185 protein-coding genes and 4 tRNA genes (1 of these 189 running past the window's edge) are annotated in these 178,010 nt (G+C 64.1%); 73 read left to right on the forward strand and 116 right to left on the reverse strand.

Annotation, left to right across the window (positions count from 1 at the left end):
* Positions 1-256, reverse strand: the 5' end (the start) of a protein-coding gene (locus tag L1277_RS12240; RefSeq protein WP_253376714.1) for an inositol monophosphatase family protein. 560 nt of this gene lie to the left of the window's left edge; the window shows 256 of its 816 coding nt (coding positions 1-256); its start codon is at positions 254-256; its stop codon lies off the left edge, out of view.
* 114 nt (positions 257-370) lie between these two features.
* Here L1277_RS12240 and L1277_RS12245 point away from each other — a divergent pair, with 114 nt between their 5' ends.
* Positions 371-682 (forward strand): hypothetical protein, encoded by a 312-nt coding sequence (locus L1277_RS12245; protein ID WP_253376716.1) that lies wholly within the window; start codon positions 371-373, stop codon positions 680-682.
* On the opposite strand, the gene L1277_RS12250 is transcribed toward L1277_RS12245, so the two are convergent.
* Positions 651-1,250 carry a MarR family winged helix-turn-helix transcriptional regulator gene (locus L1277_RS12250; protein WP_253376718.1) on the reverse strand — a complete coding sequence of 200 codons (600 nt, stop codon included), beginning with the start codon at positions 1,248-1,250 and terminating at the stop codon, positions 651-653. The genes L1277_RS12245 and L1277_RS12250 overlap by 32 nt on opposite strands.
* A 96-nt stretch (positions 1,251-1,346) precedes the next feature.
* On the opposite strand from L1277_RS12250, the gene L1277_RS12255 reads away from it, so the two are divergent.
* On the forward strand, positions 1,347-1,922 hold the full coding sequence (locus L1277_RS12255) for an NADPH-dependent FMN reductase (protein ID WP_253376721.1): 576 nt from the start codon (positions 1,347-1,349) through the stop codon (positions 1,920-1,922).
* 93 nt (positions 1,923-2,015) lie between these two features.
* On the opposite strand, the gene L1277_RS12260 is transcribed toward L1277_RS12255, so the two are convergent.
* The 4 genes from L1277_RS12260 to L1277_RS12275 all read right to left on the reverse strand — a co-directional run bounded on the left by L1277_RS12260 (position 2,016) and on the right by L1277_RS12275 (position 4,792).
* Entirely contained in the window at positions 2,016-2,507 is a 492-nt protein-coding gene (locus L1277_RS12260) for a hypothetical protein (protein WP_253376722.1), read from the reverse strand.
* An 82-nt stretch (positions 2,508-2,589) separates the two neighbouring features.
* Positions 2,590-3,573 carry a PfkB family carbohydrate kinase gene (locus L1277_RS12265; protein WP_253376724.1) on the reverse strand — a complete coding sequence of 328 codons (984 nt, stop codon included), beginning with the start codon at positions 3,571-3,573 and terminating at the stop codon, positions 2,590-2,592.
* Between the two features lie 117 nt (positions 3,574-3,690).
* Positions 3,691-3,772: transfer RNA gene (locus L1277_RS12270), tRNA-Tyr, on the reverse strand.
* Positions 3,773-3,871: 99 nt separating this feature from the next.
* Positions 3,872-4,792, reverse strand: a complete 921-nt coding sequence (locus L1277_RS12275) for a carbohydrate kinase family protein (RefSeq protein ID WP_253376726.1) — start codon at positions 4,790-4,792, stop codon at positions 3,872-3,874.
* A gap of 135 nt (positions 4,793-4,927) precedes the next feature.
* Between L1277_RS12275 and L1277_RS12280 the strand changes: the two genes are divergently transcribed.
* Positions 4,928-5,944, forward strand: a complete 1,017-nt coding sequence (locus L1277_RS12280; protein WP_253376727.1) for a LacI family DNA-binding transcriptional regulator — start codon at positions 4,928-4,930, stop codon at positions 5,942-5,944.
* Positions 5,945-6,040: 96 nt separating this feature from the next.
* On the opposite strand, the gene L1277_RS12285 is transcribed toward L1277_RS12280, so the two are convergent.
* Positions 6,041-6,790, reverse strand: a complete 750-nt coding sequence (locus tag L1277_RS12285; protein ID WP_253376728.1) for a lytic transglycosylase domain-containing protein — start codon at positions 6,788-6,790, stop codon at positions 6,041-6,043.
* 87 nt (positions 6,791-6,877) lie between these two features.
* Here L1277_RS12285 and L1277_RS12290 point away from each other — a divergent pair, with 87 nt between their 5' ends.
* Positions 6,878-7,366: a YajQ family cyclic di-GMP-binding protein gene (locus tag L1277_RS12290; protein WP_253376729.1), complete on the forward strand. Its 489-nt coding sequence runs from the start codon at positions 6,878-6,880 to the stop codon at positions 7,364-7,366.
* On the opposite strand, the gene L1277_RS12295 is transcribed toward L1277_RS12290, so the two are convergent.
* A complete protein-coding gene (locus L1277_RS12295; protein WP_253376730.1) occupies positions 7,353-8,072 on the reverse strand; it encodes an alpha/beta fold hydrolase in 720 nt (239 codons plus the stop codon). The two genes, L1277_RS12290 and L1277_RS12295, sit on opposite strands and share 14 nt — an antisense overlap.
* A 66-nt stretch (positions 8,073-8,138) precedes the next feature.
* On the opposite strand from L1277_RS12295, the gene L1277_RS12300 reads away from it, so the two are divergent.
* Complete coding sequence (locus L1277_RS12300; RefSeq protein ID WP_253376731.1) at positions 8,139-9,065, forward strand: NAD-dependent epimerase/dehydratase family protein; 927 nt, start codon at positions 8,139-8,141, stop codon at positions 9,063-9,065.
* Here L1277_RS12300 and L1277_RS12305 read toward each other — a convergent pair.
* From L1277_RS12305 to gabT, 7 genes are all read right to left on the reverse strand, one after another.
* Positions 9,062-10,351 (reverse strand): APC family permease, encoded by a 1,290-nt coding sequence (locus L1277_RS12305; protein ID WP_308215100.1) that lies wholly within the window; start codon positions 10,349-10,351, stop codon positions 9,062-9,064. The genes L1277_RS12300 and L1277_RS12305 overlap by 4 nt on opposite strands.
* Before the next feature lie 100 nt (positions 10,352-10,451).
* Complete coding sequence (locus tag L1277_RS12310; protein ID WP_253376733.1) at positions 10,452-11,993, reverse strand: APC family permease; 1,542 nt, start codon at positions 11,991-11,993, stop codon at positions 10,452-10,454.
* 4 nt (positions 11,994-11,997) lie between these two features.
* A complete protein-coding gene (locus L1277_RS12315) occupies positions 11,998-12,876 on the reverse strand; it encodes a universal stress protein (RefSeq protein ID WP_253376735.1) in 879 nt (292 codons plus the stop codon).
* 44 nt (positions 12,877-12,920) lie between these two features.
* Complete coding sequence (locus tag L1277_RS12320) at positions 12,921-14,270, reverse strand: NAD(P)/FAD-dependent oxidoreductase (protein ID WP_253376736.1); 1,350 nt, start codon at positions 14,268-14,270, stop codon at positions 12,921-12,923.
* Positions 14,271-14,293: 23 nt separating this feature from the next.
* Positions 14,294-15,721, reverse strand: a complete 1,428-nt coding sequence (locus L1277_RS12325; protein WP_253376737.1) for a gamma-aminobutyraldehyde dehydrogenase — start codon at positions 15,719-15,721, stop codon at positions 14,294-14,296.
* A gap of 29 nt (positions 15,722-15,750) precedes the next feature.
* Positions 15,751-17,205: an NAD-dependent succinate-semialdehyde dehydrogenase gene (locus tag L1277_RS12330; protein WP_253376738.1), complete on the reverse strand. Its 1,455-nt coding sequence runs from the start codon at positions 17,203-17,205 to the stop codon at positions 15,751-15,753.
* On the reverse strand, positions 17,202-18,548 hold the full coding sequence (gabT, locus tag L1277_RS12335; RefSeq protein ID WP_253376739.1) for a 4-aminobutyrate--2-oxoglutarate transaminase: 1,347 nt from the start codon (positions 18,546-18,548) through the stop codon (positions 17,202-17,204). Before gabT ends, L1277_RS12330 begins: the two co-directional genes overlap by 4 nt.
* A 118-nt stretch (positions 18,549-18,666) precedes the next feature.
* On the opposite strand from gabT, the gene L1277_RS12340 reads away from it, so the two are divergent.
* Complete coding sequence (locus tag L1277_RS12340; RefSeq protein ID WP_253376740.1) at positions 18,667-20,190, forward strand: PucR family transcriptional regulator; 1,524 nt, start codon at positions 18,667-18,669, stop codon at positions 20,188-20,190.
* A 22-nt stretch (positions 20,191-20,212) separates the two neighbouring features.
* On the opposite strand, the gene L1277_RS12345 is transcribed toward L1277_RS12340, so the two are convergent.
* The 6 genes from L1277_RS12345 to L1277_RS12370 are packed head-to-tail and all read right to left on the reverse strand — an operon-like array spanning position 20,213 to position 27,401.
* Positions 20,213-21,238 carry an alpha/beta fold hydrolase gene (locus L1277_RS12345; RefSeq protein WP_253376741.1) on the reverse strand — a complete coding sequence of 342 codons (1,026 nt, stop codon included), beginning with the start codon at positions 21,236-21,238 and terminating at the stop codon, positions 20,213-20,215.
* A 6-nt stretch (positions 21,239-21,244) separates the two neighbouring features.
* Entirely contained in the window at positions 21,245-22,027 is a 783-nt protein-coding gene (locus tag L1277_RS12350) for a hypothetical protein (RefSeq protein ID WP_253376742.1), read from the reverse strand.
* 55 nt (positions 22,028-22,082) lie between these two features.
* Complete coding sequence (locus L1277_RS12355; RefSeq protein ID WP_253376743.1) at positions 22,083-23,453, reverse strand: FAD-dependent oxidoreductase; 1,371 nt, start codon at positions 23,451-23,453, stop codon at positions 22,083-22,085.
* 15 nt (positions 23,454-23,468) lie between these two features.
* Positions 23,469-24,536 carry a polyprenyl synthetase family protein gene (locus L1277_RS12360; protein ID WP_253376745.1) on the reverse strand — a complete coding sequence of 356 codons (1,068 nt, stop codon included), beginning with the start codon at positions 24,534-24,536 and terminating at the stop codon, positions 23,469-23,471.
* A 32-nt stretch (positions 24,537-24,568) separates the two neighbouring features.
* Complete coding sequence (locus tag L1277_RS12365) at positions 24,569-25,789, reverse strand: saccharopine dehydrogenase family protein (protein ID WP_253376747.1); 1,221 nt, start codon at positions 25,787-25,789, stop codon at positions 24,569-24,571.
* A 52-nt stretch (positions 25,790-25,841) separates the two neighbouring features.
* Positions 25,842-27,401 (reverse strand): APC family permease, encoded by a 1,560-nt coding sequence (locus tag L1277_RS12370; protein WP_253376749.1) that lies wholly within the window; start codon positions 27,399-27,401, stop codon positions 25,842-25,844.
* Between the two features lie 130 nt (positions 27,402-27,531).
* On the opposite strand from L1277_RS12370, the gene L1277_RS12375 reads away from it, so the two are divergent.
* Positions 27,532-28,413 carry a helix-turn-helix transcriptional regulator gene (locus tag L1277_RS12375; RefSeq protein WP_253376751.1) on the forward strand — a complete coding sequence of 294 codons (882 nt, stop codon included), beginning with the start codon at positions 27,532-27,534 and terminating at the stop codon, positions 28,411-28,413.
* 13 nt (positions 28,414-28,426) lie between these two features.
* Here L1277_RS12375 and L1277_RS12380 read toward each other — a convergent pair whose 3' ends face one another.
* Genes L1277_RS12380 through L1277_RS12390 form a run of 3 tightly spaced genes read right to left on the reverse strand, consistent with a single transcriptional unit; the run spans position 28,427 to position 30,227 of the window.
* Positions 28,427-28,831 carry a cupin domain-containing protein gene (locus tag L1277_RS12380; RefSeq protein ID WP_253376753.1) on the reverse strand — a complete coding sequence of 135 codons (405 nt, stop codon included), beginning with the start codon at positions 28,829-28,831 and terminating at the stop codon, positions 28,427-28,429.
* Between the two features lie 3 nt (positions 28,832-28,834).
* Complete coding sequence (locus L1277_RS12385) at positions 28,835-29,155, reverse strand: carboxymuconolactone decarboxylase family protein (RefSeq protein WP_253376755.1); 321 nt, start codon at positions 29,153-29,155, stop codon at positions 28,835-28,837.
* A gap of 31 nt (positions 29,156-29,186) precedes the next feature.
* Positions 29,187-30,227: a zinc-binding dehydrogenase gene (locus tag L1277_RS12390; protein WP_253376757.1), complete on the reverse strand. Its 1,041-nt coding sequence runs from the start codon at positions 30,225-30,227 to the stop codon at positions 29,187-29,189.
* A 141-nt stretch (positions 30,228-30,368) separates the two neighbouring features.
* On the opposite strand from L1277_RS12390, the gene L1277_RS12395 reads away from it, so the two are divergent.
* From L1277_RS12395 to L1277_RS12415, 5 genes are all read left to right on the forward strand, one after another.
* Positions 30,369-31,253: an aldo/keto reductase gene (locus L1277_RS12395; RefSeq protein ID WP_253376759.1), complete on the forward strand. Its 885-nt coding sequence runs from the start codon at positions 30,369-30,371 to the stop codon at positions 31,251-31,253.
* A 43-nt stretch (positions 31,254-31,296) separates the two neighbouring features.
* A complete protein-coding gene (locus L1277_RS12400; RefSeq protein ID WP_253376760.1) occupies positions 31,297-32,313 on the forward strand; it encodes an aldo/keto reductase in 1,017 nt (338 codons plus the stop codon).
* A 98-nt stretch (positions 32,314-32,411) separates the two neighbouring features.
* Positions 32,412-32,840 carry a VOC family protein gene (locus L1277_RS12405; protein WP_253376762.1) on the forward strand — a complete coding sequence of 143 codons (429 nt, stop codon included), beginning with the start codon at positions 32,412-32,414 and terminating at the stop codon, positions 32,838-32,840.
* Positions 32,840-33,412: a YdeI family protein gene (locus L1277_RS12410; protein WP_253376764.1), complete on the forward strand. Its 573-nt coding sequence runs from the start codon at positions 32,840-32,842 to the stop codon at positions 33,410-33,412. Before L1277_RS12405 ends, L1277_RS12410 begins: the two co-directional genes overlap by 1 nt.
* Positions 33,409-34,218 (forward strand): putative protein N(5)-glutamine methyltransferase, encoded by an 810-nt coding sequence (locus L1277_RS12415; protein ID WP_253376766.1) that lies wholly within the window; start codon positions 33,409-33,411, stop codon positions 34,216-34,218. The genes L1277_RS12410 and L1277_RS12415 overlap by 4 nt, the downstream gene beginning before the upstream one ends.
* A gap of 68 nt (positions 34,219-34,286) precedes the next feature.
* Here L1277_RS12415 and L1277_RS12420 read toward each other — a convergent pair whose 3' ends face one another.
* Together L1277_RS12420 and L1277_RS12425 are read right to left on the reverse strand one after the other, a co-directional pair.
* Positions 34,287-34,751 carry a pyridoxamine 5'-phosphate oxidase family protein gene (locus L1277_RS12420; RefSeq protein ID WP_253376768.1) on the reverse strand — a complete coding sequence of 155 codons (465 nt, stop codon included), beginning with the start codon at positions 34,749-34,751 and terminating at the stop codon, positions 34,287-34,289.
* Between the two features lie 67 nt (positions 34,752-34,818).
* Positions 34,819-35,472, reverse strand: a complete 654-nt coding sequence (locus L1277_RS12425) for a cold shock and DUF1294 domain-containing protein (protein ID WP_253376770.1) — start codon at positions 35,470-35,472, stop codon at positions 34,819-34,821.
* 41 nt (positions 35,473-35,513) lie between these two features.
* Between L1277_RS12425 and L1277_RS12430 the strand changes: the two genes are divergently transcribed.
* Positions 35,514-35,891: a hypothetical protein gene (locus tag L1277_RS12430; protein ID WP_253376772.1), complete on the forward strand. Its 378-nt coding sequence runs from the start codon at positions 35,514-35,516 to the stop codon at positions 35,889-35,891.
* Positions 35,892-35,917: 26 nt separating this feature from the next.
* Here the strand turns inward: L1277_RS12430 and L1277_RS12435 are convergent, their stop codons facing one another.
* Entirely contained in the window at positions 35,918-36,625 is a 708-nt protein-coding gene (locus L1277_RS12435; RefSeq protein WP_253376774.1) for a demethylmenaquinone methyltransferase, read from the reverse strand.
* Between the two features lie 82 nt (positions 36,626-36,707).
* Here L1277_RS12435 and L1277_RS12440 point away from each other — a divergent pair, with 82 nt between their 5' ends.
* Together L1277_RS12440 and L1277_RS12445 are read left to right on the forward strand one after the other, a co-directional pair.
* Positions 36,708-36,953: a DUF1272 domain-containing protein gene (locus L1277_RS12440; RefSeq protein WP_253376775.1), complete on the forward strand. Its 246-nt coding sequence runs from the start codon at positions 36,708-36,710 to the stop codon at positions 36,951-36,953.
* Positions 36,954-37,004: 51 nt separating this feature from the next.
* A complete protein-coding gene (locus L1277_RS12445; RefSeq protein WP_253376778.1) occupies positions 37,005-38,273 on the forward strand; it encodes an isochorismate synthase MenF in 1,269 nt (422 codons plus the stop codon).
* Here L1277_RS12445 and L1277_RS12450 read toward each other — a convergent pair.
* From L1277_RS12450 to L1277_RS12460, 3 genes are all read right to left on the reverse strand, one after another.
* On the reverse strand, positions 38,270-39,160 hold the full coding sequence (locus L1277_RS12450) for a PPK2 family polyphosphate kinase (protein WP_253376779.1): 891 nt from the start codon (positions 39,158-39,160) through the stop codon (positions 38,270-38,272). The genes L1277_RS12445 and L1277_RS12450 overlap by 4 nt on opposite strands.
* A gap of 62 nt (positions 39,161-39,222) precedes the next feature.
* Positions 39,223-40,926 (reverse strand): 2-succinyl-5-enolpyruvyl-6-hydroxy-3-cyclohexene-1-carboxylic-acid synthase, encoded by a 1,704-nt coding sequence (gene menD, locus L1277_RS12455; RefSeq protein ID WP_253376780.1) that lies wholly within the window; start codon positions 40,924-40,926, stop codon positions 39,223-39,225.
* Positions 40,919-41,329 (reverse strand): PLDc N-terminal domain-containing protein, encoded by a 411-nt coding sequence (locus tag L1277_RS12460; protein ID WP_253376781.1) that lies wholly within the window; start codon positions 41,327-41,329, stop codon positions 40,919-40,921. The genes menD and L1277_RS12460 overlap by 8 nt, the downstream gene beginning before the upstream one ends.
* Before the next feature lie 116 nt (positions 41,330-41,445).
* Here L1277_RS12460 and L1277_RS12465 point away from each other — a divergent pair, with 116 nt between their 5' ends.
* Complete coding sequence (locus L1277_RS12465; protein ID WP_253376782.1) at positions 41,446-41,763, forward strand: DUF4229 domain-containing protein; 318 nt, start codon at positions 41,446-41,448, stop codon at positions 41,761-41,763.
* Here the strand turns inward: L1277_RS12465 and L1277_RS12470 are convergent, their stop codons facing one another.
* A complete protein-coding gene (locus tag L1277_RS12470; RefSeq protein WP_374110233.1) occupies positions 41,764-42,747 on the reverse strand; it encodes a 1,4-dihydroxy-2-naphthoate polyprenyltransferase in 984 nt (327 codons plus the stop codon).
* A gap of 183 nt (positions 42,748-42,930) precedes the next feature.
* Here L1277_RS12470 and L1277_RS12475 point away from each other — a divergent pair, with 183 nt between their 5' ends.
* Complete coding sequence (locus L1277_RS12475) at positions 42,931-43,377, forward strand: Hsp20/alpha crystallin family protein (RefSeq protein WP_253376783.1); 447 nt, start codon at positions 42,931-42,933, stop codon at positions 43,375-43,377.
* 44 nt (positions 43,378-43,421) lie between these two features.
* Here the strand turns inward: L1277_RS12475 and L1277_RS12480 are convergent, their stop codons facing one another.
* A complete protein-coding gene (locus tag L1277_RS12480) occupies positions 43,422-44,600 on the reverse strand; it encodes an AMP-binding protein (RefSeq protein ID WP_253376784.1) in 1,179 nt (392 codons plus the stop codon).
* A gap of 111 nt (positions 44,601-44,711) precedes the next feature.
* Between L1277_RS12480 and L1277_RS12485 the strand changes: the two genes are divergently transcribed.
* Entirely contained in the window at positions 44,712-45,959 is a 1,248-nt protein-coding gene (locus L1277_RS12485) for an NAD(P)/FAD-dependent oxidoreductase (protein ID WP_253376786.1), read from the forward strand.
* Between the two features lie 50 nt (positions 45,960-46,009).
* On the opposite strand, the gene L1277_RS12490 is transcribed toward L1277_RS12485, so the two are convergent.
* Positions 46,010-46,915 carry a 1,4-dihydroxy-2-naphthoyl-CoA synthase gene (locus tag L1277_RS12490; protein WP_253376788.1) on the reverse strand — a complete coding sequence of 302 codons (906 nt, stop codon included), beginning with the start codon at positions 46,913-46,915 and terminating at the stop codon, positions 46,010-46,012.
* Between the two features lie 44 nt (positions 46,916-46,959).
* On the opposite strand from L1277_RS12490, the gene L1277_RS12495 reads away from it, so the two are divergent.
* Positions 46,960-47,982, forward strand: coding sequence for an o-succinylbenzoate synthase (locus L1277_RS12495; RefSeq protein ID WP_253376790.1), 1,023 nt, complete (start codon positions 46,960-46,962; stop codon positions 47,980-47,982).
* A gap of 11 nt (positions 47,983-47,993) precedes the next feature.
* Here L1277_RS12495 and ccsB read toward each other — a convergent pair whose 3' ends face one another.
* The 6 genes from ccsB to L1277_RS12525 form a co-directional block, all read right to left on the reverse strand.
* Positions 47,994-48,959 carry a c-type cytochrome biogenesis protein CcsB gene (gene ccsB, locus L1277_RS12500; protein ID WP_253376981.1) on the reverse strand — a complete coding sequence of 322 codons (966 nt, stop codon included), beginning with the start codon at positions 48,957-48,959 and terminating at the stop codon, positions 47,994-47,996.
* 65 nt (positions 48,960-49,024) lie between these two features.
* Positions 49,025-49,414, reverse strand: coding sequence for a DUF3054 domain-containing protein (locus L1277_RS12505; protein WP_253376792.1), 390 nt, complete (start codon positions 49,412-49,414; stop codon positions 49,025-49,027).
* Positions 49,411-51,126: a cytochrome c biogenesis protein ResB gene (locus tag L1277_RS12510; protein ID WP_253376794.1), complete on the reverse strand. Its 1,716-nt coding sequence runs from the start codon at positions 51,124-51,126 to the stop codon at positions 49,411-49,413. Before L1277_RS12510 ends, L1277_RS12505 begins: the two co-directional genes overlap by 4 nt.
* Positions 51,110-51,856 carry a cytochrome c biogenesis CcdA family protein gene (locus L1277_RS12515; protein ID WP_253376796.1) on the reverse strand — a complete coding sequence of 249 codons (747 nt, stop codon included), beginning with the start codon at positions 51,854-51,856 and terminating at the stop codon, positions 51,110-51,112. Before L1277_RS12515 ends, L1277_RS12510 begins: the two co-directional genes overlap by 17 nt.
* A 4-nt stretch (positions 51,857-51,860) precedes the next feature.
* Positions 51,861-52,436, reverse strand: a complete 576-nt coding sequence (locus L1277_RS12520) for a TlpA disulfide reductase family protein (protein ID WP_253376798.1) — start codon at positions 52,434-52,436, stop codon at positions 51,861-51,863.
* 8 nt (positions 52,437-52,444) lie between these two features.
* Entirely contained in the window at positions 52,445-53,080 is a 636-nt protein-coding gene (locus tag L1277_RS12525; protein WP_253376799.1) for a histidine phosphatase family protein, read from the reverse strand.
* Between the two features lie 115 nt (positions 53,081-53,195).
* On the opposite strand from L1277_RS12525, the gene aspS reads away from it, so the two are divergent.
* Positions 53,196-54,569 (forward strand): aspartate--tRNA(Asn) ligase, encoded by a 1,374-nt coding sequence (aspS, locus tag L1277_RS12530; RefSeq protein ID WP_256481680.1) that lies wholly within the window; start codon positions 53,196-53,198, stop codon positions 54,567-54,569.
* Between the two features lie 151 nt (positions 54,570-54,720).
* Positions 54,721-55,116 carry a PLDc N-terminal domain-containing protein gene (locus L1277_RS12535; RefSeq protein ID WP_253376801.1) on the forward strand — a complete coding sequence of 132 codons (396 nt, stop codon included), beginning with the start codon at positions 54,721-54,723 and terminating at the stop codon, positions 55,114-55,116.
* A 12-nt stretch (positions 55,117-55,128) separates the two neighbouring features.
* On the opposite strand, the gene L1277_RS12540 is transcribed toward L1277_RS12535, so the two are convergent.
* The 3 genes from L1277_RS12540 to L1277_RS12550 all read right to left on the reverse strand — a co-directional run bounded on the left by L1277_RS12540 (position 55,129) and on the right by L1277_RS12550 (position 56,131).
* On the reverse strand, positions 55,129-55,428 hold the full coding sequence (locus L1277_RS12540; protein WP_253376802.1) for a Dabb family protein: 300 nt from the start codon (positions 55,426-55,428) through the stop codon (positions 55,129-55,131).
* On the reverse strand, positions 55,425-55,694 hold the full coding sequence (locus L1277_RS12545) for a glutaredoxin family protein (protein WP_374110234.1): 270 nt from the start codon (positions 55,692-55,694) through the stop codon (positions 55,425-55,427). Before L1277_RS12545 ends, L1277_RS12540 begins: the two co-directional genes overlap by 4 nt.
* A 191-nt stretch (positions 55,695-55,885) precedes the next feature.
* Positions 55,886-56,131 carry a hypothetical protein gene (locus L1277_RS12550; RefSeq protein ID WP_253376804.1) on the reverse strand — a complete coding sequence of 82 codons (246 nt, stop codon included), beginning with the start codon at positions 56,129-56,131 and terminating at the stop codon, positions 55,886-55,888.
* 147 nt (positions 56,132-56,278) lie between these two features.
* On the opposite strand from L1277_RS12550, the gene L1277_RS12555 reads away from it, so the two are divergent.
* Positions 56,279-56,572 (forward strand): DUF6412 domain-containing protein, encoded by a 294-nt coding sequence (locus L1277_RS12555; RefSeq protein WP_253376805.1) that lies wholly within the window; start codon positions 56,279-56,281, stop codon positions 56,570-56,572.
* 69 nt (positions 56,573-56,641) lie between these two features.
* Complete coding sequence (locus tag L1277_RS12560) at positions 56,642-57,394, forward strand: membrane protein insertase YidC (protein ID WP_253376806.1); 753 nt, start codon at positions 56,642-56,644, stop codon at positions 57,392-57,394.
* 72 nt (positions 57,395-57,466) lie between these two features.
* Here the strand turns inward: L1277_RS12560 and L1277_RS12565 are convergent, their stop codons facing one another.
* The 3 genes from L1277_RS12565 to L1277_RS12575 form a co-directional block, all read right to left on the reverse strand.
* Positions 57,467-57,565 (reverse strand): 30S ribosomal protein bS22, encoded by a 99-nt coding sequence (locus L1277_RS12565; protein ID WP_003792170.1) that lies wholly within the window; start codon positions 57,563-57,565, stop codon positions 57,467-57,469.
* A gap of 106 nt (positions 57,566-57,671) precedes the next feature.
* The gene (locus L1277_RS12570; RefSeq protein ID WP_253376808.1) at positions 57,672-57,866 is read right to left on the reverse strand and encodes a helix-turn-helix domain-containing protein; all 195 of its coding nucleotides are present in this window, start codon (positions 57,864-57,866) and stop codon (positions 57,672-57,674) included.
* Between the two features lie 84 nt (positions 57,867-57,950).
* Positions 57,951-58,385 (reverse strand): helix-turn-helix transcriptional regulator, encoded by a 435-nt coding sequence (locus L1277_RS12575; RefSeq protein WP_253376810.1) that lies wholly within the window; start codon positions 58,383-58,385, stop codon positions 57,951-57,953.
* 72 nt (positions 58,386-58,457) lie between these two features.
* Here L1277_RS12575 and L1277_RS12580 point away from each other — a divergent pair, with 72 nt between their 5' ends.
* Entirely contained in the window at positions 58,458-59,900 is a 1,443-nt protein-coding gene (locus tag L1277_RS12580) for a TrkH family potassium uptake protein (RefSeq protein WP_374110235.1), read from the forward strand.
* Positions 59,893-60,564 carry a TrkA family potassium uptake protein gene (locus L1277_RS12585; RefSeq protein WP_253376812.1) on the forward strand — a complete coding sequence of 224 codons (672 nt, stop codon included), beginning with the start codon at positions 59,893-59,895 and terminating at the stop codon, positions 60,562-60,564. The genes L1277_RS12580 and L1277_RS12585 overlap by 8 nt, the downstream gene beginning before the upstream one ends.
* Here L1277_RS12585 and L1277_RS12590 read toward each other — a convergent pair.
* From L1277_RS12590 to L1277_RS12655, 14 genes are all read right to left on the reverse strand, one after another.
* Complete coding sequence (locus L1277_RS12590; RefSeq protein WP_253376814.1) at positions 60,561-61,241, reverse strand: N-acetylmannosamine-6-phosphate 2-epimerase; 681 nt, start codon at positions 61,239-61,241, stop codon at positions 60,561-60,563. The two genes, L1277_RS12585 and L1277_RS12590, sit on opposite strands and share 4 nt — an antisense overlap.
* Positions 61,238-61,966: a GntR family transcriptional regulator gene (locus tag L1277_RS12595; RefSeq protein WP_253376815.1), complete on the reverse strand. Its 729-nt coding sequence runs from the start codon at positions 61,964-61,966 to the stop codon at positions 61,238-61,240. The genes L1277_RS12590 and L1277_RS12595 overlap by 4 nt, the downstream gene beginning before the upstream one ends.
* Entirely contained in the window at positions 61,963-62,751 is a 789-nt protein-coding gene (locus tag L1277_RS12600) for a carbohydrate ABC transporter permease (protein ID WP_253376817.1), read from the reverse strand. Before L1277_RS12600 ends, L1277_RS12595 begins: the two co-directional genes overlap by 4 nt.
* Before the next feature lie 95 nt (positions 62,752-62,846).
* Positions 62,847-63,731 (reverse strand): carbohydrate ABC transporter permease, encoded by an 885-nt coding sequence (locus tag L1277_RS12605; RefSeq protein ID WP_253376819.1) that lies wholly within the window; start codon positions 63,729-63,731, stop codon positions 62,847-62,849.
* A gap of 82 nt (positions 63,732-63,813) precedes the next feature.
* Positions 63,814-65,139 carry an extracellular solute-binding protein gene (locus L1277_RS12610; RefSeq protein WP_253376821.1) on the reverse strand — a complete coding sequence of 442 codons (1,326 nt, stop codon included), beginning with the start codon at positions 65,137-65,139 and terminating at the stop codon, positions 63,814-63,816.
* Positions 65,140-65,599: 460 nt separating this feature from the next.
* Complete coding sequence (gene proC / locus L1277_RS12615; RefSeq protein WP_308215101.1) at positions 65,600-66,457, reverse strand: pyrroline-5-carboxylate reductase; 858 nt, start codon at positions 66,455-66,457, stop codon at positions 65,600-65,602.
* Positions 66,454-67,356: a LacI family DNA-binding transcriptional regulator gene (locus L1277_RS12620; RefSeq protein WP_253376823.1), complete on the reverse strand. Its 903-nt coding sequence runs from the start codon at positions 67,354-67,356 to the stop codon at positions 66,454-66,456. Before L1277_RS12620 ends, proC begins: the two co-directional genes overlap by 4 nt.
* Positions 67,337-69,787, reverse strand: a complete 2,451-nt coding sequence (locus tag L1277_RS12625; RefSeq protein WP_253376825.1) for a glycoside hydrolase family 2 protein — start codon at positions 69,785-69,787, stop codon at positions 67,337-67,339. Before L1277_RS12625 ends, L1277_RS12620 begins: the two co-directional genes overlap by 20 nt.
* A gap of 55 nt (positions 69,788-69,842) precedes the next feature.
* Positions 69,843-70,736 carry an ABC transporter ATP-binding protein gene (locus L1277_RS12630; RefSeq protein ID WP_253376827.1) on the reverse strand — a complete coding sequence of 298 codons (894 nt, stop codon included), beginning with the start codon at positions 70,734-70,736 and terminating at the stop codon, positions 69,843-69,845.
* The gene (locus L1277_RS12635; protein ID WP_253376829.1) at positions 70,733-71,638 is read right to left on the reverse strand and encodes an ABC transporter ATP-binding protein; all 906 of its coding nucleotides are present in this window, start codon (positions 71,636-71,638) and stop codon (positions 70,733-70,735) included. Before L1277_RS12635 ends, L1277_RS12630 begins: the two co-directional genes overlap by 4 nt.
* Positions 71,635-72,633: an ABC transporter permease gene (locus tag L1277_RS12640; RefSeq protein WP_308215102.1), complete on the reverse strand. Its 999-nt coding sequence runs from the start codon at positions 72,631-72,633 to the stop codon at positions 71,635-71,637. Before L1277_RS12640 ends, L1277_RS12635 begins: the two co-directional genes overlap by 4 nt.
* 5 nt (positions 72,634-72,638) lie before the next feature.
* Positions 72,639-73,628: an ABC transporter permease gene (locus tag L1277_RS12645; protein WP_253376831.1), complete on the reverse strand. Its 990-nt coding sequence runs from the start codon at positions 73,626-73,628 to the stop codon at positions 72,639-72,641.
* A gap of 43 nt (positions 73,629-73,671) precedes the next feature.
* Positions 73,672-75,360 carry an ABC transporter substrate-binding protein gene (locus tag L1277_RS12650; RefSeq protein WP_253376833.1) on the reverse strand — a complete coding sequence of 563 codons (1,689 nt, stop codon included), beginning with the start codon at positions 75,358-75,360 and terminating at the stop codon, positions 73,672-73,674.
* A 331-nt stretch (positions 75,361-75,691) separates the two neighbouring features.
* Positions 75,692-77,830, reverse strand: a complete 2,139-nt coding sequence (locus tag L1277_RS12655) for an alpha-galactosidase (protein WP_253376835.1) — start codon at positions 77,828-77,830, stop codon at positions 75,692-75,694.
* A 117-nt stretch (positions 77,831-77,947) separates the two neighbouring features.
* On the opposite strand from L1277_RS12655, the gene L1277_RS12660 reads away from it, so the two are divergent.
* Positions 77,948-78,700, forward strand: a complete 753-nt coding sequence (locus tag L1277_RS12660) for a sugar phosphate isomerase/epimerase (protein ID WP_253376837.1) — start codon at positions 77,948-77,950, stop codon at positions 78,698-78,700.
* Positions 78,697-79,803, forward strand: a complete 1,107-nt coding sequence (locus L1277_RS12665; RefSeq protein WP_253376839.1) for a Gfo/Idh/MocA family protein — start codon at positions 78,697-78,699, stop codon at positions 79,801-79,803. Before L1277_RS12660 ends, L1277_RS12665 begins: the two co-directional genes overlap by 4 nt.
* A 39-nt stretch (positions 79,804-79,842) precedes the next feature.
* On the opposite strand, the gene L1277_RS12670 is transcribed toward L1277_RS12665, so the two are convergent.
* Entirely contained in the window at positions 79,843-80,634 is a 792-nt protein-coding gene (locus L1277_RS12670; protein WP_253376841.1) for an alpha/beta fold hydrolase, read from the reverse strand.
* A gap of 146 nt (positions 80,635-80,780) precedes the next feature.
* Here L1277_RS12670 and L1277_RS12675 point away from each other — a divergent pair, with 146 nt between their 5' ends.
* The 3 genes from L1277_RS12675 (at position 80,781) to L1277_RS12685 (ending at position 83,916) form a co-directional block, all read left to right on the forward strand.
* Positions 80,781-81,995, forward strand: a complete 1,215-nt coding sequence (locus tag L1277_RS12675; protein ID WP_253376842.1) for an ROK family transcriptional regulator — start codon at positions 80,781-80,783, stop codon at positions 81,993-81,995.
* Positions 81,996-82,019: 24 nt separating this feature from the next.
* Positions 82,020-82,967 (forward strand): N-acetylglucosamine kinase, encoded by a 948-nt coding sequence (locus L1277_RS12680; RefSeq protein WP_253376844.1) that lies wholly within the window; start codon positions 82,020-82,022, stop codon positions 82,965-82,967.
* A 106-nt stretch (positions 82,968-83,073) separates the two neighbouring features.
* Positions 83,074-83,916, forward strand: coding sequence for a universal stress protein (locus tag L1277_RS12685; protein ID WP_253376846.1), 843 nt, complete (start codon positions 83,074-83,076; stop codon positions 83,914-83,916).
* Here the strand turns inward: L1277_RS12685 and tadA are convergent.
* Entirely contained in the window at positions 83,913-84,380 is a 468-nt protein-coding gene (gene tadA / locus L1277_RS12690) for a tRNA adenosine(34) deaminase TadA (protein WP_374110238.1), read from the reverse strand. The two genes, L1277_RS12685 and tadA, sit on opposite strands and share 4 nt — an antisense overlap.
* 76 nt (positions 84,381-84,456) lie before the next feature.
* Here tadA and upp point away from each other — a divergent pair, with 76 nt between their 5' ends.
* Both upp and L1277_RS12700 read left to right on the forward strand, forming a co-directional pair.
* Positions 84,457-85,089 carry a uracil phosphoribosyltransferase gene (gene upp, locus L1277_RS12695; protein WP_253376848.1) on the forward strand — a complete coding sequence of 211 codons (633 nt, stop codon included), beginning with the start codon at positions 84,457-84,459 and terminating at the stop codon, positions 85,087-85,089.
* 440 nt (positions 85,090-85,529) lie between these two features.
* Positions 85,530-86,228, forward strand: a complete 699-nt coding sequence (locus L1277_RS12700) for a winged helix-turn-helix domain-containing protein (RefSeq protein WP_253376850.1) — start codon at positions 85,530-85,532, stop codon at positions 86,226-86,228.
* Between the two features lie 22 nt (positions 86,229-86,250).
* Here L1277_RS12700 and L1277_RS12705 read toward each other — a convergent pair whose 3' ends face one another.
* Positions 86,251-88,794, reverse strand: coding sequence for an excinuclease ABC subunit UvrA (locus tag L1277_RS12705; RefSeq protein WP_253376852.1), 2,544 nt, complete (start codon positions 88,792-88,794; stop codon positions 86,251-86,253).
* Positions 88,795-88,920: 126 nt separating this feature from the next.
* Between L1277_RS12705 and L1277_RS12710 the strand changes: the two genes are divergently transcribed.
* Positions 88,921-89,391 carry a DUF6194 family protein gene (locus L1277_RS12710; protein WP_253376854.1) on the forward strand — a complete coding sequence of 157 codons (471 nt, stop codon included), beginning with the start codon at positions 88,921-88,923 and terminating at the stop codon, positions 89,389-89,391.
* A 353-nt stretch (positions 89,392-89,744) separates the two neighbouring features.
* Here the strand turns inward: L1277_RS12710 and L1277_RS12715 are convergent, their stop codons facing one another.
* The 3 genes from L1277_RS12715 to L1277_RS12725 all read right to left on the reverse strand — a co-directional run bounded on the left by L1277_RS12715 (position 89,745) and on the right by L1277_RS12725 (position 92,577).
* Positions 89,745-90,023, reverse strand: a complete 279-nt coding sequence (locus L1277_RS12715) for a hypothetical protein (RefSeq protein WP_253376856.1) — start codon at positions 90,021-90,023, stop codon at positions 89,745-89,747.
* 162 nt (positions 90,024-90,185) lie between these two features.
* Entirely contained in the window at positions 90,186-91,232 is a 1,047-nt protein-coding gene (locus tag L1277_RS12720) for a hemolysin family protein (RefSeq protein ID WP_253376858.1), read from the reverse strand.
* The gene (locus L1277_RS12725; protein ID WP_253376859.1) at positions 91,225-92,577 is read right to left on the reverse strand and encodes a hemolysin family protein; all 1,353 of its coding nucleotides are present in this window, start codon (positions 92,575-92,577) and stop codon (positions 91,225-91,227) included. Before L1277_RS12725 ends, L1277_RS12720 begins: the two co-directional genes overlap by 8 nt.
* Before the next feature lie 492 nt (positions 92,578-93,069).
* Here L1277_RS12725 and L1277_RS12730 point away from each other — a divergent pair, with 492 nt between their 5' ends.
* The 4 genes from L1277_RS12730 (at position 93,070) to L1277_RS12745 (ending at position 96,113) form a co-directional block, all read left to right on the forward strand.
* On the forward strand, positions 93,070-93,360 hold the full coding sequence (locus tag L1277_RS12730) for a hypothetical protein (protein ID WP_253376860.1): 291 nt from the start codon (positions 93,070-93,072) through the stop codon (positions 93,358-93,360).
* A 22-nt stretch (positions 93,361-93,382) separates the two neighbouring features.
* Entirely contained in the window at positions 93,383-93,823 is a 441-nt protein-coding gene (locus tag L1277_RS12735; RefSeq protein WP_253376861.1) for a MarR family winged helix-turn-helix transcriptional regulator, read from the forward strand.
* 227 nt (positions 93,824-94,050) lie between these two features.
* On the forward strand, positions 94,051-95,565 hold the full coding sequence (locus L1277_RS12740; protein ID WP_253376862.1) for a DNA-3-methyladenine glycosylase 2 family protein: 1,515 nt from the start codon (positions 94,051-94,053) through the stop codon (positions 95,563-95,565).
* Positions 95,562-96,113, forward strand: a complete 552-nt coding sequence (locus L1277_RS12745) for a methylated-DNA--[protein]-cysteine S-methyltransferase (protein ID WP_374110239.1) — start codon at positions 95,562-95,564, stop codon at positions 96,111-96,113. Before L1277_RS12740 ends, L1277_RS12745 begins: the two co-directional genes overlap by 4 nt.
* A gap of 5 nt (positions 96,114-96,118) precedes the next feature.
* Here L1277_RS12745 and L1277_RS12750 read toward each other — a convergent pair whose 3' ends face one another.
* Together L1277_RS12750 and L1277_RS12755 are read right to left on the reverse strand one after the other, a co-directional pair.
* Entirely contained in the window at positions 96,119-97,234 is a 1,116-nt protein-coding gene (locus L1277_RS12750; protein ID WP_253376863.1) for a YihY/virulence factor BrkB family protein, read from the reverse strand.
* Positions 97,218-97,463 (reverse strand): hypothetical protein, encoded by a 246-nt coding sequence (locus tag L1277_RS12755; protein ID WP_253376864.1) that lies wholly within the window; start codon positions 97,461-97,463, stop codon positions 97,218-97,220. Before L1277_RS12755 ends, L1277_RS12750 begins: the two co-directional genes overlap by 17 nt.
* 117 nt (positions 97,464-97,580) lie before the next feature.
* On the opposite strand from L1277_RS12755, the gene L1277_RS12760 reads away from it, so the two are divergent.
* Entirely contained in the window at positions 97,581-98,363 is a 783-nt protein-coding gene (locus L1277_RS12760; RefSeq protein WP_253376865.1) for a glycosyltransferase family A protein, read from the forward strand.
* Here the strand turns inward: L1277_RS12760 and L1277_RS12765 are convergent, their stop codons facing one another.
* Entirely contained in the window at positions 98,364-98,984 is a 621-nt protein-coding gene (locus L1277_RS12765) for a flavodoxin family protein (protein WP_253376866.1), read from the reverse strand.
* 118 nt (positions 98,985-99,102) lie between these two features.
* On the opposite strand from L1277_RS12765, the gene L1277_RS12770 reads away from it, so the two are divergent.
* Together L1277_RS12770 and L1277_RS12775 are read left to right on the forward strand one after the other, a co-directional pair.
* Entirely contained in the window at positions 99,103-99,288 is a 186-nt protein-coding gene (locus L1277_RS12770; protein WP_253376868.1) for a hypothetical protein, read from the forward strand.
* Between the two features lie 121 nt (positions 99,289-99,409).
* A complete protein-coding gene (locus L1277_RS12775; protein WP_253376870.1) occupies positions 99,410-99,586 on the forward strand; it encodes a CsbD family protein in 177 nt (58 codons plus the stop codon).
* A gap of 64 nt (positions 99,587-99,650) precedes the next feature.
* Here L1277_RS12775 and L1277_RS12780 read toward each other — a convergent pair whose 3' ends face one another.
* Positions 99,651-100,565: a DUF1206 domain-containing protein gene (locus L1277_RS12780; RefSeq protein ID WP_253376872.1), complete on the reverse strand. Its 915-nt coding sequence runs from the start codon at positions 100,563-100,565 to the stop codon at positions 99,651-99,653.
* A gap of 104 nt (positions 100,566-100,669) precedes the next feature.
* Positions 100,670-100,936, reverse strand: a complete 267-nt coding sequence (locus L1277_RS12785; protein ID WP_253376874.1) for a hypothetical protein — start codon at positions 100,934-100,936, stop codon at positions 100,670-100,672.
* A 174-nt stretch (positions 100,937-101,110) separates the two neighbouring features.
* On the opposite strand from L1277_RS12785, the gene L1277_RS12790 reads away from it, so the two are divergent.
* A complete protein-coding gene (locus L1277_RS12790; RefSeq protein ID WP_253376876.1) occupies positions 101,111-101,770 on the forward strand; it encodes a histidine phosphatase family protein in 660 nt (219 codons plus the stop codon).
* Between the two features lie 14 nt (positions 101,771-101,784).
* Here L1277_RS12790 and L1277_RS12795 read toward each other — a convergent pair whose 3' ends face one another.
* From L1277_RS12795 to L1277_RS12810, 4 genes are read right to left on the reverse strand one after another with little or no spacing between them, the layout of a single operon-like run.
* On the reverse strand, positions 101,785-102,762 hold the full coding sequence (locus tag L1277_RS12795; RefSeq protein WP_253376878.1) for an NAD(P)-dependent oxidoreductase: 978 nt from the start codon (positions 102,760-102,762) through the stop codon (positions 101,785-101,787).
* 41 nt (positions 102,763-102,803) lie between these two features.
* A complete protein-coding gene (locus L1277_RS12800) occupies positions 102,804-103,499 on the reverse strand; it encodes a hypothetical protein (RefSeq protein WP_253376879.1) in 696 nt (231 codons plus the stop codon).
* A gap of 44 nt (positions 103,500-103,543) precedes the next feature.
* Positions 103,544-104,308, reverse strand: a complete 765-nt coding sequence (locus L1277_RS12805; protein WP_253376881.1) for an anti-sigma factor — start codon at positions 104,306-104,308, stop codon at positions 103,544-103,546.
* On the reverse strand, positions 104,295-104,939 hold the full coding sequence (locus tag L1277_RS12810) for a sigma-70 family RNA polymerase sigma factor (protein WP_253376882.1): 645 nt from the start codon (positions 104,937-104,939) through the stop codon (positions 104,295-104,297). Before L1277_RS12810 ends, L1277_RS12805 begins: the two co-directional genes overlap by 14 nt.
* A gap of 292 nt (positions 104,940-105,231) precedes the next feature.
* On the opposite strand from L1277_RS12810, the gene L1277_RS12815 reads away from it, so the two are divergent.
* On the forward strand, positions 105,232-105,831 hold the full coding sequence (locus L1277_RS12815; protein ID WP_253376883.1) for a fasciclin domain-containing protein: 600 nt from the start codon (positions 105,232-105,234) through the stop codon (positions 105,829-105,831).
* 54 nt (positions 105,832-105,885) lie between these two features.
* Here L1277_RS12815 and L1277_RS12820 read toward each other — a convergent pair whose 3' ends face one another.
* From L1277_RS12820 to L1277_RS12830, 3 genes are all read right to left on the reverse strand, one after another.
* Positions 105,886-107,073 (reverse strand): TerC family protein, encoded by a 1,188-nt coding sequence (locus L1277_RS12820; protein ID WP_253376884.1) that lies wholly within the window; start codon positions 107,071-107,073, stop codon positions 105,886-105,888.
* 160 nt (positions 107,074-107,233) lie between these two features.
* Entirely contained in the window at positions 107,234-107,728 is a 495-nt protein-coding gene (locus L1277_RS12825; RefSeq protein ID WP_253376885.1) for a MarR family winged helix-turn-helix transcriptional regulator, read from the reverse strand.
* Positions 107,729-107,793: 65 nt separating this feature from the next.
* Entirely contained in the window at positions 107,794-109,710 is a 1,917-nt protein-coding gene (locus L1277_RS12830) for an FAD-binding monooxygenase (protein WP_253376990.1), read from the reverse strand.
* Positions 109,711-109,869: 159 nt separating this feature from the next.
* Here L1277_RS12830 and L1277_RS12835 point away from each other — a divergent pair, with 159 nt between their 5' ends.
* On the forward strand, positions 109,870-110,574 hold the full coding sequence (locus L1277_RS12835) for an IclR family transcriptional regulator (protein WP_253376886.1): 705 nt from the start codon (positions 109,870-109,872) through the stop codon (positions 110,572-110,574).
* Positions 110,575-110,619: 45 nt separating this feature from the next.
* Here the strand turns inward: L1277_RS12835 and L1277_RS12840 are convergent, their stop codons facing one another.
* Positions 110,620-111,162: a TetR/AcrR family transcriptional regulator gene (locus tag L1277_RS12840; RefSeq protein ID WP_253376887.1), complete on the reverse strand. Its 543-nt coding sequence runs from the start codon at positions 111,160-111,162 to the stop codon at positions 110,620-110,622.
* 53 nt (positions 111,163-111,215) lie between these two features.
* Between L1277_RS12840 and L1277_RS12845 the strand changes: the two genes are divergently transcribed.
* Complete coding sequence (locus L1277_RS12845; protein ID WP_253376888.1) at positions 111,216-112,172, forward strand: alpha/beta fold hydrolase; 957 nt, start codon at positions 111,216-111,218, stop codon at positions 112,170-112,172.
* Positions 112,173-112,215: 43 nt separating this feature from the next.
* Here L1277_RS12845 and L1277_RS12850 read toward each other — a convergent pair whose 3' ends face one another.
* The 3 genes from L1277_RS12850 to L1277_RS12860 are packed head-to-tail and all read right to left on the reverse strand — an operon-like array spanning position 112,216 to position 114,274.
* Positions 112,216-112,776, reverse strand: a complete 561-nt coding sequence (locus tag L1277_RS12850; RefSeq protein WP_253376890.1) for a TetR/AcrR family transcriptional regulator — start codon at positions 112,774-112,776, stop codon at positions 112,216-112,218.
* Positions 112,757-113,572 carry an alpha/beta fold hydrolase gene (locus tag L1277_RS12855; protein ID WP_253376892.1) on the reverse strand — a complete coding sequence of 272 codons (816 nt, stop codon included), beginning with the start codon at positions 113,570-113,572 and terminating at the stop codon, positions 112,757-112,759. Before L1277_RS12855 ends, L1277_RS12850 begins: the two co-directional genes overlap by 20 nt.
* Before the next feature lie 48 nt (positions 113,573-113,620).
* Positions 113,621-114,274 carry a bifunctional 2-polyprenyl-6-hydroxyphenol methylase/3-demethylubiquinol 3-O-methyltransferase UbiG gene (locus L1277_RS12860; RefSeq protein WP_253376894.1) on the reverse strand — a complete coding sequence of 218 codons (654 nt, stop codon included), beginning with the start codon at positions 114,272-114,274 and terminating at the stop codon, positions 113,621-113,623.
* Between the two features lie 158 nt (positions 114,275-114,432).
* Between L1277_RS12860 and L1277_RS12865 the strand changes: the two genes are divergently transcribed.
* From L1277_RS12865 to L1277_RS12880, 4 genes are read left to right on the forward strand one after another with little or no spacing between them, the layout of a single operon-like run.
* On the forward strand, positions 114,433-115,524 hold the full coding sequence (locus tag L1277_RS12865; protein WP_253376896.1) for a cupin domain-containing protein: 1,092 nt from the start codon (positions 114,433-114,435) through the stop codon (positions 115,522-115,524).
* On the forward strand, positions 115,521-116,357 hold the full coding sequence (locus L1277_RS12870; protein WP_253376897.1) for a fumarylacetoacetate hydrolase family protein: 837 nt from the start codon (positions 115,521-115,523) through the stop codon (positions 116,355-116,357). The genes L1277_RS12865 and L1277_RS12870 overlap by 4 nt, the downstream gene beginning before the upstream one ends.
* A 2-nt stretch (positions 116,358-116,359) precedes the next feature.
* Positions 116,360-117,106, forward strand: coding sequence for a maleylpyruvate isomerase family mycothiol-dependent enzyme (locus L1277_RS12875; protein ID WP_253376898.1), 747 nt, complete (start codon positions 116,360-116,362; stop codon positions 117,104-117,106).
* A 2-nt stretch (positions 117,107-117,108) separates the two neighbouring features.
* A complete protein-coding gene (locus L1277_RS12880) occupies positions 117,109-117,537 on the forward strand; it encodes a MarR family winged helix-turn-helix transcriptional regulator (protein WP_253376899.1) in 429 nt (142 codons plus the stop codon).
* A 9-nt stretch (positions 117,538-117,546) separates the two neighbouring features.
* On the opposite strand, the gene L1277_RS12885 is transcribed toward L1277_RS12880, so the two are convergent.
* The 14 genes from L1277_RS12885 to L1277_RS12950 all read right to left on the reverse strand — a co-directional run bounded on the left by L1277_RS12885 (position 117,547) and on the right by L1277_RS12950 (position 132,795).
* The gene (locus L1277_RS12885; RefSeq protein ID WP_253376900.1) at positions 117,547-118,347 is read right to left on the reverse strand and encodes an IclR family transcriptional regulator; all 801 of its coding nucleotides are present in this window, start codon (positions 118,345-118,347) and stop codon (positions 117,547-117,549) included.
* A gap of 39 nt (positions 118,348-118,386) precedes the next feature.
* A complete protein-coding gene (locus L1277_RS12890) occupies positions 118,387-119,637 on the reverse strand; it encodes an FAD-dependent oxidoreductase (protein ID WP_253376901.1) in 1,251 nt (416 codons plus the stop codon).
* Positions 119,638-119,828: 191 nt separating this feature from the next.
* The gene (locus tag L1277_RS12895) at positions 119,829-120,416 is read right to left on the reverse strand and encodes a TetR/AcrR family transcriptional regulator (protein WP_253376902.1); all 588 of its coding nucleotides are present in this window, start codon (positions 120,414-120,416) and stop codon (positions 119,829-119,831) included.
* Positions 120,417-120,544: 128 nt separating this feature from the next.
* Entirely contained in the window at positions 120,545-122,215 is a 1,671-nt protein-coding gene (locus L1277_RS12900) for an MFS transporter (RefSeq protein ID WP_253376903.1), read from the reverse strand.
* A 233-nt stretch (positions 122,216-122,448) separates the two neighbouring features.
* Complete coding sequence (locus L1277_RS12905) at positions 122,449-124,188, reverse strand: CocE/NonD family hydrolase (protein ID WP_253376904.1); 1,740 nt, start codon at positions 124,186-124,188, stop codon at positions 122,449-122,451.
* The gene (locus tag L1277_RS12910) at positions 124,182-125,135 is read right to left on the reverse strand and encodes an MBL fold metallo-hydrolase (protein ID WP_253376905.1); all 954 of its coding nucleotides are present in this window, start codon (positions 125,133-125,135) and stop codon (positions 124,182-124,184) included. Before L1277_RS12910 ends, L1277_RS12905 begins: the two co-directional genes overlap by 7 nt.
* Positions 125,132-126,064, reverse strand: a complete 933-nt coding sequence (locus L1277_RS12915) for an alpha/beta hydrolase (protein ID WP_253376906.1) — start codon at positions 126,062-126,064, stop codon at positions 125,132-125,134. Before L1277_RS12915 ends, L1277_RS12910 begins: the two co-directional genes overlap by 4 nt.
* Positions 126,061-127,188 (reverse strand): NAD(P)/FAD-dependent oxidoreductase, encoded by a 1,128-nt coding sequence (locus tag L1277_RS12920; protein ID WP_253376907.1) that lies wholly within the window; start codon positions 127,186-127,188, stop codon positions 126,061-126,063. Before L1277_RS12920 ends, L1277_RS12915 begins: the two co-directional genes overlap by 4 nt.
* Positions 127,189-127,237: 49 nt before the next feature.
* On the reverse strand, positions 127,238-128,200 hold the full coding sequence (locus L1277_RS12925) for a phosphotriesterase (RefSeq protein WP_253376908.1): 963 nt from the start codon (positions 128,198-128,200) through the stop codon (positions 127,238-127,240).
* A 34-nt stretch (positions 128,201-128,234) separates the two neighbouring features.
* On the reverse strand, positions 128,235-129,224 hold the full coding sequence (locus tag L1277_RS12930; protein ID WP_253376909.1) for a phosphotriesterase: 990 nt from the start codon (positions 129,222-129,224) through the stop codon (positions 128,235-128,237).
* A 218-nt stretch (positions 129,225-129,442) separates the two neighbouring features.
* Positions 129,443-130,219 carry an IclR family transcriptional regulator C-terminal domain-containing protein gene (locus tag L1277_RS12935; RefSeq protein WP_253376910.1) on the reverse strand — a complete coding sequence of 259 codons (777 nt, stop codon included), beginning with the start codon at positions 130,217-130,219 and terminating at the stop codon, positions 129,443-129,445.
* Positions 130,220-130,229: 10 nt separating this feature from the next.
* On the reverse strand, positions 130,230-131,402 hold the full coding sequence (locus L1277_RS12940) for a thiolase family protein (protein WP_253376911.1): 1,173 nt from the start codon (positions 131,400-131,402) through the stop codon (positions 130,230-130,232).
* Positions 131,399-132,073, reverse strand: coding sequence for a 3-oxoacid CoA-transferase subunit B (locus L1277_RS12945; protein WP_256481684.1), 675 nt, complete (start codon positions 132,071-132,073; stop codon positions 131,399-131,401). Before L1277_RS12945 ends, L1277_RS12940 begins: the two co-directional genes overlap by 4 nt.
* On the reverse strand, positions 132,070-132,795 hold the full coding sequence (locus tag L1277_RS12950) for a 3-oxoacid CoA-transferase subunit A (RefSeq protein ID WP_253376912.1): 726 nt from the start codon (positions 132,793-132,795) through the stop codon (positions 132,070-132,072). The genes L1277_RS12945 and L1277_RS12950 overlap by 4 nt, the downstream gene beginning before the upstream one ends.
* A gap of 56 nt (positions 132,796-132,851) precedes the next feature.
* Here L1277_RS12950 and L1277_RS12955 point away from each other — a divergent pair, with 56 nt between their 5' ends.
* Complete coding sequence (locus L1277_RS12955) at positions 132,852-133,637, forward strand: GAF and ANTAR domain-containing protein (RefSeq protein ID WP_253376913.1); 786 nt, start codon at positions 132,852-132,854, stop codon at positions 133,635-133,637.
* Between the two features lie 4 nt (positions 133,638-133,641).
* Entirely contained in the window at positions 133,642-134,418 is a 777-nt protein-coding gene (locus L1277_RS12960) for a GAF and ANTAR domain-containing protein (RefSeq protein ID WP_253376914.1), read from the forward strand.
* Between the two features lie 127 nt (positions 134,419-134,545).
* Here L1277_RS12960 and L1277_RS12965 read toward each other — a convergent pair whose 3' ends face one another.
* Together L1277_RS12965 and L1277_RS12970 are read right to left on the reverse strand one after the other, a co-directional pair.
* Positions 134,546-134,767, reverse strand: coding sequence for a PLDc N-terminal domain-containing protein (locus L1277_RS12965; protein WP_253376915.1), 222 nt, complete (start codon positions 134,765-134,767; stop codon positions 134,546-134,548).
* Positions 134,768-135,067: 300 nt separating this feature from the next.
* Positions 135,068-135,140 (reverse strand) — tRNA-Arg (locus L1277_RS12970).
* Positions 135,141-135,329: 189 nt separating this feature from the next.
* Here L1277_RS12970 and L1277_RS12975 point away from each other — a divergent pair.
* Positions 135,330-137,057, forward strand: coding sequence for an MDR family MFS transporter (locus L1277_RS12975; protein ID WP_253376916.1), 1,728 nt, complete (start codon positions 135,330-135,332; stop codon positions 137,055-137,057).
* Between the two features lie 2 nt (positions 137,058-137,059).
* Complete coding sequence (locus L1277_RS12980) at positions 137,060-137,560, forward strand: MarR family transcriptional regulator (protein ID WP_253376918.1); 501 nt, start codon at positions 137,060-137,062, stop codon at positions 137,558-137,560.
* Positions 137,561-137,635: 75 nt separating this feature from the next.
* On the opposite strand, the gene L1277_RS12985 is transcribed toward L1277_RS12980, so the two are convergent.
* Together L1277_RS12985 and L1277_RS12990 are read right to left on the reverse strand one after the other, a co-directional pair.
* Positions 137,636-138,022, reverse strand: a complete 387-nt coding sequence (locus L1277_RS12985) for an MmcQ/YjbR family DNA-binding protein (RefSeq protein WP_253376920.1) — start codon at positions 138,020-138,022, stop codon at positions 137,636-137,638.
* A gap of 10 nt (positions 138,023-138,032) precedes the next feature.
* Positions 138,033-138,284 (reverse strand): hypothetical protein, encoded by a 252-nt coding sequence (locus L1277_RS12990; RefSeq protein ID WP_253376922.1) that lies wholly within the window; start codon positions 138,282-138,284, stop codon positions 138,033-138,035.
* Positions 138,285-138,329: 45 nt separating this feature from the next.
* Between L1277_RS12990 and L1277_RS12995 the strand changes: the two genes are divergently transcribed.
* Both L1277_RS12995 and L1277_RS13000 read left to right on the forward strand, forming a co-directional pair.
* Complete coding sequence (locus L1277_RS12995; protein ID WP_253376924.1) at positions 138,330-138,800, forward strand: MarR family winged helix-turn-helix transcriptional regulator; 471 nt, start codon at positions 138,330-138,332, stop codon at positions 138,798-138,800.
* A 221-nt stretch (positions 138,801-139,021) separates the two neighbouring features.
* A complete protein-coding gene (locus L1277_RS13000) occupies positions 139,022-140,113 on the forward strand; it encodes a VIT1/CCC1 transporter family protein (RefSeq protein WP_253376925.1) in 1,092 nt (363 codons plus the stop codon).
* A gap of 5 nt (positions 140,114-140,118) precedes the next feature.
* Here the strand turns inward: L1277_RS13000 and L1277_RS13005 are convergent, their stop codons facing one another.
* Positions 140,119-140,886 carry a LysR family substrate-binding domain-containing protein gene (locus L1277_RS13005; protein ID WP_253376926.1) on the reverse strand — a complete coding sequence of 256 codons (768 nt, stop codon included), beginning with the start codon at positions 140,884-140,886 and terminating at the stop codon, positions 140,119-140,121.
* Between the two features lie 109 nt (positions 140,887-140,995).
* On the opposite strand from L1277_RS13005, the gene L1277_RS13010 reads away from it, so the two are divergent.
* The 4 genes from L1277_RS13010 (at position 140,996) to L1277_RS13025 (ending at position 144,750) form a co-directional block, all read left to right on the forward strand.
* Positions 140,996-141,412, forward strand: coding sequence for a DUF5997 family protein (locus L1277_RS13010; RefSeq protein WP_253376927.1), 417 nt, complete (start codon positions 140,996-140,998; stop codon positions 141,410-141,412).
* 94 nt (positions 141,413-141,506) lie between these two features.
* Positions 141,507-142,631 (forward strand): AI-2E family transporter, encoded by a 1,125-nt coding sequence (locus L1277_RS13015; protein WP_253376928.1) that lies wholly within the window; start codon positions 141,507-141,509, stop codon positions 142,629-142,631.
* Positions 142,628-144,079: a cardiolipin synthase gene (gene cls / locus L1277_RS13020; RefSeq protein WP_253376929.1), complete on the forward strand. Its 1,452-nt coding sequence runs from the start codon at positions 142,628-142,630 to the stop codon at positions 144,077-144,079. Before L1277_RS13015 ends, cls begins: the two co-directional genes overlap by 4 nt.
* Positions 144,076-144,750 (forward strand): GAP family protein, encoded by a 675-nt coding sequence (locus tag L1277_RS13025; protein WP_253376931.1) that lies wholly within the window; start codon positions 144,076-144,078, stop codon positions 144,748-144,750. Before cls ends, L1277_RS13025 begins: the two co-directional genes overlap by 4 nt.
* On the opposite strand, the gene L1277_RS13030 is transcribed toward L1277_RS13025, so the two are convergent.
* The 7 genes from L1277_RS13030 to serS form a co-directional block, all read right to left on the reverse strand.
* A complete protein-coding gene (locus L1277_RS13030; RefSeq protein ID WP_253376933.1) occupies positions 144,710-145,444 on the reverse strand; it encodes a DedA family protein in 735 nt (244 codons plus the stop codon). The two genes, L1277_RS13025 and L1277_RS13030, sit on opposite strands and share 41 nt — an antisense overlap.
* Before the next feature lie 152 nt (positions 145,445-145,596).
* Positions 145,597-145,685 (reverse strand) — tRNA-Ser (locus L1277_RS13035).
* A gap of 78 nt (positions 145,686-145,763) precedes the next feature.
* Positions 145,764-146,972, reverse strand: coding sequence for an LCP family protein (locus tag L1277_RS13040; protein WP_253376935.1), 1,209 nt, complete (start codon positions 146,970-146,972; stop codon positions 145,764-145,766).
* Positions 146,973-147,092: 120 nt separating this feature from the next.
* Positions 147,093-148,385, reverse strand: a complete 1,293-nt coding sequence (locus L1277_RS13045) for an LCP family protein (protein ID WP_253376937.1) — start codon at positions 148,383-148,385, stop codon at positions 147,093-147,095.
* 30 nt (positions 148,386-148,415) lie between these two features.
* Positions 148,416-148,503: transfer RNA gene (locus tag L1277_RS13050), tRNA-Ser, on the reverse strand.
* Between the two features lie 98 nt (positions 148,504-148,601).
* Complete coding sequence (locus L1277_RS13055; protein WP_253376940.1) at positions 148,602-149,402, reverse strand: Cof-type HAD-IIB family hydrolase; 801 nt, start codon at positions 149,400-149,402, stop codon at positions 148,602-148,604.
* On the reverse strand, positions 149,399-150,661 hold the full coding sequence (gene serS / locus L1277_RS13060; RefSeq protein WP_253376943.1) for a serine--tRNA ligase: 1,263 nt from the start codon (positions 150,659-150,661) through the stop codon (positions 149,399-149,401). The genes L1277_RS13055 and serS overlap by 4 nt, the downstream gene beginning before the upstream one ends.
* 37 nt (positions 150,662-150,698) lie before the next feature.
* On the opposite strand from serS, the gene L1277_RS13065 reads away from it, so the two are divergent.
* Together L1277_RS13065 and L1277_RS13070 are read left to right on the forward strand one after the other, a co-directional pair.
* The gene (locus tag L1277_RS13065) at positions 150,699-151,670 is read left to right on the forward strand and encodes a diacylglycerol kinase family protein (RefSeq protein WP_253376944.1); all 972 of its coding nucleotides are present in this window, start codon (positions 150,699-150,701) and stop codon (positions 151,668-151,670) included.
* Positions 151,671-152,665: 995 nt separating this feature from the next.
* Complete coding sequence (locus L1277_RS13070) at positions 152,666-153,580, forward strand: hypothetical protein (RefSeq protein ID WP_253376945.1); 915 nt, start codon at positions 152,666-152,668, stop codon at positions 153,578-153,580.
* Positions 153,581-153,684: 104 nt separating this feature from the next.
* Here the strand turns inward: L1277_RS13070 and gdhA are convergent, their stop codons facing one another.
* From gdhA to pheA, 4 genes are all read right to left on the reverse strand, one after another.
* Positions 153,685-155,040, reverse strand: coding sequence for an NADP-specific glutamate dehydrogenase (gene gdhA / locus L1277_RS13075; RefSeq protein ID WP_253376946.1), 1,356 nt, complete (start codon positions 155,038-155,040; stop codon positions 153,685-153,687).
* A 147-nt stretch (positions 155,041-155,187) separates the two neighbouring features.
* Positions 155,188-155,658, reverse strand: a complete 471-nt coding sequence (locus L1277_RS13080) for a hypothetical protein (RefSeq protein ID WP_253376947.1) — start codon at positions 155,656-155,658, stop codon at positions 155,188-155,190.
* Positions 155,642-156,241, reverse strand: a complete 600-nt coding sequence (locus L1277_RS13085) for a hypothetical protein (protein WP_253376948.1) — start codon at positions 156,239-156,241, stop codon at positions 155,642-155,644. The genes L1277_RS13080 and L1277_RS13085 overlap by 17 nt, the downstream gene beginning before the upstream one ends.
* Before the next feature lie 35 nt (positions 156,242-156,276).
* Positions 156,277-157,260 carry a prephenate dehydratase gene (gene pheA, locus L1277_RS13090; protein ID WP_253376949.1) on the reverse strand — a complete coding sequence of 328 codons (984 nt, stop codon included), beginning with the start codon at positions 157,258-157,260 and terminating at the stop codon, positions 156,277-156,279.
* 158 nt (positions 157,261-157,418) lie between these two features.
* On the opposite strand from pheA, the gene L1277_RS13095 reads away from it, so the two are divergent.
* Both L1277_RS13095 and pgm read left to right on the forward strand, forming a co-directional pair.
* Entirely contained in the window at positions 157,419-158,822 is a 1,404-nt protein-coding gene (locus L1277_RS13095; RefSeq protein ID WP_253376950.1) for an alpha/beta hydrolase, read from the forward strand.
* A gap of 45 nt (positions 158,823-158,867) precedes the next feature.
* Complete coding sequence (gene pgm, locus L1277_RS13100; protein ID WP_253376952.1) at positions 158,868-160,487, forward strand: phosphoglucomutase (alpha-D-glucose-1,6-bisphosphate-dependent); 1,620 nt, start codon at positions 158,868-158,870, stop codon at positions 160,485-160,487.
* A 68-nt stretch (positions 160,488-160,555) separates the two neighbouring features.
* Here the strand turns inward: pgm and L1277_RS15815 are convergent, their stop codons facing one another.
* Positions 160,556-161,473: an amidase domain-containing protein gene (locus tag L1277_RS15815; protein ID WP_253376954.1), complete on the reverse strand. Its 918-nt coding sequence runs from the start codon at positions 161,471-161,473 to the stop codon at positions 160,556-160,558.
* Positions 161,474-161,669: 196 nt separating this feature from the next.
* Here L1277_RS15815 and L1277_RS13110 point away from each other — a divergent pair, with 196 nt between their 5' ends.
* The 7 genes from L1277_RS13110 (at position 161,670) to sufU (ending at position 169,476) form a co-directional block, all read left to right on the forward strand.
* The gene (locus tag L1277_RS13110; RefSeq protein ID WP_253376956.1) at positions 161,670-162,986 is read left to right on the forward strand and encodes an ABC transporter substrate-binding protein; all 1,317 of its coding nucleotides are present in this window, start codon (positions 161,670-161,672) and stop codon (positions 162,984-162,986) included.
* Between the two features lie 60 nt (positions 162,987-163,046).
* The gene (locus L1277_RS13115) at positions 163,047-164,189 is read left to right on the forward strand and encodes a carbohydrate ABC transporter permease (RefSeq protein WP_253376957.1); all 1,143 of its coding nucleotides are present in this window, start codon (positions 163,047-163,049) and stop codon (positions 164,187-164,189) included.
* Positions 164,186-165,082 carry a carbohydrate ABC transporter permease gene (locus L1277_RS13120; RefSeq protein WP_253376958.1) on the forward strand — a complete coding sequence of 299 codons (897 nt, stop codon included), beginning with the start codon at positions 164,186-164,188 and terminating at the stop codon, positions 165,080-165,082. The genes L1277_RS13115 and L1277_RS13120 overlap by 4 nt, the downstream gene beginning before the upstream one ends.
* Complete coding sequence (locus L1277_RS13125) at positions 165,082-166,482, forward strand: GH1 family beta-glucosidase (RefSeq protein ID WP_253376959.1); 1,401 nt, start codon at positions 165,082-165,084, stop codon at positions 166,480-166,482. The genes L1277_RS13120 and L1277_RS13125 overlap by 1 nt, the downstream gene beginning before the upstream one ends.
* Positions 166,483-166,517: 35 nt before the next feature.
* Positions 166,518-167,561: a LacI family DNA-binding transcriptional regulator gene (locus tag L1277_RS13130; protein WP_253376960.1), complete on the forward strand. Its 1,044-nt coding sequence runs from the start codon at positions 166,518-166,520 to the stop codon at positions 167,559-167,561.
* A 164-nt stretch (positions 167,562-167,725) separates the two neighbouring features.
* Entirely contained in the window at positions 167,726-169,036 is a 1,311-nt protein-coding gene (locus L1277_RS13135; RefSeq protein WP_253376961.1) for a cysteine desulfurase, read from the forward strand.
* Positions 169,033-169,476, forward strand: coding sequence for a Fe-S cluster assembly sulfur transfer protein SufU (gene sufU, locus L1277_RS13140; RefSeq protein WP_253376962.1), 444 nt, complete (start codon positions 169,033-169,035; stop codon positions 169,474-169,476). The genes L1277_RS13135 and sufU overlap by 4 nt, the downstream gene beginning before the upstream one ends.
* Positions 169,477-169,500: 24 nt before the next feature.
* Here sufU and L1277_RS13145 read toward each other — a convergent pair whose 3' ends face one another.
* The 3 genes from L1277_RS13145 to L1277_RS13155 all read right to left on the reverse strand — a co-directional run bounded on the left by L1277_RS13145 (position 169,501) and on the right by L1277_RS13155 (position 172,639).
* On the reverse strand, positions 169,501-170,427 hold the full coding sequence (locus tag L1277_RS13145; RefSeq protein WP_253376963.1) for an LLM class F420-dependent oxidoreductase: 927 nt from the start codon (positions 170,425-170,427) through the stop codon (positions 169,501-169,503).
* Entirely contained in the window at positions 170,424-171,344 is a 921-nt protein-coding gene (locus tag L1277_RS13150; protein WP_374110242.1) for a site-specific DNA-methyltransferase, read from the reverse strand. The genes L1277_RS13145 and L1277_RS13150 overlap by 4 nt, the downstream gene beginning before the upstream one ends.
* A gap of 245 nt (positions 171,345-171,589) precedes the next feature.
* Positions 171,590-172,639 carry a lipoate--protein ligase family protein gene (locus tag L1277_RS13155; protein WP_253376965.1) on the reverse strand — a complete coding sequence of 350 codons (1,050 nt, stop codon included), beginning with the start codon at positions 172,637-172,639 and terminating at the stop codon, positions 171,590-171,592.
* 75 nt (positions 172,640-172,714) lie between these two features.
* Here L1277_RS13155 and L1277_RS13160 point away from each other — a divergent pair, with 75 nt between their 5' ends.
* Positions 172,715-173,338 carry a histidine phosphatase family protein gene (locus L1277_RS13160; protein WP_253376967.1) on the forward strand — a complete coding sequence of 208 codons (624 nt, stop codon included), beginning with the start codon at positions 172,715-172,717 and terminating at the stop codon, positions 173,336-173,338.
* 10 nt (positions 173,339-173,348) lie between these two features.
* Here the strand turns inward: L1277_RS13160 and L1277_RS13165 are convergent, their stop codons facing one another.
* A complete protein-coding gene (locus tag L1277_RS13165; RefSeq protein ID WP_253376968.1) occupies positions 173,349-174,224 on the reverse strand; it encodes an alpha/beta fold hydrolase in 876 nt (291 codons plus the stop codon).
* Positions 174,225-174,319: 95 nt separating this feature from the next.
* On the opposite strand from L1277_RS13165, the gene L1277_RS13170 reads away from it, so the two are divergent.
* From L1277_RS13170 to L1277_RS13180, 3 genes are all read left to right on the forward strand, one after another.
* A complete protein-coding gene (locus tag L1277_RS13170) occupies positions 174,320-174,745 on the forward strand; it encodes a MarR family transcriptional regulator (RefSeq protein WP_253376969.1) in 426 nt (141 codons plus the stop codon).
* Between the two features lie 5 nt (positions 174,746-174,750).
* Positions 174,751-176,148, forward strand: coding sequence for an MFS transporter (locus tag L1277_RS13175; RefSeq protein WP_253376970.1), 1,398 nt, complete (start codon positions 174,751-174,753; stop codon positions 176,146-176,148).
* Between the two features lie 229 nt (positions 176,149-176,377).
* Positions 176,378-177,847 carry an HNH endonuclease signature motif containing protein gene (locus L1277_RS13180; protein WP_253376971.1) on the forward strand — a complete coding sequence of 490 codons (1,470 nt, stop codon included), beginning with the start codon at positions 176,378-176,380 and terminating at the stop codon, positions 177,845-177,847.
* Positions 177,848-178,010 lie beyond the last annotated feature (163 nt).

Consider the following 178,010-nt stretch of genomic DNA (forward strand, 5'->3'; position numbering starts at 1 on the left):
TGGGGTCAACCACCCAGGTGATGCCGCTGTCGCTGCGGGTGGCCTCGGACTCTTCGCCGTAGAAACCGTCGCCGGGGCGCGCGTCGGCTATAAGCGAGCGGATGAGGTCTTCGGACTCACGGTCGGCGAGGGTGACAACGTCTTCTGCCGAGGACTTGGTTGCCGCGACAGTCACACCCTCACGGCGACGGCGGTAGATCAGTTCACCCGCCTGAAGTGCAATGTCGGTTGCCAGCTTCTGCAGCTCGATGCTCATGAAAAAGTCCTCTCACGTTGCTGTCAACGCTAGACCAGAATGCCGAGAGGGTCTGTGTGCGGTTGTCCAGAGCGTGGAATTGATTCTCGGCTTTATCGAAACTATATTCGAGTTATGCCCGATCTTTCCAACTTCACGAAACCCATTGAGTGGGAGGTGACCCACAGCGCGTCACAGGTGCCGATCGCGGTAATCCGCAAGCTGAAGCTGGGGCCAGGGCAGGTGCTCTACTTTCGCGCCGTGACCTGGCATGCCGATATTCGCAAGCGGGAGTTGATCGGATATTGGGGCTCCCTGGCCGAAGCGACGCAAAACGTCTACGGCCTATACGAACGAAAGCTGCCACCCCAAAAGCTCGCATCGAGCGGGAGCACCTGGCGTGAGCCGCTTCCGCTCACGAAGCCGAAGGCACCGCCGGCGGGGTAACGGCAGAATCACAGGCCAAGCTCTCCGTCGAACATACCTCCGATTTCGCGGTGAGGTCGGTGGGGCAGGTAGTGCTCGCCCGTTGCCGACCCCAGAGCCCCTCGCCGGAAATCTGGGCTCGGATGCGGGTAAGCATCGACTCGAGCTGGTCCTGCTCATCCGGGGTGAGGGGGTCGAAGACCGACTCGCGCACGAAGGTCACGTGTCCCGGTGCAGCGGCGCGAATCTCTTCCCACCCGACCTCGGTGAGTACAATCTCCTGCCCGCGACCGTCGGAATCGGTGTGGGCACGTTCCACCATGCCCTTCACCTCCATGCGCTTCACCAGGTGCGACAGGCGGCTTCGGTCCCAGCTCAGGTCGGCAGCAAGGTCGCTCGATCGCTTTCGGAAGCCCGGGCACTCCGAGAGCGCTGCCAGGACGGAATACTCGACGGTAGACAGGGCGGAATCTCGTTGGAGTTGACGATCCATCGCCGTCGGGAATTCCCAAATGAATTCGCGAAGGGTCAGCCACACTGCTTTTTCCCGGTCATCCAGCCATCGGGGCTGAGAGGTTTCTGCGCTCATGAGAATTTCACCTCCATTTAGTTGACATGACAATCAAATGGTTGCAGACTAATCCAGTCATACTAATTGACACATCAACTATTCGAAAGGTCGCCAATGACTAAGATCGCTATTGTCACCGGAAGCACCCGCCCGGGACGCATCAACCTCGGCGTTGCCGAATGGGTTCTCGCACAGGCGCAGCTGCGTTCAGACGCCGAGTTCGAGCTGGTCGACATCGCGGCTTACAACCTGCCGATCCTGGACGAGGGCTACCCCGCTGCGTACCAGAACTACTCGAACGACCACACCAAGGTTTGGTCCGAGAAGATCTCTGAGTTCGACGGATTCGTCTTCGTCACCGGTGAGTACAACCACTCCGTCACCCCGGCTCTCGCCAACGCGCTCTCGTACCTCAACGCAGAGTTCGCCAACAAGGCTGCCGGCATCGTCGGATACGGTTCCGCCTCGGGCGTCCGTGCCGTTGAGCACCTCCGTGGAATCCTCTCCGAGCTCCAGATCGCTCACGTTCAGAAGACCGGCATGTTCAGCCTCTTCACCGACTTCGAGAACTTCAGCACCTTCGCTCCGACCGAACTCTCTGCCGCGACCGTTGCGCCGATGCTCGAGCAGCTCGTTGTCTGGGCCAAGGCCATGGAGACCGTTCGCGACGCAGCTCTCGTCGCCGCGTAAGTTCGCCTCACCTAAGGAAGGGTGTCCCGCCTTGTGGCGGGGCACCCTTTTCGCTTTGTGTGGTGGGCTTTCACTCCGGGGCAGAAACGACGACTAGCGCAGCACCTCGACCAATGCGACCCAGGAGACGATGATCGCCGCAACGATGGCCAACAGGCATCCGGCGGCGGTGAGGTACATGCCCGATGGATGCTCGAGTATCACGGTCACCGCACCCGCCGCATATGCCCCGAGAGGGAGGAACCCGAGGACGGCCTTCGGCACCCGTGCGCGAGCCGCCGGGTCAGGATCCGACAGGATGAGCCGCGTCGCTGCGATCTGGAAGACCGCCGCCCCGAGCACCGCAGACAGCAGTGCGACACCGAACCATACGGGAGAGATCGTCGGGATCAGGCCGAGGGCGGAAGCGATAAGCGCCAGAACGAGAGACGCGATTCCGGCACCCAGTCGAGCCGTCAGTCTATTGGACTTGATGATCTCCGCGATGTTGACGCTCGACGCGACGATAACGAGACCAGCCAGAGCGGCCGTCGCACCCGCCATGGCAACGTTGAACTCCGACCACTCGCTGAGTATGTCGTCCATGTCGGGGATGCTATCGGAGCCACGAGGTCCAGCAACACCCCGTATCGCGGCTCTCCCTCTCGCCGCGTACCGTCAGTTCGCCTCAGTTGTGCGGGTCAAGGTGTGCCAGGTCGGGGCGGCCACCGAGGTGTCCAATCGTCGACGCCGCGGCCCGTGACGCAAATCGAACGGCTCGTTCCGGTCCGAGGCCGGCGTTGAGACCGGTGACGAGCCCCGCGACAAACGCATCCCCGCCTCCGGTCGGATCGACCACAGGGTCATCGCCGAAGGGCACAAACACCGCACCCCCTCGCCATGCGGCGAACTCACCGCGGTCTTCAATCGCGAGCACGACGAGTTCGGGCCCGTCGGCCAGAAGCGAGTGTGCGGCTCGGCTGGCGTCATCCACCGACTGAACACGGGAGCCGGTGAGGAGTTCTGCTTCATGTGCATCGGCGCGGACAACCTGCGAAAGGCTCACGAGCTCATCTCGCTCGCGCCCCTCGACCGCACCATCGAGCAAGACCCTGACATCCCTCCACCGCGCGTGAGTCGCTGCTCGGACAAGAACGTCGCCGGGCTGCTGGAGTTGCAGGCACACGACATCAGCACCGTCGAACACCCCTCGGGATTCCGCTGCATCCACGTCGTTCATCGTCAGCAACGACTCAGGAGGGACATCCTCGATAAGCCGATTCGCGCCCTCGTTATCTACGACATCGACAAGGAGCGCCGTTGTCCCACGCCGCACCACCGAGTCAGCGTTCACCTCGGCATCCACGATCTGTTGAAGCATGGACGTGCCCTGGGCATCCTCCCCCACGACTGCAACCAGTCGCGCTTTCGCGCCGAGCTGCTGCAATCCGATCGCCTGATTGGCTCCCTTGCCGCCAAGGATCTCAATCCGTTCGTCTACCGTGACGCTGCCTCCGGGGTCAGGAACGGTCCCGACAGAGAGCACCACGTCACGACCTGCCTGCCCGACCACAACGACATGAGGACGAGTGGGCCGATTCGCGTCTCGAGCGGCGTTGAGTGGCTCGAACGTACCGTCTGCGTGCCATTCGATGCGTGTCCGTCTTTCCACGCTTCCAGCATCGCCCGAGAGGGGACACAGCGAAAGGGTCGGCTGCCAGGTTGACGGGTGCCCAGGGAGAAAAACAGAAAAACCCCGACCGAAGCCGGGGCAGTGTCTGGAAAAACGTGGCGAGTGAGGGATTCGAACCCCCGAATGCTGAGCAGTCTGATTTACAGTCAGATCCCTTTGGCCGCTTGGGTAACTCGCCAGAACGCATCCGACCAACTTGTACAGACAACCGGAGGCGCTGTAAAAGAATACTCTGTGCCTGCCCGCTTCGAGAAATCGGCGACACGCCGACGTGCGATTAGGGGCGAACGCGCCCCGTGGCATCCGGAATTGGAGGCAGTTGCAGCAACGCTCCAGCGGTGCGACACGTCCAGCCGGCAATAAGCATCGCCTCGTCGAGAACCCGCTTCCACGCCTCGAGTCCACCCGGAATTCCGGTCGTCGCGAGCGCGTGGACCGTGGCTGCGAGCGTGGCGTCACCGGCGCCCATCGTGTCGATGACAGGGCCAGGCAGCTCCGCGATGGGAGCGACCACCCGCCCCAGCGCTGAGACGACCTCAGCACCGTTGCGCCCCGCTGTTGCGAGTACGTGCGCGGCCCCCGCGAACCGCAGCCGCTCAACGAGGTCGCCCAGCGCGATGCCGTACAACAACTCGGCGTCTTCGTCACCGACCTTGGCCAGGAGACTCGTCGCCGCGATCCGCTCGAAATTGGCCACAAACGCCGCGGCATCGTGCAGCATCCCTGCGCGCGGGTTGGGGTCAATGACGAGACGCCGGCCCGGGTTCAGCACAGACTCTTCGAACTCGGCGCTCTGCGCATCATCATCGAATGGAAAGCAGCTGACCACGACGAATGGAGCATCCGCTATCGCCAACCGCTCCTCATCACCAAAAATGATCCGACGCCGTTGCGCCGCCTCGTTGAAGCTGTAGCGCGGCTCCCCCTCGGTCCGGTCGCTGATCGCTCGCGACGAACCGAGCGGACCGGGAGTTGCGATGAGGTCAACACCATGAAGATCAAGGAACGAACGGATGCTGGCGCCATCGGCATCGCTCCCCACCATCGCGATGAGCGTGGTGGGGACTCCGAGCCGAGCCAGACCAACAGCAACGTTGAGCGCCGCTCCACCCACGAAATCGCGACTCGACTCTCCGTCGCGCATCTCGTCGATGAGCGCGTCTCCAATGACGACTGTGCGGGCGTCGTTTCGTTCCATGGCCTGTGTCCTCCGTTCCTTCGAGGGTCGCACACCACGCAGCGTCGCGCCAGAGACCGCCCGTCCTGGGGGCCGTGTGCCGCTGGCGCCCGTCGCTAAGCTGACCAGTGGCATATTTCCGCATGAAGGAGTTCCATGGTCGGCATCGACGACGTCGCGCGGCTCGCTGGCGTGTCGACGGCGACGGTCTCGCGGGCACTCAGCGGGCGCGGATATGTGTCGGATGCCACCCGCGTCAAGGTGGCGCAGGCCGCCCATGACCTCGATTACGTGGTCTCGTCGAATGCGTCGAGCCTCGCCTCCGGCCGAACCCGCAACGTCGGGGTGGTCGTGCCGTCGCTCAACCACTGGTTCTTCGCGTCGGTCATCGAGGGGGCTGAGCGAGCACTTCTCCGGCACGGCTATGACCTGACCCTGTACAACCTCACCGGCGGCGGCGAGGAGCGCAAGAGTGTCTTCGACCACTTCCTCCTGCGCCAGCGTGTCGACGCCGTGATCGCCATCGGCCTCGAGCTGACTGAAGCCGAGGTATCGAGCCTGCACGCCATGGGCAAACCCCTGATCGGAGTCGGCGGTGCCATCGCCGGCGTGTTCAGCCTCACCATGGACGATGTAGCCGTGACCCGGCTCGCCACCGAGCACCTGCTGAGTCTCGGTCACACCCGCATCGCGCACATCGGTGGCGGCGCAGAGTTCGACCTTGACTTCCACCTGCCCTCCAACCGACGCATCGGCTATGAGGCCGCCCTCCGCGACGCGGGCGTCGAGCCCGACCCAGCGCTGTACCGCCCGGCCGACTTCACCCTGCCCGGTGGCTATGAGGCCGCCAAGCAACTGTTGGGTAACCCGCACAACCGGCCGACCGCGATCGTCGCCTCATCCGACGAGATGGCGATCGGTAGCATCCTGGCGGCGCGCGACCTTGGACTGCACGTGCCCCACGACGTCTCAATCGTCGGCATCGACGACCACGACCTGGCCGCGTTCTTCGGGCTGACCACGGTGGCGCAGTTCCCGTTGCGGCAGGGCGAGCAGGCCGTCGAGGCGCTGATGGAGTACCTCGAGCCCGGCAAGGATGAACCGGCAAGCGCCGGAGTGCCTCTCCCCTACGAGCTCATCGTGCGCTCGTCGACGGCGCGGCCGTCGCCGTAGCTGCCCCCCGAGCCGTGAACTGAGCACCGACGTATGGAAGTCGCGCTGGCACACGGAACAAACTGAGGCACTCTTCCTTACCTCGCGTCGACGTCCTTACCTCGCGTCGGCGGCCCGCTCGGCATAGAGGGTGCCGGCCCGCGCCACTGTGGCGATGTAGTCGTCGTTCGGGTTATAACCGCGGATCGCGGTCCGCCACCCGGTCTCGGTGACCAGGTCGCCCGACACCCGGCAGAGGTAGTTGGCGGTCGCGAAGGCGGCGTCGTCAAGGTTCTGCGGGTCAGCAACGCCGTCGGCATTGCCGTCGATGTGCCAGTTGTTCCACGCCTCCGGAATGAGCTGCATCGGCCCGACGGCCCGGTCATGCTCAGCATCGCCGTCGATCACCCCGCCGTCGGAGTCGGGAATCGCGATGTTGCCGTCGCCGTCGAGCGCCACGCCGAAGATGCCCGGCGACACCGTGCCGTCGTTCCCGACCGACGAGCCGCCGTGTCGACCGTGGTCGCTCTCGGCGAACCCGACAGCGGCCAGGGTGTTCCAGCTGAGCCCGCAGGTCGGCATCTGCTCGGCCTTGAACAGCGCAGCACCGCCGTAGGCGCGAAGCGCCCGCTCGGGAATCCGCGTCGTCTCGGCCGTCACCCGCACCCACTCATCATCGACGAGCCCGGGGTTGCCCGGCAGCGTTGGTGCGCTCGCAGCGACCGGCGGTGGCGCCGCCGCCGCGTATGTCGGAGCCGGCCCGTCGGCAGAAGCGGTCGGCGAGGCGGCGGGAGATGATGCACACGAGCTGAGAAGCAGAGCGGATGCCACGACACCGGTGATGATCGAAAGGCGGGCGGACAGCATCCGTTCATTCAATCAGTCCGCGGTGACGAACCTCCTGTGAACGCGGAGTACCGCCCGGCGCAGCGCGGAAACCCGTACCATGGGGCCATGGCAGATTCATCGTTTGACGTGGTTAGCAAGGTCGACAAGATGGAGGCGGACAACGCCATCCACCAGGCGCACAAGGAGCTCGAGCAGCGCTACGACTTCAAGGGCACCGGGGCGTCGATTGCGCAGTCCGGCGACAAAATCCTCATGAAGGCGAACAGCGAAGAGCGCGTGAAGGCGATTCTCGACGTTTTCCAGACGAAGCTCATTAAGCGCGGCATCTCGCTGAAGAGCCTCGACTCGGGCGAGCCGTTCGCGAGCGGTAAGGAATACCGCATCGAAGCCGAGCTCAAAGACGGCATCACGCAGGAGAACGCGAAGAAGATCAACAAGATCATTCGCGACGAGGGCCCCAAGGGCGTCAAGAGCCAGATTCAGGGCGACGAGCTGCGCGTGCAATCGAAGAGCCGTGATGACCTGCAGGAGACGATCGCCCTGCTCAAGGGCAAGGATCTCGACATCGACCTGCAGTTCATCAACTTCCGGTAGATTCGCCCGCCTTGCGTGGTCCGGTCGGCTCGGCGAGCCAGCTGAGCACGGCCGTCGCGAACTCGCTCGGCCGACTCTCGTGAATGTTGTGCCCCGCGTCGATCTCGACGAAACGACAGCTCGGGATTAATCCGGCTGCCTCGGCGAGGAGTTCCTGCGGGACGGTGCTCGATGCTCCTCCGCCAACGATCAGTGTTGGCGCGGTGATGCCGGGCAACAGCTCCCACATGCGCCGCGTCGGATCGTTGACAGCCGCGGCGATGACAGGCACGACATCCCAGTCGAAATTGACGGGCTCAGCGGGGCGTTCCGGCATCGCTCTGGTGCGTGGGAACGGCGGAGGTGCATCTTCGATGACGAGCCGGGCGACGAGATCCGGACGAGCGGATGCCACAAGGTAGGCGACGGTCCCTCCCATCGAATGCCCGATCAGAACGATGTCGCGGAGCTGTAGCGCCTCCATCACGCCCACAACGTCGTCGCGCATGAGCTCGAATGAATACGCGCCGGGCCAGTCGCTTGCGCCGTGCCCTCGCAGGTCGAGAGCGATGACGCGGAAACGGTCGGCGAAAAAATGCCCGACGGTTGTCCAACTCGCGGCGCCCTCGCCGAGACCGTGGAGCACAACCATTGCCGGCGCAACTGGCGGCCCGGAGGTCGTGAACGCGATCCGCACTCCGCTGGGCAGTACCACCTTTCGGTTCATGCACTCACAGTAGCGACCGGGGTGAACACTAGACTCGGGCGAGGAATCCCAGCAGATGGAGTTACCGTGAGTGTTCTCGTGATCGGTGCCGGCGCGGTCGGATCGACGGTGACCAAGGCCTTCCTCGGTCGGGGCGACGATGTTGCCGTCGCTACCCGCTCGGGAACCTCTCTGCCAGGCGCTCGCACGGTCCAGCTTGATGCTGCGAACGCCACAGCACTTGCGCATGCTGCAGACGGCCGGTCGACGATTGTCGTGTGCACCAACCCGCCGTACAACACGTGGCGGCGCGACTGGCCGCCGATCGTCGACGCGGTTATTCGAGCGGCGCGGACCACCGGCGCCGATGTCGTGATGATCGGTAACCTCTACTCCTATGGCCGGGCAACCATGCCGATGCGAGAGAGCTCGCCCGAACAGCCCGCGGAGTCCAAAGGTGAGGTGCGGCGCGACCTGTGGGCGTCACTCCGCGAGGCTACGCGCCGCGGCGACCTGCGAGCCGTCGAGGTTCGCGCGAGCGATTACTTCGGCCCGGGCGCCTCAGATGACGCGCACCTCGGTACCCGGTTCTTCGCTCCTCTCCTCGCGGGCAAGAGGTCGTGGGCCGTTGGCAACCCGGCGCTGCCGCACAGTTGGGCGTACCTCCCCGACATCGCAAGCACCGTCGTGGCCGCCAGCTCGTATCCCGGCGAATGGGGTCGCGCCTGGCACGTTCCGGCCGCAACGGATTTGAGCCGCACCGACATCTGCCACATCGTCAACGAGCGGTACGGGGTTCGCGGCTCCATCTCCGGCATCCCTCCGTTGGTGATGTCGGGTGTCGGCGTGTTCAACCCCGTGCTGCGCGAAGTATCGAAATCGAGTTACCAGTTCCTGGCGCCCTTTCTGTCGGATGCCACGGAGACCAAGCGGGAGCTGCACGTTCGGGCCACTCCCTGGGACCAAGCGCTCGACGCGACCGTTGCGTATTACCGGTCAGGGCGATCGGCTTAGGGACGCCGCCAGCGTCTCGCCACGAGACGACCCGCAAGGCCGATAAACAGCACGACCGCGCCGGCCGCCACCCCGGTGAGCGGGAGCGTCGCGACCAGCACCAGACACCCCACCATGCCCAGCACCTGCAGCCAACGGGGAAATCGTCGGTCAGGTCGCTGCTGCGTGAAGGCAGCAAGGTTGGCCACGAAGTAGTACAGCAGCACCCCGAACGACGAGAAAGCGATGGCGCCACGCACGTCGGCCAGCAGCACGACCACAATCACAATCAGCCCGAGGACGACTTCGGCCCGGTGCGGGACCTTATAACGCGGATGCACCGTCGCAAGAGCACGCGGCAGGTCGCCCTCGCGCGCCATGGCCAGGCTCGTACGCCCGATGCCCGCGATGAGGGCCAGCAGCGCTCCCAGGGACGCGGCGGCAGCGCCAAAGCGGACCACCGGGGACGTCCAGCTGAACCCGCTCGCTGCCGCCACGTCGACAAGAGGCACGGGAGAACCAGCCAGCGCGTCAGCGCCGAGGGTGCGAAGCGCGACAACGCCGACGACCAGATAGACCGCAACGACGAGCCCGAGTGCAAGAAGGATGGCCCGCGGGATGGTGCGCGCAGGGTCCCGCACCTCCTCCCCCATCGTCGCAATACGGGCATAGCCGGCGAACGCGAAGAACAGCAGACCGGCCGACTGGAGGATCCCGTAGAGTCCGATCGAGGACACTCCGCCGACCGAGAATCCCGTTGTGAACGACGGACCGGCCACGACCGCGAAGCTGGTCGGCGCAACTGGGGCAGAGAGACCCACTGCCACCACAATGGCGAGCACGAGGAGCGAGGCGACGACGAGCATCCGGGTCGCAAATGCTGTTCGGGTGACGCCGAAGTAATTGACCAGGACGAGCGCGGCTACAGCAAGACCAGCGAGTGGTTTTTCGAACCCGGCCGGTGCAGCGTATGCCGCGAAGGTGAGTGCCATGGCGGCGCAGCTCGCGGTCTTGCCGACGACGAAGCTCCAGCCGGCCGCGAAGCCCCACCACTCGCCGAGTCGCTCACGGCCATAGACATAAGTGCCGCCGGAGGACGGGTATTGGGCAGCGAGTTGTGCGGAGGCCGAGGCGTTGCAGTAGGCGATGATCGCGGCGAGGGCGAGGCCGGCGAGCAGCCCCCAACCGGCTGCGGCTGCGGCGGGCCCAAAGACCGCGAAGACGCCCGCGCCGATCATCGAGCCCATGCCGATGAACACGGCGTCGCCGAGTCCCAGACGTCGGGCCAGGTGATGCTGATCAGTCACGCGTCAACTCAAGCACACCCGCGTGAACGCGAGGTGCTGACAACGCAGGTTCACGACACGGTGAATCGCCGCAAAGTCAGCACCTCGCGTTCGCCGCGGGCTACACGGGAAGCTCGTCGAGCTCCTCGTCTTCCTTGCCGTCGGATACTCCGCGTTCGAGGGTTTCACCTCGGAAGAACGCCGGGCGACGGATGGCCTGGACGATCATGATGACGATGCCGGACACGATGACCGCCATGCCGAGGATGAAGACGAGACCGACACCGCCGATGTTGGAACCCGAGCCATAGTCCGGGTCCATGCTGTCGATGATCGTCGTGAAGAACAGTACGGCGAGGATGACGCCACCGACGAGCGGGAACAACAGCATGAAAAAGAAGTTCCGCGCCGAGGCGAAGAGCTGCTTGCGGAAGTACCAGACCGCCGCGAACGCGGTGAGCCCGTAGTAGAAGCAGATCATCATGCCGAGAGCCGTGATCGTGTCCCAGAGAACGTCTTCCGAGATGAACCGCATGATCGCGTAGAACGCGGAGGCAGCGATACTCGAAACGATGGTGGCGTAGCCCGGTGTGAGGAACCGCGGGCTGACACGAGAGAACTTCTCCGGCAGTGCCCCGTAGTGTCCCATCGCGAGCAGGGTTCGCGCGGGCGACACGAACGTCGACTGCAGCGACGCCGCCGAGCTCGAGAGCACGGCGATCGAGACGAGGATCGCGAGCGGTCCGAGGACCGGACCCGCGAGGGCGAAGAACACATTGCCCTGGATGTCCTCGTTACCGAGCCCGAACTCACCGGTCCCCGTGCCCGCGAAGCTGATCGACGCCGTGGCGATGAGCAGGTACAGCACAACGATGATCAACACCGTCAGTGTGGCTGCACGACCCGGGGTGGAGCGCGACCCCTTCGTCTCCTCGTTCATGGTCAGGGTCACGTCCCAACCCCAGAAGATGAAGATCGAGAGCGAGAGACCGGCCGCGAACGAACTGAATGACTCAACGGCGAAGGGGTTGAACCACTCCAGGCTGACGGGCACCGCGTCGAACGCCGACCCGTTGCTGACGTGGAAGAACGCGACGACCCCGAAGAGCACGAGGACAATCAGCTGGAAACCGACGAGAACGTACTGCACCTTCTGCGTCGTCTGCATGTCACGGTACGAGATCGCCGTTGCCGCCAACATGAACGCCAGACAGGTCACCACATTGATCACGGGGTTGAGGGCGAGGTCGGCAATGCTCGGGTTGCTGAAGATCTGCGCGAGCATGAGGTAGAAGAAGTCCACCGCGATCCCGGCGAGGTTCGACAACACGAGGATGGTCGCTGCGATGAGTCCCCAGCCGGCCATCCAGCCGATCCACGGGCCGAATGCGCGGGTCGCCCAAGTGAATGATGTGCCGCTGTCAGGCATCGCCCGGTTGAGTTCCCGGTATCCGAAGGCAACGAGCAGCATGGGGATGAACCCGACGAGGATGATCGCCGGAACCTGCAGCCCCACCTCGGATACGGTCGGGCCGAGTGCGGCCGTCATCGTGTACGCGGGTGCGATGCAGGAGATGCCGATAACGACGGCGCCGACGAGGCCCACCGAGCCGGCACTGAGGCCCTTTTTCGACAGGCCGCGCTCGGTCTTTTCCGTGGTCATGGCCTCAGTCCTCTACCGTCAGAATGGAATCGCGCGGGACAACAATCATGGGAACCGGCAGTTCACGCAGCATCTTGGCTGCCGTGGTGCCGAGGAAGATCTGGCGCGGCTGCGCGAGCCGGCTGGATCCCACAAAAACAACCTCGCCCGGATCCCAGTCGAGTGCGGCGACCGCGTCTTCAACCCGATTTCCGGATGCCGTCAGTACGGTGACCTCAATATCGTCCGGCAGATGCTCTGCCGCATACGCGAGAGTTTCGGCAGCGTGCTCCTCGGCGCGAGCCTGAACCTCGGGCGGAGTGTCGACGCCCTCCGCGTCGAGGGCGACCAGGGACACCAGCCGCAGCGAGACCCCGGCCGCACGGGCGGCCAGGATGCCAGCGTCGACCAATTCCTTCGCGCCCGACCGGGTGCCGACCGCACACGTGACTCGCGAGATTCCTTCCATCCCGACCTCGGCGATTGAGCCTTCCGGGGCCAGCGCCACCGGAACAACGGCGGAGTGCAGCAGGGCGTTGGCGACGCTTCCGACGGTGAACCGACCGAGCAGTCCGCCGCGAGCCGCACCGACCACGATCATCCGTGCTTCGAGGTCGCGGCTCGCGTCGAGCAGCCCCTGCGCAAACGACTCCGCGTACACAATGTGCCCGTTTACCTCCATGTCCCGCGGCACGAGGGTGAGTGCGTGGTGCAGCCACTCCTCCGCTGCCTGGTGCAGGTACTTTTCGTATCCGGCGTCGACCGGTACGAGGGTGGCGCGCGCTTCGCTCCGGAGCACGATGACGATGTCGAGGCTTCGCTTCATGGAACGAGCGAGCCTCACGGCGAGGTTAAGTGCATCCTCACCGGAGGGTGTATCGGTATAGCCCACGATGTATCGCATCGAGTCGCTCCTTTGCGGTCGGGTACTGCGGGAATGCGCGGATGTTACTCGGACAGAATGGCTTGGGCGGTTTCACGGCCCATTCGAATGGCCCCGTCGACGTGCTGGTACCCCTCGGCGGCGAGGTCGCTGCACGACCAGTGGATGGGTCCAACCGGCGTGCGCAGGTCGGCCCCGTATCGGTGCAGCCCGCCCATGTCGAAGCTCGCGGCATACGCGCCGCGGGTCCACTCCTCACTGCCCCAGTCGCTCTCGTAGTAGACAACGGGTGACAGGGCTTCCTCGCCGAAGTAGTGCGAGAGTGAGGTCAGGATGATGCGTTTGCGCTCATCGGCATCCAGGGCGAACAGCTGGTCGGCCTTCTGGTCAGAGACGAACCCGACCAGGGTGCCGCGCGGGTCCTCGAAGTTCGTGTTGTCGTAGGCCTCGTGCACGATCTCGTACGGGCTGAACGAGGTGCCCGAGAGTCCCGCGTTGCGCCAGAACGGCGTTTCGTAGACGGCGTGCACTTTGATGACAAAGCCGAGCGAGAGGTGCTGGTGCATCTGCTGCTGGCGCCGGGGCAACGGCGGCTGGAAGTCGATGCGGGAGTAGAGGTTCGGCGGAACGGCCACGATCGCGTGCCGGGCCGACACCGTCATTCCGTCGGCGACCGCACGCACGCTATCTGCGGTGTATTCGAGCCGCCTCACCGGTTGGGAGAGGAAAACGTCGTCGCCGAGTTTCTCGGCCAGCAGCAGTGGCACCTGCTGCAGCCCGCCCACTACGCGCTTGTCGAGGATGAAGTCGGCGTCGACGAGGTGCGAGAAACTGCCAGCGGATGCCGCCATCAGGATTGCCTGCAACGCACTGAATGAGTGGGCCGGTTTGGTGATCATGGCCTCAGCGATGAACAACGCGATGTTGTCGCGGGCCTCTACGTCGTCGGTCTGGCTCTCGAGCCAGTCGATCCAGGTGACCGAGTCGAGTTCCTTGGCGCGCGGGTGCGCCCACGGCTCGCGCGGGCCGATTTCGGCCACGAGCTCGTCGAGCACCTCGATGAGGCGCTCCATCTCGTGCTGGGTGGACGCCTCGACCGGGAAGATTTCACCGGTGAACCGGGTGAGCGTCCCCGACGCGTTGATGTAGACGCTGTCGCCCTCACGGTAGCGGGAATACGTCTCGAGCCCGAGCTCGGCGAGGGTTTCGATGAGCGCGTCCTGGTCTGGCGACACCCACTGTCCGCCGATCTCGAGCGTCGCGCCCTCAATGTCGTTGGTCCACAAACGCCCGCCGACTCGATCGCGAGCCTCGAGCACGGCGACGCTGAGGCCGGCCTCGCGCAGTTTGTGCGCGGCCGTCAGTCCGGACGCCCCGGCACCAATGATGACGACATCCCGCTGCAGTTCACTCATGCTCTGTTCTCCCTGATTCACACTCACTCCTCGATCGCGCTCATGACGTGCTTGATGCGCGTGTAATCCTCGAGCCCATATGACGAGAGGTCCTTGCCGTATCCCGACATCTTGAATCCGCCGTGCGGCATCTCAGCCGCCAGCAGGATGTGCGTGTTGATCCACACCGCACCGAAGTCGAGGTCACGTGCCATCCGCATGGCCGTTCCGTGGTTCTTGGTCCAGACGCTCGACGCGAGTGCGTACTGCACGTCGTTGGCCATCTCGATGGCCTCCTCCTCAGAGGCGAAGCTCTGCACGGTGAGCACCGGGCCGAACGTCTCCTCCTGGACACACGCGTCGACCTGCGACACCCCGGTAATGACGGTGGGCGCGTAGTAGAAGCCCTTCTCGCCGACCCGGTGTCCGCCGGTGGCCACCGTCGCGTGCGCCGGCAGGTTCTCGATAACGCTCGACACCTTGTCGAAGTGCGAGGCGTTGTTGAGCGGGCCATAGTAAGCGTCCGGATCCTCAGCGTCACCGGTCGTTGTGGCTTCGGCTGCCTTGACCAGCTCGGCGACAAACTCATCGTGGATCGACTCGTGCACGAGCACGCGGGTGACCGCCGTGCAGTCCTGTCCGGCGTTGAAGTACCCGGCACCGGCGATGCCCTCGGCGGCCCCGGCAACGTCCGCATCTGCGAACACAATGGCTGGCGCTTTTCCGCCCAGTTCGAGGTGCGCCCGGTGCAGATTCTTTGCAGCGGATGCCGCGACCGCCATCCCAGCGTGCACCGATCCGGTGATCGACACGAGTCCGGGGACCGGATGTTCCGTCATCAGTTGTCCGGTTTTCCCGTTTCCCAACACCACATTGAGCACACCGTCGGGCAGGATGCCCTGGGTCAGCCGGGCCAGCACCAGAGTGGATTCCGGTGTTGTGTCGCTCGGCTTGAGCACGACGGTGTTTCCCGCGGCGAGAGCCGGGGCAATCTTCCAGATTGCCATCATGATCGGGTAGTTCCACGGGGTGACCTGTGCGACAACGCCGATCGGCTCGCGTCGGATGAACGAGGTGTGGTTCTCGAGGTACTCCCCCGCGCTCTTGCCCTCGAGCACGCGTGCCGCTCCGGCGAAGAACCTCAAGTGGTCGGCGCCGGTGATCACTTCTTCCACGCGAATCGCCTCCCGTGGCTGCCCGGTGTTGCGGTGCTGCGCCTCAACGAGTTCGTCGGCGTTCGCCTCCATGGCGTCGGCGATTTTCAGGAGCATCGCCTGCCGCTGGCTCGGCGTTGTGCGCCGCCAGCTGGCAAATGCCGTCTGTGCCTCGGCGAACGCCGTGTCGACGTCGGTTTCGTTCGACACGGGTGAGGTCGCAACGACGTCACCCGTCGCCGGGTTCACGACGTCGATCGTCTCTGTCCCGACAGCGTCGACGAACCGGCCGCGAATGTAGTTTTGAAGCAACGTCACTGTTCTTCCTTACTCTCGGTGCTCGGCGCCTACGCCACCGGCGTCATGGTGTACTTCGTGGAGAGGTATTCGTGGATCCCTTCGAATCCGCCCTCGCGGCCGATACCCGATTGCTTCACTCCGCCGAACGGAGCCGATGCGTTCGAAATCACGCCGACGTTGAGACCCATCATGCCGGTCTCGAGCTTGTCGATCATCCGCTGCCCGCGAGCGAGGTCTTTCGTGAAAACGTAACTGACGAGTCCGTACTCCGTGTCGTTGGCGAGCCGAATGGCATCCGCTTCATCGCTGAACGGAACGATCGCGAGAACCGGGCCGAAGATCTCTTCACGAAGGATCTGTGAACCGGTTTTCACGTCGGTGATCACGGTCGGCTCGAAGAAGCTGCCTTCGCCGTCGACGGCGGAACCGCCGGTAAGGAGCGTTGCGCCCTTCGAGACGGCGTCGTCGACGAGTTCACCGGCCTTCTTCACGGCGCGACCGTCGATGAGTGGACCGATGGTGACGCCCTCTTCGGTGCCGCGACCGATGCGGAATCCCTGCACCCGTTCGGTCACCCGGCGAGCGAACTCGTCGGCGACCGACTCTTGCACGATAAAGCGGTTGGCGGCCGTGCAGGCCTGGCCGATGTTGCGGAACTTCGCGGCCATCGCACCGTCGACGGCAGCGTCAAGGTCGGCGTCATCAAAGACGACAAACGGGGCGTTTCCGCCGAGTTCCATCGAAGTGCGCAGCACGTTCGTGGCGGCCTGTTGCATGAGCTTCTGGCCGACCGGGGTGGAACCGGTAAAGCTCAGTTTGCGCAGGCGCGAGTCGGTGAGCAGAGGTTCGGTGACGGCGCTCGACGAGCTTGTGGTGAGCACGTTGACGACGCCAGCCGGCAGTCCCGCCTCTTCAAGCAGCTTCACGAAGTAAAGGGTGGTCAGCGGGGTGAGCGACGCGGGCTTGACGATGACCGTGCAACCGGCGGCAAGTGCCGGCGCGATCTTGCGGGTAGCCATGGCGAGCGGAAAGTTCCACGGGGTGATGAGGTAGCACGGCCCGACCGGGTGCTGGGAAACGATGGTACGGCCGGTGCCCTCGGGGTTAACCCCGTAACGACCGGTAATGCGCACGGCTTCTTCGCTGAACCAGCGCAGGAACTCGCCACCGTAGGTGACCTCGCCCTGCGCTTCGGCGAGCGGCTTGCCCATCTCGAGCGTCATGAGCAGCGCGAACTCGTCACGGCGTTCCTGCATAAGGTCGAATGCCTTACGGAGAATGTTGGAGCGCGTGCGCGGGGCCGTTGCGGCCCACTCGTCCTGCACGGCGACCGCGGCGTCCAGCGCGGCTGTTGCATCGTCAGCGGATGCATCGGCAATTGACACGAGGACCGCTCCCGTTGCGGGGTCGGTCACGTCGATCGTTTTCTCCGTCGACCGCCATTCACCGCCGATGAACAGGCCCGTGGGTACCTTCGCGAGCAGGTCGGATTCGGAAATCATGCGTTCTCCAATGCGGACAGGACGACGTCGATGCCTTCGGACAGCAACGCGTCGGGTATGGACAGCGGGGGCAGGAAGCGGATGACGTTGCCGTAGGTTCCGCAGGTCAGGACGATGACACCCTCTCGAGCGGCAGCTTTGGCGATCGCCGCCGTCAGGGCAGCATCCGGTTCATTGGTTTCTGGATCGACGAACTCGACGGCCATCATGGCACCGCGGCCACGAATGTCACCAATGCGCTTGTCGGTCTTCTGCGCCTCGGTGAAGCGAGCCGCAATGGTTTCACCAATCGTGCGGGCCGCGCCGACCAGGTCGTCTTCGAGGTAGGTCTCGATGGCGGCGAGAGCGGCCACGCAAGCCAGCGGGTTGCCGCCGTAGGTGCCGCCGAGACCGCCGGTGTGGGTGGCGTCGAGGATCTCGGCGCGACCGGTGATCGCAGAGAGCGGCAGCCCACCGGCGATGCCCTTGGCCGTGACCACGACGTCGGGAACCAGGCCCTCGTTCTCACTGGCGAACAGGTCACCGGTTCGAGCGAAGCCCGTCTGCACCTCGTCGGCAATGAACACGACATCGTTCGCGCGTGCCCACTCGGCGAGCGCCGGCAGGAAACCGGGTGCCGGAACGATGAAACCGCCCTCACCCTGGATGGGTTCAATGATGATGGCGGCCAGATTGGCGGCACCGATCTGCTTCTCGATCATCGAGATCGCCCGCTTCGCGGCCTCTGCGCCCGACAGGCCGTCGCGGAACGGGTAGGACATCGGCGCACGGTAGATCTCGGACGCGAAGGGACCGAAGCCGCTCTTGTACGGCATCGACTTGGCGGTGAGGGCCATGGTGAGGTTGGTGCGCCCGTGGTAGGCGTGGTCGAACGCAACGACGGCCTGCTTACCGGTGTAGCTGCGCGCCACCTTGATGGCGTTCTCCACGGCTTCGGCGCCGGAGTTGAAGAGTGCGCTGCGCTTCTCGTGATCGCCGGGGGTGAGTTCGTTGAGCTTTTCGGCCACCGCGACGTAGGAGTCGTACGGCGTCACCATGAAACAGGTGTGGGTGAACTGCGCGACTTGCGCCTGAACGGCTTCAACGACGCGCGGGGCACTGTTGCCCACTCCGGTGACCGCGATGCCCGACCCCAGGTCGATGAACGAGTTGCCGTCAACGTCGACGATCACTCCGCCGCCGGCCGCCTCAGCGAACACTGGCATCGTGGTGCCAACGGCACCGGCAACAGCGTTTCGCTTGCGGGCCATGAGCTCCTGCGAGCGCGGGCCGGGGATGGCCGTGACGATCCGCCGCTCCTGGGCGAGCGTCGGGCCTCCGGTGATCGGGGTGGTGAGTGTCATGTGTGGTGCTCCCTGTTGGTGTTGCCAGCGTAGGAGGGAACAAGGCCGGCGGAAACTGACAAAGTGGCCACAGGCATCCGCTCTTTTGCCAATCTGGCATTCCCCGTACGCTGAGGCCATGCAACCCACTGTGAATGGCCTGCTCCGCACCTCCAGCCTGAGCCTGCGCCTGATCGCCGGCGGCGGTTCTGATCGGCTCACGGCACCGGTGTCATGGATCCACAGCTCTGACCTCGCCGACCCGACACCGTTTCTCGACGCCGGACAGCTCGTGCTCACGACCGGCACCCAGTTCGACCCAGACACGGCCACCCGCGACACCTTTGAGCGTTACGTGGCCCGGCTCGCTGACCACGGGCTGAACGGCATTGGCTTCGGTACCGAGGTCATTCGGGCTGGCACCCCTGACGAGCTCATCGCGGCCTGCGACCGCTTCGACATGCCTCTGTTCGAAGTGCCCTACCGTGTGCCGTTCATCGCGGTCATCCGATCGGTCGCCGACCTCATCGCCGAATCCGCGCATGCCCGCGACACCTGGGCGCTGAACGCACAGCGTGCCATTTCTTTTGCTGCATTGAAGCCGGATGCTGTCAGCTCGGTTCTGCAGGAACTGTCACGTCAGCTCGGTCGTTGGGTGGCGCTCTACGACTCACGTGGCGTGCGAGCCGCGACGTTCGACGAGACCTCGACGCTGTCACAGCCGGAACTTGTCGAGCGCGTGAACGCCGAGGCGAAACGGCTGGTCACCCGTGGACAGCGCTCCAGCTCGACGATCAGTGACCCGGCCGGACACGTGTCGCTGCAGACGCTCGGCCGGCGCGGGGCGTTGCGCGGGGTGCTTGTCACGGCGGGCGCCGGCCCGCTCGACGCGGCAGACCAGACCGTGGTGACGAGCGTCGTTGCTCTCGCCGGGCTCGCACTCGAGCAAAACCGTGAACTCGGGCGGGCTCGCGGGCAGTTGCGAAGTGGCCTGTTCCAGACGCTGCTTGAGGGCAACGTGGCGCTTGTCCGCCGAATCGTGCAGCAAATGGGTGGCACCCTCCCGGCCGAGCCGGTGCGTTTTGTCGTGTTGCGGCCTGCCGTTGCGGCGAGGGATGCGCTGTCGACTGACCTTGAGGGCAGGGACACCGAATTCGCCGGTGAGGTGTTCTTCGCGACCGGCGAGGGCCGTGTGGTGGTCTGTGCTCCGGCCGACGCGGCGGCTTCACTCGCGGCCGAGTTGACCGCGAGCCATGGCGTGGCGGCGGGTGTCTCAGAACCGATGCCGTGGGCCGAGACAGCGACAGGCGTCTCGCAAGCCGTGCGGGCCCTCGAGAAGGCGCCAGAGGCATCCGTTCTCACCTTCTCTGAGATCGCGGAAGGCAACCTGTCCGGGCTACTGCGCGAGACCTCCGCACGGGAACTGGCGATAGCGCTGCTACGGCCGGTACGCGAACACGATGCCACGACCGGGATGAACCTTCTCGAGAGCATGCGGGTGTGGCTGCAGCACAACGGGGCGTGGGATCCGGCCGCGAAGGAACTGGGCATTCACCGGCACACGTTGAAAAGCCGGGTCTCGCTCGTCGAGAAGCTCACCGGGCGCACGCTGTCGAGCTTTGAGGCACGTACCAACCTGTGGCTTGCGCTCGAGCTCGAGTGATGTGGCGGGTGCCCGCATGACGTCAGCGCAGGTATGCCCTCGCCCACTGGGTGATCTGCCCATAGGCATAGGCGCGTACGGGAGGCGCCGACAGCAAGACGTCGTGAATCGCACCCGCAATCTTCGCAACGGTCACCGTCGGCGCGAGCCTCAACGATTGCTCGGCGATCTCGTCGACAACAAGCACCGAGTCGCTCGAGAGCATGTCATCCGACCAGGTGACGGAGAGCGTCGATTTCGCCGACACCATACTGAGCACGGGAATCTCGATCGAGAGCCCCGCCGCAACGCGCTGGTGGCCAGCGAACACTGCGGCGAGCCAGGCCGGGTGGGCTGGGAATCCACGCGCCGGCCGCCAGTCGGTGTTGTACTCCCATTCGCCGTCCATCGCCTTCGACACCGCCCGGGAGTAGAAGCCCAGGTCGACGTTGGGCAGTTGCACTCGCGGGTCAAGCCGAGCACCGATCGACGCCAACGGCGCCAATGCTCGACGCCCGACCGCGCCGGCCTGGAATTCCAGCCACGGACTGTTGAGCACGAGAGCGTGCGCCCGCTCGGGGTGCCGGTCCGCCCACAATGACACGGTGAGTCCGCCGGTGGAGTGACCCATAATGAGCAATCGGCGCGACGACTGCATGCCGTGCCCATGACCCATCGCGGACAGCGCTGCCTCGATGTCCTCGTCGTAGTCGGCGAGGTTGGTGATGTAGCCCGGAGCCTGGTGATCCCGCAGCGATCGACCGTACTTCCGCAGATCGAGCGCAAAGAACCGGGCGCCCTGGGAATGCCAATACTCGGCGAGCTCGGTCTGGAAGAAGTAATCTGACCAGCCGTGCACGTAGAGCACGTCCCAGCCGCGCGCCACAGCCTCGTCGTCAAAGAGCGATGCAAAGCGGCGCAGGGCTGACTCGCGTCGGCGAACCAGAGTAGCCACGACGGGACCCTGAAAGTCATCGGGAAGCTCGAGCGTCAGTTGCTCGAACGGCTCCCCGAGCACATCGGGTTGCCAGCTCGACCCGACGGACTCCGTGTGCTCGCTTGACGTCACCGCGAATTACGGCTGCGGCGGCTGCTGCGGCTGCTGCGGCTGCTGCCCAGTCGGGAACTGCTGCTGCGGCTGCTGCCCAGTCGGAAACTGCTGCTGTGGCTGGTGCTGCTGGGGGTAGACCTGTGGCCCCTGGCCCTGCTGCGGAGCAGCGTAGCCCTGTGGAGCCTGACCCTGCTGTTGCGGAGCGCCATACGCCTGCTGCGGAGCACCATACTGCGGGGCCGCAGCGCGCGGGCGCGGAGCGACGGTACGGGCGATGAGAACGCCGAGCGCGAAGAGCGCGGTATAGACGATGGCGGTGGAGATTGAACCGACGAAGCCCGAGCTGAAGATGGCCTGGCCGAGATACGAACCACCGGTCACGACGGCCCAAATGATGTTGATGACGATCAGACCGACGAGGCCGATAGCGCCGCCAAGAGCGAGCTTCTTGAGCACCTCGACCGTTCCCCGGGCCTTCTCGAGAGGGGCGATGTAGAGGGCGCTCACGAGGACCAGGCCAGCGAACACCGCAGCGGCGACCACCGAGACGATGAAGTAACTGAACTGGGTGCCGTAGAAACCGTAAATCGCGTTGCTGAGGAGCCCGAGGATCCCCGTGACAATCTCGAAGCCAACGACGAGAACCGCTCCGAAGATCAGCTGGCGCAGAATGCCCTTGTCGATCGGGCGCTTGGGCTGACCGGCTGGCACCGGAGCACCGAACTGCGGAGCGTGGCCCTGCGGCTGGTTCCCGGCGGGCGGTACCTGCTGGGAATACGGGTTCTGGGGAGGCTGCTGCATCGACATGTCCCCACCCTATCGGGCGGTACAACACCGAGCTATGGGCACAACTGCCCGTCGATTACGCCTCGACACTCTCCCCGCGCGAGATTGCGACCATGTCCTCACGAGGAACCACCTTGATCCGCGCGCGACCGTGCGGCTCGCCGAGCTTCATCTCGTGTTGGTCGAGGCTGTGCCAGCCGTCGAGGTCGGTGTACGCCACACCACGCTCGTCGAGCAGATCAACAACGCCCTGCTCGGTCGGGTCGACCGGCGTCCACCAGTTGCTCTCGCCGTTGATGACGTGCTTGATGGTCTCCATGGCGTCTGACTTGGTGTGCCCAATGAGCCCGACCGGTCCGCGCTTGATCCAGCCCGTGGCGTACACGCCGGGGACGACGTCGTTGCTGCCCTTCTTGAGCGCCATGCCCTCCCGGTTCGGGATGACACCGTGCCTCTTGTCGAACGGGACACCCTCGAGCGGTGACCCGAAGTAGCCGACAGCCCGGTAGATCGCCTGAACGGGCACCTCGCGAATTTCGCCGGTGCCGACAACGCCACCCTCGGCATCCGGCTTCGTCCGCTCATAACGGAATGCGGCGACCCGGCCCTCGTCGTCAGAGACAACCTCAAGCGGCTTAGCGTAAAAGTGCAAGTGCAGGCGGCGTGACGCCGTACCGACCTCACGCTCGCGCCACTTCTGCAGCACCTTATCGATGACCATGACCTGCTTGTTGGTGGCGATCGCGGCTTTCGACGCCTCGTCGTAGTCGAAGTCCTCGTCGTAGAGGATCATGTCGACGTCGTTGAGCTCACCGAGTTCACGCAGCTCGAGCGGGGTGAACTTGACCTGTGCCGGCCCGCGGCGTCCGAAGACGTGCACGTCGGTAACGGGAGACGCCTTGAGTCCCTCATAGACGTTCTCGGGAATCTCGGTGGACAACAGGTCTTCGGGGTGCTTCGCGAGCATGCGGGACACGTCGAGGGCGACGTTGCCGTTTCCGATCACCGCGATGGACTGTGCCTCGAGCGGCCAAATACGGGGCACGTCGGGGTGGCCGTCGAACCAGCTGACGAATTCGGCAGCACCGTACGAGCCCTTGAGGTCGATGCCGGGGATGTCGAGGTCGGCGTCGCGCACTGCGCCGGTCGCGAAGATGACGGCGTGATAGTGCTTCTTGAGGTCGTCGAGTGTGATGTCTGTGCCGAAGTTGACGTTACCGAAGACGCGAATGTCGCCACGGTCGAGCACGTCGCGGAGCGCGTTGACGATGCCCTTGATTCGCGGGTGGTCGGGGGCAACACCGTAGCGAACCAGCCCGTACGGAGCGGGCAGGCGGTCGAACAGGTCGATCGACACGTCGAAGTTGCGTTCGGCTTTGAGCAGGATGTCCGCTGCGTAGATACCTGCCGGGCCGGCGCCGACGATCGCGAGTCTCAACTTGGTCATACGGGGATACGTTCCTTACTTGCTGCGGTCAACGATGGTGTCCGCAAAGCGGGTGAGAGCCTGTTTCACCGGGCCGTCGGGCAGTGGTGCGAGGGCCTCGACGGCCTCGCGGGCCCATTCGTGCGCTTCGGTGAGAGTGCGGGTGGTGACGTCATGCACGCGGAGCTCTGCGATGGCCGCATCGAAATCAGCGGATGCCGCGTCGCCGTCGGCGCCTGCGGCATCGGTTTCGATGCGGGCGACCAGCGCCGCTGCGGTCTCGTCGGTGGCCGCGAGTGCGCGAAGTCGGATGAGCGGGAGGGTGGCAACGCCCGCTCGCAGGTCGGTACCGGGGACCTTGCCGGTTTCCTCGGGCTGAGGCGACAGGTCGATGACGTCGTCGATGAGCTGGAACGCCACGCCGATCTTCTCGCCATATTCGACGACCGGTGCCTCAAACTCGGCGGGGGCGCTGGAGAACACCAGTCCGGCCTGCGCGGCCAAGGCGATGAGCGAACCGGTCTTATCTGCGAGCACCTGAATGTAGTGCGCTTCAGCGTCTTCGTCGTCCTGCGGCCCGACGGTTTCGTGCAACTGACCGAGAACGAGTCGCTCAAAGGTGTCGGCCTGCAGTTGGGTGGCACGTTCGCCGAGGCCGGCCATGAGCTGGCTGGCGCGGGCAAACAGCAGGTCACCGGTGAGAATCGCGACCGAGTTGCCGAAAACGGCGTGCGCACTGGGCACTCCGCGGCGGCGGTCAGCGTCGTCCATGACGTCGTCGTGATACAGCGACGCCAGGTGGGTGATCTCGATCGCCTGGGCGGCCTGGATAACCTCGGGAGTGTTGCCCTCACCCAACTGTGCGGTGAGGAGCAGCAGCATGGGGCGCACGCGCTTGCCGCCCGCTTCAAGCAGGTAACGCGAGGTGGCGTCGGCCACGGAGTCGGTGAAACTCAGTTCGACTTCGAGAGCGTTCTCGATGAGCTGGAGTCCGTCGTCGACCGACGCGAGCAGCTTTTTGCTCTTGGGCGACGCGAAGATGCGGTCGGTCTGGCCCAGATGACTGGAAAGGCTCGTCGCACGCCGGATAGCACTCGGATTCACGAGGACTAGCCTACCCGTGCCGGGCGCTGGCGCTATTTCTCCTCGATCCCCCAGGGCGACCCATAACCGCGCGGCGCTTCGGCAGCGAGGAGGTCGAGAAATGGGCGGGCATCGAACGCTTCGGGGCCGAGCACTCCGGTGCCGCTCCAGACTTCGGTTGCGAGCAGTTCAAGTGCGATCACGGGGTTCAGGGCCGTCTGCCAGACCACGGCCTGCGACCCGTACTCGGCCATCGACTGCTCGTTGTCTGCGACGTGATAGAGGTAGGTGGACCGAGGCTTCCCATCTTTTCCTGTGCCGCGCACCCACACGCCCGCGCAGGTCTTGCCGCGCATCCTGTCGCCGATGGTGGCGGGGTCGGGCAGGCTCGCGGCAACCACGTCACGCGGTGACACCGCCACACCGTTGACGATTACCGGGTCCGTCCTGTCGAGGCCGGTCTTGTGCAGGACCTGAAGCACCTGGATGAATTCGTCTCCGAGGCCGTATTTGAAGGTGACGCGCTTGGCTTTGGTCCAGCGCGGCATGAGGAGCACCTCTTCGTGTTCGACGTTGACGCACTCAACCGGTCCGATGCCATCGGGGAAATCAAAGACCTCTGGCTCACTGAACGGAGGCGTCGTGTACCAGCCGCGCTCCTTCTCGAAGATCACCGGTGGGTTGAGGCACTCCTCGATCGTGGTCCAAATCGAGAACGACGGTGCGAAGTCATACCCGTCGACGACGAGGTTCGCGCCATCACGAACACCGATTTCGTCGATCTCACTGAAGAGTTCGTCTTCGGCGTATCGTGCGAAGACGTCCGAAAGACCGGGCTCAACGCCGATTCCGACCAGCGCAAGCCGACCGGCATCCGTCCACTTCTCCGCTTGGGCGAATTGCTCATCGCCGAGCTTCACTCCCGGGAACTCGTGCGGCTTCTCGGGGTGGGGGCGGGACAGGCTCATGGCCATGTCGAGGTAGGTGGCTCCGCCGGCGAACGCACCGTCGAAGATCGACATCACGAAGCGCGGGTCGACGGCATTGAGGACATGGGTGAGGTCATGCGTACGGATCAGGTCGGCGACGGCATCGGCGCTGGATGCATCGACCTGTGCGGTGGTGATTCGCGCGTCGTCCAGTTCGGCGGCCAGCGCCTCCGGCCGAGCCGGGTCGTAGTCTGCGATCACGAGCGCCTCGAAGAAGTCGCGTCGAACCAGGATACGAGCGGCGGCCGAGCCGACCCCTCCGGTGCCGATGATCAGGATGCGCATGGATGAGCCTTTCTTCACGAACAAGGTCGAGGAAGCTGGGGTGATCGACGGATCAGGTCAGGCCACCGTCAACGGAGCGACCGTAAACGTCGGGGCTGTCGGGAACCAGAACCTCGGTGTCGCGGTTGAGGCTCTCACCGCGGAAGAACGGCTTGGACCCCGGGAAGCTCCACCAGATCAGCATGAGCACCACGCCAAATGCAAGCGCGCCAACACCAACAACGAAGGTTCCGCCGATGCCCCAGATCACCGTATAGCCGTAGTCAACGTCGTACATGTCGATGCAGGACTGCACGAACGCGTAGCCGAGCATTAGTGCGCCGAGGAGTGGGAAGAGACCCTTGAAGAAAAAGTCCCGCGCCGAGCGGAGGAGGTCTTTGCGGAAGTACCAGACGCACGCGAAGCCGGTGATGCCGTAATAGAACGCGATGGCAAGGCCGAGCGACAGGATGGAGTCGGCGAGGATGTTCTCTGAAATGAACGTCATGCCGACGTAATAGACGATCGCGACGATGCCCATGACGAGTGTCGAGAACGAGGGCGTCTGGTATTTCGGGTGGACGCTGGCGAACCGCTTGGGCAACGCCTTGTACGCCGCCATGGAGAGCGTGCCGCGAGCGGTGGGAAGGATGGTGGTCTGCGTCGACGACACCGCGGACACTAGAACGGCGACGACGAGGATCCACGCCCATGGGCCCAAAATGAGGTCCTTCAACGCCAGGAACACGTCATTGGCGTTGTCTTCGTTTGCGAGCCCCGTTCCGTCGGTACCGAGACCTGCGTATGACATGGCGGCGACCGTGACCGAGACATAGGTGACGAGGAGAATAACCGTCGTGACGAGGGCCGCGCGGCCCGGGATGCGCTTGGGGTCCTTTGTCTCCTCGTTGAGCGCGAGGCAGGTGTCCCAGCCCCAGTAGATGAAGAGCGCAAGCAACACAGCTTCGATGAAGCCCGAGTAATCAGTGAAGGCGAACGGATTGAACCAGTCGAGGCTCACCGGTGTCGGGTGAGGGGCGTCGCCGGTACCCACCTTGACGAACGCGACGACCGCGAACAGCGCGAGCGCGAGGTATTGAACGGCCAGAAGCACGTTCTGCACGCGTTCTCCGAGTTCGATACCGCGATAACTCACCCAGGTCATGAGCGCGATGAAGACAACGCCGGTGCCCGTGACGAGCGGCACATTCGACGCAAGTGAGCCGTCACCGATGAGCAGCCACAGGTACTGGCCGCCGATCTGCGCGAGGTTGGCGAGCACCACCATTCCGGCGACGGCAACACCCCAACCACCCATCCAGCCGACGAACGGACCGAAGGCTTTCGTTCCCCAGGTGAAGGTGGTGCCGCAGTCGGGAACGGCTCGGTTGAGTTCGCGATACGCGAAGGCGATGAAGAGCATCGGGATGAAGGCCACGATGAACGCGATCGGCGCCTGCGCTCCGACGGCGAGCACGACGAATCCGAGCGTCGCGACCAACGAATAGACGGGAGCGGTCGACGCGAGCCCGATCACCACGGATCCCCAGAGGCCCAGGGTTCCGGTGGCGAGGCCCTTGCCTTCGCCGCTTGAGGCTACCGGGCGCGAGGGTCCCGCCGACTGCGTTGTCATGAGCGAAAACTACTGCGACCTCGATGACTCGTCAATGCCCGTGGCTGGACTGACCGGCAGCGTGACATGAACTCATGGCAGGTAGTGCCAGTGCCTCCCAGCGGCCCGGCCCTTGGCTTAGCCTGAAGCCATGGCAGACACACGCGCAGAGATTCGGGAGTTCTTGAGCTCTCGACGGGCCCGCATCGCCCCCGAAGACGCTGGCCTACCGGCCTACGGGGGTAATCGCCGCGTCCCGGGCCTTCGCCGTGAAGAAGTCGCCATGCTTACCGGAGTGTCCGTCGACTACTACGTTCGTTTGGAACGCGGCAACCTCGCTGGCGCTTCGGAAAGTGTGTTGGATTCTTTGGCGAGAACGCTTCGTTTGGACGACGCCGAACGCGAGTACCTCTTTGACCTTGCGCGCGCCTCTGCCCCGACCCTTCACAAGAAGAAGCGCACCACGACAACGGTTCGACCTCCGGTGCAGCAGGTACTCGATGCCCTCGACACACCGGCGTGGGTGCGCAACAGTCGCCACGACATCTTGGCCGCCAACGCCATGGGCCGGGCTCTCTATGCCCCGGTATTCGATGACCCCCGTCGACCGGTCAACACCACGAGGTTCACGTACCTCAACCCGGCGGCACGGGAATTCTGGCGCGACTACGACCAGATCGCGAACGATGCGGCGGCCATGCTTCGTTTGGAAGCCGGCCGGAACCCGCACGATCCGGACCTCATCACGCTGATCGGCGAATTGTCGACTCAGAGTGAGCTGTTCCGAGAGCGCTGGGCGTCGCGCGATGTCATGCATCATCGCAGCGGGTTGAAACGACTGCATCACCCCATCGTCGGCAACCTCGACTTGAACTTCGAGTCCATGGAGCTTCCGAGCGAGCCGGGGCTCGTCATGAATGTGTACACAGCACCGGCCGGATCACCGACGGCCGATGCGTTGAAAGTCCTGGCGTCATGGGTTGCCTCACAAAAGATCAGCTCGGTCGCGGAGCCTCAGCCGCGACCGAGCTGATCGATTCACCGTTCTATGCGGACGGATATTGGCCTGGGCTGAGCTTCTCGCCCCAGGTGGTTTCAGGTTCGTCACTGGCGGGTGCTTCCCACATCGCCAGGTGGCAGAGGAAGTTGTCGGCTGTCGCGCCGTGCCAGTGCCATTCTCCTGCTGGTGTATATACGGTGTCACCGGGCTGCAGGATCAGGAGTTCCTCACCCCGCGATTGCACATAGCCCACCCCTTCAGTGACGTGCAGGGTCTGGCCGACCGCATGTTTGTGCCACGCGGTGTGAGCGCCAGGAGTGAACCTCACCAGATTGAGCCGAGAGCGGGACGGTTCTTCACCGCGGTAGTACACGTTGAAGTACACGTCACCCGTGAACCACTCATCGGGACCTTTAACTGTCGGCGTTTTGGGCTGTTTCTGCGTGCTCATCCGTTACTCCTCATCAAAGACGCCGCGGGCGATCTGGATCGCGGACATCGCTTTCGGCCAGCCCGCATAGAACGCGAGGTGGATGATCGTTTCGATAATCTCGTCCTTGCTGAGGCCGTTTGAGCGAGCCAGGCGAAGATGGCTACCCAACTGCTCGAACGCGCCCGAGGTGATCAGGCTGGAAATGGTGACGAGGCTGCGATCGCGCTTGGGGAGGGTGTCACGGTCCCACACGTCTCCGAAGAGAACCTCATCGGTGAGTTCAGCCAGCTTCGGGGCGATATCGCCCACCAGCCGTTGGGCTGCGGATTGTTGCTCTGTCATTGCGTCGTGCTCCTTTTTCTCATGGGAATACTCAGAAAGCGATCTGGACCTTGAGCGCCTCTCGGGCATCCATCGCTGCATAGGCCTCGGGCACCTGATCGATGGTGACGGTACGGTCAAAAACTCTGCCCGGGTTGATCTCGCCGTTCAGTACCTGCTGGATCGCCGACTCGAGATAGGCGCGAACGGGTGCTGGGCCTCCGGTGAGAGTCGCGTTCTTGCCAAACAACGATCCGAACCCGATGGGCGCTTCCTCATACTGCGGAACGCCGACGCGAGAAATGATCCCGCCCGGTCGCACGATGCCGAACGACTGCTCGTACGCGGGCATCAGTCCGACCGCTTCGAGCACGACGTGGGAGCCTTCGCCCTCGGTGAGTTCCATGACCTTTGCGATCCCCTCCGCACCGCGCTCGGCCACCACATCCGTCGCTCCGAATTCACGGCCGAGGTCGGTGCGCGACCGGTGGCGACCCATGAGGATGATCTGTTCGGCACCGAGTTGTTTGGCCGCAAGCACGGCAGAGAGCCCAACGGCACCGTCACCGATCACCGTCACCGTCTTGCCTGGTTCGACACGCCCCATGTGGGCAGCGTGGTAGCCGGTGAGGTAGACGTCCGACAGACTGAGAAGCGAAGGCAACAATTCGCTGGACTCATCGATGCCAGGAACCACAACGAGGCTTCCATCCGCCTGAGGAATCCGCGCCAGTTCGGCCTGCAATCCACCGTTTTCTGGTGTGCCGTACCAACCACCGTGTGTGCATGCTGTCTGGAACCCGTCGCGACAGAACGAGCAGGTGTTGTCCGAAAACGCGAACGGCGCGACGACAAAATCGCCCTTTCTCAGCGTCGACACGGCCGACCCGATCTCTTCGACGACGCCGATGAGCTCGTGCCCCATCGGGTTGCCACTCTCGGAGTGGGGCATCGAATGGTACGGGTGCAGGTCGCTGCCACAGACGCATGCGCGCACGACGCGCACAATGGCATCGGTTGTTTCCTTCAGAACCGGATCGGGAACGGTCTCGACGCGGACGTCACCTGCGCCGTACATAAATGTGGCTTTCATGGAATCCTTTGGGTGAGAGAGAACGGCCGAGGGATCGGCCTCAACCATCACACCCTTCTTATCCTCGGTGCGGGAGGAACGGTTGTGACAGGTACCAGCAGTGCCTCCCGGCGCGAGCGGAGCGGGCGTAGCGTGCCTGACATGAACATTCCCTCGATCACGTTGAACAACGGCGTCGATATGCCCGCTCTGGGCTTCGGCGTCTTCCAATCCGCTCCGGAAGAGACGACGGATGCCGTCAGCGAAGCACTGAAGGTCGGCTATCGGCACATCGATACCGCGGCTGCCTACGGCAACGAGCGCGAGGTCGGCGAAGCGATCCGGCAGTCCGGCATCCCCCGCGACGAGATCTTCGTCGAAACCAAGGTGTGGATCAGCGACTATGGCTACGACGAAACGCTGCACGCATTCGAGAAGTCAGCGGGCAAGCTCGGGGTCGACCAGATCGACCTGTTCATCCTGCACCAGGCGTTGCCCTCCGAGTTCAGCAAAACGCTCGATGCCTATCGCGCACTCGAGACGCTGTACACCGACGGCAAGGTGCGCGCCATTGGCGTCAGCAACTTCATGCCGGAGCATCTCACCGAACTGCTGTCGGTCGCGACGATCGTGCCAGCGGTGAACCAGATCGAGATGCACCCGTATTTCCAGCAGAAAGAGCTGGTCGCTCTCGATGCGCAACACGGCATCGTCACCCAGGCCTGGTCACCCATCGGTGGCATCACGTTCTACCGGGAGGGCGAAGGCGGCAGCACCCTGGATGACCCCACTATCACCGCGATCGCCGAGGCGCACGGCAAGTCTCCGGCGCAGGTCATGTTGCGCTGGCACATTCAGGAAGGCCGCAGCGCCATCCCGAAGTCAGTGAAGCCGCACCGTATTGCGGAGAACTTCGACGTTGCCAGTTTCGAGCTGAGCGACGCCGAGCTCGGGAGCATCGACGCACTCGACACCGGCGTTCGACGCGGACCGGAGCCCGAGGTCATCACCCTGGAGACCTTCGGGCGCGCTATCCCCGAAGCCTGATCTCACATTGCTCACCCGATCACAACCGAACGGAAAACTCACGATGGAATACCGACCCCTCGGACGCACCGGCGTCTCGGTCAGCTCCCTCTGCCTTGGCACCATGATGTTCGGGCCGTGGGGCAATGAGGACAGGCAGGACTCGATTCGCATCATCCACGCTGCGCTCGACGCCGGCATCACCTTCGTTGACACCGCCGACGTCTACTCCGGCGGTGAGTCAGAGCGGATTGTGGGCGAAGCGTTGAAGGGTCGACGTGACGACGTGGTGCTCGCAACCAAGTTCTTCATGCCGATGAGCGACAACCCCAACCACAGAGGCGGCAGCCGAAAGTGGATCATGCGAGCGGTCGAAGATTCCCTCCAGCGGCTCCAAACCGACTACATCGACCTCTACCAGGTGCACCGCCCCTCGGCGGATACCGATGTGGAGGAGACCCTGGGAGCGCTCAGCGATCTCGTCGCGCAGGGCAAGGTTCGTTCGATCGGCTCGTCGTCGTATTCGGCCAGCCAGATCGTCGAAGCACAGTGGGCAGCGCGGGAGCGCCACCTCCAGCGGTTCGTCACGGAGCAGCCACCGTACTCGCTCCTCGTTCGTGGGATCGAGGAGGATGTGTTGCCGACCGCACGGCGGCACGGCATGGGTATCCTCACCTACAGCCCACTCGCCGGCGGCTGGCTGTCAGGACGCTGGCGCAAGGACGCCGCCGGATCCCCCACCTCGTCGGCACGACCACCGGCGCGATTCGACATGTCGAGTCCCGCAAACCAACGCAAACTCGATGCCGTTGAAGAACTCGCGCTCCTCGCCGAGGATGCAGGAATTTCATTGATCGAGCTTGCTCTGGCCTTCGTGATTCGCCACCCGGCGGTCACATCGGCAATCATCGGGCCGCGGACGATGGAACAGCTGGAGTCACAACTGTCCGCAGCAGACACAGTGCTGTCCGACGAGCTGCTCGACCGCATCGACGAGATCGTCGCGCCAGGAACAACAATCAACCCGGACGACAACAGCTACGGCGCCACCGAACTCGCTCCACGCGCACGACGACGCTGAATTCTCCGATGCTGGAGGCCTAGACGGATGCCACGTGGCGCGACACTATGGAAGCCTTCAGGTGTCGAACAACGTCGGTCACCGGAAGCGGAGCGATCATGTTTTTGAGAGGCCTGGCCACGGTCAGCTTTTACGCTGACGACATCGATGCGGCACGCGAGTGGTATACCGAGCTGCTCGGCATCGCACCGTACTTCGTGAGACCGGAGACCGGGCCGGCGGCATACATCGAGTTTCGGTTGGGCGACTTCGAACACGAGCTCGGCATCATCGACCGCCGGTACTCACCGAACCCGAGGACAGATCCGGGTGGAGCCGTGGTCTTCTGGCACGTCGACGATGTGGAGCAGGCGCTTGAGCGACTCCTCGCCCGCGGTGCGACCGAATACGAAGCGATCACGAAGCGTGAGGCCGGCTTTGTGACCGCATCCGTTGTTGACCCGTTCGGCAACATCCTCGGCGTTATGTACAACCCGCACTATCTGGACATCCTCGAGTTCCGCACCGGCGGAATGCTGGGCGAGTAATGGCGCTGGAGCAAGAAACGCGGCGCTTCGATGGTCAAGCCGAGTTCCGAGCTTGGATCGAGGAGAACCAGCACTCATCTCCGGGCGTGTGGCTGGTGATGGCGAAGAAGGGATCAGGCCAGACAACGGTGACCTACGCCGAAGCTCTCGACGTCGCCCTCGCCTACGGCTGGATCGACGGGCAGGCTCGTCGGGTCGACGACGAGACCTACGTGCAGAAGTTCACACCCCGGCGGCCACAGAGCCCCTGGTCGATGCGCAATGTAAAGACCGCCGAGGCCATGATCGCGGACGGCCGGATGCAGGCGCGGGGTCTGGCAGAAGTGGAGCGTGCCCGGGCCGACGGCCGGTGGGAACGGGCATACGAGGGCTCAAAAAACGCGGAACCACACCCCGACTTCCTTGCGGCGCTGGAGAAGAACCCAGAGGCGGCGGCGTTCTACACGACGCTCAGCAGCCAGAACCGTTTCGCGATCTACTACCGGATTCAGGACGCCAAACGATCGGAAACCCGGGCGCGGCGAATCGAGGCGTTTGTGGAGAAACTCGGCCGGGGCGAGAAGTTCTATTGAGCAGTGCACCACGCGCCTCGGACCGTGTGAGCGACGTAGCCGACCGGCTACGCAGCGCCGGATCCGTCTTCGCCGAGGACGAAGCGCGGTTGCTGGTGGAGGCGACCTCCGATGCATTCCAACTTGAGCTGCTGATTCGACGACGCATGGTGGGCGAACCGCTCGAGTACATCCTCGGTTGGGCAGAGTTCTGCGGACTCCGGATCCGGGTGGCTCCCGGAGTGTTCGTGCCCCGCCGACGCACCGAATTTCTTGTGCAACGTGCGGCCGAACTGCTGAGGCCGCACAGGCATCCGCTCGCCGTCGACGTCTGCTGCGGAACCGGTGCGATCGGGACCACACTGGCTGAGCGAACCCCAGCGTTGTCGCTGTTTGCGACGGACATTGACCCGCGGGCAGCGGAATGCGCTCGCGAGAACCTGCGCGGGCGCGGAACCGTTGTGATCGGCGACCTGTTTGACTCACTCCCTGCGGATCTTCGAGGACGAGTGGACCTGATCGTCGCGAACGCGCCGTATGTGCCGACCGCCGAGATCGCACTGATGCCTCGAGAAGCACGGCTGCACGAGACGCGAGCGACTCTTGACGGCGGCGACGACGGTCTTGACCTGCACCGACGGATCAGTGCCGCAGCTCCGGGGTGGCTCGCTACTGGCGGGTACCTGCTCATCGAGACCAGTGAGCGCCAGGCGGAGCGGACGGCGGACATCGTGGCGAACGCGGGGCTCAAGGCACGGATTGAGCGCGCGGATGACCTCGACGCGACGATTGTGAGTGGCACAGCGACTCAACCGAATCGGGGTTGACGCGTGCAGTCGTTGGTCTGCCGGAAGCGGCTTACAGGATCGGGCTGGTGACGAGCGGGTGGCCGCAGCTACCGCACGGGGATGCGCTCGTCGCGGTCATCCAGCACGAATGCCTCGCTCACGACCGCCAGGTACAGCCGGTGTCTTGCTGGATCCCTCAGTTTCGCCGGATCCCAGGCCTCGAGCCCTCGATCGAGCAATCGCTCGTTGTAGATCGCGAGCGCTTCGACGAATGTTGACTCATCGGCGAGCGCTGCGACAGCAGACAGGTAGAGGGCGCTGCCGGCGCCGGGCGCCGCACTGGAGTTGAAGATCACCGCCGACACCTGGGGATTCTCTGCGATATGACGGGAATGCCGCGCACCCGGTTTCGATGCCCACACAAACAGGTCAAGCCCACGTGCCGCGAACCACACCGGCGAGGCCCACGGGTGCCCGCTCGCGTCGGCCGTGGCGAGGGTGAGGAATGAGTTCTCCGCGATGAGCGCCCGAGCGAGCCGCGCCGGGTCAGAGTGAGCATCATCGGCGGTCATGTTCACACCGTATGAGTCGTGCCACCAAAGAACCAGCCCTGCACCGCGAGCACTCCCCGCGGTCGAGTCAGCCGCAGTCCGCGATCACGCACAGCGCGCGCTCGCCGAGCGGCGTCGCAACGAGCACCAGTACGGCGAGGTTTGCGACCACAGTGCCCGCGAAGGCGCTCATATACGACGACTTCCGAAGCTTATGCCGGAGCACCTGCTGCGCCACAAGTGCGCCGGGCCACCCGGCGATCAGACCAAGCCCCAGCAGTGTGCTCTCGGGGGTGCGCCAGCGACCGGCGACCGCTGCGGATTTATCCACACTGTAGACAATGAAGCACAGGATGCTCGTGGCCAGGTACCACACAGCAACCCACTGGGGCAGCGACCACCATTCGGTCTGGACGAGAAGCGCCGCGAAGAAGACAGCGGCGGACGCAAGGGCGGTAAGGACGCCCGCGGCCCTTGGCCGACTCGACGGTGCCCGCGGCGGGCGGGCAGCCGTGCTCGTCGTTCGAACCAGTTCAACCCGAGTGGCTCGACGCTTGCCGTCCTCGGCGCGTTCGATGGAGTAGTTGAGGAGATCTCCCTGCTGCGGGCGAGCCGCCGTTCGAGGCACAGCAGAGATGTGTAGGAACACGTCGGCACCACCATCGAGCGGCGTGATGAAACCAAATCCCCGGTCGTCCTCCCACCGGGTGAGTTGTCCGGTGAGTGTCGGGGTGGCTGCCATTCTTCCGATGCTAGTGGGACGACCGCGTGAGAGCATGACCCATGGCCTCTGTCGACCCCACCGACGATTCGCTGTGGCGATGGGTGCTCTACGAGTACCGATTCGACCCCGAGCGCAATCAGAAGCGCAACGTCGTGGTCGCCGCGTTCGACAACGAAGACGAGTTCCGGCGGGCGTTCGACGATCACCTCGGCCGCCTGCACGCGGAACTCGCAGCGGGCACTCGATCGAGCTTTGGGAGCGTCACCGGGCGGACGATGCCACCCGGCCACCTCGCGGCGCAGAAGCGCGGGCACGATGTCCGACGAGCCATCGAGCATGGTGTCGACCCGGCGCCTGTGCTTCGGCACGGGCCGCTCCCCGAAGGAATGGCTGTTCTTTCTCTCTCGTCTTTCGAACTCGACGAGCCGAGTGGGTGACAGGTCGGAGAACCGATCGGCCGTCGCTATACCCGCGGCTTGGTTCCCCGGTGCAGCGCGACGATTCCGCCGGTGAGGTTGCGGTAGGCCACCTCAGTCCAGCCGGCCCCACGCAACCACGACGCCAGCTCGCGCTGTGCTGGCCACGCCTTGATCGAGTCGTTGAGGTAGTCATACGCGTCGGGGTTCGAGCTCGAGAACTTCACCATCACCGGTGTCACACGTTCGAGGTAGAAGTCGTAGAGGCTCTTCATCACGGCGTTCGGCGGGGTGGAGAACTCGCAAATGACAATGCGGCCACCCGGTTTGGTGACCCGGAACATCTCGGCGATGGCTTTTTTTGGTTCAACGACGTTCCGCAGTCCGAACGAAATCGTGGTGGCGTCAAATTCGTCGTCGCCGAACGGGAGGTCCGTGGCATCCGCTTCAATAAATTGCAGGTTGCGCACGAGCGAGTACTTGCTGCGGCCGACCTCGATCATGCCTGGCGAGAAGTCAGCGGCAACGACCGTTGCGCCGGACTTGGCGAGCGACGCACTCGATGTTCCGGTACCGGCGGCGAGGTCGAGGATGCGGTCGCCGGGGTGGGGATCCACCGCGCGCGTGGTGGCGACGCGCCAGAGCAGGTCATTGCCGACGCTCATGACCGTGTTGGTGCGGTCATAGTGCGTCGAAACCTGATCGAACATGGCGGAGACCTGCGATGGTTGCTTGGAAAGATCTGCCTTGTTCATGCTCCCAGTGTACGACTGCGCCGCAGGCCCTCAGCCGCCGGTCGAGACCGATACTCTGGCAGGAATATAGCGAGGAGACCGAATGCTCGACATGCGCCCGAACTGCGAATGCTGCGACCGCGACGTGTCGCCCGAGGACTCGACGGTTCTGATCTGCTCGTTCGAATGCACCTGGTGCGCCGACTGCGCTGCAACGTTCCGAGAGGGCCGGTGCCCGAACTGCGGCGGCGACCTGACGCGGCGGCCCACCCGCACGCCGGCGAAGCAGCTCGGCGCGCCGGTATCGACGATTCGTGTGCACAACCCGAACTGCCTCTCAAGTCGCTGAGCACTGCTCCGCTCCCAGCCCGGCTTAAGCGCCGAGGCGTAGGCTGAGAGCGTGATTTCACCCGCAACAATCGCACAGCACCCCCGTGTGCAACACCTCACGGTTTCGACCCACAAGGTCGACGACGTTCGCTCACTGCTCCCCCTCGCTGACCCGCACGATCCACTGCTTTGGTTGCGCCAGGGCAATGGCCTCACCGGATTCGGCGAAGCGCTCCGGCTCGAATTCTCCGGACCGACCCGCATGCGTGACGCTGCACTGCTGTGGCGAGAGGTAGCGGCAGCGGCACGCGTTTCTGACGAGGTGCGGATGCCAGGGAGCGGCCTGGTTGCATTCGGCACGTTCGCGTTCGCTGATTCTTCGGCGAAGTCGAGCGTGCTGATCGTCCCGCGCACCATCATCGGTCGCCGCGACGGCGTCAGCTGGGTCACGCAGATCACGGAGGCCGACACGGACACGGCACCGGTCCCATCCCCTCTTCGATCGACGCCGTTCGGTGATGAGTACCGCGTTTCGCTCACCCCGGGCGCCGAGAGCGTCGACGGTTTTCAGGGACATGTCGCCGACGCGGTCGAGCACATCGCCGCCGGTGACGTCGACAAGGTGGTGCTCTCGCGTGACCTCACCGGTCATCTTCCGGCCGGTGCCGACCTGAGGCGGGTGCTCGCTGACCTCGCTCTCGGTTACCCGAACTGCTGGACATACTCGGTCGATGGTCTCGTCGGTTCCAGCCCGGAAACCCTCGTCACTGTCTCGAAGGGAACGGTCACCGCGCGCGTGCTGGCCGGAACGAGCTCGCGCGGTCGCGACGCCGAGAGCGACTCACAGGCCGCTGTCGATCTGCAGTCGAGCGCCAAGGATCAGGACGAGCACCAGTTCGCCGTGCAGAGTGTGCTCGACTCGCTCCGGCCGCATACCGAACACGTGATGACGAGCGAGATGCCGTTTACGCTCAAGCTGCCGAACCTCTGGCACCTGGCCACCGACGTCGAGGGAAGCCTCACCGACGACGCCACATCGCTCGACCTCATTGACGCCCTCCACCCGACAGCCGCAGTGGCCGGTGCACCAACCGATCGAGCCGTCGCCCTGATCGATGAGCTCGAGCCGTTCGATCGGGGTCGGTACGCCGGACCGGTTGGCTGGGTGAACGCCGCAGGTGACGGCGAATGGGCGATCGCTCTCCGCAGCGCGCAGGTGGAACCGAACGGCGATGTCACCGCATATGCCGGCTGCGGTATCGTCGCCGAGTCGGTTCCAGAGAAGGAACTTGCCGAGACCCGGATGAAGTTCCGGCCGATTCTCGACGCGTTCGCCTAGGCGCGAACGGCCTCCACGCTCGACGCCTCGAGGCGCGCTTTCTGCTCTTCGACGTCGAAGTCCGCTGTTGGCCACTGCGGGTCGATCGCGGTGAGCGCGTTGAGCAACAGGCGCTGCACCGCCACGCGCGCGTACCACTTGTGATTCGCCGGAACCACAAACCACGGCGCGGCCTCGGTCGATGTGCGTTCCAGAACGTCCTGATATGCGGCCTGGTAGTCGGGCCAGAGCTGCCGCTCGTCAATATCCCCCGTGTTGAACTTCCAGTGCTTGTCCGGCCGGTCGAGCCGCTCAGCCAACCGGCGCTTCTGCTCGTCCGGGCTGATCTGCAGCATCACTTTGACCACCCGGATCGAGCGGTCGACGAGCCGCGACTCGAAATCGAGGATCGCGTCGAACCGGCGCTCGATCTCTGCCTCCTCGGCGAGGTGGCGCACCTGGCCGATCAATACGTCCTCATAATGCGAGCGGTCAAAGACCCCGATGAATCCCGGATCGGGAACGCGTCGCTCGATCCGCCACAGAAAGTCGTGGCTCAGTTCTTCCTCGGTTGGCGCCTTGAACGCCGTGAGCGCGACGCCTTGCGGGTCGACCGCTCCGACCACGTGTCGCACGATGCCACCCTTGCCCGCCGTGTCCATGGCCTGCAGCACGAGCAGAACTGCGTCTGGCGCTCCACCCTTCGACGCCGCAAACAGGCGTTCCTGCTTGTCGCTCAACAGTTGGGCATCGGCGAGCAATTCGGCTTTCCCCTCGGCCTTTCCGCCGTCGAAGCCGGGCGGCGCATCCGGATCCACATCGGCAAGCACGAAACCCTGCTCCACTCGAAGTAGAGCAGAGGGGTCTGCCCGCCATGCCGACGCTGGTCGAATCTTCTTGGGACTCATTCCGCCAGTGTGGTCCTTGCGGCCAGCGCTCTCAAGAGTGCGGGCCAGAAAAGCCTGCGGGGTCAGCGAGGAAGCGGAACCTCGATGAGAATCCCGGATGCCGTCGGTGCCGTCAGCGCCTGATCGAGCGACGAGCGGGTGGTCGCCTTCACATAATCCCAGCCATAGGCTTCTGCGAGCGCTTCCAGGTTCACCGACTGCGGGGTATAGAGCACCCGATCGATGTCCGCTTCGTCGGTGGACTGAGCTACCTCAAGCCCGTCAAAGATCGTTCCGCCACCGTCGTTTCCGACGATCACCTGGATGCGCGGCATCCGCTCACCGGGTGAGCTCAACAACGCGCCAGCATCGTGGAGGAGGGTCAGATCACCGAGCAACACCCGGGTGATCCCTGCGCCGTCGTGCTGGCTCGCCGCGGCGATGCCGAGTGCCGTCGACACGGTTCCGTCGATCCCGGCCAGGCCGCGGTTCGAGTGCACGTGAATTTTCTTGCCGGGCACCGCGGCGTCCACGTCGCGAATGAGGCGTGACGCGCCGAGCACGAGCCGGTCGTGCGGCCAGGTCGCTCCCCACACGGCGAGGGCGAGCGATCGGCGGTCGAGTGGTGCCCGCACGGCTTCGAACTCGCTCTTGACGTAGGCCAGGCGGGTGGCCGGGTCATGCGAGTGGGCCGCCTCGAGATCGGGTGCCTTGTCGGTCGAACGCGCGTCGACGAGTTGCCGCGACGCGGTGATCCACGAGCCGAGCCAGGCCCGGTCGATGCTTCCCTCAACAATATTGACCGCACCGACGATGTGCGCGGCTCGACGCCCGGGGTTGTACACCTCGTCACCCGTTGGCGCGACGACGATCACCTCGACTCCCTCGCGGGAGAGCAGTGCAGGAACCTGGCGGCTCAACGTCGGGTGGCCAAACACCACGGCTCGCTCGACGCGGCCACCGAACTCGGGCTCACCGAGGAGCTCGCGGTACGCGACGACGAGGTTGCGACCGAAGCGCGAGCCGCTCGATACCTCGGCAATCAGGGGCCAGCCGCCGGCGTGCGCGAGCGCTTCGGCGATCGGCCCGGAGCCGTGCCCGGCGATCACGACGGTGCGCTTGCCGCGGTCGAGCAGCATGCCGGGTCGGGTGATTTGCGGCACTCGAGTCTCGTGCGCCGGAGCGTCCGCTGTCTCGGTTTCGCCCGCTGGCAGGCGATCGGCGAGTGACCGCGACAACGGTTCGCGCAGCGGGAGGTTGACGTGCACGGGCCCCGCACTGGCGCGACCGGCACCTCGGGCGGCGGCGACCGCGCTACGGGCGAGCTCGGCCGCGTCGGCCCGTTCGCCCGGCGCACCGGTTGGCGCAACGACGTCGCGGGTGAACCGCACAGCCTCGCCGAAGATGCCGACCTGATGGGTGGTCTGGTTCGAGCGGATCCCCCGCAACTCAACCGGGCGGTCAGCGGTGATCAGCAACAGCGGAACGTCAGACGAGTGAGCCTCAAGAACCGCGGGGTGCAGGTTGGCGACGGCCGTGCCGCTCGTGACGATGACAACGGCGGGCTGACCGGTCTCAAGGGACAAGCCGAGCGCAAAGAAACCGGCTACCCGCTCATCGATGCGAACGTGCAGCCGCACCTCACCGGCGCGTTCCAGCGCCCGGGCAGCGAGCGCGAGTGCCTGCGACCGGGATCCGGGGCACACGACAATATCGGTGACACCCTGCCGAATGCATTCCTCGAGAAGTGCGAGCGCGTAATCGGTTGCCGGACTGGCGTCAGGCATCCGCCCTGCCCGTGTCATCAGGCTTGGGCTTCGGATCCGGGTGCTTATCCGGAGTCGGTTTCGACCCACCCGGTTCGTGCGGATCTACTCCGTCAGAGTCGAGCGACGCAAGCTCTTCCTCGAGTCGGCGGATGCGCTCGTCCTGCTCCTTGTCGCGCCCCAGCGTTCCGATGAAGGCGGGATCGTCGTCCGGAGCGAGTCGCGGTCGTGCGACCTGACCGGCGCGGCCACGGCCAACGGTGAACCACAGAAGCAGTCCGAGAACCGGCAACAGCAGGATGATGACGAGCCAGACCGGCTTGGGGAGTCCGCGGACCCTGTCGTGCGCCATCATGGCGCAATCGATCACCGCGTAGATCGTCGCAACAACGACCACGACCGCGAGAATGAGGAGCCAACGCATACCCTCATCGTAGCCTCAGCGACTGGGAAATCCCCCGGCGATCACGAACCGCTGAGGCGTACTCACAGTTGATTCGTCCGCCGTCCTCCCAGACTCCGACGCATACACTGGAAACCGTGAAACGCATTCCTCCGGTGGTGACCTACACGGTGCTTCGTCTCCTGACGTTTGCCGTTCCGCTTGCCCTTCTCCTGCTTCTCAACTTCGAGCCCTGGGTAGCAACGGTCCTCGCCGCGATCATCGGCTTGAGCGTGTCATACATCTTCCTGCGCTCCCCGCGCGAGCAGGTTGCCGCTGAGCTGTACGAACGCCGGCACGGCAACCGCGTTTCCGACACGCAGGATGAAGATGCGGAGGACGCCGTGACAGGCGATGTTTCGAAAACGGATGCCACAACATCCGTTCCCGAAACTCCTTCACCGACCGAGAAGTAGCTACTTCCAGAACGCCAGAAACAGGGCGATGCCGTAGAGCAACTGGGTCAGACCGGTCAACTTGAGGGCGAGGATGTACTCCTTGGGAGTGCGCGCTGTTGCGACGATAATCGCCGCCGGCAGCGCCGCCAGCAGCGCGAAGAGCGCGAACCAGGCAACCGGGAACAGAATGGCAATCCACACCGCAATGCCGAACGGTGCCAGCAGGCAGACGATGTAGAGCACGCGGCTCGGCACCGTCCCGAGGAACGTCGTCAATGTGCGCTTTCCGGCAACCCGGTCCTGCGCGATGTCACGAATGTTATTCACGATGAGCGTCGCAACCGAGATGAGCCCAACGCCGATCGCGCCGAACCACGCCTCCTGCGTGACGTCGAGAATCTGCACGAAGGTTGTGCCGACCGTAGCGACAAGCCCGAAGAAGATGAAGACGAACAGCTCGCCAAGCGCGAGGTAGCCGTAGGGGCGCTTGCCACCGGTGTAGAACCAGGCGGCGACGATCGCGAGTGCACCGACGATCAGCAGCCACCACTGCGCCGTGAGGATGGTGAGGGCGAGGCCGGCGACGGCCGCGATACCGAAGAAGATCAGGGCGGCGGTGAGCACAGCCTTCGGGGTGGCCTTACCGCTGCCGACGAGGCGGAACGGGCCGACGCGGTCACGGTCGGTGCCACGGATGCCGTCGGAGTAGTCGTTGGCGTAGTTCACGGCGATCTGCAGGCTCACGGCCACGACGAGGCAGAGCAGGGCGCGCACCCAGTGGTACTGGCCCGGGTCGCTTGCGGCGATCGCCGCACCGGTGCCCACAAGAACGGGAGAGATCGACATCGGCAGCGTCGGGATCCGAGCGCCGGCCACCCAGTCGCTGAACCGTGCTGGCCGCACCTCGTCGTAGACGCGTGCCGCCGGGTTTCCGCTCTTGCCCTTGCGCTTGGCGGTGGTGGGCGCCTTCGGCGGTGTACGTCTCTGCTGCTGAGCTGCCACGCGGCAACCTCCCTCTGTTCCGGTGAGAGTTTACCGGGCGGCGTGCCTGCGAATCCGTTCGCTCAGGGCAAACGCCGGGCACTTTGAACTTTTTCGAGAGCGTGGCTACCATAGATATCGAAGTTGAGTCACATCGACTCAACTCCACAGGTTAGACATAGTTGAGAGTAAAGGAGAGATCCTATGGCACTGAACTTTGACCCCTTCCGCGACCTCGACCGCATGACCGACTCCCTGCTTCGCCAGGGCCCGCGGCTGATGCCCGTCGACCTCTTCCGCGATGGTGACCACTACGTCCTGTCAGCCGACCTGCCCGGCGTCGACCCGGGATCCGTTGACATCGACGTCGATGGCCAGCTGCTGACGATCCGCGCCGAGCGCACACTCACCGCCGGCGAAGGCATGAAGTGGCTGTCCCGCGAGCGCATGACCGGTTCATTCCTCCGCCAGATCAGCCTCGGCCAGGGCATCGACACCGAGCGCATCGAGGCGAGCTACACCAACGGTGTGCTCACGGTCACCATTCCGGTGTCGGAGAAGGCGAAGCCACGCAAGATCGAGGTCTCGCTGGCGAACGAGCAGCCCGACACGCTGCGCGTACCTGAAACACAGGGGGCGGTCGAAAGCTGACCTCCCACACGAAAGGCCGGGGCCCTGCTCCGGCCTTTCGCTCGTTAAACGGATGCCTCCGGCTCGGTCACTCCGTTGTCGTTCGATCCCAGTTGAACGGCCACCACCGCAACAATGGCGAGCCGGTCGGGTTTGCCCGACGGTAAAACCGGCAGCGAATCGAGACGCACCACGTGAGCGGGCCGAGCGGGTTTGCCGAGAACGGAGGCGACCGCATCCGCAATCTCCGTCAATTCAGGATGACGGCCGACCGTCACGACGACAGGAACCTCGCCCCAGCGCTCATCGGCGGTCCGAACGACGACCGACTCGGCGAGGTCGGGCATGCCGCGCACGACGCGCTCGACCCGATCGAGCGAGACGTTCACTCCTCCCGAGATGATGACGTTGTCGGCGCGCCCGGTGACCCTGAGCACCCCGTCGTCAAATTCACCGAGGTCGCCGGTGCGGTACCAGCGGAGCCCGTCGTCGACGACGAACGTCTTTGCGGTCAGTGCCTCATCGCCGAGGTAGCCCTCAGCGAGCATCGGACCGGCGAGTTCGACGGCGCCGTTCACGATGCGCACGTGCACCCCGGGCAGCGGTACACCGTTGTAGACGCAGCCGCCCGAGGTTTCGCTCGAGCCATAGGTGCGGTAGATCGGCAGGCCGAGCTGCTCGACCCGACTGAGGAGCGAGAGCGGCATTGCCTGGCCCCCGACGAGAATGCCGTCGAACCGGCGAAGCGCCATGAGTCCCGCTCGGGACTCGAGCAACCGAGACACCTGCAGCGGCACAAGCGACGTGAAGCGCGCCTCACCGGTGAGCTGTTTCGACGCGTCGGCAAAGGCCAGGGGGTCGAAGTGGCCCGGCGGAAGAACGATCGGGGTGGTACCTGCCGCGATCGACCGCACGAGCACCTGGATGCCGGCGACGTAGTGCGCCGGAAGCGCGAGTACCCACTGCCCCTGCCCGTCGAGGACCGTGGCGGATGCGGCCGCACTGGCCAGCAGGGCGTCGCAACTGAGGGCCACCCGCTTGGGCACACCGGTGGACCCCGAGGTTTCGACGACCACTCCGACGGGCTGCGGAACTGTGTCGTCGGTGGGCCCGAGCAACACGGTGCCCTCGCCGGTGTCGTCGACCGGAGTGACTGCCGGTCCCGAACGGTCGAGTGCACGCCGCAGCTCGACCATCAGTTCCAGCGGGTCTGCGGCCGACACCCGGGTGAGTGGCCTCGTCATGATGTCAGTGTATGCGCGCAATCGCCGTGATTCCCCGATACCTGCCACGCAGGCTTTTTCGCGACGACGCATCCCGGTTGACAGCTTTGTCACTCGGCGTAACGTGAAGCCATGTCAACCACAACGGAAGTGATCATCGTCGGTGGGGGTTTCGCCGGTGTCGCATGTGCTCGTGAACTGGGGCGACGGGGCATCCGGACCCTGCTGATCGACAAGAACAGTTACCACCAGTTCCAGCCGCTGCTCTATCAGGTCGCTGCGTCCCAAATCGGCGTCTCTGAGGTCACCCGGCCACTGCGGTCGATCTTTCATCGCACCCGTAACGTGAAAGTACTCACGGCGGAAGTGGCCTCAATCGACCTCGACTCGCACAGCGTGACCACGACCGATGGGCACACGTATCCGGGCCGCATGCTCGTGCTCGCGAACGGCGCTGAGCCGAACTTCTTCAATACGCCGGGTGCGCAGGAGCACGCTTACCCGCTCTACTCGATTCGCGACGCAACCCGGCTGGGCACGGCACTCGTCGCGGCGCTCAACACGGCGAACACCGAACCGACCATGGAACACGGCGTGCGAGTTGTCGTTGTGGGTGGCGGCCCGACCGGGGTGGAAATCTCGGGTGCGATCGCCGAGAACTTCAAGTACGTCGTGCCCGGTTACTTCTCACCCGAGCTCGCCGAGAAGTGCTCTGTGCACCTCGTCGACATGCTGCCCAACATCCTCACGCCGTTCGATGACAAGTCCAAGGCGTACGCGGAGAAGCAGCTCAGGAAGAAGGGCGTGCAGTTGAAACTCGGGTCAGGCGTCACCAACGTCACACCGGGGAGCGTGACCTTCGCTGACGACACGACGCTGCCCGCCGACATTGTGGTCTGGGCCGGTGGGCTCAAGGCGGGCCGGCTCATCGCCGAGTCGGGACTGCCCCTGGGGCGTGGGGGCCGGGTTGACGTGTCACCCGACCTGAAGGCACCCGGATTGCAGGGCGTGTACGTGCTCGGCGACACCGCCAACATGACCGATGCGCAGGGCAACAAGTTGCCGCAGCTCGGCTCGTGCGCGCAACAGGCTGGAAAGTGGGCAGCGAAGAACATCGCGTCCGAGCTGACGGGGGGCGGAACCAAGCCGTTCGAATATCGTGACAAGGGCTACATGGCGATGATCGGCCGCGGAGCCGCCGTTGCAGAGCTCGGGCGCAAGCGTCGCCTGGTGCACGGTCCGGTCGCGTTCGTCGCGTGGCTGGCCGTCCACCTGGTGCTGCTGTCCGGCGGACGGCAGCGGGCATCGGCATTGATCTCCTGGGCAGAGGACTACCTCAGCCACAGCCGCACGCACGTCGTGTTGGGACGCGCCGACTAAGTTCGCGCAGGATGAAGCGCGACTCCGTGAACTCGCGGGCTTCTGAACACCTAGTACTGCCAGGGGTATGGGCCCCAGTCGGGTTCGCGCTTCTCCAGGAAGGAGTCACGTCCTTCAACCGCTTCGTCGGTGCCGTACGCGAGCCGGGTCGCCTCACCAGCGAACACCTGCTGTCCGACCATTCCGTCGTCCACCGCATTGAATGCGAACTTGAGCATGCGGATCGCGGTTGGAGACTTGGTGAGAATGGTGCGTGCCCACGCCAGGGCCGTGGATTCCAGTTCCTCGTGCGCGACGACCGCGTTGACCGCTCCCATCTCGTATGCCCGCTCTGCCGAATACTCCTCGGCCAGGAAGAAGATCTCCCGAGCGAACTTCTGTCCGATCTGCCGCGCAAAATAGGCACTGCCGTAACCGGCGTCGAACGAGCCGACGTCGGCATCCGTTTGTTTGAATTTTCCATGCTCACGACTGGCGATGGTGAGATCGCACACCACGTGGAGTGAGTGTCCACCGCCGGCCGCCCAGCCGGGAACGACCGCGATGACGACCTTGGGCATGAAACGGATCAGCCGTTGGACCTCGAGAATATGCAGGCGTCCGCCTCGAGCGGGGTCGACGCCGGTTGCCGAGTCCGTGTCGGAGTATTTGTAGCCGTCGCGCCCGCGAATGCGCTGGTCGCCACCGGAACAAAACGCCCACCCGCCGTCTTTCGGGCTGGGGCCGTTGCCCGTGAGCAGCACAACCCCAATGCGGGAGTTTGTTCGTGCATCTTCGAGCACACGGTAGAGCTCATCGACGGTGTGCGGCCGGAAGGCATTGCGAACCTCTGGGCGGTTGAACGCCACGCGCGCGATGCGACCCGACAGGTCGTGGTGGTAGGTCACGTCGGTGAGCGACGCGAACCCCGCAACGTCAGTCCACTGCGTCTCATCGAATATTTCTGACACGGTCATGGCTCAAGCCTAACGACGCTACCTACCGGTGCCAGACTGGGGGCATGCGTCCGAAGTTGACTGACCTCCTCGACACCGCGCGCGTTGTCGCGTTGCCCCTTGCCACGCGATTCCGCGGCATTGAAGAGCGAGAAGCGCTGTTGTTTGAGGGGCCAAACGGCTGGAGTGAGTTTTCTCCCTTCCTCGAGTACGACGATGCCGAAAGCGCCACCTGGCTCCGGGCGGCCATCGAGTTCGCCTTTGGCGACCTGCCCGCTCCTCTCCGCTCGAGTATCCCCGTGAACGCAACGGTGCCGTCGGTCCACGTCGATCGTGTGGCTGGAATTCTCAAACGGTTTGACGGATGCCGCACAGCGAAAGTGAAGGTCGCCGAACGCGGGCAGGGACTTGCCGAAGACATCGCACGCGTGCGTGCGGTACGCGACCTGCTCGGACCCGAAGCCCGCATTCGCATTGACGCGAACGGCGGCTGGAACGTTGACGAGGCCGAACACGCCATTCATGCCCTCGCGGAGTACGACCTTGAGTACGTTGAGCAGCCCTGCGCGACAGTCGATGAGCTTGTCGAGATTCGACGACGCACCAAATACATGGGCGTACCGATCGCCGCAGACGAGAGTGTGCGCAAGGCGGCCGATCCGCTCCTGGTTTCCCGGGCCGGTGCCGCTGACGTTCTCGTGTTGAAGGCCCAGCCGCTCGGTGGCATCCGCCGCTCGCTTGACATCATCGCCCAGGCGGGGCTTCCGGTTGTGGTGTCCAGTGCTCTGGACACCTCCGTCGGCCTGTCGATGGGTGCGTGGCTCGCCTCGGTCGTTCCCGAGCTCGACTACGACTGCGGCCTGGGGACGGCGTCATTGTTGTCTGCGGATGTGACGGATGCTCCGCTGAAAGCATCAGGTGGATCTGTCGACGTTCGCAGGGTTGCGCCTACCCCACGCATGCTCGACGGCTATGCAGCATCAGCTCAGCGCCGCCAGTGGTGGTTGGACCGCGTCTCCCGCTGCTACGCGCTGCTCGATGACACCGACGACACGCCGTCGACGGTGCCATCAGCGCACGCGGAGTAACGTGGTCGGGCTTAGAGGCCCGAGTAGGCGTGCAACCCCTTGAAGAAGAGATTCACCACGCTGAAGTTGAACAGTACGGCAGCGAACCCAATGATCGACAACCAGGCCGATCGTGACCCACGCCACCCGCGCGTCGCACGAGCGTGAATGTATCCGGCGTAGATCACCCAGATGATGAAAGTCCACACTTCCTTGGTGTCCCAGCCCCAGTAACGGCCCCACGCACGCTCAGCCCAGATCGCCCCGGCGATGAGGGTGAACGTCCAGAGAATGAACGCCACAATGTTCGCCCGGTATGCGAGGTTCTCCAAGCGTGCAGACCCGGGCAGCGTCGCGACAAACTTGAGCTTGAGCTTGGACAGGTCGGCACCGATGGCCTGACGCCTGTACTGGATTAGCTGGAGGACGGACAGTGCAAAGCCGAGAGCGAAGAGGGCCGTGCCGGTGGACGCCACGAAGACGTGGATGACCAGCCAGGCTGACTGCAGCGCCGGCGGAAGCGGAACGATCTCAACGTAGAAGTTGACGGCAGCGATGCCGAGGAGGACGAGGACGAGTCCGACGATGAAGGTGCCGAGGAACCGCAGGTCGACCCGGGCGATCACAACGAGGAACGTGGCGATGATGAGCAGTGTGCCCGTCATGGCGAATTCGTACATGTTGGCCCACGGCACCCGCTCAGCGGCGACGCCTCGCGTGATTGCCGCGGTGAGGTGAAGCAGGAAACCGAGGACGGTCAGCGCAACGGCGACGCGAAGAACAGCCGACCGCTTCGGCTGGACCTGTGGGGCATCGGGGTCGGCGCGAGTGAGGGTCGTCGTTGACGCACGTGAGCCGCCAACGGACGCGTCGCTGGCCGCTTGCACCTTGGTCGCAGAGCTTTCGGATGCCGTCAGTTCCCCCGCTGCGGTCACCTCGGCGGAACGCTTGGCGAGGTCGATCGCGAAGGCGATGAACGCGAGCGCGTAGATTGCCATGGCGGACCAGAGGGCAAGGACGGACAGTTCGTTGAGATCCACGGTTTAACAGTACCTCTCGGGGTTCACGCTGAGGGCGTGCGGGTTCGGGAGCGACGACGGATAAGTGCGGCGACGAGACGCCAGCCGACCACAAGAACGCCAACGGCGAGCGTGGCCACGATGATGAACGGCAGAGCGGTGCCCTGACCGGACAGTGTGCGGAAGAGCATTCCGCCGACGACGGTGATGGCCCAGAGCCCGAGGCCGGGCCACACCGGACCGAACGGACGACGCCAAGCAACAGTGACGATCCATCCGAGCACGAGCGCCGCCAGGAACGGCCACCAGGTCACGAAGAGACCCGCGAGTGTCGGGTCTTCGTTGTGACTTCCCCGCCCCACCACGACGAATACGAGTGTGGCGACGACGTCGATGGCGAATGCCGTAACGATCAAGCGCACCGGCGCCGTCATCGCTCAAGCCCGAGCGCTGTGCCGTGGCGGTAGGCAATCGCATCGACCGCTTCGATGAGACCGGGGTCTTCACCGCGGGCGAGACCCGCATACTGCACACGCACGGTCCCATCCGGGTTGTCGGTCGCCTTAACCCAGACCCGACGTCGAGGGATGAAGAGTGAAGTGAGCAGACCGCCGAGGATGAGCATGGCGAACAGGAAGACCCAGCCCTGGGTGGGATCGTGGTGCACGTCGAATGACGCGAATCGCGGAACCGACGAGGCGAAGTCTGCGGTACTGACGGTGGCACCATCGTCGTCAGCCGACGCATCCGCTGCGATCGGTTCTGCGTCGGGATTCGCGTTCTCGAAGGTGATGCTTCCGTATCCACCGGGGAGCTCCTGGCTTTGGCCGGGCATCAGCTCGATCGAGTCAACACCGGTTTTGCCACCGGTGAGCTGCGTCATGTCGTCTGTGTTGAGTTCGTAGACCGACTTGGGTGCTCCGTCGTCGATACCGAGATCACCGGTGTAGACGTTGAGGGTAAGTACCGGGAAGACCAGGTCGGGATAGGTCGATGTATACGCGCCACTGTCGAGGAGTTGCGCTGTGGGGTAGAAGAACCCGATCATGCCGAGTTGTTTTTCGAGCCCGTCCGGAATCTTCACGACGCCGAGCGAGGTGAGGTTGGCGTCCTGAGGCAGGAACGGAACGGAGTCTGTGAAGACGACGTTGCCGTCGGCATCACGGACGGTGATGGTCGGTGCGTATCCGTTGCCGAGGAGGTAGACGTCCGTGCCCTCGTATCGAAGCGGATCGTTGACTTTCACGGTGCGCTTTTCGGGCTCGCCGCCTGGGGTCCGCGTCGTAACGAAGGCGGTGAAGTCCGTCGGCTGTCCGTATGCGTCGAGGTTTTTCTGCTCGTAGGTCACGTCGAACCGGTCGAGCGAGAGCGCATAAGGGGTGAGGTCGTCGGGGTTATAGAAGCGACCGGGGTTGAACGAGTTGTAGTCGAGCAGGGTGTTCACAAAGGTCTGACCCTCGACAACAACGCGCTGACCGGCGTAACCGAGGCCACCACCGACTGCAACCGTGACGAGCATTCCCACCAGAGCGGAGTGGAACACGAGGTTGCCCGTTTCGCGTAGGTAGCCGCGCTCGGCAGAGACCGAGATGTCGCCCTTCTTGCCCTGGTACAGCTCGGTGCGGTAACCGGACTTCTTGAGCAGGGTGTGAGCGGCTGCGATCGCTGCTCCGGCGTCACCGCCCTCGAGCGTTTGCTCGGTGTGGGCTGGAAGGCGCTCCAGCCGCGCCGGGGTGCGCGGCGGGCGTGCACGCATGGCGTCAAAGTGATGCTTGGTGCGTGGGATCACGCAGCCGATCAGCGAGATGAACAGCAGCAGGTAGATGCTCGAAAACCACACCGATCCGTACACGTCGAACATCTGGATGTTGTCGAGGACCGGGGCCAGCTTCGGGTTGTCGGCGAAGTACTGAATCACACCGTTGGGGTCGGAGCTCCGCTGCGGTACGAGTGATCCGGGCACAGCGGCGACAGCGAGAAGGAGAAGAAGGAACAACGCTGTGCGCATACTCGTCAGCTGACGCCAGATGAACCGGAGTGTGCCAACGAAGCCGAGTTTCGGCTGCTGAATGTTCGGGTTCGACTCGGCGGGTTCTCGCTCGCTCAGCGGCGCGCCCGCGTCAACGTAATCAGATGGCCGGGACAAATCCGCTGATCACCACCCCGAGCTTCGACATGAGGATTCCCCAGACCCCGGTGACCATGAGCGCCCCAATAATTACGAGCAGGATGCCGCCTCCGATATTTATCGCACGAATATGCCGCTTCAAGAATGCGACGGATCCCGTGACCCAGTTGAGGCCAGCCGCCACGAGCAAAAATGGAATGCCGAGCCCCAGGCAGTAGAACAGGGCAAGGATCGCACCTCGCCCGGTGGAGCCGGTGTCAAAGCTCAGCGCGTTGATGGCGATGAGTGTGGGTCCGAGGCACGGTGTCCAGCCGACAGCGAAGACGATGCCGAGGAGAGGAGCTCCGGCGAGGCCCGTCGCTGGTCGGAAGTTTGATTTCACCGTCCGCTGCAGGAATGAGAACTGCCCAATGAAGACGAGTCCCATCACGATCACCACCACTCCGAGAACGCGGGTGATGATGTCTTCCCAGCGCACAACGAAGGCACCGACAGTGCCGGCAAAGGCGCCGATCAGGACGAAGACAAGTGAGAACCCGAGCACGAAGAGCACGGCACCGAGAAGGACTCGCGACCTGGCCGGAGTGGTCTTCGTCCGGGCACCATTGGACATTCCGCCGACATAGCCGAGGTAACCGGGGACCAGCGGAAGGACACAGGGTGACGCGAACGACACCAGCCCGGCGAGCAGTGCGATCGGGATGGCCGCCAGCAGCTGGCCGTTGAAGATGATTTCGCCGGGATTCACGGCGCTACTCGTCGATGGTGTCGCGAATAAGAGTGCCGAGAATCGACGCTTCCTGCACCTGGCCCAGAATGCGCGCAGCCACACGGCCTTCCTTATCGAGCACGAGGGTGGTGGGCACGGCCTTGGGTGGAACGCTGCCGGTGAACGCGAGCTTCACCGCGCCGTCCTGCACATCCATGATCGATGGGTAGGTGATTCCGTACTTGTCGTTGAACGACTTCGCTGTGTCGGCTTGGTCGTAAACGTTGACCCCGATGAACTGAGCGTTCTGACCGTCATATTCGGCGCTGAGTTCTTGCAACACCGGCGCCTCGGCGCGGCACGGAGCGCACGCGGCGTACCAGAAGTTGACCACAAGGACCTCTCCAGCGACGTCGTCCGAGGAGAACTTTTCGCCATTCTCGGTGACGCCGGAGAAACTGATCGACTCTCCGCGGTCGGACGCGTCGATTTCGGTCACACTGCCGTCACCGGCGATGTATCCCTTATTGCTGCCCTCTTTGTACTGTTCGGCCAGCGGGTCGCTGGCACAACCGGTCAGGGCGAGCGCCGAGGCGATCACCGCGGCAAGCACAGTCATCCGTCGTCTCATACCGCTCCCACATCTGTCGCACCCGACGCGAGACTAGCGGCAGGATCGGTGTAGCCCACCTCAACGAAGACACCATCGCGGTGCTCGAAGGTCGTAATGCTCGACAATCCGCACCGGCGTTGGCGAGGATCGTGCGGAAGCGGCGCACCGGTTAGAGACGAATGGACCATCCAGATCGGCAGCTGGTGGCTGACGAGAACAGCGTCTCCGCTTTCGGTCGACTCCCACGCGTCGCGGACGGCGTCGAGCATGCGCGCCACGATGGAAACGTATGGCTCACCCCAGCTGGGCTTGCGTGGGTTACGAACGGCAGGCCAGTTCACCGGATTGCGCAGGGCGATACGCATGACCTTGCCCTCGAAATGGTTGGTCGGCTCGATGATGCGATCGTCAGTGATGATGTCGAGACCGAATCGTTCGGAGAGCGGCGCGGCTGATTCCTGCGCGCGTTGCAGAGGGGATGCCACGAGGCGCGTGATCGATCGATCGCGAGACGCGAGATCATCTGCGGCGGCTCCCGCCATGCGGGTACCGAGTTCGGAGAGTCGGAAACCAGGGAGTCGACCATAGAGGACTCGCGACGGATTGTGCACTTCGCCGTGACGGACGAGGTGTATCTGGCTGGCTACCACACCTCCCAGTCTACGTTCGGTAGAACTCGGAAAACGCCGAGAGCCGACCGGTGGGGAGTCACCGCGGTTATCTCGCTTCCGGGGGCTGAGTTGCGGCCCGGTTGGAGGTCAGGAGATGCGCAGCGCGACGCGGGTAAGCTTGACCCTCGTGACCACACGCGTATTGATCAAGAATTTGGCTGCCCTTCCCGAGGGTCCCGTCTCCGTATCTGGATGGGTCGAAACCGTCCGCGACCAGAAGAAGGTGCAGTTCATCGTCTTGCGCGATGAGTCCGGCGCTGCCCAGCTGGTTAATCCCGCGACTCGCGAACTGAACCCCGACGACGAGGGATCGGCCGCGAAGCTCGCCATCACCGAATCGATCTCAGGTCTCGCACACGGCTCGTTTGTCACGGTGACCGGAACGCTGAAGCATGACGAGCGCGTGAAGCTCGGTGGGCTGGAGATCAAGCTCGAATCGCTCGAGGTCGTGGGAGAGGCATTGCCCGAGACGCCGATCGCGGCGGACTCAAGCCTCGACAAGCGGATGGACTGGCGTTTTCTCGACCTCCGTAACCCGAAGCAGAACCTGATCTTCCGCATCCAGACTACGTTCGAGCATGCGCTTCGCACCTACTGGATCGAGAACGACTTCATCGAGATCCACACCCCCAAGCTGATGGCATCGGCGAGCGAGTCTCGCGCCGAGCTGTTCGAAGTGGACTATTTCGACACCAAGGCTTACCTGGCGCAGAGCCCACAGTTCTTCAAGCAGATGGCTCAGCCGGCCGGTTTCGGCAAGGTCTTTGAGGTTGGGCCCGCATTCCGTGCCGACCCCTCATTTACCTCACGCCACGCCACCGAGTTCACCTCTATTGACTCTGAGGTCAGCTGGATCGAGTCGCACGAAGATGTCATGAAGCTGCACGAAGACCTGATCGTCGCTGGTTTCAGCGCCGTCAAGGACAAGCACGGCGACGAGATCAAGGCGCTGTTTGACCTCGAGGTTGTCGTCCCCTCCAGCCCGTTCCCGCGCATCCCGCTCGCCGAGGCCAAGCAGATCGTTGCTGACCGCGGCTACGAGGTTCCTCGGGCAGACGACGACATGGACCCCGAGGGTGAGCGCCAGATCGCAGCGTACGTCGCCGAGAAATTTGGGCACGAGTTCGTGTTCCTCACCGACTATGCGTCGAGCATCCGGCCGTTCTATCACATGCGTCACGAGGGTGACTCGTCGATCACCAAGAGCTACGACCTGATCTTCAACGGCGTTGAAATTTCGACCGGAGCACAGCGCGAGCACCGCGTCGACGTTCTGATCGAGCAGGCTAAGGAGAAGGGTCTCGACCCTGAGGAACTTGAGTTCTACCTCGATTTCTTCCGCTACGGGGTGCCCCCGCACGGTGGATTCGGTATGGGCCTTGCTCGCGTTCTCATGCTCATGCTGCACGAGACGTCGATCCGCGAGGTTACCTACCTCTTCCGCGGACCGACCCGTCTCCTGCCGTAAACCGCAGGGTTACAGCACAATCAGAGTCACTGGCTCAGCCAAGCCCCTTCGCGGGTAACCGGTTGAGCTAGTGACTTTGGTGTATCTACAGCAATAAGCTTCGTCCAGACGGCCGCGCTGCCGAGCTCGACCGCATCGGGAAGGAACCGCTGTGGAATTCGTTCGAAGCATCTGGGACCTCTTGTGGGTCTTTTTCTGGGCGTTCGCGTTTGTCGCCTACCTCGTCGCTCTCTTCTCGATCATTGGCGACATCTTCCGTGACCAGCATCTCAATGGCTTCCTCAAAGCCGTCTGGCTTCTCTTCTTAGTCTTTCTGCCATTTTTGACCGCGCTCGTTTATCTCATTGCGCGCGGCAAAGGCATGGCGGAGCGATCGGCCGAGAGAGCACACAGTTCGAAAGCTGCCGCCGACGCATACATCCGGGAAGCGGCTGGCAAGGCCACTCCCAGCGACGAAATTGTGACCGCAAAGGCGCTCCTCGATTCAGGAGCGATTACGCAAACGGAGTACGAGACCTTGAAGGCCAAGGCGCTGGCCCGCGCGTAGCGAGTCAGGCTTCTAAACCTCGAAGTCGACGGCGATCCGGTCTGAGCGAACCTCACCGATGAACTTGCCGACCCGCTGGTGTTCGGGGTGCACGACGTACCGCTCGAGCGCTGCAGCGTCCTCGAAGTCAGCGATGAGGACGAGGTCCCAGTTGACTTCGGGATACAGGACGTTCGTACCGACCTGCAACGAAAGGATGTCAGGGATCAAAGCCGGGAGCTCGCCCATTTCGCGAGTGATTCGAGCAGCGTGCTCAGCTTTGGTGGCGTCGTCCGTCGCGGCGAGTTTCCAGCAAACGATGTGGCGAATCATGCGAGCTCCAGAAGTGCTGTTGTGAGGCGGGTCGGATCGATGCGCCAGTAATTGTGGACGCGTCCGTTGATAAGCAGCACCGGTATCTCTTCCGCATACCGGTCGTGCAGTTGGGCGTCGTCGAGAATCGAGACCTCGTCGAGAGTGACGTCGGGCGCCTCGGGACGTGCGCTGACCTCGGTCATGACACGCGTCACGACTTCACGGGCGTCATCACAGAGATGACAGCCCGGCTTGGAGATGAGGGTGAGGGATGCCGTTGCCACCATCCCAGCCTAATCCGCTACGCGAAATGATTGACGAGTAGGTCGGTGACACTGTGCCAGTGACCGAGCATCATCCGGCGTTCGTCGCGGTCGGCGAGTTCCTCGTGGCGGAACTCAACTGTCGCGCCTGCTCCCCGCGGAGCGTTGGCCACGGTGACCTGAAGCGTGGTGTCGTGGGGCCAATCTTCAGGTTACCAGGATAACCGAACCTGCTTGCCGGCCACGAAGGCACGAACCGTGCCTCGTACCCCATCACGCGTCTGGTATCGGACACCTTTTTTGGATGGGAGCGACTCGATGTCGCCGAGCCACGCCGGCAGACCCTCACCGACGAGGTACTTCCACACGGTCTCGGGTGAGGCGTCGATGGTCTTGCGTACGCCCACGTCCCAGCCGTTGTCGTTCTTCTGGCCGGGGGTGCTGCGCGATTCACTCATGAGGTCAAGAGTACGCGTCTGTGGGTGCGACGATTTCTCGCTGGAGCGAAGTCGTGGCGACCTCAAGCCCGTCGCCGCCAGGCGAGATTTCCCTTTCTCCATGCCGGCATTCGGTTAGCATCGGAATGACACGACATCGAGGAACCGATGACAGCTCTCCACAAGCACCTGGTGATGGTCCTGACCGTCTCCTTTGTCGTGCTCGCTGTCGCGCAGGCTGAACCGTCCTCGTTGCTCGTTGCCGGTGTCGCCGTGCTGGCGGCATCCGCTCTCCTGAGCGCTCGTTATCTCGCGGTCACCATCATCGCCCTGCGACTGATGGTCGGATCGCGATCACGTGAGCATCGTGAATCGCTCACCCGCATTCCGGCGCCAAGTCATCCCACCACGGCCGGGCGTCCACAGCCCCGAGCGCCTGGCCTGTCAGAGGCGGTCGCGTAGCCCTTCGGTAACCCAAGGAGGGCTCGCGATCATTCGCGACCCTTCCCTCTGACCGTAAGGACTCCCCCTGTGGACATCTATTCGTTCGCGCCTATCGCGATCGTGCTCGACTTTGCTTATTCACTCGTTTCCAGCCTCGCCGACGTGCTCACGCCCTTCGCCGGTTCGCTCAGTACAGCAGCGGCCATCGTCGCCATCACTCTGCTTGTGCGCACTCTTCTGATTCCCGTTGGCCGCTCGCAGGTGCGCGCCGAATTCACCCGACGTCGCCTCGCACCCCAGCTCAAGGAACTCCAGCAGCGCTACAAGAAGAAGCCCGAGCTGCTGCAACAGAAAACACTCGAGCTCTACACCGCCGAAAAGGCCTCACCGCTGGCCGGGTGCCTGCCGACACTGCTGCAGGCACCGGTCATCTCGACCGTGTACGGTCTCTTCATCCTGCAGGCCATCAACGGACACCCGAACGCGCTTCTGGGCCAGCACGTCTTCGGTGTGCAGCTCGGGACGCCACTTGTACGGTTCCTCACCGACGGCACCGTCTGGCCTGGGGTGCTCGTTTACGTTGTGCTGCTGTGCATCATCGCCACGGTGGCAGGGCTGTCGCGTCGTGCGGCACTGCGCAACGCTCCCCCGCCCGCCGAAGGACTTCCCGCTGGCATGCAGAATCTGACCGGCATTGTGAGTTGGATGCCATTTCTCACGGTAGTTTTTGCGGCAATCGTTCCGCTCGCGGCAACCCTGTATCTCACGGTGACGACGAGCTGGACCCTCGTCGAGCGCGCGGTACTTCGCCGACGCTACGAGAAGACGATGGCAACCTAATCGAGCGACGGGCCCCCGGACACGCCAAAAAGCGCCAGTCCCGAGGGCCCGGCGCTTAACTGGCGCGTTTCGCTACTTCTTGTTGCGACGCTGGTGACGAGTCTTGCGAAGCAACTTGCGGTGCTTCTTCTTCGCCATACGCTTGCGGCGCTTCTTGATTACAGAACCCACTAATTACCTCACAAAGATCGGCTGTGGCCGCGGATGCCACGGCCGGCAGTAAAAAATGCCTCGGGACAGTCTACCCGATCCTGACGCCTCAAGCTCGCACGCCGAATCAGGCGGTGTCGGCGACGTTCGAGCTGACCACATCGGCCACCGCAGATTCGGGAACTCGAAAAGAACGCCCGAATCGAATGGCTGGCAACTCTCCCGCGTGCACCATGCGATACACCGTCATTTTTGACACCCGCATCATGTCGGCGACCTCGGCAACCGTGAGGAAGCGAACGTCTTCCAATCCACTTGCCATCGTGTCTCCTGATGCGAACCGGTCGAAGAAAGGGGTACAGCTTTCTCTGACTGTAGTGCTCGGGTTTCGGTGTGTCGAGGGTTGCTACTTACCCAGCTTTTTGCTGACAGCCTGAACGGCGGATGTCACGCGATGCGTCGTATCTGCAACGGCGTGGCCGATCGCGTCGGCCATCTGCCTGGCCTGATCGGTCAGCGCGGGGTCGAGTCCGATGGCACCGGACACGTCGAAGTCGACACTCAGGAACGGAATGAGCCAATCCTCAATGGTCTCGAGCGGTGAACTCTCGAGACGGTAATACCGGTGCTGCCCTTCTTCACGAACGGCGACCAGGCCAGCCTCACGGAGGACCTTCAGGTGCTTCGACACGGTGGGCTGGCTGAGGCCCAATGCGGTGACGATCTCTGACACACTCGTACCTCCGTGGGAGACCGACGAATCGCTCTCGTATCGGTCAAGGAGAATCTGCAGAATGTCGCGCCGGGTGGCGTCTGCGATCACGTCAAAAATGTCAGCCATGGCCCAAGGTTAGTGACTCTCAGCACGGAGTACCATGACAACGGTCCCAACAACGCGTAGAACGGGGGAACCGTGGCAGGCAGCACCGCTGAGCCGCGTCCGCATATCCTCGTCGCCACAGGATTCGCCCGGGTGCGCGAAGCGATGGAGGATTTCACCGGGCGCTCGCCGTCGCGATTCGCCATCCTCATCTTTACGGCCCTCATCCTTCTCTTCACCCTGCTGTTTTCGCTTCCCGTTGTGTCAGCGGATCGCACCGTAACGCCGCTGGCTGACGCATTCTTCACGGCCGTCTCGGTGATCTGCGTGACCGGTCTCTCCACGGTCGACATGGCCACACACTGGTCCCTGGGCGGCCACGTCCTGATCTACATCGGTGTTCAGATCGGTGCGGTCGGTGTGCTGACGCTCGCCTCGATCCTCGGCATGGTCATCTCCCGCAAGCTCGGCCTGCGGGCCAAGCTGATGGCGGCGAGCGACACCAACCCGATGCGCGGGCACCGAGGGCCGGTCGCTGAGGGTCAGGCCGTGCGCCTCGGTGAGATCGGCAACCTGCTCGTGACGGTCGCCCTGAGCCTCATCGTGATCGAAGCGGCCATCGCCATTCTGTTGTTTCCGCGCATGGTGATTGATGGCATCCCGATTTGGGACGCCATCTGGAACAGCCTCTACTACTCGGCCATGGCGTTCACGAACACCGGGTTCACGCCGAACGCCGAGGGGCTGGGAGCCTTCGCGAACGACTATTGGTTCCTCTCCATTCTCATGATCGGCGTGTTCCTGGGAGCCCTCGGCTTCCCGGTGATTTTCGCGCTCAAGCGGCACCTCTGGCACGTGCGCTACTGGTCGCTGCACGTCAAACTCACGATCGTCACGACGCTGATCCTGCTGTTCCTCGGAGCACTGGCGATTTCCCTGCTCGAGTTCGACAATCCGAAAACATTCGGCTCCCTGAACGCGAGCGACACCATCTTCCAGTCGATCTTCTTCTCGATGATGACCAGGTCCGGTGGCTTCTCGACCATCGCGATCGGCGATATGAACGGATCGAGCCTGCTCGTCTCCGACATGCTCATGTTCATTGGTGGCGGTTCGGCGTCGACCGGCGGTGGAATCAAGGTCACGACGCTCGCCGTGATCTTCCTGGCCGCGGCCGCGGAGGCGAAGGGCAGTCCCGACATGGAAGCGTTTGGCCGCCGGGTGCCGCCGGACGTGTTGCGGGTCGCGCTGAGCGTTGTGCTCTGGGGTGCGACGATCGTGGCGCTGTCGACCATCATTCTGCTGCAGATGACCAAGGCACCTCTTGACCACGTGCTCTTCGATGTCATTTCCGGGTTCGGCACGGTCGGCCTGTCCACCGGCCTGACCGAGACGCTCGAGGATCCGGGGAAGTACGTGCTCGCCATGACGATGTTCCTCGGCCGTGTTGGTACAGTGACTCTCGCTGCGGCAGTCGCAGCGACCACCAGTTCCAAGTTGTTCCGCCGACCAGAAGAGAGGCCAATCGTTGGTTGACCGAATCAAACACGATGCGCCGGTGCTCATTATCGGTCTCGGTCGCTTCGGCGCCGCGTGTGCCGGCGAACTCGACCGCCTCGACCGAGAAGTGCTCGCCATCGACGAGGGTGCCGACCTCGTACAGAAGTGGTCGGAGCGCATCACCCACACGGTGCAGGCCGACGCCCGCAACATTGAGGCGCTCAAGCAAATCGGCGCTCAGGACTTCTCGATCGCCGTTGTCGCCGTTGGCTCGTCAATTGAGGCCAGCGTGCTCATCACGGCTAACCTCGTCGACCTGAAGATTCCGCAGATCTGGGCGAAGGCCGTCTCTCAGTCACACGGCAAGATCCTCGCGCGCGTGGGTGCCAACCACGTCATTTACCCGGAAGCCGAGGCCGGCGAGCGCGTCGCCCACCTGGTCAGCGGGCGGATGCTCGACTTCATCCAGTTCGACGACGACTTCGCCCTCGTGAAGATGTACCCGCCGAAGCCCATCCGGGGTAAGAACCTCACCGAGAGTGGTGTACGCAGCCGACACAACATCACCGTGGTCGGAGTGAAGAGCCCGGGCAAGCCGTTTACGTATGCGACGGCCGATACTGTCGTTTCCGACCACGACCTCATCATCGTGTCTGGCACCTCGGCCGACATCGAGAAGTTCGCGTCGCTGGGTAGCTAGCAAGCGACCGCGGCGGCAAACCACGACGTGATTGTTGTCGGGTGCGTGATCGCGGTTCCGACAACCACCGAGTAAGCCCCGGCCTCGATTGCGAGCCTCGCGTGCTCCGGCGTGTGTATCCGGCCTTCCGCAAAGACCGGGAGATCAAGCCGCGCTGCAAGCTGCTCAAGCAATTCGAGGTCGGGACCGTCAGTTTTCTCGCGCTCGGCCGTGTAACCAGCAAGAGTCGTTCCAACGATGTCCGCACCTGCATCCTGAGCCGCAATGCCGTCGTCGAAACTCCCCACATCCGCCATGACCATGGCGTTGGTTCGTGCATGGATTTCAGCGATTGTCTGCTTCAGTGTGAGTCCGTCTGGGCGGTCCCGTCGGGTTCCATCGATGGCGACGACCTCGGAGCCAGCTTCGACCACATCGAGCGCGTCCTGCAGCGTCGGCGTGATGAACACTCCGCTCAAGCCCACTTTGAGCAAGCCGATTTGGGGAACCGTAACGGCTTTCCGGATGAGCCGGATATCGTCAAGCCCCTGGGCCCGAATGGCTGCAGCGCCGCCCTCTACCGCCGCCTGCGCCATCAGCGCCATCGCCCGCGGGTCCCGAAGCGGCTCACCAGGGTAGGCCTGACAGGACACAACGAGACGACCCCTCAGATCCTTCAAAATTTCGGAGTTCCTCATTTGTCGCCACTTTCTCGGCTCACGGCCATCTGGAAGCTGTACCGGTCGCCGCGATAAATCGTGCGCGCATACTCGACGGGATGGCCCCGACGATCTACCGCAACACGATCAATCTCGAGCGCCGCAGACCCCAGGGGGACCGCCAGCAGACCGCTCGCGTCCTCGTCGAGGGTGACGGCGTGTATCTCTTGTTCCGCTCGATGGATCTCATATCCACGATCTGTCAATTGCCCATAGAGCGATGACTTCGCGTCGAACTCCTCCATGGGGAGGACTTCTCCCGGGAGGAAGACGGTTTCAAGCGCCATAGGGTTCCCGTCAGCGAGACGAAGTCGACGGATCTTCGTGCACTCCCCGCCGGGTGCAAGTCCGAGCCTCGTTGCAACAGCGGCGACGGCAGCGACTCGCGACACTTCAAGTACTCGAGAGGACGGCGCGTACCCCCTGCTCACCATGTCTTCGGTGAAGGAGGTGAGCTTCGGCGCCTTCGCGAACAAATCCGGAGACCCTACGTAAGTACCCGATCCGTGGACGTTGTAGACAAGTCCCTCGTCGGCGAGACGCGCAATTGCCGCCCGCACTGTCATTCGACTGACGTTGTAGATTTCCATCAGCTCGCGTTCCGACGGAAGAGCATCGTTGGGCCCAAGGGAGTCAGCGATTGTGGCTCGGATACCCGCAGCCACGATCTCGTACTTGTGACGCGTCTTACTTGCCGTACTCATCCCTTGACCGCTCCCGCCGAAAGTCCGCTCACGAGATACCGCTGGGCGAAGACCGCGAACAGCAGCGGCGGAATCGTCGAAAGGAATGATGCGGCCGAAATGTCACCCCATCGAATGCCGGTACTCGTTACGAAGTTGCTCGCACCAAGTGTGACAGGTGTGGCGTTGGACGATGAAAGCACAAGGGCGAAGAGATAGTCGTTCCACGTGAAGATGAAGACAAGCACGGAAACCGCGACGATGGTCGACGCCAGCATAGGCAAAACGATCGAGTGCAGAGTCCGAAAGACACCGGCGCCATCGACCGATGCAGCTTCCTCGACCTCTTTCGGAATATCCCGCAAGCCCGCAGCGAGCAAAATGATCGCGAGCGGAAGGTTCAGGAAGGTGTTGGCGAGGATCAGTCCGGGAACTGAATCCTGCAGCCCAAGGTTCGAGAAGAGAATGAAGAACGGCACGACGAAAAAGATCGCGGGCAGCAGACGGAGCCCCGACGCCCCATCGATAATCCATCGTCCACCGAAACCGAGCCGAACAATTGCATACGTGGCGGGAACGGCTATGACGAGCACAAGAAGTACCGTGCCCACCGCAATCATCCCGGAGTTCAAGAAGAACTTTGGAAAGTCATATCCGGATGCGTAAAGGACGTTGGCATAGTGGTCAAGCGTGGCGTTTTGCGGGAGCCCGATTGGGTTCCTGGCGATCTCGCCGTCCGGCTTGAAGCTGACCAGAATTGCGTTCAGCAGGGGAACGTTGATGAGGATCGCGATGATCCCAATCACGATTGTAAAAATCCAACGACGTGGATTGCGATCTTCTCGACCGAGGCTTTGTTTCGGCTTGGTTCGTCGACGCGTGGGGGCTTCAAGCGTTGTCATTATTTGCCCTCCATTCCGGAAGATGCGATTCGTTTCACGATGAACGGAACGAATGGCAGAAGACAGATCAGGACCACAACGGATGCGGCCGCGGCTTTACCGAAGTCGCCCTGCTCAAAAGCGACTTTGTAGATGAAGATGCTCAAGGTCGTCGTGCTCGTCCCCGGTCCCCCGGCGGTAAGCACATAGATCACGTCGAAGGTGCGGATGGCATCGATCGCGCGGAGGAAAAAGGCGGCGAATAGAACAGGCTTGAGGACCGGCAAGACGACATGCCAGAGCTGTCGGAGGAACGTGGCTCCGTCCACAGCAGACGCCTCGAGCAACTCCTTGGGAAACGACTGGAGTCCCGCATAAATGATGAGGAAGGTGAAGGGCGTCCACTGCAGGATATCGAGAACAACCAAGAGGGGGACGACAGAGCTGGGAGAGAAAAGAGAGACGCTCAATCCGAAACTCTGAAGGATGGCGGGGATCGCTCCGATATCTTCATTGAGCAACAGCCGAAACATGATTCCGAGCAGGGCGGGGGCAATCATGATTGGCAAGAGCGTCAGGGTGAAGAAAAGCTTCTTACCGGGAAATTTGCGATCGAACAGCAGCGCAAGTCCGAATCCCAGAACCATCTCGCAGAGGACGACGATGGCCGCGAACGAAAGCGTGAACCCTGCTGCATTCAGGAAGGCGGGCTTCGTGAAGAGGCTCACGAAATTGTCCACTCCGTTGAACGTATCCGTCGGATCGAGAAGCGACTTTGAGGTGAACGCCGTCATGGTTCCGCTTACAAGCGGATACGCAACAAAGAGAGCCGCGAAGATGATCAGCGGAGCGCTCAGGATGAGCGAAGCGCCGTGTTTCTTTTGACGTACAAATGTGGATGCCATGACAAACCGCCTCAGGTGGTACGAGAGCTGGGCGGTGGGGCCGCCGCCATGGCGACCCCACCGCAGGTGTGGTGTTGTGGTACTAGTCGAGAAGCTCTTGCAGCGCCTCGTTGGCGTTCTTCACAGCGTCATTGACGGGCGTCTCACCCACCCACGCACCGCTGAGCGCTTCGGCAAGTGCGCTGTAGGCCTGGAACGTTTTCGGGAACACCGGCTCCGAGTATCCGTACTCTGAGATGGATTCGCTCACTCGCCCGAACGCGGGGTTGAGGTCTTCGTTCTGTGACAGGACCTCAGGCATGGCCGGAATTCCGCCCGCTTCCGCGTATGCCGTCATCGCCTCCGTCGTGGCGAGGTAGCTCAGAAGCGTTTTCGCAGCCGCCTTGTTTTTGCTGTATTTGTTGAGCGAGACGGATAGAGCGTGCACGTGGGTCTGGCCCCCGGGCACTGGAGCGATGCCGATCTTCCCGGCGATATCAGGGGACTGTTCAGGATCGTTCAGAGCAGCGTATGCGGCGGACCACTGCATGGCGAAAGCGACGTTGCCTGACTGAAGCGCTGCCTGAGTTTCGGGGAACTCAGCCTGGGCGCTGTCGGGTGAGGTCCACTTGTTCTTGTAGATGTCAGCGTAAAGCTGAACGGCCTTCTTACCGGCGTCGCTATCAATCGTTGCCTTGCCATCCTCGGCCCAGTTTCCGCCGTAGCCCCAGAGCACGTCATTCCAGATCATGGTGTTGTACAGGAGGTTTTTTGCTTGCAGGATGGTGCCGTATTGCGTCGGCGAGTCTGCATTGGTCGACTTTGAGAAGTACGCGGACATCGCCTTGTAGTCGTCCAGATCCCAGGACTGCGGGTCGACGGGCTCGCGCGGTTCTCCCAGAACGTCTGCGCTGATCGACTTGTATACCTCGACCGCTGCCGGGTCGTTGAGCAGACCATCGATGAGGTCCGTCCTATACAGCAGGAAGTGGTTGCTGACGTCGAGCGGAAGTGCGTAAAGCTTGTCGTTGTAGGTCAGTCCCTCGGTGGCGACGGGAAAGTAGTTCGAGGTGTCAATGTCGTCGAGCGGCTCAAGTGAGGGCGAGAACTGACCAACGTTGTACGAGGCAGTCCAATAAACGTCAACATCGCTCGACTTGGACGACATCAGCGCCGTCTCCTTCGAGAACGTGTCCTGGCGTGAGAGGAGGACGAGTTCTACATTGATGTCGTCCTCCTTCCCCTGTCCTGCGTTGTACGCGTCGACGACTTCCTTCATCGCGTCGCCCTCGGGACCGGGCCACGCGACCATCTTCACGGTGCCGCTCCCCGAGCCGTCGCCGCCGGTGCTGCCACCGGTCGAACATCCAGTGAGCAAGGTTGCTGACACGAGGAGGGCGCCGACAGCGCCTAATTTCCTGCTGAGCATGAGAATCTCCAAAATTGGTATAGACCAGTTGTTGTGCGTCAGGCTAACTTCCCCCGAGATTGCCTGTCAATAGCTGATTTTGCCGACCCAATATGTCAAAGGTGTTACGGACCAGTTGCATGCGCAATAAAGTAAAGGAACCTTGGTTGTCTTCCGCGCGCGAGAACCTCGCATCCGGTCGCCATTTCAAGGCAAAAGTCACGCCACAGTCGCCCGAAGATGAAGGTAACGTCGCGCGAATCGGAGCGGCGGTTCGAGAAACTTCCGAGCTGGGTTCGCTCCACACGCGTGCAACGTCCTCAGTTCAGCGGGATACACCTCGGCTCGCGTTGAGAAGTTCGCGTCGCTGGGCAGCTAGCTTTCACGAGTTGCTCACAATGCAGGGATGCCACACGTCTCAACCCCGCATAGTCAGCATCTCGCGAACGGCAGCCACCAGCCGACGAGCCGGAAACCCAGGTCAGGAACCGGCGGCGAGCTCTTTTGCGCGGTGGAGCGCAGCATCCGTCGCCTCATCAAACGTGGCGGTGAGATTCGCCTGCTGCAAAACGGCGATCGCACGCTCGGTGGTGCCCTTGGGGCTGGTGACCTGGATGCGGAGCTCCTCGGGGGTCCGGCCAGACTGGGCGAGCAGCTCGGACGCGCCGCGGAACGTGCCGTTCACGAGCACGGCGGCCTGCTCGGGCGTGAACCCCTTGGCCACCGCCGTCTTCGTGAGCTCCTCGATGAGGAGGAAGACGTAGGCAGGGCCGGAACCGGAGATCGTACTGAGCGCGTCGAGCTGGTTCTCCGGCACCTCGACGACTGTGCCGACGGTCTCGAAGATCGCACGACCGACCGCGAGGTCGTCGCTGCGTGAGCGCGTGCCGGCGGAGAGGCCCGTCACCCCGCGCCCAACAACGCTCGGCGTGTTCGGCATTGATCGCAACACGGGGATGGATGCGGGGAGAAGCGACTCGAAGGTCGCGACGGTCACCCCGGCCGCGACGCTGATCACGATCGTGCCCGGCTCGAGCGCGTCAGCGATCTCGCGCAGCAGGTCGGGCACCATGGCGGGCTTCACGGCTACGAGCACAACCGTGGCACCGGTGACCGCCGTGCGGTTGGCATCGGGCTGGTCTTCAAGGGCGAGCGAGGTGACGCCCGGGAGTTTCGCGAGCTCCTGGGCTTTCGCGCGCGTGCGGTTCGTCACACGGATGCCGCCCGTCACCGAGACGCCCGGCTGGAGCAGACCGGACAGGATGGCCGATCCCATCGAGCCGCTGCCCAGGATGGCAATCGAGGGGAGAGTGGTGTTGGGCTCGGTGTGGTCGCTCACCCTTGTAAGTGTATGTCCGGGCGTGTGCCGGGCTGGTGATCGGGCACCGGCCGTGTGGACGCCCGGGCGACGAGGTGGGGTTGCTCAGCGACCCGGCTGGGGTCGGGCACCCCATCGAGCACATCCAGCAGCACACGCGCGGTGTCTGCGCCGTACGCCACGAGGTCGTGCATGAGCGCGGAGAGCGGCGGGGAGGCCAGTTGGCAGTGCACCGAGTCGTCCCAGGCGAGGAGCGCAATCTCGTCGGGAACGCTGAGCCCCGCCGACTGCACCACCTCAAGCCCGGCGAGAGCCATGAGGTCATTGTCGAAGATCAGCGCCGATGGTCGGGTGGGTCGGGCGAGCAGTTCGGCGGTCGCTTCGGCGCCGCCCTCCGCTGAGTAGTCGGAGGTGACCGACACCGTCTCGATGCCCAGCCGCACGCCCGCTGCGTCGAACGCGTCGTCACGCACGAGCGTGTGCATGAACTCTTTCGGACCGGTCACCCGGCCGATCGTCCGGTGACCGCCAGCCGCGAGGTACTCAACGGCGTCGCGCATCGACCGCGCGTTGTCTGTCGAGATGGTGGCGAACCCCGGCGCGAGCAACGGCTGCGCCAGCACGACGGCCGGCATACCGAGTTCCCGCAGAACCTCGAGCCGCGCATCGTCGGCGGCGAGGTCAGACACGATCACCCCGGTCACCTGCCCGGTGTCGTGCCAGCGCCGCAGCGTGGCGACTTCCTCGTCGAGGTCCGCGACCACCTGCAGCAGCAGGGTGCGTCCGCGCTCGGCGAGCACGTCTTCGGCGCCGCGCAGAAACTGCATCCAGAACGGCTCGAGAGGTACCCGCCGCCGGGGCTGGTGCAAACAGAGCCCGACGACGTTCGATGCCCCCGCGTTAGCCGGTGACAAGGTCATTGACTGAACATAACACCGGGAATCCCCCCACGGCGGCCGGGTCAATGTCCCCAGTAAGAGTCAACGTGACGCTCGATCCTGCACTGAGAGTGATCAATCCCTGATCCACGGATGCCTGCGGGTGCAGTCGATCCGCCTGCAGAACGAGGTCCTTGACGAGCGACGTTGCCACAAGTCGCACTGTCGCGCCGCCCTCGATCGCGTTAACGGTGACGTCGAGCGCCGAACTCAGCGGCTCGAGCGCCAGCTCGGGATCTTCGGCGAAGTACCAGAACGCCGGCGGTGAATTGTCCGCGCGTGCGTCGATAAATTGCCCCGTGGCATCCGTCACCGTCAGAATTTCGCGATCGAGCGGCAGCAGGATGATGCCGCGCGGCTCCACGTCAATGTCGATCGACTGGCTGGCCAGGATGGCACCGGCAAACTCCTGGCGGGTCAGAATGACGGTCGTGCTCCAGCGCTCGGCGGAGTCGTTGTGTGCGACGAGAACCGGCACACCATCGCGCGGCTGAATGGTGAGCAACCGGTCGGCGTAGGCATGCTTCAACGCGTGCCAGAGCGGTTTGCGGTGACCAAAGTAGTCGACGGCAGCCCAGGAGATCACCGGCCAGTCGTCATTGAGCTGCCAGACGATCGAACCGGTGTTGAGCGGCCAGAGCGACCGGAAGTGCTCAATGCCGAAGCGGATGGCGCGCGCCTGGTTGAGCTGGGTGGCCCAGTGCCACTGGGCGATAGACCGCGGCTGTGGAAGGTGTGCGCCGAGGCCGCGCTCGAGTTTGAGGTTGCCCTGGTCGGCCTTCTGGTGCACGAGCATCTGCGTGCCGTACGGCTCGAGCGGCTCGTCGTGCACGGCGCCGGTAAGCGTCGACCAGGCCGGCGGGCCCTGGAAGCCGAACTCACTCGCGAAACGGGGTTCGTAGTCGGCGTAGACGGTGTAGTCCTTGGAGTTCCAGACGTCCCAGATGTGCATGGTGCCGTTGCGTGGGTCGTTGGGGTGGGCGTACTTCGTGAACGAGAACGGGCTGCCCGGAGAGTACGGGGTGCCAGGGGCGAGCTCAGCAACGAGGGACGGCAGCAGGTCGAGGTAGTAGCCCTCACCCCAGGTGCGGGAGCCAAGCTGGCGACGCCAGTCCCACTCGAGGTAGCCCCAGATGTTCTCGTTGCAGCCGTTCCACAAGGCCAGGCTCGGGTGAGCGGTCAGCCGGGTGATGTGCTGCCTGGCCTCGGCTTCGACCTCGCTTCTCAGCGGGTCTTCCTCGGCGTAGGCCGCGCAGGCGAAGAGAAAGTCCTGCCAGACCAGCACGCCGAGTTCGTCGCACGCGTCGTAGAAGTCGTCTGACTCGTACATTCCGCCGCCCCAGACCCGAAGCAGGTTCATGTTCGCGTCGACCGCGTCGGTGATGCGGGTGCGGTAACGCTCACGGGTGATGCGCGTGACGAAGGCGTCGTCTGGGATCCAGTTGGCGCCGCGGATGCCAATGAGCTGGCCGTTGACGAGGATCGAGAACGGTGACCCGTGGGCGTCCGGCGCCGTGTCGATCTCGACCGTGCGGAACCCGATGCGCCTCGCCCAGTGGGCATCGCCCGTGGTCACCGTCACGTCGTACAACGGCTGGTCGCCGTAGCCACGTGGCCACCAGAGATCGATCGTTCCGGCGTGGACCTGCACCGCAACATCCGTTTTCCCGCTCGTCAGGCGAACGGTTTCGGTGACGCCGTTCACACTGACGGAAAGGTCGGTCTGAGTGTCGGAGAGTGATGCGGTGGCCCACTCGAGGTCGACGTGCGCGGTCACGTTACCCGTCGTGCCGTCGATACTTGTGAGTGGGCGGACCGACGCAATGCGAACGCCGGACCACGAGTCGATCCCGATGGTTTTGAGAATGCCGGAGCTCGAGACGTCGATGCCCCAGTCCCAGCCGAAGTTGGACGCAACCTTGCGGATGGCATTGAACGGGTGGTGCATGACGGTCGGTCGTGCGCCGAGGAGCTCCTCCTGCTCACGGGCGAATTCGATCGGCGAACGGAAGCCAATGACGAGCTCGTTCTCACCATCCACCAGGAGTGCGGCGATGTCGAACCGGTAGCCGCGGTGCTGGTTCTGAGTGCGGCCAACTTCGGTGCCGTTGAGCGTGATGGTTGCGGCTGTGTCGAGCCCGTCGGCGACGAGGTCGTGACGGTCCGCGTCGTTCGGTGTCCAGTCGAAGCTCGTGCGGTACTGCCAGTCGCAGTAGCCGATCCAGGCCTGGACCTTCTCGTTGGCGCCGTCGAACGGGTCGGCGATGAGGCCGGCGGCCATCAGGTCGAGTTGCACTTCGCCGGGAACGGTCGCGGGGATGTCGAGGTTCGCGACCGAATCGTCGACGGGCCCGGCGGTCGCCCGGAGGGTCCAGGTCGAGCCTGCTGAAGTGGTGAGGGGTCGGAACGTCACGCGGGGGTTTCCTTCTCTGGTTGGTGCAATTATCGAGGGGCCGAGCCGACGCTGGCTAGGCGGTCGCGCGAACTTCCGCTTCTTCCCACGACGCGGTGAAGTGGTTGTAGCAGATGGAATTGTCGAGCGTGGAGCGGTCGGGCACGTTTTCGGAACTCACGACTTTTCCGAGACGCTCGGGGTCGGGCGCCGCGAGCGCGAGGAGTCGGGTGTAGTCGTGGTGCGGGTCGAGGATCACGTCGTCGGCCGGGCCCCGCTCGACGATTCGGCCCTTGTAGAGCACGAGGATCTCGTCGGAGAAGTGCCGCGCTGTGGCCAAGTCGTGGGTGATGTACAGCACGGCGAGGTGGTCTTCGCGCTGGAGTCGGCCGAGCAGGTTGAGCACGCCGAGTCGGATTGACACGTCGAGCATTGACACCGGCTCGTCAGCGATGACGACGCTCGCGCCCGGTGCGAGAGCACGGGCGATGGCGACCCGCTGGCGCTGTCCGCCGGAGAGCTCGTGTGGTCTGCGCTGGGCAAAGTCGGCGGCCGGCTCGAGGTTCACCCGTTCGAGCATTTGCACGACCCGTTCGTGCGTTTGCTCGGCGCCCTTCGCCCGATGGTGGATCTGGAGCGGCCGGGCAATGTGGTGCTCGATCGAGTGGAACGGGTTGAGCGACGCAAACGGGTCTTGAAACACCATCTGCACCTGGCGTCGGTACATCGACCCGCCCACCGGGGTGCCGTCGTCGAGCGCCACATTGATCTGCCCGCTCGTGGGCTTCTCGAGGCGTGCGAGAATGCGCGCGATGGTCGACTTGCCGGAACCGGACTCACCGACGAGCGCAACGGTGCGACCGGGCACCAGGGTGAACGACACCTGGTCAACCGCACGGAACTTCTCGCGGGCGAGGCCCTTCCTTACCGTGAACTCCTTGACGAGATTCGCAACCTCAACACTGGTCATGCTCTGTTCTCTTCCTCGAGGTCGTCGATACCGGTACGAATAAACGAACCCCGCGCGCCGCTGAGACTCGGGAACGATCCGAGCAGTTTGCGGGTGTACGGATGCTGTGCATTGCGATAGAGCTGATCCGCCGTTTCCAATTCCACGATTTCGCCCCGCAACATGACGGCAATCCGATCGCTGATCTCCAACAGCAGTGGAAGGTCGTGCGTGATGAAGATGACCGCGAAGCCCAGCTCATCGCGCAAGCGCACGATCTCGCGGAGGATGTCGCGCTGCACGACCACATCCAGTGCGGTCGTTGGTTCATCCATAATCATGATCTGCGGCTCGAGGATCATCGCCATGGCGATCATCACGCGCTGGCGCATGCCGCCCGAGAACTCGTGGGGAAACGAGTTCAGCCGTGCGGGGTCGACGCCGACCCGGCGCAGCACGTCTGCGGCCCGTTCCCGCCGCTCGGCACGGGAGAGCCCGGGCCGGTGGGTGGTCAGGACGTCCTCCAGTTGTGCCCGAATAGAGATGACCGGGTTCAGCGCGTTCATGGCGCCCTGGAACACCATCGACAGTTTGGACCAGCGGAGGGTGCGCATCTCCTCATCGCTGAGAGAGAGGATGTCGATGTCACCGGTTTCTCGGTCGTTGAAGACGACGCGTCCGGTCGCGATTCGGGCCGGCGGCTTGTGCAGGCGGTTAATCGCGTAGGCGAGTGTCGTTTTGCCACAGCCCGACTCCCCAGCAAGGCCGAGGATTTCTCCGGCGGCCAGTTCGAACGACGCGTTCTTGACCGCGTGCACCGGCTGTTCGACCTCGTAGACGACCGACAGGTTCTCGACCGTGAGCACTGTCCGGCGAACGACTTGTGTGGCGACATCGAGTGTCGCAGTGGCCTGGGCGTTCATCGTGTCCGCTCCTTCCGGCGAGCCGCCTTCGCGGCCACCTTTGTGCGCTTTTTGTGCTGGCGCACGTTCTTGAGTTTCGGGTTGATGATTTCGTCGATAGAGAAGTTCACGAGCGAGAGGCCCATTCCGAACAGAGCGATGATGAGCCCGGGAGGCCCGAACCACCACCAGGCACCGAGCGGCAGCGCGAATCCGTTCTGCGCGTAGAACAGCATGGTGCCGAGCGTCGAGGAGTTCGACGCCCCGAGGCCGAGGAATGACAGTCCGGCTTCGCCGAGGATCGCGGCGATGACCGCGAAGACGAACTGTGACGCGAGCACGGGCAGCAGGTTCGGCAGGATCTCGACGGCGATCACTCGCCAGGCGCGCTCCCCGGCAACCCGAGAGGCCGAGACGTAGTCACGGCTGCGGATGGACAACGTCTGCGCCCGGAGAACCCGGGCAGACCCGGCCCAGCTGGTGATGGCGAGAACGACGGCGATCGTCCAGAGTCCGCGTGACTCGGGCGGCACGAAGCCGGAGATGACGATGACGAGCGGAAGGCCGGGGATCACGAGGAAGACGTTGGAGAAGAGGGAGAACGCCTCGTCGGCGAAGCCGCCGATGTACGTGCCGAGAATTCCGAAGATCGCGGAAAGGACCGTTGCGAGCACACCGACGATGAGGCCGATTTCAAGCGACCCTCGCGTGGCGAGCGCAAGCTGGGCAAAGACATCCTGACCCGTTTGCGTTGTTCCGAGAATGTGCTCAGCTGATGGTCCGGTGAGACCGATGTTGCGGATTTCGGTCGGGTCCATGGTGAAATACGGACCGACGATGCCGAAGAGGGCGATGCCGCCGATCAGGGTGAGACCGGTGATGAGCCACGGCGTCGGGGTCGGGAGCATCAGCCGGAGGGCCGAGCGCGACTTTCTCGGTCCGCCGCCACGAATGGCTGCGAGCTGTGCCGTGCTGTCGACGGTGTCGACCCCAGCGGGTTGAACGATATTCGTCATCGCGATCAGCTCCGGGCTCGGGTACGGGGATCGATGATCCCGTAGAACAAATCGACGACGAAGTTCGCGCCGAGAACTGCGAGGGTGATGTAGAGGAACAGGCCCTGCATCAGGGCGTAGTCGTTATTCGTCACAGCGGTGAGCAACTTCGACCCGATCCCCGGGTAGGAGAACACCTGCTCGGTCACGATCGACCCGGAGACCACGAAACCGAGCGAGATGGCGAAGCCGGCCACCGAAGGAAGGACGGCGTTGCGTGCGGCGTAGGTGCGGAGAATCCTGCCGCTGCGTAGTCCCTTGGCCTGGGCGGTCACGATGTAGTCCTCAGAGAGCGTCGAGACCATCATGTTCCTCATGCCGAGCAGCCAGCCGCCGAGCGACGCAACCACAATGGTGAGCGCGGGCAGGAAACCGTAGGTGATCGCCGAGCTGATGAACTCGAGATTCCAACCGGGGTCGAGGATCACGTCGTAGCCGCCCTGCGAAGGGAACAGCTTGAGTGTCGTTGCAAAGACGTACACCAGGATGAGGGCGAGCCAGAAGTAGGGCACCGCGGCGAGAAGGGTGGTCGCCGGCACCAGTGAATCGAGCCAGGTGCCCGGCTTCCAGCCAACGATCGCGCCGAGGGTCACACCGATGATGGTCGCCAGCACCGTCGAGATGCCGACGAGCATGATCGTCCACGGCAACGACGAACCAATGACCTCGCTCACCGGCGCCGGAAAGTAACTGACCGAGACACCGAGGTCACCGCGCCCGACGTTAAGCAGGTACTGCGCGTACTGAACGAGCACCGGCTGCGAGTTGTCACCGCCCAGGAGAAGCTCGTATGCCTGCCGGGTCGACGCGTCCACCACGCCGCCGCGTTGCTGCAGCTTGGCGAGCAAAATGTCGACCGGGTTGCCCGGCATCAACCTCGGGATGATGAAGTTGAGGGTTAGGGCCGCCCAGAGTGCGATGAGATAGAACCCCAGTTTTCGCAGGTAGTAACTCATGCCAGCACTCCCCCATTCATATCGAGCTTCTCCATGGCCACGGCTACTTACCCGCTGGCTTCAGGGCTTTGAAGATCTCGGCGTTGTCCGGCGCCTGCCAGATGGCCGGGAACGCGTAGAGGTTGTCTTCGCTGGGCCAGCCGGTGAACTTATCTGCGTGGTACTCGCTCGTCGTTCCGCCGGTCATGATCGGGATGTACGGCATGACGTCCACGATCTTCTGCTGGATGATGTCGAACTGCGCCTGGCGTGTTTCGGTGTCAGAGGGGTTCGTTGCCTTGAGCACCTCGAGTGCGGCGTCGACAGTGGGGTCGCTAAACCGGCTCATGTTCACCGGCGCGGTTTCACCCACCTTGGCGGTGTTGATGGTCGAGAAGTTGTTGTTGTACAGGTAGTACGGGTCGTTCGCAGGCCCTTGGCCGAGCGAGTCGATCGCGAGCTGGTAGGTGCCCTTGCTCTTCTTCTCCGTCCACTCATTCCACGACGACTGCGACGCGGTGAGACCGATGCCCGCCGCCTTGAGCTGCTGCGCCATGGTGTCGATCGCGGTGATGTAGTCGGTCCATCCGGTGACGACTTCGACGGTCAGATTGAGAGCGACACCGTCCTTGGCATAGATGCCGTCCGCGCCCTTGGCGTATCCCGCTGATTCCAAAAGCGAAGCGGATGTCGCGGGGTCGGGACTGCTGGGAGCCACCGGTTCTTCAATGCTCGATGAGATCAGTTCGCTCTGGTTCTCGGTGAGCGCGAATGTCGGAGACATTTCGCTCGCCGTGTTCTGGAACGCGAGCGAGTTCAACTGGTCACGGTCGATCGCGTAGTAGATCGCCTTGCGCACAGCCGGGTCCGTCTGCGGTCCGGTGCAGCCGAGAGCAGCGTTGGAGCAGGTGAGCAGCGCCATCTGGTTCATCGGGATGGTGATGGCTTCGTAGCCGGGGTACGTCGTCGACACATTCTCGAGGTCAGGTACCGGTCCGGTCTGCCAGTCGATGGTACCTGCGGCGAGCGCGTCCGCTCCGGCCGTGTTGCCCGACAGCGAGAGGAATCGGATGTTCTCCACCTCGGGCGCGCCCTCCCAGTAGTCCTCATTCGCGGTGATCGTGAAAGCCTGCGGTTTGAAGTTGCTCAGCGTGTACGGGCCCGTTCCGACGGGTTCCTTGATGACGTCGGCGGCGGGATCGATGTCTTTCCAGAGGTGCTCGGGCACGATCGGCGCACGGCCGAGGAGCGTCGGCCCGTCAACGAATGCCGCGTGGTCGAAGGTAAAAGTCACGTGTGTGTCGTCCGTCTTGGTGACCGCTCCGTCGAATCCGATGCCGTTGATGGCCGGTGTGTCGAGGAGCATCTGGAACGTGAACACGACGTCGTCCGCCGTGAACGCCTCGCCGTCAGACCAGATCACGTCGTCGCGCAGGGTGACGTCGAGCTGGGTGCCGTCATCGTTCCAGGTGTACTCGGTTGCGAGAAGTGGCTTGTACGGGTCCGAGTTCACCTGGGTGACGAAGAACAGCGACTCGAAGATGGTCCCGACGCCGCCAATCTTCGTCGGTGAGTATGGATTGAAGTTCAGCTGGTAGTCGCCAGCCTGTCCGGTGTATGCGACGAGCGTCGAGGCGGACGAGCCGCCGCTCGAACTCGACTGTGACACGCAACCGGTGAGGGCGAGGGCTGAGACAGCAACAGCGGCGACTGCCGTGCCGACGCGCCTCGCAAACGGTGAATTCAGGGACATCGTTGGACCTTTCATCGGTGAAAAGCCACGGAAAGTGGCGAGGGGTTCCCGGCGCATTCCACCAGCAGAAGAGCTGTGCTGAGTTTCGGAAAAACCGTTGGCTACTTTCTTAGGGGACTTTATTAGGTAAGTCAAGTAACTTTATTAACTCGGCAGAGGAACCGCCGAGGCGCAGAGTCGCGCTGGTCGCACACCGAAGGCACCCCAAACGCTCGCGCAACGTCAGCCGCACGTGCGCGCCGAACTCACCCGGTAAGGCCAACGAGCCCAGAGTGCAGTTCACCCGCCCCAGGGACCGCCGCGGCGCCCGGGTGCGCCCCGGCGCCGTCAGCTACACAGCTTGAATGTATGCCAGGGCCGAATGCTCGGGCTGCAGCGGTGGAGCCTGAATACCCACCGCGGCGAGCGCTCGCCCCGAAAGCACTACCCCACCGTCGGCTTGCCAGGTGGGCGCCGTGTTGTTCGTCGAGAACGGCGCACGTGGCCCCACGGAAGTGACCCGGTACCGCACATCCGGGTCGAGCCCCGGAATCCGCACCAGTCCCGGTGGCCATGTCGACGGCCGCGCCAGCAGCGCAAACTCGAAGAGCGCCTCAGAACGGTCCTGCGCGACGATACCGTGCACCGCGAGCTCCGTGGTCGGGTGATCAACCCGAACCGTTCGGCCCGAGTGGATCAGCGGCCGGAACCGCTTGTGCAGCTCGATCCACTCGGCCAGTTCGGCTCGCTCGGCCTCCGATGCGGTCGAGATGTTCCACTCCACACCGAAGTGCCCGAACAACGCCGTCGACGCACGGAACGACAGGTCGTGTCGACGACCGGTGGTGTGCGAGCGCGGGCTGCCGATGTGGCTGCCCACGAGCTCGGGGGGCAGCAGCTGCCCGGTCCAGCGCAGGATGCCCTGCCGCTCCAGCGGGTCAATGCAATCACTCGCCCAGACCCGATCGGTGTACTCGAGTACCCCGAAGTCAATGCGCGCGCCACCCGACGAGCAGGATTCAATTTCGAGGCGCGGATGCCGCGCCTTCAGCTCTGCACACAGTCGATAGACCGCGTACGTCTGGGCGGACACCCCCGCGGTGCCGGTCACGGTCGAACCGGCGTCGACAAGGTCGCGGTTGTGGTCCCACTTGAGGTAGTCGATCGCATACTCGTCGACGAGGCTCGAGATCGACTGCAGGATGTACTCGTACGCGCCTGGGATCGCGAGGTTGAGCACCTGTTGCTGGCGCTGCTCGAGGGGCATCCGCCCTCCGGTCTGCAGGATCCACTCGGGGTGAGCCCGAGCCAGGTCAGAATCGGAATTCACCATCTCGGGCTCAAACCAGAGCCCGAACTGCATACCGAGTTCCCGCACGCGAGTGACCAGGGGGTTCAGGCCGTCCGGCCAGACGTCGGTGTCGACGACCCAGTCACCGAGGCCGGCATTATCGCTTCGACGTCCGGCAAACCAGCCGTCATCGAGAACATACCGCTCCACTCCCGCCGCCGCCGCGTGCTCCGCGAGTTCGAGCAGCGGCTCGAGGCGGTGGTCGAAGTACACGGCCTCCCAGACGTTGAGGGTGACCGGTCGCACTGACCGCGGGTGCTGCGGCCGTGCACGCAACCACTCGTGAAACCGCCCGGCCTGTTCGTCGAGACCTCGACCCCATGACCCGTAGATCCACGGCGTCGTGTAGCTCTCGTCCCGCCCGAGCACCACTTCTCCGGGAAGCAGGAGCTCCCCGCCGCCGAGCAGCGTCTTGCCGCTCGTCATGCGCTCGAGGTAGGAGACGTGGTTTCCACTGAACCCGACATGCAGGCCCCACACCTCACCGGTGCTCGGGCCGAAACCGAAACCGGCCTCTCCGGCGATCAAGACGGTCGCAGCATCCGCTCCCGTTCGTCCTCTCCGCGACTCACGCAGGTGCGTGCCGACCGTGATGTCGCGGCGCTGAGGCACGCGCTCTTTCGCCCACCGACCGGCCTGGTCGAGCGATTCGGTCGCGACCGGCGGCACCGGCAGCGTCACAACGAGGCGCTGCACCTCGTAGGCCTCCTCGGCGTGGTTGGTCAGCGTGGCGCGACTTCGCAGGACGCCGGATGCCGTCAGCTCCACCTCCAGCACCAGCTCCAGTTTCGCCACGGAGTCGATCGCGATCGCCGCTATCGTCGAGCCCTGCTGCTCGAAGCGCACCTCGTGAAAGCGCGGCGACCAGTCGCGGCCGAACCGGGAACCCTGCAGCCCGGGGGCACCGAGCCAACCGGCGCTCTGCTCCGGAACCATGCTGACCCGCACCGGTACGTCGACGGCGTTTTCGAGCAGTGGGGAGACGGTCGAGGCGAGGTCGCGAAGATCATCGTCCGAGGTCTCGCCGAGATCGGCTCCCCAGTGCAGAATCGACGGAAGGGCATTCGGCGGAGCATCAAGAACAAGGCTCACCCCCGACGCTCGGAGATGGATGGGAGTCGAAGCAGTCGAATTCGTCATGGTCTCTTTCCTCGGCGGCGCTGTCGTGGTAGACAGTATCTTAGGCGGGTTAAGTAAGTTCCTGTATCACGTCCGCCTTCTCGAACGACCGATTGCACACAAAGGATGATGGAGTCCATGCCGATATTCGACAACCCCTCGCTGCAGCTCTACACACTGAGGGACGCCCTGTCGGCGGACTTCGCCGGCACGATGGAGCGGGTGGCCGCGATCGGCTACCGCCAGGTCGAGCCATACAATTTCGTGGCCAACGTCGACGAACTCGAGACGGCGTTCGCATCGACGGGGCTCGTTGCTCCATCGACCCACGTCGGTCTGCTCGCCATCGAGGACCAGCGCCCGGTCTTCGAGGCTGCCGTGCGACTGGGCATCGGCATTGTGATCGACCCGCACGTCGACCGAGCCCGCTGGACCACCGCTGCCGACATCGCCGAGACCGCCGAGCAACTCAACCGTGCCGCGAAAATCGGCGCCGAGTTCGGCATCACGGTCGGCTACCACAACCATCACTTCGAACTCGAGAACCGGATCGACGACCGATTCGCCCTCGATCTTCTGGTTGATGCGCTCGACCCCGCCGTTATCCTCGAAATCGATACCTACTGGGCTCAGGTCGGCGGTGCTGACCCGGTCGAGCTACTCACCCGCCTCGGCCAGCGCGTTGTCGCCATCCACATTAAGGATGGCGACGGCACCCTCGACACCAAGGCGCAGGTCGCGGTTGGCTCGGGATCACTGCCCATTGAGGCGATTATCACGGCGGCACCGAGTTCGGTCATTGGCGTTGTCGAGCTCGACGACACCTCGGGCGATGTCTTCGAGGCCATCACCGACAGCTACACCTACCTCACCGGAAAGGCCTCGGCATGAGCGGCACGGGCCCGGTCGGCATCGGCATCATCGGCGCCGGTGTCATCAGCGAGACCTACCTCGAGAACCTGACCTCATTTCCCGACGTCAAGGTGCACGTGGTCGGTGACCTCTTCGAGGAGTCTGCCGCCAAGCGCGCCGCCCAGTTCGGCATCGAATCGAGCGGTGGCGTCGACGCCGTCCTTAACCATCCCGATGTCGAGATCGTCGTCAACCTCACCATCCCCACCGCGCACGTTCCCATCGCACTCCAGGCGATCGAAGCTGGCAAGCACGTCATCGGTGAGAAGCCATTCTCACTCGATCGAGCCAGCGGACAGGACCTTCTCCAGAGAGCAGCGGATGCCGGCCTGCGCGTCGGCTGCGCACCTGACACCTTCCTCGGGGCCGGTTTGCAAGCGGCGTTCCGGGCGATCCGTCGTGGCGACATCGGAACCCCACTCACCGCCCTCACCCTGATGCAGTCCCCCGGACCGGAGTCATGGCATCCGAACCCCGCATTCCTGTTCCAGGAGGGCGCCGGCCCGCTGTTCGACATCGGACCGTACTACCTGACCGCCCTCGTGCAGGCGTTCGGCTCGATTTCCCGGGTGGCCGCCTCTGGTTCGACGGCCCACGCAAAGCGGGTCATCGGTTCCGGCCCCAAGGCGGGCGAGGAGTTCGACGTCACCGTGCCCTCGCACGTCGGGGCTCTGCTCCAGTTCGCCGAGGGGGCGTCGTCGCAAAGCGTGTGGAGCTTCGACTCGGCCGTTCCCCGCCACGGCTTCGTCGAGATTGCCGGAACCGAGGGCACGCTCGTGCTCCCCGACCCGAACAACTTCGACGGCGACCTCGTGATTCACCGGCGTGGCTCAGAAACGAGTGAGGTGCTCGAGTCGACCACCGCAACGTCGACCCGGGGCACCGGGGTCCTCGACCTGGCCCGCGCAATTCGGGAGGACCGTCCACACCGCGCCTCGGGAGAACTCGCGTTCCACGTGGTTGACACCATGGTGTCGATCAGCGAGTCGATCGAGACCGGCGAGTTCGTGACAGTGGGGAGCACGGCTCCGAGTGTTCCTCCGCTGCCCGACGACTGGGACCCGCGGGCAACGACGATCTAAGCCCGCCGACGTTTCGTCGACCACACCGGGCCCTCCTCGTCACCCTTCGGGGAGGGCCCGGAGAAACTCCCGAATCACCGGGGCGATGATCTCCGGCGCGACGTCGTGGCCCTGGTTCCCGAGCGAGCGATGCTGGCCCGCGCTCAGTGCAGCCGCGAGTTGCTCCGCCGCGGCAGACATGATCGGCACCTGCCCTCCGTCGATGACCAGGGTCGGCTGCGAAACTCGGACGAGCAGGTCGCCTGGAAGGGTGCCATCGCCCATGAGCGCGTCGTCGTAGGCCAGCGTCGGCGCAATCGCCTCGGTCCCCGTCCACCACGGCGACGATTTCATGCCGGCGACCGACTCGGCGGGCACTCCGACGCGGGCCATAAACAGTTCCGCCGCTTCTCCCCGCCGCCCCTCAGACAGCAACCTCGTCAACTCGGCGGTATACGCGACGGCGGCCGCGCGCCCCTCAACCCCGGTGTACGGCGGCTCGAAGAGAACCAACGCGGCCACCTGGGCCTGCAGTTCCGCGGCAGCGGCGAGCGCCAGCGCACCGCCCGATGACGCCCCGTAGAGGCGCACAGGCCCACCAACAGCGTCGATGAGCGCCGCGAGATCATCCACTTCACGTTCCACAGACCAGGGAAGCGTGTTTCCACTGGCTCCGCGCCCGCGCCGGTCGTACAGCACAACGGCGACGTCTGACGAAAGGTGTGCGGCGAGCGGCCGCATGGGGCCGGAGTCACGAAAACACATCGCGCCGTCGACGAGGATCAGCGTCGGGCCGTCACCCTGGACCTCATAGGCAATCTCCGTCCCGTCCCCCGACACCACCGTTGCCATTCATTTCTCCCTGAGATCGCGTGTGGCTGAGCAAACTACGGCTCGTCGCGCGGCGCGTCAAGACTAGAATGAAAAGCACCTCGTCACAGGGAGAATCCGCACTTACTTCATGCACTTTATAAAGCAATGTAAGTTACTATGGGTGCATGACGGAGAAAACGCGCCGCCGCGCGAGCTCAAAGGGCAGGACACTCGACCTCATTCGGTCGTCCGGGCCGATCAGCCGGGTGGAACTCGCTGAGCTCACCGGTCTCACCCAGGCCACCATCTCCACGGTCGTGCGCGAGCTCCTCGCCGACGGCGTGATCAGCGAAACCGGCCGCGGTGAGTCCACCGGCGGCAAGCCGCGCATGCGCCTCGAGATCAACCCGGCGTCACGCCTCGGCATCGGTGTGCACATCGGACAGGACTACATCACCTATATCGTCGCAGATCTGGGCGGTACCGTCGTCGGTCGCAAACGCGTCGACGGCCCCGGCGACGCGTCCCCGGTGTCGGTGGTCGCCCGCATGTCGGATGACATCGAGGCGCTTATCGTCGGCCTCAACCTCGACCGTGAGAGTCTGGTCGGCATGGGCCTTGCCATCCCGGGCCCCGTTGACCGCATCGCCGGCACCGTCCGCGGCGTTCCGGCGCTCCTCGGCTGGACCGACTTCCCCATCCGCAAGGCACTCGCCACCACAACGGGCCTCCAGGTCGAGTTCGACAACGACGCCACGGCCGCGGCGATCGGCGAGTACTGGCTCGGCGCGACGGTCGGTTACGGCAGCTATGCGTCCGTCTACATGGGTTCCGGCATCGGCTCGGGCATCGTCATCGACGGCACGATCTACCATGGCCTCTCCGCTAACGTCGGTGAGATCGGGCACGTCACGGTAATTGCGCTCGGCCCCGAATGTCCCTGCGGCAGCCGCGGCTGCCTCGAACTGTATGCGGGCCCAAAAGCCATCATGGAGAAAGCCACGGATGCTGTCGCTTGCGGCGACCTGGACCTGGCGCTCACCGGAAAAACGTCGGTCGATTTCGCCACGCTGGGCACCGCGGCCACCCGAGGTGATGCTGCAGCAGCTGCCCTCATCCAGGAATCGGCGGACTATTTAGCGGCCGCCCTCGTCTCGATGGTCAACCTCTTCGACCTTCCGCTCATCGTTCTGGCTGGCAATGCCTTCTCGACGGCGGGGTCGATCTATGTGCAAACTATCTCCCGCGTCCTGGCCGAACGGGCCATGGTGCGCGACATCCATCCGATCGAAGTACGCATGTCGGTCAACGGCAACGACGCGGCCGCGCTCGGAGCGGCAACCCTCGTGCTGCAGGACCGGCTCTCCCCACGCTCCCTGCGCTCCGTCGCCTTCGCCTGAGCACTCCCACACCCGAAAGCTCCCATGACTTCTTCCACGACCCGCCTCTCAATCGACGGCGGCCAATCGGGCATTCGGCTTCGACTGACCAACGCCTCCGGCATCCTCGCTGAGGCCGAACGACCGGGCGTGCTCACCGACCGCCCGGTCGTCGACCAGCTCGCCGACCTCACGGTCCAGCTCGCGACTGACACCGGGACCCGCATCGACGAACTCGCGGTCGGCACCTCGGGGCTCACCCCGGCCGCCGCGAACCCCGGCGGGCTCCTTCGCGTGACGGCCGCAGCCGGGGTACGCCGGGTCGCGCTGGCCCACGACTCGATCACCGGATACCTTGCCGCCAACGGCACCGAGCCCGGCGTCATGCTGGCCGTCGGCACGGGCGTCGTTGTTCTCGCCCTGTCCGAGTCGAGCGTTGCCAAGGTCGACGGTTGGGGGTCGCTGCTCGGCGACGCGGGCAGCGGCTACTGGATCGGCCGGGCCGGGCTCGATGCGGCGCTCCGCGCCTTTGACGGCCGGTCGACCGCAACCACCCTGCAGGCCACGGCGGAGGCCCGGTTCGGTCCGCTCGATGAGCTCTACATGCGGGTGCAGGCCGACCCCCTCCGGGTAAGCGTCATCGCCTCATTCTGCCGGGACGTGGTCGACGCGGCCACCGCCGGTGACACGATCGCCCGAGGCATCGTGGGCGCTGCCGCCGCTGAACTCGCGCACTCCGCCGCAAGCGCGCTCGCCCGCGTCGGCTGGCAGCCCGGCACCCCAGCCCGCGTCGGGGCGGTCGGCGCACTGGCCACTCACGCCGTCCTGATGCGCGAGCAACTCACTACCGAGTTGGCCAGGCAGGCGCCGGGCGCTGCCCTGGCTGCGCCGCTGGGCGCTCCCCTCGACGGGGTTCAGTCACTGCTCGACGTGGCCACGTCACATCCGCTTCGCCCCTATATCTTCACAGCGGAGGCGGCGGCAGCGGCTTAAGCGTCGGCCGTGGTCGGCGCCGCACGTGGCTCCACCAGGCCAGCACCGCGGCCTCTGGTAACCGGAGTCGGGCTGCGGTACCGTGTGGTCAAGAGGGAGGCATTCAATGAAGAATCGAATCCTGGTCGGCGTCAAAGACCCCGACACCAGCAGGGCCGCCGTACTGTGGGCCGCCGAGCGGGCCGCCTCGCGGCAGCTCGGACTGTCGCTCGTGCACATCGTCGACGAGGGGATCCGGCGCGCCGGGAGCTCAGACCTTCTCGAAGCCACCGGGTCAGCCGTCGAACGAGTGCTTGCGACGAGCGCTGAACTCGCACGGTCTGTGGCGTCCGGTATCGATATTTCAACCGACTCCGTCGAGGGCAACCCGCTCACCGAACTGGTTTCCCGGTCGGCCGACGTCGACATGGTGGTGGTGGGAAGCGACCCAGCCACGAGCGGAGCGACGCGCCACGGCACGCGCGGCTTTCGCATCGCCGCGGCATCGACCACGCCGGTGGCCGTGATTCCTGAACTCGATCGACGGGGCCGCGCCGGGATCGTGGTGGGCGTGGACGGGTCGGAGAGTTCGCGGCACGCGTTTGCGTTCGCTGCCGATGAAGCCGAGCGCCTCGGCGAAGAACTGATCGCCGTATACGCGTGGCCGAACCCCGTTGTGTACGGCTACGACCTCGCGTTTCCGGTTGACTACGTTGAAGACCTCACCGAGACCGGGCACGAGGCGATTTCGCGCGCGGTCGAGTGGGTGAGCGCAGATCACCCGACCCTCGATGTGCGGCGGGTCGTCAGCCAGGGTGACCCGGTCACCGTGATCAACGGCGAAGCCGCTGGGGCCTCGCTCACTGTTGTCGGTAGCCACGGGCGGGGAGCCGTCGCCCGGTTCCTGCTCGGATCGGTCAGCCACGGGGTGTTGGCGCGCCTGGCCGCTCCCACCGTGATCGCCCGTTAGGACTCGCCGCGGAAGAAGTCGGTGAGCAGCCGCGCGCAGGCCTCGGCCCGCACTCCCGCGTAGACCTCAACGCGGTGGTTCAGTCGGCGATCTCGGAGCACGTCATAGACGCTACCCGCCGCGCCTGCCTTGTCGTCCCACGCGCCGAACACCACGCGAGGGATCCGAGCGGAGAGGATGGCACCCGCGCACATGACGCAGGGCTCCAGCGTGACGATGAGCGTCGCAGTGGTGAGGTGCCAGTCGCCGGTCGTTTCGGCGGCCTGACGGATCGCCTCGACTTCGGCGTGGGCGGTGGGGTCCTGTCGCGCTTCACGAGCGTTGCGTCCGACGCCGATCACGGTCCCGCTTCCGTCCACGACGAGCGCTCCAACCGGTACATCGTCGGTCTCGAGGGCCAATCGGGCCTCGGCGAGGGCGCCTTCCATCCACTCGACGTGCTGCGGCAGCTCGGGAAGGGGCACGGATTCCTCAGGGTCGATGGCGCCGTTCTCACCAACGGTATCGGCGAGTAGCAGGGGTGCAGGTAGATTAGAGCCTATGCGAGTGCACGTAGCTGACCACCCCCTCATCACCCACAAACTCACGGTGCTTCGTGACAAGACGACACCGTCGCCGGTCTTCCGTGCGCTGACCGAAGAACTGGTCACCCTCCTCGCCTACGAGGCGACTCGCAACGTGCGCACCGAGCCGATCGAAATCGAGACGCCCGTGACCACCACCATGGGTCTCGCGATCAGCACTCCTCGTCCGCTCGTAGTGCCGATTCTTCGCGCGGGCCTCGGCATGCTCGAGGGCATGGTGAAGCTTCTTCCGACCGCCGAGGTCGGTTTCCTGGGCATGGTCCGCAACGAGGAAACTCTCGAGCCGGCGACGTATGCCGAGCGCCTCCCCGACGACTTGTCCGACCGGCAGTGTTTCGTCCTCGACCCGATGCTGGCCACCGGCGGCTCGCTCGGTGCGGCTATTGACTTCCTCTTCGCACGCGGCGCGATCGACGTCACGGCCATCTGTCTGCTTGCAGCGCCCGAGGGCATCGCAGCCCTCGAGAAGGCCACCGAGGGTCGCGATGTCACCATCGTTCTCGGCGCACTCGATGAGCGCCTCAACGAAAACGGCTACATCGTGCCGGGTCTCGGCGACGCCGGCGACCGCCTGTACGGACTCGTTTAGGCCTCTTCGGGCCATAGAACATACTTCGGGCCGAGTTGCCGTGCCCTAAAGTGCGCCGAAGAACCTTCGGCAGAAACATCCGCAAATGTCGGAATCTGCATATTTCGCTCGCATTTCGTCACACAGTGCAAAGATTTGACACGTGCTGACACAGTGGGGTTAACTCATGCCCATGATTGATAACGCGCATCTCCTGGGCTCCTCCGAGCGTCATGGAACTGCCGGCTTGATGATGGCCGGCAGCGCAGTCATGTGTTGTCGAATGTGTCGCTGACCGCGTACCCCTCGCCCCGCTTGCGCTAATCTCGCGCCGAGCGACCGAATGCCGCACCCCGCATTCGTACAGGCCGTAGCACCGGCTCCAACATCACGACTTCCCGTCGAAGCATCGTCCGGCGTACCCGGATTCGACGAACCTCATCATCCAAGGATTTTTTCTCATGTCACCCGCACACGCCACCACTTTTGCCCCGTCTTCCGCGGCCCAGGCTGCTCCAGCAGCCCCCCGCGGTCGCAACCTCCGCGCCGTCCCCGAGGGAACCGAAGCTCGCGGTTTCGTTCTGTACGTCGGCATCGATGACGCCAAAGCTGCCGCAGCCGGCACAAGCCTCGGCGCTATTGTGAACGCGCTCAAGGCCCTCACCGCCGAACTCGCCCCCGAGTCCGAGACCTACGCGGCTGTTGCCCTCGCTCCGCAGGGCGCGGGCGGCCGGGATGTGGACGTTGTCCGCCTGGCGCTGCAAGACCCCTCGGCTCTCGCCAAGAACCGCGACGTCGAGACCGACGAAGAGCTTGACCGGGCTCACTCCGGCGTCGTCATCGACATCTCCCGCAAGCGTTTGATTCTCGACAACGACTCGGTCGGGCTCACCTACAAGGAGTTCGAACTTCTGCAGTACCTCGTGCTCCGCGAGGGCCGGACTATCGACCGCGCCGAGCTCATCTCCTCGCTGTGGAAGGCAGGAGACGACGAGGTACCCAACGAGCGCACCATCGACGTGCACGTGCGTCGTCTGCGCGCCAAGCTCGGGCGCTACGAAGACATCGTGCGCACGGTGCGCGGTGTGGGCTACCGCTTCGACCGTCACGCCGACGTCTCGATCCGTCACGCCGCAGCCCAGTCGCCCGACTTCATCTAAACCGGCGCCGGGCGACGGCGGATCAGCCGTTCCGGAGTCGCTCGGCCAGGTACGGCGCCGTGCGGCTCTCGGTGTCAGCCGCAACGGTTGCCGGGGTTCCCGCGACCATCACCCGGCCGCCTGCTGTGCCGCCCGACGGGCCCATGTCGATGATCCAGTCGGCGGACGCAGCGACTCCCATGTCGTGTTCGACGAGCACCACGGTGTTGTTGCTGTCGACGAGCTTGTTGAGCTGCGCCATGAGCAATTCAACGTCGGCCGGGTGCAACCCGGTTGTCGGTTCGTCGAGCAGGTAGAGGGTGTGACCACGACGTGCCCGCTGCAACTCGGTGGCGAGTTTGATGCGCTGGGCTTCCCCGCCGGAGAGTTCGGTGGCCGGCTGCCCGAGCCGCAGGTAGCCGAGGCCCACGTCGCGCAGCGTTTCGAGCCCGCGCGACGCAGCGGGAATGTCGGAGAGGAACCCGGCTGCCTCCTCCACGGTCATCGCCAGCACGTCGGCGATGGTGCGACCCCGGTACTCGATCTCAAGCGTTTCTGCGTTGTAGCGTTTGCCGCCGCACTCGGGGCAGGCCGCGTAACTTCCCGGCAGGAACAGCAACTCGACCGCCACAAACCCTTCACCCAGGCAGGTTTCGCACCGACCACCGGCGACGTTGAAGGAAAAGCGACCGGCGTCGTAGCCGCGTGCTGCGGCATCCGGTGTCGAAGCAAAGGTGGAGCGGACTGCATCGAACAGACCGGTATAGGTGGCGAGGTTTGAGCGCGGAGTGCGACCGATCGGGCGCTGATCGACGCGCACGATGCGGTCAACGAGCTCAAGGCCGGAAACCTCATCAATGGTCGTCGGCACGGTCGACTCGTCGTCGGATTCGGTGTCGGCGGGTGCCGACTCGACCGTACGCGAGCCACCGCGGAGCCCGTCGCGCACCGCGTCACCCAGCACGCCGCTAACGAGTGTCGACTTGCCCGAGCCGGAGACGCCGGTGACGACCGTGAGCACCCCGAGTGGCACGTCGACGTCAAGGTCGACGAGGTTGTGCCGCGAAACTCCGCGGAGGCCAAGCCAGGCGGTTGCCTCACGCTCGGCCCGCGGTTCGGGACGTGGCTCACCGGTCGGCAGCAGGAAGCGTCGGGTCACCGACTCGTCGACCGCGGCCAGGCCGTCGACCCCACCGCTGTAGAGCACGCACCCGCCCTGGGTTCCCGCGCCGGGGCCGACATCGACGAGCCAGTCGGCCCGGCGAACGATGTCCATGTTGTGCTCGACCACGAACACCGAGTTGCCCGACGCCTTGAGCTGCTCGAGCACCTCGAGCAGCGGCTCAGCGTCGGCCGGGTGCAGCCCCGCTGACGGCTCGTCGAGCACATAGATCACACCAAACAGCCCGGAGCGCAGCTGGGTCGCGATGCGCAACCGCTGCATCTCACCCGGTGACAAGGTCGGCGTCTTGCGGTCGAGGCTGAGGTAGCCGAGGCCCAACCCGAGCAGCACCTCGATGCGCCCGACCAGGTCGGTCGCGATGCTGACAGCCACGTCCGTTTTTTCTCCAGACGAAGCGGATGCCACGGCAGCCGTCGCACCGCTCAACCGGGTGGTCGGTCGAAGAACATCCGCGAGCTCAGACAGCGGAAGCGCATTGAGGTCAGCGACGGTCTGCCCCGCGAACGTCACGGCGAGCGCGGCACGAGTGAGGCCGCTGCCGCCGCACAGGTCGCACGGGCCCGACTCGACGAACCGCGCAGCGCGCGCTCGGGAAGCTTCACTCTTCGAATCGGCGAGCGCGTGCAGGATGTGGCTCTTGGCACTCCAGAACCGACCCTTGTACGGCTTGGCCACCCGGTCGCGCTGAGGGGTGACTTCGACGACGGGCTGCTCCTCGGTGAAGAGTAGCCAGTCTCGGTCGGCACGCGACATCTCCTTCCACGGAACGTCGATGTCGTAGCCGAGTTGCACGACAACGTCGCGCAGGTTCTTGCCCTGCCAGGCGCCGGGCCACGCCGTGATGGCACCCTCGCGAATGGTGAGCGACGGGTCGTGCACGGCCGACGCCTCGGTCACCGTGTGTGCGACGCCCAAGCCATGGCATCGCGGGCAGGCCCCGGCTGCGGTGTTCGGCGAGAACGAGTCGGACTCGAGCCGCGGCGCACCCGCCGGGTAGGAGCCGGCGCGCGAGAAGAGCATCCTCATCGAGTTCGACAGCGTGGTGAGGGTTCCGACCGTTGACCGGGTGCTCGGTGCGCCGCGGCGCTGCTGCAGCGCGACCGCGGGCGGCAGTCCGGTGATGGAGTCGACGTGCGGATTGTGCCCCTGCGCAATGAGTCGGCGGGCGTATGGTGCAACGGACTCGAGGAACCGACGCTGAGCTTCGGCGAAGATCGTGCCGAAGGCCAGCGAGGATTTGCCGGATCCGGAGACCCCGGTGAACGCCACGATGCAGCCGCGGGGAACATCGACGTTCACGTCGGCCAGGTTGTTTTCGCGAGCTCCGCGCACCCGGACAAATCCGTCCGACTCGTCGGAGAGGCGTGGCAGCGCGATACTCGGGTCTTGCAGCACAGTAGACATTGAACTCACCCTAGGCGTGCGCCTCTCGAGCGCGCGACGGGTCGCGACTCTCGGAGAACCGCCTTAGAATAATCGCCCGCCGACCTCGAAAACGGGCGGCGCGGCATCCGTTAGAAAGAAGGAAGAGTGACCCTTGACGACGTTGTGGAGTTTGTGACCGGCCTCGATGGAGTGGTCGCGCAGACCCCGCACGAGGGTGATGGCACGCCAGAGCTTGCGTGGGGCGACACCTTCTTCTACTACTCCCCCGACGGGACAATCCCGGCAGCCCAGCCATTCGCGACGATCGTGACGAAGAACTATCCGGGTGAGGAACAGTCGCGACTCGACCGGCCGGGCGCGTTTCGCGTCAATGTTGCTGCGGGGCGTGAGTTGTTCGTGCAGTACACCGGGCACGCGCCGCGGGATCCGCTCAGCACGGACGGCGAGACGCCGGATGACACGGTGATCGCCCACCCGACGTACGGCTCACTCGGCTGGCTCGCGGTGACCAACCCGGGACTAGCGACCGACAGCGATGTGCGGCTGCTTGTGCGCTCGGCTTGGGAGGCCGCGCGTCGTCGGTTCGAGCGTCGACAGGGCACACCGCGCACGTGACGCCTCAAGGCAGCACAGAAGAGTGATGAGTTTCCTCACCCGACGCTCCTCTGTGGCGGAACCGGAGCACGTCGCTGTTTGAACCCCTTGTCAGACTGTTTGAGATGCTTGTGCGCAGACCTCGCTAGCGGCTCATGTGAAGAGTGGGTCTATTCCAATTCGTTCGAACACGAGCGTCGCCGGTTCAGGTTGCGTCGCAGCGTCCGCATCCGGTCTGACCCTTCACCGCGCGCGCATAAAGGAACCATGCATTCCACGCGGTTTATTGCCTTCCACCCGGCCCAGAGAATGGGGCCTGAGGGACCCTCCGGATCAGGGTCGTGCCGGGCCATATGCGGTGACGGCTTCCCGCGCTATTGCTGGTGCCAATGTGGCGCGGGCACTATATCTGTGCTTACGGCGCGGATGGTCATGTCGTCGAGGTTTGGGAGCACCATCAACAGTCGGTGTTCAGCCTCGTGCAGCACATTTTCAACGTTTGACGGGGTGGTGTCGGCGACTTGCACGACGGCCGTCCCCTGGAGTCGGTGGCCGACCCAACGCAGTTGCACTTTCTGGACCGCGAGGATGCCAGCGGAAGCGGTGACGGCAGCCTCGGCTCGATCGACCAGCTCAGGTTCGATTCCGTCCATACGACGAACTGACTATCGGGGTGAGGCCCGCATATCTGCTTATCCGCATCCATACGCCGATAGCAACATGCCTGTGTGGCGAACATCGCGGGTGGTCGGGCGTGGGAAACCAACAAGGAACGAGGGGCCTCGCTGTGAGACCCGTCATCCGTGTGATCTGGCTTAGAGGGTGCCGTTGGTTGCGTCTGTGACTTCTCCGACGAGTTCCTCGATGATGTCTTCGAGGAAGAGCACACCGGTGGTGATGCCGTCCGGATCGAATACTCGTGCCACGTGGGCGCCGGTTCGGCGCATGGTTGCGAGGGCATCTTCGAGTTCGCTGTCGCGGAAGGCTGATGCCAGTCGGCGGATGCGCTTTGCTGGCACGGGCTCGGCAAACAGGTCGGGTGTTGTGAGGTCCATGACGTCTTTGAGGTGTAGGTACCCGCTCGGTGCACCCCGATCATCGATCAGGATGTACCGGGAGTAGCCGTGTTCCGCGACTGCTTTCTGCACGTCTGCTGGCGTTGCGGATTGCCTGAGCAGAACCATCTCCGCGATGGGCACTTCGACATCAGCGACTCGCTTCCCGGTGAACTCGAACGCGGCGGTAAGTGTGCCGGATGCGTCGCTTAGGAGGCCTTCTCGGGTGGACTGCTGCACGATGTTCGCGACCTCATCGAGCGTGAACGCACTCGTTGCCTCGTCTTTGGGTTCCACTTTGAAGAGGCGGAGGATCCCGTTCGCAATGGTGTTCAGCGCCCAGATCACCGGGTTGAAGATCTTCGAGACCACGACGAGTGGCGGTGCCAGAATGAGGGCGGCCCGGGTGGGTACCGAGAACGAAATGTTCTTCGGAACCATCTCACCCAGGACAACGTGGAGGAAGGTCACCAGCAGCAGGGCAATGACGAACGCGATAACCCCGATCGCCTCGACTGACAGTGCCGTAAGGCCGAGCGGAATCTCCAACAAATGGTGAATCGCAGGCTCTGAGACGTTCAGGATCACCAACGAACATACGGTGATTCCGAGTTGGCTGGTCGCGAGCATCAAGGTCGCGTGTTCCATCGCCCACAGTGTCGTCTTCGCTGCTTTGCTGCCCGCTTCCGCCTTCGGTTCTATCTGTGAACGTCGGGCGGAGATGACCGCGAATTCCGCGCCGACGAAGAACGCATTCACCGCGAGGAGCACGACGAGCCAGATAATCCCGGGCAGATACTCACTCATTGTTCAGGCCTTCTGTCAGTGTGTCGACGATTCGGTCGTGGTTGGATTCATCCGGGTCGGTTGGAGTGAACCGCAGCCGTTCGACGTGATTGTTGACGACCCGTTCCACTCGGAGGGTGCCAGCCTGGACGGCAACTTCGTCGCCCAACTCCGGAATGCGGTCGAGTTCATCGGTGACGAATCCCGCCACAGTGTCGTAGTCGCCGTCCTCCGGGACGGTGACACCCGCCTTCTCGAATAATTCGTCTGGACGGAGCGACGCGTCGAACGTCACCGAGCGGCCGGTGCGGACCACACCGGTTCGGGCGCGGTCGTGCTCGTCCTCCAGTTCGCCGACAATTTCTTCCACAAGGTCCTCAAGCGTCACTATGCCGGCGGTGCCGCCGTGTTCATCCATGACGGTGGCGACCTGAAACCCTTGGCTTCGAAGGCGCGACAGGAGAGTGTCTACACCCATGGATTCCGGCACCCGGAGAGTGTCGACCATCAGATCACGGGCGGTTACTTTCTTGCGCTCGGCGAGAGCGATCGCGAATGCTTGCTTAACGTGGAGGACGCCGCGGATATCGTCCGGATCGCGTCCGATCACGGGGAACCGGGAGAAGCCGGTCGAGATCGCGACGTCGATCACGTTCTCGGCCGGGTCATCGACATGTACTGACTGCATGCGCACACGCGGGGTCATCACGTCCGCGGCTGAATGGTTCGAGAAACGCAGAGTGCGGTGCAGTAGGTCGGCATGATCCTGGTCGAGGGAACCCTCGAGCGCGGAACGGCGTACCAGGGAACTGAGCTCCTCCGCGCTGCGCGCACCGGAGAGTTCTTCCTTTGGCTCGATGCCAAAGGAGCGGATGATCGCGTTCGCCGTGTTATTGAACAGCAAAATCACCGGCTTGAACACTGTTGTAAACAGCGTTTGGAACGGCACGACGAACTTCGCGGTCGCCAATGGCAATGCCAATGCGAAGTTTTTCGGGACGAGTTCACCGATCACCATGGAGAATAGGGTCGCCAGGAGGATTCCAATTGCGGCACCGATAGCAGAGACGAAGCCCTCGGGGATCCCGAAGCTCAGTAGCGGTCCGCGCAGCAGCGAACTGATCGCTGGCTCGAAGGTATACCCCGTGAGCAACGTCGTGAGGGTGATGCCCAACTGCGCGCCGGAGAGATGCGTTGAGGTGATCCGGAGAGCTTTGATGGTGGGCGCGAGACCCTTTTCACCGCGCGACTGTCGTGCTTCCAAGTCATGACGGTCGAGGTTCACAAGCGCGAACTCAGAAGCGACGAACATTCCGGTGCCAGCCGTGAGGATCAAACCCACACCAAGCATTAACAACTCATACATTGGCTAGCCCCTTCCGATCGAGAATCGAACCGATTGACATCGTCAGGGGCGAGGGACTGTGCGAGGGAGGGTCATCCATAGTGGTTCACAGCGTACAGACGGTTCCTTTGAAAACGCCGATCTGGCCGGTAGCTCCCTGAGCCTTGTCACCAAGCTTCTCGGCGGCGTTTTCGATCTTGCCATCCAACCCATGGCCGATCTCCCTTGGTTGGCGCCCATCGGTACATCGCGGCCGATAACGCGGCCGCGATAGAGGCGTTCTGCCAAACCCCACGGTCGCCCTCATAAGAAACTTCCAGAAAAATAACGTTTCGGTAACTAGACGCCGTTACCTTTCCGTTATATATTTCAAGTGCGGAAGTTGTTTTGCTGTGGCAGCTCCCGCGGAATGTGATTGCAGGACACTCTTGGTGCAAGGGGAAGGCCGGTCGTAAGCCTCTACGACCGGCCTTCAATCCGTTAACGGCGCGACTAGGTCGATACCCTGAACCTATGTCGAACACCCCGCCAAACGATGCGCCCTCGCGCGCGCCTCGCCCCGGAAACGCGCAGAAGCGCATGCTCGCCGGGCTGGTCTGCTTCGGGCTGGGGCTGCTCCTCGCGGCGGGTGGTGTCGTGGTGGTCATACTCTCGGCACTCGACTCCGCCGTACTCGGGGCGGTCCTCGGCGTGCTCGCTGCGCTTGTTGGCATTGCCGTCAACTTCACCGGCCTGGTGCTCCTGTACCGCGCACTCACGGGCTCGATCTCGAAAGACCCGGGCAGTTCCGAGCCCACCCCCTAGGCTGGTGCTCAAGGAGGCTCGAATGACAGACCGGGAACTCGCCGTATCCGCGTGGGAATCGCTGTTTCGGGCGCAGGTGGGCGTTCTTCGCGTGCTCGGTACCGAGTTCCCAACCAAAGAGATGTCACTCAACGAGTACGACGTTCTCTTTAACCTCTCCCTGCAGCCGGAGCGTCGAGCCCGCCTGCGCGACATCAACCAGCTCGTGCTGCTGAGCCAGCCCAGCGTGAGTCGACTCATCGATCGGCTCGTTGCCCGCGGCTTGGTGTCGAAGCATCCGGATCCGAACGACAAGCGCGGCACGATCGTTGCCATAACGGATGCCGGCTTCGCCAAGTACCGAGACGTCGCACGAACCCATATGGCCACGATTACAGAATTGATGGGCTCCGCGCTGACCGACGAGGAACTGGGCCAGCTCAAGCAGCTCACGTCGAAGCTGCGCGTCCCGGACGGCGTGTAGCGGGTTCGAGTACCGTCGCGCTTTGTGTCGGCGTATAAGAACGAGTTGGCTGAAGGTAAACGGTCCGACGTACGGATCTCGGAGCGAGTTTCATCCGTTTCTGAAGTCGTTCTCCGTGCCCCGGCTCGACTCAACTCAGGACTCGATCAATAGTGGGCGGGCAGCAACGACAACGGCCGTGTCCGATTTCCGCTAGACCGGTGGCATCCGCTGTGAAAAGCTCGACTATGGACTTCACCGAGCGCTACACCGCGATCCAGGCGAAGGACTCCCGATTCGACGGCCAGTTCATCACCGCGGTGCGCACGACCGGCATCTACTGCCGCCCCTCGTGCCCCGCTCGGACGCCGAAGCCCGAGAACGTGACCTTCTTCCCGACGAGCGCGGCCGCGCATGAAGCCGGGTATCGGGCGTGTAAGCGGTGCCTCCCCGAGGCGGTGCCCGGCACGCCGGCCTGGAACCTGCGCGACGACCTCGCCGGGCGCGCCATGCGATTGATCGGCGATGGGGTCATCGAGCGAGAGGGCGTATCCGGCCTTGCCGGGCGGCTCGGCTATTCCAGTCGCCACCTCACCCGGGTATTGACGGAAGAGCTGGGTGCCGGACCGCTCGCACTCTCCCGGGCGCTGCGGGCGCAGACGGCTCGCACGCTGCTCACCTCCACTGCCCTTCCGGTGTCGGACATCGCGTTCGCCGCGGGATTCTCGAGCATCCGCCAGTTCAATGACACGGTCGCCGAGGTATTTCAACTGACACCGGGGCAAGTCCGGAGTCGACAGAAGCGCGACTCGCTGCCCGCGCCCGGCACGATCGACCTGGCCCTGCCAGTCCGTCAGCCGTTCGATGCAACCGGACTCTTTGCGTGGTTCGTCCCACGGACCGTGTCGGGCGTCGAGGTGGCCACCGCGACGAGCTATCGCCGGACCGTCGCGCTGCCGGGTGGCCCCGGCCGGTTTGAGGTGCGGCTCGACGGTGCTGCGTTGCGGATGCGGGCGACGTTGAGCTCGCTCGGCGATCTGCCCGCACTCGTGTCACGGGTGCGCCGGTTGTTCGATCTGGATGCCGATCCGGTGGCCATCGACGCGGCCCTCGGTTCAGACGCGAGCCTTGCGGCGAGTGTGATCGCGACCCCTGGCATCCGTCTACCTGGCGCCGTTGATCCGGAAGAGATGCTGTTTCGAGCGATCATCGGCCAGCAGATCTCCGTCGCTGCGGCACGCACACAACTCAATCGCCTCACCGCGGCGGCCGGGACACGTGTGACCGACACGGAAAACACCGACGAAAGTCACCTACTCTTCCCCACCGCCGCTCAAATCGTCGAGCACGGGCGAAATGCCATGGTCGGTCCGCGCGCGAAGATCGACACACTGCTGACGATTGCGGAAGCCCTCGCGAGCGGTGAGTCCTCACTCGGTTTCGGTGACGACGCCGCCGAGCAGCATCAGGCGCTGACCGCGTTTCGCGGCATCGGCGACTGGACGGCCGGATACCTCAGCATGCGAGTGCTCGGTAACCCCGATGTCTTCCTTCCCGGTGATGTGGCCGTGCGCGCGGGTGCCCGGGAGCTGGGTCTGCCGGCAGAGCCGCGCGCACTGACCCGCGAGGCCGAGCGCTTCGCCCCGTGGCGGTCCTACCTCTGCATGCACCTGTGGCGAAGCGCCGCCACCGCGGCCACGCCACCACGCCGCGGGAAAACTCTGACCCCGACCCCGACCCCGACGATCGGAGAGATCGCATGACCACAACGCCCCTCCTTCAGAGCTCCGATCCGACCACCCACGTCGTCGTGGGGCTGAGCCAGACGCTCGAAACCCCCGACGGCCCATTCAGCATGATTGCGCGGGAGGACGGCGCGATCCTCGCGTCAGGCTGGACCGCTGACCTCGAGCTGCTCGCGCTGCGGATAGCTCCCGCGCTGCGTCCCGAATCCGTGATGCCCGGTTCAGTCAGCGCGACGGACGCCGTCGCCGCGTTCTACGACGGCGATGTCACCGCGATCGACGAGGTCGCCGTTGCGCAGAGTGGCGGCGCGTTCCGTCTCGCGGGCTGGAGCGCGCTGCGAAAAATTGCGCCGGGGCATCCGCTCACCTATCGACAGTTCGCCGAAGTCCTCGGCAAGCCGACGGCCGTGCGCGCTGCCGCGAGCGTCTGCGCCACCAACGCACCCGCCCTGTTCGTGCCGTGCCACCGAGTATTGCGCACCGACGGAACGATGGGCGGCTTCGCCTGGGGCGTCGACGTGAAGCGCTCGCTGCTGAGTCGTGAGGCAGCACTCACGCTGGACTGAGCGCCCTACTGATCGTCGACCGGTTCGCGGTCTTGCCGCAGTTTCTTGGCCGCGAGCACAGCCTTCGCCTCGTTCTCGATCGCCGCGTCGATTCGCGCGGTGCCTCGAAGCGGGAGCTGGACGGCGTACTCGGCCTTGATTCCGGCCTGCAACTCGCGCACCCGCTCGACCTCGGAGTCGACCTCAGCGCCGTACATGAGCGCCATGTTGCTCAGGTAGAGCCACAGCAGGAAGACTATGACGCCACCGAGGGTGCCGTAGGTCTTGTTGTAGTTGCCGAAGTTCGAGACGTAGAAGAAGAAACCGAAGGTGGCGAGCGCCCAGACGAGGAGCGCGGTGACCGCTCCGACCGTGAGCCAGCGGAACCGGTGCTGCTTCACGTTGGGCGTTGCGTAGTAGAGCATCGCCAGGATCAAGACGGCGAGAAACGCGATCACTGGCCACTTGGCGATGTTCCAGACGAGCAGCGCGGTGTCGCCGAGCCCGATCACATCGCCGACCGCTTCGGCGATGTCTCCGCTGATCACGACCATCAGCGCCATGGCGGTGAGCGTGATGAGTGCGATGATGGTCACGACGAGAATGACCGGCTGGAACTTCAGGTACGGACGCCCTTCCTGGACGCCGTAGATGCGGTTCATACCCCGCGAGAACGCGCCGACGTAGCCCGACGCCGACCAGATCGCACCGACAAGACCGATCACAAACGCGAGCCCGGCGGCCGGCGTCGCGGTGAGATCTTCGATCGGGCCCTTGAGCGTGTTCACGGTCTCCTGTGGGGCAAGCGAGGAGAAAATGTTGAGCAGCCCTTCGGTCACGTTGGCGCTCTGGTTGACGAGCGAGAGCAACGAGACGATGGCGAGCATGGCGGGAAACAGCGCGAGAACCGCGAAGTAAGTGAGCGAGGCCGCAATGTCAGTGACCTTGTCTTTGCCGAATTCCTGCAGCGCACGCTTGTAGACCGCGAGCAGGCTCTTCAGGGTCAGCTTGGCCCGCCGCGGCGCCTCATCATCCCCGGCGGCGTCGTCCGCCAACTCCCGATCGGATGGCGCAGACGCGATGGCCGTGTCGTCGTCCTCGCGAGCCGCCTCCGACCGCTCGTCGTCAGACCGATTCGCCATGGTCGCCCCTCGTGATGGCCAGGATGGCGCCGACGACGATGCTTGCCAGTGTCACGGCAACGGCGATGAGCATGCCGGTCGACACCTTGTCGCGAATCGCCGAAATCGTCGAGGCGAGGTCCTCTCGGATCTCCTCGAGATTGAGAATTTGCACCTGTTCGCCCATGTCCGGGCCGCGTTCCTTGCGGTCCGTTGGCAGTGACATCCGCACATCGTTTTCGTCAACCATGTGCTCACGATATCGGGACCGGGCCGAATGGAGGCAGGGGTTGCGCAGGGGCCCACAGCCGGTTTCGGGGCAGCGCAAGCCCCTGCTTTGGGCACTTTCGCTCCGTATTCTGAGTGCGTGCCTTCGATTTCTGTCATCATCCCCGTCTACAACGACGCCGAGCTGCTGCGCACCTGCCTGGCCGCCCTTGCCACCCAGACCCGGACGGCCGACGAAATTGTCGTGGTCGATAATGCATCAACGGATGCCTCGGCGCACGTCGCGAGACTCGCGGGCGCGCGCGTCGTGCTCGAGCCCCAGCGCGGAATTCTCGCTGCCACCGCGGCCGGTTTCGACGCCGCCAGCGGCGACATCCTGGCCCGCCTCGACGCCGACTCGGTAGCACCGCCGACCTGGCTCGAGCAGATCGAGAGGTGCTTCGAGAATCGGCCAGAGGCATACGCTGTCACAGGAACGGCAACGTTCTACGGCGGAACGGCGCTCACGCGTTGGTACGGGCGCGCCGTGGATCTCGGCACCTACTTCACGTTGTTTCGCGGGCTGCTCGGTCACCCGCCGCTCTTCGGGTCCAACTTCGCGATTCGGACCGACGCCTGGCACCGTATGCGCCCCCGGGTGCACCGGAACCGCAGTGACATCCACGACGACCTTGACCTCAGCTACCAGGTTGAGCCCAACATGCAGGTCGTCTTCGATGGCAATCTCGGCATGCAGATCTCGGCACGCCCGTTCGGGTCACTGTCGAACTTCAGCCGACGGATTAGCTGGGGCTTCCGGACCGTGTGGATTAACTCCCGTGAGGAAACGCCGTGGCAACGCCGCGCGGCCCGGCGGTCGACGGCCGGAGTGGAGCGCGCGCCGCGCTTTGCCCTTCGACGGGCACAGCCCGACCGTGGCTGACTAGCTTGCTGGCTTCGGGTAACTGCTGATCTTCAGTGCCGCTGCAAGGTGAACAGCGTTGGCGACCGCCGCTTTCATCGCAGACGCGGTGGCCTCCGGCGTCTCCTCAAGATCTTTGTAGTCGGTCGCGTGCATGGCCTCACCGCTCCAGTAGCTGACGCCCTGGGCCGGGATGCTGTAGCCGAAGTCGTTGAGCGCCTGGAACAGGTCTGCCGTTATGGCGTGAGCGCCATCCTCATTGCCCACACACGCAGCCACGGCCACCTTGTCGTACAGGATGGGCCGCCCCGCATCGTCCTTTTCGCTCAGCTCAGCATCCAACCGCTCGATCACCCGTTGGGCGACGCTTGACATGTGTCCGGCCCAGGTCGGGGTGCTCAACACCAGGATGTCGGCCGCGAGCACCCGCTCGCGGATCGCCGGCCATTCGTCTCCATTACCCATGTCAGTCTGCACGCCCGGTTTGACGTCGTAATCGACCACGCGCACCTTGTCAGTGGCGACGCCGTGCTGGGCGAGTTGGGCGAGGAACTGGTCGGCCAGGAGGTCACTGCTCGACGCATCGGGTGACGGGGTGAGGGTGCAGACAAGGGCGATGGCGCGAAGCGATGGAGTCGTCATGGCCCCAGTGAAGGCGACGCCTCGAATCTGCGTCAACCCCCTCGCCTCCTGTTTGACGCGCCCGTCCCCGCACAGCAGACTTGCCCTTCGACTGTCCGTTCGTTGAAGAGGAGAGACCATGTCACACGTCGGCGACGACAACCCCGATGCCCCGGATGCTGCGCTTCTGGGCCCAGCAATGACGGCGACCGGTGGGGGAACATCCCCGGTCTCCATTCCGGAGAGCCCAACGGGTGACGATCACATTCCACCGCTGGATCGCTCAGCACACGACGACACCGCCGCAGCGGAGTCAGCGGACTAACCTCCTAGGGCGCAAGGCCTTGGAAAGTCAATACCCTTGAGCCGCCGATGTAGCGGTACCTAACCTGAAGGGGTTCGGTCACAAGACAGTGGCTCGTACACACTAAGGAAGCGAGGAGCCTATGGGACTCGGAGATAAAATCGGCAACAGCGCTGAAGACGCTATGGGCAAGGCCAAAGAAGGTTTTGGCGACGCCACCGATAACGAAAAGCTTCAGGCTGATGGCCAAAAAGACCAGACAAAAGCAAACATCAAGCAGGCTGGCGAACACGTGAAGGATGCCTTCACCGACAAGTAAGTCGCTTGAACGAACAATGGCCCGGTTTCCGTCTTCGGACAGAAGCCGGGCCATTCTCGTTGCCTCAGTCGTCGAGGGACTCGCCGTGTTGAAGCCTTTTGCGGTCGCGCCGGGTCTCGACGACGAGCGGCCCCTTGCGCAGGAACCGGGCGCGGGCAAAGAGGTAGAAGCCGTACGCGATGAAACCACTCGCGACGATAAAGAGCAATGCGCCGCCGAACGGGAGACCCGCGACGATTCGCAGCGCCCCGTCGACCCCCCGTGCGGCGTCGGGATCGGTGAACGCCGCAGCGAAGAGGAACAGAACACCGGAGATCACCAGCGCGAGGCCTTTCGCGGTGTGCCCGATAAGGCCCAAGCTGACGACAAGGTGGGATCGGACACCGCTCAGCGGTTCCAGTTCTTCCCGAAAGTTGCGCGAGAGCCCGCGGAACACGAGGGTCCCACCCACAATTCCCACGAGGAGGCCGACGCCGGCGAGCACGAACACTCCGCCCGGGGTGCTGAGGAGGTCAGCGCTGAAGGTCTGCGAGGTCTCGGAGCTACTCGACCGGCCTCCCAACGCGTAGAACGCCGTCACGACGCCGATGCCGGCGTAACCGACACCCTTCGCCACGTTGGTAAAACGTCGAAGAATCACCAGCTTGCGATGAACCGACAGCACTTGCGCGGCTTCGGTGGCCTGCAGCAACGCGAGTCCGAGGAGAGCGAACGCCGCGATCCACAGCAGGATGACGCCGCCCGGGCTGACGGCGACGGCGGTTAGCGCACCGGACTGGTCGGCCTTGCCCTGAATCCCCTGGGCAACGCCGATGGCGATGCCGCCGATGAGGATGTGGATGACTCCGTTGGCGATGAGGCCAGCTCGAGCGGCGAATCGCACCTTCGGATCATCGTTGGCCCGTTGAGCCGCTTCCTTAATCTGCGCTCTCGTCTGTTTGCGGCGGCGCGCCACCCGTTCCCCCATGGTCTCTGTCACCCCGGCATCCATCGCACCGGTCACGTCAGGGGCTCGGCAGGAGACGCAGACCAGCAGAACGGGGATTCACAACTCACAGGACCATCATCCCCGCTTGTCGGCGGTTAGCTGTACGTTTTGGCGATGACCCACTCTCCGTCGTCCTGGATCGCGTCGACAACAACCGATTCACCGCTGTCGTCGGTGACCTGGAATCGCCAGCCGATACGGACGACCGGCGCATGGGTGAGAAGGGGATGCACAAAATCCGACTCACCATAGATTCCCGTCGGAGTGTCTGACACCCGCCACCGACGCTCCTGCCAAAACATGCGCAGTGGGCGTTCGCCGTCTGTCCACACCGTCGCCGTCCGGTCTGTGACGCTGTTCATGCTGACCTCCCTGGTCGTAGCTATGTTCGAATGCTAAGGAGCATAGACACGTTTGATCCGACACGCCAAGGGCGATGAGGAAAAGTGCCACTTCGAGGCATCCGTTCCCTCAAGTTGTCTTTCGAGCGCCCGCCACGGAGACTGAAAGCACGATATATTTCGAAAGGCAGCCCGATGAGAATTCTGTTTATCCGCCACGGTCAGACGCCTGCCAATGTGCTCGGTCGCCTCGACACCGCGCACCCCGGTCCGGGCCTCACCGAACTGGGAATGCGTCAGGCCGATGCGATTCCTGATGCAGTGGCGCATGAAGAGATCGAAGGCGTGTTCGTCTCTACCCTGCTTCGAACACAGCTGACTGCTGCGCCACTCGCCCGGACCCGCCGTCTTGACGCGCGCGTTTCTCACGGGCTGCACGAGATCGAGGCTGGCGCGCTCGAAGGGCTGTCGGATGAGCGATCGCAACTCGCCTACATGGAGACAGTCTTCTCGTGGGCGAACGGAGATCTTGCACGCGCCATGCCGGGCGGACCGGACGGCCACGAATTCTTTGGGCGTTTTGACGCGGCCATCGATGCGGTCGCCCGCGAACACACCGGGACGGTGTCGATTGTGAGTCACGGAGCGGCGATTCGAACCTGGACGGCGGGTCGCGCCGACAACGTCGACGTGGAGTACGCCGAAGAGCACCCGCTGTCGAACACCGGAGTGGTGATCGTCACTGGCAGCCCGGCCGACGGATGGCAGGTCGAGGAGTGGGACGGGAACCCGGTCGGCGGGCGACAGCTGCTCGATGTCGCGGCGGATGACCCGACCGGCGAGGCGGTCGAATAGAGGCCGCCCGAACCTCAGGCCTGCAGAGGTCGCCCGCCGGTGTCGAGTTGCCCGTCAGCGATGAGCCAGCGAAGCCCGTCGGCGATGGCTGCGGCCGACGTGTAATTCGGGGCGTATCCAAAGTCAGCACGTGCGGCGTCGATGCTCATCGATGGGCTGCGGATGATGTGGTCGCGGGACGCGTCGGCATGCTCCGGCGCAAGCTCAGCGAGGAAGTCCTCGAGTGGGCGATAGTTGAGGTTCGCTTCCTGCCCGAACCAGGCCGCCGCGGTCTCCGCGATCCCTCGAAGCGTCATGGCGCGCTCGGACACGACGTGGTAGCTGTTGCCAGCCGTGGCATCCTGTTGCTCGATCGCCTTCTCGAACGCTTGGGCGACATCGTCAGCGTGGACGTGGTGAACGGTCTCGAGCCCGAGGTTGGGCAGGGTGAGCGGCTCTCCCGTCGACAGGGTGCCCCAGACGCGCAGGTCGAAATTGCCCTGCGCGTTGACCATTGGCCACCCTGGTCCCGTGATGTGGCCGGGATGAAGCACCGTCGCTGGAAGTCCGCCGCCTCGTGATTCGGCCAGAAGAAACTTTTCGATTTCCGCCTTTGCGGTTCCGTACCCGCCGATAGGGAAACGCTCGTCGGATTCGCGGGTGGGTACGGCGGTCGCCGGGCCGTGGACCCAAATCGTGCCTGCACTCAGAAGGAACCCGGTCGTGCCACGAAGGGCATCGACGAGCTGACGTGCCGAGTCTTCGGTGAAACACATCATGTCGACGACGATGTCGGCACCCAACGCGGCGATCGTCGGCGCAAACGATCCAGTGGCGTCCTCCGTCTCGCGGTCCAGTTCAACCCGGGTGACACTGCGCCAGGCGTCGTCGGCTTGATACGGCTCCCGTCGGCCGCGGCTGACGGCGATGACATCATGACCAGCCCGGACGAGTCGTGGTACCAGGTATCCGCCGACGTGACCCGTTGCTCCGATGACGACAATCCGTGACATAGCGGCCCCTTTCGATGGCTATTCGATGGGGCGAGCTTACGTTAGGGATCGTTCTGGGGTTCCGCCTGCGACGGATACAACGGACGGTACCCGGCGATCGTTGCCCGGAATCGACGGTTCCCCAACCAAAACAGCGACGTGAAATAGATCAGGGCAACGGCGGCTCCTACGACCACGGCCATCGGAAGCGAGGCGGTCGACAGCGCAAAGACTGAGGCAACGAACAGCCCCAGCAACGCGGAATTGATGAGGATGATGAACGCCATCGTGCTGCCGAAGACTTGACTGATACCTCGCTTAGGGGAGAAGAAATAATAGGTCTGCTGCACCCCGAGAAAGTCATCGTGCGTCGACGACATAAATGCATGCTCGACTCCCGGGTCCAATTCAACGTATGCGCCGCGCAGCCTGTTCATCGCGACGACATACATGAGATCCTCCATTCCGATGTTCATCACGCGAACCTGAGTGAGGACACCAACGAGCACAATGAAGGCCAGCACCCCCACGGAGAATGCAATGAAGGCATCCGAAAAATTTGTCGCTTGCCCAACCAGCGCGAGACTCACCAGACCGGCGGAAACCAGCGTCAAGAAGATGGCGATTCGGGCCAGGACTTCGTTCTGAGCGGTGGTGCGCGCCGCGAGCAAGCCCCAGTGCTCGGTGGCGAGCAACTGCGCGCGGACGCCCGGCGGTATCGGCGCGTCAAACTGCGGTTGAGCCGCATGGTGGGCCATGCGGACATTCTGCGCCTGTTGGGTATATTTCGGTAGGGATGCGGCTACGAGCTGCGCAACTGCCCGCGCACGATGGAGTCTCCGGAGTGGGCGGGATCCCCGTCAGCGGGCTCCCGTGACACATCGACTATGGAGTACTGGGACAGGTCCACATCGTTGGGTAGGTCGAAGCTCCCGGAATCACCGCTGAGCAAGCCGAGACTGATGAGCCCAGAGGTCTCAGGATCGATAAGCCAGACCTCGGTCAGCCCATCGCCCGGTGCGGCAACATCGATGACAATTCTTCGCCCGCCGGCGTCACTGGTCTCCACCCGCGCGGCACCCGATGCATCCCACTCGGGGAACGGTTCGAGAATCGCTTCAGCCAGCAGGCGCGGTTCGTCGGGACGCGAGAGCCAAGCGGTTCCGACGACACCGGCGACCACACCGACGACGAGGCACGCGGCAGAGAAGAGAATGGCCGTGGTCCGTCGGCGGGACCGGGCAGGTCCACTGACCACTCTCGGCCGAGGAGCAACGACGTGCCGCTTCGTGGACTGGTCATCAACGGTACCGGTATCGGAAGACCCGGGAACAACATCGAGCTCGGCAGACAGGCCGAGTTCGGCGTGAATGTTCTTCCACACCGAGTCGGGTGGACGAAGCATGTCGTTCTGCGTGAGCGTCCGGCCCACAGCGACGAGCTGCGTAAACGCGGCGAGCTCCGAGCGGCACTGCGGGCAGGTCTGCAGGTGTTTACGCTGAAGGGCATCCGGTGCGTCTTCCCCGAAGGAGTACAGCGCGAACGCCTCATCATCAAGATGCGTCATCAGCCACCTCCAGTCGCGTCCGCAGCTTACCCAAGCTTCGCCGAATGTGACTCTTCACTGTTCCCAGCGGGATTCCTGTCTTCTCGGCGATTTCCGAATGGGTCAATTCACCATAGAAGGCGAGAGCCATAACTCGTCGAGGCACGGGATCGAGTTGCTCCAATTCGTTGGCAATCATGAGCCGCTCTGCGACGTCCACGACAGCGGGCGTCGTCATCAAGTTGGCTTCCTCAGCCCACCGTTTCTCGGTACGGTGAACCCGTGAGCGGGCCTCAAGCGCATCAGCGATACGCCGCCGTGTTATCCCTACAAGCCAGGCGCCGAGGGGAGCCTTCCTGAGATCGAAACCGGCGCGGCCACGCCAGGCCGAGATGAAGACTTGCTGCGTCACATCTTCAGCATCGGCCTCAACTCCGAGCGTGCGGCGAGCAAGAGAATAGACGACCCCTGACCAGCGTTGGTATGCGTCGGCGAGGGCTCGCTCATCACCGGCGCTGAATCGCGCGGCGATCTCTGCGTCGTCGTGATCCGTCACGTCGGGAGCGGCCTCTCGTTCCGGAGCCGCGAACGCATTCACGGGAGTCGTTGTCGGTGACCAGTCGGCAACACCGCCAACCACAGTCTCGACCATTCACCTCCATCGGGCCAGCACATTTGGGTAATAAACCGAGGATCTGTCGCTTTCGGCGCACGGGCGCGTCGACGAAACAAGCGGATGTGCCGCCGGGGCCCGAGACAGAGGCACCCGGCCACGTCCCGACGGTCACAACTCGCTCACCCTTACTTCCGTCGCTATGGGCGCTTTGGATGCATTTCGATGGAAGATTTTTTATCGATAGCGCCCCGGTCGGATCTGACGTATGCTCCAACGCGGGAGGCACCCAATCGGGGCATGAGAATGCCATGACAAAGGAGTGCCGAACATGAAAAAGAAGAACACTGTTACCGTGATCACCGCCGCAGTCGCGGCCCTGATCCTCGTCGGACCGGTTGCGCCCGCAAGTGCCCACGGCTCCGCCCCTGCCGGGACCATCGTCGATGTAGCGGTTGCTGCGTCAGGCGGAGGGACTCCCGACACCAACCCGTACGACTACGATCTGCTCGTTCAAGCGTTGGTCGCCACAAATTTGGCACCCGTGCTGGCCGATACGTCGCGACAATTCACGGTCTTCGCTCCGAACGACCGAGCATTCATTCGACTCGTAACGGACGCCACTGGCACGGCCCCGGCTAGTGAAGCGGCAGCCCTCACGGCGATCACGACCACGCTGTCGATCGACCAGATCAGCAGCCTGCTGCTCTACCACGTAGTTCCGGACCGCTCGCTCGGCGCCGTCGAGGTGCTCCTGTCGAAGTCGCTCACCATGGCGAACGGAGGAGTTGTCAAACCGCGCCTGACAACCCTGCGCGATGAGAACACCGCGCTTCGGGATCCGCGCCTCATCCTGTCTGCCCTCAACATTCGTGCAAGTAACGGCGTCCTGCACGGAATCGATCGAGTGCTGGTTCCCGCAGCACTCTAGACACAGCACAGTGCCGGCACCCTTGTGAAAGCGTGCCGGCACTTCCCGTGGCCGCTACCGAGTGAGCGATGCGTCGTGTTCGGAATGCGCTCTCTTGATCAGTGCCATCAGTTCATCCTCGTTTCGAACCCACTGCCGGTACTTCGGCTGGAGCTTCGAAATGGCCTCCTCTTCCGCGACGAGGCGGGCGAAGATACGGTTACGCTCGCCCTGGTCTGCCGTGTACTCGAGGTCGACATAGTCTGTTGCGTGACGTCGAGCGCCCGAAATGGCCGCGTGAGCCTTGCCCTTGGGGCTGACCATCGACGCGATCACCGTGACGACGAGCACACCAAGGATCACTGAAAGGGAGAACCCTGTGCTGATCTCCACGACGGGAACATGCTCGCCGTTGTTGATGAACGGAACATTGTTCTCGTGCAGCGCGTGAAGGACAAGCTTCACGCCAATGAACGCGAGGATCGCAGCAAGTCCATACGACAGGTATACGAGGCGGTCGAGCAATCCGTCGATGAGGAAGAACAGCTGACGAAGCCCGAGCAAAGAGAATGCCGTCGCCGTGAAGACAATGAACACGTCCTGCGTCAAGCCGAAGATGGCTGGGATCGAATCGAGCGCGAAGAGAATGTCAGTTCCACCGATCGCCACCATTACGAGAAGCATCGGAGTCAGAACGCGCTTGCCATTCTCCATGGTGAAGAGCTTGTCGCCGTCGTAGTGCTCCGACGTGGGCAGCACCTTCCGCGCCAGCCGGATGATGAAGTTATCCGCTTCGTCTTCCTCATCTTTCTTTGGCTTGAGCATGTTGCCGGCCGTGAGCAGCAGGATGAGCCCGAAGAAGTAGAACACCCAGGCAAAGGAGTTGATCAGTGCGGCGCCGAGGAAGATGAAAGCCGTACGGGCGATGAGCGAGAAGACGATTCCGAACAGCAGCACCTTTTGCTGATCTTCACGTGGCACCCGGAAGCTCGCCATGATGATGAGGAAGACGAAGAGGTTGTCGACAGACAGCGCCTTCTCGGTGATGTAGCCGGCGAAGTACTCGGAGCCCGGACCAGCTCCCCCGAAGACCAGAATTCCCAGGCCGAACAGAATCGCGATGCCGATGTAGATCGACGACCAGAACGCCGCTTCCTTCAGCGTCGGGATGTGCGCCTTCCGCACGTGAAAGATGAAGTCGAACGCCAGGAGCGCCAGGATAAAGACAATCGTCAGAGTCCAAATCAGTGGTGTTACCTGCACGGTTTCAACTTTCGTTCGGAGCCGGCCGGGTGCGCGCACCGCGGGATTTCCCATAATTCTACGTGCGCGCAGGTGAACTGTTCCTGAACGGATGCCCCGGTGCGAGCCGCCACTGCTGGCTTACCGATGCGAGATATGAACCGTTACGCAGCCGAGCCAATCAGTCGCTCGACGAACCCAGCCGTCGAAGCAGTCCGGCGAGTTGGGCACACTGCTGACCGGTGAGGTGGGAGAGTTCGTCAGCCTCGAGCCGCACGAGCGCCATCATGGCCGCGTCAACGCGGGTGGTGCCCTCCTCGGTCAACCGGGCGAGGTTGCTGCGGCCGTCTTTGGGGTTGGCCTTGCGCCCGATGAGCCCGCGCTCCGCGAGGTTCTCCAGCCGATTGGTCATAGCCGCCGTGCCAATTCTCGTCGCGCGCGACAGCTCCATCGGACTCATCTCGTGCGGTGGTTCTGCACGCCTCAAGGCGGCGAGGACGTCAAACTCCCAGCTGCTCAGTTCAGCACTGCGAAACGCTTCGGCACGCAACTCGCTGAGCCGCAGCGCGACCCGGCGGAGCCTCGACATGACGTCGAGTGGCGTGAAGTCGATGCCGGGAATGCGGTCGGCCCACGCATCGACCAGGAGGTCCACCTCATCGTCGTCACGCGTCACGACTCGACCTCCTCCGTACCGGATCTGGACGGTTCTGAGAAAGGGCGGGCTGGTCGTCGTGGTGATTAGGCCAGCTGCGCCCGCTTCCGTTGCTGCACCCTCATGTTACCCGCGAAGAAGTCGGTGATCTCATCCCGAGCGCCGAGCGGCAGAACGTGCGCGACGTACTGGTCGGGCCGCACGAGGACCAGGCATCCGTTCCGGTCGATCCCTCGCTCGTCGAAGAAGTCCCCTCGCTTCGGGTCGACCGCGTACACCTTCTCGTAGTCGATCAGGCCGAACGGACCGACCCGCGGCATGAAGATCTCCGGAACACGGCCGAGATCGACGTCTTCGTATCGCTGTTGATAAACCACCTTCACGTCGAAGACGGTGTCGACATCGGCACCCTCCGGGGTGAACAACACGACGGGTGAGTTGTCCGCCGTGGACAGCCACTCGGCGAGCGCCCCGGCCTCCGACGGCTCGCCGGCTCGAGGGGCGTCGGCGAGCACGTACATCCGCCAGCGCCCGTCCGCCCGGTGGTGGTGCCCGAGGTGCACGGGATTAGCGTCGGCCACTCGGATGACCCGAGCCGACTTGAATCGCTTGCCGATCGGGAAGCCGGCCGCGAGCGATTGCGCCCTCGCGTCACCGGTGAGCATCGACGGCGTGTACTGGGTCATGAAGCCCGCCGGAAACTCAAACGTCGCCGTGTAAAAATCGGTCAGCTCTTCGGGGCTTGCGAACTCCTCGGGCTTCCTCGCGAGCATCGACGACCACTCCTTATCGAAATCGATGAGGTTCTGCGCGATCACTTGGCGTTCGGCCGAGTAGGTGTCGAGCAACGACACCGGGCTCCGACCCTCCAAAACCTGACCGAGCTTCCAGCCGAGGTTGAACCCGTCCTGCATCGACACGTTCATCCCCTGCCCGGCCTTCGCGCTGTGCGTGTGGCAGGCGTCGCCCGCAATAAAAACACGAGGCGGGCGGATGCCGGTGAGCTCGGCGGGCACATCATCGAACTTTTCAGTCACGCGGTGGCCCACCTCGTAGACGCTGTGCCACGCAACATTGCGCACATCCAACGTGTAGGGAGAGAGGATGCGGTTGGCCTTGGCGACCATCTGGTCGAGGGTGGTTTTCCGCACTTCACCATGGTCGTTCTCGGGCACCTCGCCAAGGTCGATGTACATCCGGTAGAGGAAACCACCCTCACGCGGGATGAGAAGGATGCTGCCCTCCGACCCCGACTGGATAGCGCACTTGGTGCGAATATCGGGGAAGTCCGTCACGGTGAGAGCGTCCATAACGCCCCAGGCATGGAACGATTGTTCGCCCTGCAGCTTGCCGCCGATCGCGTCGCGCACCGAGCTGCGGGCACCATCGCAGCCGACCACATATTTGGCGTGGACCGTGCGCTTTTCGCCCGCGTTTTCGCCCACCGATCGCCGAAGGGTTACGGCGACCGGGAACTCCCCCTCCTCCGCGATCGTCAAGCCGACGAAGTCCCAGCCGTAGTCGGGCGTGAGCCGACCGGGCGCATGAGCGGCGAACTCGGTGAAGTAGTCCAGCACACGCGCCTGGTTGACGATCATGTGCGGGAACTCACTGATTCCGGTCGGATCGTCCTCGAGTCGTTTGGTGCGAACGATCTTCGACGGGTCAACCGGGTCCGGGCCCCAAAAGTTGCACGCGGTGAGCTGGAACGCCTCGGAGATGATCCGCTCGGCGAAGCCGAAGGCCTGGAACGTCTCGTTACTCCGGGCTTGGATGCCGTCGGCCTGGCCGATGGCGAGTCGCCCACCTCGGCGCTCGACAAGCCGGACGTTGATCGAGGGGTACATGGCCAGTTGGGCGGCGAGCAAAACACCCGCCGGGCCGGCGCCGACGATCAGCACATCGATTTCATCGGGAAGCTCGGGCGAGCGATCGACTCCAATGCCAGCGGCCGGGAGGATGCGGGGGTCGCCGGTCACATAACCGTGGTGGTGGAACTGCATTGTTCTCATTCCCTGTGTCGAGCTGTCGTAGCTCTTCCGTTTTGGGGCTTACGTTTCTATAATCGAAATCAGGATTCTTTTATAGAAGAAGTTTAGGCATCCGTTGCTCACGCCACAAGCACGGATCTCACCGAGGAGATGTGCGTGAGGACAGAAACGATGACGACGACCGACGTACCGGCGTCCCAGACGCTGAGCCGTGGCATCCGCGTGCTGGAAATTCTGGCCGACTCACAGCGACCGCTCGCCCTCGATGACGTGGCGGGCGAACTGGCGGTGCACCGCTCGATCGCCTACCGGCTGGTGCGCACCCTCGAATTTCATGGACTTGTATCCCGTGACACGTCCGGCTCAATCAGCATCGGACCGGGAATGGCGGCACTGGCCGCTGGCGTGGCGCCCGACCTTCAGGCCGAAGCGCGTCGTGAACTGGACGTCGCCGCCGACGAGCTCGGCACCACCTGCTTTTTGACCGTCTACTCGCGCGACGAATGCGTTCTGCTGGTGAGCGTCGAACCACGCAACGCGACGGCGGCGTTGGCGCAGCGACCGGGCACCCGACACTCGGTGGCGAAGGGGGCGCCTGGACGCGCGATTCTCTCACTCATCCCGGAATCGGAATGGCCAGCGGATGTTCCGGCATCGGTTCGCAGTGACGTGCGCGGTCTGGGGGCACGCGGGTACGCCATCTCACACGATGAGGTGATTCCGACGGTGCAATCCGTTGCGGTGCCTCTGGCACTGCGTGGACGCCAGCCCGCGGCGCTCGGCGTCGTCTACGTCGGCTCCATCCACTCCGTCGAAGTCATCGCCGCCCGACTTCTGCAGGCTGCATCGGCGATCCGGGACGCCCTGGGCGGCTAGTACTCTCGGCCTGACATGCCACCGCCAGAACGCATGTCCCGCCGGTCAGGATAGGGCACCAGCCATGACAGCCTCGAAGACCGGCCGAGGATCCGTCGCCACTTTCCGAGCGATCCGATGCAACAGCAGTCCCTCGAAGCAAGCTGCAATGGCTTCTGCGCCCGCTTCGGGGCGAGACGCCCCCATCTCGGCAAGTGAAGCGACAATGGTCGCGCCCAAGGCGGAGCGCCCTCGGGTGAGAGCATCACGCAAGGCAGAATTATGGCTTGCTTCCATAAACAAGACGAGACGCGCCGTTGTGAGTTCGCGACGGTCGTGCGAGGTGACTTCAAGCAGGGCGCACATTGCGTCGATGAGTTCCTCCGGCGAGCGGGGAACAAACGCGGCGTTTACCGAAGGCAGCTCCTGCTGGACGATCCAGTCGGTCACGCCGTTGAGCAATGCGGCGCGAGTCCGGAAGTAGTTTGACGTCGTGCCTTTGGGCACCCATGCCCGCTCGTCCGCTCGGGCATGGGTCAGTGCGCGAAGCCCGCCGGTCGCCAGAAGGTTGACGGCTGCGTCCAAAACCAGCTCGCGATTCGGTGTCATGCTCCACTATAAACATAGTAGACCCGGCACTATGATCGTAGTAGCATGTCGCCATGGGCACCATGAAGCCCAAAGGCGGATCCGGACCCGACGCCAGTGCTGGCCTTCCGGATGCCGCTGGGGCATTTCCGCACATCGACGGAGTCTCGCACCGCTTTATCACAGTGCCTGGACTCCAGATCCACGTCGCCGAGGCAGGCACGGGTAGCCCGCTTCTGCTCCTGCACGCCTTTCCCCAACATTGGTGGGGTTGGCGCAAGATGATTCCCCTGCTGGCTCAAAACTTCCACGTCATCTGCCCGGACTTGCGCGGTGCCGGCTGGACGGACGCACCCCCTGGCGGGTACACCAGCGAACAATTGGTCGCCGACGCGATAGCCCTCCTCGATGCTCTGTCCACAGAGAAGACCGACATCATCGGGTGCGACGAGGGTGGATACGTCGGCTTCCGGTTCTGCCTGTTCCACCCGGAGCGCGTTGGAAAATTCATCTGCCTGGCGACTCCACACCCCTACCCCGAGTTCCATGTGCGAATGTTGTTGCATCTGGTGCAGCTCTGGCCGATGTTTGCCACGTCACTCCCGGGTATCGGTCCGCGCCTGCTTGGTCAGGGCAGTCAACGGCTCCCCCGAATGATGATGGAAACCGACGATCTCTCGGTCAGAACTCAAGCAGATCTTGAGTACTTTCTGGCGCCTCTGCGAGAGCCAGCTCGCGCCCGCGCCGGCTCAGCGCTCTATCGTGACTTCACCCTCAAAGACATCATCCGATCATTGGCCGGTGCCTATCGAGGTACTCGCCTGAGCACACCAACGCGGTCTCTCTATGGAAAGGCGCTCTACGGCAACGACCAACCGCCCGGCAAACACCCGGAGATCCTCAGCGGCTACGAAGACCACACGGACGATTTTGACCTCGAGCACATTCCCGGTGCTGGCTATTACATGGCGGAGGAACAGCCCGAGGTGATTGCGAATCGGGCCAGGGAGTTCTTCCTGACAAGCACGTAGTAGTTCCGCCCCCGCTGAAGCGGTAAAGGCGAAACGCGAGCACTCATGCGGGATCAAGAGCGCGAAGGGTGGCGTCGAGCGAGTCGATGAGGAAGCTATAACTTTCGTCGACAGAATCAGGGAGCCCGAATCCGCCCCGGAGCTCAAGATCGACGAACCCGTGGAGCGCAGCTCGCACGAACCGAACCCGTTTCACATCGAACTCCTCGATGCCGTAACCCGACATTGCCGCCGCCACAGCGGACACGGCGTCGCCCGCCGCGGCGCTCCAGGCCTCGGTGTCGAGCCGACGCTGGGTGAGCGGATATGTTCCCGGGTGCGCCAGGGCGAATCTGCGAAAAACCAGAGCTACCGCCGTGAGCGCGTCCCGACCTGATCGACCACGTGTTGCGGCACCCATCTCTGCCGCAAGATCGGCTGTCACCGCCGCGGCCACGCGCGCCACCAGGTCGTCGAGTCCGCCCACGTGCTTGTACAGGCTGGGAGTTGCAACACCGAGCTCCCCGGCGACGCGCGCGAGCGTAAGCCCTTCCAGGCCGCGCAGGTCGATGATAGCGGCTGCGCGGCGCGTGACGATCTCGGCATCAAGCCCGGCGCGAGGCATCCACCGCTCCCGTCAGGAACTCGATGACACGGTCGGCAACGACCTCGGGAGCCTCAAGCATCGGCGCGTGTCCGACCGCTGGCACCATCAGGACGTCGCTTCCCAACTGGCCAGCCACCCAGTTCGCTTCGGAAGCCGGGTCCTTCCAGTCCGGGTCGGCCTCCCCCATGACGACCAGCGACGGTGCTGTGACATGAGAAATCCAGGGCTCAACCACCGAGTGGTCGGTCCGAGCCGTCAGCTGAAAGGCCGCCCAGCGACCCGGGCGGGTGAGCGACCGTGCGGTGTGCGCGGCGCGAGCACGCGCACCATTCTTGCCGAGTCCCGGCCACAACGTCGCCGCATAGAGACGCCAGACGGCGGGACCCCACGGACGACTCAGCGCGATACGGAATGCTGCCTCGGCGACCGCCCCTGCACCGTTCCTGAGGAACGGACCCAAGAGCACAAGGCCTGCGACGAGGTCCGGCCGGCGACCGGCCGCAATCACGGCCGACGCAGCACTCATCGACGCTCCGGCGAGGTACACCGGTCCATCGGCAAGCTCGTTGATCACAGCCAGCAGGTCGTCGGCAGTCGCTTCGTCACCGTAACGCGAGAAGCCCGCATCACTGTCGCCGTGACCGCGCAAATCGAGCAGTGCCACCCGGAAGCCGCGCTGTACCAGCCGGTCTGCCAGAGGGACAAAGGCGTCGCGGGTATCGCCCATAGCGGGCGAGCACACGACGAGGGGTCCGGAGCCGCGCACGTCAACGGCGATTCGGTGGCCTTCGACGGCCACGTAGCTAATGTTCATAGCTAAAAAGCTACGAGCATTAGCCACCGAAGTCAAGCGCTGCAATCACTAACCCGAGCGCCGGGCGCGCACGATGACGTCATGAAGCTGCACGGTGCCGACGTCACGCACGTCCGCCCGCGCCACATCGATGGTCCACTCGGGCTCCGACAGAATGGCGACGACGTCGTCCGGTGTGGTGGTCGCGTGCCCTGGAGCATGCTCACCGGAGTGGGCGGTCGCCGAGTTCGGCAGGTGATTCACGATGAAGAGCGTCCCTCCCGGGGCGACCCACCGTGATAAACGCTCATACAGCCCGAGCTGCGGGAGCGTCGCGTGTGCGTAGTGCGTCACGACCAGATCGAACGGTTCCTCCGGTCGCCACTTCGTGAGATCAGCCTCGACCCAGTCGATTTTCGATGAAACGGATGCTTCCGCCGCTCGTTCGGCCGCAACCTCAAGCGCCTCGGATGAGATGTCGAGTCCGGTAACCTGCCACCCCTGCTGCGCCAGCCAGATCACCTCCGCGCCCGCGCCGCACCCGGCATCGAGTGCCGTACCGGGTTTGAGCCCCTGAACTTCGCGCACGAGGTGAGGATTGGGGCCTCCTGCAGATTCCGGGTCCGGGCCACCGCGTCTCGTCGCCCAGTGCTCAGTCCAATAGCCCTGATCGAAACTATGGGTCGCGTTGTCGATCCCTTGGTTGTGGTCGTGCTCGGCCATACCGCCCTCTTTCTTCGTCCCCATCGTGCGTGGGTGCGCCGGCAAACGCAAGAGGAGGACGGCGGCCCTTTCTGTCCAGCAGAATCGCCGCCGGTTTCGATCGGTCGGGCGCATATCGTTGGGGCACTGACGATTCCTGCACCGACGAAGGGACTGCAATGGAGCAGATGGACGGCACCGCCGATACACCTGAGCTGCAACAGCTTTACCGCGACTTTGAAGCAAACGACATGGCCCCGCTGTGGACACAGCGGGACGACCTCATGCCGATGACTCCTTCCCCTCAGGCGATCCCGTTCGTGTGGCGTTGGAAAACCCTCTTCGATCTGGCGGAACGCTCCGGCGAGCTGGTTCCCGTCGGCCGAGGCGGCGAGCGCCGCGCCGTCGGGCTGGTCAACCCAGGCCTCCCTGGCACCGGCTACGCCACCCCGACCCTGTGGTGCGCAATCCAGTACCTCGGCGGTTTCGAGACCGCACCCGAGCACCGCCACTCGCAGAACGCGTTCCGATTCGTGGTCGAGGGCGAAGGCGTCTGGACCGTCGTGAACGGAGACCCCGTCGCCATGCGCCGAGGCGACCTGCTGCTGACCCCCGGCTGGAACTTCCACGGGCACCACAACGACACCGAGAAGCCGATGGCCTGGATCGACGGCCTGGACATCCCGTTCTCGAGCTACACCGATGTCGGTTTCTTCGAGTTCGGTTCCGAACGCGTGACCGACGAGGCCTCTCCTGCCGTTTCCCGCGCGGAGCGGATGTGGGCCCACCCCGGTCTCCGCCCGCTCTCCGTGCTCGACGAAAAGCGGTCGTCCCCTCTGTCCGCCTACCGCTGGGAGCACACGGACGCCGCCCTTCGCGAGCAGCTGAAGCTCGAAGACGAAGGCTTCGCGGCCACCGTTGCACCCGGCCATGCCGCCATCCGTTACACGAACCCCACCACCGGTGGGGACGTCATGTCGACGATTCGTGCCGAATTCCACCGCCTGCGCGCTCACGCCTCGACGCTACCCACACACGAAGTTGGCTCGTCGGTCTGGCAGGTCTTCGAAGGAACAGGAACAGTTGTGCTCGGCGACGTCGAGCACAAGCTCGAGAAGGGTGACCTCTTCGTCGTACCCAGCTGGGTGCCGTGGTCCCTGCACGCGAATGACGCACAGTTCGACCTCTTCCGCTTCAACGACGGTCCGATCATGGACCGTCTCAACTTCGCCCGCACCTACGTGCCCGGGCGTGACAAGGAGATCCGATGAAACTCGCCACCCTGCGCACGAACGGGGCAACCGTCGCCGTCCGCCTCGATGAGTCCGCCGCCGTTGAGATCGACGGCTACACCGACGTCGGGGCTTTGCTCGCCAACAGCGACTGGCGCACCATTGCCGAGTCCGCGTCAGGTGCAAGCCACGCCCTCGACTCGATCAACGCGAAGGACTGGGCACCGGTCGTGCCCCGGCCCTCAAAGGTCGTCTGCGTCGGCCTCAACTACGCGAACCACATCCGCGAAATGGGCCGTGAGCTTCCTGAGTTCCCCACGCTTTTCGCCAAGTACCCCGAGGCACTGATCGGCGCTAACGATGACATCGCGCTGCCCCCGAACGCGGCAAGCCACGTCGACTGGGAGGGCGAACTCGCCATCATTCTCGGCGCACCAGCCCGTCGCCTCGCGGCTGACGCAGCGGCATCCGCCATCGCCGGCTACGCCGTTCTCAACGACGTCACCATGCGCGACTACCAGTACCGGAGCCCCGAGTGGTTCCAGGGCAAGACGTTCGAGAACACGACGCCATTCGGTCCGTACCTCGTGACCACCGACGAGTTCACGCTCGGCGGCGAGCTGCGCACCGAGGTCGACGGCGAGGTCGTGCAGTCGACCCCGACCGATGACCTCGTGTTCGACCCGACCGCTCTGGTGTCATACATCTCGGACATCTTCACCTTGCAGCCGGGCGACGTCATCGCCAGCGGCACCCCCGGAGGCGTCGGCCACGCACGCAAGCCCGCACGTTACCTCGCGGCAGGCAACGTGCTGTCGACGAGCATCGAGGGCCTCGGCGTTCAGCACAACACCGTCGTTACGGAGGGATAGCCATGGCTGCCCGCGACGACAAAACGCAGGATCCGGTTCTGCGTCAGCAGCTGCTCCTCACCCGTCGGGGGCAGTCCTACTTCTCTCGCAAACTGCACGAGCTGTCCGATGCCGAGTTCGACGAGCCGTCAGGCCTAGCGGGCTGGACACGGCGGCACCTCATCGCCCACGTCGGACTCAACGCGCGGGCGCTGACCAACTTGACCGAATGGGCGGCGACCGGTGTAGAGACGCCGATGTACAGCTCACCCACCCAGCGCAACGATGACATCGAGTTCTCATCAACGTTGCCGGTGCAGGCGCTGCGTAACCTCTCGGACCACGCCGCCATTCACCTCAACGTGGAGTGGCGAGATCTGGAAGCGGATGCCTGGATGCACGAAGTTCGGACGGCCCAGGGCCGCACGGTACCCGTCTCAGAGACGATCTGGATGCGCGCCCGAGAGGTGTGGATCCACGCGGTGGACCTCGACAACGGCGGAAGCTTCGCCGACTTCCCCGCTGAGTTTGTGGATCGACTGCTGACGGATGTGCTCGGCGCCTGGGACAAGCGCCGAGATGCCGAAGCACTGCCCTCATTCGTGTTGTCGCCGACCGACCGTGCGTCGTCCGTTTCGTCTGGTGACGTGGCATCCGCTGTCACGCTTTACGGCACGGCCACCGATCTGGCGGCCTGGGCTACCGGGCGGGGCACCGATGGGGTCTCGGCGTCGACCGGTGAAGTGCCGGTCGCCCCGCGCTGGCTCTGATTATGGCCCGGGCGGAAGCGGGGGAACGGCTCGGCTTCCTGCTGCGCCGGGCGCAACAGGCACACCTCGCGCTCTGGAACGAAATTGTGTCCACCGACGTGACCAGTGTGCAATTCGGGGCACTCAGTCTCATCGACGCGGAGTCCGGGTTGAGCCAGGCTGAGCTCGGTCGTGAGCTTGACCTGGACCGGTCGACCATCGCTGACGTTGTGGCGCGGCTCGAACGTCGCGGGCTGGTTGAACGTTCCCGCGCCGAGGACGACCGGCGCCGCTACCGGCTGCGCCTCACCCCAGGCGGACAGGCATGCCTGCTGGAGCTTGCGCCGCTCGTCGAGCGCATGGACGCGGCCCTCACCACACAGCTCTCGACCGCCGAACGCGAGGCGCTGCAGCGCGCGCTTCAGTCGCTGCTCGGCGGTCGTACGGGCTGACGGGCGGACTCACGTTGACGGATCGAGCGTCACTCCGCGCAGTTCCGCCTCGATCTCACGCCGGGTCTCGGTAACCAGCGCGATCACCCGGTCGGTCTGCAAGAGCGCCGACCGCTGCGCCGGTGCCGACACGGTCAGCGCTGCAAGCGCGACTCCGGCCTGATCGTGCAGGGCGATACCGAGGGCAAACACCCCGGACTCCGTCTCGCCCATATTCAGCGCGTAGCCCTGCGTGCGCACCTGGTCCAGTTCGCGGAGCATTCTGGCGAAGTCCCGGTCTGCCATGAAATCGCCCGACAGCTCCGCCGACCGGCTGCGGTAGAGCCGGTCGAGCGTACCCCCGTCGAGTTCGGCGAGGATTGCCTTGCCACCTGAGGCGAAACGAGCGTCGAGCACCGTGCCCGTTCGATCACCCACCCGCAGGATGTTGGGTGCCTCAGCGCTTGCGAGAAATCGCACCTTCCCACCGACGCGGAACACCAGGTTGACCGTCTCGTTGAGCCGGTCGGCCAATAGTTCGAGGTGCGGGTAGCAGAGGGTGCGCAACGATCGGGTCCACGGCACGTTCGACGGCGCAGCACCGAGCGCCGGGCCGGGCGAGTACGACCGCGAGTCGTCTTGCACCGCGAATCCACGGTAGACGAGCATCGCCAGCAGTCGGTGAGCGGTCGACGCGGCGATGTCCAGTTCGGCGGCGGCGTCCGAGACCCGCAGGCCGCCGGTATCGCGCAGAATTTGAATCAACCTGAGGGCGTGATCCACCGAAGTGATCGCGTACTTCGGTCGCGTGTACACCTCAGTGTTCTGCATGACAGAAGTTTATCTGTGCCGACCGGGGCCCCGGCAGCGTCAGACGGATGCTGGCGCGGTGACCTCGCGCTTGTTGATGACGGCATCGAGACTGTTCTCGAGTGCGTGGTCGTAGACCCAGTCGGTGTGCGGCGTCACGTCGGAGTTACTGGCCTTGAACAGCATGTTGCGAAGCAGGCGCGGCAGGCCGTCGACGTGCCAGGACTCGCCCCAGACCCGGGCGGTGGTTTGCACGCGTGCGGTGCGGGGCTGGCGGATTTCGGTGAATTCCTCAAAGACCTGCTGCCAGGCACCGGCATCGACGCGACCGTCCACAAACACGGTGCCCTTTGTTAGTTCCTGCAGCGCGGCGGCGTCCTCGAGCGCCTGGCATGCACCCTGCGCCAGGTATTGCAACATCGGGTGGGCGGCGTCGCCAATGAGGAGCATCCGCCCGTCGACCCACTGCTCGATCGGCTCGCGATCGAACATCGGCCAGCGAATTCCGTGCCACAGTTGCTTGAGCGACTCCTGCACGTGGGGAACACAGTCGGCGTACGCCTCCTGCAGCTCTTCGAGTCCCGGTGCCTGCTCGATGCCGCTCTCGAAAGATTTCGACCGGAACACGGCGACGGTGTTGAGCAACTCGCCACCACGCAACGGGTACTGCACCATGTGGCAATTCGGTCCGAAGTACACGGTGACATCGTTGATGAGCTGATCGCTCGGCAGACCGGCCGTTGGGACCGTGCCGCGGTACGCGACATAGGCGGAGGAGATGGGCTCATCGTCGGAGATCTGCTTGCGCAGCCGTGACTTCAAACCATCGGCGGCGAGGACGGCACCGGCGCGGTAGACGGTTCCGTCTGTTGCGGTCGCAATCGCCTCGTCGCCGGACGTAACGACGGACTCGATTGTGACGCTGTTGACGAGCGTCACGCCTGCAGCGCGGCAGCGTTCGAGTAGCACACGGTGCAGGTCGCTGCGGTGGACGACGACGTAAGGAGCGCCATACTTCTCGGCGAAACCGTCCTGAACGTTCTGGCTCAGCAACGGTTCGCCGGTGCGTGCGTCCTTGAAGGCGACGTGGTCGGGGGTGACGCCGACGGCGAGAACCTCGTCGAGCAGACCCCACTGCTTGAGGAGGCGGGTGGCGTTTGGAGCCAGTTGCAGGCCTGCGCCCACTTCACCGAATTCTGCAGCGTGCTCGAGAAGGGTGACGGATGCACCGTTCTCGCGGAGCGTGAACGCTGCGGCCAGGCCGGCCATTCCTCCGCCGACGACCAGTACGTCCTGAGTGGTTTCTGTCATGATCCTGCCTGACTTCGTTGTGATGCGGGAGTTGCTGCGCGACGCACGTGGCTCGTTCGCGATAGATCCAGTGTGAAGGTATTTTCCGCAGGAACGAATCTTGTTCTGCTGGACAGAAAGCGTCCATCTCCTGTGCGACGTCTACCGTCAACGGACGTTAAGGACGCTTGGCGTGCAACAGAGGTCTCGTCTTAGTCGGTGAGAAGACCGCACCAGGAGTCGGTCATCAGCTCAAGTGACGCCTCCCGGTCGAGGCTCCACCCATGGGCGAACCACCGCCGCGAGAAGAACTCGAGCTGCCCGAAAGCGAGGGTTCCACGGATCCGACGCGATTCGGGAGTGAAGCGGTTTGCCCGGGTGAGCCCGTCGACAATTTCCGTGATGACGCCTTCGAACCACTGGTCCAGTGCCGTCTGAATGTCAGGCTCGGACGCGGCTGCCTGGTGAGCAGCCATGACGTATGGCCGGATTTCTTTCCACTGGTCGAACTTGCGACCCAGCCAGATCTTGATCTGGGCACGATCGCCTCGCTCGATCACCTCCGGAAGTGGCGGGTTGTCCGGGCCGATCAGCAGCACGTTCGATGTTTCGACCAGCGACCGCATGAGGTCGGCTTTGGAGGGGAAATGCAGGTAGAACGTCGCTCGAGTGGTTCCCGCTGCAGCAGCAATGTCGTCGACCGTTGTCGCCGGGTACCCCTTCTCCTCGAACAGCTCGAGCCCTCGATCGAGCAGGAGCTGCCTGGTCATTTGCTTCTGTGCTGCTCGGAGACTTGCCACGGTGTAATCCTATCGATGGCGATTGTCGGCTGAGCCGCCGCACGTTGTGGCGGCACAGCGGAATGCCCGGCACCGAGTGGCCGCTCCTCGCGGCCGCTCGGCCACCGGGCATCGGGCGGGGTGCTTCGCTAGATCCTGTCTTCACTCCACTCGGGAGAGTTCACGACGCTGTCCTCTGCGGGTTCGGCAAGCCCTGTCTCGTCGTCGTCAGCGTAGGACACAGTCGACCCCCGGTCGTCCCGCACTCCGCGAAGACCGAACAAAGTGAGCACAGCGGCGGCGAACGCCGCGATGGCGCAGACAAGGAAGGCGAGCGAGAATCCGCTTCCGAGCGCAGCGAGGGCGAGGTCGTGCGCCCCGCCACCCGGAACTCCGGCCGGAATGCTGTTGAGGGCGATCGGGCCGCCACCTTCCGCAATGCCGAGGGCCGCGCCCTTGTCGTCCGGCGCGAGGTCCGCTGTCTGCAGCGTGCCGACGAGTTGGTTACCTGCCGCGCTCAGTGCGATCGCACCCACAAGCACCGGACCAAGTACGAAGCCGAGGTCGCGCAAGAGGTTCGTGGTTGCGCTGGCCATCCCGGTGAGCTGGCGGGGCACAGTGTTGAGCGCGATCGCGGTCATGGGGCTCAGTGTCAGCGCGAACCCGACTCCGATGAGCAGGGTCGGTGCGACGAAGGGAATCGGGCTGAGGTCGGTGACCTCGAGTCGGGATGCGAGGAGGGCACCCAGCCCGATGAGAGCCAGACCGGCGGTCAGAAGCCAGCGAGCCTCGACGACGTGGAGCAGTCGCGAGATCACGGGGATGAGAACGAAGGCGGGTCCTTGAAGCAGGAGGAAGAGCATGCCGAGGATGACGGGGTTCTGGTGTTGCACGGGCCCGAGCCACATGCTTGTGGCGAAGCAGGCGCCGAGGAAGGCGAACATTCCGACAACGGCGACGATCGACGAGACGGTGAACGCCCGGTTCTTGAACAGGCTCAGTTCGAGCAGTGGAGACTTCGCACGCAGCTCGATGAGGACAAAGGCGATCAGGAGCACAACGCCGGCAACCGAGGCGATCAGGACGTTCGGTGTCAGCCATCCTTCCTCCGGTCCCTGGACGAGTCCGAACAGGACAAGGATCAGTCCGGCGGCGAAGGTCACCTGGCCCCACGGGTCCAACTTGCGGCTCTGTGGCGAGCGGTATTCGACGGCGAAAGCCAGACTCAAAAAGACCGCTGCTAACCCGAGGACGGCGACGACCCAGTAGGAGCCGCGCCACGAGCCCAGCCCTGCGGCGAATCCGCCGAGAAGCGGCGAGATGGCAGCACCGGCCGACAGGAAGCCCGCCCACAGCGCGATGCCCTTTGCGCGATCTCGCGGGTTGTGGGTCACCGCAGCGACGAGCGCGAGCGAGGCGGGGAAGATTGCGCCTGCGCCCAGCCCGTTGATTGCGGAACCAATCCACATCACTTCCACCTGCGGTGCAATCGCGCAGACGGCAGATCCGACAAGCACCAGTATCGAGCCACCGGCCACAAGCTTCCGGTGGCCGTACTTGTCGCCGAGAACACCGAATGTGAGTTCAAAGACAACGACGGGGATCATGAACGCCGCGGTGATCCAGGTCAGCTGCGACCCGACGGTGTTGAAGGTTTGCTGGAACACACCATTGAGCGATCCGGGGAGCGCGTTGGCGATCTGGGCAATCATCACCGCGAGGGAAGCGACGGCGAGTGTGCCCTTGATTCGGAGGGCAGGGGAACCGCTGGACGAAGCGCTTGCGCGTCGGGATTGCGGCTCCAGAGAGGTGTGGCTCATAAGTAACTCCGTTGTTAGTGAGAGAGCACAGCAGCCGAATTGCTTGGGCGCCGCAACGTGCGGGCCGGACGACGAGCGACTGAAACTGTATTTGACAATGTGACAGCAAGACATACACCGTGTCAAGTGACTCGTCAGTCTGTTTTAACGCGAAAGCGTGGGAGCGGCGCGTGAGGCACCGCTCCCGCGCTTGTGAGCGGAGCGAGTGAGGAGCCGGGTGGGCTTGCGACCGATCAGTCGGCGGAGTGCTCCCCCGCCGCCGGAACAGTGAACGGCAGAACCAGTCGCGATCGGTGCGACGCGTCCCGGTACACCTTGTGAGTGACGGGCCGCCCAACCGGGAGGTGGAAGGCGTCCGGCGGCAGCAGGGCGTTGTGCTCGTCTGCCAGCGGTTCGGCGTTCGACAGTTCCGCCACGAGCCGGTGCCCCGCCGTGAAGGTGTTCGCGAACGGGTAGAGCCGCAACACGTACTCCTCGACGACGCCGGGCTCGACGGGAACCGACCGCGTGTGCGGGTGGAATGGATTGCCCTCTGTGGTGCGATCGTCGAGTTCCCGATGCGACGCCTTGAGGTACCCGCTCGTGATCAACTGTCGCTTGCCGGTGGGCGCGTAATCCCAGAGCCGGAGGATGAAGTTGGTGTCGGGCTGGTCGATCTCAACGAAGAGGTGCGCTGCGCCGGTGCCGATCATCTCGGTGGCTTCCTCGAACGGAGGAGTCGACCAACTGAGAATCTCGACCTTGTCGGTCACCGTCAGCGGAGCCTGGTAGAAACCGTCGGGCGCGGCGTATTGCACACCCATCGGCTCGTGCTCCGTCGACAGTTTCCCGCGTGGCCGCAGGAACAGCGAGGTGTACTCGATGTTCTTGGGCGGCCAGGCCTCACCGCTCACCCGCTCGCGCGATCCCTCAACGAAGACCTGCACGGCCGGCTCATCCATCACACCGTTGTCGATGCCCTTGATCCAGTAGTCATACCAGCGGAACATCTTGTCGTGCTCTTCGACAAACGGGCGCGACTGCATGGGCGGGTACGGCCCGATGTCGAGTTTCTTCGGCCCCTTCAGGGCGTCGAACAGCTCAATCGTGCCGTCCATGGTCCAGCCCCGGCCCTGGTCGATCTGCAGGTAGACCGGGATATCGATGTTTACCGCGAGCGTGATCGGGTTGCGCTCCTCGTACCACTCGCCGTCGAGCTCGTTCATCACGATGTCGAACCAGGCCTCGTGGTTCTTCGGGTAGTTCAGCACGTGCACGAGGTTGGGCCAGGCCGCCACGTCGGGGTCGGCGAGGCGCTGGGCAACGAGTGCCCCAAGCTCCTCCGGCGAGTACTTCTCGATCATCCGCGACTTGACCCGGTCGGTGAACGCCCAACCCGAGTCTCCGCCGCGACCCTCGCGGGCGGCCCGCGGCATGAACCACATGACGCCGCCGTGGTAGGTGGTCTCGTAGAAGTCATAGTGGCCGCCCGAGACGAAGATCGCCTTCAGGTGCGGCGGGCGTTCGGCCGCCGCGAGCACCTGCATTGACCCAAAATAAGAGATGCCGACCATGCCGACGTTGCCATCGCACCAGGGCTGCGCGGCGACCCACTCGATGAAGTCGTAGGCGTCCTGACCGAGCGAGACACCACCGGCGTTGTAGTTGCCGATGTGCTCACCGCCCGAATGCCCCGAGCCGCGCAGGTCACCGATGACGTGGACGTAGTCCTCCGCAACGATGCGTGCGATGTCTCCGGCCTCGATGCATCCGTCCCACATGGGACTGGGGCGGCGCTGCGGCGGCATGGTGAGGGCGAGCGCCTGAAGTTCCTTGCCGTACGGGCTCAGCGCGACGAGTGCGGGGCGTGGCTTATCGCCGACACCCGAATAGGCGTCTGCCGCGAGCTCGACTCCGTCGCGCATCGGAACCCGCAGGTCTTTCGAGATGACAATTGTCTGCTCGCTAGCGTCCCAGGTTGTGACATTCACCATGAGGGCGACTCCTCTGTGATCGACGCGAGGTGCGTGGTGTAGCCGTGCAGCGTGGTGAAGAACGGCGATGGTTCGAGCGTGGGATCACCGGTATAGCCCAGCTCATCGGCCACAGGAGCAAATGGCGAATACGGTGAATCTGTCGAGCGGATGCCATCCTGCAGGTAGCGAGCGACAGCATCCGCCACACGCTTTTCAATTTCAAGACTCTCAGTGAGCGCTTCGGAGGCCTGGGCACGGTCGAGCTCGACGCCGTACGGTACGCCATCGGTACGCCGGTATGGGTGCCCGAGATAGAGGTGCTCGGGGCGGATTTCGTCGCGGAGGTACTCGAGGCTCCTGCGGTAGGCCGCCGGGTCCTCGTAGCCCGGGAACCCGTTAGCCGCACCGTGCACCTGCACGGCGTCACCGACGAAGACGTCGTTCTGCCCGTCGACGACGTAGGCGACCGACCCGGCCGTGTGCCCGGGGATCGCGTGCACCGACACCGAGACGCCGCCGCCGAGCGACAGCGATTCGCCGCCTCGAACCAGCAGGGTGGGCTCCATCTCGCCCGAGATGACGGCGGCAGCGGCCGCCGTCTGCTTCTCAACCCCGTCAGGATCGGGCAGGTATTGCTGTCGCACATCGACATACTGCTGAACGTGAGCCGCGCGCGAACGCAACAGCGGAGCATCCGCTTCAGAAATGACGACCTGCGCGCGTCGACCGGTCAGTTCCCAGAGCGCGTGTGCCCCACCGAGGTGGTCAATGTGACCGTGGGTGAGCAGTATCCAGCGCACATCTTCGATGCGGCGCCCGAGCTTCTCCAGTTCGGCGACCATGCCCTCCCGGGGCGATGTCGCGATTCCGGCATCGACGATGGCGAGTTCGGGCGCGTCGATGAGGAAGCTGTAGAGACCGAATCGTCCCCAGGGTGAGACGAGCGGATGTATCGCGACAGTCATCGTGACGTCTCGCGGGAGAGGAACTCGGCAGTTTCTGTGAAGACCCGGGCGAATTCGGGGATCCAGGAGAAGTTCACGACGAACCCGTGGTTCGCACCGTCATATCGGGTCACTGTGGTGGCAACACCGGCGTCAGCCAGGCGCTGGCCGTACATCTCCCCCTCGTCGCGCAGCGGGTCATGCTCGGCCGTGATGATGAGCGCGGGCGGCAGGCCGGTGAGATCTTCTCGCCTGATCGGTGAGACGAGCGGGTCAGCGGGGTCGGCTCCGCTTGTGAGGTAGAACGCGTTGAATGGCAGGAGCCCGGCCGTTTCAAGTCCGTAGCCCTCGGCGTTCTCCCGGAGGGACGCGTACCGGTTAACGTCGAAGTCCAGGTCAACCGACGGGTAGTAGAGAACCTGGTGCGAAATGCGGTCGAAACCGTCGTCGTGTGCCTTCGCGGTGACCGCGGCGACGAAGTTCCCGCCCGAGCTGTCACCGGCGAGCGCGAGGGTGCGCCCGTCCCAGCCGAGGCTCTCGCCGTTCTCGGCGGCCCAGCGGACGACGCCGTAAACGTCGTCGAGCCCGGCCGGGAAAGCCGCCTCTGGGGCGAGCCGGTAGCCAACCGAGATCACTCGGAGGCCGGTGGCTTTCGCCAGTTCGCGCGCAACGTGGTCGACCGTGTCGAGACTGCCGAGGAAGAAAGCGCCGCCGTGCACGTAAACGAGGAAGCCATACGACCCGGACTCGACCGGTGTGTAGATGCGCACAGGCACGTCGCCTGCCGAGGTCGACGCGATGCGATCCTCGACGGCGAAGAGTGGAAGGCGGTCACCGACCGGCGGAACCTGGGCGGCCTCGCCCGCGCGCATGGCCACGGGGTCGAGCGGCGAGCCGTCGGGCGCCGGAATCTGGGCGAGGATCTTGGCGATCTCAGGGTGGATGGTCATACCGCTGCTCCGGCAATCGAACCCGGCTTCTGGCCGGGGAAGACGTCGTTCACTTCATCCTCGGTCCAGCCCTGGCGGGAGATGCGCTGCAGTTCGTCGGTGACGGGCTTGCGGGTGGCCTGGTAGAGCGCGAGGGCTTCGGGCACCGAGTCGGCCTCGACGAGGGCGTCGGCGAGTCCGCCGGCGTCCATGATGGCCGAGTTCGCGCCCTGTCCCTGGTGGTGGAGCATCGAGTGCGCGGAGTCACCCAGCAGGGCAACCGCGTTCGTGTGCCAGGTGTCGACCGGGTCAATGTCGTAGACGGCGCGGATGCTCACCGTGTCCATGTTGAGGTTTCGTGCCATGTTGACGATGCGCTCATCGAATCCTTCGACCGTTGCCACGAGGTCGTCCGAGGTGACGGTGGGCGCCCAGGTGCCGTCGGGGTTGAGCGCGGTGATGTCGAACGACAACTGGTTGCGGTGCCGGAGCGGGAGCAGGTAGACCTTGGTGCCGCGACCGATGTACATGCGCAGCTCGTCGTCGGGAACCATGCCGTAGGCGTCATCGAGGGAGATAACGGCGCGGTAGGCGTGCTCGCCGGAGAAGACGGGCCCCGCCTGGCTGAACAGCTGCTGCCGCACGGCCGACTTGATGCCGTCGGCCCCGATGACGAGGTCGGCCTCGACGCGCTCACCGTTGGTGAACGTCAGTACGGCGCTGTCGCCGCGGTCCTCGACAGTGTCGAGCTTGTGGCCGAGACGCACCATGCCATCGGGGAGAACGCTGAGGAGTGCTTCGATGAAGTCGCCACGGTGGATGAGGTGCGTCTTGGTGTTCTCGGTGTCACCGGGGATGGCTGGCCACGCCTCGGTCATGATCGGGTGGCCCGTCGCCGTGAGGATCTCAAACTGGTTGCTCGGCGTGCTGACGTTGGCGATTGCGTCAAACATGCCCCAGCGACGGAACTGGTCCATCGTTGACGGGCGAAGGCCGATGCCGGCTCCGACCTCACGAATCTGGCTGGCCTGCTCGTAGACCGTGACCTGTGCACCGAGCAGGCTCAGGGCCTTGGCCGCTGCAGCTCCCCCGTATCCGGCGCCGACAATGGCAACGGTGAGGTTCTGGATGTCTGAAGACTTCATTGTGTTCTCTTTCTTGCCCAGGCGAGCCTGGAGTGGCGGGATATGCGGGTTAGACCGCGAGGGAGAGGAATTGTGCGGGGTTCTCGACGAAGATCGTGCGAATGGTGGCCTCATCTAGGCCGGACTTCTGCAGGTCGGGGATGAGGTCCTCGAAGATGTAGTTGACGGTGTGGCCCTTCACTCCGGGCCAGCCGAGCGGGCTGCAGTTGGCGTCGGCTCCGGCGAGAGCCTTATCGAGGTGTCCTGCGGCGAGGAACCGGAGGAAGTGGTCGAGGCGTTCCTGGCGGGGACGCGCCCAGAATGGCGGGTCCTCGAGCTCGGTCTCGTAGCCAAAGGTGTCGAATCCGACCCGGCCGCCCTGTTCGGCGATCCAGGTGTCACGGGTCTTCTCGGCGTTGACGCCGTCATCGACGTGACCGAAGAGCACCCGGTCAAGCGGAAGTCCCTCCTCCTCAAAGATGCTGATCGCGTTCTCGGCGTCGATCGCCAGGTGGGTCAGCACCGGTGCGCCGGTGTTCACCGACGTTCGAGCAGCTGCCCGGTAGATGCGCTTGTCGAGATCGGTCATGCGACCACCCCGGCTCACGCCCACCTTGATCACGCCGGCTTTGCTGCCGGTGGTGCCGATGCCCACCGTGATCTCGTGGGTGAAGACCTCGGCCAGGTAGTCGACCGACGCCCGGGCGAAGTGCGGCAGCGCGGTGTCTCCGCCGACGAATCCGGTGCAGGCGACGATGTTCACGCCGGTCTTGGCGGAGAGTGACTTGTAGTAGTCGACATCGCGACCGTTGCAGATGCCGGTTGCATCGACAAACGTTCCGCCGCCGTACTCGTGGAATTTCCGCAGTTTAGGCACGGTCTCCTCGTACCGCTGCTCGGGGGTCTTCCACCATTTGGTGTCGAGCTCACTGCCCGGCATGCCGTATCCGATGTGCTCGTGAATAGCCACGAGGCCGAGTTCTTCGGCGGGGATCGTTCCCAGTACCGTGTTTACCTTTGACAACTGTGTCACCTAACGAAAGAGGGCGAAAAGAAAGGGGATGCGCTCAGCGCACCGTGAGGAGGTTGCGCGGGTTGTCAACGAGGATGCGCTGCACGTCATCCTCGCCGAGCCCGAGTGACCGGAGCTTCGGCACGAACGTCGTCAGCAGGTAGCTGAACGGCAGGTCGTCGTCGGGCTGCCCCTTGGCGACGCCGATCGCGTTGCTCGAGAGAAGGATGCGGTCTGCGAACCCGGCCTTCACGAGGTCGAGCACGAGCTCGGCCCGCTCGTCGTCGGTCACCACACTGTCATCGGTGTTTCGCCCGACATGATCGATGCCGACGTAGGCACCCCGGCGCGCCACTTCGGTTGCCGCTCCGGCCGCAACAGCCTCTGTCCGGTCGAGCCCGCCGACGAGCACCCGTTCCGCGGGGAGGTTCTCGTCGAGCACGATGTCGAGGTCATGCAGCGCATCAGCGCCGTACCGGATCGACACGGCAACACCGGTGGCGAGGGCCGTCCGCGCCGCACCGCGGAAGAGGCTCTCCTCCGTCGGCGTCATGCCGTCGCGCGCGGCGGTCGTTGTGACCAGTCCGGCTGCTGCCCGGCGCTCCACCCGGGGCACAACCATGCCCTCGGTGATCTCCTTCGTGAAGAGATCGGCGAACTTTTCGGCGGGCCAGGGCGTCGGCGGGTTGGTCTGCGGCGTGAGGAAATAGCCACCGAGCATCTCTTCAGGGCCCATGCCGGTCGACGCGATGATGGTGACGCCGGTCGATCGCGACAGCGTCTCGTACAGGGCCAGGTCGCGGCCGTGAGACATGCCGGTGCTGTCGACGATCGTCTGACCGCCGGACGCACGAAACTCGCGTAACTTCTCGGCGAGAACCTCAAAGATCTCAGCCCGGTCCATCGAAATGTCCGGCGCGTACTGCGCACCGGGAACAACCGAGAGCAGCGCCTCATGCACCGACACCACACCGAGGTCCTCCGCAGCGATCGGGCCGAGCAACGTGAAAACCGTGGTGCCGGAAGCGGGTGTTGTAGCCGTCATTGGCCCACTCTTTCGTTCGGCGGCCGCCACCTTCGGCGATCCGCGGTTGCAAGCAGCCCCCGGGAGCAGAGGGGGTTCCTCGGCGAACTCGGCACGGACAGCTTGATTGCGTGTCCATTAGGTTTACACGTTGTCTTGCGAAATTGTCAAGACGATCTGAGAACGGATGCCGCCTCGCTGCGAGCGCGGCGGCATCCGTTCGTGAAGAAAATGGCCGGTCAGAGGTGCGCGATGGTCCCGCTGATATCGGCCGCTGCGGCCAGAAGCGCCGGCAGGTACTCCTCGGACATGCGCTCGAGGCTCGCGGTCGATGTGGAGGTCGACACGTTGATCGCCGCGACGACGTCGCCCGTTGTGTTGTGAAGCGGGGCGGCGAGAGAGCGCAGGCCGGGCTCCAGCTCCTGGTCGACGAGCGCCCAGCCCTGCTCGCGCACCTCAGTGAGGGTCGCGCGCAGATCCGCAGAGTTGACGACGGTGCGCTCGGTGAGCGGTTCCCGGTCGATCGACGCCAGGTACTCATCGAGCGCGGCGTCGGTGAGACCGGCCAGCAGCACCCGGCCCATCGAGGTGGCGTGCGCCGGAAACCGGGTGCCGACAGAGATCGATACGGTCATGATGCGGCGGGCGGCGGCCCGGGCGATGTAGACGATGTCGCCACCGTCGAGCACCGATGCCGAGGCTGATTCGTTCAGCTGCCGCGACAGCGACTCCAGGCGGGGCCTGGCGATGTCGGGCAGTCCGAGGCCGGACAGATACGAGAAGCCGAGTTCGAGGACCCGTGGGGTGAGTTCGAACAGGCGACCGTCGGCGCGCACGTAACCGAGCTCGGCCAGGGTGAGCAAAAATCGGCGAGCGGTCGCGCGGCTGAGGCCGGTGACGTCGGCGATCTCGCTGAGCGTCATGCTCGGGCGGTCGTGACCGAAGGCGCGGATAACTCCGAGCCCTCGGGCCAGCGACTGGACGTACTGGCCGCTGGGCTCGGGGTCGTCGATCATGACCCCAACGCTATCGTTCGAGCACGACGGCGAGGCCCTGGCCGACGCCGATGCAGATCGCCGCAACGCCGACGCCACCGCCGCGCCGCTTGAGCTCGTGGGCGAGGTGGCCGATGATGCGGCCGCCGGATGCTCCAAGGGGGTGGCCGATGGCGATCGCTCCGCCGTGAATGTTGACCTTGTCCGGATCGAGTTCGGGCCAGAGGTTCAGGCAGGCGAGGCTCTGCGAGGCAAAGGCTTCGTTGAGCTCGACCACGTCGACGTCTGCCCAGGTCTTGCCGGCGCGGGCGAGCGCCCGGTTGGCGGCCTCGACCGGCGCGATGCCGAACGTGTCAGGGTCATTGCCGCTCACACCGCGCCCGATGATGCGGGCGAGTGGCTCAGCGTCGAGCGGCGCGTTCTCGCCACCGATGAAAAGCATGGACGAGCCGTCGCTGAGCGGTGAGGAGTTGCCGGCGGTGACGGTTCCGTTCTCGCGGAACGCGGGCTTCAACGGGGCGAGCGACTCGAGTGAGGTGTCGTCGCGGATACCCTCATCGCGAGCGAGGGCCGCGCCGGGAACCTGAACGATTTCGCCGTCGTACATCCCGTCGGCCCACGCGGCAGCGGCGGCGCGGTGGCTGTTCATGGCGAATGCGTCCTGGTCGTCACGGCTGATCGAGAAGCGCTCGGCCAGCATTTCCGCGGTCTCACCGAGCGACACCGTCCAGCGGTCGGGCATCTGCGGGTTCACCATGCGCCAGCCGAGAGTCGACGAGTGCATCGTCTCGTGCCCGGCCGGGTATGGCTTCGACGGTTTGAGCATCACCCATGGGGCGCGACTCATCGACTCAACGCCACCGGCCACAACGAGGTCGGCGTCTCCGGTCTCCACGGCGCGGCTGGCCTGGATCACGCTCTCCACGCTGGAGCCACAGAGACGGTTGACCGTGGCCCCGGGAACGGATGTCGGCAGCCCGGCCAGGAGGACGGCCATCCTGGCCACATTGCGATTGTCTTCTCCCGCCTGGTTGGCGTCACCGAGCAGAACCTCGTCGATGCGCGACGGGTCGAGGTCGGGGTGCCGCTGCACCAGTGCAGACAGGGTCGAACCGGCCAAGTCGTCCGGACGGATGCTTGCCAGCCCTTTTCCGTATCGTCCGAACGGAGTCCGTACGGCGTCGTAGATGAAACTGCCGGTCATGTGAGCTCCTTGGTCGAAACGGTGGTCGAGGTCCGGTCGGCGAGCTCCAGGCCAGTGAGGTCACGAAGCTCGTTGATGGTGTTGTCGCCGAAAAGTTCGGTGACGGCAAGGCCGGTCGGGGTCACGTCGAAGATGGCGTGATCCGTGTAGATCCTGTTAACACAGCCGACACCGGTGAGCGGATAGCTGCAATCGCGCACGAGCTTTGACTCGCCCGATCGGGTGAGCAGGTCGGTCATGACGTAGACCTGCTTCGCGCCGATCGCGAGATCCATGGCGCCGCCAACCGCCGGAATGGAATCCGGTGCGCCGGTCGACCAGTTGGCCAGGTCTCCGCGTTCAGACACCTGAAATGCGCCAAGGATGCACACGTCGAGGTGGCCGCCGCGCATCATGGCGAAGGAGTCGGCGTGGTGGAAGTACGCCGCACCCGGGCGTTCGGTCACGGGCTGCTTGCCGGCGTTGATGAGGTCGGGGTCGATCTCGCCTGGCTGCGGCTCAGGACCCATCCCGAGCATGCCGTTCTCGGTGTGCAGGATCACCTCGAGATCTTCCGGCAGGAAGTTGGCGACGCGCGTCGGTGCCCCAATCCCGAGGTTCATGACAGCACCCTCGGGGATATCGCGGGCGACGCGTGCGGCGAGGTCGTCCCTCGTCATTCGTGTGGTCATGATGCGTTCCCTTCGATCGATGCCGCACCGACGAATTCGCCGCCCCGCAGCCATGCCCGTTCGCCGACCGCAACGATCCTGTCGACGTAGAGCCCTGGGGTGACGACGGACTCCGGGTCGAGAACACCCAGCTCGACGACCTCGTCAACCTGCACCACCGTTGTGGTCGCTGCAGCCGCCATGATCGGACCGAAGTTGCGCGCGGTCTTCCGATAGACGAGGTTGCCCCAGCGGTCGCCGGCCAGCGCGCTGACGAGCGCAACATCTGCGGGAAGTGCGTACTCCAGGACGTAGTTTCTGCCGTTGATCTCCCGGGTTTCCTTACCATCGGCGAGCGCTGTTCCGAATCCCGTTGGAGTGAAGAATGCGCCGATGCCCGCGCCCGCCGCGCGGATGCGTTCCGCGAGGTTGCCCTGGGGAACGAGCTCAAGCTCAACCGTTCCTGCGCGATAGAGCCCGTCGAACACGTGGGAGTCGCTTTGGCGAGGGAACGAGCAGATCATCTTGCGGACGCGGCCGGCAGCAAGAAGTGCCGCAAGGCCGGTGTCGCCGTTGCCCGCATTGTTATTGATGACGGTGAGGTCTCGAGCACCCTGTGCCAGCAGGGCGTCAATCAGTTCGACCGGCTGCCCGGCTCGACCAAAGCCTCCGATCATCACCACGGCGCCGTCAGGGATTCCCGCGACAGCATCCTCAAGTCCGGGTACTAATTTCGAGATCATGTCTTCATCCGTTCACTTCATGAACATCTGTTCACACAGTGAATATTAGCTCGACGATGCGCATTCCGCCAGAGCCGAGGTCAAGGGATATCGCGAAAAGTCTGCGGAACCTAGACTTGGCGCATGAAAATCGTCGACGTCATCGCGCGTCGCGCGTCGCGCGGTACGGGCGGTTGGCGGTGAGCGCGACCGAGGCCGACACCGGAATTGGCCAGAAGCTGACGGCACCATTTCTTGAACTGTTGCCCATCACAGGGGTCGCCCTCGCCGTTCTCGATCGCGAGAAAAAAGCATCAGTCATTCACATCAGCGATGCCACAGCCGGTCGCCTCGAGGAAGCGCATTTCGACCTGGGGGCCGGGCCGCTTTTCGAGTGTTTCACGACGATGCGACCGGTGCTCATCCCGTCAGTGAGCGACGAGGACCGCTGGCCTTTCTTTCTCTCTCAGGCATCTGAGCTCAATGTCAACGCGATTTTCGTCTTTCCACTGATCCTCGGCGCCGCCTGCGTCGGGACAGTGCTGTGCTATCGAACCACCGCGGGCCCACTCGATGACGATTCCGTAGAAGTGGGTGCAGCGCTGGCCCGAGCCGTCTCGGCCCCAGCGCTTCGGCAAGCCATCTCGCTTGCAGGCGACGAAAAGAGCCGCGAGGGCACCCCGATTGAAATGCGCCGGGAAGTCCACCAAGCGACCGGCATGATGCTGGCCCAACTCGATATTGATGCGACGGAAGCGCTGGCCCGCATGCGCGCGTACGCTTTCTCACAAGGGCTCAGCCTTCGTGATGTTGCCCGGGACGTCGTCAATCGCCGCCTCAACTTTTCGAGTGTGGAGGATTGATCGTATGAGCGATGGAGACGTGATGAGCGGACAATCTCGGGAGCAGAAAGTCAGTACAGCGTTCGTATCGATGACCGATGCCCTGATGAGTGAGTACGACGTTATCGACCTTCTCTCGACTCTGCTCCACTCCTCCGCCGAGGTTCTCGGCATGGAAGCTGGTGGCATCCTGCTGGCCGACCCGACGGGCGACCTTGAACTCGTGGCCTCGACGAGCGAAGAGGCCGAGATCGTGGAGACGATCATCGTGGCTGCGGGCGAGGGGCCATGCATTGAGTGCTTCGAGACAGCCGCTCACGTCGCGATCACGGACATCGACACTGTCGCCGACAAATGGCCCAAGTTCCACTCGTCCGCCAAGGAACAGGGATTCCGCTCCACCTTCGCGGTTCCCATGATGCTCCGTGACCAGGTGATGGGCGTGATGAACCTGTTGAGCTCACAAGTGCACGAGGTTTCAGAAGCAGACGGACGAATCGCCCAGGCCCTCGCCGACCTGGCCGTTCTCGGCATCCTGCACGAGCGCAACTTCCGCAGCCCCTATCTCGTCGACGAACAACTACACCTCGCCCTTGATACGCGAGTTCTCATCGAACAGGCGAAGGGTGTTTTGGCACAGCGCGAAGACCTCACCATGACGGAAGCATTCGATGCACTCCGAAACTATGCGCACGCAGAAGGAACGACACTGCGCAGGGTCGCCAAGGAAACCGTGCTCCGAACGCTCACGACCGAAGCGATCATGGCGGCGCACACCGAAACCGCATCGACGCACTCGTAGTCGCTGAACTCACAACCGCCGTCACCGTGGGTATTCGGTGTCCATGAACGACTACGCCCCAGGGGCCCCACCGGCGACCTGGCGACCTGGCGACCTGGCGACCTGGCGACCTGGCGACCTGGCGACTCTACTGCCGACGCCCCTTGATGAAGTAGGCAGCCGGACCGATCCAGTTCACTGCGATGATGGCCGTCCACAAGCCCTTCGGGCCGTTGACTGTGTCGGCCGGTCTCCTTGCGAGGTCTCTCCACGCGGCAGCGGCAAACACGAATTGTGCCACTCCGACGACAATGGTGAAAACCTTCCGCCCTGTGGTCATTCCTGCCCAGGTCATTTTTTTCTTGGTCATCTGCTTCGCCACCGCTGGCCTCCCTTGCGTCGAGATCCCTCACTGACTCCAGACTTACGGCTCCCTGGCTCCAACACAACGGGCAACACGAAAGCCATGGATAGGAGGTGTCGTGCACCCAGACTGCGCCAGTATCGAGTCGGCGCGCGGACCGGGCTGCTTCATCTTCGGCGCCGCAGGGCACATCACCCGCCCTGACAGCTCGCGGGCAGTCGAAATCACACTGCGGGGATAGTGTGGGACGCCACTGAAAAAGCCCCGGAGAGACAACCGTAATCGGCGTCTTTCCGGGGCTTACCGTGCGCCCGAAGGGATTCGAACCCCCAACCTTCTGATCCGTAGTCAGATGCTCTATCCGTTGAGCTACGGGCGCATGGGCTTGGCCTGGGGAAACGATGTTCCCCCGCAGGCCGTATTAGAGACTACATGACCAGACGGCTTCGCGCCAATCGGCCCCTCGGGCGCGAATGTGACAAAAGTCCTTAGCGTGGTTTATAGTTGACGTTTGTCAATGTTATAGTTGACGATAGTCAATGATCCTTAGCGCGACTTCAGGAGTCACATGCCACGAGCTTCAAAACACCCCAAACCCACGGTTTCCCCCGACGGCAGCATGACCCAACGCCAGGTTCTCGAATCTCTTTCGGGACTCCTGATGGGCATGTTCGTGTCGATCCTCGCCGGAACCGTCGTCGCGACGTCCCTTCCGCTTATCATTTCCGAGCTCAAGGGCGACCAGTCTGCGTACACCTGGGTCGTGACCTCGACGCTCCTGGCCACCACAGTCTCGACCCCGCTCTGGGGGAAGTTCGCGGACCTCTTCAACCGTAAGCTCCTCATCCAGCTCGCCCTCGGCCTCTTCGTGGTCGGCTCCGCCGCAGCTGGCTTCTCGCAGGACACCAACACGCTCATTGTGTTCCGTGTCTTCCAGGGCATCGGCGGTGGCGGCCTCGCTGCCCTCAGCCAGATCATCATGGCCGACATCATCAGTCCCCGTGACCGCGGAAAGTATGCCGGCCTCTTCGGTGGCGTGATGGCTGTCGGAACCGTCGGTGGTCCGCTCCTGGGCGGCCTCGTTACCGACGCATTCGGCTGGCGCTGGAACTTCTTCATCGCGCTGCCCATCGCCATCATCGCGATCATCCTGCTGCAGTCGACACTCCACTTGCCCAAGCACCCGAAGCGCAAGGTTCACATTGACTACCTCGGCGCGTTCCTGATCGCCGCCGGCGTCTCACTCCTGCTCATCTGGGTATCGCTCGCGGGCTCGCAGTTCGAGTGGATGTCCGTACCGACCCTGCTCATGGTGGGTGGATCGATCATCCTTCTCGTCGCTGCCGTGATTGTCGAGATCAAGTCTCCTGAGCCGATCATCCCCCTCACCATGTTCAAGAACCGCACCTTCACGCTCGCCGTCGTCGCGAGCATCTCGGTCGGTGTCTCGATGTTCGGCACCTCGGTCTTCCTGGCGCAGTACATGCAGCTCGCTCGCGGCGCCACCCCGACCGAGTCTGGCCTGCTCACCATTCCGATGATGGCCGGCCTCCTGATCTCCTCGACGATTTTCGGTAACATCATCAGCCGCCGCGGAAACTGGAAGGCGATCATGGTCACCGGCGCCGTCCTCGCGGTGATCGGCGCCGCACTCCTCGGCACGCTGCACTACGACACCCCGTTCGTCCTGGTCGGTATCTTCATGGCCATCCTCGGAGCGGGCATCGGCATGCTCATGCAGAACCTCGTGCTCGTCGTGCAGAACTCCATCGAGGTACGCCACCTCGGTGTCGCCACGAGTGCCGTCACCTTCTTCCGGAGCCTCGGCGGAACGATCGGCGTCTCGGTGCTCGGCTCGATCCTCGGAACCGTGGTCGCCCAGAACATCAAAAACAACATCGCGGCGCTCGAACCGGCCGACCAGATGCTCGCCGGCAAATACCTCGGCAGCGGCACGATTCCGCAGATCTCCCAGTTGCCCGACGTGCTCAAGACTGTGATCGAGAGTGCATACGGCTCAGGCGTTGGCTTCGTCTTCCTCTGCGCCGTTCCGCTGACGCTCGTCACTCTCATCGCCGTGAGCTTCATCCCCAACGCGAAGCTCGGCACCCTGAACGCTATCCAGCTCAAGAAGCAGCCGGCCGACAAGGTGCACGATCGGGATGACGCCAACGATATGCTCATCGATGTCTCAACCGCGAGCGTCGCCCTCCCCCCGGTAGGCCGCGCTCACCCGACCGGTTCCATCCCGGCGGTTACCAACGAGAACCCCGATGCGGGAACAGCCAGGAAGTGACCGTGACGACGACAGAACCCGCGCCAGGTAGCGACAGGCACTCAGCCGCCATCGTGAGTGTTGAAACCAGCATGGGTGCGCTGTCGCGCAAGATTCACTTCGTCCTGAAGGAAGCAGCGGCCGCCATCGACCCGTCGCTTCCCCCGGCCAGCTTCCGGTTGCTGCGCTTGATCGAACGCTGCGGCTCCATCCAGTCGAGTGCCGCCGCCGAACAGCTCGCGGTCGATCGCAGCGTGGTGAGCCGGCAGATTCGGCAACTCGAAGACCTCGGCCTCGTCGAAACCCGTACAGACAAGTCAGACGGCCGCGCGCGCTTCCTCGTTCTGACGGACGAAGGAGCGCGCCGCATGAACACGATCAACCCGACGCAGCGCTCCATCATGCAGCCGCTTCTTCAGGAGTGGGAACTGTCCGAGCTCGAGACCTTCGCCGCACAGATTGACCGCCTGAACGCGTCACTCGAGCGCGGCCTCGGCAGGTTCGTTACCCCCGGCGACGAGTAACAAAAATCTGAACAGTCAGACAAACGGATGCCATCCCGCACGCACGCGGGATGGCATCCGTTTTTCGCACGTGAATTATCGCAAGTGGCGATCATCGAGCGCCGCGATCTGACGCTTCAACGCAATTTGGCGGTAGGACTCGTCGATGAGCTCAGCGATGAACGTCCAGTCAGTGGTGTCGCCTCCGAGGGCAACGCCGAGCCAGCCGCCCGGACCAAAGTACTTCGGCACGAAGAAACGATCGTCCTGGAGCAGGGCCGGGCGCTCGTCAGGGTCAGGCTTGAAGACCAGGGTGTGCGGTCGGTCCATCGACGCGCCCATCACCGCAAAGAGTTTCTGGCCGGCGCGAAACGTCGGTCGACCCCAGGCCATTTTCTCGCCAAACTCGGGGTACTCGGCACAGATCGTGCGCACGCGATCGACGACGGGGTCGTCATTCTCGAACAGCAGCGGATGCTCCATGGCGGGAATACTACGCTTCGGCGCGCTCCGCGTCAGGCGTCGGGCAGTACAACTGCGTGCGCACGCCGCTGCGGTCGACCCTGTGGTCGCTCATCAGCGCGCCGCAGAGCGGACAGGCAGACGAGGTCGATGGGGGGAGCGGCTCCTCGTTGTACGGGCCGAGCGGAGGCGGGCCGATGTAGGGCCGCAGCGAGTTGTTGAGCCAGTTGGTGAAGCCACCCGACTCCTTGATCGTCGGCCGCTTCCTATTACTTCGTGCCATAACTATTAGTGTACATTGTTGTTGAGCCCACCCGAGAGGAGAGTCATGACCACGATGGACGAACACGTTGAGATGAGTGGCGCTCCCAACCTGCTCGCGCTCGAGAACCAGGTCTGCTTCGCACTGGCCGTCGCCAGCCGAAGTGTGCTGTCCCTGTACCGACCGGTTCTGGACCCGCTGGGCCTCACCCATCCGCAGTACCTCGTGATGCTTGCCCTGTGGGAGCAGGACCCGCGCTCGGTGAAAGACCTCGGCCTCGCCCTTCAGCTCGAGCCGGCGACCCTCTCGCCGCTGCTGAAGCGACTCGAAGCCGCCGGGCTCGTGCGGCGCGAACGGTCGAGCGTCGACGAGCGGGTACTCGACATCACCCTGACCCAGGCCGGGCGACAGCTGCGGGCGCGCGCCGAAGCGATTCCTGCGACCATCGTTTCCGAACTCGGCATGTCGAGTGACGAGCTCGACGACCTGCGCTCCACCCTGCACGCGGTGATCGCGGCGGCTACCCGTCGCAACTGAGAGCCCAGAGGCACCTGAGGTAGACTGGCTGCAGCGAAGGGGAGTAGCTCCCACCGCCGCTTTCATCCCAGAGACGGCGACGCGGTCTGTCGACATACTGGTCTTTCGACCCGGCAGCCCACCCGCACTCCGCGGGCGAGCGAGACCTTCGGCCACACGTTCACGATGGCCGGAGTTTCTGCACCCAGGATTCGCCGGTCATCCGATCCAGGAGCAGCACAGTGACCGAGTCCCCCCGCGTACCCACTCGCGCCGAAATCAAACGATGGCGACAGTACCTCGCCGATGAACGAGCAGAGGCGTCGGTCTACGGCGAACTCGCCAGCCGACGTACCGGTGAAGAGAGAGCGATCCTGCTTGGACTTGTCGAGGCGGAACGCCGACACGAAGCGCACTGGATTGATCTTCTCGGCGAACACGCCAACGACCCGACCCGCACGGCGCTGCGCACCCGGTTTCTTGGGTTCTTCGCGAAGCGCTTCGGTTCCGTCTTCGTGCTTGCCCTGATGCAGCGCACCGAATCCCGGTCGCCGTACGAGGCCGACGTTGACGCCACCGACGCGATGGCCGCCGATGAGCGGCTGCACACCGAGATCGTTCGCGGTCTCGCGGCTCGCGGTCGAAACAACCTGTCCGGCACCTTCCGCGCCGCGGTCTTCGGTGCCAACGACGGCCTTGTCTCAAACCTCGCTCTTGTCCTCGGCATGAGTGCGACCGGTGTCGGCACCGGAGTGGTGCTCGCGGCCGGGATCGCGGGCCTGCTCGCCGGTGCACTGTCGATGGCTGCCGGGGAGTTCGTCTCGGTTCGTTCACAACGCGAGCTGCTCGACTCAACGGCTCCTGACCCGACCGCGCGACAGGTGCTTCCCCAGCTCGATGTCAACGCCAACGAACTTCAGCTCGTCTACCGCGTGCGCGGCATGCCGCCCCAGCAGGCCGCGGAACACGCGCACGAGGTGCTCAACAACCTGGAGTGCATCCACGTTGGCCTGGACACCGGCAGCCTGTCCGCACAGCGTGACGAACATGACTCGATCGGTTCGGCCCGCGGCGCAGCGCTCTCGAGCTTCCTGTTCTTCGCCTCAGGTGCGATCGTGCCGGTTCTCCCCTACCTGTTCGGGATGACCGGCCTCGCGGCCGTGGCCGTTGCGGCCGTCCTCGTCGGCATCGTCTTGCTCCTTACGGGAGCGGTCGTCGGGGTGCTTTCCGGCGCTTCACCGCTCAAGCGTGCGCTGCGGCAGCTCGCCATCGGCTACGGCGCCGCGGCCATCACCTACCTGTTGGGGCTGCTCTTCGGCACCACGGTGGCTTGAGTGTCCTAGGAGCGCCCGCGTCCGCGGTTGCGGCCCTTGCCGAGTTTCTTCGGGGCGCGGCCCTGACGCGGAGTGAACGGCTTGGCCTTCGGCTTCTGCTGCGGCTTGCGCTCCTTCGGCGGGGCCTTCTCGGGCTCCTCCTGCGGGTTCCGCGAACTGTGAGCGGTGCGCCCACGCACCACGCCCACGAAGTCGTCGATGTCCGGCGTCGTCTCATCGGCCAGCCAGGCCAGCCCGATCCGAGACTGCGCAACATCGGTGACCGGTCGGGCGATCACGTCCTTACGGCTGTACAACCGAGCCACCGACTGCGGAACGATGACAATGCCGACGCCGGCCGCAACGAGCTCGACCGCGTCTTCCACCGACCTCAAGTCAGGCACGGCACGACGCGTTCCGTCCCGCACCTCGATGGCGACGTTGCGCCACTCGGGCACCTCGTCCGGGTCTTGCAGCAGGTGTTCGTCGGCGAGGTCCGCTACGGCCACCTCGGCCAGAAGCGACAGTTCATGATCCTTGGGCAGCACCACGACCGGTACTTCGCTGTAGAGCGGAATCAGGCTGAGGTCGGTGTCATCCACCGGCAATCGTACGAAACTGACGTTGGCGGTCCGCTCGTGCAGTACACGAACGGCGTCGCTCTCGGCCGTCGGCGCGAATGCCAACGGAAGGTCCCGCCGGCGCTCCTGCCAGACCTTCGACCACTTCGCGAGCGTCACTCCAGGGACAAAAGCGATAGTGAACGTGGGTCCTGGCGTCGGGTCGGCTTCCATCGTTCCTCTTCGTTCCCCACCCCAGATCGGCACGCGGCGGTCTGTTTAGGGTATTACGGATGCTTCCTCCCGCGCTTCACTCGGTCCGCCGCCGGTTAAGCTGGGAGACATGGCAACGAACAAGACTCCCCAAACGATGAAGCCGGAGACGGCCGCGAAGAAGCTGGGCGTCTACCTGCCGGCAACTCCCGAAGAATTCCGCTCAAACCCGGTGACCCGCGAGCAGCTCAACGAGCTGCTCAGCTCACCTCCGGAGTGGCTCGTCGAGCTGCGCAAAAACGGGCCGCACCCGCGCAGCGAGGTCGCACGCAAGCTGGGTGTCTCCGTCTCCGGGCTGGCTCGAGCCGAGATGAACGACGCTGCGCTGACGACGGCCGAGATCACCGCGCTGCTCGAGGCTCCGCCCCAGTGGCTCGTGACCGAACGCGCCACCCAGGCTGAGGTGCGCGCCGAGAACACCCGCATCAACGAACGTAAGGCCGGCCAGCGCATCCTCGACGAGGAGAAAGCCCGCACGCAGAAGTAGCACCGTCCTCCGAACGGCCCGGCAGCGCTCGCTTCCGGGCCGTTCGGCGTAGGGAAACCTTGTGGTCGTTTGGCCGCACAGCCATACTGACCGCATGGACCGCCACGCGCCAGGCTCCACCGGGCAAGAACTGCCCGCAACACCCGAGCCGCGGTTCGGGGGCATCGCCATGAGTGCGATCTTCGCCGGCGGCCCGTTCCGCTTCGGCTTCATCGCGACGCTCGGCGTTCTTCTGGCCCTGCTGCTCGGAGCCGCCGTGGTGTCCCTCAGCACGGCGCTCACGCTCATCTTCGTCGCGTTCTTCATATGCCTCGGCCTCTATCCAACGGTGCGGTGGCTCGAGCAACGCGGGCTGTCTCGAGGCGGTGCGATGCTCACGGTGATTGCGGTCTTCCTCCTCCTTCTCGCGCTCCTCGCCTGGCTGGTTGTTCCGATCGTCGTCGGCCAGATATCCCAGCTGTTCTCCTACCTGCCCGAGGGGTTCGACCGCATCGAAGACCAGCGATGGTTTGCCGGCGCGAACGACGCGTTCGGCGGTGCGCTCGTTCCCTTCGTCAACTGGTTGAGTGAAGGCGCGAGCGATCCCGACGTCTGGTTGACCATCGGCGGTGGTGCGCTGAAGTTCGGCGCCGGGGTGCTCAACGGCACATTCGGCGCGATCTTCGTTATCGCCCTGACCATCTACTTCGTCGTCGGGCTGGAATCGATCAAGGCCGGCTTGTACACCCTGGTCCCGCTGTCGCGCCGACCCGCGGTGATGGATATCGCCGAGACCATCATGGAATCGGTGGGCAAGTACCTCGGCGGCATGGTGGTTCTCGCGACCTTCAACGCTGTCTTCACCTTTCTCCTCCTGACGGTAGCCGGTGTGCAATTCGCGCCGGTGCTCGCCGCACTCGCCTTTCCCATCACTCTCATCCCGCTCGTCGGCAGTGTCATCAATCTGGGCATCGTGACGATCGTTGCGCTCTTCACCTCGCCGACAGCAGCACTCCTCGTCGGAATCGCCATGCTGGTTTACGTCCAAATCGAGGCGTACGTGCTGACTCCCCGGATTGTTGGCAAAGCCATCAGCATTCCGGGTTCTCTCGTGCTCATCGGTGCCATGGTGGGTGGCACGCTCCTAGGGCTACTCGGGGCGCTGATTGCATGTCCCACGACAGCATCCGTTCTTCTGATCATTAAAAAGGTTGTCGTCCCACGGCAGCGATTGCGATGACACCGCTCGAGCAGGGCGAAACCCTCGCGCTCGTCCTTGTCGCGGCGCACGTTGTTTTGGGGTTCCTCGCGACGGTCGCTGTCTCAACGAACCGACGACCGTCGGCCGCCATCGCCTGGGTTCTCACCATCATTTTCGTCCCCTTCCTCGGGGCGATCGCCTACCTCTTCGTGGGGAGCAACCGACTCCCGGCTTCGCGGCGGACGCAGCAGCGACGCATGAACGAGTGGTTCATGACGAACACGTCGGCGAGCGCCCTCCCCGGCGATGCCCTCAGTGACCCGGAATGGCTGGCGTCCGTGGTTCGGATGAATCGGGAGCTGGGCGCCTTTCCCATGGTCGGAGGAAATGATGTCGACATTCTCAAGGGGTACACCGAGTCGTTCGACGCGATGATTTCGGCCATCGATGCGGCGAGCGCACGTGTTCACGTCGAGTTCTACATCCTCGTCCTCGACTCGTCGACGCAGGGTGTCTTCGATGCCCTCGCTCGGGCGTGCGCCCGAGGAGTAACGGTGCGCGTGCTCTCCGATCACCTGTCGGGTTTTCTCTCCCCACGTCGGCGCGAGACGGAGCGAGCGCTGGCTGAGATGGGTGCCGAGTGGCGGGCCATGCTTCCGCTTCGCCCGCTTCGGGGCCAATGGCAGCGACCCGATCTTCGCAATCACCGCAAGATCGTGGTGGTGGATGGGCTCGTCGCTTTCACCGGTTCGCAGAACCTCATCGATGCCAGCTATCTCAAACCTAAGAACATCCGTCGAGGGCTGCACTGGGTCGAGTTGATGATTCGCGTGGTCGGCCCGGCCTCGCGGGAACTCGATGCTGTCTTCCTGACGGACTGGCATGCCGAGTCGGGTGAGCTTCTGGAACTCGTCCCAGCGGCGGTCACCGGTGGACACGTGGCACTGCAAACCGTGCCGAGCGGTCCAAGTTTCGATAATGACAACAACCTCAAGCTCTTCGCGTCGCTCATCCACAAGGCTGAGCGGCGGATCAGCATCACCAGTCCTTACTTCGTCCCCGACGAATCGATTCAACTTGCTTTGGTGACGGCGGCGGCACGGGGACTATCGGTTGAGCTTTTTGTTTCCGAGATCGGTGATCAAAAACTGGTTTACCACGCTCAACGCTCGTACTATGAGTCGCTGCTCTCCGCGGGCGTCGCGATTCATCTTTACCGTGCACCCGCTGTGCTGCATTCCAAGCACTTCACGGTGGACGATGACGTCGCGGTGATCGGATCCAGCAACATGGACATCCGGTCATTCAGCCTTAACGCGGAGGTCTCGATGCTCGTACACGGGCGAGACGTTGTTGAGCGGCTGCGTCGCGTCGAAGACCGCTATCGGGAGAACAGTATTCGGCTGACCCTGGACGAGTGGTCTCGGCGACCTCGTTCCGAGAAGGTTAGAGACAGCCTGGCCCGCCTGACCTCTTCACTCCAATGATCAGCGCACTCGACCTTGTCGAAATCACGGGTCTCTCTCTTGTCATCACCCTGAGTCCCGTGCCCGTGACGGGGCAGTTGCTCCTTGTCCTCACCAATCGCACCCAGTGGACCGCCGCCGCACTCGCGACGGGGTGGGCGGTCGCGGTTGTCGTTCTCTGCGGGTTCGCCGCCACCGGCGCAGCACTTCTACTTCCGCAGATCGTCGTCGATTGGGCGGAGGTGCCCGTCATCACCCTTGTCGTCGGTATCGGATTGGCCGGCGGCGGGCTGGTGGTGTGGCGTCGACCCACCGGAGACCCGGATGCGTCGCCGTCCCGCATGGCCCGGCTCTTCACAGGACTAACGCCGACTCGCGCTCTTCTGATCGGCATCGGATACGGCGGCCTGCGGCCCAAAAACTTCATCGCTGCTCTTGCAGCAGGGGTGATCATCGGTGCCGGGAGCTCGCTCTGGGAGGGCACTGTTCTCGTGGTGTATTTCGCCGTGCTCGCATCGGCCAGTCTTGCAGCGCCCGTCCTCGTCTACGTTTTGGGCGGCGCGCAGACACGAGACGGGATGCGCCGTCTACAACAGGTACTGGCCCGGAACGGCAACCGCATCACCGGCGCGGCGCTGGCGGTCATCGGTGTTATCGTCGCTGGCTTTGGCCTGATTCAACTGGTGTCCTGACGTCCTCTGACTCGAGGGCTCGCCGACGTGCACGGTAACGCTGCACGGTACGCACCACCCACCACACAACAAGCACTGCGACGCCCGCAACCACTACGTACTTGAGGATGTCGGCGTACTCCAAAACCGCGCTCCAGTTTTCGCCGAGAAGGAATCCAGCGATGACAAAAATACTGTTCCAGATGAGTGACCCGAGGGCGGTCAGCACGCCGAACACACCGAGGTTCATCTTCTCGATGCCGGCGGGGATGGAGATCAGGCTCCTGAAGATTGGCAGCATTCGACCGAAGAAGACGGCCACCTTGCCGTGCCGGTTGAACCACTCGACGGTTCGGACGATGTCGTCAGGGTCAACGAAGGGAATGCGTGCCGCGAGCCACACCGTGCGGTCATGACCCAGCCATCTCCCGAGCCCGTAGAGCAAAAAAGCGCCGAGGATGGACCCGAGGGTCGTCCAGGCAATCGCCTCGACGACGCTGAATGTGCCCTGGCTCGCTGTGAAGCCGGCGAGGGGCAGGATTACCTCGCTGGGAATGGGCGGGAACACATTCTCCAAAAAGACGATAAGGCCGGCACCGATCGGACCGAGTGTCTCCATCAGGGAGATGGCCCACTGGGCGACGCCGTCGGCGAAGCTCGCCGACGATGAGTCTGCCGCGGCAAAGAGGTAGCCAGCCTGGTCGATCGAGTGCATGAGGAGTCTCCACAGAGGGTTGGGACTACGGCAGCGACAACGTCGACGATGCCCGGACGTTTCGCACAGTCTTACACAGCAAGGTTGGAAGGTTCTGAGGAACTCGGCCCACACGCAAAAACCCTCACTGCGAGCAGTGAGGGTTTTGTCTGCGGAGACGGCGGGATTTGAACCCGCGGTCCCCTTACGGGGACTCCACCTTAGCAGGGTGGTGCACTAGGCCGAACTATGCGACGTCTCCTTGTGCGCACCGACGGGCGGACGCACGCGCTTAATCATACTGGGTGATCTGCTGTGCTCCGAATCGACCTCTCGGAACCTACCGGTTCGCGACCGAACATGTTTGCTCAAGGGCTGTCTGCCCGGCGAGGCCCTCAATCACATTCGAGGTGGGAGTCGGTACCGGCGTGCCCCCAGCGCTCGGGTCGGTCACCGGCGGTTCCTCCGTTGCAGGAGGATCGGCGACGGGCGGCTGCACGGGAGCGTTCGGGTCCGCTTCCACGCCGTTGCGGCTCACCGTCGGGTCAGGCGCAAAGGACTCATCAGCGGCAATCGCATCCATCAGCTTCTTCGCCAGGGTCTTACTGGGGATAACTTTGTTCGGGTTGTCCGGGTCCGTCGCGACCGGGTACTGAACGAGAGCGAGTTTGTTGAGGTCAATAGTTTGCAGCGTCCTCGCCATAGCCACCATGCGCGTGACGTTCGTGAGCGATGTCGACAGCTTCACGTGCTTCGCCGCAACCTGCGCAAGTCCGTACAACTTCGTGATGTCGGTGAGCGTGTCGTCGCTCTTAATCGTTCGGATCAACGACGAAATGTATTGCTGCTGCGACGCGATACGGGACAGGTCGCTCCCGTCCCCCACACCGTGGCGCGTGCGAAGGAAGGCGAGTGCGGTCGCTCCAGAAATCGTGCTGGTCCCGGCTGGGAGATCAAGACCCGACCACTTGTCGCGCACACGTTCGGTGAGGCAGACGGGCACTCCCCCGACGGCGTTCGTCATTTGAACCACCGCGTCGAACGACATCAATGCGGCGTAATCGATGTCGAGCCCGGTCAGGTTAGAGACCGTAGCCACGACACAGGACAGACCGCCACGTTCATAGGCCGCGTTGAGTGGCTGTGCCGAAACCGCGCCAGCGGTTTTCTCAGTCTCCGGGTCCACACATTTCGGCTGGGAAATGACCAGGTCGCGCGGGAAACTGACGACGACGGCCGAGCTATGGTCGTCCGACACATGCAGGAGCATGTTCACGTCGTTGAGCGTGATGTCCCGCTTGCCGTATGCGTTCTTGTCCTGGTCCTCGTCGTTGTCTGCGCCGACAACGAGCATGTTGAAGCCACCCTCGAACGCGTCGATGTTGGGTACGGCGGGAAGCGGGGTCCCCGACTCCTCCGGCTGACCGATGTCGACCGCGTTTGACGAGACGTTCGAGGCGAGGTCATAGACAATCCACGCCGCTACGGATGCTCCACTGACAAGCACGACAGCGAGCGCAATGGCCAGGCCGCGAAAGAGCGTAGCCACCGCACCTCGACGCGGCTGCTGACCATGTTTCATCAGCGGCGCCCGTCTGGAGTTCCTCGCATTCACGAGATAACTCTAAACCGCCGCGGGTGCAAGACCCTTGCAGTACAACCTGTCAGGCTACTTATTACCCTTTGAGCAGGTGTAATCGCCAGCGGTTTGACCCTGCACGGTCTTCGGCAGTTCGACCACTTCCGGCGCCGTCGGCGTCGCCGAGTCGGTCGGTGTCGTGCTGTCCGGAGCAGGCGTTTCGGTGACCGGCTCCTCAGGGGCGACCGGTGTTTCGGTGACGGGAGCGTTCGGGTCGAGCACCGAACCCACACCGGTGTCTCCGGTCAGGGTGATCGGCTGGTCAGCGATCAGCGCGTCGACAAGCTGCTTGGCCGGAACCTTGAGCGGAAGCACGCCGCTCTGCCCACCGCTCTCGCCGGCAGCGTTGGGGTACTGAACAAAGACAACCTGTTCGAGCGGGATGTTCTTCAGCGCCATCGCGATCGACACCATGGTGTTGATGTTCGAGAGACTGTTCGACAGCGTCATGTTTCCGGCTGCCGCCTTGGCGATACCGAAGAGCTTGCCCGGGTCGGTGAGGGTTTCGCTGCTCTTGAGCTGACGAACCAACGACGAGAGGAAGACCTGCTGGTTACTGATTCGTCCCAGGTCCGAGCCATCGCCTACCCCGTGACGGGTGCGCAGGAACTGCAGCGCCGCCATGCCCTGGAGGGTGTGGGTACCGGCATCGAGATAGGTCTGGGTGTAGTCATCGTCGATCGGCTCTGCGACGCACACGTCGACGCCGCCGACGGCGTTGGAGAGTTCGATGACACCGTTGAACTGCACCTCTGCGGCGAACGGAATGCTCAGGCCGGTGAGCTTCTCGACGGTGAGTACGGTGCAGGCCAGGCCCCCATACTGGAGGGTCGAGTTGATCTTCTGCGAGCTCATGGCGTTGTACGTGCCGCCGCCCTCTTTCGGGCACGCCGGAATCGAGACGAACATGTCGCGAGGGAAGCTGATCACGGTCGCTGCCGTGTGGTCCTCCGAGATGTGCATGAGCATCGTCACGTCGTTGAGGTTGCCGGTTTCCTTCTTGGCGTCACCAAAGACACCGTCCTGGCCTGCTCTGCTGTCACTGCCGACGAGAAGCAGGTTGACGCCACCCTCGATCGCGTCGATGTTCGGAACCGAGACACCGGGCGTCTCATTTGCAAGCGTGACGGATGGCTGAACGTCTTTGGCAATATCCCAAAAGGCATATGCCGAAACGGCGGTTCCGCTCACGAGCAGCACAGCAAGCGCGCCAGCAACGAACTGGGCGATGGTCCGGAACGGGTTCGACTTCTTGAGCCGCCCGTGGCGGGCAATCGTCGACACCTGGGGAGACCGCCGGGAACGGCGTGAAAGCTCACTCACTCGACGTTCTCCTCGGGTCGGTTTGTGCTCTGGCGGAGGGCGTGGGATTCGAACCCACGAGACATTTCTGCCCACCAGTTTTCAAGACTGGCTCCATCGGCCGCTCGGACAGCCCTCCATGTCGCACTGTTCGGGTACAGCACGCAACGCTCGATTCTAGCGGATGAGGGCGAGTACATCGTCCCAGCTTTTTCTGGGCACCCCCTGAGCGGATGTTTAGAGCGAGTTGAGAACGGCCGCGAGGCCGTCGTCGACGACAGACCCGGTGACTTCGGTCGCCGCGCTTTTTACCTCGTCCGGTGCCTGGCCCATGGCCACGGCACGTCCCTCGGCACCGGCCCACTCGAACATCTCGATGTCGTTGCGACCGTCTCCAACAGCGACGACCTGCGACCGCGGAACATCGAGCCACTCCCGCACCCGCTCGAGCGCCGTCGACTTGTTGACGCCGAGTGGAGCGATGTCGAGCCACGCGGTCCAGCCGATCGCGTACGCGACCTGGTGCAAACCCATTCCCTCGACGACCGAGAGGAAGTCGAGCTCATCGTGCTCGGGCGACACCACGACCACCCGGGTGACCGGTTCGCTGAGGAGCCCGTCGAACTCGACTTCCTCCGCGTTCTCGAGGTTCCAGTCGGTCATCCCTGCCGTGTACCGGCGGTAGCCGCTCGGGTACTCGACCATGTACCGGCCGTCGGCGAGGTGCGAGCGAATCGTCCGGAGCACGTCGCTCGGGTCGAAAGTTTCGATGAGGTGCCTGCGATATCCGCCGGGTGCCTCGGCGTCTTGCTTCATCACGAGCGCACCGTTGGCGCAGACGACGTACTCGGGACCGATCCCGAGCTCTTCAACGATCGGCAGCGTTGTCTCCCAGCTGCGCCCGGTGGCGAGCATGAGCCGGTGCCCACGCTCGGTCGCGTTCCGCACGGCCGTGGCGACGGCATCCGAGATCGTCCCGTCCTCGTGCAGGATGGTGCCGTCGACGTCGAGCGCGACGAGGAGACCGGCTTCGCTCACAGCGGCCGAATCACGTCGAGGCCGCCGAGGTAGGGCCGAAGCGCCTCGGGCACAACGACAGAGCCGTCCGCCTGCTGGTGCGTTTCGAGCAGGGCAACGAGCCAGCGCGTGGTGGCCAACGTTCCGTTGAGCGTCGCGACCGGGCTCGTCTTCCCGCCCTCACCGCGGTAGCGGATGTTGAGCCGGCGGGCCTGGTACGTCGTGCAGTTCGAGGTGGAGGTGAGCTCGCGGAACGCGTCCTGGGTGGGCACCCAGGCTTCGACGTCGTACTTGCGTGCGGCGCTCGAGCCGAGGTCGCCGGCGGCCGTGTCGATGACGCGGTAGCTCAGGCCGAGGGCCTGCAGCATGCCTTCCTGCCAGCCGAGCAGCCGGAGGTGCTCGGCCTCGGCCTCTTCCGGGGTCGTGTAGACGAACATCTCGAGCTTGTTGAACTGGTGCACCCGAATGATGCCGCGGGTGTCCCGGCCGTACGAACCAGCTTCGCGGCGGTAGCAGGTCGACCAGCCGGCGTATCGGATCGGGGCGTCGGCGACGTCGATAATCTCGTCGGAGTGGTATCCGGCGAGCGCCACTTCGCTGGTGCCGGTGAGGTAGAGGTCGTCGGCGGGCAGGTAGTAGATCTCGTCGGCGTGTGCACCGAGAAATCCGGTCCCGGCCATAATCTCGGGCTTCACGAGCGTCGGTGTGATGAGCGGGATGAAACCTTCGGTAAGCGCGCGGTCGAGCGCCATGTTCATCAACGCCAGCTCGAGCCGGGCGCCGATGCCGCGCAGGTAGTAGAAGCGCGCGCCTGACACCTTGGTGCCGCGCTGCATGTCGATGGCGCCGAGCAGCTCGCCGAGCTCGAGGTGATCCTTGGGCTCGAAGTCGAACGTGGGCTTTTCGCCAACCTCACGGAGGGTGACGAAGTCGTCTTCACCGCCGGCCGGCACGCCGTCGATAATTGGGTTTTGGATCGCACCGACGATCTCAGTGAAGCGAGTTTCGGCATCCGTCACCTGCTGTTGCGCCTGCTTGACTCGATCGGACAGCCCCTTGACCTGCGCGACGAGGGCGGCCTTTTCATCTTTGGGGGCCTGCGCGACCTTCTTGCCGAACGCGTTCTGCTCGGCACGGAGCTCTTCGAAAGTGGTGATCGCCGTTCGGCGTTCACGGTCGGCGTCGAGCGCCTGGTCGACGAGGTCGACCGGAGATCGCCTCGCCTCCTGCGAACGCCTGATGAGGTCTGGATTTTCGCGGAGGAGCACTGGATCAATCACGCCAGCAAGTCTAGCCGCGCGAGGTAGCGTTGCAGATATGACCCTCACCGAGCCCCGCCGCGCCGCTGTGGTCTACAACCCCACGAAGGGTCGCATCGATGAGGTGCGTCGCCAGGTCGACGCTGCGGCGGCCGCAGCCGGCTGGGGTCCGTCGTTCTGGTTCGAGACGACCGTCGAGGACCCGGGCCGTGGAGTCACGCGTCGGGCCGTCGCGGCAGGCACCGACATGGTCATTGCGGCTGGCGGTGACGGCACGGTGCGCAGCGTCGCGGAGGGCTTGCGCGATTCGCGCGTGCCGCTCGCCCTGCTTCCCCGCGGCACCGGCAACCTGCTTGCGCGCAACCTCGGTCTGCCGATTTCCAGCACAGCGGATGCCATCGCCATCGCCTTCGAAGGAACCACCCGTTTCATAGATCTCGGCATTGCCACCCTCAGTCGCACCGACGGAAGTCTCGAAGAGCACGGGTTTCTCGTGATGGCCGGAATGGGTATCGACGCGGACATCATGGCGAACACGAACGAGGCGCTCAAGAAGTCGCTCGGCTGGCTCGCCTACGTCGACGCCGGGTTGCGGGTGCTGCCCGACGCGAAGCCGTTCCGTATTCGGTACCAGCTCGAGAACAAGCCGGTGCACAGCGCTCACGTCTCGACCATCCTGTTCGGCAACTGTGGCACGCTGACTGCCGGGTTCGAGATGATGCCGGACGCCGTGATCGACGACGGGCTGCTCGATGTCGCCGTACTGCAGACGCCGACCGCGCTCGGCTGGATCGACATCTGGCGTCGGTTGAGCTTCGAGAACGGGCCGCTTCGGCGCTCGAGCATCGGTCGGCGCATCATCTCGGCAACGTCGGGCACGGCGTCAACGATCACTTACCTGCGGAGTGAAGGCATCACGGTGTCGCTCGAGAAGCCGCGGGCGGTTGAGCTCGATGGTGACCCGTTTGGCACTGTGGTCGGGGTGCGGTTCACGACCGACCCGGGGTCGTTGGCTGTGCGGGTGCGGTAGCCGCTCGCGGAGCGCCGGCACCCGCGTTTTCGCCCGCTTTGCGCCCTCGCGGTTCGCGCCTCGTGCCTGCCGACACCCGCCACTCGCCGAGCGCCCCGCGTCACCCTCCTGCTCGGACAGAAACGGTCACACCGCCCCATCACCGGCCCCACGAACCGTTGCTCGGTCACTTTGGGCGATGCGAACGGCACTCCTCGGACTGAAAGGGTCAGACCCCTCATTGCTCGGCCGATAACGGTCAGAGTTTGTCGAATTTCCTCGCCCAAAACGACCGAGCAATTCGCGAATGACCAAAGTTGGCCGAGCGGGAGCGGCTCGCGATGAAGCCCCGCCCCTGCTCGGGCACAAACGGTCACTCGGCCCGCTCCCACCCTCCTGCTCGGGCACAAACGGTCACTCGCCCCGCTGCCACCCTCCTGCTCGGGCACAAACGGTCACTCGACCCGCCCGCGGGCCCCCGCCGACCGCTGCTCCGTCAAAACGGGCGACTTGTACAGCATTCCTCCGGCAGAAAGGGTCAGACACCTCAGCGCTCCGTCGATAACGGTCAAAGTTCGGCGACTTTCCTCGCCCAAAACGACCGACCAATTCGCGAACGACCAAAGTTGACCGAGCCAGAGCGGCACGCGACGAAGCCCCGCCCCTGCTCGGGCACAAACGGTCACTCGGCCCGCTCCCACCCTCCTGCTCGGGCACAAACGGTCACTCGACCCGCCCGCGGGCCCCCGCCGACTACTGCTCCGTCAAAACGGGCGACTTGTACAGCATTCCTCCGGCAGAAAGGGTCAGACACCTCAGGGCTCCGTCGATAACGGTCAAAGTTCGGCGACTTTCCTCGCCCAAAACGACCGAGCAATTCGCGAACGACCAAAGATGACCGAGCAATGCGGCTAGTGAGGCGTCGGCGCCCTCCACCTGACCCGCCGTGGCCGCGACGCTCCACAGCAACCGCCCGCGGCCCGCGACCGAAGCCCCGGGCGGGCCATCCTCGACACGTGACCTTCCGTAAACCGTTACCGAGTCAATTGCCAACCGTCTTCTCGGTCGCCGACGCCTACGCTCGCGGCTTCACGCGCTCGCAGATGCGTAATCGCGCGCTCACCACTCCGTTCCACGGCACGCGCATCACCGCCGGAGTGAGCCTCACCCTGGAACTCGCTTGCCGCGCGATGGCCTCCCGCCTACCACGAGGCTCCGCGTTCAGCCACCGAACCGCTGCCCTCCTGCACAGCATGGCGCTCCCGCTGTTTGCGGACGCCCTGCTCGACATCACGGTGCCGACGCCCATCCGCGCCCCTCGCCGCCGCGGCGTCCGCGGGCACAGCGCCGTACTCACCAGCGCCGACCTCATGAGCCTTAGCGGCTTTCCGGTCACGACCCTCGAGCGCACGTGGTGCGACCTGGGCGTCGTGCTCGACCTGCCCGACCTGGTGGCCGCAGCCGACTCTCTGCTCTGGCACGAGTCGCCGCGCACGACACGGCTCAACCTGGCCGCCGCGATCGAGGCCTACCCCTCGCGCGCCGGCCGAGCCGTGTTGCGGCGAGCGCTGACGCTCACCTCCGACCACTCCCGATCGCGGCCCGAGTCGCTCGTCCGCGTCGACCTTGAGCTCAGCGTCCTCCCCACCCCGGTGGCAAACCTCGAGGTGTACCTGCCGATCGCCCGCAAAACCGTCTACCTCGACCTCGCCTATCCCGAGTACAAACTCGAGCTTGAGTACCACGGCGACCATCACCGCTCCACCGTCACGCAATGGCGAACCGACGTCCGCCGCAGCAACGACATCGGCGACGAAGGCTGGCAGGCGCTGCAGTTCACCGGCGACGACCTGCCCGCGCTTCCTGACCTTCGGCAGCGCGTCGCACGGCGGCTGCGCATGCTCGGCTGGAACGGCGAGCCCAGGCGTTAACCGTCGAAGCTCGGCCAGCGCCGGTCGCCCCGTTGAGGGGGTCAACCGATCCTGACCGAGCAAGCGAGCGGATGCCACGGCGTGGCACCCGCCTGCGCCTTCGGCTAAATCACACCCTGCGCGAGCATCGCATCGGCGACCTTCACGAATGCAGCGGTGTTCGCTCCGACGACGTAGTCGCCCGGGCGGCCGTAACGCTCGGCTGCCTCGAACGCGGCACTGTGCACGCCGCGCATGATGTTGTGCAGCCGATCTTCACTGTCGCTGAAGTTCCAACGCTGGCGCGACGCGTTCTGGCTCATCTCGAGTGCGCTCGTGGCGACACCACCGGCGTTCGCAGCCTTACCCGGACCGAACAGAACGCCAGCCTGCTGGAACGCGTGCACCGCGTCGGGCAGACACGGCATGTTCGCGCCCTCGGCAACGGCTTCGACGCCGTTGGCGATGAGCGCCTGGGCGTCGCGCAGTGACAGCTCGTTCTGGGTTGCGCTCGGCAGCGCGATCTGGCCCGGAACATCCCAGACGCTTCCACCCGAAACGTAACGGGCAGACGGGCGGCGATCGGCGTACGCCGAAATGCGCAGTCGCTCGACTTCTTTGATCTGCTTGAGCAGCTCGAGGTCGATACCGCCCTCGTCGACGATGTATCCAGACGAGTCAGACGCGGTCAGCGCCTTTCCGCCGAGCTGCTGCACCTTCTCGATCGCGTAGATGGCGACGTTGCCTGAGCCGGAGACGACCGCCGTCTTTCCCTCGATCGACTCATTGCGTGTAGCGAACATCTCCTCGGTGAAGAACACGGCACCGTAGCCGGTCGCCTCGGTGCGCACCTCTGCGCCGCCCCAGCCGGTGCCCTTCCCGGTGAACATGCCGGACTCGTGCCGGTTGGTGATCTTGCGGTACTGGCCGAAGAGGTAGCCGATCTCGCGGCCGCCGACACCGATGTCACCGGCGGGCACGTCCGTGTGCTCGCCGAGGTGACGGTAGAGCTCGTTCATGAAGCTCTGGCAGAACCGCATGATCTCGGCGTCACTCTTGCCGTGCGGGTCGAAGTCACTTCCACCCTTGGCACCACCGATGCCCTGCGCGGTGAGCGCGTTCTTGAAGATCTGCTCGAAGCCGAGGAACTTGATGATCGACAGGTTCACGGTTGGGTGGAACCGCAGGCCGCCCTTGTACGGGCCGAGGGCCGAGTTGAACTGCACCCGGAAGCCGCGGTTGACCCGCACCCGGTTGTGATCGTCCGTCCACGGCACACGGAACATGACCTGGCGCTCGGGCTCGACAATGCGCTCGAGGATCCCTGCCTCGAGAAACTCTGGGTGCTCATCGAGCGCCGGAGCGATCGACTCGAGCACCTCGTGCATGGCCTGGTGAAACTCGGGCTCGTTCGCGTTGCGGGCCACCGCCGTCTGGTAGACAACGGAAAGAGCGTCTGAGCTGGGGGATTTCTGGAACAAGGGGAAACTTTCTGATCGCACTGAAGAACGAGGGCGACGCTGCCCAAGGACGCGAAACTGCACCGGGCTCTGGATCAGGAGGCGCGGATCACGCGGGGAAAGGTCGTTGTTCGACCGTGTTCAGTTTGAATGGCTCGGGCGCGTCAGTCAATTTCGGAGGCGCTCGATGTGACGCCGGCGCCACCGCGCTGCACCGATAAAGAGCGCTCCGAGCATGAGCGACAGACCCGCAAACGCGAGCACGACCGTCGGAACGAGGTGCCACGTCGGAGTCATCGAGTAGACGACACGCTGATGGCGCTCCTCAATCGAGTACCCGCCTTCGTCATCCATCTGCCGAACCTCATACGTGGGCACATCGGTCCCCAGGGTCAGGCTCTGAACGAGCGCGGAGAACCGTAGGTAGTTGAGCATTCCGTCCGACTCTCCGCCGGAGAGCTCGTCCTGGCCCGGCATGAACTCGATCGAACGGTCGGCGGCATCCAGCCGGCCCTGCGATTCGCTCATCAGCACCCCGAGCCCAACCACGACCAATACGGCACCCATCGTGAACAGCACACCAACGATTGATAAATAACGGCGAGCGGATGCCGGAGCGCTGTTACGCGTCGAACTCATCGTCGATGCCCTCAGTCTGGTCTCGCCGACGCGGCTTCCAGGTGGTCGCCAGATAGAAGAACAGCCCCAGGACTGTGAACGCGCCGGCGATCGCGAGAAGCGGCGCAATTCCCCAGGCGACCTGCACCCACAACCAGCTCTCCCTGGCCTCTGCGCCGGGCCCACCGGTGAACTGCCCGGTGTACACCTGGTCGACGGCCCACCGAAACAGGCTCACCCCACCGATAGTCAAGACGACGCCGAGGATGGCGAGCGTAATCAGGTACGGGTTTCGCCAGAGCGGCGCATCGATCTCCTCGTCGAGAGCCTCCCCGGCGTCGGCATCGGAGAACAGCTCCTCCACCGAGGCGGTGGCGTCTGCCGGGTACGGCGAACCGTCAGGCACGGTCGGGCCGCGGCCGTCACCCGATCCTCGAACCGGCGCCGGGGCGACCGGCATCGGCGCGACCCGCGATCGCTCCGTGCGTTCCCGGCGCAACTCCAGCCGTTCACGCTGGTCATCGGGGATCTGCCTGCCGACGCTCTCGTAGCCGCGCTGGAACTCAGGGCTGTATCGCGGATCAAAATTCCGTGCGTCGCTCATCCGATGCTCCCTTGCTCGCGGTGCTGATTCGGAGTCTAGCCAGCCAGCGGTGGCGCCGGAACCGTGCCGGTCGACGAACCGGCGAGCAGCTCGCCGAGCCATTCGCGTGCCTCGACGAACACCTGGTCGGCGTACTTCGGATCGAACTCAATCGGCGACTTGTCTGCCCGCGGGTATGACCCGAGGAACATCACGCCCGGGCTGAATCGCCGCACACCGAGCAGCGCATCGGCCACACGCTCGTCGCTGATGTGCCCGTCCGCGTCGATGATGAACCGATATCGCCCGAGTTCATCGCCAATGGGCCGCGACTCGATCAGGCTCATGTTCACGCCTCGCGTCGAGAACTGTTGCAGCAGTTCGAGCAGCGCACCGGCCCGGTCAATGGGCAGCTCGGCAACGAGGCTCGTCTTGTCAGCCCCGGTCGGCGCTGGAATTTCGGTGCTCCTGCTGACGTGCAGGAAACGAGTCACCGCATTGGGGTTATCTCCAATCGCCTCCCCGAGCACATCGACGTCGTAGAGATCGACAATGCGGGGAGGTGCGATGGCCGCGTCTGCAAGCTCCGTTTCGAACAGAGCGGATGCTGCTGCCACATTGCTGGTCGCGGGAATGTGCCCGTGATCGGGAAGAGTGGCATCCATCCATGAGTGACACTGGGCGTACGCCACCGGGTGGGCGTTAACCACCTTGACGTCTTCCAGCCGAGTACCGCGACGGGCGACGAGAACAAAGTTCACCGGAACGAGGTACTCACCGACGATGCGCAGCCCCGGCATGGTGGCGAGCGCGTCCTGGGCGACAGAGACGCCACCCTCGATCGAGTTCTCAATGGCGATCACCGCCCCGTCGCTCCGACCGGCGATGACATCGCCGAGTGCCTCGCCGACGTTGTTGACCGAGTGCCAGTTCTGGCCGGCCGCCTCGGGCACCTGCGCGAGCGCCGCCTCGGTAAATGTTCCACGCGGACCCAGGTAGCTGTAGGTGCGGGTGGGTGCCGAGTCGCCGGAATCTGCCATGCAGCGAGCCTACCGGCCACCGGCCCGACGCATTCGGTACCCCCCGAACGGGACCCCGAAGGGGGACTGTGCATGGGCTGCACGCATCGATAGGATTTGGGCGCTGGCTACGCGCGCGTACCAGGGGGAACGGCATCCGTCGTTACGGGGAGTAGTCGGTGTATTCGTATGGGCTGGTCGCGTCCGCGATCACAAAAGGTAAGTCCGCCCTTCGGAGCGCTCCCCGGCTGTCTCGATTCGGCGGCGCGACGACCGCTCTTGCGCTGGTGATCACCGGCGCCGGGATGGTGACCGACGTGTCTGCAACGTACGCGTCACCGCTGACGGCGCAGGAGGCATCCGTTTCTCAACCGTCAGAACGGGTGGTCGGTTCGCTGTCTGGGCTGGGCTTCGCCACGCGATATGGTGACAAACTCGACGATGCGGTCACAGCGCTGGCCACGCTGGAGCCTCTGCAGGTCGCGTCGCTGTGGCTCGATCTGCCGAGCGATTTCCGGGCGACGCTCATCGAGCAGCGGCCCGAGGTGGTCGGCAACCTCGCCGGTGTTCCGTACATCGACCGAAGCACGGCAAACGAGTCACGACTCCCGGGGCTTGAGCGCGAGGCCGAGGGTGATCTGCACCGGGCGGTCCAGAGGAACCACACCCCGGGCGCCGACGCTCAAAGTGAGCTCCTCGTCGCCCAAGCCAGCGACCGACTCGAGGCCGTGCGGATTCTTGCAAAGCGCTATGGCTCGGGGCGGAGCGCGACTCCCGACGTGCCGCAGCACCTCATCGAGCTCGACGCGACAGTGGTTGGCCCGCCGCTTGCCGCCGTTGCCGTGGGCGACCTCGACACGGCCCGTTATGCGAGCTTCTTCGTGCCCGGCATGAACTCGAGCGTCCTCGAGTTGCCCGACTACCTGCGCGGCGTCGAGCGCATGCAGGACGCATCGGCCGACAGCGCGGCGGTGCTCTGGCTCGGGTACGAGAGCCCCGGACCGGTTGACACCGTCTCGACCGAACACGCCGACGCGGGGTCGGTGCGCTTCGCGTCGGCCCTGGCCGGGTACGACGCGGTCCGCGACGCGACCCAGTCCCTTGCGGAAGTGACGGTCATCGGTCACTCCTACGGCTCAACAACGGCGGCCCTCGCCCTCGCTACTGGCAACTACGGCGTCAGCTCATTCGTCATGATCGGGTCGGCTGGCGTGCCCTCCGATCTCTCGATCACCGACCTGCACGTGCGCACCGACCGCGTGTACGTGTCGCAGGCCACCGGCGACGCCCTGGCGGACAGCGGCCGGTTCTGGTCGGGCCGCGCGAATCCCGCCGACCCGGCATGGGGCGCCCAGTTCTTCGGCAGCGACGGAACCACGCTGGCGGACGGCACCATTCTGGCCGCAGTCAACGCACACGACGCTGTCGGCGCGACTGACCAGTCTGACCACAACAAATACCTCGGCGACGGCACCGAGAGCCTCTACGACATTCGCAAGATCATCACCGGCCAGTGCCACGACGTCACCCCGGATTCGCGCCTGTTGGATTCTGGCAGCACAGTGCTGGCCGACGGTCGGTGACACAATCCCCTGACGGGTCGGGGAACTCGATGCCAGAATGGGGGCATGAATGAGCGAGCAGGCACCCCAGCAGCTGAATCCGATCTCGTCGACGTCACGGCTCTTCTCGACGCGTATTTCGAACTGAAGCCCGACGTTTCGATTCCCGAGCAACGCGTCGTTTTCGGAACCAGCGGCCACCGGGGATCGTCCCTCAACACCGCCTTCAACGAGCACCACATCGCAGCGACCACCCAGGCGATCGTCGAGTACCGCGCTGACCAGGGGATCACCGGGCCGCTCTTCATCGGATCGGACACCCACGCCCTCAGCCACCCGGCGCAGACCACGGCCCTCAAGGTGCTCGTCGGCAACGACGTTCGCGTGCTCGTCGACGAGTACGACGACTTCGTTCCGACCCCCGCGCTCAGCCACGCCATCCTCAAGTACAACAACTCCGGCGCCGAGGAGCAGGCCGACGGCATCGTCGTCACGCCGAGCCATAACCCGCCGTCCGATGGCGGTTTCAAGTACAACCCGCCGCACGGCGGTCCGGCGGACAGCGACGCAACGAGCTGGATTGCAAACCGGGCCAACGAAATCATCGAAGCCGGCATGATCGACGTCAAAATGGCGGAGCCGACGGCCGTCGAAACGTACGACTTCCGGGGCAATTATGTCGATGACCTCGGATCGATCATCAACATGGACGCCATTCGTGATTCCGGAATCCGTATCGGAGCAGACCCGCTCGGTGGCGCGAGCGTCAGCTACTGGCAGGCCATCGCCGACAAGTACAACCTCAACCTGACGGTCGTGAACCCGCACGTCGACCCGACCTGGCGCTTCATGACGCTCGACTGGGACGGAAAGATCCGCATGGATCCGTCAAGTGCGTCCGCCATGGCATCCGTTCTCGCGCACAAAGACGAGTACGACATTCTCACCGGCAATGACGCCGACGCCGACCGACACGGCATTGTCACTCCGGATGGCGGGCTCATGAACCCGAACCACTTCCTCGCGGTCGCCATCGATTACCTCTACCGCAACCGGTCCGGCTGGGACCAGGGTGCAGCGATCGGCAAAACCCTCGTGTCGAGTTCGATCATCGACAAGGTCGCCGACTCTCTCGGTCGGACCCTGTGGGAGGTACCGGTCGGCTTCAAGTGGTTCGTGCCTGGCCTCATCGACGGCTCGGTTGGGTTCGGCGGCGAGGAAAGTGCCGGCGCCAGCTTCCTCCGCCTTGATGGCACCGTCTGGACCACCGACAAGGACGGCATCCTGTTGTGCCTGCTGGCCTCCGAGATCCTCGCGGTCACCGGGAAGACGCCGTCTGCGTTGTACCGCGAGCTGACCGACAAGTATGGGGACCCCGTCTACGAACGCGTCGACGCTGCGGCCACCAAGGCGCAGAAGGCGGCACTCGGCAAGCTTGACGGCGACGCGATCACCGCGACTGAGCTCGCGGGAGACCCGATCATCGCGAAGCTCAGCTCGGCACCGGGTAACGGCGCGGCAGTCGGCGGCGTCAAGGTCGTCACCGAAAATGCGTGGTTCGCGGCACGCCCGAGCGGCACCGAAGACGTGTACAAGATTTACGCCGAGTCGTTCAAGGGACGCGAGCACCTGCAGCAGGTGCAGGCGGAGGCGAAGCGCATCGTCGACGCTGCGCTCGGCGCGTAGCCGCACACAACGATTACAGGCCCTGACGAACACGCGTTCGCCAGGGCCTGTCTTCGTTTGAGAGTCGGTTAGGCCGGGATGCTCCAGAACCAGGCATTTCCACCCGGGTGCTCCACCGTGATGGTGTTGTCGAGGTCGCGGTAGTCGAAGTCCTTGTTGTGACCGACAAGCTGGATGACCGTCTTATCGCCTTCGGTGAAGACCTTGGAGACGATCATGACGTGGTCGGGGGTGTCGTTCTTGTTCCAGTCGAACATCGCGACGTCACCGACCTTAACCTGGTCACGCTGGTCGAGCGACAGCCGCTCAACATCAGGGCCCTTCGAGCTGGCAAACCAGTCGTCCATGGCCGGAACGTAGCCCCACGACGGGGTCCACTTCGCACCGGCACCCGTGTTGTGCCAGGCGTCGGACTGCGTCCAGCCGCGCTGAATGAGCGTCTGGCTCACAAAGTTGGCACAGTCTCCACCAACGGGGTTGAGGTTGCCCCACTCCGCTTCGTTGTAGGTGCTCCAGTGCGCCATCGCGTAGGACATCTGGGCATCGATTCCCGTTTCGACCGCGTAGGTGAACGACGTCGGCAGGCCGAGCGGCGTCTCTTTTTCGAGGACGACAACGTCGGCGGCAGCCGGTGTGTAGTTGAGCGCGGCGGGTGCCACGAATGACAGGCTGTTGTCATCCGTCACCGTGACGTCGGTCGCGTCCACTCCGCCAACCGTGACGGCCGTTGCCTTACTGAGTCCCGAACCCGAGACGGTCACGGTTGTCCCGCCCGAGACGGATCCGGTCGCGGGCTCCACTGCGGTGACTGCAACCGCGACGGGAGCTGCTGAGGCTGCGGGTTGGGGCCTATCGCCGACCGCGCTATCGGAGTTCGCTGCCGTCGCGCACCCGGCGAGAACCGCTCCGACCGCAACAAGCCCTGCGACGACCGCGATGCGGCGCTTTCTGACACGGGGGCTGACGGGCTGGCGCGAGATAGGCACGAGGAAATTCCTTTGTTCGAGAGCGGCATTTCCATGCTAGGCGACGGCTGTGAAAGAACGCCCAGAGACACTCGCTTGACACGAGGCTGAGTGTCGCGTAGCTTGTCTCCTAATTCGTGAGAGCGCTCTCACAGCTTCGGATGAGAGCGCTCTCATGAAGCCATTGCACTGTCCACGCACACACAAAGGAGTGACCGTGAACCTTTCACGACGCACCAAGCTCGCGTCCGGCATCGCCGGCGCTGCAGCTTTCGCCCTCCTCGCCACCGGATGCGCCTCTTCAGGCGGAGATTCGGCTGACGGGAACATCGAACTCACCGTTACAACGTTCGGAACGTTCGGCTACGACGACCTCTACAAAGAGTACGAAAAGGCCAACCCGAACATCACCATCAAGGCGACCAACATCGACACGGGCGGAAACGCCCGCACCGACATGGTCACCAAGCTTGCCGCCGGCTCCGGCCTCTCAGACGTTGTCGCCATCGAAGAGGGCTGGCTCGGAGCGATCATGAAGTCTTCCGACAAGTTCGTCGACCTCACCGAGTACGGCGCAGCAGACGTCAAAGACAATTGGGTCCCCTGGAAGTACGAGCAGGGCACCGACCCCGAGGGACGCGTCATCGGGCTCGGCACCGACATCGGACCGCAGGGCCTGTGCTACAACGGCAAGCTTTTCGAAGCTGCTGGCCTGCCGAGCGACCGCGAGTCGGTCGCCGAGCTCCTCGGCGGAGACGACGCAACGTGGGAGAAGTACTTCGAGATTGGCCAGCAGTACAAGGCCGCAACGGGCAAGGCCTGGTATGACCAGTCCGGCTTCGTCTGGAACTCCATGGTCAATCAGATGGAAGAGGGCTATTACACCAAGGACGGCGAGCTGAACGTCGAGGGCAACGCCGACATGCGCGCCAACTTCGACCAGCTCGCTAAAGCAACCGTCAGCGGCCTCTCGGCGAACCAGGAGCCCTGGGTCTGGGGCAAGGGCAAGGGCTTCGTCGACGGATCCTTTGCAACCATGGTCTGCCCGGGCTGGATGCTCGGAAACGTCAAGGGATCCCTCGAGTCCGGCGGCGGCGACGCATCCACCGGTTGGGACTTCGCCGACGTCTTCCCCGGTGGCGCATCCAACTGGGGCGGCGCATTCCTCTCGGTCCCGACCACGTCAGAGCACCCGGAAGAAGCTGCGGCTCTCGCAAAGTGGCTGACAGCCCCGGAGCAGCAGGTCAAGCAGTCCGCAGCAGCGGGCAACTTCCCGAGCACGATCAAGGCTCAGGAAAAGCTGGTTGAAGAGGCGACTCCGAACGAACTGTTCAACGACGCGCCCACGGGTGCGATCCTCGCCTCGCGGGCCGAGGGTGTTATCGCGCAGTTCAAGGGACCGGACGACTCGATAATTCAGGAGAACGTCTTCGGACCGGCGCTCAAGCTTCTCGACACCGGTAAGACGAAGAGCGCAGATGAGGCATGGGACAAGGCAATGTCCCTCCTCAACGACCTGGTCGTCAACAACTAGCAATACCAAACACGAGGCCCCCGGGAGCAATCCCGGGGGCCTGTAACTGGACGCGAGATCATGACAAGCACACTGAACCGACCGCCGGTCGAGAGTTCCTCTTCCGGCCCGTCACGCACACCCCACAAAGCGCCGGTATCCATGAAGCACCGGCTGAGCGCTCTCGATGTGAAGGCATCCCCGTACCTCTACATTGCCCCCTTCTTCATTCTGTTCGCCATCGTTGGACTGTTCCCGCTCGTCTACACATTTTTCGTCTCCCTGTACGACTGGCACACGCTGGAGGGGCAGGGGCAATTCGTTGGCCTCAGCAACTTCACCGCGGTGCTCGCCGACCACTTTTTCTGGAACTCGCTGTTCAACACGGTGAGTATCTTCCTCCTCTCGACGATTCCGCAGCTCCTTGTCGCTGTCGTCATCGCGGCAGTACTCGATCAAAACCTGCGCGCAAAAACCTTCTGGCGCATGAGCATCCTCCTGCCGTACGTCGTCACCCCGGTGGCTGTCGCCATGATCTTCTCAAACGTCTTCGGTGAGAACTATGGCCTTATCAACAACATCCTCGAGAGCTTTGGAATAGACGGAGTCGGGTGGCAAAACGACACCCTGCCGAGCCACATCGCGATCGCAACCATGGTCAACTGGCGCTGGACCGGGTACAACGCCCTCATCCTGCTGGCAGCGATGCAGTCGGTCCCACGGGACATTCACGAATCGGCAGCACTCGACGGCGCCGGCGCCACCCGCCGATTCTTCAGCATCACGCTTCCGTCCATCCGCCCAACCATGATCTTCGTCATCATCACGGCGACGATCGGCGGACTGCAGATCTTCACCGAACCGCGCCTGTTCGATCCCGTTACGGCGGGTGGATCGCAGCGACAATTCCAGACCACGGTGCTCTACCTGTGGGAGATGGCGTTCTTCCGTCAGAACTTCGGTAAAGCGTCGGCGATCGCCTGGCTGCTGTTCCTGCTCATCGTGATCTTTGGGCTGATTAACTTCCTGCTCTCCCGCAGCATTGCGACCGCGGAAGGACGGGGAGCCAAGGCCCGCTCGCAGCGCCGGTTGCTCAAACTCCGCCAGCGCGAAGCTCAGGAGAGCATGCGCGCCCGCCCCGCGGCATCCGTTCTCGCTGAAACAGTCCCCGTGCCCGGCCCTACCGAACCGACCGAACCGAACGCAGAAGGGAGCACCCGATGAGCGCGAACACCCTCACCCGCCCCACCGAGACTCTCGAGAGCCTCCCGACACGGCGCAAGTCGAAATTCTTCGGTATTGACAAGCGTCCGGGCTGGCTGACTTACACCCTTCTCGGCGTCTTCTTCCTCTCCTCGGCTTACCCGCTGTGGTGGTCGTTCGTGATGGGGTCTCGCACCAATGCCGCCTTCGGGTCGACCTGGCCTCCCCTTCTTCCTGGCGGTAACTTTTGGAAGAACGTTGGTGAAGTCTTCGACACCGTTCCGTTCTGGCTCGCTCTCGGAAACAGTGTGCTGATCTCGGGCATCATCACGGTGTCGGTCATCACCTTCTCAACCCTGGCTGGCTACGCCTTCGCGAAGCTCAAATTCAAGGGCCGCGACGGACTCATGGTGTTTGTCATCGCGACCATGGCCATCCCGACCCAGCTCGGCATCATTCCACTCTTTATGGTGATGCGTACACTCGGCTGGACCGGCGAGATTGGCGCGGTCATCATTCCGACGCTCGTGACGGCATTCGGCGTGTTCTTCATGCGCCAGTACCTGGTCGACGTGATCCCCGACGAACTCATCGAGGCAGCGCGCATGGACGGCGCCAACATGATCTCGACATTCTGGCATGTCGCGGTTCCCGCGGCACGACCAGCCATGGCGATCCTCGGCCTGTTCACATTCATGACGGCGTGGACGGACTTCCTCTGGCCTCTGATCGTTCTCAACGCGGGCAACCCAACTCTGCAAACGGCGCTCAGCCAATTGCAGTCCGCTCGGTACGTCGACTACTCGATCGTGCTTGCGGGAGCCATCATGGCAACAATCCCCCTGCTTCTTCTCTTTATCGTGGCAGGTAAGCAACTCATTTCAGGCATCATGCAAGGAGCAGTGAAGGGTTAATGACTATTAACTTCCCCCCAACGTTCATCTGGGGGTCGGCAACAGCTGCGGCCCAGGTCGAAGGCGCCGGCCACGAAGGCGGCAAAGAAGATTCAGTATGGGACGCGTTTGCTCGCGTCCCCGGGGCTATCGCTCACGGCGACAACCTCGAGGTTGCCGTTGACCACTACCACCGCTACGCCGAAGACGTCGCGATCATGAAGCGAATCGGTCTGGACTCCTACCGGTTCTCCACCAGCTGGGCACGCGTGATCCCGGGCGACCGGGAGCCCAACCAGGAGGGTCTCGATTTCTACTCTCGCCTCGTTGACGAGCTGCTCGGCGCTGGCATCCTGCCGTGGCTGACCCTGTACCACTGGGACCTGCCGCAGGCCCTCGAGGAGAAGGGCGGCTGGGCCAACCGCGACACCGCACAGCGCTTCGCCGACTACGCCGAGACCGTGTACGGCACCCTAGGCGACCGAGTGAAGAACTGGACGACGTTCAACGAACCGTTCTGCTCCTCTCTGCTCGGGTACGCGTCGGGCGTGCACGCCCCGGGTCGGCAGGACCCGCGCGACGCCGTCGCGGCGATCCACCACCAGCACCTGGCACACGGACTCGCCGTGAACCGGCTGCGCGACCTGGGCGCCGAGCAGATCGGCATCACGCTCAACCTCTCGAACGCCATCCCGCTCGATGCGAATGACCCCGTCGATGTCGAGGCCGCCCGCCGGTTCGACGTCCTGCAGAACCGGGTCTTCCTCGAGCCCATTGTCACCGGCGCCTACGCCGACGACACCCTGGGCGACCTCGAGCAGTTCGGACTCCGCGAGCTCATCCAGCCCGGCGACATGGAGACGATCGGAACGAAGATCGACTTCCTGGGCGTCAATCACTACCACGACGACCAGGTCTCAGGACACCCCGATGACTCCGGAACCGATGGCCACTCCGGCGCCACCGCGCGCGACATCAAGAGCTGCTGGATCGGCTCGGAGTACATCACCTTCCCGACCCGCAACCTTCCGCGGACGGCGATGAACTGGGAAGTGAACCCGTCCGGCCTGCACAAGCTGCTCGTTCGCCTCGGCCGCGAGTACCCGAACATGCCGCCGCTCTTTGTCACCGAGAACGGCTCGGCATACATCGACGTCGTGTCCGAAGACGGCGCAGTGCACGATGCCGAGCGTACGAAGTACATCGTCGATCACGTCCAGGCTGTTTCCGACGCCATCGCCGACGGCGCTGACGTTCGCGGGTACTTCGTCTGGTCGCTGCTCGACAACTTCGAGTGGTCGTGGGGATACGACAAGCGATTCGGCATCGTTCGGGTCGACTACGACACCCAGGAACGCACGATCAAGGACTCCGGCCTGGCGTACTCGGAAATCATTGCGACCGCCAAATCAGGCGAATAGAAGCATAGAGTGGGGTTCATTAAGGGGGTGATCGCATGACGACGCAGGATTCTCTCTCTGCGCGCCCCGTGGCATCCGCTGGGCAATCACCGACATTGGAAATGGTGGCTGCACGTGCCGGTGTCTCGCGAGCGACGGTGTCCCGCGTCGTCAATGCGTCACCCAAAGTGACCCCGGAGGTTGTCGAGCTCGTACAGAGCGCGATCGCCGAACTCAACTACGTGCCGAATCGGGCGGCGAGGTCACTGGCCAGTCGAAAGACCCAGGTCATTGCCCTCGTCGTTCCCGAATCGACAGCGAAGGTCTTTGACGACCCGTTCTTCGCAGCCGTCGTGCAAGGTGTTGCCCTGCACCTCGCCGACACCGACTACACGCTCAACCTGCTCATCGCGTCGGAAACGAAGTCGGACAAGACACGTCGGTACCTGCTCGGCGGCAACGTCGATGGTGCTCTCGTCGTCTCGCACCACTCCGGCGACCACTCCTACACGCGCCTCGGTTCCACGCTGCCGATCGTCTTTGGTGGGCGCCCCATCAACCCGGAGTCGGCCGAGGGCCACTACGTCGACGTCGACAACGTCGCGGGTGCCCGAGTGGCCACCGAGCGGCTCGTTGCACGTGGCTGCCGCTCGATCGCCACGATTGCCGGGCCACAGGACATGCCGCCGGGCATCGACCGGCTCGCCGGCTGGAAACAAGCCCTGGGCGCCGCAGGTCTCGACGATTCACTCGTCGAATTCGGCGATTACTCCCCCGCAGACGGAGCCGCAGCCATGCGGCGACTACTCGCCCGCAAAGTGCCGATCGACGGACTCTTCGCGTTCTCCGACCAGCTCGCCGCTGGCGCATACTCGGTCATCCGCGAAGCCGGTCTCTCCATCCCCGGCGACATCGCCGTTGTCGGATACGACGATGACCGCCACGCCGGCACTGTCGATCCGCCACTCACCACGGTCAACCAGGCGCCGGTCGCGATGGGCGCGAAGATGGCCGAGATCGTCGTTCGGCTCATCAACGGTGAAGAGGTCGAGACCGCCACGACCATGCCGACGCGCCTCGTTCTGCGCGAATCCGCCTAGCCGGTTCGCACCATCACGGTGGTCCTTCCCAGCCGCGGGGAGGACAATAGGGGAATACCCGAGCGCGAAAAGCGCTTGTCGAGAAGAGACGTCGACCGGCGTGCCCAGCGCGCAATCGTCGATGTGCTTGTTCCGTGCCCCGAAATCAAGATCGTGAGTTGTGCATGTCCCACCCCGCAGGAACGACGGAGCTCACCGGCTCCCTCACCGATGACGAGGTGCTCGTCCTCCGTCGCGACTTCCCCGCGCTGAATCAGCAGGTACACGGCAACGACCTCGTCTACCTCGACTCCGGCGCCACGTCGCAGAAGCCGCTTCGCGTCCTTGACGCAGAGCGCTTGTTCTACGAACACGACAACTCGGCGGTCCACCGTGGCGCACACACCCTCGCGGCCAATGCAACCGAACTGTTCGAAAACGCCCGCGCCACCGTGGCGCGGTTCGTCGGCGCCCGCGACAATGAGATCGTCTGGACCGCCAATGCCACCGAGGGCCTCAACCTGATCGCGTACGGATTCTCCAACGCCAGCCTCGGTCGAGGTGGAGCGGATGCCACGCGGTTCGCTCTGCAGTCCGGTGACGAAATCCTGACAACAGAAGGCGAACACCACGCCAATCTCGTGCCCTGGCAGGAACTGGCGGCGCGCACCGGCGCTACCCTGCGCTACATTCCGGTGAATGACGACGGCACCCTGCGCATGGACGAGGCCGAGCGACTCATCACCTCGCGCACCAAAATCGTCACATTCACCCACGTCTCCAACGTCACCGGCGTGATCAACCCGGTGAAAACGCTCGTGCGCCTCGCCCACGCCGTCGGCGCATTCGTCGTCCTCGACGCCTGCCAGTCCGCACCGCACCGCACCCTGGACCTCGCGGCCCTCGACGTCGACTTCGCGGTCTCCTCCGGCCACAAGATGCTCGCCCCGACCGGGATCGGCGTGCTCTACGGCCGCGCCGAACTCCTCGACGCGCTCCCCCCGTTCCTCACCGGCGGTTCGATGATCACCACAGTGACGATGGAGAGCTCGGGTTATCTGCCCGCGCCGCAGCGGTTCGAGGCCGGCACCCAGAAGGTCTCGCAGGCTATTGCCCTCGCGGCCGCTGTCGACTACCTCAGCTCGGTCGGAATGGACCGCATCGAACGCTGGGAATCCGAACTCGGCGCTCGACTGGTCGACGGCTTCGCGGCGATCCCCGGCGTCCGCGTGCTCGGCCCGGGGTCCGGCGTCCACCGGGCTGGTCTGGCCAGTGTCGACGTTGACGGAGTGCATGCCCACGATGTCGGACAGTTCCTCGACGATCGCGGCATTGCCGTCCGCGTCGGCCACCACTGCGCCCAACCGCTGCACCGGCGCTTCGGCGTAACGGCATCGACCCGCGCCAGCGCCTACCTGTACAACACCACGTCGGATGTCGACGCGGCGATCGACGCCATGGCTTCGGTGCGCTCGTTCTTCGGGGTCTCGTCATGACGTCGGGCGATCTCGCTGGCATGTACCAGCAGGTCATCCTCGAACACTCGCGTGAGAAGCACGGTTTCGGACTTCACAGCGAAGCGGATGCCTCCAGCCACCAGCTGAATCCCACCTGCGGCGACGAACTGACGATGCAGCTTCACCTCGACGGCGATGTCGTTCGGTCGATCTCTTGGGAAGGAGCGGGTTGTTCCATCTCGATGGCGTCGGCGTCGCTCCTGCACGATCTCGTTCCCGGTCTGACCATCGCGGAGCTGCACGCGCGCATCGGCTTGTTTCGTGAGCTGATGCATTCCAAGGGTGCCGGTGTCGACGACGACGAGCCACTCGGCGATGCCGTCGTGCTCGAGGGCGTCTCGAAGTACATGGCGCGTGTGAAGTGCGCCATGCTCGCGTGGGTGGCCCTCGAGGCCGACCTCGCCCAGCTCGCGAAATAGCGGGAGCCAGGCGAGAACCTCGCGCTAAGCGAAGTGCGGAGTGACCTCAGCAGCCAGGAACTCGAGGTGCTCGAGGTCTGAAAGATCAAGGATCTGCAGGTAAACGGTCTCCACTCCATCGTTCTGCAGAGCGCCAAGCCGATCGATGATCTCGCTCGGGGTTCCGGCGAGTCCGTTGGTCCGCAGCTCGCCGGTCTCCCGTCCAATGGCGGCAGCGCGACGCTCGTACTCCGCCTCGGTGGAGCCCGCTGCGGTGACAAACGCGGCCGAGTAGGTCAGGTCATCGGGGTCGCGCTCAATCGCCTCGCATGCCCGGCGCACACCCTCAAACGTCGGTGCGATCTTCTCGAACGGCACGAACGGTGCGTTGAACTCGGTGGCGAATCGCGCAGCCATGGCCGGGGTGCGCTTCGGACCACCGCCTCCGACGATCACCGGGACACGACTTTGAACAGGCTTCGGCAGCGCGGGCGAGTCGGTCAGCGAGTAGTGCTTCCCGTCGAAGGAATAGGTCTCGCCGACCGGCGTCTCGAACAAGCCGGTGATGATCTCGAGCTGCTCCTCGAGCATGCCGAAACGCTTCGGCGGGAATGAAATTCCGTAAGCGGCATGTTCTTCCTCGTACCAGCCGGTGCCCAACCCAAGTTCCACACGACCATTCGACATCTGGTCGACCTGCGCGACCTGAATGGCAAGAATCCCGGGCACACGGTACGTGACACTGGAGACCAGGGTGCCGAGGCGGATGCGGGATGTCTCGCGCGCCAGCCCCGCCAAGGTGGTCCAGGCATCCGTGGGTCCCGGCATTCCGGAGAAGTGGTCACCCATTTTGAGGTAGTGGTCGCTCCGGAAGTAGGCGTCGAACCCGAGCCGCTCGGCCGCTTGGGCAATGGCCAGCTGGTCGTCGTAGGTTGCGCCCTGCTGGGGTTCGGTGAAGATGCGGAATTTCACGCCTGTCCTTTCTGTTGGTCGAGTGTTCGCCAGTCCACGTCCACGGCGGCGAGCCGTGAACGCATGACGGCGATGGCTTCAGGATTCTGGTCCATCAGGATGAAGCGCCGGCCGAGGGCGCTGGCCACAGCACCCGTCGTGCCGCTCCCCGCGAAAAAGTCGAGAACCACATCTCCTTCCCGGCTCGATGCCTGGATGATGCGGCGCAGGATGCCCACCGGTTTCTGAGTGGGGTACCCCGTCTTCTCCTTGCCGGTAGGCGAGACGATGGTGTGCCACCAGACGTCGGTCGGCAGCTTGCCGCGCTCCACTTTCTCGGGAGTGACGAGGCCAGGGGCCATGTACGGTTCACGGTCGACGGCGTCTGAGTTGAAGTAGTACGTCTTCGGGTTCTTCACGTAGACGAGGATGGTGTCGTGCTTGGTCGGCCACTTACTCTTCGACTTGGCGCCGTAGTCATATGCCCAAATCAGTTCGTTGAGAAAACAGTCGCGCCCGAAGATCGCGTCGAGTAGTACCTTGGCGTAGTGCGCCTCGCGGTAGTCGAGATGCAGGTAGAGCGTGCCGTCGTCGGCGAGCAACCGCCACGCTTCGAGAAGCCGGGGTTCGAGAAACGTCCAGTAGTCGTCAAAGGTGTCGTCGTATCGCCGCAATTCTCCGCGAATCCGCTCATAACTCTGGCCCTTAAAACCGGTGCTGCCGCCCTCGGCGACTCGAACGCTCGACGTGACGTGACGCTGCTGTTCCCGCCCGGTATTGAAGGGCGGATCGATGTAGATGAGGGTGACGGATGCGTCGGGCAGCGTGGGCAGGAGAGCCAGGTTGTCACCCTCAAGAACCACGTTCGCCGTGCGGGGCTCTTCGTCGTCGACCACGATGCTGACGGTGCCACCGAAAATACTTTCCGAATCAGGCATACCACCGGGCACTGGAGCGGGTGCCGGGATGTGCGATTGCCGGTCGCGCTCGACCTGGACCTGATGACGCATGGGCGCGAAAATCTCGTCACCCACGCCGGCGATGCCGGCGATCCCGCCAGTCAGGGTACCGCTCGGTCGCTGTCGTTTCGGTGACCGGGGGTGATATCCCTCGGGCAACTGCTCGTTCGGAAGGAATCCGGTCGACGGTATTGCATCGGCGCCCGGCTCGTCGGTAGGAGACGTCACGGAACCCGATTCAGCCAGGCGTCGGTCGAGAACTTCGACGCGACGGCAGCCTCGGCAGCGGCATATTCCTCGGGCGTTATGTCGCCGGGAACCGCGTCGGTGAGACTCACGAACGTGGCCTTCATGCGCTCGATGATCTCGGCGCGGCTGAGTCCGGTCTGGCTCCGCAACGGGTCGACCCGCTTCGCGGCCGACGTTGTTCCTTTGTCGCTGAGCTTCTCGCGGCCGATGCGCAGGACCTGCGCCATGAGTTCACCGTCCATGTCGTAGCTCATAGTCACGTGGTGGAGCACCGCGCCGTTGCCCAGCCGCTTTTGGGCGGCACCGCCGATCTTCCCGGCCGGGCTCGTGATGTCGTTGAGCGGCTGGTAGGTGGCTTCGATGCCGAGCGACCGCAGTGCGGTGAGCACCCAGTCGTCGAGGTACGCGTAACTGTCGGCGAATGTCATGCCTTTGACAAGCTCGGCGGGCACGTAAAGCGAGTATGTGATGATCTGGCCCTTGCCCATGAGCATGGCACCGCCACCCGTGATCCGGCGAACCACCTCGAAGCCGTGTGCTTTCGCCTGCTCGAGGTCGACTTCGTTCTTCACCGACTGGAAGCTCCCCAGCACGACCGCTGACTCGTCCCACTCCCAGATGCGCAGGGTGGGGCCGCGGCGGCCGGCTCCGACTTCAGCGGTGAGGACCTCGTCAAGCGCGAGGTGCATGCGCGGGGATACCGATTTGGCGTGAATGAGTTGCCAGGAGAAATCACGCCAGTCAGCCGCGCCGGAGAGCGACCGGCGTATCGCGGTTGCGATCGATTCGGGGCTGAAACCGAGCAGGGTCGTTCCTTCGGGAAGCCCGCGGCGGATGGCGGCGGCCAGCGCCGTGGCATCCGTTTCTGCCGGAAGTCCGTTCACGGCACGATCGATGTCTTCGAGCGCGCTGTCAGGTTCAAGAAAGAAGTCACCGGCCAGTCGAAAGTTTGAGATGAGACCATCGTCGACATCGAGGTCGACGACAACAAGCTTGCCGCCGGGAACCTTGTACTCACCATGCATATGTCCAGCCTAGTCTTGGCCGGTCATGCCCGCCGGGGACAGAATGATTTGACCACGAGGCGCACAATGGAAGCTATGACTACTCTGTTTTTGGCCCGCCATGGCGAGACCGTGTGGCACGCGGATCACCGGTACGCCGGCATCGCCGACGTCGAACTGAACGAGAACGGGCTCCGTGAGGCCGAAGCGCTGGCCCTGTGGGCCAAGGACGCTCGACTCGACGCGATCTATTCGTCAACGCTGAGCCGCGCCGTCCTCACGGCGGAGCCGAGCGCCCGGGCGACGGGGAAGACCGTTGAGACTGACCCGGACCTGATGGAGGTTGCCTTTGGCGTCGGCGAGGGGAAGACGCTTGATGAACTGCGTCCCGAGTACGCCGCCGAGGTTGACGCATTTGTGGCGACGCCTGCTGAGTCGGTCCTGCCCGGTGGCGAGAAAGGCCTCAACGGCATCGTCCGTTATCTGCGGGCGTTCGACCGGATCGAAGCCGCATACCCGACCGGGCGCGTGCTCATCACGTGCCACGGAACGGCCCTGCGCCTGACCCTGTGCGCGCTGCTCGGCATCGATCCGAACCGGTACCGCGACCTCATGCCGGTCGTGCAGAACTGCGCGGTCACCGCGCTCGATTACACGGCAGGCGCCGCACGGCTCTACGCGTTCAACGTGCCCGCCGACGCGGCAGCGCACCGGTACTAACCTCACGCGGTCAGCGCCCACTGTGCGCGTGGGCGTCGAGCCACTGCACCAGGTCGCCGATGATCTCGTCCCGATTCGTCTCGTTGTAGATCTCGTGCCGCGCGCCCGGGTAGATCTTGAGCGTGACGTCACTGAGCTTCGCCCGCTTCACGTAGGCGTTGCGCAGAAGGGTAAGGCCTCGGGTGCCGCCGAATGGGTCATCGGATCCGCCCTGAATCAGCATCGGGGTGTCACGCGGCATCTTTCTCGGCGGACGCCCGAGGTACACGAGTGCCTGCACCGTATTCCACGCCGGGGTCACACCGATATCGAAGTTCAACTCGTCGGCGGTGAACGCCGCCCACACGGCCTCGTCCCGGCTGAGCCACTCAAGCCCGGTTGCAGTCGGTGACTTCCACCTGCGGTTGTAGTTGCCAGCACCGACGATGCCCAGCACTGCCAGCGACGTCCCGGAGAGGACGACGGCGTCGTACAGCGGTGTCCGGTTGACGATCTTCTGACCCATCATTGAACCCCAGCTGTGCGCGAGCAGTACGAGCGGCAGTGCGGGATTTTCTTCACGAATTCGTTCGCCAACGACCTGAACCGCATCGGTCGCCGCGCGAGTCGGTCGTTCGCCGAGCTTGCCCACCCCGAGGTGACTCGCACCGGTCTGGCCGTGACCTCGGTGGTCATCTGCGGCAACCGTGTAGCCCGCGGCATTAAGCTCCCGAGCCAGCGGCGCGTAGCGACGAGCATGCTCCCCTACCCCGTGGCTCACGTGGATGACCGCCTTCGGATTCGGGACGGCCCAGACGTAGTAGTAGATGGTGACCCCATCGGCGTCGACTACCGTCCGTGTTTCCGGCGCCGAAGCATCCGTTTGCCTGCCATCATCGTTGACCATGCCCATACCCTAGCGGGGTCGCAGCGGGTGCATCGTTCATTAGCAGAGCTAAGAAGTTCTTTACCTATGCTAACTATTTTGCTATACTGTTTCTTGTGGCAAAAACTATCGCTGAGCAGGCTTCTGACCTACGAATGAGCACCTTTCGGCTGGCTCGTCGACTTCGCGCCGAACGCGCAGACGACGAACTGAGTGACGGGCAGCTCTCTGTACTCTTCGGGCTTCGGGCGACCGGCGCTCACACGTTGAGCGAGCTCGCCGAGCGTGAGCACGTCTCCGCACCGTCGATGAACCGCACGGTCAATTGCCTCGAAGAAGCCGGGTACCTGACGAGGGTTCCCGATGCTACCGACAAACGCAAAGCCCACATTTCATTGACGGATGCCGGCACCGGCCTCGTCAAAGACACCGTCAAGAAGCGAGATGCCTGGCTTCACAACCAGTTTCGCGCCCTCGACCACGCAGACAGAGAAATCCTGGCGCAAGCCGCAGACCTGATGAGGAGACTCGCCACCCAGTGAGTGCAATGTTCCGATCGCTTTCGAGCTACAACTACCGTCTCTGGTTCATCGGCGCCCTCGTGTCGAACATCGGCGCGTGGATGCAGTCGACCACCCAGAGCTGGGTGGTTCTCACCGTCCTGACCGACAACGATGCCGTCGCGGTCGGCATCACCATGGCCCTGCAGTTTGGCCCGCAGCTCCTTCTCGTGCCGATCACCGGGCTCATCGCTGACCGGTTCGACCGCCGCAAGATCCTGATGATCACGCAGAGCGCACTGATGCTCCTCGGCGTGGCGCTCGGGCTCCTGCTCATCCTCGGGCACGCTGAACTCTGGCACCTCTACGTCTTTGCGCTACTCCTCGGCATCGTGAACGCGGTTGACGGCCCCGCGCGGCAGACCTTTGTTTCCGACCTGGTCGACGAGCACAACATGTCGAACGCCGTGGCGCTCAACTCCGCGTCGTTCAACGCAGCGCGCATGATCGGCCCGGCACTCGCGGGACTGCTCATCGTCGTCATCGGTTCGGGGTGGGTCTTCATCGTCAACGGTGCCACCTTCCTGGCCGTGCTCTTCGCCCTCTATAAGCTCCGTGCCAACCAGTTGCGCTCTCGCCCACGTGCCCCGCGTCAGCGCGGACAGCTCGTCCAAGGCTTCCGCTACGTGATGAGTCGCCCCGACCTTGGCGTCATCTTCGTGATCGTGTTCATCATGGGTGCTTTCGGCATGAACTTCCCGATCTTCGCCTCAACGATGGCTGTCGAGCTCGGTGGCGGTGCCGGCGACTACGGGTTGCTGTCCTCTATCCTCGCGATCGGGTCACTGACCGGTGCCCTCCTCGCGGCACGTCGCGACCGTGCACGCATGCGGGTCATCATCGCCGCCGTCGGGCTGTTCTCGATTGCCGCCTTTGTCGCGTCGGTGATGCCCACCTTCTGGACCTTCGGCCTCGCCCTGATCTTCATCGGCTTTGCAACGGTCACGATGCTGACAACGGCGAACGCATTTGTACAGACGACGACGGATGCCACGGTGCGCGGCCGCGTCATGGCGCTGTACATGGCGGTCCTGATGGGTGGCACGCCGCTCGGCGCGCCAATCGTCGGTGGCATCGCGAATGCCTGGGGACCTCGATGGGCTCTCGCAGCGGCGGGGCTCGCGGCGCTCATTGCATGTGCGTTTGCGCTCACCTGGGCTGTTGTGGCGCGCCAGCTGCGCCTGCGGGTGCACCCCGATTCGCGGTGGCGCCTGGTCGTCACGCACGCCGGTCGGCCACTGCCGGTGTCGTCGATCGTGCCGGAAGACTTCTCTGAGGAGGTTGCTCTGACCTCGCCCATCTCGCTGCCCGATCTGGCGCGGCGACCGCGGCCCGAGGCACAGGCCCGCGAGAATGCGGGCGTCGGGGCACCCCAACGACGCTAACCCCGCAAACCGGTTACCGCTCACCCGTCGGCTGATTCCCGGTTGAGGCTTCCTCAACTCTGGGTGTCGGTGGTGGGTGATGTACTGGAGTCATGAACGAGGCAGTTCGACACCCAAGGATCCGCAACCGTGCGGCCCAGTGTTGCTCGCGCTTCTGCCCGCCTGTCACATTCGCTGGCCATCTCGGCGTTCGCATCGGTGTCGGGGGTCGGTTGTCGTGACTCTTGCGGTGAGTGACTTTCCGTCGGCGTCGGGGCCGGATGGTGAAGTATTGCTCACCGAGCTGCTGCAGCGTGAGGGTGAGGTTCTCACCGCGCTGGATGTGGACCATCTTGACCGACTGGACAGTGATCGTTTGTTGTCGCAGATGAGTCTGGTGGCACATTTGGTTCGCGGCGGTGAGGCAGTGCTGGCGGCGATGAGCGCCGAGGTCGCTGTTCGTTCGGACCCGGTCCGCGGCACCGACGGTCTCGCGGCGAAGCATACCTATCAGCGGCCGTCACAGTTGGTTGAGGTCGTCACAGGGGTGTCAGCGGCAGCGGCGTCGCGGTTGATCCGTGTCGGCCAGAAGACGTCTCCTCGGCTCAGTGATGCCGGCTTGCCGTTGCCCGTCCTGTTCCCCTTCGTCGGTGAGGCGCTCCGTGAGGGTCTGATCGGGGTAGAGGCGGCGGAGAACATCACGCGGGAGCTGACCTTGGCGGCTCCTCGTGCTGCGGTCGAGCACCTCGCGATCGCTGAGGCGTCTTTGGTCGGCCAGGCAGTCGGCGGGGGTTGGCGTGACGGGTTGCCTCTATCGGCAGATCTGGTTGGGGTGCAGGCGAGGTTGTGGCGCGACCGATTGGACGAGGACGGTATTGAGCCGAGGGCGCAGAAAGCGTTCGAGAAGCGCGATTTCTGGATTTCACGGAGCGCGACACCGGAGGGGTTGGTCAGATTCGGGGGCCAGGTCACTGTTGATGTGGGCACGAAGCTACACGCTTTGTTTGATGCGATCCTCAGCCCCCGCACCGACTGCCGCTACCTCCCACCCGATGAGGACACCGCCGAGTCCGTTGACGGCACTGGCACTGGCACTGACACTGACACTGACACTGACACTGAGTTGCCGAGTGATGGCACGGACCCGGCTCGTGATGCGGGCTTGCGGGATGTGCGGTCCGCCGGGCAAAAGCGGGCTGATGTGTTCGCGGCGATGATTGATGCGTTGGCCCGGTCTGCGGATGTGCCGACAGTCACTGGGGCTTCGCCCACAGTGGTGGTCAGTGTCACCGCGGATGTTCTGGAACGCCAGGCCGGGACCGGGCAGATCGTCGGCATCAACAGCCCGGTCGCGTTCTCCACTATCAAGCAGATTCTCTGTGACGCCAGTGTTGTGCCGGTGTTCCTAGACCCGGACGGCAGCGTTGTCGCGTTGGGAAACAACCAGAGACGGTTCAACCGGTCGCAACGGTTGGGGATGATCGCGAGAGACGGGCCTACCTGTGCGATGGATGACTGCCAGATCCCGGCGACCGGTTGTGAGGCGCACCACATCCAGGAATACAGCGAAGGCGGACCAACCCACATTGATAACGGTGCGCTGTTCTGCTGGTTCCACCACCGGATGATCGACACCGGCGTATTCACCGTGACTATGGTCAACGGTAAGCCCAAGGTCAGCATCGCTGACTGGATCCGCCGCAAACCCTACTTCCAATAATCAAGGGCGGGTTAACCACGAAAGCCACCCGAACGATGGGGGCTTTCGTGGGGACATACTCGTGTCGTGCGTTAAATGCGAAGAGCCCGTCCTGGTGTGGGCGGGCTGTGTGTTGGTGGGTTAAATGCGAAGAGCCCACCCCTTGGGGGTGGGCTCTTCTAAG

The organism is Okibacterium sp. HSC-33S16, assembly GCF_024171565.1.
In the GTDB taxonomy this organism is placed as follows: Bacteria; Actinomycetota; Actinomycetes; order Actinomycetales; family Microbacteriaceae; genus Mycetocola_A.

Coding starts and splice junctions, on each gene's coding strand:
- L1277_RS12835 (WP_253376886.1), top strand. CDS start 109,870: ATGACGACGACCGACGTACCGGCGTCCCAGACGCTGAGCCGTGGCATC.
- L1277_RS12875 (WP_253376898.1), top strand. CDS start 116,360: ATGGCTGCCCGCGACGACAAAACGCAGGATCCGGTTCTGCGTCAGCAG.
- L1277_RS12520 (WP_253376798.1), bottom strand. CDS start 52,436: ATGACTGTGCTTGCCGCGGTGATCGCCTCGGCGCTCGCCCTGACCGGT.
- L1277_RS12315 (WP_253376735.1), bottom strand. CDS start 12,876: ATGCGATACATCGTGGGCTATACCGATACACCCTCCGGTGAGGATGCA.
- L1277_RS12755 (WP_253376864.1), bottom strand. CDS start 97,463: ATGGTTGACGAAAACGATGTGCGGATGTCACTGCCAACGGACCGCAAG.
- L1277_RS12940 (WP_253376911.1), bottom strand. CDS start 131,402: ATGACCGGCAGTTTCATCTACGACGCCGTACGGACTCCGTTCGGACGA.
- L1277_RS12985 (WP_253376920.1), bottom strand. CDS start 138,022: ATGGAGCATCCGCTGCTGTTCGAGAATGACGACCCCGTCGTCGATCGC.
- L1277_RS13175 (WP_253376970.1), top strand. CDS start 174,751: ATGTTCCGATCGCTTTCGAGCTACAACTACCGTCTCTGGTTCATCGGC.
- L1277_RS12435 (WP_253376774.1), bottom strand. CDS start 36,625: ATGAACAAGGCAGATCTTTCCAAGCAACCATCGCAGGTCTCCGCCATG.
- pgm (WP_253376952.1), top strand. CDS start 158,868: ATGAATGAGCGAGCAGGCACCCCAGCAGCTGAATCCGATCTCGTCGAC.
- L1277_RS12855 (WP_253376892.1), bottom strand. CDS start 113,572: ATGAACATTAGCTACGTGGCCGTCGAAGGCCACCGAATCGCCGTTGAC.
- L1277_RS12290 (WP_253376729.1), top strand. CDS start 6,878: ATGGCAGATTCATCGTTTGACGTGGTTAGCAAGGTCGACAAGATGGAG.
- L1277_RS12900 (WP_253376903.1), bottom strand. CDS start 122,215: ATGAGCCACACCTCTCTGGAGCCGCAATCCCGACGCGCAAGCGCTTCG.
- L1277_RS12250 (WP_253376718.1), bottom strand. CDS start 1,250: ATGAGCGCAGAAACCTCTCAGCCCCGATGGCTGGATGACCGGGAAAAA.
- L1277_RS12870 (WP_253376897.1), top strand. CDS start 115,521: ATGAAACTCGCCACCCTGCGCACGAACGGGGCAACCGTCGCCGTCCGC.
- L1277_RS12275 (WP_253376726.1), bottom strand. CDS start 4,792: ATGGAACGAAACGACGCCCGCACAGTCGTCATTGGAGACGCGCTCATC.
- L1277_RS12405 (WP_253376762.1), top strand. CDS start 32,412: ATGTTTTTGAGAGGCCTGGCCACGGTCAGCTTTTACGCTGACGACATC.
- L1277_RS12350 (WP_253376742.1), bottom strand. CDS start 22,027: ATGTCGATGCAGCAGCCTCCCCAGAACCCGTATTCCCAGCAGGTACCG.
- L1277_RS12735 (WP_253376861.1), top strand. CDS start 93,383: ATGACAGACCGGGAACTCGCCGTATCCGCGTGGGAATCGCTGTTTCGG.
- L1277_RS12620 (WP_253376823.1), bottom strand. CDS start 67,356: ATGACCTTGTCACCGGCTAACGCGGGGGCATCGAACGTCGTCGGGCTC.
- L1277_RS13160 (WP_253376967.1), top strand. CDS start 172,715: ATGACTACTCTGTTTTTGGCCCGCCATGGCGAGACCGTGTGGCACGCG.
- L1277_RS12865 (WP_253376896.1), top strand. CDS start 114,433: ATGGAGCAGATGGACGGCACCGCCGATACACCTGAGCTGCAACAGCTT.
- L1277_RS12280 (WP_253376727.1), top strand. CDS start 4,928: ATGGTCGGCATCGACGACGTCGCGCGGCTCGCTGGCGTGTCGACGGCG.
- L1277_RS12920 (WP_253376907.1), bottom strand. CDS start 127,188: ATGAAGTCTTCAGACATCCAGAACCTCACCGTTGCCATTGTCGGCGCC.
- L1277_RS12745 (WP_374110239.1), top strand. CDS start 95,562: ATGACCACAACGCCCCTCCTTCAGAGCTCCGATCCGACCACCCACGTC.
- L1277_RS12890 (WP_253376901.1), bottom strand. CDS start 119,637: ATGACAGAAACCACTCAGGACGTACTGGTCGTCGGCGGAGGAATGGCC.
- L1277_RS12680 (WP_253376844.1), top strand. CDS start 82,020: ATGACTTCTTCCACGACCCGCCTCTCAATCGACGGCGGCCAATCGGGC.
- L1277_RS12310 (WP_253376733.1), bottom strand. CDS start 11,993: ATGACCACGGAAAAGACCGAGCGCGGCCTGTCGAAAAAGGGCCTCAGT.
- L1277_RS13125 (WP_253376959.1), top strand. CDS start 165,082: ATGACTATTAACTTCCCCCCAACGTTCATCTGGGGGTCGGCAACAGCT.
- L1277_RS12975 (WP_253376916.1), top strand. CDS start 135,330: ATGCCACGAGCTTCAAAACACCCCAAACCCACGGTTTCCCCCGACGGC.
- L1277_RS12950 (WP_253376912.1), bottom strand. CDS start 132,795: ATGATCTCGAAATTAGTACCCGGACTTGAGGATGCTGTCGCGGGAATC.
- L1277_RS12485 (WP_253376786.1), top strand. CDS start 44,712: ATGTCAACCACAACGGAAGTGATCATCGTCGGTGGGGGTTTCGCCGGT.
- ccsB (WP_253376981.1), bottom strand. CDS start 48,959: ATGGCAATCTACGCGCTCGCGTTCATCGCCTTCGCGATCGACCTCGCC.
- L1277_RS12355 (WP_253376743.1), bottom strand. CDS start 23,453: ATGACCAAGTTGAGACTCGCGATCGTCGGCGCCGGCCCGGCAGGTATC.
- L1277_RS12660 (WP_253376837.1), top strand. CDS start 77,948: ATGCCGATATTCGACAACCCCTCGCTGCAGCTCTACACACTGAGGGAC.
- L1277_RS12590 (WP_253376814.1), bottom strand. CDS start 61,241: ATGAGGAACTCCGAAATTTTGAAGGATCTGAGGGGTCGTCTCGTTGTG.
- L1277_RS13150 (WP_374110242.1), bottom strand. CDS start 171,344: ATGCCTGATTCGGAAAGTATTTTCGGTGGCACCGTCAGCATCGTGGTC.
- L1277_RS12700 (WP_253376850.1), top strand. CDS start 85,530: ATGTCACCCGCACACGCCACCACTTTTGCCCCGTCTTCCGCGGCCCAG.
- L1277_RS12425 (WP_253376770.1), bottom strand. CDS start 35,472: ATGGCAGCCACCCCGACACTCACCGGACAACTCACCCGGTGGGAGGAC.
- L1277_RS13015 (WP_253376928.1), top strand. CDS start 141,507: ATGGACCGCCACGCGCCAGGCTCCACCGGGCAAGAACTGCCCGCAACA.
- L1277_RS12505 (WP_253376792.1), bottom strand. CDS start 49,414: ATGACGGCGCCGGTGCGCTTGATCGTTACGGCATTCGCCATCGACGTC.
- gabT (WP_253376739.1), bottom strand. CDS start 18,548: ATGACACTCACCACCCCGATCACCGGAGGCCCGACGCTCGCCCAGGAG.
- L1277_RS12430 (WP_253376772.1), top strand. CDS start 35,514: ATGGCCTCTGTCGACCCCACCGACGATTCGCTGTGGCGATGGGTGCTC.
- L1277_RS12645 (WP_253376831.1), bottom strand. CDS start 73,628: ATGAGTTACTACCTGCGAAAACTGGGGTTCTATCTCATCGCACTCTGG.
- L1277_RS12495 (WP_253376790.1), top strand. CDS start 46,960: ATGCGTCCGAAGTTGACTGACCTCCTCGACACCGCGCGCGTTGTCGCG.
- L1277_RS13065 (WP_253376944.1), top strand. CDS start 150,699: ATGACCCTCACCGAGCCCCGCCGCGCCGCTGTGGTCTACAACCCCACG.
- L1277_RS12685 (WP_253376846.1), top strand. CDS start 83,074: ATGAAGAATCGAATCCTGGTCGGCGTCAAAGACCCCGACACCAGCAGG.
- L1277_RS12805 (WP_253376881.1), bottom strand. CDS start 104,308: ATGACGCATCTTGATGATGAGGCGTTCGCGCTGTACTCCTTCGGGGAA.
- L1277_RS12800 (WP_253376879.1), bottom strand. CDS start 103,499: ATGGCCCACCATGCGGCTCAACCGCAGTTTGACGCGCCGATACCGCCG.
- L1277_RS12845 (WP_253376888.1), top strand. CDS start 111,216: ATGGGCACCATGAAGCCCAAAGGCGGATCCGGACCCGACGCCAGTGCT.
- L1277_RS13030 (WP_253376933.1), bottom strand. CDS start 145,444: ATGCACTCGATCGACCAGGCTGGCTACCTCTTTGCCGCGGCAGACTCA.
- L1277_RS12765 (WP_253376866.1), bottom strand. CDS start 98,984: ATGACGACTCCATCGCTTCGCGCCATCGCCCTTGTCTGCACCCTCACC.
- L1277_RS12320 (WP_253376736.1), bottom strand. CDS start 14,270: ATGAGTGAACTGCAGCGGGATGTCGTCATCATTGGTGCCGGGGCGTCC.
- L1277_RS12365 (WP_253376747.1), bottom strand. CDS start 25,789: ATGCGCATCCTGATCATCGGCACCGGAGGGGTCGGCTCGGCCGCCGCT.
- L1277_RS12905 (WP_253376904.1), bottom strand. CDS start 124,188: ATGGTGAATGTCACAACCTGGGACGCTAGCGAGCAGACAATTGTCATC.
- L1277_RS13120 (WP_253376958.1), top strand. CDS start 164,186: ATGAGCGCGAACACCCTCACCCGCCCCACCGAGACTCTCGAGAGCCTC.
- L1277_RS12880 (WP_253376899.1), top strand. CDS start 117,109: ATGGCCCGGGCGGAAGCGGGGGAACGGCTCGGCTTCCTGCTGCGCCGG.
- L1277_RS12850 (WP_253376890.1), bottom strand. CDS start 112,776: ATGCCTCGCGCCGGGCTTGATGCCGAGATCGTCACGCGCCGCGCAGCC.
- L1277_RS12395 (WP_253376759.1), top strand. CDS start 30,369: ATGAACATTCCCTCGATCACGTTGAACAACGGCGTCGATATGCCCGCT.
- L1277_RS12670 (WP_253376841.1), bottom strand. CDS start 80,634: ATGGCAACGGTGGTGTCGGGGGACGGGACGGAGATTGCCTATGAGGTC.
- L1277_RS12330 (WP_253376738.1), bottom strand. CDS start 17,205: ATGATTTCCGAATCCGACCTGCTCGCGAAGGTACCCACGGGCCTGTTC.
- sufU (WP_253376962.1), top strand. CDS start 169,033: ATGACGTCGGGCGATCTCGCTGGCATGTACCAGCAGGTCATCCTCGAA.
- L1277_RS12885 (WP_253376900.1), bottom strand. CDS start 118,347: ATGCAGAACACTGAGGTGTACACGCGACCGAAGTACGCGATCACTTCG.
- L1277_RS12295 (WP_253376730.1), bottom strand. CDS start 8,072: ATGAACCGAAAGGTGGTACTGCCCAGCGGAGTGCGGATCGCGTTCACG.
- L1277_RS12810 (WP_253376882.1), bottom strand. CDS start 104,939: ATGGTCGAGACTGTGGTTGGCGGTGTTGCCGACTGGTCACCGACAACG.
- L1277_RS12610 (WP_253376821.1), bottom strand. CDS start 65,139: ATGCTCAGCAGGAAATTAGGCGCTGTCGGCGCCCTCCTCGTGTCAGCA.
- L1277_RS12860 (WP_253376894.1), bottom strand. CDS start 114,274: ATGGCCGAGCACGACCACAACCAAGGGATCGACAACGCGACCCATAGT.
- L1277_RS12475 (WP_253376783.1), top strand. CDS start 42,931: ATGGCACTGAACTTTGACCCCTTCCGCGACCTCGACCGCATGACCGAC.
- L1277_RS12785 (WP_253376874.1), bottom strand. CDS start 100,936: ATGAACAGCGTCACAGACCGGACGGCGACGGTGTGGACAGACGGCGAA.
- L1277_RS12340 (WP_253376740.1), top strand. CDS start 18,667: ATGCAACCCACTGTGAATGGCCTGCTCCGCACCTCCAGCCTGAGCCTG.
- L1277_RS13115 (WP_253376957.1), top strand. CDS start 163,047: ATGACAAGCACACTGAACCGACCGCCGGTCGAGAGTTCCTCTTCCGGC.
- L1277_RS12740 (WP_253376862.1), top strand. CDS start 94,051: ATGGACTTCACCGAGCGCTACACCGCGATCCAGGCGAAGGACTCCCGA.
- aspS (WP_256481680.1), top strand. CDS start 53,196: ATGCGCAGCGCGACGCGGGTAAGCTTGACCCTCGTGACCACACGCGTA.
- L1277_RS12705 (WP_253376852.1), bottom strand. CDS start 88,794: ATGTCTACTGTGCTGCAAGACCCGAGTATCGCGCTGCCACGCCTCTCC.
- L1277_RS12385 (WP_253376755.1), bottom strand. CDS start 29,155: ATGACAGAGCAACAATCCGCAGCCCAACGGCTGGTGGGCGATATCGCC.
- L1277_RS12575 (WP_253376810.1), bottom strand. CDS start 58,385: ATGGCTGACATTTTTGACGTGATCGCAGACGCCACCCGGCGCGACATT.
- L1277_RS12400 (WP_253376760.1), top strand. CDS start 31,297: ATGGAATACCGACCCCTCGGACGCACCGGCGTCTCGGTCAGCTCCCTC.
- L1277_RS12770 (WP_253376868.1), top strand. CDS start 99,103: ATGTCACACGTCGGCGACGACAACCCCGATGCCCCGGATGCTGCGCTT.
- L1277_RS12795 (WP_253376878.1), bottom strand. CDS start 102,762: ATGTCACGGATTGTCGTCATCGGAGCAACGGGTCACGTCGGCGGATAC.
- L1277_RS12490 (WP_253376788.1), bottom strand. CDS start 46,915: ATGACCGTGTCAGAAATATTCGATGAGACGCAGTGGACTGACGTTGCG.
- L1277_RS13080 (WP_253376947.1), bottom strand. CDS start 155,658: ATGAGTTCGACGCGTAACAGCGCTCCGGCATCCGCTCGCCGTTATTTA.
- L1277_RS12910 (WP_253376905.1), bottom strand. CDS start 125,135: ATGACTGTCGCGATACATCCGCTCGTCTCACCCTGGGGACGATTCGGT.
- L1277_RS12380 (WP_253376753.1), bottom strand. CDS start 28,831: ATGAGCACGCAGAAACAGCCCAAAACGCCGACAGTTAAAGGTCCCGAT.
- L1277_RS12775 (WP_253376870.1), top strand. CDS start 99,410: ATGGGACTCGGAGATAAAATCGGCAACAGCGCTGAAGACGCTATGGGC.
- L1277_RS12960 (WP_253376914.1), top strand. CDS start 133,642: ATGAGCGATGGAGACGTGATGAGCGGACAATCTCGGGAGCAGAAAGTC.
- L1277_RS12640 (WP_308215102.1), bottom strand. CDS start 72,633: ATGACGAATATCGTTCAACCCGCTGGGGTCGACACCGTCGACAGCACG.
- L1277_RS12570 (WP_253376808.1), bottom strand. CDS start 57,866: ATGGCAAGTGGATTGGAAGACGTTCGCTTCCTCACGGTTGCCGAGGTC.
- L1277_RS12370 (WP_253376749.1), bottom strand. CDS start 27,401: ATGACAACGCAGTCGGCGGGACCCTCGCGCCCGGTAGCCTCAAGCGGC.
- L1277_RS12675 (WP_253376842.1), top strand. CDS start 80,781: ATGACGGAGAAAACGCGCCGCCGCGCGAGCTCAAAGGGCAGGACACTC.
- L1277_RS13165 (WP_253376968.1), bottom strand. CDS start 174,224: ATGGTCAACGATGATGGCAGGCAAACGGATGCTTCGGCGCCGGAAACA.
- L1277_RS12830 (WP_253376990.1), bottom strand. CDS start 109,710: ATGCAGTTCCACCACCACGGTTATGTGACCGGCGACCCCCGCATCCTC.
- L1277_RS12815 (WP_253376883.1), top strand. CDS start 105,232: ATGAAAAAGAAGAACACTGTTACCGTGATCACCGCCGCAGTCGCGGCC.
- L1277_RS12390 (WP_253376757.1), bottom strand. CDS start 30,227: ATGAAAGCCACATTTATGTACGGCGCAGGTGACGTCCGCGTCGAGACC.
- L1277_RS12460 (WP_253376781.1), bottom strand. CDS start 41,329: ATGCGTTGGCTCCTCATTCTCGCGGTCGTGGTCGTTGTTGCGACGATC.
- L1277_RS12285 (WP_253376728.1), bottom strand. CDS start 6,790: ATGCTGTCCGCCCGCCTTTCGATCATCACCGGTGTCGTGGCATCCGCT.
- L1277_RS12540 (WP_253376802.1), bottom strand. CDS start 55,428: ATGATTCGCCACATCGTTTGCTGGAAACTCGCCGCGACGGACGACGCC.
- L1277_RS12410 (WP_253376764.1), top strand. CDS start 32,840: ATGGCGCTGGAGCAAGAAACGCGGCGCTTCGATGGTCAAGCCGAGTTC.
- L1277_RS12650 (WP_253376833.1), bottom strand. CDS start 75,360: ATGTCCCTGAATTCACCGTTTGCGAGGCGCGTCGGCACGGCAGTCGCC.
- L1277_RS13135 (WP_253376961.1), top strand. CDS start 167,726: ATGTCCCACCCCGCAGGAACGACGGAGCTCACCGGCTCCCTCACCGAT.
- L1277_RS12480 (WP_253376784.1), bottom strand. CDS start 44,600: ATGACGAGGCCACTCACCCGGGTGTCGGCCGCAGACCCGCTGGAACTG.
- L1277_RS12935 (WP_253376910.1), bottom strand. CDS start 130,219: ATGATCGACGACCCCGAGCCCAGCGGCCAGTACGTCCAGTCGCTGGCC.
- L1277_RS12715 (WP_253376856.1), bottom strand. CDS start 90,023: ATGGACGGAATCGAACCTGAGCTGGTCGATCGAGCCGAGGCTGCCGTC.
- L1277_RS12840 (WP_253376887.1), bottom strand. CDS start 111,162: ATGACACCGAATCGCGAGCTGGTTTTGGACGCAGCCGTCAACCTTCTG.
- L1277_RS12255 (WP_253376721.1), top strand. CDS start 1,347: ATGACTAAGATCGCTATTGTCACCGGAAGCACCCGCCCGGGACGCATC.
- L1277_RS12720 (WP_253376858.1), bottom strand. CDS start 91,232: ATGAGTGAGTATCTGCCCGGGATTATCTGGCTCGTCGTGCTCCTCGCG.
- L1277_RS12605 (WP_253376819.1), bottom strand. CDS start 63,731: ATGGCATCCACATTTGTACGTCAAAAGAAACACGGCGCTTCGCTCATC.
- L1277_RS12450 (WP_253376779.1), bottom strand. CDS start 39,160: ATGAGTCCCAAGAAGATTCGACCAGCGTCGGCATGGCGGGCAGACCCC.
- L1277_RS12990 (WP_253376922.1), bottom strand. CDS start 138,284: ATGGCACGAAGTAATAGGAAGCGGCCGACGATCAAGGAGTCGGGTGGC.
- L1277_RS12665 (WP_253376839.1), top strand. CDS start 78,697: ATGAGCGGCACGGGCCCGGTCGGCATCGGCATCATCGGCGCCGGTGTC.
- L1277_RS12375 (WP_253376751.1), top strand. CDS start 27,532: ATGGCAGACACACGCGCAGAGATTCGGGAGTTCTTGAGCTCTCGACGG.
- L1277_RS13085 (WP_253376948.1), bottom strand. CDS start 156,241: ATGAGCGACGCACGGAATTTTGATCCGCGATACAGCCCTGAGTTCCAG.
- upp (WP_253376848.1), top strand. CDS start 84,457: ATGCGAGTGCACGTAGCTGACCACCCCCTCATCACCCACAAACTCACG.
- L1277_RS12630 (WP_253376827.1), bottom strand. CDS start 70,736: ATGACCAGTGTTGAGGTTGCGAATCTCGTCAAGGAGTTCACGGTAAGG.
- L1277_RS12995 (WP_253376924.1), top strand. CDS start 138,330: ATGACCACGATGGACGAACACGTTGAGATGAGTGGCGCTCCCAACCTG.
- L1277_RS12420 (WP_253376768.1), bottom strand. CDS start 34,751: ATGACCGCCGATGATGCTCACTCTGACCCGGCGCGGCTCGCTCGGGCG.
- L1277_RS13155 (WP_253376965.1), bottom strand. CDS start 172,639: ATGCATGGTGAGTACAAGGTTCCCGGCGGCAAGCTTGTTGTCGTCGAC.
- L1277_RS12730 (WP_253376860.1), top strand. CDS start 93,070: ATGTCGAACACCCCGCCAAACGATGCGCCCTCGCGCGCGCCTCGCCCC.
- L1277_RS13025 (WP_253376931.1), top strand. CDS start 144,076: ATGATCAGCGCACTCGACCTTGTCGAAATCACGGGTCTCTCTCTTGTC.
- L1277_RS12655 (WP_253376835.1), bottom strand. CDS start 77,830: ATGACGAATTCGACTGCTTCGACTCCCATCCATCTCCGAGCGTCGGGG.
- L1277_RS12945 (WP_256481684.1), bottom strand. CDS start 132,073: ATGACCACACGAATGACGAGGGACGACCTCGCCGCACGCGTCGCCCGC.
- L1277_RS12930 (WP_253376909.1), bottom strand. CDS start 129,224: ATGACGGCTACAACACCCGCTTCCGGCACCACGGTTTTCACGTTGCTC.
- L1277_RS12790 (WP_253376876.1), top strand. CDS start 101,111: ATGAGAATTCTGTTTATCCGCCACGGTCAGACGCCTGCCAATGTGCTC.
- L1277_RS12260 (WP_253376722.1), bottom strand. CDS start 2,507: ATGGACGACATACTCAGCGAGTGGTCGGAGTTCAACGTTGCCATGGCG.
- menD (WP_253376780.1), bottom strand. CDS start 40,926: ATGCCTGACGCCAGTCCGGCAACCGATTACGCGCTCGCACTTCTCGAG.
- L1277_RS12555 (WP_253376805.1), top strand. CDS start 56,279: ATGACAGCTCTCCACAAGCACCTGGTGATGGTCCTGACCGTCTCCTTT.
- L1277_RS12955 (WP_253376913.1), top strand. CDS start 132,852: ATGCGCATTCCGCCAGAGCCGAGGTCAAGGGATATCGCGAAAAGTCTG.
- L1277_RS12750 (WP_253376863.1), bottom strand. CDS start 97,234: ATGGCGAATCGGTCTGACGACGAGCGGTCGGAGGCGGCTCGCGAGGAC.
- L1277_RS12915 (WP_253376906.1), bottom strand. CDS start 126,064: ATGACCATCCACCCTGAGATCGCCAAGATCCTCGCCCAGATTCCGGCG.
- L1277_RS12965 (WP_253376915.1), bottom strand. CDS start 134,767: ATGACCAAGAAAAAAATGACCTGGGCAGGAATGACCACAGGGCGGAAG.
- L1277_RS13130 (WP_253376960.1), top strand. CDS start 166,518: ATGACGACGCAGGATTCTCTCTCTGCGCGCCCCGTGGCATCCGCTGGG.
- L1277_RS13010 (WP_253376927.1), top strand. CDS start 140,996: ATGGCAACGAACAAGACTCCCCAAACGATGAAGCCGGAGACGGCCGCG.
- L1277_RS13005 (WP_253376926.1), bottom strand. CDS start 140,886: ATGGAAGCCGACCCGACGCCAGGACCCACGTTCACTATCGCTTTTGTC.
- L1277_RS12725 (WP_253376859.1), bottom strand. CDS start 92,577: ATGTATGAGTTGTTAATGCTTGGTGTGGGTTTGATCCTCACGGCTGGC.
- L1277_RS12635 (WP_253376829.1), bottom strand. CDS start 71,638: ATGAACGCCCAGGCCACTGCGACACTCGATGTCGCCACACAAGTCGTT.
- L1277_RS12245 (WP_253376716.1), top strand. CDS start 371: ATGCCCGATCTTTCCAACTTCACGAAACCCATTGAGTGGGAGGTGACC.
- cls (WP_253376929.1), top strand. CDS start 142,628: ATGACACCGCTCGAGCAGGGCGAAACCCTCGCGCTCGTCCTTGTCGCG.
- pheA (WP_253376949.1), bottom strand. CDS start 157,260: ATGGCAGATTCCGGCGACTCGGCACCCACCCGCACCTACAGCTACCTG.
- L1277_RS12595 (WP_253376815.1), bottom strand. CDS start 61,966: ATGAGTACGGCAAGTAAGACGCGTCACAAGTACGAGATCGTGGCTGCG.
- L1277_RS12440 (WP_253376775.1), top strand. CDS start 36,708: ATGCTCGACATGCGCCCGAACTGCGAATGCTGCGACCGCGACGTGTCG.
- L1277_RS12550 (WP_253376804.1), bottom strand. CDS start 56,131: ATGAGTGAATCGCGCAGCACCCCCGGCCAGAAGAACGACAACGGCTGG.